The organism is Streptomyces sp. NPDC057623, assembly GCF_042800355.1.
Taxonomy (GTDB): Bacteria; Actinomycetota; Actinomycetes; order Streptomycetales; family Streptomycetaceae; genus Streptomyces.
This window is the reverse complement of the sequence record NZ_JBHVGZ010000001.1, coordinates 164,790-391,051: the sequence shown is the minus strand read 5'-3', so window position 1 is coordinate 391,051 and position 226,262 is coordinate 164,790. Positions and strand designations below refer to the sequence as shown.

General features: G+C 70.0%; 215 protein-coding genes, 4 tRNA genes and 2 riboswitches (1 of these 221 only partly in view). Of the genes, 164 read left to right on the top strand and 55 right to left on the bottom strand.

The features are described 5' to 3' along the window. Positions 1–639, bottom strand: a 639-nt coding sequence (gene def, locus ACFU95_RS01855; RefSeq protein ID WP_383820232.1) for a peptide deformylase, incomplete at its 3' end; no start/stop codon positions are given. Between the two features lie 88 nt (positions 640–727). On the opposite strand from def, the gene ACFU95_RS01850 reads away from it, so the two are divergent. Continuing rightward, positions 728–2,554 carry an FAD-dependent oxidoreductase gene (locus ACFU95_RS01850; RefSeq protein ID WP_383820230.1) on the top strand — a complete coding sequence of 609 codons (1,827 nt, stop codon included), beginning with the start codon at positions 728–730 and terminating at the stop codon, positions 2,552–2,554. Positions 2,555–2,630: 76 nt separating this feature from the next. Here the strand turns inward: ACFU95_RS01850 and ACFU95_RS01845 are convergent, their stop codons facing one another. Further along, positions 2,631–3,464 carry a C40 family peptidase gene (locus ACFU95_RS01845; protein WP_383820228.1) on the bottom strand — a complete coding sequence of 278 codons (834 nt, stop codon included), beginning with the start codon at positions 3,462–3,464 and terminating at the stop codon, positions 2,631–2,633. A gap of 713 nt (positions 3,465–4,177) precedes the next feature. On the opposite strand from ACFU95_RS01845, the gene ACFU95_RS01840 reads away from it, so the two are divergent. The 15 genes from ACFU95_RS01840 (at position 4,178) to recQ (ending at position 22,444) form a co-directional block, all read left to right on the top strand. Beyond that, positions 4,178–4,537 (top strand): NADH-quinone oxidoreductase subunit A, encoded by a 360-nt coding sequence (locus tag ACFU95_RS01840; RefSeq protein ID WP_003974383.1) that lies wholly within the window; start codon positions 4,178–4,180, stop codon positions 4,535–4,537. 15 nt (positions 4,538–4,552) lie between these two features. Beyond that, positions 4,553–5,107 carry an NADH-quinone oxidoreductase subunit B family protein gene (locus ACFU95_RS01835; protein ID WP_007383964.1) on the top strand — a complete coding sequence of 185 codons (555 nt, stop codon included), beginning with the start codon at positions 4,553–4,555 and terminating at the stop codon, positions 5,105–5,107. Continuing rightward, positions 5,104–5,865 (top strand): NADH-quinone oxidoreductase subunit C, encoded by a 762-nt coding sequence (locus ACFU95_RS01830; RefSeq protein ID WP_383820225.1) that lies wholly within the window; start codon positions 5,104–5,106, stop codon positions 5,863–5,865. Before ACFU95_RS01835 ends, ACFU95_RS01830 begins: the two co-directional genes overlap by 4 nt. Then, complete coding sequence (locus tag ACFU95_RS01825) at positions 5,862–7,184, top strand: NADH-quinone oxidoreductase subunit D (protein ID WP_383820224.1); 1,323 nt, start codon at positions 5,862–5,864, stop codon at positions 7,182–7,184. The genes ACFU95_RS01830 and ACFU95_RS01825 overlap by 4 nt, the downstream gene beginning before the upstream one ends. Next, positions 7,181–8,053 (top strand): NADH-quinone oxidoreductase subunit NuoE, encoded by an 873-nt coding sequence (gene nuoE / locus ACFU95_RS01820; protein WP_383820222.1) that lies wholly within the window; start codon positions 7,181–7,183, stop codon positions 8,051–8,053. The genes ACFU95_RS01825 and nuoE overlap by 4 nt, the downstream gene beginning before the upstream one ends. Then, the gene (gene nuoF, locus ACFU95_RS01815; RefSeq protein ID WP_383820220.1) at positions 8,053–9,402 is read left to right on the top strand and encodes an NADH-quinone oxidoreductase subunit NuoF; all 1,350 of its coding nucleotides are present in this window, start codon (positions 8,053–8,055) and stop codon (positions 9,400–9,402) included. The genes nuoE and nuoF overlap by 1 nt, the downstream gene beginning before the upstream one ends. Beyond that, entirely contained in the window at positions 9,399–11,903 is a 2,505-nt protein-coding gene (locus ACFU95_RS01810) for an NADH-quinone oxidoreductase subunit G (protein WP_383820219.1), read from the top strand. The genes nuoF and ACFU95_RS01810 overlap by 4 nt, the downstream gene beginning before the upstream one ends. Next, positions 11,900–13,264: an NADH-quinone oxidoreductase subunit NuoH gene (nuoH, locus tag ACFU95_RS01805; RefSeq protein WP_383820216.1), complete on the top strand. Its 1,365-nt coding sequence runs from the start codon at positions 11,900–11,902 to the stop codon at positions 13,262–13,264. Before ACFU95_RS01810 ends, nuoH begins: the two co-directional genes overlap by 4 nt. Further along, complete coding sequence (gene nuoI / locus ACFU95_RS01800) at positions 13,257–13,898, top strand: NADH-quinone oxidoreductase subunit NuoI (protein ID WP_383820213.1); 642 nt, start codon at positions 13,257–13,259, stop codon at positions 13,896–13,898. The genes nuoH and nuoI overlap by 8 nt, the downstream gene beginning before the upstream one ends. Continuing rightward, positions 13,895–14,737 (top strand): NADH-quinone oxidoreductase subunit J, encoded by an 843-nt coding sequence (locus ACFU95_RS01795; RefSeq protein WP_383820211.1) that lies wholly within the window; start codon positions 13,895–13,897, stop codon positions 14,735–14,737. The genes nuoI and ACFU95_RS01795 overlap by 4 nt, the downstream gene beginning before the upstream one ends. Continuing rightward, complete coding sequence (gene nuoK / locus ACFU95_RS01790; protein WP_003998919.1) at positions 14,734–15,033, top strand: NADH-quinone oxidoreductase subunit NuoK; 300 nt, start codon at positions 14,734–14,736, stop codon at positions 15,031–15,033. Before ACFU95_RS01795 ends, nuoK (ACFU95_RS01790) begins: the two co-directional genes overlap by 4 nt. A gap of 15 nt (positions 15,034–15,048) precedes the next feature. After that, complete coding sequence (gene nuoL, locus ACFU95_RS01785) at positions 15,049–16,962, top strand: NADH-quinone oxidoreductase subunit L (RefSeq protein ID WP_383820209.1); 1,914 nt, start codon at positions 15,049–15,051, stop codon at positions 16,960–16,962. Positions 16,963–16,967: 5 nt separating this feature from the next. Next, positions 16,968–18,539 carry an NADH-quinone oxidoreductase subunit M gene (locus tag ACFU95_RS01780; protein ID WP_383820206.1) on the top strand — a complete coding sequence of 524 codons (1,572 nt, stop codon included), beginning with the start codon at positions 16,968–16,970 and terminating at the stop codon, positions 18,537–18,539. Beyond that, on the top strand, positions 18,536–20,185 hold the full coding sequence (gene nuoN, locus ACFU95_RS01775; RefSeq protein ID WP_383820204.1) for an NADH-quinone oxidoreductase subunit NuoN: 1,650 nt from the start codon (positions 18,536–18,538) through the stop codon (positions 20,183–20,185). The genes ACFU95_RS01780 and nuoN overlap by 4 nt, the downstream gene beginning before the upstream one ends. Positions 20,186–20,425: 240 nt before the next feature. After that, positions 20,426–22,444 (top strand): DNA helicase RecQ, encoded by a 2,019-nt coding sequence (recQ, locus tag ACFU95_RS01770; RefSeq protein ID WP_383820452.1) that lies wholly within the window; start codon positions 20,426–20,428, stop codon positions 22,442–22,444. Between the two features lie 189 nt (positions 22,445–22,633). On the opposite strand, the gene ACFU95_RS01765 is transcribed toward recQ, so the two are convergent. The 4 genes from ACFU95_RS01765 to fahA form a co-directional block, all read right to left on the bottom strand. Beyond that, positions 22,634–23,572 carry a M56 family metallopeptidase gene (locus ACFU95_RS01765; RefSeq protein WP_383820201.1) on the bottom strand — a complete coding sequence of 313 codons (939 nt, stop codon included), beginning with the start codon at positions 23,570–23,572 and terminating at the stop codon, positions 22,634–22,636. A 331-nt stretch (positions 23,573–23,903) separates the two neighbouring features. Next, positions 23,904–24,281 carry a GntR family transcriptional regulator gene (locus ACFU95_RS01760; RefSeq protein ID WP_383820200.1) on the bottom strand — a complete coding sequence of 126 codons (378 nt, stop codon included), beginning with the start codon at positions 24,279–24,281 and terminating at the stop codon, positions 23,904–23,906. Then, positions 24,278–25,078, bottom strand: a complete 801-nt coding sequence (locus tag ACFU95_RS01755; protein ID WP_383820198.1) for a hypothetical protein — start codon at positions 25,076–25,078, stop codon at positions 24,278–24,280. Before ACFU95_RS01755 ends, ACFU95_RS01760 begins: the two co-directional genes overlap by 4 nt. Positions 25,079–25,165: 87 nt before the next feature. Beyond that, positions 25,166–26,389, bottom strand: a complete 1,224-nt coding sequence (gene fahA / locus ACFU95_RS01750) for a fumarylacetoacetase (RefSeq protein ID WP_383820195.1) — start codon at positions 26,387–26,389, stop codon at positions 25,166–25,168. Between the two features lie 323 nt (positions 26,390–26,712). Here fahA and ACFU95_RS01745 point away from each other — a divergent pair, with 323 nt between their 5' ends. Beyond that, positions 26,713–27,540, top strand: a complete 828-nt coding sequence (locus ACFU95_RS01745) for an HAD family hydrolase (protein ID WP_383820191.1) — start codon at positions 26,713–26,715, stop codon at positions 27,538–27,540. Here the strand turns inward: ACFU95_RS01745 and ACFU95_RS01740 are convergent. From ACFU95_RS01740 to ACFU95_RS01730, 3 genes are all read right to left on the bottom strand, one after another. After that, entirely contained in the window at positions 27,537–28,310 is a 774-nt protein-coding gene (locus ACFU95_RS01740) for a transglycosylase SLT domain-containing protein (RefSeq protein ID WP_383820190.1), read from the bottom strand. The genes ACFU95_RS01745 and ACFU95_RS01740 overlap by 4 nt on opposite strands. Before the next feature lie 5 nt (positions 28,311–28,315). Beyond that, positions 28,316–28,499: riboswitch (cyclic di-AMP (ydaO/yuaA leader) on the bottom strand. A gap of 272 nt (positions 28,500–28,771) precedes the next feature. Next, positions 28,772–30,805 carry a CocE/NonD family hydrolase gene (locus tag ACFU95_RS01735; protein ID WP_383820187.1) on the bottom strand — a complete coding sequence of 678 codons (2,034 nt, stop codon included), beginning with the start codon at positions 30,803–30,805 and terminating at the stop codon, positions 28,772–28,774. 73 nt (positions 30,806–30,878) lie between these two features. Continuing rightward, positions 30,879–32,381, bottom strand: a complete 1,503-nt coding sequence (locus ACFU95_RS01730; protein ID WP_383820185.1) for a peptide MFS transporter — start codon at positions 32,379–32,381, stop codon at positions 30,879–30,881. Between the two features lie 207 nt (positions 32,382–32,588). Between ACFU95_RS01730 and ACFU95_RS01725 the strand changes: the two genes are divergently transcribed. The 5 genes from ACFU95_RS01725 to ACFU95_RS01705 all read left to right on the top strand — a co-directional run bounded on the left by ACFU95_RS01725 (position 32,589) and on the right by ACFU95_RS01705 (position 38,035). Then, a complete protein-coding gene (locus ACFU95_RS01725; protein ID WP_383820183.1) occupies positions 32,589–33,599 on the top strand; it encodes a polyprenyl synthetase family protein in 1,011 nt (336 codons plus the stop codon). Between the two features lie 244 nt (positions 33,600–33,843). Then, positions 33,844–34,359: a CHRD domain-containing protein gene (locus tag ACFU95_RS01720; RefSeq protein ID WP_383820181.1), complete on the top strand. Its 516-nt coding sequence runs from the start codon at positions 33,844–33,846 to the stop codon at positions 34,357–34,359. Positions 34,360–34,630: 271 nt separating this feature from the next. After that, positions 34,631–35,896, top strand: coding sequence for an outer membrane lipoprotein carrier protein LolA (locus ACFU95_RS01715; protein ID WP_383820178.1), 1,266 nt, complete (start codon positions 34,631–34,633; stop codon positions 35,894–35,896). Between the two features lie 146 nt (positions 35,897–36,042). Next, positions 36,043–37,092 carry an ABC transporter ATP-binding protein gene (locus tag ACFU95_RS01710; protein WP_383820175.1) on the top strand — a complete coding sequence of 350 codons (1,050 nt, stop codon included), beginning with the start codon at positions 36,043–36,045 and terminating at the stop codon, positions 37,090–37,092. Beyond that, positions 37,079–38,035, top strand: coding sequence for an ABC transporter permease (locus ACFU95_RS01705; RefSeq protein ID WP_383820172.1), 957 nt, complete (start codon positions 37,079–37,081; stop codon positions 38,033–38,035). The genes ACFU95_RS01710 and ACFU95_RS01705 overlap by 14 nt, the downstream gene beginning before the upstream one ends. Before the next feature lie 37 nt (positions 38,036–38,072). On the opposite strand, the gene ACFU95_RS01700 is transcribed toward ACFU95_RS01705, so the two are convergent. From ACFU95_RS01700 to ACFU95_RS01690, 3 genes are all read right to left on the bottom strand, one after another. Then, entirely contained in the window at positions 38,073–38,657 is a 585-nt protein-coding gene (locus ACFU95_RS01700; protein ID WP_383820170.1) for a flavodoxin family protein, read from the bottom strand. Positions 38,658–38,728: 71 nt separating this feature from the next. After that, positions 38,729–40,057 carry an amidase family protein gene (locus ACFU95_RS01695; protein ID WP_383820167.1) on the bottom strand — a complete coding sequence of 443 codons (1,329 nt, stop codon included), beginning with the start codon at positions 40,055–40,057 and terminating at the stop codon, positions 38,729–38,731. An 8-nt stretch (positions 40,058–40,065) separates the two neighbouring features. Continuing rightward, positions 40,066–40,587, bottom strand: a complete 522-nt coding sequence (locus tag ACFU95_RS01690) for a DUF6668 family protein (protein ID WP_383820164.1) — start codon at positions 40,585–40,587, stop codon at positions 40,066–40,068. A 269-nt stretch (positions 40,588–40,856) separates the two neighbouring features. Between ACFU95_RS01690 and ACFU95_RS01685 the strand changes: the two genes are divergently transcribed. Beyond that, positions 40,857–42,221, top strand: coding sequence for a tetratricopeptide repeat protein (locus tag ACFU95_RS01685; RefSeq protein ID WP_383820161.1), 1,365 nt, complete (start codon positions 40,857–40,859; stop codon positions 42,219–42,221). A gap of 94 nt (positions 42,222–42,315) precedes the next feature. Here the strand turns inward: ACFU95_RS01685 and ACFU95_RS01680 are convergent, their stop codons facing one another. From ACFU95_RS01680 to ACFU95_RS01665, 4 genes are all read right to left on the bottom strand, one after another. Continuing rightward, positions 42,316–43,266 carry a M28 family metallopeptidase gene (locus ACFU95_RS01680; RefSeq protein ID WP_383820158.1) on the bottom strand — a complete coding sequence of 317 codons (951 nt, stop codon included), beginning with the start codon at positions 43,264–43,266 and terminating at the stop codon, positions 42,316–42,318. Positions 43,267–43,410: 144 nt separating this feature from the next. After that, complete coding sequence (locus ACFU95_RS01675) at positions 43,411–43,887, bottom strand: VOC family protein (protein WP_383820156.1); 477 nt, start codon at positions 43,885–43,887, stop codon at positions 43,411–43,413. A 253-nt stretch (positions 43,888–44,140) separates the two neighbouring features. Further along, positions 44,141–45,094 carry an EamA family transporter RarD gene (gene rarD, locus ACFU95_RS01670; RefSeq protein WP_383820153.1) on the bottom strand — a complete coding sequence of 318 codons (954 nt, stop codon included), beginning with the start codon at positions 45,092–45,094 and terminating at the stop codon, positions 44,141–44,143. A gap of 135 nt (positions 45,095–45,229) precedes the next feature. After that, complete coding sequence (locus ACFU95_RS01665; RefSeq protein ID WP_383820150.1) at positions 45,230–46,084, bottom strand: SDR family oxidoreductase; 855 nt, start codon at positions 46,082–46,084, stop codon at positions 45,230–45,232. Positions 46,085–46,179: 95 nt separating this feature from the next. Between ACFU95_RS01665 and ACFU95_RS01660 the strand changes: the two genes are divergently transcribed. After that, the gene (locus tag ACFU95_RS01660; RefSeq protein ID WP_383820147.1) at positions 46,180–46,614 is read left to right on the top strand and encodes a winged helix-turn-helix transcriptional regulator; all 435 of its coding nucleotides are present in this window, start codon (positions 46,180–46,182) and stop codon (positions 46,612–46,614) included. A 116-nt stretch (positions 46,615–46,730) separates the two neighbouring features. Here the strand turns inward: ACFU95_RS01660 and ACFU95_RS01655 are convergent, their stop codons facing one another. The 5 genes from ACFU95_RS01655 to ACFU95_RS01635 all read right to left on the bottom strand — a co-directional run bounded on the left by ACFU95_RS01655 (position 46,731) and on the right by ACFU95_RS01635 (position 53,806). Beyond that, complete coding sequence (locus tag ACFU95_RS01655) at positions 46,731–47,810, bottom strand: 2-oxoacid:ferredoxin oxidoreductase subunit beta (protein WP_383820145.1); 1,080 nt, start codon at positions 47,808–47,810, stop codon at positions 46,731–46,733. Continuing rightward, complete coding sequence (locus tag ACFU95_RS01650; protein WP_383820142.1) at positions 47,803–49,731, bottom strand: 2-oxoacid:acceptor oxidoreductase subunit alpha; 1,929 nt, start codon at positions 49,729–49,731, stop codon at positions 47,803–47,805. Before ACFU95_RS01650 ends, ACFU95_RS01655 begins: the two co-directional genes overlap by 8 nt. 254 nt (positions 49,732–49,985) lie before the next feature. Beyond that, positions 49,986–50,684, bottom strand: a complete 699-nt coding sequence (locus tag ACFU95_RS01645; protein ID WP_383820138.1) for a LuxR C-terminal-related transcriptional regulator — start codon at positions 50,682–50,684, stop codon at positions 49,986–49,988. Between the two features lie 393 nt (positions 50,685–51,077). Next, positions 51,078–52,442, bottom strand: a complete 1,365-nt coding sequence (locus ACFU95_RS01640; protein WP_383820135.1) for a sensor histidine kinase — start codon at positions 52,440–52,442, stop codon at positions 51,078–51,080. A gap of 155 nt (positions 52,443–52,597) precedes the next feature. After that, entirely contained in the window at positions 52,598–53,806 is a 1,209-nt protein-coding gene (locus ACFU95_RS01635) for a sensor histidine kinase (protein WP_383820133.1), read from the bottom strand. Between the two features lie 286 nt (positions 53,807–54,092). Between ACFU95_RS01635 and ACFU95_RS01630 the strand changes: the two genes are divergently transcribed. The 13 genes from ACFU95_RS01630 to ACFU95_RS01570 all read left to right on the top strand — a co-directional run bounded on the left by ACFU95_RS01630 (position 54,093) and on the right by ACFU95_RS01570 (position 66,536). Then, complete coding sequence (locus ACFU95_RS01630) at positions 54,093–54,488, top strand: NADH-quinone oxidoreductase subunit A (RefSeq protein ID WP_234767060.1); 396 nt, start codon at positions 54,093–54,095, stop codon at positions 54,486–54,488. After that, positions 54,479–55,111, top strand: coding sequence for an NADH-quinone oxidoreductase subunit B (locus ACFU95_RS01625; protein WP_383820129.1), 633 nt, complete (start codon positions 54,479–54,481; stop codon positions 55,109–55,111). Before ACFU95_RS01630 ends, ACFU95_RS01625 begins: the two co-directional genes overlap by 10 nt. Further along, a complete protein-coding gene (locus tag ACFU95_RS01620; protein ID WP_383820126.1) occupies positions 55,108–56,655 on the top strand; it encodes an NADH-quinone oxidoreductase subunit C in 1,548 nt (515 codons plus the stop codon). Before ACFU95_RS01625 ends, ACFU95_RS01620 begins: the two co-directional genes overlap by 4 nt. Then, positions 56,652–57,620, top strand: a complete 969-nt coding sequence (locus ACFU95_RS01615) for a complex I subunit 1 family protein (RefSeq protein ID WP_048583064.1) — start codon at positions 56,652–56,654, stop codon at positions 57,618–57,620. The genes ACFU95_RS01620 and ACFU95_RS01615 overlap by 4 nt, the downstream gene beginning before the upstream one ends. Positions 57,621–57,622: 2 nt before the next feature. Continuing rightward, positions 57,623–58,192: a NuoI/complex I 23 kDa subunit family protein gene (locus ACFU95_RS01610; RefSeq protein ID WP_383820123.1), complete on the top strand. Its 570-nt coding sequence runs from the start codon at positions 57,623–57,625 to the stop codon at positions 58,190–58,192. 17 nt (positions 58,193–58,209) lie between these two features. Next, entirely contained in the window at positions 58,210–58,878 is a 669-nt protein-coding gene (locus ACFU95_RS01605) for an NADH-quinone oxidoreductase subunit J (RefSeq protein WP_383820449.1), read from the top strand. Continuing rightward, the gene (nuoK, locus tag ACFU95_RS01600) at positions 58,878–59,267 is read left to right on the top strand and encodes an NADH-quinone oxidoreductase subunit NuoK (RefSeq protein ID WP_383820120.1); all 390 of its coding nucleotides are present in this window, start codon (positions 58,878–58,880) and stop codon (positions 59,265–59,267) included. The genes ACFU95_RS01605 and nuoK (ACFU95_RS01600) overlap by 1 nt, the downstream gene beginning before the upstream one ends. Next, complete coding sequence (locus ACFU95_RS01595; RefSeq protein WP_383820118.1) at positions 59,264–61,258, top strand: NADH-quinone oxidoreductase subunit L; 1,995 nt, start codon at positions 59,264–59,266, stop codon at positions 61,256–61,258. The genes nuoK (ACFU95_RS01600) and ACFU95_RS01595 overlap by 4 nt, the downstream gene beginning before the upstream one ends. Before the next feature lie 6 nt (positions 61,259–61,264). Then, complete coding sequence (locus ACFU95_RS01590; RefSeq protein ID WP_383820117.1) at positions 61,265–62,839, top strand: NuoM family protein; 1,575 nt, start codon at positions 61,265–61,267, stop codon at positions 62,837–62,839. Beyond that, positions 62,836–64,359 carry an NADH-quinone oxidoreductase subunit N gene (locus ACFU95_RS01585; RefSeq protein WP_383820113.1) on the top strand — a complete coding sequence of 508 codons (1,524 nt, stop codon included), beginning with the start codon at positions 62,836–62,838 and terminating at the stop codon, positions 64,357–64,359. The genes ACFU95_RS01590 and ACFU95_RS01585 overlap by 4 nt, the downstream gene beginning before the upstream one ends. Positions 64,360–64,591: 232 nt before the next feature. After that, entirely contained in the window at positions 64,592–65,455 is an 864-nt protein-coding gene (gene htpX / locus ACFU95_RS01580) for a zinc metalloprotease HtpX (protein WP_370262818.1), read from the top strand. Continuing rightward, the gene (locus tag ACFU95_RS01575) at positions 65,452–65,847 is read left to right on the top strand and encodes a YccF domain-containing protein (protein ID WP_030046327.1); all 396 of its coding nucleotides are present in this window, start codon (positions 65,452–65,454) and stop codon (positions 65,845–65,847) included. Before htpX ends, ACFU95_RS01575 begins: the two co-directional genes overlap by 4 nt. A gap of 122 nt (positions 65,848–65,969) precedes the next feature. Then, on the top strand, positions 65,970–66,536 hold the full coding sequence (locus ACFU95_RS01570; RefSeq protein WP_383820109.1) for an SMI1/KNR4 family protein: 567 nt from the start codon (positions 65,970–65,972) through the stop codon (positions 66,534–66,536). A gap of 221 nt (positions 66,537–66,757) precedes the next feature. Here ACFU95_RS01570 and ACFU95_RS01565 read toward each other — a convergent pair whose 3' ends face one another. Continuing rightward, on the bottom strand, positions 66,758–68,032 hold the full coding sequence (locus tag ACFU95_RS01565; protein WP_383820107.1) for an APC family permease: 1,275 nt from the start codon (positions 68,030–68,032) through the stop codon (positions 66,758–66,760). 136 nt (positions 68,033–68,168) lie between these two features. On the opposite strand from ACFU95_RS01565, the gene ACFU95_RS01560 reads away from it, so the two are divergent. Beyond that, complete coding sequence (locus ACFU95_RS01560) at positions 68,169–68,435, top strand: GlsB/YeaQ/YmgE family stress response membrane protein (RefSeq protein ID WP_383820105.1); 267 nt, start codon at positions 68,169–68,171, stop codon at positions 68,433–68,435. A gap of 129 nt (positions 68,436–68,564) precedes the next feature. Here the strand turns inward: ACFU95_RS01560 and ACFU95_RS01555 are convergent, their stop codons facing one another. Further along, complete coding sequence (locus ACFU95_RS01555) at positions 68,565–69,053, bottom strand: YajQ family cyclic di-GMP-binding protein (RefSeq protein ID WP_383820103.1); 489 nt, start codon at positions 69,051–69,053, stop codon at positions 68,565–68,567. 225 nt (positions 69,054–69,278) lie between these two features. Between ACFU95_RS01555 and ACFU95_RS01550 the strand changes: the two genes are divergently transcribed. Further along, positions 69,279–69,360: transfer RNA gene (locus tag ACFU95_RS01550), tRNA-Tyr, on the top strand. Positions 69,361–69,444: 84 nt separating this feature from the next. Further along, positions 69,445–69,657, top strand: coding sequence for a hypothetical protein (locus ACFU95_RS01545; protein WP_383820100.1), 213 nt, complete (start codon positions 69,445–69,447; stop codon positions 69,655–69,657). Between the two features lie 86 nt (positions 69,658–69,743). Here the strand turns inward: ACFU95_RS01545 and ACFU95_RS01540 are convergent, their stop codons facing one another. From ACFU95_RS01540 to ACFU95_RS01530, 3 genes are all read right to left on the bottom strand, one after another. Next, entirely contained in the window at positions 69,744–70,046 is a 303-nt protein-coding gene (locus ACFU95_RS01540) for a hypothetical protein (protein WP_383820097.1), read from the bottom strand. 2 nt (positions 70,047–70,048) lie between these two features. Further along, on the bottom strand, positions 70,049–70,705 hold the full coding sequence (locus ACFU95_RS01535) for an SDR family oxidoreductase (RefSeq protein ID WP_383820094.1): 657 nt from the start codon (positions 70,703–70,705) through the stop codon (positions 70,049–70,051). Positions 70,706–70,901: 196 nt separating this feature from the next. Further along, positions 70,902–72,164, bottom strand: a complete 1,263-nt coding sequence (locus ACFU95_RS01530; protein ID WP_383820091.1) for an amidohydrolase family protein — start codon at positions 72,162–72,164, stop codon at positions 70,902–70,904. Between the two features lie 230 nt (positions 72,165–72,394). Between ACFU95_RS01530 and ACFU95_RS01525 the strand changes: the two genes are divergently transcribed. The 9 genes from ACFU95_RS01525 (at position 72,395) to ACFU95_RS01485 (ending at position 77,733) form a co-directional block, all read left to right on the top strand. Next, positions 72,395–72,467, top strand: a tRNA-Thr gene (locus tag ACFU95_RS01525). Between the two features lie 46 nt (positions 72,468–72,513). Then, a tRNA-Met gene (locus tag ACFU95_RS01520) sits at positions 72,514–72,586 on the top strand. Positions 72,587–72,676: 90 nt separating this feature from the next. Further along, the gene (gene rpmG / locus ACFU95_RS01515; protein ID WP_003948671.1) at positions 72,677–72,841 is read left to right on the top strand and encodes a 50S ribosomal protein L33; all 165 of its coding nucleotides are present in this window, start codon (positions 72,677–72,679) and stop codon (positions 72,839–72,841) included. Positions 72,842–72,973: 132 nt separating this feature from the next. Further along, the gene (locus ACFU95_RS01510) at positions 72,974–73,438 is read left to right on the top strand and encodes a MaoC family dehydratase N-terminal domain-containing protein (RefSeq protein WP_383820088.1); all 465 of its coding nucleotides are present in this window, start codon (positions 72,974–72,976) and stop codon (positions 73,436–73,438) included. A gap of 5 nt (positions 73,439–73,443) precedes the next feature. Next, positions 73,444–73,872 carry a MaoC family dehydratase gene (locus ACFU95_RS01505; RefSeq protein WP_383820086.1) on the top strand — a complete coding sequence of 143 codons (429 nt, stop codon included), beginning with the start codon at positions 73,444–73,446 and terminating at the stop codon, positions 73,870–73,872. A 164-nt stretch (positions 73,873–74,036) separates the two neighbouring features. After that, positions 74,037–74,600: a TetR/AcrR family transcriptional regulator gene (locus ACFU95_RS01500; RefSeq protein ID WP_383820083.1), complete on the top strand. Its 564-nt coding sequence runs from the start codon at positions 74,037–74,039 to the stop codon at positions 74,598–74,600. A 114-nt stretch (positions 74,601–74,714) separates the two neighbouring features. After that, positions 74,715–76,175, top strand: a complete 1,461-nt coding sequence (locus ACFU95_RS01495) for an MFS transporter (RefSeq protein ID WP_383820081.1) — start codon at positions 74,715–74,717, stop codon at positions 76,173–76,175. 35 nt (positions 76,176–76,210) lie between these two features. Further along, the gene (locus ACFU95_RS01490) at positions 76,211–76,591 is read left to right on the top strand and encodes a DUF3291 domain-containing protein (RefSeq protein WP_383820078.1); all 381 of its coding nucleotides are present in this window, start codon (positions 76,211–76,213) and stop codon (positions 76,589–76,591) included. 86 nt (positions 76,592–76,677) lie between these two features. Further along, the gene (locus ACFU95_RS01485; protein WP_383820075.1) at positions 76,678–77,733 is read left to right on the top strand and encodes a UDP-N-acetylmuramate dehydrogenase; all 1,056 of its coding nucleotides are present in this window, start codon (positions 76,678–76,680) and stop codon (positions 77,731–77,733) included. A 36-nt stretch (positions 77,734–77,769) separates the two neighbouring features. Here ACFU95_RS01485 and ACFU95_RS01480 read toward each other — a convergent pair whose 3' ends face one another. Beyond that, on the bottom strand, positions 77,770–78,408 hold the full coding sequence (locus ACFU95_RS01480) for an NAD(P)-dependent oxidoreductase (protein WP_383820072.1): 639 nt from the start codon (positions 78,406–78,408) through the stop codon (positions 77,770–77,772). 105 nt (positions 78,409–78,513) lie between these two features. Between ACFU95_RS01480 and ACFU95_RS01475 the strand changes: the two genes are divergently transcribed. Further along, entirely contained in the window at positions 78,514–79,110 is a 597-nt protein-coding gene (locus ACFU95_RS01475) for a TetR/AcrR family transcriptional regulator (protein WP_383820069.1), read from the top strand. 41 nt (positions 79,111–79,151) lie between these two features. On the opposite strand, the gene ACFU95_RS01470 is transcribed toward ACFU95_RS01475, so the two are convergent. Next, positions 79,152–80,189, bottom strand: coding sequence for an adenosine deaminase (locus ACFU95_RS01470; protein WP_383820066.1), 1,038 nt, complete (start codon positions 80,187–80,189; stop codon positions 79,152–79,154). A gap of 121 nt (positions 80,190–80,310) precedes the next feature. Next, positions 80,311–81,537: a pyridoxal phosphate-dependent aminotransferase gene (locus ACFU95_RS01465; RefSeq protein ID WP_383820063.1), complete on the bottom strand. Its 1,227-nt coding sequence runs from the start codon at positions 81,535–81,537 to the stop codon at positions 80,311–80,313. Positions 81,538–81,820: 283 nt separating this feature from the next. Here ACFU95_RS01465 and ACFU95_RS01460 point away from each other — a divergent pair. The 17 genes from ACFU95_RS01460 (at position 81,821) to tuf (ending at position 101,893) form a co-directional block, all read left to right on the top strand. After that, positions 81,821–81,893, top strand: a tRNA-Trp gene (locus tag ACFU95_RS01460). A gap of 108 nt (positions 81,894–82,001) precedes the next feature. Continuing rightward, positions 82,002–82,286, top strand: a complete 285-nt coding sequence (gene secE / locus ACFU95_RS01455) for a preprotein translocase subunit SecE (RefSeq protein WP_383820060.1) — start codon at positions 82,002–82,004, stop codon at positions 82,284–82,286. Between the two features lie 80 nt (positions 82,287–82,366). Next, positions 82,367–83,224, top strand: a complete 858-nt coding sequence (gene nusG / locus ACFU95_RS01450) for a transcription termination/antitermination protein NusG (RefSeq protein WP_383820058.1) — start codon at positions 82,367–82,369, stop codon at positions 83,222–83,224. Positions 83,225–83,229: 5 nt separating this feature from the next. Beyond that, positions 83,230–83,730 (top strand): hypothetical protein, encoded by a 501-nt coding sequence (locus ACFU95_RS01445; RefSeq protein WP_383820057.1) that lies wholly within the window; start codon positions 83,230–83,232, stop codon positions 83,728–83,730. Positions 83,731–83,850: 120 nt separating this feature from the next. After that, on the top strand, positions 83,851–84,285 hold the full coding sequence (rplK, locus tag ACFU95_RS01440; RefSeq protein WP_030359033.1) for a 50S ribosomal protein L11: 435 nt from the start codon (positions 83,851–83,853) through the stop codon (positions 84,283–84,285). A 78-nt stretch (positions 84,286–84,363) separates the two neighbouring features. Continuing rightward, positions 84,364–85,089: a 50S ribosomal protein L1 gene (gene rplA, locus ACFU95_RS01435; protein WP_383820053.1), complete on the top strand. Its 726-nt coding sequence runs from the start codon at positions 84,364–84,366 to the stop codon at positions 85,087–85,089. Between the two features lie 130 nt (positions 85,090–85,219). Beyond that, complete coding sequence (locus tag ACFU95_RS01430) at positions 85,220–86,026, top strand: hypothetical protein (protein WP_383820050.1); 807 nt, start codon at positions 85,220–85,222, stop codon at positions 86,024–86,026. A gap of 91 nt (positions 86,027–86,117) precedes the next feature. Continuing rightward, positions 86,118–86,954, top strand: a complete 837-nt coding sequence (locus ACFU95_RS01425) for a hypothetical protein (protein WP_383820048.1) — start codon at positions 86,118–86,120, stop codon at positions 86,952–86,954. A gap of 288 nt (positions 86,955–87,242) precedes the next feature. Next, a complete protein-coding gene (gene rplJ / locus ACFU95_RS01420; protein WP_030046352.1) occupies positions 87,243–87,773 on the top strand; it encodes a 50S ribosomal protein L10 in 531 nt (176 codons plus the stop codon). A 114-nt stretch (positions 87,774–87,887) separates the two neighbouring features. Then, the gene (rplL, locus tag ACFU95_RS01415) at positions 87,888–88,277 is read left to right on the top strand and encodes a 50S ribosomal protein L7/L12 (protein ID WP_363118624.1); all 390 of its coding nucleotides are present in this window, start codon (positions 87,888–87,890) and stop codon (positions 88,275–88,277) included. Positions 88,278–88,858: 581 nt separating this feature from the next. Continuing rightward, complete coding sequence (rpoB, locus tag ACFU95_RS01410) at positions 88,859–92,344, top strand: DNA-directed RNA polymerase subunit beta (protein WP_062721686.1); 3,486 nt, start codon at positions 88,859–88,861, stop codon at positions 92,342–92,344. Positions 92,345–92,442: 98 nt separating this feature from the next. Beyond that, on the top strand, positions 92,443–96,342 hold the full coding sequence (locus ACFU95_RS01405) for a DNA-directed RNA polymerase subunit beta' (protein WP_383820044.1): 3,900 nt from the start codon (positions 92,443–92,445) through the stop codon (positions 96,340–96,342). A gap of 183 nt (positions 96,343–96,525) precedes the next feature. Next, positions 96,526–97,101 carry a DUF1707 and DUF4190 domain-containing protein gene (locus ACFU95_RS01400; RefSeq protein WP_383820042.1) on the top strand — a complete coding sequence of 192 codons (576 nt, stop codon included), beginning with the start codon at positions 96,526–96,528 and terminating at the stop codon, positions 97,099–97,101. A gap of 433 nt (positions 97,102–97,534) precedes the next feature. Next, a complete protein-coding gene (gene rpsL, locus ACFU95_RS01395) occupies positions 97,535–97,906 on the top strand; it encodes a 30S ribosomal protein S12 (protein WP_003948652.1) in 372 nt (123 codons plus the stop codon). 2 nt (positions 97,907–97,908) lie between these two features. Then, entirely contained in the window at positions 97,909–98,379 is a 471-nt protein-coding gene (gene rpsG / locus ACFU95_RS01390) for a 30S ribosomal protein S7 (protein WP_005481264.1), read from the top strand. Positions 98,380–98,418: 39 nt separating this feature from the next. Further along, positions 98,419–100,545, top strand: coding sequence for an elongation factor G (fusA, locus tag ACFU95_RS01385; RefSeq protein ID WP_383820040.1), 2,127 nt, complete (start codon positions 98,419–98,421; stop codon positions 100,543–100,545). A 154-nt stretch (positions 100,546–100,699) separates the two neighbouring features. Beyond that, entirely contained in the window at positions 100,700–101,893 is a 1,194-nt protein-coding gene (gene tuf / locus ACFU95_RS01380) for an elongation factor Tu (RefSeq protein ID WP_383820038.1), read from the top strand. 98 nt (positions 101,894–101,991) lie between these two features. Here the strand turns inward: tuf and ACFU95_RS01375 are convergent, their stop codons facing one another. Further along, positions 101,992–102,393: a hypothetical protein gene (locus ACFU95_RS01375; RefSeq protein ID WP_383820035.1), complete on the bottom strand. Its 402-nt coding sequence runs from the start codon at positions 102,391–102,393 to the stop codon at positions 101,992–101,994. Between the two features lie 502 nt (positions 102,394–102,895). Between ACFU95_RS01375 and ACFU95_RS01370 the strand changes: the two genes are divergently transcribed. The 48 genes from ACFU95_RS01370 to truA all read left to right on the top strand — a co-directional run bounded on the left by ACFU95_RS01370 (position 102,896) and on the right by truA (position 138,659). After that, positions 102,896–104,305, top strand: coding sequence for a sugar transferase (locus tag ACFU95_RS01370; protein WP_383820032.1), 1,410 nt, complete (start codon positions 102,896–102,898; stop codon positions 104,303–104,305). A 75-nt stretch (positions 104,306–104,380) separates the two neighbouring features. Continuing rightward, positions 104,381–104,968 carry a putative colanic acid biosynthesis acetyltransferase gene (locus ACFU95_RS01365; protein WP_383820028.1) on the top strand — a complete coding sequence of 196 codons (588 nt, stop codon included), beginning with the start codon at positions 104,381–104,383 and terminating at the stop codon, positions 104,966–104,968. Then, on the top strand, positions 104,965–106,077 hold the full coding sequence (locus ACFU95_RS01360) for a glycosyltransferase (RefSeq protein ID WP_383820027.1): 1,113 nt from the start codon (positions 104,965–104,967) through the stop codon (positions 106,075–106,077). Before ACFU95_RS01365 ends, ACFU95_RS01360 begins: the two co-directional genes overlap by 4 nt. A gap of 227 nt (positions 106,078–106,304) precedes the next feature. Continuing rightward, positions 106,305–107,006 carry a CDP-alcohol phosphatidyltransferase family protein gene (locus tag ACFU95_RS01355; RefSeq protein WP_383820024.1) on the top strand — a complete coding sequence of 234 codons (702 nt, stop codon included), beginning with the start codon at positions 106,305–106,307 and terminating at the stop codon, positions 107,004–107,006. 120 nt (positions 107,007–107,126) lie between these two features. Continuing rightward, the gene (locus tag ACFU95_RS01350) at positions 107,127–108,107 is read left to right on the top strand and encodes an NAD-dependent epimerase/dehydratase family protein (RefSeq protein ID WP_383820020.1); all 981 of its coding nucleotides are present in this window, start codon (positions 107,127–107,129) and stop codon (positions 108,105–108,107) included. A 29-nt stretch (positions 108,108–108,136) separates the two neighbouring features. Further along, a complete protein-coding gene (locus ACFU95_RS01345; RefSeq protein ID WP_383820017.1) occupies positions 108,137–109,339 on the top strand; it encodes a glycosyltransferase family 4 protein in 1,203 nt (400 codons plus the stop codon). 155 nt (positions 109,340–109,494) lie between these two features. Next, entirely contained in the window at positions 109,495–110,928 is a 1,434-nt protein-coding gene (locus tag ACFU95_RS01340) for a hypothetical protein (RefSeq protein WP_383820016.1), read from the top strand. Beyond that, positions 110,925–112,559 carry a hypothetical protein gene (locus ACFU95_RS01335; protein ID WP_383820013.1) on the top strand — a complete coding sequence of 545 codons (1,635 nt, stop codon included), beginning with the start codon at positions 110,925–110,927 and terminating at the stop codon, positions 112,557–112,559. The genes ACFU95_RS01340 and ACFU95_RS01335 overlap by 4 nt, the downstream gene beginning before the upstream one ends. Continuing rightward, positions 112,556–114,103, top strand: a complete 1,548-nt coding sequence (locus ACFU95_RS01330) for an oligosaccharide flippase family protein (RefSeq protein WP_383820011.1) — start codon at positions 112,556–112,558, stop codon at positions 114,101–114,103. The genes ACFU95_RS01335 and ACFU95_RS01330 overlap by 4 nt, the downstream gene beginning before the upstream one ends. Before the next feature lie 122 nt (positions 114,104–114,225). Then, a complete protein-coding gene (locus ACFU95_RS01325) occupies positions 114,226–115,728 on the top strand; it encodes a fibronectin type III domain-containing protein (RefSeq protein WP_383820008.1) in 1,503 nt (500 codons plus the stop codon). Beyond that, complete coding sequence (locus tag ACFU95_RS01320) at positions 115,728–116,213, top strand: adenylyltransferase/cytidyltransferase family protein (RefSeq protein WP_383820005.1); 486 nt, start codon at positions 115,728–115,730, stop codon at positions 116,211–116,213. The genes ACFU95_RS01325 and ACFU95_RS01320 overlap by 1 nt, the downstream gene beginning before the upstream one ends. Before the next feature lie 160 nt (positions 116,214–116,373). After that, positions 116,374–117,459 (top strand): PQQ-dependent sugar dehydrogenase, encoded by a 1,086-nt coding sequence (locus ACFU95_RS01315; RefSeq protein WP_383820003.1) that lies wholly within the window; start codon positions 116,374–116,376, stop codon positions 117,457–117,459. 72 nt (positions 117,460–117,531) lie between these two features. Then, positions 117,532–117,672, top strand: a complete 141-nt coding sequence (gene pqqA / locus ACFU95_RS01310) for a pyrroloquinoline quinone precursor peptide PqqA (protein WP_383820447.1) — start codon at positions 117,532–117,534, stop codon at positions 117,670–117,672. A gap of 8 nt (positions 117,673–117,680) precedes the next feature. After that, entirely contained in the window at positions 117,681–118,580 is a 900-nt protein-coding gene (gene pqqB, locus ACFU95_RS01305; RefSeq protein WP_383820001.1) for a pyrroloquinoline quinone biosynthesis protein PqqB, read from the top strand. Next, positions 118,577–119,314: a pyrroloquinoline-quinone synthase PqqC gene (gene pqqC / locus ACFU95_RS01300; RefSeq protein ID WP_383819998.1), complete on the top strand. Its 738-nt coding sequence runs from the start codon at positions 118,577–118,579 to the stop codon at positions 119,312–119,314. Before pqqB ends, pqqC begins: the two co-directional genes overlap by 4 nt. Further along, positions 119,311–119,589 (top strand): pyrroloquinoline quinone biosynthesis peptide chaperone PqqD, encoded by a 279-nt coding sequence (gene pqqD, locus ACFU95_RS01295; RefSeq protein ID WP_383819996.1) that lies wholly within the window; start codon positions 119,311–119,313, stop codon positions 119,587–119,589. Before pqqC ends, pqqD begins: the two co-directional genes overlap by 4 nt. Beyond that, complete coding sequence (gene pqqE / locus ACFU95_RS01290) at positions 119,586–120,704, top strand: pyrroloquinoline quinone biosynthesis protein PqqE (RefSeq protein ID WP_383819994.1); 1,119 nt, start codon at positions 119,586–119,588, stop codon at positions 120,702–120,704. Before pqqD ends, pqqE begins: the two co-directional genes overlap by 4 nt. Positions 120,705–121,110: 406 nt before the next feature. Further along, positions 121,111–121,419, top strand: a complete 309-nt coding sequence (gene rpsJ / locus ACFU95_RS01285; RefSeq protein ID WP_003948644.1) for a 30S ribosomal protein S10 — start codon at positions 121,111–121,113, stop codon at positions 121,417–121,419. Between the two features lie 17 nt (positions 121,420–121,436). Continuing rightward, on the top strand, positions 121,437–122,081 hold the full coding sequence (gene rplC / locus ACFU95_RS01280; RefSeq protein ID WP_030046373.1) for a 50S ribosomal protein L3: 645 nt from the start codon (positions 121,437–121,439) through the stop codon (positions 122,079–122,081). Positions 122,082–122,089: 8 nt separating this feature from the next. Next, complete coding sequence (gene rplD, locus ACFU95_RS01275) at positions 122,090–122,746, top strand: 50S ribosomal protein L4 (RefSeq protein WP_128433131.1); 657 nt, start codon at positions 122,090–122,092, stop codon at positions 122,744–122,746. After that, positions 122,746–123,165, top strand: coding sequence for a 50S ribosomal protein L23 (gene rplW / locus ACFU95_RS01270; protein ID WP_383819990.1), 420 nt, complete (start codon positions 122,746–122,748; stop codon positions 123,163–123,165). Before rplD ends, rplW begins: the two co-directional genes overlap by 1 nt. Before the next feature lie 40 nt (positions 123,166–123,205). After that, positions 123,206–124,042 carry a 50S ribosomal protein L2 gene (gene rplB / locus ACFU95_RS01265; protein WP_030788280.1) on the top strand — a complete coding sequence of 279 codons (837 nt, stop codon included), beginning with the start codon at positions 123,206–123,208 and terminating at the stop codon, positions 124,040–124,042. A 12-nt stretch (positions 124,043–124,054) separates the two neighbouring features. Continuing rightward, positions 124,055–124,336, top strand: coding sequence for a 30S ribosomal protein S19 (rpsS, locus tag ACFU95_RS01260; RefSeq protein ID WP_383819987.1), 282 nt, complete (start codon positions 124,055–124,057; stop codon positions 124,334–124,336). 44 nt (positions 124,337–124,380) lie between these two features. Further along, a complete protein-coding gene (rplV, locus tag ACFU95_RS01255) occupies positions 124,381–124,728 on the top strand; it encodes a 50S ribosomal protein L22 (protein ID WP_026290933.1) in 348 nt (115 codons plus the stop codon). Next, positions 124,728–125,549: a 30S ribosomal protein S3 gene (gene rpsC / locus ACFU95_RS01250; RefSeq protein WP_370263032.1), complete on the top strand. Its 822-nt coding sequence runs from the start codon at positions 124,728–124,730 to the stop codon at positions 125,547–125,549. Before rplV ends, rpsC begins: the two co-directional genes overlap by 1 nt. A 5-nt stretch (positions 125,550–125,554) precedes the next feature. Continuing rightward, positions 125,555–125,974: a 50S ribosomal protein L16 gene (rplP, locus tag ACFU95_RS01245; RefSeq protein ID WP_030745246.1), complete on the top strand. Its 420-nt coding sequence runs from the start codon at positions 125,555–125,557 to the stop codon at positions 125,972–125,974. Then, a complete protein-coding gene (rpmC, locus tag ACFU95_RS01240) occupies positions 125,974–126,198 on the top strand; it encodes a 50S ribosomal protein L29 (RefSeq protein WP_003998824.1) in 225 nt (74 codons plus the stop codon). Before rplP ends, rpmC begins: the two co-directional genes overlap by 1 nt. Further along, complete coding sequence (gene rpsQ / locus ACFU95_RS01235; RefSeq protein ID WP_007384073.1) at positions 126,198–126,485, top strand: 30S ribosomal protein S17; 288 nt, start codon at positions 126,198–126,200, stop codon at positions 126,483–126,485. The genes rpmC and rpsQ overlap by 1 nt, the downstream gene beginning before the upstream one ends. A 114-nt stretch (positions 126,486–126,599) precedes the next feature. Beyond that, positions 126,600–126,968: a 50S ribosomal protein L14 gene (gene rplN / locus ACFU95_RS01230; RefSeq protein WP_003992364.1), complete on the top strand. Its 369-nt coding sequence runs from the start codon at positions 126,600–126,602 to the stop codon at positions 126,966–126,968. A 2-nt stretch (positions 126,969–126,970) separates the two neighbouring features. Then, entirely contained in the window at positions 126,971–127,294 is a 324-nt protein-coding gene (gene rplX, locus ACFU95_RS01225; protein ID WP_030046380.1) for a 50S ribosomal protein L24, read from the top strand. Then, positions 127,294–127,851, top strand: a complete 558-nt coding sequence (rplE, locus tag ACFU95_RS01220) for a 50S ribosomal protein L5 (protein ID WP_272112662.1) — start codon at positions 127,294–127,296, stop codon at positions 127,849–127,851. The genes rplX and rplE overlap by 1 nt, the downstream gene beginning before the upstream one ends. Before the next feature lie 5 nt (positions 127,852–127,856). After that, positions 127,857–128,042, top strand: a complete 186-nt coding sequence (locus ACFU95_RS01215; protein ID WP_003948630.1) for a type Z 30S ribosomal protein S14 — start codon at positions 127,857–127,859, stop codon at positions 128,040–128,042. A gap of 212 nt (positions 128,043–128,254) precedes the next feature. Next, positions 128,255–128,653, top strand: coding sequence for a 30S ribosomal protein S8 (gene rpsH, locus ACFU95_RS01210; protein WP_030046382.1), 399 nt, complete (start codon positions 128,255–128,257; stop codon positions 128,651–128,653). A 24-nt stretch (positions 128,654–128,677) separates the two neighbouring features. After that, entirely contained in the window at positions 128,678–129,217 is a 540-nt protein-coding gene (gene rplF / locus ACFU95_RS01205; protein ID WP_037719144.1) for a 50S ribosomal protein L6, read from the top strand. Positions 129,218–129,220: 3 nt separating this feature from the next. After that, complete coding sequence (gene rplR / locus ACFU95_RS01200) at positions 129,221–129,604, top strand: 50S ribosomal protein L18 (protein ID WP_147995165.1); 384 nt, start codon at positions 129,221–129,223, stop codon at positions 129,602–129,604. 38 nt (positions 129,605–129,642) lie between these two features. Next, on the top strand, positions 129,643–130,248 hold the full coding sequence (gene rpsE / locus ACFU95_RS01195; protein ID WP_016434633.1) for a 30S ribosomal protein S5: 606 nt from the start codon (positions 129,643–129,645) through the stop codon (positions 130,246–130,248). 2 nt (positions 130,249–130,250) lie between these two features. Next, the gene (gene rpmD / locus ACFU95_RS01190) at positions 130,251–130,433 is read left to right on the top strand and encodes a 50S ribosomal protein L30 (protein WP_006140898.1); all 183 of its coding nucleotides are present in this window, start codon (positions 130,251–130,253) and stop codon (positions 130,431–130,433) included. A gap of 2 nt (positions 130,434–130,435) precedes the next feature. Beyond that, positions 130,436–130,891 (top strand): 50S ribosomal protein L15, encoded by a 456-nt coding sequence (rplO, locus tag ACFU95_RS01185; RefSeq protein ID WP_003974249.1) that lies wholly within the window; start codon positions 130,436–130,438, stop codon positions 130,889–130,891. A gap of 245 nt (positions 130,892–131,136) precedes the next feature. Further along, positions 131,137–132,450: a preprotein translocase subunit SecY gene (secY, locus tag ACFU95_RS01180; protein WP_383819980.1), complete on the top strand. Its 1,314-nt coding sequence runs from the start codon at positions 131,137–131,139 to the stop codon at positions 132,448–132,450. After that, a complete protein-coding gene (locus ACFU95_RS01175; RefSeq protein WP_383819978.1) occupies positions 132,450–133,112 on the top strand; it encodes an adenylate kinase in 663 nt (220 codons plus the stop codon). The genes secY and ACFU95_RS01175 overlap by 1 nt, the downstream gene beginning before the upstream one ends. A 140-nt stretch (positions 133,113–133,252) precedes the next feature. Further along, complete coding sequence (gene map / locus ACFU95_RS01170) at positions 133,253–134,089, top strand: type I methionyl aminopeptidase (RefSeq protein ID WP_383819975.1); 837 nt, start codon at positions 133,253–133,255, stop codon at positions 134,087–134,089. 244 nt (positions 134,090–134,333) lie between these two features. After that, positions 134,334–134,555 carry a translation initiation factor IF-1 gene (gene infA, locus ACFU95_RS01165; RefSeq protein ID WP_003948620.1) on the top strand — a complete coding sequence of 74 codons (222 nt, stop codon included), beginning with the start codon at positions 134,334–134,336 and terminating at the stop codon, positions 134,553–134,555. A 60-nt stretch (positions 134,556–134,615) separates the two neighbouring features. Further along, positions 134,616–134,729, top strand: a complete 114-nt coding sequence (rpmJ, locus tag ACFU95_RS01160) for a 50S ribosomal protein L36 (protein WP_003998809.1) — start codon at positions 134,616–134,618, stop codon at positions 134,727–134,729. Positions 134,730–134,953: 224 nt separating this feature from the next. Beyond that, complete coding sequence (gene rpsM / locus ACFU95_RS01155) at positions 134,954–135,334, top strand: 30S ribosomal protein S13 (RefSeq protein WP_030046388.1); 381 nt, start codon at positions 134,954–134,956, stop codon at positions 135,332–135,334. 70 nt (positions 135,335–135,404) lie between these two features. Then, a complete protein-coding gene (gene rpsK, locus ACFU95_RS01150; RefSeq protein ID WP_003956432.1) occupies positions 135,405–135,809 on the top strand; it encodes a 30S ribosomal protein S11 in 405 nt (134 codons plus the stop codon). 158 nt (positions 135,810–135,967) lie between these two features. After that, entirely contained in the window at positions 135,968–136,990 is a 1,023-nt protein-coding gene (locus ACFU95_RS01145; RefSeq protein WP_003966937.1) for a DNA-directed RNA polymerase subunit alpha, read from the top strand. Between the two features lie 166 nt (positions 136,991–137,156). Next, complete coding sequence (gene rplQ, locus ACFU95_RS01140; RefSeq protein ID WP_383819971.1) at positions 137,157–137,657, top strand: 50S ribosomal protein L17; 501 nt, start codon at positions 137,157–137,159, stop codon at positions 137,655–137,657. A 141-nt stretch (positions 137,658–137,798) separates the two neighbouring features. Further along, positions 137,799–138,659 (top strand): tRNA pseudouridine(38-40) synthase TruA, encoded by an 861-nt coding sequence (truA, locus tag ACFU95_RS01135; RefSeq protein WP_383819969.1) that lies wholly within the window; start codon positions 137,799–137,801, stop codon positions 138,657–138,659. Positions 138,660–138,720: 61 nt separating this feature from the next. Here the strand turns inward: truA and ACFU95_RS01130 are convergent, their stop codons facing one another. Then, the gene (locus ACFU95_RS01130) at positions 138,721–139,605 is read right to left on the bottom strand and encodes a hypothetical protein (RefSeq protein ID WP_383819966.1); all 885 of its coding nucleotides are present in this window, start codon (positions 139,603–139,605) and stop codon (positions 138,721–138,723) included. Positions 139,606–139,678: 73 nt separating this feature from the next. On the opposite strand from ACFU95_RS01130, the gene ACFU95_RS01125 reads away from it, so the two are divergent. The 4 genes from ACFU95_RS01125 to glmM all read left to right on the top strand — a co-directional run bounded on the left by ACFU95_RS01125 (position 139,679) and on the right by glmM (position 143,772). Then, complete coding sequence (locus tag ACFU95_RS01125; protein WP_383819964.1) at positions 139,679–140,929, top strand: glycosyltransferase 87 family protein; 1,251 nt, start codon at positions 139,679–139,681, stop codon at positions 140,927–140,929. 280 nt (positions 140,930–141,209) lie between these two features. After that, on the top strand, positions 141,210–141,653 hold the full coding sequence (gene rplM, locus ACFU95_RS01120) for a 50S ribosomal protein L13 (protein ID WP_030046395.1): 444 nt from the start codon (positions 141,210–141,212) through the stop codon (positions 141,651–141,653). A 42-nt stretch (positions 141,654–141,695) separates the two neighbouring features. After that, on the top strand, positions 141,696–142,217 hold the full coding sequence (rpsI, locus tag ACFU95_RS01115) for a 30S ribosomal protein S9 (RefSeq protein ID WP_383819962.1): 522 nt from the start codon (positions 141,696–141,698) through the stop codon (positions 142,215–142,217). Between the two features lie 196 nt (positions 142,218–142,413). Next, a complete protein-coding gene (gene glmM, locus ACFU95_RS01110; protein ID WP_383819959.1) occupies positions 142,414–143,772 on the top strand; it encodes a phosphoglucosamine mutase in 1,359 nt (452 codons plus the stop codon). A gap of 85 nt (positions 143,773–143,857) precedes the next feature. Here the strand turns inward: glmM and ACFU95_RS01105 are convergent, their stop codons facing one another. Continuing rightward, on the bottom strand, positions 143,858–144,796 hold the full coding sequence (locus ACFU95_RS01105) for a DUF389 domain-containing protein (RefSeq protein ID WP_383819957.1): 939 nt from the start codon (positions 144,794–144,796) through the stop codon (positions 143,858–143,860). 16 nt (positions 144,797–144,812) lie between these two features. Beyond that, positions 144,813–145,781, bottom strand: coding sequence for a type I pantothenate kinase (gene coaA / locus ACFU95_RS01100; protein ID WP_048584866.1), 969 nt, complete (start codon positions 145,779–145,781; stop codon positions 144,813–144,815). A gap of 200 nt (positions 145,782–145,981) precedes the next feature. On the opposite strand from coaA, the gene ACFU95_RS01095 reads away from it, so the two are divergent. From ACFU95_RS01095 to glmS, 3 genes are all read left to right on the top strand, one after another. After that, positions 145,982–147,001, top strand: a complete 1,020-nt coding sequence (locus ACFU95_RS01095) for an ATP-binding cassette domain-containing protein (RefSeq protein WP_383819954.1) — start codon at positions 145,982–145,984, stop codon at positions 146,999–147,001. Next, entirely contained in the window at positions 146,998–147,813 is an 816-nt protein-coding gene (locus ACFU95_RS01090; RefSeq protein ID WP_370263123.1) for an ABC transporter permease, read from the top strand. The genes ACFU95_RS01095 and ACFU95_RS01090 overlap by 4 nt, the downstream gene beginning before the upstream one ends. A 106-nt stretch (positions 147,814–147,919) precedes the next feature. Continuing rightward, a complete protein-coding gene (gene glmS, locus ACFU95_RS01085) occupies positions 147,920–149,767 on the top strand; it encodes a glutamine--fructose-6-phosphate transaminase (isomerizing) (protein WP_383819951.1) in 1,848 nt (615 codons plus the stop codon). 41 nt (positions 149,768–149,808) lie between these two features. Here the strand turns inward: glmS and ACFU95_RS01080 are convergent, their stop codons facing one another. The 3 genes from ACFU95_RS01080 to ACFU95_RS01070 form a co-directional block, all read right to left on the bottom strand. Then, positions 149,809–151,047, bottom strand: a complete 1,239-nt coding sequence (locus ACFU95_RS01080) for a hypothetical protein (RefSeq protein WP_383819948.1) — start codon at positions 151,045–151,047, stop codon at positions 149,809–149,811. 190 nt (positions 151,048–151,237) lie between these two features. Beyond that, positions 151,238–152,419: an FAD-dependent monooxygenase gene (locus ACFU95_RS01075; protein WP_383819945.1), complete on the bottom strand. Its 1,182-nt coding sequence runs from the start codon at positions 152,417–152,419 to the stop codon at positions 151,238–151,240. A 153-nt stretch (positions 152,420–152,572) separates the two neighbouring features. Beyond that, positions 152,573–154,006 (bottom strand): NAD(P)H-hydrate dehydratase, encoded by a 1,434-nt coding sequence (locus tag ACFU95_RS01070; protein WP_383819942.1) that lies wholly within the window; start codon positions 154,004–154,006, stop codon positions 152,573–152,575. Positions 154,007–154,164: 158 nt separating this feature from the next. On the opposite strand from ACFU95_RS01070, the gene ACFU95_RS01065 reads away from it, so the two are divergent. Continuing rightward, positions 154,165–155,307, top strand: coding sequence for a hypothetical protein (locus ACFU95_RS01065; protein ID WP_383819939.1), 1,143 nt, complete (start codon positions 154,165–154,167; stop codon positions 155,305–155,307). Between the two features lie 71 nt (positions 155,308–155,378). Here the strand turns inward: ACFU95_RS01065 and ACFU95_RS01060 are convergent, their stop codons facing one another. After that, the gene (locus tag ACFU95_RS01060; RefSeq protein ID WP_383819937.1) at positions 155,379–155,750 is read right to left on the bottom strand and encodes a holo-ACP synthase; all 372 of its coding nucleotides are present in this window, start codon (positions 155,748–155,750) and stop codon (positions 155,379–155,381) included. Between the two features lie 98 nt (positions 155,751–155,848). Here ACFU95_RS01060 and ACFU95_RS01055 point away from each other — a divergent pair, with 98 nt between their 5' ends. The 5 genes from ACFU95_RS01055 (at position 155,849) to ACFU95_RS01035 (ending at position 160,133) form a co-directional block, all read left to right on the top strand. After that, entirely contained in the window at positions 155,849–156,736 is an 888-nt protein-coding gene (locus ACFU95_RS01055) for a L,D-transpeptidase family protein (protein ID WP_383819934.1), read from the top strand. An 81-nt stretch (positions 156,737–156,817) separates the two neighbouring features. After that, entirely contained in the window at positions 156,818–157,984 is a 1,167-nt protein-coding gene (gene alr / locus ACFU95_RS01050; protein WP_383819932.1) for an alanine racemase, read from the top strand. Between the two features lie 128 nt (positions 157,985–158,112). Further along, positions 158,113–159,354: an alpha/beta fold hydrolase gene (locus tag ACFU95_RS01045; protein ID WP_383819930.1), complete on the top strand. Its 1,242-nt coding sequence runs from the start codon at positions 158,113–158,115 to the stop codon at positions 159,352–159,354. Continuing rightward, a complete protein-coding gene (gene tsaE, locus ACFU95_RS01040) occupies positions 159,320–159,832 on the top strand; it encodes a tRNA (adenosine(37)-N6)-threonylcarbamoyltransferase complex ATPase subunit type 1 TsaE (RefSeq protein WP_383819927.1) in 513 nt (170 codons plus the stop codon). The genes ACFU95_RS01045 and tsaE overlap by 35 nt, the downstream gene beginning before the upstream one ends. A 127-nt stretch (positions 159,833–159,959) precedes the next feature. After that, complete coding sequence (locus tag ACFU95_RS01035; protein ID WP_383819923.1) at positions 159,960–160,133, top strand: hypothetical protein; 174 nt, start codon at positions 159,960–159,962, stop codon at positions 160,131–160,133. Positions 160,134–160,204: 71 nt separating this feature from the next. Here ACFU95_RS01035 and ACFU95_RS01030 read toward each other — a convergent pair whose 3' ends face one another. Continuing rightward, on the bottom strand, positions 160,205–160,762 hold the full coding sequence (locus ACFU95_RS01030) for a hypothetical protein (protein ID WP_383820444.1): 558 nt from the start codon (positions 160,760–160,762) through the stop codon (positions 160,205–160,207). Between the two features lie 112 nt (positions 160,763–160,874). On the opposite strand from ACFU95_RS01030, the gene tsaB reads away from it, so the two are divergent. The 4 genes from tsaB (at position 160,875) to ACFU95_RS01010 (ending at position 163,447) form a co-directional block, all read left to right on the top strand. After that, positions 160,875–161,531 carry a tRNA (adenosine(37)-N6)-threonylcarbamoyltransferase complex dimerization subunit type 1 TsaB gene (gene tsaB, locus ACFU95_RS01025; RefSeq protein WP_383819921.1) on the top strand — a complete coding sequence of 219 codons (657 nt, stop codon included), beginning with the start codon at positions 160,875–160,877 and terminating at the stop codon, positions 161,529–161,531. A gap of 68 nt (positions 161,532–161,599) precedes the next feature. Beyond that, positions 161,600–162,097, top strand: coding sequence for a ribosomal protein S18-alanine N-acetyltransferase (gene rimI, locus ACFU95_RS01020; protein ID WP_383820441.1), 498 nt, complete (start codon positions 161,600–161,602; stop codon positions 162,095–162,097). Continuing rightward, positions 162,090–163,190, top strand: coding sequence for a tRNA (adenosine(37)-N6)-threonylcarbamoyltransferase complex transferase subunit TsaD (gene tsaD / locus ACFU95_RS01015; RefSeq protein WP_383819919.1), 1,101 nt, complete (start codon positions 162,090–162,092; stop codon positions 163,188–163,190). Before rimI ends, tsaD begins: the two co-directional genes overlap by 8 nt. Further along, the gene (locus ACFU95_RS01010) at positions 163,187–163,447 is read left to right on the top strand and encodes a hypothetical protein (protein ID WP_383819917.1); all 261 of its coding nucleotides are present in this window, start codon (positions 163,187–163,189) and stop codon (positions 163,445–163,447) included. The genes tsaD and ACFU95_RS01010 overlap by 4 nt, the downstream gene beginning before the upstream one ends. Before the next feature lie 48 nt (positions 163,448–163,495). Here ACFU95_RS01010 and ACFU95_RS01005 read toward each other — a convergent pair whose 3' ends face one another. Continuing rightward, the gene (locus tag ACFU95_RS01005; RefSeq protein ID WP_383819915.1) at positions 163,496–165,940 is read right to left on the bottom strand and encodes a glycoside hydrolase family 3 N-terminal domain-containing protein; all 2,445 of its coding nucleotides are present in this window, start codon (positions 165,938–165,940) and stop codon (positions 163,496–163,498) included. Positions 165,941–166,095: 155 nt separating this feature from the next. Here ACFU95_RS01005 and ACFU95_RS01000 point away from each other — a divergent pair, with 155 nt between their 5' ends. The 5 genes from ACFU95_RS01000 to ACFU95_RS00980 all read left to right on the top strand — a co-directional run bounded on the left by ACFU95_RS01000 (position 166,096) and on the right by ACFU95_RS00980 (position 171,580). Further along, positions 166,096–167,181 (top strand): LacI family DNA-binding transcriptional regulator, encoded by a 1,086-nt coding sequence (locus tag ACFU95_RS01000; protein WP_383819912.1) that lies wholly within the window; start codon positions 166,096–166,098, stop codon positions 167,179–167,181. Positions 167,182–167,280: 99 nt separating this feature from the next. Next, on the top strand, positions 167,281–168,639 hold the full coding sequence (locus ACFU95_RS00995) for an endo-1,4-beta-xylanase (RefSeq protein ID WP_383819910.1): 1,359 nt from the start codon (positions 167,281–167,283) through the stop codon (positions 168,637–168,639). A gap of 101 nt (positions 168,640–168,740) precedes the next feature. Further along, on the top strand, positions 168,741–169,790 hold the full coding sequence (locus ACFU95_RS00990; RefSeq protein ID WP_383820439.1) for an LCP family protein: 1,050 nt from the start codon (positions 168,741–168,743) through the stop codon (positions 169,788–169,790). 120 nt (positions 169,791–169,910) lie between these two features. Continuing rightward, positions 169,911–170,267 (top strand): YciI family protein, encoded by a 357-nt coding sequence (locus ACFU95_RS00985; protein ID WP_383819907.1) that lies wholly within the window; start codon positions 169,911–169,913, stop codon positions 170,265–170,267. A 47-nt stretch (positions 170,268–170,314) separates the two neighbouring features. Further along, a complete protein-coding gene (locus ACFU95_RS00980) occupies positions 170,315–171,580 on the top strand; it encodes an RNA polymerase sigma factor (protein WP_383819905.1) in 1,266 nt (421 codons plus the stop codon). Positions 171,581–171,583: 3 nt separating this feature from the next. Here ACFU95_RS00980 and ACFU95_RS00975 read toward each other — a convergent pair whose 3' ends face one another. Next, positions 171,584–172,774 (bottom strand): methyltransferase domain-containing protein, encoded by a 1,191-nt coding sequence (locus ACFU95_RS00975; RefSeq protein WP_383819903.1) that lies wholly within the window; start codon positions 172,772–172,774, stop codon positions 171,584–171,586. 90 nt (positions 172,775–172,864) lie between these two features. Here ACFU95_RS00975 and ACFU95_RS00970 point away from each other — a divergent pair, with 90 nt between their 5' ends. From ACFU95_RS00970 to groL, 4 genes are all read left to right on the top strand, one after another. Next, on the top strand, positions 172,865–173,869 hold the full coding sequence (locus ACFU95_RS00970) for a polysaccharide deacetylase family protein (protein WP_383819901.1): 1,005 nt from the start codon (positions 172,865–172,867) through the stop codon (positions 173,867–173,869). 44 nt (positions 173,870–173,913) lie between these two features. Next, entirely contained in the window at positions 173,914–174,720 is an 807-nt protein-coding gene (locus ACFU95_RS00965) for a polysaccharide deacetylase family protein (RefSeq protein ID WP_383820436.1), read from the top strand. Positions 174,721–174,968: 248 nt separating this feature from the next. Continuing rightward, complete coding sequence (gene groES, locus ACFU95_RS00960; RefSeq protein WP_383819899.1) at positions 174,969–175,277, top strand: co-chaperone GroES; 309 nt, start codon at positions 174,969–174,971, stop codon at positions 175,275–175,277. A 118-nt stretch (positions 175,278–175,395) separates the two neighbouring features. Beyond that, on the top strand, positions 175,396–177,021 hold the full coding sequence (groL, locus tag ACFU95_RS00955; protein ID WP_383819896.1) for a chaperonin GroEL: 1,626 nt from the start codon (positions 175,396–175,398) through the stop codon (positions 177,019–177,021). 81 nt (positions 177,022–177,102) lie between these two features. On the opposite strand, the gene ACFU95_RS00950 is transcribed toward groL, so the two are convergent. From ACFU95_RS00950 to ACFU95_RS00940, 3 genes are all read right to left on the bottom strand, one after another. After that, a complete protein-coding gene (locus ACFU95_RS00950) occupies positions 177,103–177,795 on the bottom strand; it encodes an ester cyclase (RefSeq protein WP_383819893.1) in 693 nt (230 codons plus the stop codon). Between the two features lie 105 nt (positions 177,796–177,900). Then, entirely contained in the window at positions 177,901–178,674 is a 774-nt protein-coding gene (locus tag ACFU95_RS00945) for an SDR family NAD(P)-dependent oxidoreductase (RefSeq protein WP_383819890.1), read from the bottom strand. A 97-nt stretch (positions 178,675–178,771) separates the two neighbouring features. Continuing rightward, on the bottom strand, positions 178,772–179,440 hold the full coding sequence (locus tag ACFU95_RS00940) for an MOSC domain-containing protein (protein ID WP_383819887.1): 669 nt from the start codon (positions 179,438–179,440) through the stop codon (positions 178,772–178,774). Between the two features lie 82 nt (positions 179,441–179,522). Here ACFU95_RS00940 and ACFU95_RS00935 point away from each other — a divergent pair, with 82 nt between their 5' ends. Then, complete coding sequence (locus tag ACFU95_RS00935) at positions 179,523–180,428, top strand: LysR family transcriptional regulator (protein WP_383819884.1); 906 nt, start codon at positions 179,523–179,525, stop codon at positions 180,426–180,428. 50 nt (positions 180,429–180,478) lie between these two features. Here ACFU95_RS00935 and ACFU95_RS00930 read toward each other — a convergent pair whose 3' ends face one another. After that, positions 180,479–180,808: a WhiB family transcriptional regulator gene (locus ACFU95_RS00930; RefSeq protein ID WP_383819882.1), complete on the bottom strand. Its 330-nt coding sequence runs from the start codon at positions 180,806–180,808 to the stop codon at positions 180,479–180,481. A 381-nt stretch (positions 180,809–181,189) separates the two neighbouring features. Between ACFU95_RS00930 and ACFU95_RS00925 the strand changes: the two genes are divergently transcribed. The 4 genes from ACFU95_RS00925 to ACFU95_RS00910 all read left to right on the top strand — a co-directional run bounded on the left by ACFU95_RS00925 (position 181,190) and on the right by ACFU95_RS00910 (position 185,569). Continuing rightward, on the top strand, positions 181,190–181,801 hold the full coding sequence (locus tag ACFU95_RS00925; RefSeq protein ID WP_003948568.1) for a response regulator transcription factor: 612 nt from the start codon (positions 181,190–181,192) through the stop codon (positions 181,799–181,801). 306 nt (positions 181,802–182,107) lie between these two features. After that, on the top strand, positions 182,108–182,695 hold the full coding sequence (locus ACFU95_RS00920; RefSeq protein ID WP_369171772.1) for a sigma-70 family RNA polymerase sigma factor: 588 nt from the start codon (positions 182,108–182,110) through the stop codon (positions 182,693–182,695). A 140-nt stretch (positions 182,696–182,835) separates the two neighbouring features. After that, positions 182,836–184,338, top strand: coding sequence for an IMP dehydrogenase (gene guaB, locus ACFU95_RS00915; RefSeq protein ID WP_383819879.1), 1,503 nt, complete (start codon positions 182,836–182,838; stop codon positions 184,336–184,338). A gap of 106 nt (positions 184,339–184,444) precedes the next feature. After that, on the top strand, positions 184,445–185,569 hold the full coding sequence (locus tag ACFU95_RS00910; RefSeq protein ID WP_383819877.1) for a GuaB3 family IMP dehydrogenase-related protein: 1,125 nt from the start codon (positions 184,445–184,447) through the stop codon (positions 185,567–185,569). 559 nt (positions 185,570–186,128) lie between these two features. Here the strand turns inward: ACFU95_RS00910 and ACFU95_RS00905 are convergent. Then, the gene (locus tag ACFU95_RS00905) at positions 186,129–187,337 is read right to left on the bottom strand and encodes a nucleotide sugar dehydrogenase (RefSeq protein ID WP_383819875.1); all 1,209 of its coding nucleotides are present in this window, start codon (positions 187,335–187,337) and stop codon (positions 186,129–186,131) included. 264 nt (positions 187,338–187,601) lie between these two features. On the opposite strand from ACFU95_RS00905, the gene ACFU95_RS00900 reads away from it, so the two are divergent. Continuing rightward, positions 187,602–189,308, top strand: coding sequence for a glycerol-3-phosphate dehydrogenase/oxidase (locus ACFU95_RS00900; RefSeq protein ID WP_383819872.1), 1,707 nt, complete (start codon positions 187,602–187,604; stop codon positions 189,306–189,308). A 104-nt stretch (positions 189,309–189,412) separates the two neighbouring features. On the opposite strand, the gene ACFU95_RS00895 is transcribed toward ACFU95_RS00900, so the two are convergent. Beyond that, on the bottom strand, positions 189,413–190,513 hold the full coding sequence (locus ACFU95_RS00895) for a serine hydrolase domain-containing protein (RefSeq protein ID WP_383819870.1): 1,101 nt from the start codon (positions 190,511–190,513) through the stop codon (positions 189,413–189,415). Positions 190,514–190,708: 195 nt separating this feature from the next. Between ACFU95_RS00895 and ACFU95_RS00890 the strand changes: the two genes are divergently transcribed. The 8 genes from ACFU95_RS00890 to ACFU95_RS00855 all read left to right on the top strand — a co-directional run bounded on the left by ACFU95_RS00890 (position 190,709) and on the right by ACFU95_RS00855 (position 206,180). Beyond that, a complete protein-coding gene (locus ACFU95_RS00890; RefSeq protein ID WP_383819867.1) occupies positions 190,709–192,835 on the top strand; it encodes a serine/threonine-protein kinase in 2,127 nt (708 codons plus the stop codon). Positions 192,836–193,020: 185 nt separating this feature from the next. Then, positions 193,021–195,792, top strand: coding sequence for a protein kinase (locus ACFU95_RS00885; RefSeq protein ID WP_383819865.1), 2,772 nt, complete (start codon positions 193,021–193,023; stop codon positions 195,790–195,792). Positions 195,793–195,944: 152 nt separating this feature from the next. Continuing rightward, positions 195,945–197,639 (top strand): protein kinase, encoded by a 1,695-nt coding sequence (locus tag ACFU95_RS00880; protein WP_383819862.1) that lies wholly within the window; start codon positions 195,945–195,947, stop codon positions 197,637–197,639. A 116-nt stretch (positions 197,640–197,755) separates the two neighbouring features. Next, positions 197,756–198,979 carry a serine/threonine-protein kinase gene (locus ACFU95_RS00875; RefSeq protein ID WP_383819859.1) on the top strand — a complete coding sequence of 408 codons (1,224 nt, stop codon included), beginning with the start codon at positions 197,756–197,758 and terminating at the stop codon, positions 198,977–198,979. A 92-nt stretch (positions 198,980–199,071) separates the two neighbouring features. After that, positions 199,072–200,772 (top strand): serine/threonine-protein kinase, encoded by a 1,701-nt coding sequence (locus ACFU95_RS00870; protein WP_383819856.1) that lies wholly within the window; start codon positions 199,072–199,074, stop codon positions 200,770–200,772. A gap of 38 nt (positions 200,773–200,810) precedes the next feature. After that, positions 200,811–202,574 carry a serine/threonine-protein kinase gene (locus ACFU95_RS00865; protein WP_383819854.1) on the top strand — a complete coding sequence of 588 codons (1,764 nt, stop codon included), beginning with the start codon at positions 200,811–200,813 and terminating at the stop codon, positions 202,572–202,574. A gap of 143 nt (positions 202,575–202,717) precedes the next feature. Beyond that, a complete protein-coding gene (locus ACFU95_RS00860) occupies positions 202,718–204,331 on the top strand; it encodes a succinic semialdehyde dehydrogenase (protein WP_383819852.1) in 1,614 nt (537 codons plus the stop codon). 31 nt (positions 204,332–204,362) lie between these two features. Beyond that, on the top strand, positions 204,363–206,180 hold the full coding sequence (locus ACFU95_RS00855; RefSeq protein WP_383819849.1) for a GMC family oxidoreductase N-terminal domain-containing protein: 1,818 nt from the start codon (positions 204,363–204,365) through the stop codon (positions 206,178–206,180). An 84-nt stretch (positions 206,181–206,264) separates the two neighbouring features. Here ACFU95_RS00855 and ACFU95_RS00850 read toward each other — a convergent pair whose 3' ends face one another. After that, positions 206,265–207,293, bottom strand: a complete 1,029-nt coding sequence (locus tag ACFU95_RS00850) for an LPXTG cell wall anchor domain-containing protein (protein WP_383819846.1) — start codon at positions 207,291–207,293, stop codon at positions 206,265–206,267. A 245-nt stretch (positions 207,294–207,538) separates the two neighbouring features. Here ACFU95_RS00850 and ACFU95_RS00845 point away from each other — a divergent pair, with 245 nt between their 5' ends. Next, positions 207,539–208,669: a hypothetical protein gene (locus ACFU95_RS00845; protein ID WP_383819843.1), complete on the top strand. Its 1,131-nt coding sequence runs from the start codon at positions 207,539–207,541 to the stop codon at positions 208,667–208,669. A gap of 574 nt (positions 208,670–209,243) precedes the next feature. On the opposite strand, the gene ACFU95_RS00840 is transcribed toward ACFU95_RS00845, so the two are convergent. Continuing rightward, a complete protein-coding gene (locus ACFU95_RS00840; RefSeq protein ID WP_383819840.1) occupies positions 209,244–209,555 on the bottom strand; it encodes a chorismate mutase in 312 nt (103 codons plus the stop codon). Between the two features lie 321 nt (positions 209,556–209,876). Between ACFU95_RS00840 and guaA the strand changes: the two genes are divergently transcribed. Beyond that, the gene (guaA, locus tag ACFU95_RS00835; RefSeq protein WP_383819837.1) at positions 209,877–211,454 is read left to right on the top strand and encodes a glutamine-hydrolyzing GMP synthase; all 1,578 of its coding nucleotides are present in this window, start codon (positions 209,877–209,879) and stop codon (positions 211,452–211,454) included. Between the two features lie 3 nt (positions 211,455–211,457). On the opposite strand, the gene ACFU95_RS00830 is transcribed toward guaA, so the two are convergent. Further along, entirely contained in the window at positions 211,458–211,931 is a 474-nt protein-coding gene (locus tag ACFU95_RS00830; RefSeq protein WP_383819834.1) for a pyridoxamine 5'-phosphate oxidase family protein, read from the bottom strand. 175 nt (positions 211,932–212,106) lie between these two features. Here ACFU95_RS00830 and ACFU95_RS00825 point away from each other — a divergent pair, with 175 nt between their 5' ends. Beyond that, on the top strand, positions 212,107–212,913 hold the full coding sequence (locus tag ACFU95_RS00825; RefSeq protein ID WP_383819832.1) for a class II aldolase/adducin family protein: 807 nt from the start codon (positions 212,107–212,109) through the stop codon (positions 212,911–212,913). A 3-nt stretch (positions 212,914–212,916) separates the two neighbouring features. Here the strand turns inward: ACFU95_RS00825 and ACFU95_RS00820 are convergent, their stop codons facing one another. After that, positions 212,917–213,807: a DUF4429 domain-containing protein gene (locus ACFU95_RS00820; RefSeq protein ID WP_383819830.1), complete on the bottom strand. Its 891-nt coding sequence runs from the start codon at positions 213,805–213,807 to the stop codon at positions 212,917–212,919. A gap of 267 nt (positions 213,808–214,074) precedes the next feature. Here ACFU95_RS00820 and ACFU95_RS00815 point away from each other — a divergent pair, with 267 nt between their 5' ends. Beyond that, complete coding sequence (locus ACFU95_RS00815; protein WP_383819826.1) at positions 214,075–215,355, top strand: hypothetical protein; 1,281 nt, start codon at positions 214,075–214,077, stop codon at positions 215,353–215,355. Positions 215,356–215,911: 556 nt separating this feature from the next. Then, positions 215,912–216,442 (top strand): DoxX family protein, encoded by a 531-nt coding sequence (locus ACFU95_RS00810; RefSeq protein ID WP_383819823.1) that lies wholly within the window; start codon positions 215,912–215,914, stop codon positions 216,440–216,442. Here ACFU95_RS00810 and ACFU95_RS00805 read toward each other — a convergent pair whose 3' ends face one another. Both ACFU95_RS00805 and ACFU95_RS00800 read right to left on the bottom strand, forming a co-directional pair. After that, positions 216,443–216,679 carry a hypothetical protein gene (locus ACFU95_RS00805; protein ID WP_383819820.1) on the bottom strand — a complete coding sequence of 79 codons (237 nt, stop codon included), beginning with the start codon at positions 216,677–216,679 and terminating at the stop codon, positions 216,443–216,445. Beyond that, a complete protein-coding gene (locus ACFU95_RS00800; RefSeq protein WP_383819817.1) occupies positions 216,666–218,066 on the bottom strand; it encodes a PspC domain-containing protein in 1,401 nt (466 codons plus the stop codon). Before ACFU95_RS00800 ends, ACFU95_RS00805 begins: the two co-directional genes overlap by 14 nt. A gap of 179 nt (positions 218,067–218,245) precedes the next feature. Between ACFU95_RS00800 and ACFU95_RS00795 the strand changes: the two genes are divergently transcribed. After that, the gene (locus ACFU95_RS00795; protein ID WP_383819815.1) at positions 218,246–219,535 is read left to right on the top strand and encodes a PspC domain-containing protein; all 1,290 of its coding nucleotides are present in this window, start codon (positions 218,246–218,248) and stop codon (positions 219,533–219,535) included. Then, positions 219,532–220,251, top strand: coding sequence for a LuxR C-terminal-related transcriptional regulator (locus tag ACFU95_RS00790; RefSeq protein WP_383819813.1), 720 nt, complete (start codon positions 219,532–219,534; stop codon positions 220,249–220,251). The genes ACFU95_RS00795 and ACFU95_RS00790 overlap by 4 nt, the downstream gene beginning before the upstream one ends. Before the next feature lie 34 nt (positions 220,252–220,285). Here ACFU95_RS00790 and ACFU95_RS00785 read toward each other — a convergent pair whose 3' ends face one another. Further along, on the bottom strand, positions 220,286–221,350 hold the full coding sequence (locus tag ACFU95_RS00785) for an NlpC/P60 family protein (RefSeq protein ID WP_383819810.1): 1,065 nt from the start codon (positions 221,348–221,350) through the stop codon (positions 220,286–220,288). Between the two features lie 560 nt (positions 221,351–221,910). On the opposite strand from ACFU95_RS00785, the gene ACFU95_RS00780 reads away from it, so the two are divergent. Beyond that, complete coding sequence (locus ACFU95_RS00780) at positions 221,911–222,264, top strand: hypothetical protein (RefSeq protein WP_383819807.1); 354 nt, start codon at positions 221,911–221,913, stop codon at positions 222,262–222,264. On the opposite strand, the gene ACFU95_RS00775 is transcribed toward ACFU95_RS00780, so the two are convergent. After that, positions 222,242–223,276, bottom strand: coding sequence for a tellurite resistance/C4-dicarboxylate transporter family protein (locus tag ACFU95_RS00775; RefSeq protein WP_383819805.1), 1,035 nt, complete (start codon positions 223,274–223,276; stop codon positions 222,242–222,244). The two genes, ACFU95_RS00780 and ACFU95_RS00775, sit on opposite strands and share 23 nt — an antisense overlap. A 152-nt stretch (positions 223,277–223,428) precedes the next feature. Then, the gene (locus ACFU95_RS00770; protein WP_383819802.1) at positions 223,429–224,625 is read right to left on the bottom strand and encodes an NlpC/P60 family protein; all 1,197 of its coding nucleotides are present in this window, start codon (positions 224,623–224,625) and stop codon (positions 223,429–223,431) included. A gap of 8 nt (positions 224,626–224,633) precedes the next feature. Continuing rightward, a riboswitch (cyclic di-AMP (ydaO/yuaA leader) is annotated at positions 224,634–224,796 on the bottom strand. Positions 224,797–225,119: 323 nt separating this feature from the next. Here ACFU95_RS00770 and pcrA point away from each other — a divergent pair. After that, positions 225,120–226,262, top strand: partial view of a DNA helicase PcrA gene (pcrA, locus tag ACFU95_RS00765; RefSeq protein WP_383819799.1) — the 5' end (the start) only. Its footprint extends 1,341 nt past the window's final position; only the first 1,143 of its 2,484 coding nucleotides appear in the window; its start codon is at positions 225,120–225,122; its stop codon lies off the right edge, out of view.

The following is a 226,262-nucleotide window of genomic DNA, read 5'->3' as shown; positions in this document are numbered from 1 at the left end:
TTTGGGTGCGTGGTTTGTGTAGGGTTCGTGGTTTGTCTCCCCCCGTCCCCACCGCCTCTCTCCTCTCCCCCCCGCCACCTGTCGCAGTGCGTCCTTCCGCTCCCGCTTGGAGAGCCGGTCCAGATAGACCTGCCCGTCGCAGTGATCGGTCTCGTGCGCCAGGCAACGGGCGAAGTACCCCGTTCCCTCGATCACGAGCGGCTCGCCGTCCTTGTCGAGCCCGCGCACCACGGCCCGGTCGGGACGCGGCACGTCCAGCACGGCACCGGGGACGGAGAGGCAGCCCTCTCCTTCATCGAGGAGCCGCCTCTGCGTGGCTTCGAGCGGCTCCAGCACCGGGTTGACGATGTGCCCGACGTGCCGGACCCCCTCGTCGTCCGGGCAGTCGTACACGAACAGCCGCAGACCCACCCCGACTTGGTTCGCCGCCAGTCCCGCCCCGTCGGCGATGTACATGGTCAGGAACATGTCGTCGATGAGCGCGGCGAGATCGGGCCCGAACTCGGTCACGTCCCGGCACGGCTTGTGCAGGACCTCCTCACCCGTTTCGGTGATCCTTCGCACCGACCCGCGCCGGGCCTCGGGCGCGAGCGGCGGATACGAGTCGACGGGCCTGCCCTGGACGAAGACGCTGGGCATCTGTCTCTCCCTGTGGTTGTGAGGATGCTGTGGGTGGCCGGGAAACGGGCTTCCGGCCTTGGCAGCCCCTCCCTACCCTCCGGGAATCATGACAACAGAACACGCGCAGGAGCCCCAGGAGCAGACAGGTCCCACGCGATCCGGCCATACCCGCAGACGCTTCCTGGCCGGTGCCGGGGGAGCGGCCGGCGCCCTCGCCTTATGGCCCGCCGGCAGCGCGAAGGCCGCGGAAGGCAAGCGCGTCGCCGTCCTGGGCGGTGGAGTCTCCGGCCTGAGCGCCGCCCACGAACTCGCCCAACGCGGCTACGCCGTCACCGTCTACGAGTACTACGACGCCCTCGGCGGCAAGGCCCGCTCGATGCCCGCGCCGGGCACGGCGGCCGGCGGCCGAGCCGACCTCCCCGCAGAACACGGCTTCCGCTTCTTCCCCGGCTTCTACCGGAACCTGCCGGACACCATGCGCCGCATCCCCGTCCCGGGCAACGCGAACGGTGTCCACGACAACCTCGTCAGCGGCACCGAGGCCCTGTTCGCCCGCGCCGACGGCCGTCCCGACCTGCACTTCCCGCTGCGCCGCGCCGCTACCCCGCCCCGACCCGGCGACCTCACCCTCGGCTGGATCCGCGACCAGCTCCTCTCGGTGCTGGACCTCGGCACCCGCCTCCCCGCCCACGAGGCCGCCTACTTCGCCGACCGCCTCCTCGTCCACCTCACCAGCTGCGACGCCCGTCGCGAGGAGGTCTGGGAGAAGGTCGCGTGGTGGGACTTCATCCGCGCCGAGGAGATGAGCGAGGAGTACCGGACCCTCCTCGGCGTCGGCCAGACCCGCAACCTCGTCGCCACGCGCGCGGAGGTGGCGTCGACCCGAACCGTGGGCCGCGTCATCATCGAGGCGCTGCTCCTGTGGGGCCTGCTCGGTCAGGGGATGGACGGCGACGCCGACATCGACCGCGTCCTCAACGCCCCCACCAGTGAGGCATGGATCGACCCCTGGGAGGCGCACCTGCGCTCCCTCGGCGTCGAGTTCGCCCTCGGCACCCGGGTCCGCGACGTCCGTTACGACGGCGGCCGGGTGACCGGCGTCCGCGTCTCGGCCCGCGACGGCGGCGACGAACGCACCGTCACCGCCGACCACTACGTCTCCGCGCTGCCGGTGGAGCACGCGCGTGTGACGTGGGGCCCGGCCCTGCGCGCGGCCGACCCGCAGCTCGCGCGCTGTGACGCCCTCCAGGCCGACTGGATGACCGGCGTGATGTTCTACCTGCGCACGCCCACCCCCGTCGTGCACGGCCACATCAACTGTCTCGACTCACCGTGGTCGGTGACCGCCGTCGGCCAGGCCCAGTTCTGGAAGGGACGGGACTTCTCCCGCGACTACGGCGACGGTCGCGCCCACGACTGCCTGTCCGCCATCATCTCGGAGTGGGACAAGCCGGGCATCCTGTACGGCAAGACGGCCAAGGAGTGCACCAAGGAGGAGGTTGTCGCCGAACTCTGGGCCCAGCTGAAGGACGGGCTGAACGACGCCGGCAAGACCACGCTGCGGGACGAGGACCGCCTCGGCTGGTTCATGGACCCTGCGGTGACGGGCCTGGGCGGCCCCGACCCGCAGAACCGCGAGCAACTCCTCATCCACCCCACGGGCACCCTCTACAACCGCCCCACGGCCCGCACGAGGGTCCCGAACTTCTTCCTCGCGGGCGACTACGTCCGCACAGACGTGGACCTGGCGACGATGGAAGGCGCCAACGAGTCGGCACGCCGGGCGGTCAACGCACTCCTGGAGGCGGACAATTCGGGCGCCGAGCCCTGCCGTGTCTGGGAGCTGTACCGGCCCCCGGAGCTGGAGCCGCTGAAGCGGGTCGACGAGGTGCGCTACAGGCTGGGTCTGCCCAACACCTTCGACCTGGGCTGAGCTTCTGGACCTCCCGGCCAAGGCGTAAGGGCCGCTGCCCCCGAGCGGCTGCGGCCCTTACGGCGATCCCTACGACTCAGAGGACGCGTACCGCGCCCGACGCCGGGTACCCGGAGAGGTCCTGGATGACGACGCCCTTGGAGGGGTTGGCCGCGTCCAGGTACTGGCCGTTACCGATGTAGACGCCCACGTGGTACGCCGATCCCTTGCCGCCCCAGTACAGGATGTCCCCGACCTGGATCTGCGAGAGCGGGATGTCGGTGCCGGCCATCGACTGGTCCTGCGAGACCCGCGGCAGGTGGACGCCGCCCTCCAGGAAGGCGGCCTGGACCAGGCTGGAGCAGTCCCACGCGTGGGGGCCGGTGGCACCCATGACGTACGCGTCGCCCACCTGCGCCCGGAGGAAGGAGATGACCCTCCCGATGCTGTCGCTGGCGGGAGCGGCCACGTCGGTGCCGGTGCTCGCGGAGGCGGACAGGGTGGTGCGCTCGGCGCTGCGCGAAGCGGCGGCCTCCGCAGCGGCCCTGCGGGCCTCCTCGGCCTTCTTCTTCGCCTCGGCCTTCTTCTTGGCCTCCGCGAGGTCCTTCTTGGCTTCCTTGGCGGCCGCGGCGGCGGCCGCGTCACGCTGGGCGTCGAGCTCGTAGTTCGCGGCCGCCAACTGGGTGGCGTCCGCGGACTGGGCGAGCTGGTCCGCCACGTCAGCCGTGAGGGTGGGCAGTTCGATGGTCTGCGTCACCGGCTCGGCAGCGTTCGCCGTGGCCGACGCACCAGCCGCTGCCATGCTGAGGACGCCACCGGCAACTCCGGCACGCATCGCGATGGACGACGACGCACTGCGGCGGGGCTTCCGGTGGCTACGTATGTGAGCAGTGTGGGACATGAGAACAACCGGTATCAGGGGCTCCTCCATACCTACAAGAAACGTGTGCTGCGCCACAGTTGTTCAATCGCCGCCCCAAATTCAGGGCGGGCCGCCCTTTATTGACGCCGTAACGGACATTGCGGACGCTGTTCACTCCGCCCGTGATCACGTCCTTTCATCATTAAGTCCGAATTGCCCAGCGCCTACCACTTGTTAGGACCGGTGGCCAAGCCCGGTTCTCATGACCCTCTCATCGTGTGGCGGAGGTCACGCAACGGTTACGGCCTCGTGCGCGTCCTGTGCCCGAATTCCGCGCGGCGCCGCTCGTGAATGCGTGCACGCGTCCACATCCCCCTTCGCGGCTCCCTCTGAAGTGTGAACGCGCTCCTCTATCAAGGCGCACCGTCCAACACCAATTTGCATGCAAGAGAAGTCTCTTGATATGGAGACGACCCCTCCGAGCTGCGCAGACGAGCGAAAATGTCACCTCTGGTGATCACTCGGACGCTTCTCGTACGAAGATCACCGCTCATCCGGCTTCATGATCCTTCGTCAGGTGGTGGAGATCACAAAGCTTGTGCAATACCCCGTGTCGCAGATCACAGAGTGGCGGGCATAGGATGCGAGGCAGTTGGGCTTGTGACCTGCTTCACATGTTCTCGATCTTCGCCGGGACGAGCGGGGCTCGTGGAACCGGTGAGGCGGTTGTGAGTCCAGTGCAACCGCCAGCAGTCAGTGCCGACTGAGAGGAGCGAGGAGCGGTGAACGCCTATGCGCCCATCCTCGTACTGGGAGCCCTCGGGGCAGGCTTTGCGATCTTCTCCGTGGTCATGGCCACGCTGATCGGTCCGAAGCGGTACAACCGGGCGAAGCTCGAGGCCTATGAGTGCGGTATCGAGCCGACCCCCACGCCGGCCGGTGGCGGGCGCTTCCCGATCAAGTACTACCTGACGGCGATGCTCTTCATCATTTTCGATATCGAGATCGTCTTCCTCTACCCCTGGGCCGTCACCTTCGACGCCCTGGGGATCTTCGGGCTCGTGGAGATGCTGCTCTTCGTGCTCACCGTCTTCGTCGCGTACGCGTACGTATGGCGGCGCGGCGGCCTGGAATGGGACTGAGGGGCCTTTAACGACATGGGACTCGAAGAAAAGCTGCCGAGCGGATTCCTGCTGACCACCGTCGAGCAGGCCGCGGGCTGGGTACGCAAAGCGTCCGTCTTCCCGGCCACTTTCGGCCTCGCGTGCTGTGCCATCGAGATGATGACCACCGGCGCGGGCCGCTACGACCTGGCGCGCTTCGGCATGGAGGTCTTCCGCGGCTCGCCGCGCCAGGCCGACCTGATGATCGTCGCCGGCCGGGTCAGCCAGAAGATGGCGCCGGTGCTCCGGCAGGTCTACGACCAGATGCCGAACCCCAAGTGGGTGATCTCCATGGGGGTCTGCGCCTCCTCGGGCGGCATGTTCAACAACTACGCGATCGTGCAGGGCGTCGACCACATCGTCCCGGTCGACATCTATCTCCCCGGCTGCCCGCCACGGCCGGAGATGCTGATGGACGCGATTCTCAAGCTCCACCAGAAGATCCAGTCCTCCAAGCTCGGCGTGAACGCCGAAGAAGCGGCCCGGGAGGCGGAGGAAGCGGCGCTCAAGGCCCTGCCCACGATCGAGATGAAGGGGCTGCTGCGGTGAGCGACGCGAACGGAACCAACGGGGCGAACGGGTCGAACGGGGTCAACCCCGAGAAGGACCTCTCCGCCTCCAACCTCCCCGGACAGCGCGGCCAGGGCGGCGAGGAGATCCGCGTCCAGCGCGGCATGTTCGGCGCCGACAACGGCGGCGACACCTCGGGCTACGGCGGCCTGGTCCGCTCGATCCGGCTCCCGGGGCCGGCGAGCCGCCCCTACGGAGGGTGGTTCGACGAGGTCGCCGACGAACTCGAGGGCGCGCTGGAGGAACAGGGACTCCTCCCCGACAACGCGATCGAGAAGACGGTCGTCGACCGCGACGAACTCACCTTCCACATCGAACGCGAGCACCTGGTCCGCGTCGCCCGCACCCTGCGCGACGACCCGGCCCTGCGCTTCGAACTGTGCACCGGCGTCAGCGGTGTCCACTACCTCAGTGACAAGGGCCGCGAGCTGCACGCCGTCTACCACCTGCGCTCGATCACCCACAACCGGCTGATCCGCCTCGAAGTCAGCGCCCCCGACAGCGACCCGCACATCCCGTCGCTCGTCTCCGTGTACCCGACGAACGACTGGCACGAGCGCGAGACGTACGACTTCTTCGGCATCGTCTTCGACGGTCATCCCGCCCTGACGCGGATCATGATGCCGGACGACTGGCAGGGCCACCCGCAGCGCAAGGACTACCCCCTCGGCGGCATCCCCGTCGAGTACAAGGGCGCCCAGATCCCGGCTCCGGACCAGCGGAGGTCGTACTCGTGAGCACGCAGTCAGCATCTGCCCGTGAGACCACCGAGGGCACCGTATACACGGTCACCGGTGGCGACTGGGACGAGATCGTCCAAGCCGCGGCCCGCGCCGACGACGAGCGCATCGTCCTCAACATGGGCCCGCAGCACCCCTCCACCCACGGAGTGCTCCGCCTGATCCTGGAGATCGACGGCGAGACGGTCACCGAGGCCCGCTGCGGCATCGGCTATCTCCACACCGGCATCGAGAAGAACCTCGAGTACCGGACCTGGACGCAGGGCACCACGTTCGTGACGCGCATGGACTACCTGACGTCCTTCTTCAACGAAACCGCCTACTGTCTCGCCGTCGAGAAACTCCTCGGCATCGAGGACCAGATCACCGAGCGTGCCAAGATCATCCGGGTGCTCCTGATGGAGCTGAACCGGCTCTCCTCCCACCTGGTGTGCATCGCCACCGGCGGCATGGAACTCGGCGCCACCACGATCATGATCTACGGATTCCGTGATCGTGAAATGATTCTCGACATCTACGAGCTCATCACGGGCCTGCGGATGAACCACGCGTACATCCGCCCCGGCGGACTCGCCCAGGACCTGCCGCCCGGCGCGGTGGACCACATCCGCGAGTTCGTGAAGAAGATGAAGAAGAACCTCCCCGAGTACGACAAGCTCGCCACCGGGAACCCCATCTTCAAGGCCCGCATGCAGGACATCGGCTATCTCGACCTGGCCGGCTGCATGGCCCTCGGCGCCACCGGCCCGATCCTGCGCTCCACCGGCCTGCCGCACGACCTGCGCAAGGCACAGCCGTACTGCGACTACGAGACCTACGACTTCGAGGTCCCGACCGCCGACACCTGTGACTCCTACGGGCGCTTCCTGATCCGACTGGAAGAGATGCGCCAGTCGCTCGGGATCGTCGAGCAGTGCCTGGACCGGCTCCAGCCCGGACCGGTCATGGTCGCCGACAAGAAGATCGCCTGGCCCGCCCAGCTCGCCCTGGGACCGGACGGGCTCGGCAACTCCCTCGACCACATCAAGAAGATCATGGGCACTTCCATGGAGGCCCTGATCCACCACTTCAAACTGGTCACCGAGGGCTTCCGCGTCCCGCCGGGACAGGCGTACGCGGCCGTCGAGTCGCCCAAGGGCGAGCTCGGGGTGCATGCCGTCTCCGACGGCGGCACCCGCCCCTTCCGGGTCCACTTCCGCGACCCGTCCTTCACCAACCTTCAGGCCATGGCGGCGATGTGCGAGGGCGGCCAGGTCGCCGACGTCATCGTCGCCGTCGCGTCCATCGACCCCGTGATGGGAGGCGTCGACCGGTGACCACCTCTTCTTCGGAGCGGGGCGTCAGCCTGGGCATGCCCGAGCTGCCCGCGCCCGTGTACCCGGACGACGTTCGGGAGCGGCTCGAACGTGACGCGCGCGAGGTCATTGCCCGCTACCCGGACTCCCGGTCCGCACTCCTGCCGTTGCTGCACCTCGTGCAGTCGGAGGAGGGGCATGTCACGCGCACCGGGATGCGGTTCTGCGCGGAGGTGCTCGGCCTGACCACGGCCGAGGTCACCGCGGTCGCCACCTTCTACACGATGTACCGCCGCAAGCCCTCCGGTGACTACCAGGTGGGCGTCTGCACCAACACCCTCTGCGCGGTGATGGGCGGAGACGCGATCTTCGAGGAGCTCCAGGAGCACCTGGGCGTCGGCAACGGTGAGACCACGGGCGACGGCAAGGTCACCCTGGAGCACATCGAGTGCAACGCGGCCTGCGACTTCGCCCCGGTCGTGATGGTCAACTGGGAGTTCTTCGACAACCAGACCCCGGCGAGCGCCAAACGCCTCGTCGACGACCTGCGCGCCGGGCGGGACGTGGAGCCGACGCGCGGCGCCCGGTTGTGCACCTTCAAGGAGACCGCGCGGATCCTGGCCGGCTTCCCCGACGAGCGGCCCGGGGCCGTCGAGGAGAGCGGCGGTGCGGGACCGGCGTCGCTGGTGGGCCTCCGCCTGGCAAGGGGAGAGGCCGCACCCGCGCGCGTGGTCCATCCGCGGGACGGCGGCCCGCACGACGAGCCGCAGGGCAAGACAGTGCACCAACCGTCGCCGGCTGAACATCTCAGCTCGCACGACGCGCCGCAGGAATCGTCCGCGTCCGACCCAGCCCACCCGGCAGGGCCTGTCGCCGAGGAGGGGGAGTGATGACGTTGGCACCAGAGCTGAAGGAAAACAGCCCCGAGAAGCTGCTCGCACCCGTGCTGTCGGCCTTCTGGGACGAGGACAGGTCCTGGACGCTGGACGTCTACCGAAGGCACGAGGGGTACGAGGGGCTCCGCAAGGCGCTCGCCATGTCGCCGGACGACCTGATCGCGTACGTCAAGGACTCCGGTCTGCGCGGGCGCGGCGGCGCGGGGTTCCCCACGGGGATGAAATGGCAGTTCATTCCCCAGGGTGATGGAAAACCGCACTATCTAGTTGTCAACGCCGACGAATCGGAGCCCGGAACGTGCAAGGACATTCCGCTCCTCTTCGCGAACCCGCACAGCCTCATCGAGGGCATTGTCATCGCGTGCTATGCCATCAGGTCTTCGCATGCCTTCATCTATCTGCGTGGTGAAGTCGTCCCCGTATTGCGGCGGTTGCACGAGGCCGTGCGCGAGGCCTACGCGGCGGGTTACCTCGGCGAGAACATCCTGGGCAGCGGACTCGACCTCGAACTCACCGTGCACGCGGGTGCGGGCGCGTACATCTGCGGTGAGGAGACCGCACTGCTCGACTCGCTCGAAGGCCGCCGTGGTCAACCGCGGCTCCGTCCTCCCTTCCCTGCGGTGGCAGGTCTCTACGCCTGCCCGACTGTTGTGAACAACGTCGAGTCGATCGCGTCGGTTCCCGCGATCCTGCACCGGGGCAAAGACTGGTTCCGGTCGATGGGCAGCGACAAGTCCCCGGGCTTCACGCTCTACTCGCTCAGCGGCCACGTCGCCAACCCCGGCCAGTTCGAGGCCCCGCTCGGCATCACACTCCGCCAGCTCCTGGAGATGAGCGGCGGCATGCGCCCCGGCCATCGCCTCAAGTTCTGGACGCCGGGCGGCTCCTCGACGCCGATGTTCACCGACGAGCACCTCGACGTCCCTCTTGACTACGAAGGAGTGGGCGCCGCCGGTTCCATGCTCGGTACGAAAGCACTCCAGTGCTTCGACGAGACGACCTGCGTCGTCCGCGCCGTCACCCGCTGGACCGAGTTCTACGCCCACGAGTCCTGCGGCAAGTGCACGCCCTGCCGCGAGGGCACCTACTGGCTCGTGCAGTTGCTGCGCGACATCGAGGCCGGCAAGGGCGTGATGAGTGACCTCGACAAGCTCAACGACATCGCCGACAACATCAACGGCAAGTCCTTCTGCGCCCTCGGCGACGGTGCCGCCTCGCCGATCTTCTCCTCGCTCAAGTACTTCCGCGAGGAGTACGAGCAGCACATCACGGGCCGCGGCTGCCCCTTCGACCCGGCCAAGTCGACGGCCTGGGCCGACCACCGCACGGAGGTGAACGCATGACTGTGACCACCAGCGCTCCCTCCGGAGGGGGAGAGGCGGCGGTCCCGCCGGAAGATCTCGTCTCGCTGACCATCGACGGCGTCGAGATCAGCGTGCCCAAGGGCACCCTGGTCATCCGGGCCGCCGAGGAACTCGGCATCGAGATCCCCCGCTTCTGCGACCACCCCCTCCTCGACCCGGCCGGCGCCTGCCGCCAGTGCATCGTCGAGGTCGAGGGCCAGCGCAAGCCGATGGCGTCCTGCACCATCACGTGCACGGACGGCATGGTCGTGAAGACGCACCTCACCTCGCCGGTCGCCGAGAAGGCCCAGAAGGGTGTGATGGAGCTCCTGCTCATCAACCACCCGCTGGACTGCCCGGTCTGCGACAAGGGCGGCGAGTGCCCGTTGCAGAACCAGGCCATGTCGCACGGGCACTCCGAGTCCCGCTTCGAGGGACGCAAGCGGACGTACGAGAAGCCCGTCCCGATCTCCACGCAGGTGCTGCTCGACCGCGAGCGGTGCGTGCTGTGCGCCCGCTGCACCCGGTTCTCCAACCAGGTCGCGGGCGACCCGATGATCGAGCTGGTCGAGCGTGGCGCCCTCCAGCAGGTCGGCACCGGTGAGGGCGATCCCTTCGAGTCGTACTTCTCCGGGAACACCATCCAGATCTGCCCGGTCGGCGCGCTGACGTCGGCGGCGTACCGGTTCCGCTCCCGCCCCTTCGACCTCGTCTCCTCGCCTTCGGTGTGCGAGCACTGCTCCGGAGGGTGCGCCACGCGCACCGACCACCGGCGCGGCAAGGTCATGCGGCGCCTGGCGGCCAACGACCCCGAGGTCAACGAGGAGTGGATCTGCGACAAGGGGCGGTTCGCCTTCCGGTACGCGCAGCAGCGCGACCGGCTTCAGACGCCTCTCGTGCGCAACGCCGAGGGTGACCTCGAACCGGCCTCCTGGCCGGAGGCGCTCCAGATCGCGGCCCAGGGGCTGCTCGCCTCGCGCGGCCGGACCGGTGTGCTGACCGGCGGCCGGCTCACCATCGAGGACGCCTACGCGTACAGCAAGTTCGCGCGCGTGGCGCTCGACACCAACGACATCGACTTCCGCGCACGCGTGCACAGCGGCGAGGAGGCCGACTTCCTGGCCGCGCGGGTCGCCGGTCACGGTCGCGACCTCGACGGTACGGGCGTCACGTACGCCTCCCTGGAGAAGGCGCCGACCGTCCTGCTGGCCGGGTTCGAGGCCGAGGAGGAGGCGCCCGGCGTCTTCCTGCGGCTGCGCAAGGCATGGCGCAAGCACGGCCAGAAGGTCTTCTCGCTCGCCACGCACTCCACGCGCGGCCTGGAGAAGGCCGGCGGCACCCTCTTGCCCGCCGCTCCCGGCACCGAGACCGAGTGGCTGGACGCGCTCGCGAGCGGCGTCGGCCTGGACGAGGCCGGATCGAAGGCGTCCGAGGCGCTGCGCACCGAGGGCGCCGTGATCGTCGTCGGCGAGCGGCTGGCCGCTGTGACGGGCGGGCTCACCGCCGCCGCGCGGGCCGCGTCCGCTACCGGCGCCCAGCTGGTGTGGATCCCGCGCCGGGCCGGGGAACGCGGTGCCGTCGAGGCAGGCGCGCTGCCGTCGCTGCTGCCGGGCGGGCGCCCCGCGACCGACCCACGCGCGCGTGACGAGGTCGCCGGCGTGTGGGGCCTGGCCGAACTTCCGCACCGCTACGGCCGCGACACCGGCCAGATCGTGGAGGCCGCCACGACCGGCGAACTCCAGGCCCTGCTGGTCGCGGGCGTCGAGGTCACCGACCTGCCCGACCCCGCACGCGCGCGTGAGGCGCTCGCCGAGGTCGGCTTCGTGGTGTCGCTGGAGCTGCGGCCCGGCGAGGTCACCCAGCTCGCCGACGTCGTCCTGCCCGTCGCCGCGGTCGCCGAGAAGGCAGGCACCTTCCTCAACTGGGAGGGCCGGGTGCGCTTCTTCGAGGCCGCGCTCAAGCCCGACCAGATGACCCGCCGCCTCGCCCCGACCGACGCGCGCGTGCTCCAGATGCTGGCCGACGCCATGGACGTACACCTGGGCCTGCCGGATCTGCGCACCACGCGCGCGGAGATCGACCGGCTCGGTTCCTGGGACGGACCGCGGGCCACCGAACCCCTGGAGATCGCGGTTCAGTTGCCGCGACCGGCAGCAGGTGAGGCCGTCCTCGCCGGGCACCGGCTGCTGCTCGACGAGGGCATTCTCCAGCAGGGCGATGCAGCGCTCGCCGGTACCCGGCACGCCGCCCACGCGCGCGTGTCGGCCGCCACGGCCGCCGAGTCCGGTGTGAAGGACGGCGACCTCCTCGCCGTGAGCGGCCCGGCCGGAGTCGTCGAACTGCCGCTGCGCATCACGGAGATGCCCGACCGGGTGGTGTGGCTGCCGCTGAACTCCGTGGGCCGCGGCGTCGCCTCCGACACCGGGGCACTGCTCGGCTCACTCGTCCGCATCGGCCCGGCGACCCGCGCGTCCGAGGCCCCCGAGGAGGTGGAGGCATGAGCCCTTTCCTCGCCGCTGAAGACCTCTCGATGTTCGGCCGCGACCCCTGGTGGCTGGTCGTCATCAAGGCGGTGTTCTGCTTCGCCTTCCTGATGGTGACCGTGCTGTTCTCTATCGTCTGGGAGCGCAAGGTCGTCGCGTGGATGCAGCTGCGCGTCGGCCCCAACCGGCACGGGCCCTGGGGCATGCTCCAGTCGCTCGCCGACGGCGTCAAGCTGATGCTCAAGGAAGACGTCATCGTCAAACGCGCGGACAAGGTGGTCTACGTCCTCGCGCCGATCGTCGCGGCCATCCCGGCCTTCATGGCGATCGCGGTGATCCCCTTCGGCCCGGCCGGCAACGAGATCTCGATCTTCGGCCAGCGCACCACGATGCAGCTCACCGACCTGCCGATCGCGATGCTGTACATCCTCGCGGTCGCCTCGGTCGGCATCTACGGCATCGTCCTCGCGGGTTGGAGCTCCGGTTCCACCTACCCGCTGCTCGGTGGCCTCCGTTCCTGCGCGCAGATGATCTCGTACGAGATCGCGATGGGTGCCGCGTTCGCCTCGGTGTTCCTCTACTCCGGGTCGATGTCGACGTCGGCGATCGTCGAGGCGCAGCAGGACCGCTGGTACGTCGTCCTGCTGCCGGTCTCGTTCCTGATCTACATCGTCACGATGGTCGGCGAGACCAACCGCGCCCCCTTCGACATGCCCGAGTCCGAGGGCGACCTGGTGGGCGGCTTCAACACCGAGTACTCGTCGATCAAGTTCGCGCTGTTCATGCTCGCCGAGTACGTGAACATGGTGACGGTCTCGGCCGTGTCCGTGACGCTCTTCCTGGGCGGCTGGCGGGCCCCGTATCCGGTCAGCACCTTCTGGGAGGGCGCGAACCACGGCTGGTGGCCGCTCCTCTGGTTCGTGATCAAGGTCCAGCTGCTGCTGTTCTTCTTCATCTGGCTGCGCGGCACGCTCCCACGCGTCCGCTACGACCAGCTGATGAAGCTCGGCTGGAAGGTCCTCATCCCGGTCTCCGTCGTCTGGCTGATGCTCGTCGCGACCGTGCGGACCCTCCGCAACGAGAACTACGACTTCGCCGACATCGCCCTCTACGTCGGCGGCGGCGTCCTCGCGCTGCTCCTCCTCTCCTTCGTCGCGGACCTGTTCCGGGAGCGGACGAAGGAAGGCGCACAGCCCGCCGAGGAAGCCGTCGGCTTCGATGCGATGGCGGGCGGATTCCCCGTACCGCCACTGCCCGGACAGGAGCTTCCGGCGGTGCCTCGGCGCCGCCCGCGCCGTGAGCGGGAGCTGATTGTCAGTGGTGGGTCCGATACTCAGAGTGACGGATCTCTGGATGGAAAGGAGGCGTCCGATGGCTGAGGAGCCCAAGGAGACCAAGCCCGGTTTCCAGAACCCCGTGGCCGGCTTCGGCGTGACCTTCAAGGCCATGTTCAAGAAGCGGCTGACCGAGCAGTACCCGGAACAGCAGAAGACCACCGCTCCACGCTTCCACGGACGGCACCAGCTCAACCGCCATCCGGACGGCCTGGAGAAGTGCGTCGGCTGCGAACTGTGCGCCTGGGCCTGCCCCGCCGACGCCATCTATGTGGAGGGCGCCGACAACACCGACGAGGAGCGCTACTCGCCGGGCGAGCGGTACGGCCGCGTCTACCAGATCAACTACGCCCGCTGCATCCTGTGCGGCCTGTGCATCGAGGCGTGCCCCACGCGCGCGCTCACGATGACCAACGAGTTCGAGCTCGCGGACTCCAGTCGCGCCAACCTCATCTACACCAAGGAGCAGCTGCTCGCCGGTCTCGAGGACGGCATGGTCGACAGCCCGCACGCCATCTACCCCGGGACGGACGAGCAGGACTACTACCGGGGCCTGGTGACGGAGGCCGCGCCGGGCACGACCCAGCAGGTCGCGCTCTCCAAGGGCGAGGTGCCGCAGGAGGCCGAGTCGACCTTCGGTGAGGACGAACCGGCGTCCGGGAAGGTGATCGGCCGATGACCGGGCAGCTCGCCGCCTACTCCACCTCCACCGGAGAGGCCTTCCAGTTCTGGATCCTCGGCACCGTCGCCGTGATCGGCGCCCTGTGCACCGTCTTCATGAAAAGGGCTGTGCACAGCGCGCTCTGCCTTGCCGGGACCATGATCATCCTGGCGGTGTTCTACCTCGCCAACGGCGCCTACTTCCTGGGCATCGTGCAGATCGTCGTCTACACCGGCGCGATCATGATGCTGTTCCTGTTCGTGGTGATGCTGGTCGGCGTCACGGCCGCGGACTCCCTGAAGGAGACCATCAAGGGCCAGCGCTGGCTGGCCCTTCTCTGCGGGCTCGGCTTCGGCGTCCTGCTGGTCGCCGGCATCGGCAACGCCTCCCTGACGGAGTTCAACGGCCTCGCCCAGGCGAACGCGAACGGCAATGTGGAGGGCCTCGCGGCGCTCATCTTCACCAAGTACGTCTTCGCCTTCGAGATCACCGGCGCCCTGCTGATCACGGCCGCCATCGGCGCCATGGTGCTCACGCACCGCGAGCGCACCGAGCGCGCCAAGACCCAGCGAGAGCTGTCCGAAGAGCGCGTCCGCGAAGGCAAGCACGTCCCGCCGCTTCCGGCCCCCGGCGTGTACGCCCGGCACAACGCGGTCGACATCGCGGGTCTGCTGCCCGACGGCACCCCGTCCGACCTCACGGTCAGCAAGACGCTGCGCGAACGCGGCCAGATCCGGGACGTGTCCACCGAGGCGCTCAATGACCTGCGGGCCCTGGAGCAGCGTGCGGAGGAACGGCTGGAGCGCACCGCTGTCGAGCCGTCGACCTTCAAGCGGCCCGAGGAGGCGTCCAAGTGAACCCGGTCAACTACCTCTACCTCGCCGCCCTGTTGTTCACGATCGGCGCCACGGGCGTGCTGATCAGGCGCAACGCGATCGTCGTCTTCATGTGCATCGAGCTCATGCTCAACGCCTGCAACCTCACGCTCGTCGCCTTCTCCCGGATGCACGGCAATCTCGACGGCCAGATCATCGCCTTCTTCACGATGGTCGTCGCCGCCGCGGAAGTCGTCGTCGGGCTCGCGATCATCGTGTCGCTGTTCCGTTCCCGCCACTCGGCCTCGGTCGACGACGCCAGCCTGATGAAGCTCTAAGGGGTCGGAAGAATCGTGGAGAACCTGATTGCGCTGCTGGTCGCGGCGCCATTGCTCGGAGCGGCCGTACTGCTGTGCGGTGGCCGGCGCCTCGACCGCGTCGGCCACTGGATCGGCACCGCCCTCGCCGCCGTCTCCTTCGTGCTCGGCGTCGTCCTCTTCGCCGACCTGCTCGGCAAGGACGCCGAACAACGGACCCTGACCAGCCACCTGTTCAGCTGGATCCCGGTCGAGGGCTTCCAGGCGGACATCGCATTCCGCCTCGACCAGCTGTCGATGACGTTCGTGCTGCTGATCACCGGCGTCGGCTCGCTGATCCACCTGTACTCGGTCGGGTACATGGAACACGACGAGCGGCGCCGCCGCTTCTTCGGCTACCTGAACCTGTTCCTCGCGGCGATGCTGCTGCTCGTCCTCGCCGACAACTACCTTCTTCTGTACGTCGGCTGGGAGGGCGTCGGTCTCGCCTCCTACCTGCTGATCGGCTTCTGGCAGCACAAGCCCAGCGCCGCCACGGCCGCGAAGAAGGCCTTCCTGGTCAACCGCGTCGGCGACATGGGTCTGTCGATCGCGATCATGATGATGTTCCTCTGGTTCGGCAGCTTCGCCTTCGGGCCGGTGCTCGGCACCGGAGAGGAGGCCGGGCTCGTCGCCGACACGAGCGAGGGCAGGCTCACCGCCATCGGCCTGATGCTGTTGCTCGCCGCATGCGGCAAGTCGGCCCAGGTGCCGCTTCAGTCCTGGCTCGGGGACGCGATGGAGGGCCCGACCCCGGTCTCGGCCCTCATCCACGCCGCGACGATGGTGACCGCGGGCGTCTACCTGATCGTCCGCTCCGGAGCGATCTTCAACGCGGCGCCCGACGCCCAGCTGGTCGTCACGATCGTCGGTGCCGTCACGCTCCTCTTCGGTGCGATCGTCGGTTGCGCGAAGGACGACATCAAGAAGGCGCTGGCCGGCTCGACCATGTCGCAGATCGGCTACATGGTCCTCGCCGCGGGGCTCGGCCCCATCGGTTATGTCTTCGCGATCATGCACCTGGTGACGCACGGCTTCTTCAAGGCCGGGCTCTTCCTCGGCGCCGGTTCGGTCATGCACGGCATGAACGACGAGGTGGACATGCGCAAGTACGGCGGTCTGCGCAAGTACATGCCGGTCACCTTCGTCACCTTCGGCCTCGGATACCTGGCCATCATCGGCTTCCCGGGTCTGTCCGGCTTCTTCTCCAAGGACAAGATCATCGAAGCGGCGTTCGCCAAGGGCGGCACCGAGGGCTGGATCCTCGGCGGCTGCGCGCTGCTGGGCGCGGCCATCACGGCGTACTACATGACGCGCGTGGTGCTGATGACGTTCTTCGGCGAGAAGCGCTGGCAGCCAGACGCGAACGGCAACGATCCGCACCCGCACGAGTCCCCCAAGGTCATGACGATCCCCATGATCGTGCTGGCCATCGGGTCGGTGGCCGCCGGTGGGTTCTTCAGCATCGGCGAGCGCTTCGTGCACTGGCTGGAGCCCATCACCGGGTTCGAGCACGGCCACCCGCCGATCAGCGCGGGCGTGGTCACCGGCGCGACCGTCGCGTGCATGGTCATCGGCGTCGCCATCGCCTACGGCCAGTACGGCCGCCGCCCGGTCCCGGTCGTCGCCCCGCGCGGGTCGCTGCTCACCCGTGCCGCCCGGCGCGACCTGCTCCAGGACGACTTCAACCACGTCGTCCTCGTACGGGGCGGCGAGCACCTCACACGCTCCCTGGTGTACGTCGACCACACCCTGGTCGACGGCGTCGTCAACGGCACGGCGGCCTCGGTCGGCGGTCTGTCCGGACGGATGCGCAGGCTTCAGAACGGCTTCGCGCGGTCGTACGCGGTCTCGATGTTCGGCGGTGCGGCGATCCTCATCGCCGCGACCCTGCTGATGAGGGCGGTCTGATACCGATGTCCTTTCCTCTGCTGACAGCTACGGCGGTGCTCCCCGCGATCGGAGCGGTCGCCACGGCGGCCGTACCGGCCGCCCGGCGCACCGTCGCCAAGTGGCTGGCGCTGCTCGTCTCGCTCGCCACGCTCGCCCTCGCGATCACCGTCCTGGTCCGCTTCGACCCGGACGGCGAGCGCTACCAGCTCACCGAGTCCCACTCCTGGATCGCCGACTTCGGGGTCCGTTACGAACTCGGCGTGGACGGCATCGCGGTGGCGCTGATCGCGCTCACGGCGCTGCTGATCCCGTTCATCATCCTCGCGGGCTGGCACGACGCCGACCCGCTGGAGACCGGCAGCTCGCGCTGGCGGCCCACGCAGGGTTTCTTCGCCCTGATTCTGGCCGTCGAGGCGATGGTGATCATCTCCTTCGAGGCCACCGACGTCTTCCTCTTCTACATCTTCTTCGAAGCCATGCTCATCCCGATGTACTTCCTCATCGGCGGCTTCGGTGACCGTGCCCACGAGCACGGCGAGAAGGTGGCGTCGACGCAGCGCTCGTACGCGGCCGTGAAGTTCCTGCTCTACAACCTGGTCGGCGGTCTGATCATGCTGGCCGCGGTGATCGGCCTCTATGTGGTCGCCGGGAACTTCAGCCTCCAGGAGATCGCCGAGGCCCGTGCCAACGGCACGCTCGACATGGCCACGAACACCGAACGCTGGCTGTTCCTGGGCTTCTTCTTCGCCTTCGCGGTGAAGGCTCCGCTGTGGCCGCTGCACACCTGGCTGCCCAACGCGATGGGGGAGGCCACCGCACCGGTCGCCGTCCTGATCACGGCGGTCGTCGACAAGGTGGGCACCTTCGCGATGCTCCGCTTCTGCCTCCAGCTGTTCCCGGAGGCGAGCAAGTGGGCGACGCCCGCGATCCTCGTACTGGCGCTGATCAGCATCATCTACGGGGCGCTGCTCGCGGTCGGCCAGCGGGACATGAAGCGTCTGATCGCGTACGCGTCGATCTCGCACTTCGGCTTCATCATCATGGGCATCTTCGCGATGACCAGCCAGGGCCAGTCCGGCGCGACGCTGTACATGGTCAACCACGGGATCTCGACGGCCGCGCTGATGCTGGTGGCCGGGTTCCTGATCTCCCGGCGCGGCTCGCGGCTCATCGCGGACTACGGCGGTGTGCAGAAGGTCGCTCCCGTGCTGGCCGGCACCTTCCTGATCGGCGGTCTGGCGACCCTGTCGCTGCCGGGACTGGCACCGTTCGTCAGTGAATTCCTGGTCCTGGTCGGCACGTTCACGCGCTACCCGGTGGTCGGCATCATCGCCACCTTCGGCATCGTGCTCGCCGCGCTCTACATCCTCGTCCTCTACCAGAGGACGATGACGGGGCCGGTGAAGCCGGAGGTCTCGGCGATGCCCGACCTCAGGGTGCGCGAACTCGTGGTCGTCGCCCCACTGCTCGTACTGCTGATCTTCCTGGGCGTCTACCCGAAGCCCATCACGGACATCGTCAACCCGGCGGTCAAGCAGACCATGTCCGACGTACAGAAGAAGGACCCCCAGCCTGAGGTGGAGGCGGCCAAGTGAGCGCAACAGCTGTCCACAGCCTGTGGACAACCGCGGCCGATCCGATCTCGAAGATCGACCCGCCGAAGATCGAGTACGGCCAACTGTCGCCCACCCTGATCATCATCGGCGCGGCGATCGTCGGTGTGCTGATCGAGGCGGTCGTCCCGCGCAAGGCTCGTTACTACGCGCAGGTGTTCGTCTCCTCCGTGGCGCTCGTCGCGGCCTTCGCCGCGGTCGTGGCGCTCGCGGCCGACGGATACGCCACGACCAGGGCGGGCATCGCCGCGATGGGCGCGATCGCGGTCGACGGACCGGCCCTCTTCCTTCAGGGCACGATCCTGCTGGCGGGCCTGGTCGGCCTGTTCACCTTCGCCGAACGCCGCCTCGACCCGGCGGCACACGGCAACCGGGTCGACTCCTTCGCCGCGCAGGCCGCGTCCGTGCCGGGCAGCGACAGCGAGAAGGCCGCGGTGAAGGCCGGGTTCACCACCACCGAGGTGTTCCCGCTGCTGATGTTCGCGGTCGCCGGCATGCTGATCTTCCCGGCGGCCAACGACCTGCTGACGCTGTTCATCGCGCTGGAGGTCTTCTCCCTCCCGCTGTACCTGATGTGCGCGCTGGCCCGCCGCAAGCGGCTCATGTCGCAGGAGGCCGCGGTCAAGTACTTCCTGCTGGGTGCCTTCGCGTCCGCGTTCACGCTGTTCGGCATCGCGCTGCTGTACGGCTACGCGGGCTCCGTGTCGTACGCGACGATCGCGCAGGTCGTCGACGGTACGGTCCCGGACGTCACCCCGGCGCTCGCGGACACGATGGGCAACGACGCGTTGCTGCTGATCGGCGCCGCGATGATCGTCATGGGTCTGCTCTTCAAGGTGGGCGCGGTGCCGTTCCACATGTGGACGCCCGACGTCTACCAGGGCGCACCGACCCCCGTGACCGGGTTCATGGCGGCGGCGACGAAGGTGGCCGCGTTCGGCGCGCTGCTGCGGATCCTGTACGTCGTGCTGCCCGGCCTGCGCTGGGACTGGCGGCCGGTCATGTGGGGCGTCGCGATCGTCACCATGCTGGGCGGTGCGATCGTCGCGATCACGCAGACCGACATCAAGCGGCTGCTGGCGTACTCGTCGATCGCGCACGCCGGGTTCATCCTCGCGGGTGTCATCGCGACCACTCCGGACGGGGTGTCGTCCGTCCTCTTCTACCTGGCGGCGTACTCGTTCGTGACGATCGGGGCCTTCGCCGTGGTGACGCTGGTACGGGACGCCGGCGGTGAGGCGACACATCTGTCCAGCTGGGCGGGACTGGGCCGCCGATCACCGCTGGTCGCGGCCGTGTTCGCGGTGTTCCTGCTCGCCTTCGCCGGCATTCCGCTCACCTCCGGCTTCGCCGGGAAGTTCGCCGTGTTCAAGGCGGCGGCGGAGGGCGGGGCGGCACCGCTGGTCGTGGTCGGTGTGATCTCGTCGGCGATCGCGGCGTTCTTCTACATCCGCGTCATCGTGCTGATGTTCTTCAGCGAGCCGCGGCCCGAGGGGCCGACGGTCGCCGTTCCGTCGCCGCTGACGATGACGGCGATCGGGGTCGGTGTCGCGGTCACGCTCGTGCTGGGCGTGGCGCCGCAGTACTTCCTGGATCTGGCGAGTACGGCGGGGGTATTCGTGCGCTGACGCGGCGCCCGCTCCCGCGGCCCGCTCGTACGGCGGTCCGCTCACGCGGCGGCGGCCCGGTTTCCCTCGGGGGGATGCCGGGCCGCTGTGCTGTGGGTGCCCGCTCGCTCGCCGGTCACTCAAGGCGCTCGGCCGATCACGAAAGGGTGAGACGTGAGCCTGTGGATAACTCCGGTGCTGTCGGTGGCGACCCCTATCGTGGAGGCAGTGGTCGAGGGACGACGTACGGGGGACACGACGATGGGTGCGACGGGCGGGATCAGCGAGATGCCAAGGGTGACCGAGGCGGTACAGACGGGCGACAGCGAGGCGCTCGCCGCGCTGCACCGGGTCTTCGGGTACGAGGCCTTCCGCGGCGAGCAGGGAGCCGTCATCGACCACGTGGTGGCCGGTGGCGACGCCGTCGTGCTCATGCCGACCGGCGGCGGGAAGTCGCTCTGCTACCAGATCCCGTCCCTGGTCAGACCGGGCACGGGCATCGTCGTCTCGCCGCTCATCGCGCTGATGCAGGACCAGGTGGACGCGCTGCGGGCACTCGGTGTGCGCGCCGGCTTCGTCAACTCCACGCAGGACTTCGACGAGCGGCGCGTGGTGGAGGCGGAGTTCCTGGCGGGCGAGCTGGACCTGCTCTACCTCGCGCCGGAGCGGCTGCGGCTCGACTCGACGCTGGATCTGCTGTCGCGCGGCAAGATCGCGGTGTTCGCGATCGACGAGGCGCACTGCGTGTCCCAGTGGGGCCACGACTTCCGCCCCGACTACCTGGCCCTCTCGCTGCTCGGCGAGCGCTGGCCGGACGTTCCCCGGATCGCGCTCACCGCGACGGCCACGCATGCGACGCACCAGGAGATCACCCAGCGGCTGAACATGCCGGCCGCCCGACACTTCGTGGCGAGCTTCGACCGGCCCAACATCCAGTACCGGATCGTGCCGAAGGCGGACCCGAAGAAGCAGCTGCTGAGCTTCCTGCGTGAGGAACACGCGGGCGACGCGGGCATCGTGTACTGCCTGTCCCGCAAGTCCGTGGAGGCGACGGCCGAGTTCCTGAGCCGCAACGGCATCGAGGCGGTGCCCTATCACGCGGGCCTGGACGCGGGCACGCGCGCGGCGCACCAGTCCCGGTTCCTGCGCGAGGAGGGGTTGGTCGTGGTCGCGACCATCGCCTTCGGGATGGGCATCGACAAGCCGGACGTGCGGTTCGTCGCCCACCTGGACCTGCCCAAGTCGGTCGAGGGCTACTACCAGGAGACGGGCCGCGCCGGGCGCGACGGACTGCCCTCCACGGCCTGGATGGCCTACGGCCTCAACGACGTCATACAGCAGCGCAAGCTGATCCAGTTGGGCGAGGGCGACGAGGCGTTCCGGCGCCGGGCCGCCTCGCACCTGGACGCGATGCTGGCACTGTGCGAGACGGCCCAGTGCCGGCGCGGACAGCTGCTCGCCTACTTCGGGCAGGACCCCGACGCGGCGGGCTGCGGCAACTGCGACACCTGCCTGACACCCCCGGAGACCTGGGACGGCACGATCGCGGCACAGAAGGTGCTGTCGACGGTGGTGCGGCTCCAGCGTGAGCGGGGGCAGAAGTTCGGGGCGTTGCAGATCGTCGACATCCTGCTGGGCAAGCGCACCGGCAAGGTGATCCAGTTCGACCACGACCAGCTGTCCGTGTTCGGCATCGGCGCGGAGCTGAGCGAAGGCGAATGGCGGGGTGCCATCCGGCAGTTGCTGGCGCAGGGACTGCTCGCGGTCGAGGGGGAGTACGGGACGCTCGTGCTGACCGAGGCCAGTGGCACGGTGCTGCGCCGCGAGCGGGACGTGCCGCTGCGGAAGGAGCCGAAGAAGCCGGTGACCTCGCGGTCGGCGTCGGGGTCGGGCTCCACGGGCTCCGGGCGCGGTGAGCGCAAGGCGAAGGCCGCGGTGGCCGAGTTGCCCGAGGAGCTGGTGCCGGCCTTCGAGGCTCTGCGGGCCTGGCGCGCCGAGCAGGCTCGGGAGCAGGGGGTTCCGGCGTACGTGATCTTCCATGACGCCACGCTGCGGGAGATCGTGACGGTGTGGCCCGCGTCCGTCCGGGAGCTCGGGGGCATCGGCGGCGTGGGGGAGAAGAAGCTGGCCACCTACGGGGAGGGCGTGCTCGAAGTGCTGGGCTCGTTGCGTGGGGAGTCCGGCGCGGGGGCGGCGGCGGCGGAGGCCGACCCGGGGGCGGATCACGGGTCGGCGGACGACTGGCCCGAGATGGATGCGGAGCCGGAGGACTGGGCGTAGAGGGCTGGGCTCGGAGGACTGGGCGTAGAGGACGGGGCATAGAGGTCGCCTTGGCCAGGCGTCGACTTGGCGTGGGTATCGACGTGGCCTGGACGGCGGCTTGGCCGGGACGTCGGGACTTCGGGAGGTGTGCCCGGCGACCTGCGCGATGCCTGCCCAGCGGCTTGCCGCTCCGGCTGCCCTCAGGCATCAGCCCAGTGCGGTCAGCCCCGGGGCGAACGTGATCAGGAGCGGGAGCAGCGGTACCAGCGCGGCCAGGGTCGTGGTGAGGGCGCGGTGGCGGCGGCCCAGACGCGGCGGAGGCTGAAGGAGGCGGTTGACGCGCTCGCCCAGGAGGCGGTGGGTGGAGGCGCAGGAGAGGACGCCGCGGTGCTGGTTGAGCTCGATCAGGGCCAGAGCCGTCGTCAGGTGACCGCAACGGCGGGACGCCGTGTCGTCGGCGGCCAGTTCGACCAGGCGGTGGGTCTGGTCGCAGAAGTGGGCGAACAACGGGATGCGGGGGAAGCCGGTGGCGAGGGCGGTCGAGAGGTGGAGGAGCCAGTCGTGGCGGGCGCGGGCGTGGCCGCGTTCATGGGTGAGGACGGCGTCGAGCTGGTGGTCGGTGAGGCGGTGCAGGGCGCCGGTGGTGACGATCAGCTGGGCCGGGCTGCCGGGCATCCACCAGGCGTCCGGGTACTCGTCCTCCAGGACCAGGAGGGGGCCGCGCGCCGCGGGCAGTCCGGCCGGCAGGTCGGGGGCGCGTTCGAGCAGGTGGGCCCGGGCCTGGCTGCGGCGTCGGCGGGTCTCGGCGAGTTCGCGGCCCAGCATGGCGGTCGTCCAGGCGGCACCGCAGGCCAGGAGCAAGGTCAGGAGGGCGGCCCAGGCCGGCGCGGACGAGAGGTCGTACGCCGCGGCCACCGCCGGCGGCGCGGGGGCGAAGAGCTGCGCGCGTACGGTGCCGAAGACGGCGGCGGCGCCCAGCGCCAGGGCCGTCAGACAGCACAGCAGGACCGTGGCGACCAGGCACTGCCACACCCAGAGCGCGACCACGGGTTCCCGTTCCGGCCACGCGGCCCGGGTCAGCGCACGCGGAACGGGCACGGCTGCTGTCAGAGCGACGGTGCTCAACAGGAGCAGGCAGAAGGTCATGCCGGAGGCTCCGGATCCTGGTCAGGGGAGGTGCGCGGGCGGACGTGCGGGGCGGTGGGCGAGGAGCGTGCCACCGCCAGCCAGTATGACGGTGACGGTCGCCGGCGTCAGCGGTGAAGAGTCGCCGAACTCGCCTCGGGGCACTGCGCGTAGCTCCTCTCGGCCGGCATACGGCCGCCTGCCTCGTCGTGAACCGGGCCGGCCCGCGTGGGCCGCGGGAACCGTCGGCACCGCCTGCCCTCGCGGTGCCTCCCGGGCCGCCACTCCTACTGCCACAGGGCCTCGGAGAGGAGCAGCGTCGCTGCCCCCCTTGCTCCCGCGAGGCTTCCCCTTACTCCCGCAAGGCTTCCTGGACCGCCGCGAGCACGTCTGTGTTCTCCGCTCCCAGCGCACGTGCCTGCGCCGCGAACCGCCTTGCCAGTGCCGCCAGTTCGGCCCGATCCGGGCGCTGGGCGCCTTCGGGGAGCGGGGCGACACGGGTGCCCGCGCCTCGCCGGGTGCGGATCAGGGAGGCTGCTTCCAGCTCGCGGTACGCTCGTGCCACTGTGCCCGCGGCCAGTCCCAGGTCGGCGGCCAACTGCCGTACCGTCGGCAGGCGTTCACCCTCGGGGAGGCGGCCGGTGGAGATCAGGGCGGCGAGCTGGGCGCGGATCTGCTCGTACGGCGGGACCGGGCTGGCCGTGTCGATGCGCAGGGTGGCCTCGCTCACCGGCGGCCGATTCCGTTGCCGCCGGCCCGGCGGCCCCGCCAGGCGGCCGTGGCCCGCGGTGAGACGATCGTGAACAGGCACCAGGGTGCCGTGAGCAGGGCGAGCAGTCCCAGTGGCCACACCGTCCAGTTGCCCACGGCTCCCGCCGTGCCGTCGCACGTCGTGCTCATCAGCGCACCCGACACCGTCGAGGCCACGCCGAACAGGGCCGACGAGACCACCAACCCCCACGCCGCGACGATCGCCAACGTCCGGTCTCGGCGGGACTGTTCGTCGCCGGGGCGGGTCGCGATGCGCCGCAGGGACCAGCCGCAGGCGGCGGTGGACAGGGCGAGGGAAGCCAGGACGGGAAGGCCGTAGTAGAGGCCAGGCCAGGGGGTGTACGAGTGGGTCACGCCCCCGCAGGTGGCGGTGAACGCGCGCCCCGCGCGGCCCAGGTCGTCCCGGGATGCCACCGTGGCTGCCGTGATCAGCAGCACGACCAACGCGGCTGCGAGGCCGAGCAGCAGGACGGTCATGCGACGCGGAACGTAGTCGCGGACCCTGCGTGGGGTGAGGTCCGCCGTGCGTACGGCGCCGCGGCGCGGCGTGGTCAGCAGGTCGCCGAGCAGTACTCCGGCCACCGCGCAGAGGCCGAAGACGAGGATGGCGTAGAGGGCGCCCTCCCCGTTCTTCAGGGGGAGCAGCCAGCGGGTGGCCAGTATCCCGACGGCCAGGCCCGTCCAGCGGGCGTAGCGGTCGAGAGGTACGCGGGACGCGGGCGTCGGCGCGGAGGGACGTGAATCGAGTTCGAGCATGAGAAAGGCGGACCCCCGTGGAAACGACTTGTACTCACCGCTTGTACTAAGTGGTGAGTACAAGATGCGCCCTCCCGGGGTTTTGTGTCAACCGCTTGATACAACCTGCCCGGTGACCTCGCCCAGCCCCACCCGCACCCCACCCGGCCCGGGAGCCCAGGCGGACAGGGTCACCACGTCGCCGTCCTCCAGGAACGTCCGCTTTCCGTCGGGGAGTTCGAGAGGGTCTCGGCCGTTCCACGTCAGCTCCAGCAGGGAGCCGCGCTCGCGCTCGGTGGGACCGCTCACCGTGCCCGAGCCGTACAGGTCGCCGGTGCGCAGGGAGGCGCCGTTCACGGTCATGTGGGCGAGTTGCTGGGCGGCCGTCCAGTACATGGTGGAGAAGGGGGGCTCGGAGACCACGTGGCCGTTGACGGCCACGGAGATGCGCAGGTCGTAGCCGCCGGGTTCGGCTTCGGAGCCCGAGTCGTCGAGGTACGGCAGCAGGGAGTGTGTCCGCTCCGGTGCGGCCACCCGCGCCTCCTCGAGCGCGTCCAGCGGGGTGATCCACGCCGACACCGACGTGGCGAAGGACTTGCCGAGGAACGGGCCGAGAGGGACGTACTCCCAGGCCTGGATGTCGCGTGCCGACCAGTCGTTGAGGAGGCACAGGCCGAAGACGTGCTCCCGGAAGTCGCCCAGCGCCACCGGCTCGCCCATCGCCGACGGCGTCCCGACCACGAAGCCGACCTCGGCCTCGATGTCGAGGCGGACCGACGGGCCGAAGACCGGAGCCGGGTCGGCGGGAGCCTTTCGCTGGCCCGACGGGCGTACGACATCCGTACCGGACACGACGACCGTGCCGGAGCGTCCGTGGTAACCGATCGGCAGATGCTTCCAGTTGGGGGTCAGGGAGTCCGCGGCGTCGGGGCGGAAGATCTGGCCGACGTTACGGGCGTGGTTCTCGGAGGCGTAGAAGTCGACGTAGTCCGCGACCTCGAAGGGGAGGTGCAGAGTCACCGAGGACAGGGGGTGGAACAGGTCCGCGACGGCCGCCTGGTGCGCCGGAACCGTCACCCACGCCGTCAGGGCGCGGCGCACGTCCGACCAGGCGGTGGGGCCCGCGGCGAGCAGCGGGTTCAGGGAGTCCTGGGCGAGCAGTGGGGCATACGGCGAGCCGAGTGCGTGGGCCGCCTTGCCCGCGTCGAGGACGTGGTCGCCGAGCCGGACGCCGACCCGGCGCGCGGAGTCCGAGCCGGGAAGGGAGAAGACGCCGTACGGAAGGTTGTGCGTGCCGAAGGGGTCGCCCTCGGGGAGATCGAAGGGGGGCATGGGGTGCTGCCTCACTCTCATACGCTCCGTGCCATGTGGTCGGGCCACACGTTACGGGTGAGGTGCCGGTCTTGGGCAGTGCCGAGCTCGCGTCGCCGGGCCGGTGAATCACCAGGTCGCGGTACCCGGCCGAGACTCGGGCGCCTCCGACGCGATGCGCTGACGCGGCCGCCGGACCACGGGGGAGTGAAATCGCAACAACCGGAAGGAAGTTGCGCAGGCTGAAACAGAATCCGAACCGGAACAGGTGTCAACACATGTGAACACAGCAGCCGTCCGGTTCACGTCGAGTCGATGGGGCTTCCTGTCCGTATTCTCTGATCATGGCCCCACCCATCGCATATTCACTCATCGCCACTGACCTGGACGGGACGCTGCTCCGAGGCGACGACACGCTCTCCGACCGCTCCCTCGACGCGCTCGCGCAGGTCGCGGCGGCCGGTGCCCAGCACCTCGTCGTGACAGGACGGCCGGCGCCCAGAGTGCGGCCGCTCCTCGACGTCCTGGGCAGCCGGGGGCTCGCGGTGTGCGGACAGGGCGCGCAGTTGTACGACGCCGGCGCGGACCGTCTGCTGTGGTCCGTCACCCTGGACCGGGAGTTGGCGGAGACCGCGCTCGGCAAGATCGAGGCCGAGGTCGGGGAGGTGTACGCGGCCGTCGACCAGGACGGCGTCGACGGGCTCACGCTCATCGAACCCGGGTACCTGATGCCCCACCCCACCCTGCCCGCCGTACGCGTCCAGTACCGCGACGACCTGTGGTGCGAGCCGATCAGCAAGGTGCTGCTGCGCCATCCCACCCTGTCCGACGACGAGTTGGCTGCGACGGCGCGATCGGTCGTCGGTTCCCTCGCGACGGTCACCATGTCCGGGCCCGGGACCGTCGAACTCCAGCCATGCGGCATCACCAAGGCGACCGGTCTCGCGCTCGCCGCCGAGCACCTCGGCCTCGGCGCGCACGAGACCATCGCCTTCGGGGACATGCCCAACGACATCCCCATGTTCGACTGGGCCGGCCGCGGGGTGGCGATGGCCAATGCCCACCCCGAACTCAAGGCGGTCGCCGACGAGGTCACCCTCTCGAACGAGGACGACGGCATCGCCGTCGTCCTCGAGAGACTGTTCGCGGGCAGTTTCGCCGATCTCGCCTAGTAGGGCCCGTTGACGTTGTCGATCGAGCCGTAGCGCGCGGCCGCGTAGTTGCACGCGGCCGCGATGTTCGCGACCGGGTTGAAGGGGTCGTACACCGTCCCCGGCACGTGGTAGGCCGCGAAGGTGGGGTCGATGACCTGGAGGAGGCCCTTGGACGGGGTGCCCGCCGCGGCGTTGGAGTCCCAGTTGTTGATGGCCTGCGGGTTGCCCGACGACTCGCGCATGATGTTGCGGTGAATGCCCTCGTACGATCCCGGAATTCCGTTCTGTCCCATGATGTCCAGGGCGTTGCGGATCCAGCCGTCGAGGTTGTCCGGGAACGTCTTCACCGACGACTGGGTGGCCTGGGCGACGGCGGACTTCTTGGCGGGCGCGGGCGCCTTCTCGGCCGTCTTGGTCGGCGTGGCGGCCGTCTTGGTCGCCCGGACCTTCAGGTCGACGCCCGGGTGGATGAGCCGGGGGTTGTCGCCGATGGTCGCGCGGTTGTCCTTGTAGAGCTGCTTCCAGCCGCCCTGCGCGTCATACCGATCCGCGATGCCGTAGAGCGAATCGCCCTTTTTCGTGGTGTACGTAATGGTCTTGTCCTTCGCCACGGAGGGCGCGGACCGGGGTGCCGCCTGGGCGGCGCTGGGGGCCTGGGCCGGCTGGGCGGCGCTCGCGGTGGTGGCGCTCAGCAGCGGGAGCGCGAGGGCGGCGGTGCCGGTGCCGGCCATGGCGACACGGCGGGTGAGCGGACTGGTGCTGGGGCGGCGGTGCTTGCCTCGGGACATGGCGCTGTTCCTCTCCGGCGCCTGCGAGGTGAGCTGTCGGGTTCGGGCGGGAGATGCCCGGCCGCGCCGCCGTGCGGCGTCGCGACTTCACCCCTAGCCGTCCGGTGCGCCATCAAGGCGTCCGGTCCGGCGGCCTACCTGGGTCCCCCGCTCCTGCCGTACGTGTGTGAGTTCCGTGGGTGGATGACTCGGGCGGCGGCAGGATTCGGCGTCCGCCCGACTGAGCGGGAACGTATGCGAGAGCACATGTCCGGAACAAGTGCCGTGGTCACCTGACGTGCCGGTTGACCATGGTCTGGTGGGTATGGGGTACTTGATCCTTTGCGGTTGCCAAGCCTCAACTTGCGTGTGAGGCAAGGGGAGACGAGGGGGTGCCGGGCGGTGCGGGCGGCCGGGCGGGCGTGACCCAAGTCACTGGCATCCACAAGAGCGGCAAATCGGGCAATGAATCCAACTCGCCTTTATCCGGCTGTCCGTGGAGTCCGTTTCTCCCATGTGCGGTGGAAAAGTACCTCTTCGCCCTCCAGGCAGACGACCTCGTTGGAGACGACGAAGTCATGCCGGTCACAGCTGATCTCCGAGCGCGTCCGCACCGTCGCGTCCCATGCCTGCTCCGGGCGGTGCAGACGGATCGACCACTCCGATCGGGTGCGGGCCGACAAGGGGTCCGACTCGTTGATCGTGTACGTCTCCAGCGCGTCCTCGGTGAACTCCAGACCGTCGGGGTACACGCGCGTGCCGCCGTACCGAGGGTCGACCTCCAGGCGCCACTCGCCCTTGGCCACGTCCCGCACGACCAGCCGCTCGGGGCGCGGCTCGTCCAGCGTGACGGGGGAGTTCACGCCGAGCGGCTCCGCCTGTTCCGGTTCCTCGAAGGTGATCGCCGTGCCGTTTGCCGTGCCCTCCGCCACGTCGTCCACCGTTTCGTCCAACGCACGCGCGCGTACCGGAAGTTCCAGGGAGCTTCCCGCCGGTTCCAGGCCGAAGCCCGCCGCCGAGTCCGGCTGGGGCCAGATCCACGGCCAGTACGCGGAGGAGACCGCGAGGCGGATGCGGTGACCGGGCGGGAAGGCGTGGCCGATGCCGTTCAGCTCGAAGGTCACGTCCTGGGTGGCGCCCGGCTCCCACGGCACCGCACGATCGCGGCCATGGCGGGCGGACAGGTTCAGCACGCCCCGCGTCACCAGGGTCGAGGCACCGTCCGGCGCCACGTCGCAGAGCCGGGCGACGACCTGCCCGCGCGGCACCTCCGACGTCAGCCGCAGCCGCACCCTCGGCCGCCCCAGCACCCAGGTCTCCTCGCCCACTTCGAACTCGAAGCACGCCGAGCGCGCGTCCTCCTCCCGCTGGTCGGGCGGCAGGTCGGCGTCGTTGCCGAACGGGAAGAAGCGTCCGGCGTCGATGCCGGTGTGCATGGGAGAGCGCACCAGGACGGGGGCGCCCTGGAAGGCGTACGTCACCGCGCGCACATGGGGAGAGGGCCAGGCCGGCTCGCCGACCCAGCGGCCGGGCAGCGTGGGGTACACCGTGGCCGGCGGGTGGGAGTCGCTGACGTAGGAGCGCAGCAGGGGCTCGGACATGACGCCGGTGTCCTCGTCCTTCAGCCAGTGGTCCCACCAGCGCAGCGTCTCCTGGAGAAAGCCGATGGCCGGGCCCGGCGGCAGGCCGCGGTCGGGGTACTGGTGCGACCAGGGGCCGATCAGGCCGCGGACGCGGTCGGCGGGCAGGTGCTCGACCAGGCGCAGGACCGTGTCGCGGTACGGGTCGTGCCAGCCGCCCACCGCCAGGACGGCGGCGTCGATCGCGCCGTAGTCCTCGCAGACGCTGCCGTGACGCCAGTAGTCGTCACGGGTCTGATGGCCGAGCCAGGTGTGCAGGAACGGTTCGACGGACTCCAGCCGCCTGAGCCACATGTCCCGCCAGGCGTCGCCGATGTACAGCGGGTCCGGTGGGCGGGCGACGAAGGCGAGCATGGTCGACGCCCAGGCGTGCATATCGACGGCGAGGACGGAACCTCCCATGTAGTGCACGTCGTTGTCATAGCGATCGTCCGTCGAGCAGACCGTGACGATCGCCTTGAGCGGCTCGGGCGCGAGGGCCGCGATCTGGAGGGAGTTGAAGCCGCCCCAGGAGATGCCGAACATGCCGACTTTGCCGTTGCACCAGGGCTGGGCCGCCAGCCAGTTGACCACCTCGACCCCGTCGGCCAGTTCCGTCGCCGAGTACTCGTCCGTCGGCAGGCCCTCGCTGTTGCCGTGGCCGCGGATGTCCACGCGCACGGAGGCGTAGCCGTGGCCGGCGTACCAGGGGTGGCGTTGGTGGTCGCGGGGCGCGGTCCAGTCGGTGAGGCGGTACGGAAGGTATTCGAGGAGCGCCGGTACGGGCTCGTCCGTCAGGGGGCGCCACACGCGCGCGTACAGCAGGGTCCCGTCCGGGAGCGGGATGCGGAGGTCTTGGTGGGTCGTCTCGTAGGGGAAGGACGTACGGATGTGCATGGGCGGGGTCCCCGTCGGGTCAGTGCACCGGCTGCGTCGTGTCGGGTCGGTGCACGGCGTGCGTCGTGTCGGGTCAGTGCACCGGGTGCATGGTGCGGCGCAGCCAGCGTGTCGCGGCCATCACGGCGAGCCCGGCGACCACCGCGATCGCGCCGTTGACGCCGAAGTAGGCGGGCTTGGACACGTCGTCGTAGAGCTTGACCGTCTGGGCCTGGATGCCGTTGGCCAGGGCGAGGGACAGGAACCAGAGGGACATGGTCTGGCCGGCGAAGGCGGCCGGGGCGAGCTTGGTCGTGGCCGACATGCCGGAGGTCTCCAGCAGGACGTCGCCGAGGCCGAGCAGCAGGTACGAACCCACGATCCACCAGACGGACATCAGGTAGTCGTCGGAGGAGTGCCCGGAGGTCGGGAGCGCCATCAGCAGGAAGGACAGGCCACCGAGGACGACCCCGATGGCGATCTTGTTGGACGCGTGCGGCTGGCCGCGCCCCATGCGGACCCACAGCGCGGCGACCACGGGCGCGAGGGCGACCTCGAAGGCGCCGAGGGCGGAGGCGTACCAGCCGGCCGGGAAGTCGAAGCCGAGGATCGACGTCTCGGCGTTCGTCGAGGCCAGCAGCATCATCGTCGAGTACGCCTGGAACAGGATGAAGTTGAAGACCGTCGAGGCGAGGAAGAGGACGACGTACGGCCGCAGTCGGCCGCGTTCCTCGGAGGTCACGCGCGGGCTGGAGAACATCACCGCGAAGTAGACGACCGGGGCGATCACCGAGACGACGGTGAGCAGGTCGACGAAGCGGTCCATGGTGAGCCAGCCGGCGGCGGCGAAGAGGACGGCGAGCGCGGCCGTGGCGGCGAGGCCCGCGAGGATCAGGCGGATCGCCCGGCGCATGGCTCGCGGGGCCAGCGCGAACTCGGCGGCGTGCTTCCGTCCGGCCAGGTGGCGGCGGCCGAGGACATACTGGATCAGGCCGAACGTCATGCCGATCGCGGCCGCGGAGAAGCCCCAGTGCCAGCCCTTGTGCTCGCCGAGCCAGCCGGTGATGAGCGGGCCCGCGAAGGCGCCGATGTTGATCGCCATGTAGTAGAGCGCGAAGCCGGCGTCGCGGCGGTCGTCGTCGGTGCGGTAGAGCTTGCCGACCATGGTGGCGACGTTGGGCTTGAGGAGCCCCGTGCCCGCGCTGATCAGGCCGAGACCGACCCAGGTCATGCCGGCGGACGGCACCGCCATGGCGTAGTGGCCGCAGGCGATCAGGATGCCGCCCCACAGCACCGCGCGGTACGAGCCGAGGATGCGGTCGGCGAGCCAGCCGCCGGCGACCGAGACCAGATAGACGAGGGTGCCGTAGGCGGCGGAGACGGAGGCGGCGGTTCCGGCCGACATGCCCAGTCCGCCGTGGGTGACGGTGTCGGCGAAGTACAGGACGAGGATGGCCTGCATGCCGAGGAACGAGAAACGCTCCCAGACTTCCAGGCCGGAGAGCGTGAGGAGGCCTCGGGGCTGGCCGAAGAAGGCGTGGTCGTCGCGTGGCGGCGGCTCGCTCTCGGGCTGGATATCGACTTCGGTTCGGGACACGGGCCGCTACTTCCCTATAAGTCGATGGATATCCGGCCTTATCACGTGATCAAAAACATACCCGCCGTGATCCGATACCGCCCGTGGTGGACGGGTGGGCGGCATCGGTGATCGAAAGGTGACCGGATACGCTGACTTGAGTGATGGCAGCGACCTATCGACAAACCGTGTAACCGCCAGTGGACACCAGCAGACAGGAGACCCCTCGTGACCGTCGTCGGGCCGTTCGGGCTGAGCGTGCGGGACCAGGCTCTGGAAGCCGATGTCCAGGCCGGATTGGCGGCTGTCGAGGAGGGATTGCTCGAAGCCACCAAGAGTGAGGTCCCCTTCATCACCGAGGCCGCCCAGCATCTGGTGCGGGCGGGTGGAAAGCGGTTCCGGCCGCTGCTCGTGATGCTCACTGCCCAGTTCGGGGACCGGTATGCGCCGGGCGTCGTGCCGTCGGCGGTGGTGGTGGAGCTGACCCATCTGGCGACGCTGTACCACGACGACGTGATGGACGAGGCGGAGGTGCGGCGCGGTGTCGAGAGCGCGAACACCCGCTGGGGCAACTCGGTGGCCGTCCTGACCGGGGACTTCCTGTTCGCGCGTGCCTCGCACATTCTCGCCGACCTCGGGCCCGAGGCGGTGCGGGTGCAGGCCGAGGCGTTCGAGCGGCTGGTCACCGGGCAGATCCTGGAGACGGCGGGGCCGCAGGACGGCCGGGACCCGGTCGAGCACTACCTCGATGTGCTGAGCGGGAAGACCGGGTCGCTGGTGGCGGTCTCGTGCCGGTTCGGCGCGATGATGTCGGGCGCCGACGAGACGGTGGTCGATGTGCTGACCCAGTACGGGGAGCGGCTGGGTGTCGCCTTCCAGCTGGCCGACGACGTGCTGGACATCGCGAGCGACTCCCACGAGTCCGGGAAGACGCCGGGTACGGATCTCCGGGAGGGGATTCCGACGCTGCCGGTTCTGCGGTTGCGGGAGCGGGCGCAGCGGTTGGGGCTGGCGGAGGATGCCGCCCTGTGCGAGCTGCTGGACTCCGATCTGACGGACGACGCGCGGCATGCGGAGGCGCTGGCGGCGCTGCGGGTGCATCCGGCGTTGGAGCAGGCGCGTCGGGACACGGTGCGGTATGCGGAGGATGCGCGGGCCGCGTTGGCGCCGTTGCCGGATCTTGGTGCCAAGGCTGCGTTGATGGAGTTGTGCGACGCGGTGGTGCATCGGGCCGGATAGTTCCGCCCCCGCCGCCCCTACCCGTCCCATCCTTTGAACGGGCGCTGCCCCTTCGACCCCGGTCAGGGGGCTGCCGCCCCCTGGACCCCCGCTTCGGCCCGAAGGGCCTCGTCCTCAAACGCCGGACGGGCTGAAAGTGCCTGTGCCGGCGTTGAGAGGTAATTGCTGCCGTGACTCGGCTCACATATCTGGACTGAGTCCAAAGTGAGATCGTCCCCGTACGGCTGCCCAGAAGCGGAACCTGGTGCCACTTCGGCGGCCTCCTGGGCAAGGACAAGGACAGGGGGCGCAGCCTCACCGGCACCATCACGGTGAAGGACGCCTCCCTGCTCAACTCAACGCCCCGCAGTCCGACCCGAGTTCGTTCTACGCCAACCTCCACACCGCCGAGTTCCCGGGCGGCGCCGTCCGGGGCCGGCTCCACAAGGTCACCGTCACCGAGTTCGACTTCCGAGAGGCGCTCCGCGACTTCCAGGCGCCCGTCGTCGAGGGCAAGCAGATCTACCAGTGCAAGCCGGCCGAGGGCGGTGGGTACGCCTTCGCCCGGCGGGACGTCAGTGCCGTACTCGGCGGCCGTATCGCGCGGGACGGAAGCGCGGGCACCGGGGCCATCGTCTCCAGGACCCCGAGCGGCGACGGGAACGTCCCCGAGCTCGATCTGAAGGCCACCGTCGGCGGCGTCGCCCCGGCAGGCTCCTGCGCGCCCGGCGCCATCCTCGGGGTGCCGTACCAGGCCGACTACGTGTCCATCAACGGCTGATCGCCCCGTCCGCCAGCGGCGTCTTCCCGGTCGACCCCTACGGGTCGGGGGAGGCGCCGCCGCCATGTGTCATACCGCAGGTGTACGTGGAGTTGGCTCCGAAGGCTGACGAATCTCCTTGGCGGATTTGGTCAGATGGACACCACGGACATCACCACTCCTCACCGATTCGGGTGAGAATGGCGGCTCAGGGGTGGACGAGTGCGGGGTCGTAAGACTCGCGGGCGAGGAACGAAGAACAGCCGCCGCCGACGACGGAGGTAAGGCACACATGGCACCGTACGAATCCGACGACAGTACGAGCACCGGGGAGGTCGACGACCTGCCCTCGGGGCGGCGCAAGGCCGCGCGGTACGTCGTCCCGGTCGCGGTGGTGGGGGTCGCCGCGGCGACCATCGGGCTCGTCCCGGCCATCGCCGACTCCGGCGACCCGGACCTGCCGGAGATCACCGCAGCGCAACTCATCGAGAAGATCGCGCAGTCGGACGTGCAGCAGTTGTCCGGCACCGTGAAGATCAGCACCGATCTGGGGCTGCCGGACCTCGGCGGGCTGGAGTCCAGCCTCGCCTCCGGCGCCATGGGGTCGGGGTCGGGTGACGGATCGTCCGCCGACCCGTCGGCCAAGCTCACCGAGCTGGCGTCCGGCACGCACACGCTGCGCGTCGCCCTCGACGGCGAGAACAGGCAGAAGCTCTCTCTGCTGGAGAACGCGTCCGAGTACAGCCTCATCCGCAACGGCAAGGACGTCTGGGGCTACGACAGCAAGTCGAACGAGGTCTTCCACGGCACCGCCGAGGAGGCCAAGGGCGAGCAGAAGAGGGAAGACCTCCCCGCCACGCCCAAGGACTTCGCCGAGGAGGCGCTGAAGGCGGCCGACGACACCACGTCCGTCACCGTCGGCGGCACCGCGCAGATCGCGGGCCGGGACGCGTACCGGCTGCTCATCAAGCCGAAGCAGTCCGGGACCACGGTCGGCGCGATCACCGTGGCCGTGGACGCCAAGACCGGCATGCCGCTGAAGTTCACGCTGACCCCGTCCAGCGGCGGCTCGGCAGTGATCGACGCGGGCTTCACCCAGGTCGGCTTCGCCAAGCCGGCCGCCTCCACCTTCGACTTCACCCCGCCCAAGGGCGCGAATGTCACGGAGGAGGGCGAGCTGGAGGGGAAGGCCGGGGAACACGGCGCCTCGAAGTCCGAGGACGAGCTGCGCAAGGAGTTCGACAAGGAACTCGGCGGCGTGAAGTCCGAGGGCAGGCACGGCAAGGCGGCCGAGGGCGGCCCCGAGGTCATCGGCGAGGGCTGGAACTCCGTGGCCGTCTTCGACACCGGCGGCGAGGGCGTCCCCTCCGGCTCCGAGGTCGGCGGCGACATGGGCGGCTTCCTCGACTCCCTGGGCGACAAGGTCACCGGGAAGTTCGGCTCGGGCACGGTCTTCAAGACCCGCCTGATCAACGCCCTGATGACGGACGACGGCAAGGTCTATGTGGGCGCGGTCGACAAGAACGCGCTCGTGAAGGCGGCCAATTCCGGGAAGTGATCCGGAACCCGTGGCGGTTACCGGTGGCCGTTACCGGTGGTGGGTACCGCTGCCGGTGATCGGTGGCAGTTGCCGGTAGCCGGCCGGTCGTCGTAGACGCACCACGATCGAGGTGCCCCGAGGAGCCCGAGGAGCCCGAGGAACCCATGGAGGAACTGCCCACCGCGGAGGCCGACGAGCTCGATCAGGCCGGCCCGGCTGATCAGGCCGGCCCACAAAACCCGGCTGGTCAGGCTGATCAGGCTGGTCAGGCCGGCAAAGGCGCCGACACGGTGATCGCCACCCGCGCGCTCACCAAGCGCTACCGCGGCGGGCAGCTCGCCGTGGACGGTCTCGACCTGACCGTCCCGGCGGGCAGCGTCTTCGGGTTCCTCGGCCCGAACGGTTCGGGCAAGACCACCACGATCCGCATGCTGATGGGCCTCATCGAGCCCACCGCCGGTACCGCGCGCGTGCTCGGGCAGCCCATGCCCCGGGCCGCGCGCGCCGTACTGCCGCACGTCGGCGCACTCATCGAGGGACCCGCGCTGTACGGCTTCCTCTCCGGCCGTGACAACCTCCTCCGGTACGACGCCGCCGACCCGACCGCCGATCCGCGCACCCGGCGGACCCGTGTGGCGACCGCGCTGGACCGGGTGGGTCTGACGGCCGCCGGCAGCAAGAAGGCCAAGGCGTACTCGCTCGGCATGAAGCAGCGGCTGGGGCTCGCGGCCGCGCTGCTCCAGCCACGCCGGCTCCTCGTCCTCGACGAGCCGACCAACGGACTCGACCCGCAGGGCATGCGCGAGATCCGTGCCCTGATAAGGGAGTTGGCGTCCGACGGCACGACGGTCTTCCTCTCCTCCCACCTCCTCGACGAGATCGAACAGGTCTGTACGCACGCGGCCGTGATGGCGCAGGGCCGGCTGATCACCCAGGGCGCGGTGGCGGACCTGGCGGCGGGGACCCGCGGTCGGCTCGTCGTGACCACGCCCGACACCGGGGACGCGGCCCGGGTGCTGAAGGAGCAGGGCGTCGGCGACGTCGTCATCACCGACGACCGGGTGACCGCCGAACCTCCGGACCGTGATCTCGCCGACGTCAACGCGGCGTTGGTGACCGCCGGAGTCCGCGTCCGGGGCTTCGGTGTCGAACGGGCCTCCTTGGAGGACGCGTTCGTGGCACTCACGGGGGAGGGATTCGATGTCGCAGGGTGAAGCCGTCCAGCAGGGCGTCCGGATCGAAGACACCCGGAAGAACCAGAAGAACCAGAAGGACGGGAAGCCCCGGAAGGACGGGAAGCCGCGGAAGGTCAGCCCCCTGTGGACCTTCGGCCTCCTCCGCAGCGAACTGCACACCACCTTCCGGCGCTGGCGCACCCTCGCGCTGCTCGCCGTCCTGGCCGCCGTGCCGATCCTGGTCGGGATCGCGGTGAAGATCGAGACCGGCGACGACGGGTCGATGGGCGGCGGTGGCCCGCAGGGCGGCGGCCCGGCGTTCATCTCGCAGATCACCAACAACGGCCTGTTCCTGGTCTTCACCGCACTGGCCGCGACGCTGCCGTTCTTCCTGCCCATGGCCATCGGGGTCATCGCGGGCGACGCGATAGCGGGCGAGGCGAACGCGGGCACCCTGCGCTATCTCCTCGTCGCCCCGGCCGGACGCACCCGTCTGCTCCTCACCAAGTACGCGACCACGATGGCCTTCTGCCTGGTTGCCACCCTCGTCGTCGCCGTGTCGGCCCTCACGGTCGGCGCGCTGCTCTTCCCGCTCGGAGAACTGACGACCATCTCCGGCACGCGGATCAGCTTCGCGGAGGGGCTGGGCAGAGCCCTGCTGATCTCGCTGGTCGTCGCCGCGTCACTCATGGGGGTGGCTGCCCTCGGCCTGTTCGTCTCGACGCTGACCAACAGCGGCATCGCGGCGATGGCGACGACCGTCGGTCTGGTGATCACCGTCCAGATCCTCGACCAGATCCCCCAGCTCCACGCGATCCAGCCGTACTTCTTCTCCCACTACTGGCTGTCCTTCGCCGACCTGATGCGCGAACCCGTCTACTGGGACGACCTCGTCAAGAACCTGGGGATACAGGCCCTCTACGCCGCTGTGTTCGGTTCCGCGGCGTGGGCGAGGTTCACGGCGAAGGACATCACGGCCTAGGTTCCGGGGGCGGGGCGGCCCGCTCTTCGGAGCGGCTTCAGTCGCTCTCGTACGGGAAGCGCGCGAGCGATGCTTCCTGGGCGAAGAACGTCTTCGCGCGGGTGAGGGCCTCGGTGTCGTTCAGTACGTCACCCGGCTTGCTGCCATTGCCGAGCAGTACTCCGCCGAAGCGCATCCCCATGTACGCGGCGGAGTTGCTGAGCGTCCCGGCCAGCGGGGCTGCGACCTCCTGCTCCTCGTGGGCGAGCGCGGTGACACCCCACAGGGTGCGCCCGGCCATGGTCGCCTTGAAGTCGACCCCGGGGGTGCGCAGCCAGCCCGACCAGTAGTCGAGGTAGCGCTTGACGTGGGCGGACACCGAGTACCAGTACAGCGGCGAGGCGATCACGACGTCCGTCGCCGCGAGCGTCGCGTCGAGCAGCAGCGCCACGTTGCCCTGCGTCGGGCGCACATGGTCGCTGTCGTGACGCAGGTCCTCGAAGTCGGGCAGCGGATGCGTGGCCAGGTCGATCCACTGCTGCTCGACACCCTCGGGCAGCTGCTCGGCGGCCCTGCGGGCCAACAGCTCGGTATTGCCGTCGGGGCGGCTGCTGCCGAGGACGAACAGGAAGCGGCGGGTCATGAGTCCCCCAAACAGTCGGCCCGGCGGCACCGGGCCATATGGTCGGCGTACGACAATTAATCGCACGTGCATTATATGCGCACGCATGCAGATGTCCAGGGTCCGATATGCCCCTCCGCGGCCCCGGCCACTGCGAGCAACAGTGACTCCTCGCCGTGCGCCGCCACCAACTGGAGCCCGACCGGACAGCCGTCCGGCCCGAACCCCGCCGGGATGCTGATCGCCGGATGCCCACTCAGGTTGAACGCCCAGGTGAGAGCCGTGGAGTACCGCTCGCTTGGGCCGAAGTGGCCATGCGGCGGGGTGGGCGCGGTCGGCGTCAGCAGCAGCCGGGCCGCGCCGAACAGGGCGGCCAGGCGAGTGTCGTTCGCGGCCCGGATCCGCCGGGCGTCAGGGGCTGGGGTGGAGCCGGCGTCCGGGTCCCGCAGGGCGAGCCATGCCGGTGCCGGATCGTCGAGACGCAGCGGATCCCGCGGCCGTTCGAGCCGTATCGCGCCCGCCTCCGCGAGTCGTACGGCAGCGGCGTGGGCGACGGCTACGACGTCGGGGTCGGGGGAGTCGAAGCCGAGGTCCGGGGACCACACTGCGGTGGGGGCGTCGTACCGGCCGACCTGCCCGTGGCCTCGACTGGCGGGCCCGTGGCCCCGGTCGACCTGCCCGCGGTCCAGGCCCACCAGCTCGGCGCCCGCATCGGAACCGGATCGTCCGTCACCGCCCGGCGCCTTGTCCCCCGACATCACCTTCCCCGACGCGACCTTCCCCGGCACGACCTCCCCCGAGACCACCTCCCAGTACGCCGCCACATCCCCCACGCACCGCGCGAGCACACCCGGTGCCATCAGCCCGGTGCGGTCGGTTGACGGCAACCGTCCGTTGCCGGCCTTCAGCCCGACGACCCCGCACCACGCCGCCGGAATCCGCACCGACCCGGCCCCGTCGCTCCCGGTCGCGAGCGGCACCAGCCCCGCCGCCACCGCCGCCGCGGACCCGGCGGAGGAGCCACCGGGTGTCCGGTCGTGCCGCCAGGGGTTGACCGTACGGCCGTGGCGTCCAAGCCCCCAGGTCTGCCAGGGAGTTCCCGGCCCCGGAACGGAAGCCGCCCCGACCGCCACGCACCCCGCCGCGAGCAGCGGCCCCGCCGTCCGCAGCCCGCGCCGCCCCTTGACCCCGATCGGCACGCCGGCCAACGGAAGCCACTCACCCGCGTCGACCCGCGCGTCCACCTCACCGGCCCGCCGAAGCGCCTCCTCGCCCCACACCTCGATGAACGCGGACAGGACGGGATCAGCCCGCTCGATCCGTTCGAGCGCCGCCGCGACGACATCGACGGCACGCAGGGTCCGCGAGCGTACGGCGGAGGCGGTCTCGGTGGCTGAGAGGCCCGAGGAGCCCGAGGTCACCGCCGAGCTCAGCGGGAGTGTCCCGTCAGGCGAGCCAGCGCCCCGGCTTTCCGTGGCGGCTGCCCGCCCAGCTCGCCGAGCCGCCAGGAGGGGACCCAAGGCACCCGGTACACGTCGATGACCGACTCGATCACCTTGACGCGCTCGGCGAGCGGCCGCGGAAGCTTCCCCGGCGCGTCCGCGACCAGGACGACGGCATCGAGATCGAGCCCGTGCGGAGCCTCCCCGCGCCGAAAGACCTCAAGGGCACCCAGAGCGGCGGCCAGCCCGGCCGCATGCGTACGGGCCACGAGCAGCACCGACCGCGGATCGGAGGGCCCCGGCCAGGCGCGACCGCAGTCATGACCGCCGTAGACCGTGGCGAGGGTGGAGACACCCGCCCCGCCGTGCACGCCGACCCAGGAGAAGCGCCGGGGTGTGACGGCGGCAGGGGAGAGGGCGGGCTCCTCGGGCAGGGCGACCGGCCCTCGTAGCCAGATCTCCGGCCCCGGTTCGGGCCGCCCCTGCCGCACCTGCACGTCTGTCCGCATGCCCGCACTCCTCCCTCGTCACGCCCTGGATCTTCGCGCCAGGCATGAGAACGCTGTGACGTGGCACAAGCTCCTGGAACGAGTCTGTGACGTCCCGGTGACGCCCGCGCCGCGCGCGGCCGGAGAGACTCGACAGTACGTGTACGACGTGTCCGATCTGTACTACCGGATGTTGACGCCGGGGAAGCGGAACGCGACGCCGGGAGGGGGCACCATGGGACCCGAACGCGTCGGCCGCGAACTCCCGACGCATGCGAGTGAGGGAAGCGATGTCTCTACTGAGCCGCGCGAAGAAGCGGGAACAGAAACGCGCCGCGGCCGCTGCGGCCCCCGTGGCCGCGCCGATCGACGTGCGCGTCCCCGCCGCCGGTCCGGGCGCGGGCGGCGCGTCGATCGGAGGCGTGCCCGTCACCGCGGCTCCCGGTGAGGAGGTCCAGCAGGCCGTCCTGACCCACCTCCAGCGCATCGCCGTCGCCAGCGGGCACCCCGTGCACGCCACGATCCACGACGAGCGCATCGGTTACGTCGTCCCGCTGCGGGTGGCGCAGGACGGATCCAGTCAGCTCACCGCCGAGCCGGTACGGACGGCTCCGCCGGCGGAGCCGGGTGTGCCGCCTGCACCGGGTGTGCCAGGTGCGCCGGGAACAGTGGCAGTGCCGGGCACGATGGGAGCCTCGGGGGACGCCGTACGGCCGCCCGCGGAACCGCCCGCGCCACCCGCTCCGCCCTTCCCGCTCCCGCCGGATCCGGCCCCGTATCAAGACATGCCCACGCGTGCCCTGCGCCCGCTGCCCGGCCCGGCGCAGGACTCCTCGTCCACGTTCCAGCTGCGCGCCTTGCCCGAGCCGGTGTCCGAGCCGGTGCAGGACGCCGTACCGGGCACGGTCGCGCCGCCGCTGGGGGAGTTCGGCCCGCCGCCGTCCATGGGCGCGAGGCCGGAGCCGACGGACGCGTCGCAGGGTGCCGTACCGCGAGCCGACGTTGCGCTGCCCGCCGTATCGCAGACGGCCGTACCGCCGACCGACCCGGCCCCCGCCCCTCTCCTCGTCTCCTCCTCCGCCCGCGACCTCGATCCGGACCCCGAACCCACCCCGCCCCGCGGCTTCGACGCCGTGGCCGAAGCCGTCCTCGGGGACGCGCCGACGACCGCGACGGCCGACGCCTCGCCCTTCGCCGGGCAGCTGGCGCAGATCAACGAGGCCGTGAAGGAGGGGCGGACGGCGGAGGCGACGGAGCTCGCGGAGCGGACCGTGGCGCAGGCGTCGGCGGTGCTGGGACTGGAGCACTCCGAGGTACTCCGAATGCGTGAACTCGCCGCGTACATCGCCTACCTGGCCGGCGACCCGGAGCGGGCCTTCGGCCTCTCCCTCGACGTGGCCCGCACCCACCACCGCACCCGGGACGCGGAGGCGGCGTACTGCAGCCTTCATGGCGCGGCCACGGCGTGGCGGGCGGTACGCGACCCGGCCCTGGGGCTGGCGATGGGCCGGGATCTGCTCGGCCTGTGGACCGAGCTCATGGCGGACGAGAGCGGCCCGGCCGCCGAGGACGTCGAGGAGCTGGAGTCGGCCCGAGCCCGCATGGACCGACTCGCCGCCCGCGCCGCCAAGTCGGCCGAACCGCCCACCGGTTGAAACGCCCGGTTGAAACACCCGGTTGAAACGACCGTCGGTCGAAACGCCCACCGGTCGAGAAGGCCGGTGGGCGGTGGGCGGTGGGTCCGGTGTCCTACTCCGACAGCTCCCACACCGCGTGGGCGACAGCGTCGCTGTTGCGGTTCAGGGCGGTGTCGTTGATGTTGGACGTCGTGTCGCAGGACGAGTGGTAGCAGCGGTCGAAGGACTGCCCCGACGTACCGCCCCACTTGGTCGCCTGCGCCGCGGTCTTCGTGCGGCTCGCTCCCGAGAACAGCCCGCCCACCGGTACGCCCGCGCTCTTGAACGGCGCGTGGTCGGAGCGGCCGTCGCCCTCGGTCTCGATCTCGGTCGCGACGCCGAGGCCGGCGTAGTAGTCCTTGAAGGTCTTCTCGATGGCGGGGTCGTCGTCGTAGACGAAGTAGCCCGCGTTCGGCGAGCCGATCATGTCGAAGTTCAGATAGCCGCTGATCTTCGCGCGGTTGGTGGCGGACAGGTTGTTGACGTAGTAGCGGGAGCCGACGAGGCCCAGCTCCTCCGCGCCCCACCAGGCGAACCGCAGATGCTTGGTGGGCTGGTACCCGGCTCGCGACACGGCGAGCGCGGTCTCCAGGACCGCCGCCGAGCCGGAGCCGTTGTCGTTGATACCGGCACCTGACGAGACGCTGTCGAGGTGCGAGCCGGCCATGACGACCTGGTTGGCGTCGCCGCCGGGCCAGTCGGCGATCAGGTTGTAGCCGGTGCGGCCGGAGGACGTGAACTGCTGGATGGCCGTCGTGTATCCGGCGGCGTCCAGCTTGGCCTTCACGTAGTCGAGGGACGCCTTGTAGCCGGGCCGGCCGTGGGCGCGGTTGCCGCCGTTGGCGGTCGCGATGGACTGGAGCTGGGTGAGGTGGGCCTTCACGTTGGCCACGGGTATGTCGGGCGCGGCGGCCGCCTCGATATCGGCCTTGGGTGCCGCGCCCGCTATGGATCCGCTGGTCAGAAGCGTGGCGGTCGCCACTGCGGCGGCCGCCGACGCGCGCCAGGAGACGGAGGGCTTCATGTGGGGGGCTCCGGATTCCTTGGGAATCACAGGGATTCCTCAGTGAATGGGGTGCCTGGATGGTCAGGGCGCGCCTGACTCTCCGTCAAGAGCGGTATCCGGACTGGGAGTTCGCATAGGGAAAACCCTGCATTCCCGCGTTCCTCACTGCACGCAGAACTCGTTGCCCTCCGGATCCGCCAGCACCGCCCACTCCCCGCCCGGCTCCTTCACGTGTCGCAGCACACTCGCTCCCAGTCCTCGCAGCCGCTCGACCTCGGCCTCGCGTTCTCCGGCCACCGCGTGCAGATCGAGATGGAGCCGGTTCTTGACGGTCTTCGCCTCCGGCACCCGCTGAAACAGCAGTCGCCGCCCCCGCCCGGTGCCGCTGTCCTTGTCATACGGATCGTCCGGATGCCGTACGGCCACCAGGTCCCGGAAGGCGAGACGTGCGTGGAACTCGACGACCTGCTCGCGCGGCAGCACGCCGAGCTCCAGGAGCCGCTCGATGAGGGCGTTGTTGTCCTCGACCTCGTAACGCAGCGCGGCGGCCCAGAAGTCGGCCTGGGACTGCGGGTCGGCGGAATCGATGACGAGCTTCCAGTGGAGGGGGGCGGGAGTGGGTACCGGTGCCTGTGTCATGCGACCACTCATATGCGGTGCGTGACCGGGCTGCAATGGGAATCGCCGGTCGCACGCTCAAGCGGCAGCACGAGTGTCAGGGGCTCGTGAGTGTCGGCGGTCCGGGTGCCGGCGGCCTTGGTGCCGACGGCTTGCGAGTGCCGGGTGACCAGAGTGCCGGCGGCTTGCGAGTGCCGGGTGACCAGAGTGCCGGCGGCTTGCGAGTGCCGGGCGACTTGAGTGCCGACGGCTTGTGATTGCCGGCGCCCGAGGGTCAGGCGTCCACCGCGGCGGACGCCGGCTTCTCCACCTTGGGCACGCTGAACCCGGCCACCCTGCTCCGCCGCGCGGTGCGCCACGCATCGGCCGTGAGCAGTGTCAACGCCAGCCACACCAGCGCGAACCCGGCCCACCGCTCGGCCGGCATCGCCTCGTGGAAGTACAGGACGCCGAGCAGGAACTGGAAGACCGGCGCCAGGTACTGGAGCAGCCCCAGCGTCGACAGCGGCACCCGTATGGCGGCAGCGCCGAAGCAGACGAGCGGCAGGGCGGTGACGACGCCGGTGGCCGCGAGGAGCACCATATGGCCTGGCCCCTGCGACGCGAACGTCGACTCCCCTTGCGTCGACAGCCACACCAGATACCCCACGGCGGGCAGGAACTGGATCGCGGTCTCCGCGGCCAGCGACTCGACGCCGCCGAGGTTGACCTTCTTCTTGACCAAGCCGTACGTGGCGAAGGAGAAGGCGAGGGTGAGGGAGATCCACGGCGGTCGGCCGTACCCGACGGTCAGCACGATCACGGCCGCGAAGCCGACACCGACCGCCGCCCACTGCACCGGCCGCAGCCGTTCCTTCAGCAGCAGGACGCCCATCGCGATGGTGACGAGCGGATTGATGAAGTAGCCGAGCGAGGCCTCCACCACATGGCCCGTGTTCACGGACCAGATGTAGACGCCCCAGTTGACGGTGATCACGGCCGCGGCGACGGTGACGAGCGCCAGCCTCCGCGGCTGCCGTATCAGCTCACCCGCCCAGGCCCAGCGCCGTACGAAGGCCAGCGCCACCGCCACGAAGACGAGGGACCAGGCCATCCGGTGGGCGAGGATCTCGACCGCCCCGGCGGGTTTCAGCAGGGGCCAGAAGAGGGGGACGAGCCCCCACATCCCGTACGCCGCGAAGCCGTTCAGCAGTCCTGTGCGCCGATCCCCCTGCGACTTCCCGCTCACGGCCCCTCCTTCGCGCGCTCACCCGGCCGCACCCGCATGGCGGCCTGCACGAAGGTAACGCCGAAAGCCCCCGCGTGTCATGCCCGTATCGCCATACGGTCATGACGCGCGGGGGCGTCCCGGGCGCGAAGGGTGTCAGCCCTTGAGTGCGGCGGCGATCGCCTCGGAGAGCGGAGTGGTCGGACGGCCGGCCAGGCGGGACAGGTCCCCGCTGTCGACGACCAGCTCGCCCTTCTCGACGGAGGTGTCCACGCCGGCGAGGATCGCGGCGAACGGCTCGGGCAGCCCGGAGCCGGTCAGGATGCCGGCGAAGGCCTCGGCGGAGACGGCGTTGTTGGCGATCTCCTTGCCGGTCTGCCGGCTCAGCTCGGCGGCGTACTCGGTGAAGTTCCAGGCGACGTCGCCACCCAGCTCGTACGTCTTGTTCTCGTGCCCCTCGCCGGTCAGTACGGCGACGGCGGCGGCCGCGTAGTCGGCGCGGGAGGCGGAGGAGACGCGACCCTCGCCGGCGGCGTGGGTGACCGCGTTGTACTCCAGGACCGGGGCGAGGTTCTCGGTGTAGTTCTCGTGGTACCAGCCGTTGCGCAGCAGCGCGTACGACAGGCCGGACTCCAGCAGGGCCTTCTCGGTGCCCCGGTGGTCGTCGGCGAGGGAGGCCGTGAGGCTGCCGGGGGCGCTGGTGTAGGCGAGCAGGGCCACGTCGGCGGCCTTGGCGGCGTTGATGACGACCTGGTGCTGGCCGACGCGCCCCTTGTCGAACTCGTTGCCGGATATGAGCAGCACCTTGTCGCCGGCCGCGAACAGTCCGTCGAACGTCTCGGGGGCGTTGTAGTCGGCGGTGGCGATCTTCACGCCGCGATCGGCGAGGTCGGCGACCTTCTCGGGGGTGCGGACGACGGCGGTGATCTGGTCGGCCGGAACCTTCTCCAGCAGCTGCTCCACGACATGGCGGCCCAGATGTCCGGTGGCTCCGGTGACGACGATGCTCATGATCAGAACTCCTTGTGGGGTTGGTCGGTGCTGTTGCTAACCCTAAGGGGTGCGCTAACTCTGTGAAAGTACCCACTTTGAAGTAAGGTACTGGCATGGCCGTAAGCGCAGTGGCGGGCGAGACGCCGAAAGCGTCGCCGAGTTCGGCGACGGGCAAGTACGACATCGGTGAGGAGATGTGCCCCTACCGACTGGTCCTGGAGCACGTCACCAGCCGCTGGGGCGTCCTCGTCCTGATCGAACTCCTGGAACGCCCCTACCGCTTCAGCGAGCTGCGCCGCGCGATCGGCCGCGTCAGCGAGAAGATGCTCACGCAGACCCTCCAGACCCTGGAACGCGACGGCCTGGTCCATCGCGACGCGAAGCCGGTGATCCCCCCGAGGGTCGACTACTCACTGACCGACCTGGGTCGCGAGGCGGCCGCACAGGTGCGCGCGCTGGCGCTGTGGACCAGCGAGCGGATGGGGGAGGTGGAGGAGGCCCGGGACGCGTACGACGCGCGCAAGGCCGACTCCCGTACCCGAAGGTGAGGGCCCGGTGCACCTGAAGGTGAGGGCCCGGCCTGTCCGCAGATGACCCGCGTATCCGCAGGTGAGGGTCCGGTGCCGCACGGCACCGGACCCTCGATCGCGTTCGAACCCGCCGGTCAGCCCACCACGGTCCAGGTGTCCCCGCCCGCCAGCAGCGCGGCCAGATCCCCCTTGCCGTGCTGCTCGATCGCGGTGTCCAGCTGGTCGGCCATCTGGGTGTCGTACACCGGACGTTCCACCGAGCGGAACACACCGATCGGGGTGTGGTGCAGGGTGTCCGGGTCGGCCAGGCGGGACAGGGCGAAGGCCGTCGTCGGGGACGCGGAGTGGGCGTCGTGGACCAGGATCTGCGACTCGTTCTCCGGGGTCACGGTGACGACCTTCAGGTCACCGGTCTGCGCGTCCCGGACGACCCCGCGCGCTCCGTCCGTGCCGAAGCGGATCGGCTGCCCGTGCTCCAGCCGGATCACCGCCTCCTCCGCCTGCTGCCTGTCCTTGAGGACCTCGAAGGCGCCGTCGTTGAAGATGTTGCAGTTCTGGTAGATCTCGATCAGCGCCGTACCCCGGTGGGCCGCCGCCTCGCGCAGCACCTGGGTGAGGTGCTTGCGGTCCGAGTCCACCGTGCGCGCCACGAAGGACGCCTCCGCGCCGATGGCGAGGGACACCGGGTTGAAGGGCGCGTCCAGCGAACCCATCGGCGTCGACTTGGTGATCTTGCCGACCTCGGAGGTGGGCGAGTACTGGCCCTTCGTCAGGCCATAGATCCGGTTGTTGAAGAGCAGGATCTTGAGGTTGACATTGCGCCGCAGGGCGTGGATCAGATGGTTGCCGCCGATCGACAGCGCGTCACCATCACCCGTCACCACCCACACGCTCAGGTCCCGCCGCGAGCTGGCCAGGCCCGTCGCGATGGCGGGGGCGCGGCCGTGGATGGAGTGCATGCCGTACGTGTTCATGTAGTACGGGAAGCGGGACGAACAGCCGATGCCCGAGACGAAGACGATGTTCTCCTTGGCCAGGCCCAGCTCTGGCATGAAGCCCTGGACCGCGGCGAGGATCGCGTAGTCACCGCAGCCGGGGCACCAGCGCACTTCCTGATCGGACTTGAAGTCCTTCATGGACTGGCGGGCCTCGGCCTTGGGGACGAGCGAGAGTGCCTCGATCGTGCCCGTGCCTTCCGTGGACGTCTCAGCCATCGATGGCCTCCTTGAGCGCCTTGGCGAGCTGTTCCGCCTTGAACGGCATGCCGTTGACCTGGTTGTACGAGTGGGCGTCCACCAGGTACTTCGCCCGGACCAGGGTGGCGAGCTGGCCGAGGTTCATCTCGGGGATCACCACCTTCTCGTAGCTTCCGAGTACCACGCCCAGGTTGCGCGGGAACGGGTTCAGATGGCGCAGATGCGCCTGTGCGATCGACTCGCCGGCGTTGCGCAGACGGCGGACCGCGGCCGTGATCGGGCCGTATGTCGATCCCCAGCCCAGCACCAGCGTCTTCGCCTCGTGCGGGTCGTCGACCACCAGGTCGGGCACCTCGATGCCGTCGATCTTGGCCTGCCGGGTGCGGACCATGAAGTCGTGGTTGGCCGGGGCGTACGAGATGTTGCCCGTGCCGTCCTCCTTCTCGATGCCGCCGATCCGGTGCTCCAGGCCCGGCGTACCCGGGATCGCCCACGGGCGGGCGAGGGTCTGCGGGTCGCGCTTGTACGGCCAGAAGACCTCGCTGCCGTCCTCCAGGGTGTGGTTCGGACCCTGCGCGAACTGCACGGTCAGATCCGGCAGCTCGTCCAGCTCCGGGATCCGCCAGGGCTCCGAGCCGTTGGCCAGATAGCCGTCCGACAGCAGCATCACCGGCGTCCGGTACGTCAGCGCGATCCGGGCCGCCTCCAGGGCCGCGTCGAAGCAGTCCGCCGGTGTGCACGGGGCGACGATCGGCACCGGTGCCTCGCCGTTGCGGCCGAACATGGCCTGCAGCAGGTCCGCCTGCTCCGTCTTGGTCGGCAGGCCCGTCGAGGGCCCGCCCCGCTGGATGTCGATCACCAGCAGCGGCAGCTCCAGCGACACGGCCAGCCCGATGGACTCCGACTTCAGCGCCACACCGGGGCCGGACGTCGTGGTCACCGCGAGCGAGCCGCCGAAGGCCGCCCCGAGCGCCGCGCCGATGCCGGCGATCTCGTCCTCGGCCTGGAAGGTCCGTACGCCGAAGTTCTTGTGCTTGCTCAGCTCGTGCAGGATGTCCGAGGCCGGGGTGATCGGATACGAGCCCAGATACAGGGGCAGGTCCGCCTGGCGGGACGCGGCGACCAGTCCGTAGGACAGGGCGAGGTTCCCGGAGATGTTGCGGTAGGTGCCGACCGGGAAGGCTGTCGTCGCCGGGGCGATCTCGTACGAGACGGCGAAGTCCTCGGTCGTCTCGCCGAAGTTCCAGCCCGCGCGGAAGGCGGCGATGTTGGCGGCCGCGATCTCCGGTTTCTTGGCGAACTTCGAGGTCAGGAACTTCTCGGTGCCCTCGGTCGGGCGGTGGTACATCCAGCTCAGCAGGCCCAGGGCGAACATGTTCTTGCTGCGCTCGGCCTCCTTGCGGGTGAGGTCGAACTCCTTCAGCGCCTCGACCGTCAGGGTCGTCAGCGGCACCGGATGGAGGCTGTACCCGTCGAGTGAGCCGTCCTCCAGCGGCGAGGAGTCATAGCCCACCTTCTGCATCGCCCGTTTGGTGAACTCGTCCGTGTTGACGATGATCTCCGCGCCGCGCGGCAGATCGCCGATGTTGGCCTTCAGGGCCGCCGGATTCATCGCGACCAGCACGTTCGGCGCGTCGCCCGGAGTGAGGATGTCGTGGTCGGCGAAGTGCAGCTGAAAGGAGGACACGCCCGGCAGGGTGCCGGCGGGGGCGCGGATCTCGGCCGGGAAGTTCGGCAACGTCGACAGGTCGTTGCCGAAGGACGCCGTTTCCGAGGTGAAGCGGTCGCCGGTGAGTTGCATACCGTCGCCCGAGTCCCCCGCGAAACGAATGATCACCCGGTCCAGCCGGCGGACGTCCTTCGTCCCTGCCGGTTTGCGCTGCTCTCCCACGACGGCTTCGTCGGCCTGCTCCGCTGGGCTACTGACCTGGCTGGTCACTGAACTGGACCTCCCTCGAGGCGGCTGTCTGGGCATGGCCTTCCCGCAAGCCTTCCCAGGATCAACCCTACGTCCGCAAAGGTCGCCCTCCCTGGGCCATTCGCATGACGGACATGGATTTGAGCTGGTTCGCCACCCGGACTTGTCATGATTTACGCGCCCCCCGGCGCTTCTTTGAAGACGCTCCCCGTTCGTTCTTTGGTTCTAGGCTCCGATCTCTCCGGACCCAGGTTTTCTGACACGGTGTCAGATCGTCAGGAGTTCAGATAGGTGAGGACCGCCAGAACACGACGGTGATCCCCGTCGCTCTGCGACAGCCCGAGCTTCAGAAAGATGTTGCTGACGTGCTTCTCGACCGCTCCGTCGCTCACCACCAGCTGCCGGGCGATCGCCGAGTTGGTCCGCCCCTCCGCCATGAGCCCCAGGACCTCCCGCTCACGCGGCGTGAGCCCCGCGAGCACGTCCTGCTTACGGCTGCGGCCCAGCAGCTGGGCGACGACCTCCGGGTCCAGGGCCGTACCCCCTCGTGCCACCCGCACGACCGCGTCCACGAACTCCCGGACCTCGGCCACCCGGTCCTTGAGCAGATAGCCGACTCCGCGGCTGGAACCGGCCAGCAGCTCCGTGGCGTACCGCTCCTCCACGTACTGCGACAGCACCAGTACCCCCAGTCCGGGGTGCGACTTGCGCAGCTGTACGGCCGCCCGTACGCCTTCGTCGGTGTGCGTCGGCGGCATTCTCACGTCCGCCACCACCACGTCCGGCAGCTCGCCCTGGCCGTCCAGTCCCGTGATGGTCTTGATCAGCGCGTCGCCGTCTCCGACCCCCGCCACGACCTCATGTCCACGGTCGGTCAACAGCCGGGTCAGCCCCTCCCTGAGCAGCACCGAGTCCTCGGCGATGACCACCCGCACCCTGTCCTCCACGATCCCCGGCCCCCCGTGCCTCGGCATTCGGCCGAGCGTGCCCCGGCCCTGTCGTCCCTCGCGACCTCAGTATCCCGCGATCGGCTCTTCCGCACCGGGCCTGTGGATAACCTGCCCGCGGCAGTTCGGATCGCATGGGTGTGCGAAGGGGGTGAATCCGGGGGCGCGTGCTCACGAAATGCTCAGGGACTGCGTGTGAACACACGCAGGGCTCGGGAATGCCGGCGAAACAGAGGCAGGGCTCAGGGAGCACGGGCGAACAGACGGGAGTGCGGCCCCGGGCAGACCGGAGCCGGATTCCCATCTCAGTGATTCGAAATCTCAGTGCCTGAATCGCAGTGGCCCGGAGCTCAGTGGCCCGGAGCTCAGTGGCGCGAAGCTCAGGGAGCCGACTCCCAGGGGCCGAACGGCACACCCGAACTACACGGTCCGCCAGGGCAGCTCCGCCGTCACCCGGGTGGGCCCGCCGACCGGCGAATCGACCACCAGAATCCCGTCCACCGCGTCCAACCGCTCGGCCAGCCCCGCCAGCCCCGAGCCACCGGAGGTGCCTGCGCCACCGATCCCGTTGTCCACGACCTGCAACATCAGCCGGTTCTCCACCCGCCACACGTCGACGGCCGCCCAGGTGGCCCGTGCGTGCTTGCTGATGTTCTGGAGCAGCTCCGAGACCGTGAAGTAGGCGATCCCCTCGATCGCCGGCACCGGCCGCTCCTCCAGATCCACCTGGACCTCCACCGGCACCGTGCACCGCGAGGCCACCGCCGACAGGGCCGCGTCCAGACCGCGGTCGGTCAGGACCGCCGGATGGATACCGCGCGCCAGGTCCCGCAGCTCCTGCAGCGCCGTCTTTACCTCGCCGTGCGCCTCGTCGACCATCCGCGCCGCCGCCTGCGGGTCCTCCGTCAGCTTCTCCTTCGCGAGGCCGAGATCCATGGCCAGTGCCACCAGACGGGCCTGGGCACCGTCGTGCAGGTCGCGTTCGATGCGTCGCAGGTCGGCGGCGGCCGTATCGACGACGACACCGCGGTCCGACTCCAGTTCCACCACGCGCGTGGCGAGCCGCGACGGCCCGAGCAGGCCGTGCACCATCAGCCGGTCCACCATCGTCAGCGCCCGCAGGATCCACGGCGTGGCCAGCGTGAACAGCAGTCCGACCAGCGCGGTGACCGTGATCTCGAAGGGGTTGTCGAGATAGATGTGGTGGGTCTCGTCGCCGTACAGCTGAAGGCCGTCCTGGCCGGCCCACACCGGGAACACCCAGAACCACAGCGGATACGTCAGCAGGGCCCAGCCGTACGCCCAGACGTTCACGGCGACGACGAAGGAGAAGACCGCCCACGGGAAGTGCAGCACCGCGTACAGCGCGCTCCGCCACGATGTCCCGCTCTTCAGTACGGCGCCGATCCACGCCATGAAGCCGCGCCGGCGCATCCGCAGCGGCTCCGGGTCGGCCACCTCCAGCCCCAGCAACGCACGCGCGCGTGCCCGCTCCAGCGCCCCGAAGCCCCGGCAGCCGGCGAGTCCCGCCGCCAGCACCGGGATGCCGAGGAACGTCACCAGCAGGCCCGCGCCCAGCGACACCATGGTGATGGCGTACACGAACAGCAGGATGCTGATCGGCAGGCTCAGCAGCACATAACCGAACTCGCGCCAGCTGCGTGCCTCGAACGGCGCCCGCAGCCCGGCCGGCAGCCGGTGCCGTCGCTCGCCGCCGTGCTCGGGGAGGCCGCGCTCGGGGTGACCGAGCCCGTGCCCGTAGCCCTGTCCGTACTCCGTGGCCATCGGCGTCGTCCGTTCTCCTCGTCCCGTCAGCCCCGCTGCCGGGGCTGTGCCGTCGTACCTCCACCCTGCTCGACCGCAGGTCCGCGGACCATGGAGGCCGTCGGCGTCTCGAACGGGGGGTTTTCCCTACCCCGGCCCGGTGCCTAGCCCCGCCCTTACCCCTGGCCGGGGACGCGGTCCCGCCACGGCAGTTCCGCCGTCACGGTCGTCGGACCGCCCTGCGGTGACTCGATGACGAAGAGGCCGTCCACGGCGTCCAGCCGGTCGGCGAGCCCGCGCATGCCGGTGCCGCCGTCGAGTCGCGCGCCGCCACGGCCGTCGTCCCACACCTGGATGAGCAGCCGGTCGTCCGACCGCCACACCTCGACCGATGCCGACTTCGCCGCGCTGTGCTTGCTGACGTTCTGGAGCAGCTCCGAAACGGTGAAGTAGGCGATTCCCTCGATGGCCGCCGCCGGTCTGGACAGCAGGTCGACGGTCACCTTCACCGGCACGGTGCAGCGCGAGGCCACCGCCGACAGAGCGGCGTCCAGACCGCGGTCGGTCAGGACCGCCGGATGGATACCGCGCGCCAGGTCCCGCAGCTCCTGCAGCGCCAGCTTCACCTCGCCGTGCGCCTCCGAGACCATCGCCGCCGCCGATTCGGGATCCTCCAGCAGCTTCTCCTTGGCCAGGCCCAGCCCCATGGCCAGGTTGACCAGGCGGGCCTGCGCGCCGTCGTGCAGGTCGCGCTCGATCCGGCGCAGGTCGGCCGCGGCCGTGTCCACGACGACACCCCGGTCCGACTCCAGCTCGGCGATACGGCGCTCCAGCTCGTCGGAGGGCGACAGCAGGCCGCGCACCATCGCCCGGTCCGCGTTCGACAGGCCCCGCGCGATGAACGGCAGCACCGGCCACAGCACGAACAGTGAGGTCAACGTGATGGTGAAGGTGAGGACGCCCCAGGGCAGCCGGATGAAGTCGTACAGGATCGTGCGCCAGCCGACGGGATCCTTCAGCGCCAGCCACAGCTGCGGGAAGAAGCCGTCCTTGCCGCCGCGCAACGGCATCGGACTCGACTCGTCCACCCGCACCCCGAGCAGCGCACGCGCGCGTGCCCGCTCCAGCTTGCCCAGCTGCCGCGCGCCCATCAGCCCGGCCGCGAGCAGCGGAAACCCGATCACCGTCAGGGTCAGGAAGGCGCCGGTGGACAGCACCACCACGACGTAGGTGAAGCCGAGCAGCGACAACGGAAGGTTCGCCAGGAGATGCGCGATCTCCTTCCAGGTGTGCCGGTCGTAGGCGAAACGGGCGGGCGGCAGCGGCGGCTGGTCGCCGTCGGACCGCCCGGAGGCGTCCCGCGAAGTGGTGGGGCGTTCGGTCATATGGGCTAGCGTGCCGCGCGGTGCGCCGCGGCGCCATGAGGCGGGCCGCCTCCGTCTACGGGGGAAATCCCCACCCCCGACGGCCCAGGGCACAGCACTGTCATATCTCGACGGGATCTCAACGCGTGACGGGCTGCTTACGGTCTCTTTAGCAGGGCCTAGACTCCCGTGCGTACAGATCGTCGAACAGCGGTGTTCACCGGAAGCAGCAGTGTTCACACGAGCACCGGTCGCAGGACACTGGTCCTGAGGCATCGGTTACGAGGTCAGGGAGCGAGGGGCGGACGTGTCGGAACAGACCGTCGTCGTGGCGGCGGACTACTTCCAGTCCTACTCGGTCGTCGGACTGCTGGCCGTCGTCGGCGTGCTGTTCGTCGCAGTCGCCTTCGGGGCGGGCCGCCTGCTGCGTCCCGTGGTCCCCACGCCCGAGAAGCTCCTGACGTACGAGTGCGGTGTCGACCCCGTCGGCGAGGGCTGGGCCCACACCCAGGTCCGCTACTACGTCTACGCCTTCCTCTACGTGATCTTCGCCATCGACTCGATCTTCCTGTTCCCCTGGGCCACGGTCTTCGCCGACCCGGGCTACGGCGCGACCACGCTCGTCGAGATGTTCGTCTTCCTCGGCTTCCTGGCCGTGGGCCTGCTCTACGCATACAAGAAGGGCGTCCTGGCATGGACGTGACGCCAGACACCGACCCGCAGCCCGTTCTGCTGCCGGAGCCGAAGCGGCTGGGCGCGCTGGCCCGGCTGGCCCCGGAGCCGATGAAGGTGATCCTCAACTGGGGCCGCCGGTACTCCCTCTGGGTCTTCAACTTCGGCCTCGCCTGCTGCGCGATCGAGTTCATCGCCGCGTCGATGGCCCGCCACGACTTCATCCGCCTCGGCGTGATCCCGTTCGCGCCCGGCCCGCGCCAGGCCGACCTGATGGTCGTCTCCGGCACGGTCACGGACAAGATGGCTCCGGCCGTGAAGCGCCTGTACGAACAGATGCCCGAGCCGAAGTACGTCATCTCCTTCGGGGCCTGCTCGAACTGCGGCGGCCCGTACTGGGACTCCTACTCCGTCACCAAGGGCGTCGACCAGATCATCCCGGTCGACGTGTACGTCCCCGGCTGCCCGCCCCGCCCCGAGGCGCTGCTCCAGGGGATCCTGAAGCTCCAGGAGAAGATCGCCCGGGAGTCGCTGGGGGAGCGGTACGGCGCCACGACGGCCCGGCCGTCCACGGCGGCGCTACAGAGCGGGCTGGTCAGGGCTCCGGAGGCGCCGGGTTCCGGCGGCACCGGCGCGGGGGAGGCCGACCGATGACGACGATCGGCTGGCTGCCGGCCCCCGTCGAGGACCTCTTCGGCCCAGAGGCCACGGCCGAGGAGTCGTACGAGGTCCTGACGGTCGACGTACCCCCGGCGTCCTGGCTCGCGGCCCTGGAGGCGGCCCGCGACGAACTGGGCTGCACCTACTTCGACTGGCTGAGCGCGGTCGACGAACCCGGCACGGGCTTCCGCGTCGCCGCCCACGTCGCGGCTCTGTCGCCGGTACGACGCCTGCTGGTCCGCACGACGGTCCCGCACGAGGCGCCGACGCTGCCCTCGGCGGTCGGCGTGTACGCGGGCGCCGCCTGGCACGAACGCGAGACGCACGAGATGTTCGGCGTCCTCTTCGCCGACCACCCGGGCCTGGACCACCTGCTCCTCCCGGACAACTTCGAGGGCCACCCCCTCCGCAAGGACTTCGTCCTGGCCGCCCGCGTCGCCAAGGCCTGGCCCGGTGCCAAGGAGCCCGGCGAGTCCGAACACGGCGGCCCGAAACGCCGCCAGATGCTGCCTCCCGGCGTCCCCGACCCGAACGAATGGGGCCCCCTGAAGGGCCAGCTCCCCCCTGCCCCGGCCCGCCCGGCCAGGGGCGCGGGACGCGCGGCGGGAGAACGACCGGTACGGCGTGCCCGTACGGCGGCGGAGGGCTCGGCCGGCCAGGCGGAGGCTCCGGCCGAGGGCGGCGCCTCGACGGCTGGTGCGAGTGCGGCGCGGCGGGCGCGTACGGCGTCGCAAGGGTCGGTCGGCCAGCAGGACTCGGTCAGCCGGCAGGGAGCGGCTTCGGCCACAGAGGGTTCGGTCGGCCAGACGGCCGCCGCGGGAGCAGCCGAGCCCTCGACGGGGGCGGGCGCCCCTCCCGCGGGCACCGGCACGTCGGCCACACCTCGGCGTTCGCGGAGTGTCGGCGGGGGCTCGGCGAGCCAGCGGGCGCAGGCGCCGGCGGACACGACGAGCGAGGGAGCGGGTGCCGCGCCGGAGACGGCGGCGACCGCCGCTCCGTCGGCCCGGCGTGCGCGCAGCGCGAGCGAAGGCTCCGCTTCCCAGCGCCCGGCCACGGGCACCGCCCCGGCCGGGCCCCGCCGTTCACACAGCGCGTCGGACGGCTCCGCGACCCAACGGCCCGCTTCCGGCGCGACCACGCCGGACGTGGCTTCGTCCGACGCACCTGAGTCCGGCACACCCGCCTCGGACACGGTCGGGTCAGGTGGGGCCATGCCCGACGCGGCCAGGCCCGACGCGGCCAGGCCCGACGCGGCCAGGCCCGACGAGGCTGCGTCAGATGCGGCTGCGTCACATGCGGCTCCGACATCTCCCACAGCCCCTCGGAGCCCGGACGCCCCCTGGCACCACGCCCGCCCCGCCTTCGACGAGCCCGAGCCGAAGCCCACTTCGGCCCCCGAGCAGTCCGGCCGGCTCGACCAACCCGAGCCCGGCGAGGCCACCACCGACGAGCGCGAAGGCACCGCGGACTCCACCGGAGGCCGCGCAGACACCGCAGACCCAGCAGACCCCGCAGAGCCAGCAGGAGGCCCGCAGTGAACGACGCGCTCGACGTCACCCTGCGACTCCTGATCGTCTTTGTCGTCTTCCTCACCTTCCCCCTGCTCATCGGCCAGACCGAGCACAAGGTGATGGCCCATATGCAGGGCCGCCTCGGCCCGATGTACGCCGGCGGCTTCCACGGCTGGGCCCAGCTCGTCGCCGACGGCGTGAAGTTCGCGCAGAAGGAAGACATCGTCCCGGCGGGCGCGGACCGCCGCATCTTCCAGCTAGCCCCCGCAGTGGCCCTCCTCCCCTATCTGCTCGTCCTCCTCGCCATCCCCATCGGCCCGGGCGAGGGCGCGGTCGGCGAGGTCATCGACGCGGGCATCTTCTTCGTCCTGGCGGTCATGGGCGTGGGGGTCCTCGGCTCGCTCATGGCCGGCTGGGCCTCCGCCAACAAGTTCTCCCTCCTCGGCGGCCTGCGCACCGCCGCTCAGCTCCTCGCCTACGAACTCCCGATGCTGCTCACCGCCGCCTCCGTGGCCATGGCGGCCGGCACCGTCTCCCTCCCCGGCATCCTCGACGCCTTCGAGTGGTGGTGGCTGCCCTGGCAGATCGTCGGCGCGATCGTCTTCTTCGTCGCCGGTCTGGCCGAGCTCCAGCGCCCGCCGTTCGACATGCCCGTCGCCGACTCGGAGATCATCTTCGGCGCCTACACCGAGTACACCGGGCTCCGTTTCGCTCTCTTCCTCCTCGCCGAGTACGCCGGAATCGTCGTCCTGTGCGGTCTGACCACCGTCCTCTTCCTGGGCGGCTGGCACGGCCCCTGGGGCGCCGACGGGCTCGGCTGGGTCTGGACCCTGCTGAAAACGGCCGTCCTTGCGTTCATCGTGATCTGGCTCCGCGTCACCTACCCCCGGCTGCGCGAGGACCAGCTCCAGAAGCTCTCCTGGACCCTCCTCGTCCCGCTCTCCCTCGCCCAGATCGCCCTCACCGGCGTCGTCAAGGTGGTGATCCAGTAACCATGGCCCCCATCCCCGGCTCCGGCCTCGCCAAGGGCCTGGCCGTCACCCTCCGCACGATGACGAGGAAATCCGTCACCGCGCAGTACCCGGACACCCAGCCCGACCTCCCGCCCCGTACACGCGGTGTGATCGGCCTGTTCGAGGAGAACTGCACGGTCTGCATGCTGTGCGCCCGCGAGTGCCCCGACTGGTGCATCTACATCGACTCCCACAAGGAGACGGTCCCGGCGGCGGCCCCCGGCGGCCGTGAACGCAGCCGCAACGTCCTCGACCGCTTCGCCATCGACTTCTCCCTGTGCATGTACTGCGGTATCTGCATCGAGGTCTGTCCCTTCGACGCCCTGTTCTGGTCCCCGGAGTTCGAGTACGCCGAGACCGACATCCGCGAACTCACCCACGAGCGCGACAAGCTCCGCGAGTGGATGTGGACCGTCCCGGCCCCGCCCGCCCTCGACCCCGGCGCGGAGGAGCCCAAGGAGATCGCCGCCGCCCGCAAGAGCGCCGAGAAGCTGGCGGCCGCCCAGGCCGAGCCGAAAGAGCCGACCGAGCCGCAGGAGGGCGAGTCGTGAGCCCCACCCACGCCGCTCTGACCACGGCCGCCGACACGCACGGCTTTCTCTCCCCGACCGGCGTCGAGATCGTCTTCCTCCTCGTCGGCCTGGTCACCTTCGGCGCCGCGCTGGTCACCGTCACCACCCGGCAGCTGGTGCACGCCGCCCTGTGGCTGGTGGTCACGCTCGGCGGCCTCGCCGTCGAGTACCTCCTGCTCACCGCCGAGTTCATCGCCTGGGTGCAGGTCCTCATCTACGTCGGTTCCGTCGTCGTCCTCCTCCTGTTCGGCCTGATGCTCACCAGGGCCCCCATCGGCCGCTCCCCGGACGCCGACTCCGGCAACCGCTGGGCCGCCCTCACCGTGGCCGTCGCCTCCGCGGCGACCCTGATCTGGGTGGTCGTCGACGCCTTCCGCACGACCTGGATCGACCTCGACGGCCCCGCCGCCGGCTCCACCAGGGCCACCGGCGAGAGCCTCTTCCAGAACTGGGTCCTCCCCTTCGAGGCCCTCTCCGTCCTCCTCCTCGCCGCCCTGGTCGGCGCGATCGTCCTCTCCCGCAAGGCGAAGGAGCCCGCAGCGGACGGGTCCGGCACCGACGCCCGGGCGGGCGACCGCACCGGGCCCGGCACGCCCTCGACAACCGGCGTCCCCGCTCCGGCCGCCACCGAGCCCGGCGCCCCGAGCGAGAAGGAGCCGCGCTGATGCACCTCGCCTATCCCGCCGTACTCTCCGCCCTCCTCTTCTGCACCGGCCTGTACGGCGTCCTCGCCCGCCGCAACGCGATCCTGGTCCTGATGTCCGTCGAGTTGATGCTCAACGCCGTCAACCTCAACCTGGTCGCCTTCGACGTCTGGCTCAGCAAGGCCGCCGAGGAGACCCTGCACTCCGGCCAGGCCCTGACCCTCTTCACGATCACCATCGCCGCCGCCGAGATCGGCATCGGCCTGGCGATCGTCCTCGCCGTCCACCGCAACCGCGGGACCTCGGACATCGACAAGCTCCGCGACACCGCCGAGGGTCACGAATCCGACGGCCCCGACCGCGACGCCTCCACGGCCGCGCAGGCCGAGAAGGCTGAGGCCACCGCGTGACCACGACCACCCTCGCCGCCCTCGTCCCCCTCCTTCCGTTCCTGGGCGCCGCGGCCGGCCTGCTTCTCGGCCGCACTGCCCCCGGCTTCGTCCGCCCGTTCGCCGTCCTGCCGGTGCTCGCGTCCCTCGTGCTCGCCGCGGTCGTCGCCGTGCGCCAGGGCGGCGACCAGGCGATCAACGCCGCCACCGAGCTCACGCCCACCGGCTCGGTCCCGATCGAACTCGCCCTGCACATCGACGGCTTCGCAGCCCTCGTCGCCGTACTCGTCGGCGTCGTCGCCACCTGCGTGCAGATCTACTCGACGGGCTACCTGCGCGAGGACCCGCGCTACCCCTCGTACGCCGCGCTTGTCTCCCTGTTCACCTCCGCGATGCTGCTCGTCGTCTACTCCGGCGACCTGATGGTGCTGCTGGTCGGCTGGGAGATCATGGGCATCTGCTCGTACTTCCTGGTCGGCCACTACTGGGAAACCCCCGAGGCCCGCGCCGCCTCCATCAAGGCCTTCCTGGTCACCAAGCTCGGCGACGTCCCCTTCCTCATCGGCCTGTTCGCGCTGGCCACCGACGCCGGGTCCTTCCGCATCACGAAGATCCTCGGCACCGTCGCCAGCGGCGGCCTCGACAACCCGACCCTGGTCGCCCTGCTGCTCCTCGCGGGCGTGGCGGGCAAGTCGGCGCAGTTCCCGCTGCACACCTGGCTTCCCGACGCGATGGCGGGCCCGACGCCCGTCTCCGCGCTGATCCACGCCGCGACGATGGTCGCCGCCGGTGTCTACTTCATCGCCCGTCTCCTCCCGGTCTTCGAGGCCTCCCAAGCCGCGATGGTCGTTCTCGCCGTGATGGCCGCCGTCACGATGATCGGCTCTGGCCTCGCCGCGCTCGCCCAGGACGACATCAAGCGCGTCCTCGCCTACTCGACGATCGGCCAGCTCGGCTACATGACCGGCGCTCTCGCCGTCGCCGACCGCGGCGCCGCCGTCTTCCACCTCCTCTCGCACGGCGCCTTCAAGGCGCTGCTGTTCCTCGCGGCCGGCGTGATCATCCACGCCGCCGGCACCAACTCGCTGGCCGCCATGTCCCGCATGAGCCACCTGCGCGACCGCGTCCCCGACGCCTTCTGGACGATGACCGTGGCGCTCCTCGCGCTCGCCGCGATCCCGCCGTTCAGCGGCTTCTTCTCCAAGGAGTCCGTCCTCGGCGCCGCCGAGCACGCGGCCACCGGCCACGCCGAGCACGTCCCCGGCGCCTCCGGCTGGGTCGTCCTCGTCGCCGGTCTGCTCACGGCCCTGCTCACCGCCGCCTACGCGATGCGGCTGTGGCTGCTGGCGTTCCGCGGCCGAGGCGCCCAGGCTCCCGACCACGGCAGGCAGCCGCTGACGATGACGGTGGTGCTGTGGGTGCTCGCCGTTCCCTCCCTCGCCGTCGGCGCCTTCGCCTACCGGGTGCTGCCCGACTGGTTCGACGGCCGCGACCTCGCCCCGACCCTCACCACCTCCGTCCTCGGCACGGGAGTGGCCCTCGTCGGCGGCATCGTCACCTACGCGGCCTGGCGCCACACCACGGTCGTGGCGGCGCGCGTCCCGCTGGGTGCGGTCGCGGCCCACCCGGAAGGGGACGCCGCCCAGGTCGAGGCCGAAGCCATCGCCAGCCACGCACCCGTGTACGGGGGAGTGGCCTACGCACCCGACCCGGCCGACCCGGGCCGACTGCTGCTCGGCCCTCTGCACCGCCACGCGGCCGTCGGCTTCCACCTCGACGCCGTGTACCGGGCGCTGTTCGTCCGTCCGGTCCAGGCCGGCGCGAGTCTCGTCCGGTTCCTCGACCGCGAGGTCGTCGACACCTACGTCCGTGGTGCGGGTGCCCTACCTCGCTGGCTCGGCATCGCCGTACGGCGTGCCCAGACCGGCAATGTGCAGACCTATGTGAGCGCGCTGCTCGCCGGCACCGTCGTGCTCGCGGTCGCCGCCGTCCTCGTCGCCACGGGAGCGTGAGCAGGCGTGATCGATATCAGCGAGTCCGTGATGCAGTTCCTTCTGGCGTTCGTCGTCGTCGGCCCACTCCTCGGCGCGGCCGCCGCTCTCCTGCCCGCCCCGCCTGGGCTGAAGGGGAAGTCGCCCGAGCAGGCGGTGCTGCGGCACGGTGTGACCGTCACCGGCGCGGTCCTCATCGCCGCGATCGTCCTCGCGCTCGGCTTCGACCACGACCAGCCGTCGAAGATGCAGGCCAGCACGGACATCAGCTGGATCCCCGCACTCGACGTGCGCATCCACCTCGGCGTCGACGGCATTTCCCTCCCCCTTCTGGTCCTGACCGCGCTGCTGACCTTCCTCTGCGCGCTCTACTCCTACTTCAAGATGCCGTCGGGCCCGACCCCGAAGGCCTTCGTCGCACTGCTGCTCGTCCTGGAGTCCGGCACCCTCGCGAGCTTCGCCGTCCTCGACCTGCTCCTCTTCTTCCTCGCCTTCGAGATGGTCCTCATCCCGATGTACTTCCTCATCGCCCGCTGGGGCGGTGAGGGCCGGGCCGAGGCCGCCTGGAAGTTCATCCTCTTCACACTGCTCGGCTCCGTGGTCATGCTGCTCGGCCTGCTCCTGATCGGAATCAAGGCGGGCACATTCGACATGGTGGCACTCGCCACTGACAACGGCCGGTCGCTGACCGCATCCGTGCAGGTCATCGCCGTTTTGGCGATCGGGATCGGGCTCGCGGTCAAGACGCCGATGTGGCCGCTGCACAGCTGGCTGCCCGACGCCCACACCGCCGCGCCGACCGTCGGGTCGGTCCTGCTGGCCGGTGTGCTGCTGAAGATGGGCACGTACGGGTTCGTCCGCATCCTCCTGCCGATCGCCCCCGACGGCTTCGCCGACTTCGCGCCTTACCTCGCCGCCTTCGCCGTCGTCGGGATCATCTACGGATCCCTGGCCTGCCTCGCCCTCGCCAAACAGGGCGCGAAGGGCGACCTCAAGCGGCTCATCGCCTACTCCTCCGTCGGACACATGGGCTTCGTCCTGCTCGGCATCGCCACGATGACCCCGACAGGAGTGAACGGCGCCCTGTTCGCCAACATCGCCCACGGCCTCATCACCGGCCTCCTCTTCTTCCTGGTCGGCGCGCTGAAGGACCGCACGGGCACCACCGACCTCGACGCTCTCGCCGAGCAGACCGGCGCCGCGCTCTACGGCAAGGCACCGCGCCTCGGCGGCATGCTCGCGTTCGCCGCGGTCGCCTCCCTCGGGCTGCCGGGCCTCGCCGGGTTCTGGGGCGAGATGCTCGCACTGTTCGGCGCGTTCGAGCCCGCCCCCGGCCTCAGCCGCCCGGCCTTCCTCACCTTCATGGCGATCGGCGCCTTCGGCACCCTGCTCACGGCCGCCTACCTGCTCGTCGTGGTCCGCCGCGTCTGCATGGGCGCCGCACCACAGGACGCCCCGAAGCTCGCCGACGTCCAGACGTACGAGTTCGCGGCCTGGACCCCGCTCGTCGCCCTCACCGTCGTCGCCGGACTGTGGCCGAAGACCCTCCTCGGCCTGACCGACCCGGCAGTGCAGCAGCTCCTCGCAGGAGGCACCCGATGAGCTCCCTGGCCCAGCCCCTGGCCGAAGCGGTGGTCCAGTCCGTCGACTGGCTCGCCATCGCTCCGCCCACGGTCGCGGCGTTCGCCGGACTCGTGGCCCTCGTCGCCGACCTGTTCGTCGCGGAGCACAGGAAGGCCCTGCTCGGCTGGACGTCCGTGGCCGGCCTCGCCGCCTCGTTGCTCCTGCTCCTGCCCCTCCTCGACGGCGACCGCTCCACCTTCTGCCTGACCGGCGACGCCGGAGTCTGCAGCTACACGGCCGACCGGTTCACCCTCGTCATCCAGTTCCTGGTCCTCGGCGGCGCTCTCCTCGCGGCCCTCCTGTCGGTCACCGCCCTCAAGGACGCCAACAAGGAACTCCCCGAAGGGGAGTTCTGGTTCCTGCTGCTCTCCTCCGCCGCCGGAGCCGCCCTCCTGCCCGCCTCCCGGGACCTGGCGACCCTCATCGTCGCCCTCGAAGTGGCCTCCCTCCCGGCCTTCGCGCTGGTCGGCCTCCGCCACGGAGACCGCAAGTCCTCCGAAGCGGCCCTGAAGTTCTTCCTGTCCTCGGTCACCGCGACCGCGGTCAGCCTCATGGGCATCAGCTTCGTGTACGCCTCCACAGGCACCCTCTACCTCACCCAGATCGCCGACCGGATCCAGAACGTCGACGGACAGCTCCAGACCCTCGCCCAGACCGGAGTCGTCCTCACCCTGGTCGGCTTCGCCTTCAAGACGGCCGCCGTCCCCTTCCACTTCTGGGTGCCGGACACCTACGTGGGGGCGCCGCTGCCGGTCGCCGCCTACCTGTCGGTCGTCGGCAAGGCGGTCGGCTTCACCGGTCTGATCCTCGTCACCGTCATCGCCCTTCCGTCGTACGCCGACGTCTGGGGCCCGGCCCTCGCGGCGCTGGCCGCCCTCACCATGACTGTCGGCAACGTCGGCGCACTGCGCCAGCAGGCCACGCACGCGTACAGCGCGGTTCGCCTGCTCGCCTGGTCCTCCGTCGGCCAGGCCGGCTACCTCCTGGTACCGATCGCCGCCGCCGCGTACTCCGACGACGCCGAGCGGTCCATCGGCTCCACCGTCGCCTACGCCCTCATGTACGCCGCCGTGAACCTCGGCGCCTTCGCGGTGGCCGCGCTCGTCGGCCGTACGAAGCCCCTCAACCGGATCAGCGACTACCGCGGCCTGTACGCGCGCAACCCCTTGTCGGCCTTGATCCTGGCCTTCTTCCTGCTCTGCCTCGCCGGACTCCCGCCGGGCATCATCGGCCTCTTCGCCAAGGTCACCGTCTTCTCGGCCGCCGTCGACGCGGGCCTGGGCTGGCTGGCCGTGGTCATGGCCGTCAACGTCGTGATCGCGCTGTTCTACTACCTCCAGTGGACGGCCCTGCTGTTCCGCGCTTCCGAGGGCGAGGCCGTCAGGCACCTCGTCCCCGCGCCACTGACGGCGACGATGGCTCTCACCGCAGTCGTCGGCATCGCCCTGTCCGGAGCTCCCCAGCTGATCCTGCGCTTCGCCGACACCGGCCTGTTCTGAGCCTGACGTCTTCCGCACGCGCGCGTGGAGCACTCAACCTCCGCGCGCGGCCGCACGCCGGCGCCTTCACCCGGACGGCCCACGCCCGCCGCCGCACACACCAGGGAACCCGAGGCCCTCGCCTGGCGTTGACCAGTACAGAAGGGTCCACTGGACGTGACGCCACGGCACCAGTGGCATCGGATATCGACCAGCAAAGGGTTCCCCTGCGGCACGATTTGGAGGGCGTACCGTGCACCGCCGGCACAACGGGCTCAGGACCGCGGTCCTCCTCGGAGGACTGTCCGCAGTCATCATCGTCATCGGCAGCTTCTTCGGCCGGATGGGGCTTGTCGTCGCGGTCCTGATCGCGCTGGGCACCAACGCGTACGCGTACTGGAACAGCGACAAGCTGGCGCTGCGTGCGATGCGCGCCCGCCCGGTCAGCGAGTTCGAGGCCCCCGCTCTCTACCGCATGGTCCGAGAGCTCTCTACCCAGGCCCGCCAGCCCATGCCCCGCCTCTACATTTCCCCGACGGAGGCACCGAACGCGTTCGCGACGGGCCGCAACCCGCGCAACGCCGCCGTGTGCTGCACGGAAGGCATCCTGCGCATCCTCGACGAGCGCGAACTGCGCGGCGTCATCGGCCACGAGCTCAGCCACGTCTACAACCGCGACATCCTGATCTCGTCGGTCGCCGGCGCACTCGCCTCCGTGATCATGTTCCTGGTCAACTTCGCCTGGCTGATCCCGATCGGCCGTTCCGATGACGACGACGGCCCCGGCATCCTCGGCATGCTGCTGATCATGATCCTCGGCCCGCTCGCCGCCACGCTCATCCAGCTGGCCATCAGCCGCTCCCGGGAGTACGAGGCGGACGCGTCCGGCGCCCAGCTCACCGGCGACCCGCTCGCCCTCGCCAGCGCCCTGCGCAAGCTCGAACTCGGCACCAAGCAGCTCCCGCTGCCCCCCGAGCCCCGCATCGAGACCGCCAGCCACATGATGATCGCGAACCCCTTCCGCCCGGGGCAGGGGTTCTCCAAAATGTTCTCCACCCACCCGCCGATGGCGGACCGTATCGCCCGGCTCGAAAAGATGGCAGGCCCCCCACAGTGAAGACCATCCTCAACGTCATCTGGCTCGTCCTGAGCGGCTTCTGGCTGTTCCTCGGCTACATGCTCGCGGGCCTCCTGCTCTGCATCACCATCATCGGCATCCCCTTCGGCATCGCGGCCTTCCGCATCGGCATCTACGCCCTGTGGCCCTTCGGGTACACCACGGTCGAGCGACGCGACGCCGGAGCGCCCTCCTGCATAGGCAATGTCCTGTGGCTGGTCCTCGCCGGCTGGTGGCTGGCCATCGGCCACATCGTCACCGGCCTCGCCCTGTGCGTCACGATCATCGGCATCCCGTTCGGCATCGCCAACTTCAAGCTGATCCCGGTGTCGTTGTTCCCGTTGGGCCGCGAGATCGTGTCGACGAACCAGCCGTTCGCGTCGAGCTGGTAGGCGTCCCGATCGCTGCGAGCCGGTAGCCGAGCGGGGCAGGGCCGACAGGCGCACGTTTTCCACAGTCACGCGGTTGTCCACAGGCCGGACCGAATGTCAGTGGCGGCTTGCATGATGAACGCATGACGGAGAACGAGCAGTTGCTGACGAGGGTGGCGGACAAGGCCCGCACCATCCGCCCGTGGGGCTGGACTTCCCTCCCCGAGCCCGTGGACGCGGCCACCCTGGCCCGCGCCGAGGCCACGCTCGGCTTCCGCCTGCCCTCGCTGCTCGCCGACCTCTACCTGCGTATAGGTGACGGCGGATTCGGTCCGGAGTACGGCCTGTTGCCCCTGCTCGACAGTCCTCCGGCCGGCGAGCCCGCCGCCGTCACGCAGTACCTCGCCAACCGGGAGAACGCCCACAAGGACCCCGACTGGCCCTGGCCCGAGGGCGTCCTGCCGATATCCCACTGGGGCTGCGCGATGTACGCCTGCGTGGACTGCCGCAGCCCTCAGGCCCCGGTCCTGCTCTTCGAACCGAACGCCGACGACGCCGACCAGGCGTGGTACGTGGACGCCCCGAGCCTCACGGACTGGCTGCGCACCTGGGTCGATGGCACGGGCTGGTACGAGGAGATGAACGAGGAGTCGGAGATGGCCCCTTGGGCCGACTTCCGTATACGCACCGCTGCGGCGCGTGTGTCCTGAGCGGGCGGGAATCGGCGGCCGGTGAAGGGACCGACGATCCGGCGGAGCGGCTCAAAGGCCACTGCACGCACCCGACGGCCTTCGTATGAGCCCCGTCGGCCACTGAGCGGCCCGGTCATGCCGCACAGCCCGACGGCCGGCCCAGGCCCCCATCAACCTCGGCCCGCTCCTCCCCGCCCGCACCTCGATCCCGCAACAGCGACACACGCGTGTGCGCGGGCCTACTCACCGCCTCGGTCACCCGACCGCTCCAGCACCCACCGCCGCACGCCGTACGCCGCCACACCCACCACCAGCACACCCGCGCCCACCACCACCGAGATCTCCGGGAGCGAGAACGCGAGGACCACGCACCCGAGAAGTCCCACCACCGGAACGAACCTCGAAGGCGCCGCCGAGTCGAGAGTCCAGGCCGACGCATTGGCCACCGCGTAGTACGCCAGCACACCGAAGGAGGAGAACCCGATAGCGCCCCGCACGTCCACCGTGGCCGCCAGGACCGCGACCACGACGCCCACGGCCAGTTCGGCCCGGTGCGGCACCTGGAAACGCGGATGTACGACGGCCAGGGCGCCGGGCAGATACCGGTCGCGGGCCATGGCCAGCGTCGTCCGTGAGACGCCCAGGATCAGGGCGAGCAGCGAGCCCAGCGCCGCGACAGCCGCGCCCACCCGCACCACCGGTACCAGCCCAGGCACCCCCGCCGCCCGCACCGCGTCGGCCAATGGCGCATCCGCCTGCCCGAGCCCCTCCGACCCCAGTACGGAAAGGACAGCCACCGCGACCGACACGTACACCGCCAGCGCGATGCCAAGGGCCAGGGGAATCGCCCGGGGAACGGTGCGCGCCGGGTCCCGGACCTCCTCACCGAGGGTCGCGATCCGCGCGTACCCGGCGAAGGCGAAGAACAACAGCCCAGCGGCCTGAAGCACACCGTCCACCCCGCCCGAGGCCCCCACGTCCAGGCGCCCGGCATCGGACTGCCCGGACCCCAGACTCACGACCACCACACAAGCGAGGACAGCCAGGACCACCGCCACGATCGCCCGTGTCACCCAGGCGGACTTCTGCACGCCGCCGTAGTTCACCGCGGTCAGCGCCACCACTGCCGCGACCGCCACCGCGTGCGCCTGCCCCGGCCAGACGTATACGCCCACGGTGAGTGCCATCGCCGCACAGGAGGCCGTCTTACCGACCACGAACGACCAGCCCGCGAGATATCCCCAGAACTCCCCGAGCCGCTCGCGCCCGTACACATACGTGCCGCCCGACGCCGGATACAGGGCGGCCAGTCGCGCCGACGACGTGGCGTTGCAGTAGGCGACCACGGCCGCGATCGCGAGTCCGACCAGCAGCCCGGATCCGGCCGCGCGGGCGGCGGGTCCCAGGGCGGCGAAGATCCCGGCTCCGACCATCGAGCCGAGCCCGATGACCACGGCGTCGCCGACACCGAGGGTGCGCCGCAGCTCGGAGGGGGTGGAGCCGGACCGTCTCATGGCCGGAACCCTACTGATCGCTGCAACCGAGAGGTGCCGTCGTGACGTCCTGTTCATCAACAGAGCACGAACAAGCGCGCCCGAGATCACAGTGCCGGGAAAGTGCAGGCACAGCGCGGAGGGGCAGGTTCAGGGCATGACGATCATCAGCTGGATCATTCTGGGGCTGTTGGCCGGAGCCATCGCCAAGTTCCTGCTGCCGGGCCGTGACCCGGGCGGCTTCATCGGCACGACGCTCATCGGCATCTCGGGCGCGTTCATCGGCGGCTGGATCTCGGCCCGCTGGCTGGACCACCCGATCACCAAGGACTTCTACGACGGCACCACCTGGGCCGCCGCGATCGGCGGCTCCCTGGTGCTCCTGATCGCCTACCGCCTCTTGTTCGGCCACTCCCGCAACTGAGTCGGGCGAGCACACCCCGGACCGCAGCCAGCAGGCGAGAAGGGTGGGCATCCTGGGGTGTCCACCCTTTCTCGTGAAGCATCGGGCCGAAGCCGCTGCCAGTGCCGAAGCCGGGGTCGGATCAGCTGCTCACCGGTAGTTCACGAACTGCAGCGCGAATTCGAAGTCCTCGCCCTTCAGCAGGGTGATCACGGCCTGGAGGTCGTCCCGGCTCTTGGAGCTGACCCGCAGTTCGTCGCCCTGCACCTGGGCCTTCACGCCCTTCGGGCCCTCGTCGCGAATGATCTTCGCCACCTTTTTCGCGTTCTCCTGGGAGATGCCCTCCTCGATCGACGCGAAGATCTTGTATTCCTTGCCCGAGAGCTGGGGCTCGCCCGCGTCCAGGGCCTTCAGCGAGATCCCGCGCTTGATCAGCTTGGACTGGAAGACGTCGAGGACAGCCTTCACCCGGTCCTCGGAGTTCGCCTCCATCAGGATCTTCTCGCCGGACCACGAGATCGAGGCACCCACGCCCTTGAAGTCGTAGCGCTGCGAGATCTCCTTGGCGGCCTGGTTGAGGGCGTTGTCGACCTCCTGCCGCTCGACCTTCGAGACGATGTCGAAACTGGAGTCGGCCATGTCCTGTGGCTCCTTGTATCGGGGTGCGTATGGGTGCGTGTCGGCGGGCGTGGGGGTGGCCGCCGAGCCCGGGGCGGAACCCGGACCGCATCCGGACAAGCCTAGCCACCCCTCGTCCCCCGGGCGGCGATCAATCGGGTGGCGAAGCACCCCTCCACATCGGGTATTGTTTACGTCGTTGCCACGGAGCGCCGCCAAAAGGCGGTTCGAGCGGCAGCAAACCCCGGCGGTGTGCCCGAGCGGCCAAAGGGAGCAGACTGTAAATCTGCCGGCTCAGCCTTCCCAGGTTCGAATCCTGGCGCCGCCACATTGTGGAAACCCCTCCGCTCTACGGAAACGTAGAGCGGAGGGGTTTTCGCGTTCCGGAGCCAGGCCCGGGCACACTGATCCCATGTCCATGCGCCGCAGAAGCTGCCCCGAGTGCCGTCGTGAGATCGCCGTCGTCGCCGGTCGGTTCGCACGGCACGATCCGCCCGGCGCGCGGGAGAGCGGGGAGCTCGTGTCCTGTCCCGGATCACGCAGACAGGCACAACTCGGGGCCGCGCAGCCCGCGTTGGACGGGTACGTCGTGCCCGACTTCCCCGGTCAGCTTCCGCTGTTCTGAACACTGTTCCGCACACCTGCTCCGCACACCTGCTCCGCGCACCCACCAAGAGCTGGACGCAGAGCCTCGTACGCCGAGTCCCGGCCTCACCCCGAGAACCCCGACGCGGCCGGGCCGCCCGAGGAACGGGCCTGCACATCCATCCGCGTCACCAGCCCGTCCCCGTCGAACCGGTACACGTGCTCGACCGTCTCCTCCGCCCACAGGTCGCCCGACGCATCGCGCATCCCGGGCCGTACGGTCGCCACCACGGCCTCGCCGTCCGTGTCCGGCCGGAGGTCCTCCAGCCGGACGAGGGGATGCCCGGCCGCGAACTGCCGCGCCCAGTACGCGCGTACCGCCTCACGACCGTGCAGCCGGACTCCGTCCAGGACGTTCTCCGAGCTCATCCTCAGTTGCCCGCCACCGACTTGACCGCCACCGACACCGGGGCCGAGCCGCTGATGAGCTCCAGCGTCAGACCGGCCGTGGCAGGGGTGTCGAGCAACTCCGCGAGTGCGGCGGCCACATCGTCGCGAGGGACCGGTCCGCGGCCGGTGTGGGCCTCCAGGCGCACCAGGCCGGTTCCGGCGTCGTTCGTCAGGATGCCGGGGCGCAGGATCGTCCAGTCCAGGCCGGCCAGTCCGCGGACGTACTCGTCGGCTCCGCCCTTCGCGCGAAGGTAGACGTCGAAGACCTCGCTGCCCTCGTGCCTCGGATCCGCCCCCATGGACGACACGACCAGGAAGCGCCGTACGCCCGCCTGGACGGCCGCGTCCGCGAACAGGACCGCCGCGCCCCTGTCCACCGTGTCCTTGCGGCTCGTCCCGCTGCTCGGGCCCGCGCCGGCCGCGAAGACGGCAGCGTCCGCGCCCTGGAGTTGTGCCGCGACTTCCTCGACCGAGGCCGACTCCAGGTCCAGCAGGATCGGTTCGGCACCGGCCTCCCGCAGGTCGTCTCCCTGTTCGGCCTTGCGGATGATCCCCGCGACCTCGTCCCCGCGTGCGGCGAGCAGCCTCTCCAGCCGCAGCGCGATCTGACCATGACCACCAGCGATGACAATGCGCATGTCTCCGACCGTACGCCCGGACGGGCGCATCCGCCGCACGACTTCAGCCACGCCTCACGTCCCGACAGACGCACGCATCACGGCCCCACAGGCGCACATGTCCCGTCCGGACGCCGGGCGCACGAGCTGTCAGCACACGCCTCGCGCGCACCAACGAGCTCCCCGCCCCACTCGCGAGCCCTGGCCGTGCCCCCTCTCAGGACAACTCCCCGCGCCCCTGCCGCGGCAAGCCCAACTCCGCCGCCACGGCCGAGTTGCAGTACTCCCGCACCGCGCTGGTCCGCGCCACCACGCGCCCCCGGTGCACCACGATGCGGCTGTACGCCAGTGACAGCGCCCCCGCCAGCCGATCCCCCCGCACCGCCAGCAACTCGGCCGGGAAGCCCGCCTCCACCCGCACCTCCGGCAGGCCCAGTGCCGCACGCGCCGACGCGCTCACGGCGTCGTACGCGTCCTCGGGGCGCAGCCCGTGGCGTGAGGCCAGCAGGTAGGCGCCCTCCAGCGGGTCTCCGCGTCCCACCGGATTCGCCACGTCCCGCAGCGCGCCGCTTCCGGCAGCGACCCGTACGCCGGCGGCGCGCAGCAGCCGTACGGGCGCCGTGCTCCGCCGCTCCGCGCCCCCGCAGCCGCCCTGCGGCAGGCACACCACCGTCACTCCGGCGGCCGCCAGCTGGTCGGCGGTGCGGGAGGCCGTCTGCGCGGGCAGACGGCCCAGGCCGCCGCAGGGCCCGAGGGCCACGCCGGGGCGCAGTCCGCCGGCCATCGCGGCAAGCCGGGCCAGTCGGGCCGGATCGGTGGCGTCGGTGTGCAGATCGACGGGGCAGCCGTGTTCGGAGGCGACCTCCAGGACGGCCTCCACGTAACCCGTCGGATCCGGGTCCAGATCCGGGCAGCCCCCGACCACCGAAGCGCCCATCTTCAGCGCGTCCCGCAGCATCGCCAGCCCGTCGGCGCCGGCCACTCCGGTCAGCAGCCGGGGCATCGCCACCGTCGTCAACTCGGTGAGCCCGCGCAGTGACCGCCGTGCCTGGAGTACGGCGGTCAGGGCACCCAGCCCCTGAACGTCGCCCACGCGCACGTGTGCCCGCAGCGCGGTCGCCCCGTGCCCGAGCTGGAGCAAGGCGGCCTCGGTGGCCCGGCGCTGGACGTCCTGGGGGTCGTACGAGATCGGTCCGCCCTCGTCGGCGGAGAGCGCGGTGTCGGCGTGGGCGTGCGGTTCGGCCGGGGCCGGCAGGAGCAGGTAGCCGTCGAGGTCCACACGCGTGCCGCACGCGCGCGTGTCCCCCGCCAGGCTTCCGGCCGTCCCGACCGCCTCGATGCGCCCGGCACCCAGCCGTACGTCCACGGTCCGGCCGTCGGTGAGCCGTGCCCCACAGAGCAGCAGTGCACCCGGGTCGGCCGGTCCGGACGAGCCCGACGAGGACGACGAGTGGGGCGGCTGGGGGTGGCTGTCGGGCATCGCGCTCCAGAGGCAAGATCACGCAGAGTGAGTCGAGCCTAGGGTGGCGATACGGCCCTGGCGCGCAGGAGCGCAATAGTCGTACCGGTGTGGTCCGCCGAACGGAGCCGCGCCCCGCGCTACCGCAGTGGCCTGCGAGGCCTCTGCGTGGTGCGCCGTTCGGCCCTCGGCGGGTGCCGCGAAACGGATTTGGGTGAACGGCGGCCGAGCGTGTAATGTCTTCATCGCTCGCCCCAATAGCTCAGTCGGTAGAGCGTCTCCATGGTAAGGAGAAGGTCTACGGTTCGATTCCGTATTGGGGCTCTGGTGTGAGAGGTTCCCGCCGTAAGGCGGGTTCCGATCGCATCACAGCGGTGTAGCTCAGTCGGTAGAGCAAGCGGCTCATAATCGCTGTGTCACCGGTTCAAGTCCGGTCACCGCTACTGACAGTAGCCGATTGCGGGGTCGGTCCTTCGATCGGCTACTCTTTCTTGCGTTAATTCAGTCCCATCCGTTCGTCAAGGAGCACTCACGTGGCTGCCACCGACGTCCGCCCGAAGATCACGCTGGCCTGCGTGGAGTGCAAGGAGCGGAACTACATCACCAAGAAGAACCGGCGTAACAACCCGGACCGTCTTGAGATGAAGAAGCACTGCCCGCGTTGCAACGCGCACACCGCGCACCGCGAGACGCGATAAATCAGGCTCGTACGCGAGGCCGCCCCCTCAGGGGGGCGGCCTCGCGTCGTTTCCGCCCCGGTTACCGGTCGGTTGGGCCGACTCAGGTGAACCAGCAGGTCAACGGCAGCAGACACCAGGAGGTGCCGAGCCATGGCGCTCGACCAGTCCTTCGTGGGGCGGACTTACCCGCCCACCGACCCCTATGAGGTGGGTCGGGAGAAGATCCGTGAATTCGCGGAGGCGGTGGGGGACGCCAACCCGGCGTACACGGACCCGGAGGCCGCCAAGGCGCTCGGTCACCCTGATGTGATCGCCCCGCCGACCTTTGTCTTCTCGATCACTTTCAAGGCCGCGGGACAGGTCGTCCAGGACCCGCAGCTCGGCCTGGACTACAGCCGCGTCGTGCACGGCGACCAGAAGTTCGCGTACACCCGCCCGGTGCGTGCCGGTGACCGGCTGACGGTCACCTCGACCATCGAAGCGGTCAAGACCATGGCGGGCAACGACATCCTGGACGTCCGCGGCGAGGTCCACGACGAGGCGGGGGAGCACGTCGTGACCGCTTGGACGAAGCTCGTGGCCCGCGGGCTGGACGCCGAAGAAGGGGAGGCGTGAGACCGATGGCGGCGAAGATTGCGTACGGTGACGTCGAGGTCGGCACCGAGCTGCCGGCCCAGGACTTTTCCGTGACCCGCGCCACACTCGTTCAGTACGCGGGTGCCTCCGGTGACTTCAACCCGATCCACTGGAACGAGAAGTTCGCCAAGGAGGTCGGGCTGCCGGACGTCATCGCGCACGGCATGTTCACCATGGCCGAGGCGATCCGTGTGGTCACCGACTGGACCGGCGACCCGTCCGCGGTCGTCGAGTACGGCGTTCGCTTCACCAAGCCCGTGGTCGTGCCCAATGACGACCAGGGCGCCACGGTCGAGGTCAGCGGCAAGGTCGCGGCCAAGCTCGACGACAACAAGGTCCGCGTGGACCTGCTCGTGAAGAGCGCCGGGCAGAAGGTGCTCGGGATGTCGCGGGCGGTCGTACAGCTGGCGTGAGCGGCACGCGCGTGCCGTGAGGTAAGGGGCGTTCTCCATGGTGGGGCGCCCCTTACGTATGTCGGTGGCGAGGCGTGGCGGCTTTCGGTGGCGCATCGAGGGCCGCACATTTCGGACGCCGTACCCCTTGACGTAGTTAGTGATTGAGTACTAACTTACTTCTCATGGTCAGGATGAGCGCAGAAGAGAGGCGCGAGAGCGTCATCCGTGCGGCGATGACCGAATTCGCCCGCGGTGGCTACCACGGCACGTCGACCGAGGCGATCGCCAAGCGGGTCGGTGTCTCGCAGCCGTATCTCTTCCGGCTCTTCCCGGGCAAGAGGGCGATCTTCCTGGCGGCGGCAGAGCGCTGCGTGGAGGACACGATCCGCATGTTCGCGGAGGCCTCCGAGGGGCTGGAGGGTGAGGAGGCCCTGCATGCCATGGGGGACGTGTACCGGAAGGTCGTCTCGGAGCAGCCCGAGCGGCTGATGATGCAGATGCACATGTACCTGGCCGTGGCGGCCGCCGAGCAGGAGGGTGACCACGAGTTCGGCGAGGTGGTGCGCGCCGGCTGGATGCGGCTGTGGGACACCGTCCATCTGCCGCTGGGGGCGGACGTCAACGAGACGACGACCTTCATGGCGTACGGAATGCTCATCAACTGCCTGGTGGCCATGGGTTTCCCTCCCCAGCATCGTGTCTGGGCCGGGATGGAGCCGTCGGGGCGGGCTGAGGAGCGGCCCTAGGGGGCGGGGGCGTGTGGTTCGCCGGGCTTTTTCATGGGTTCGAAAGTTAGTGATCAATAACTATTCAGCATGACCGTCCACAGGAATCGGAAACGCATCACCCCTGGGGGAGCGATGTCACACCAGATCGAACAGAACGCGCGAGCAACCGGCCTCGGCGGGGCCGTCTGGGCCCTCGTCATCACCAGCGTCGCCGGATTCATGGCGGCACTCGACAATCTCGTCGTCACCACCGCACTGCCCTCCATCCGCGAGGACCTGGGCGGATCGCTGCCCGACCTGGAGTGGACGGTGAGTGCGTACACACTCACCTTCGCCGTGCTGCTGATGTTCGGTGCGGCGCTCGGAGACCGCTTCGGCCGGCGCCGGCTCTTCCTCGTCGGCATCACGATCTTCACCGGCGCGTCCGCCGCAGCGGCCCTCGCGCCCGGTCTCGACTCCCTCATCGCCGCCCGCGCGGTGCAGGGTGTCGGCGCGGCGATCATGATGCCGCTGACGCTGACCCTGCTGACGGCGGCCGTGCCCGCGGCCAAGCGCGGGATGGCGTACGGCATCTGGGGCGCCGTCAACGGGCTCGCGGTCGCGTCCGGGCCGCTCATCGGCGGCAGCCTCACCGAGCACATCTCCTGGCAGTGGATCTTCTGGCTGAACGTTCCGCTGGGCCTGGCCCTGCTGCCGCTGGCCCGCCTGCGCCTGACCGAGTCGTACGGCACCGGCTCCGCGCTCGACGTCCCCGGCACCCTGCTCGCCAGCGGCGGACTGTTCGGGATCGTGTACGGCCTGGTGCGCGGGCCCGCCGACGGCTGGACCGGCCCTCTGGTTCTCACCGGCCTGTTCGCCGGAGGAGCGCTGCTCGCGGGGTTCGTCCTCTACAGCACCCGGGCCAGGAACCCGATGCTGCCGATGCGGCTCTTCCGTTCCCGGGCGTTCTCCGGGATCAACGCCGCGAGCCTGCTGATGTTCCTCGGCATGTTCGGGTCGATCTTCCTGCTCAGCCAGTACATGCAGGGCGTGCTCGGCTACTCGCCGACCGAGGCGGGGCTGCGGATGCTGCCGTGGACCGGCATGCCGATGCTCGTCGCGCCGATCGCCGGCCTCCTCTCCGACCGCATCGGCGGCCGGCCCGTCGTCGCCACCGGCCTGTTCTTCCAGGCCGCCGGTCTTGCCTACATGGCCTCCGTGGTCACGGTCGACGCCTCCTACTCCGCCCAGCTGCCGGGCCTGATCATCAGCGGCGTCGGGATGGCCCTGTTCTTCGCGCCGGCGGCCAACCTGGTCATGTCCAGCGTCCGCGTCTCGGAGCAGGGCATCGCCTCCGGCGCCAACAACGCCCTGCGTGAGGTGGGAGGGGCGCTCGGCATAGCCGTCATGGCGTCGATCTTCTCCGCGCAGGGTGGCTACGAGACCGGCCAGACCTTCGTCGACGGCCTGCGGCCCGCGCTGGTCACCGGGGCGGCGGTGGTGGCGCTCGCCGGGGTTGCGGCCCTGCTGATCCCGCGCCGAGGGCGAGGCGGCAGCGCCGCGGGTGCGACCGAGCAGGTGCCGGAGCCCGTGCTGGAGCCGGCCTCCCGCTGACCTTCCCGATGACACCCGGACCACGAGGAGCAGTCATGCCCACCCTTCCCTGGACCGTGCCGAACCCCGCGCCACACCACACCGAGGTGCACGTCTTCGCCTCACGCTTCGAGACCCGCACCTTCTGGGGAGCACTGCGCTTCCTCGCCCGTACGCCGGGTGTCTGGCGGCAGGTGAGCCGGGCGTCCGGAGCGTACGGGGCCTCCTTGAAGGCCGAGCCGTTCAAGCGGACCTTCTGGACGCTGTCCGCCTGGGAGTCGCCCGCGGCGCTCAAGACCTTCGCCCGCGAGGGCGTCCATGCCCCGACGTCGCAGGGCCTGTCCGCGCAGATGCGGGGCGCGAAGTTCGCCACGTGGCAGGCGTCGAGCGACGAACTTCCGCTCGACTGGACAGAGGCGTTCCGGCGTCTTACGTGAACGGCACGCGCGCGTGGTGCACGCATGAGCCCCGGCACTTCCCATGGGTGCCGGGGCTGTCGGTGCCGTCTCGTAGTCTTGAGCGCGTGCAGGAACTCCACGACGCCCCCCTCGCCCCCCTGACCACCTTCCGGCTGGGCGGCCCCGCCACCCGTCTGGTCACCGCCACCACCGACGCCGAGGTCATCGACGTCGTGCGGGAGGCGGACGCCGACAGGACCCCGTTGCTGCTCATCGGTGGCGGTTCGAACCTGGTCATCGGGGACAAGGGCTTCGCGGGCACCGCGCTCGTCATCGCCACGAAGGGCTTCGAGCTGGACGGCACCACGCTCGAACTGGCAGCCGGCGAGGTGTGGACCGACGCCGTCGCCCGAACCGTGGAAGCCGGCCTGGCCGGGGTCGAGTGCCTCGCCGGAATCCCCGGCTCCGCGGGCGCCACGCCGATCCAGAACGTGGGGGCGTACGGCCAGGAAGTCTCCTCGACCATCACCGAGGTGATCGCGTACGACCGCCGGGCCGGCGAGACCGTCGTCATCCCGAACGCCGACTGCGCCTTCTCCTACCGCCACAGCCGCTTCAAGGCCGACCCCGAGCGCTATGTCGTCCTGCGCGTCCGTTTCCGACTGGAGGACGCCGACGGACTCTCCGCCCCGATCAAGTACGCCGAGACGGCCCGCGCCCTCGGTGTCGAACCCGGCGACCGCGTCCCCCTGGCCGCCGCTCGCGAGACCGTGCTGAAGCTGCGGACGGGGAAGGGCATGGTTCTGGACCCCGAGGACCACGACACCTGGTCGGCAGGCTCCTTCTTCACCAATCCCATCCTCACCGACCAGCAGTTCGCGGCGTTCCACGCGCGCGTGCGCGAGCACCTCGGCGACGGTGTGGAGCCGCCCGCGTACCCGGCGGGGGAGGGGCACACCAAGACCTCCGCGGCCTGGCTCATCGACAAGGCGGGCTTCACCAAGGGATACGGCACCGGGCGCGCCCGCATCTCCACCAAGCACACCCTCGCCCTCACCAACCGCGGCGGAGCGACCACCGAGGACCTCCTGGGCCTCGCCCGGGAGGTCGTCGCAGGCGTCCGCGAAGCCTTCGGCATCACGCTGGTCAACGAGCCGGTGACGGTCGGAGTCAGCCTCTAGGCCAGGCCCAGGCCTTTCCGTAGCCGCGCCACGCCTTCAGTAGGCGACGCCCACCCCTTGCTTCACCGTCGCCGCGTCGCCGACCATCCCCAGCATCGCGTGGGCCACATCCGCCCGCCCGATGAAGCGCCCCCTGAGCGGAAACCCGCCCACGACGGCGCGGTACCCGCCGGTGAGCGGCTTGTCCTGGAGGCGCGGAGGCCGTACGACGGTCCAGTCGACGGCGCTGCGGGCCACCGCCGCCTCCATCTCCCGCAGATCGGCGTAGATGTCCTTCAGGACCGCCGACACCACGCCGCGCACGGCCCGGTCCAGGAGGCCCTCCCCCTCCGGCTCGGGCCCGACCGGCGCGGCGCTCACCACCATCAGCCGCCGCACCTCCTCGGCCTCCAGGGCGGCAAGCACCGTACGGGTCAGCCGTGCCGCGACCCCTGCGTCCCCGCGGTTACGGGCACCGAGGCCGGACAGCACGGCGTCCCGGCCGGCGACGGCGGGCCGCAGCGCACCGGGGTCCGTGAGATCCGCGCGGAACACCTCCAGCCGGCCCCTGCCGTCGGAGAGGGTGAAGCGCGCGGGGTCCCGTACGACGGCCGTGACCTCGTGGCCGGCATGCAGGGCCTGGCGGACGACTTCCTTGCCTATGCCTCCGGTGGCGCCGAAAACGGTGAGTTTCATGAGGGCTCCCGTATGCGAGACGTGGGTGGGTGAGTATTCACTCACCCCTGCCTCCACTAGAGTGAGTAAGTACTCACCCACCCGTCAAGGGCGATTGGACATCTCATGGAGAACAAGCCGACCCGGGTTCGACTCCTCGACGCCGCATACGAGTTGATGCGCACGGTCGGGCTGGCGCGGGCCACGACGAAGGAGATCGCGCGGGCGGCAGGATGTTCCGAGGCGGCGCTGTACAAGCACTTCGACAGCAAGGAAGAGCTGTTCATCAGCGTGCTCACCGAGCGGCTGCCCCCGCTCCGCCCCCTGCTCAGCAGCCTCGCCGCCGAGCCGGGGCGGCACTCGCTCACGGAGAACCTCACCGAGATCGCCCGCCAGGCGGCCCTGTTCTACGAACAGAGCTTCCCGATCGCGGCGTCCCTCTACGCCCAGACCGAGCTCAAACGGCGACACGACGACGCCGTACGGCAGAAGGGGGCGGGCCCGCACGTGCCGATCCAGGAACTCGACACCTATCTGCGGGCCGAGCAGGAACTGGGGAGGGTCAGCACGGACGCGGACACGTTCGCGGCCGCGTCCCTGCTCATGGGCGCCTGCGCGCAGCGGGCGTTCGCCTACGACGCGACGAAGGAGGCCGTACGGCCGCCGGTGGACGAGTTCGCGGCACGGCTGGCCCGCACGCTGCTCGCGGGCATCGCCGACTGACCGAGCCAGGCGCGCCGCGCGCGGGAGGCGCACCGGGCGGGCTACACGGGCTGGGCGAGCCAGTCGTCCACTCCCGCCAGCAGCTTCGCCTTCGTCTCCTCCGGCGCAGCCGAACCCCGCACGGACTGCCGGGCCAGTTCCGCCAGCTCCTCGTCCGTGAAGGCGTGGTGCCGGCGGGCGATGTCGTACTGGGCGGCCAGACGCGAGCCGAAGAGCAGGGGGTCGTCGGCGCCCAGAGCCATCGGGACGCCGGCGTCGTACAGCGTCCGCAGCGGGACGTCCTCGGGCTTCTCGTAGACGCCGAGGGCGACGTTCGACGCGGGGCACACCTCGCACGTGACGCCCTTGTCGGCGAGGCGCTTCAGCAGTCGCGGGTCCTCGGCCGCCCGCACCCCGTGGCCGATCCGGTTCGCGTCCAGGTCGTCCAGGCAGTCACGGACCGAGGACGGGCCGGTCAGCTCGCCACCGTGCGGGGCCGACAACAGGCCACCCTCACTGGCGATGTGGAAGGCGCGGTCGAAGTCGCGCGCCATCCCACGGCGTTCGTCGTTCGACAACCCGAAGCCGACCACGCCCCGGTCGGCGTACCGCACCGCCAGACGCGCCAGCGTGCGGGCGTCCAGAGGGTGCTTCATACGGTTCGCGGCGACCAGGACACGCATCCCGATCCCCGTGTCCCGCGACGCCGTCTCCACCGCGTCCAGGATGATCTCCAGCGCGGGGATCAGACCACCCAGCCGGGGTGCGTACGACGTCGGGTCGACCTGGATCTCCAGCCAGCCGGAGCCGTCGTTCAGATCCTCCTCCGCGGCCTCCCTGACCAGGCGCTGGATGTCCTCCGGCTGCCGTAGGCACGAGCGCGCCGAGTCATAAAGGCGCTGGAAGCGGAACCAGCCCCGCTCGTCCGTCGCCCGTAGCTTCGGCGGCTCCCCGCTGGTCAGCGCCTCGGTCAGCGCCTCGGGCAGACGTACGCCGTACTTGTCGGCCAGTTCCAGCAGGGTCGTAGGCCGCATCGAACCCGTGAAGTGCAGGTGCAGATGGGCCTTCGGCAGTTCAGAGACATCACGTACACGCTCCATTCCAGGATCCTGCCGTACGTGTCCGCCGTCCCGGTAGCCGTTTCCCTGTTAGTGGTCTTGCTCGCACAAACAAACGGGGCACATACCAAAGCTGGTATGTGCCCCGAGCCGATGCGGAACGTCAGTCGCGCGCCTCGGCCAGCAGCTTCTGGATGCGGCTCACGCCCTCGACGAGGTCCTCGTCACCGAGCGCGTACGACAGCCGCAGATAGCCCGGTGTGCCGAAGGCCTCACCCGGGACGACCGCGACCTCGGCCTCCTCCAGGATGAGCGCGGCCAGCTCGACCGAGTCCTGCGGGCGCTTGCCGCGGATCTCCTTGCCGATGAGGGCCTTCACCGACGGGTACGCGTAGAAGGCGCCCTCGGGCTCCGGGCAGAGCACGCCGTCGATCTCGTTGAGCATCCGGACGATCGTCTTGCGGCGGCGGTCGAAGGCCTCGCGCATCTTCGCGACCGCGTCCAGGTCACCGGAGACGGCGGCGAGCGCGGCGACCTGCGCCACGTTCGAGACATTCGACGTCGCGTGCGACTGGAGGTTGGTCGCGGCCTTCACCACGTCCTTGGGACCGATGATCCAGCCGACCCGCCAGCCCGTCATGGCGTACGTCTTGGCCACGCCGTTGACCACGATGCACTTGTCGCGCAGCTCGGGCAGAACGGCGGGCAGCGACACGGACACCGCGTCGCCGTAGACCAGGTGCTCGTAGATCTCGTCCGTCAGCACCCACAGGCCGTGCTCGACGGCCCAGCGGCCGATCGCCTCGGTCTCGGCCTCGCTGTAGACGGCGCCGGTCGGGTTGGACGGCGACACGAAGAGGACGACCTTCGTCTTCTCCGTACGGGCCGCCTCCAGCTGCTCCACGGAGACGCGGTAGCCGGTCGTCTCGTCGGCGACGACCTCGACCGGGACACCGCCCGCGAGTCGGATCGACTCCGGGTACGTCGTCCAGTACGGGGCCGGGACGATGACCTCGTCGCCCGGGTCGAGGATCGCGGCGAATGCCTCGTAGATGGCCTGCTTGCCGCCGTTGGTGATCAGGATCTGCGAGACGTCGGGCTCGTAGCCGGAGTCGCGCAGCGTCTTCGCGGCGATCGCGGCCTTCAGCTCGGGCAGACCGCCGGCCGGGGTGTAGCGGTGGAACTTCGGGTTCTTGCAGGCCTCGATGGCGGCCTCGACGATGTAGTCCGGGGTCGGGAAGTCGGGCTCACCGGCGCCGAAGCCGATCACCGGACGCCCGGCAGCCTTGAGGGCCTTGGCCTTGGCGTCCACGGCGAGGGTGGCGGACTCGGAGATCGCGCCGACTCGGGCGGAGACCCGGCGCTCGGTGGGAGGGGTTGCAGCGCTCATGGGGCCCATCGTTTCAGACAGGAAACGCGCCCGGCACGGGGGTTTCACAGACTGAACATCAGCTGGACAACTGTGCGGATCCGGGTCGCGGCCAGCGGATCTTGCGCCCGGCGACCCGTGAACTTCGGCCGATCTTTCGCCGACCAACCCTCCCACGGGCACTTTCTGTTCGACGGCGCGCCCAGGACCACGTACACTCTCACCTCGTTGGCCTTCAGCGGCCCGCAGTCACAGGGTGCACACCGTGCACTCGCTCGGATGCGGTACGTTGGGGGACACACAAAGGGTCGTAGCTCAATTGGTAGAGCACTGGTCTCCAAAACCAGCGGTTGGGGGTTCAAGTCCCTCCGGCCCTGCTACACACACCTTCGCCAGGATGTGTGCGCATGTACGTACAGCAATGCACCGCCGTGCGGCTCCAACCGGGCGCGGCACGGCCACGACCCGGAATCAGGTGAGGACGAGTGACGGACGCCGTGGGCTCCATCGACATGCCTGATGCCCAGGACGAGGCGCCGGAGTCCAAGAAGACCCGCAAGGGTGGCAAGCGCGCCAAGAAGGGCCCGCTGAAGCGACTTGCGCTCTTCTACCGCCAGATCATTTCGGAGCTCCGCAAGGTCGTCTGGCCGACGCGCAACCAGTTGACGACGTACACCACCGTGGTGATCATCTTCGTCGTCATCATGATCGGCCTGGTGACCGTGATTGACTATGGGCTCGATAACGCCGCCAAGTACGTCTTTGGCTGAGCCAAGAGCGAAGGGCGCCGTGGTTACCGGCGCCCCTTTCGCATGTTCCACCCCTATGTATCCAGGAAGAAGCAGCCACCGTGTCTGACCAGAACGTGAACGACGCCATCGAGCCACACGGGCAGGGCGTCGAGTCCGTGGAAGACGAGCTCGACATCGTCGAAGGCGCGGACGAGGACCTGGACGAGGTCGAGGCTGCCGATGCCGAGGCGGGCGAGCCCGCCGAGGAATCCGCCCTCCACGTCGAGGACGAGTCCGGCGGTGACGTCGAGGCCGTCGAGGACGAGGAAGAGGCCGCCGACGAGGAGTCGGCCGAGCCGGTCGACCCCGTCGCCGCGCTGCGCGACGAGCTCCGCATTCTGCCCGGCGAGTGGTACGTCATCCACACCTACGCCGGTTACGAGAACCGCGTGAAGACCAACCTTGAGCAGCGCGCCGTCTCGCTGAACGTCGAGGACTACATCTTCCAGGCCGAGGTGCCGCAGGAAGAGGTCGTCCAGATCAAGAACGGCGACCGCAAGACGATCAAGCAGAACAAGCTGCCGGGTTACGTCCTGGTCCGCATGGACCTGACCAACGAGTCCTGGGGCGTCGTCCGCAACACCCCCGGCGTCACCGGCTTCGTGGGCAACGCGTACGACCCGTACCCGCTGACCCTGGACGAGATCGTCAAGATGCTCGCCCCGGAGGCCGAGGAGAAGGCCGCTCGCGAGGCCGCCGAGGCCGAGGGCAAGCCTGCCCCGCAGCGCAAGGTCGAGGTCCAGGTGCTGGACTTCGAGGTCGGCGACTCGGTCACCGTCACCGACGGCCCGTTCGCCACGCTCCAGGCCACCATCAACGAGATCAACGCCGACTCCAAGAAGGTCAAGGGTCTGGTGGAGATCTTCGGGCGTGAGACGCCGGTCGAGCTGTCCTTCGACCAGATCCAGAAGAACTGAGCCAGTTGGCCGACATACGCAGCGAGGGCGCCCCGCCGGAGGAAACCGGCCCGGGGCGCCTTCGCCGTTTCCGCTGGCCCGTCCTGTTCCTGCTGCTGGCGGCGTTGGCCGCGCTCGCCCCGGCCTATGTCGGCAGCACCCAGTGGCAGCGGGTGGCGAAAGTGCAGGACGGCGTCCGGGCCGTCGGCACGTTCCACGCCGAGGGGTCCAACTGCTGGGGTCAGCGCTGCTGGGTCGAGTTCGAGGTCGACGGCAAGCGGGTCGAGGCCGATCTGCCCGCCCTCACCAGCGCCACCCCGAGCAAGGTCTCGCGGGACGGCTTGCCGATCACCATCAGATACCTGGCCTCGGACCCCACGGTGGCGGCTGAGGAGGACGGCTTCGGCTACGTCGTGGCCATCACCGCCGCGCTCTCCCTGCCCGCCCTGATCCTGCTGATCATCGGTCTCGGCACCCTCGTCGCCGTGCTGCGCGGACGGCGACCCTTCTCCCCGTGGTCCTCCTGAGCTGCCGATTTCATGTCTTGAGGCCCGAGCGGCTATCGTTGTGCGGTATGCCATCTGCCCGATGATTCATCCGAATGACGCAGGTGGTACTCAACCTCTCAGTAAGGACCCGGAGAGAGCATGCCTCCCAAGAAGAAGAAGGTCACGGGGCTCATCAAGCTCCAGATCCAGGCCGGCGCAGCCAACCCGGCCCCGCCGGTCGGCCCCGCGCTGGGTCAGCACGGCGTCAACATCATGGAGTTCTGCAAGGCCTACAACGCCGCGACCGAGTCGCAGCGCGGTTGGGTCATCCCGGTGGAGATCACGGTCTACGAGGACCGTTCCTTCACCTTCATCACCAAGACCCCGCCGGCCGCGAAGATGATCCTCAAGGCCGCTGGTGTCGAGAAGGGCTCCGGCGAGCCGCACAAGACCAAGGTCGCCAAGATCACCCAGGCGCAGGTCCGCGAGATCGCCACCACCAAGATGCCCGACCTCAACGCCAATGACCTGGACGCCGCGTCCAAGATCATCGCCGGCACCGCCCGTTCCATGGGCATCACGGTCGAGGGCTGACCTCAACCTCCCCAGCAGAAGTGAGTGGCGGGGCCTGCTCGGCCCGGACCACAACTCCTAGAAATCACAGGAGCAGTAGTGAGCAAGCGCAGCAAGACTCTCCGCGCTGCGGACGCCAAGATCGACCGGGAGAAGCTGTACGCCCCGCTCGAGGCGGTCCGTCTCGCCAAGGAGACGTCCACGAGCAAGTTCGACGGCACCGTCGAGGTCGCCTTCCGTCTGGGTGTCGACCCGCGTAAGGCCGACCAGATGGTCCGTGGCACCGTGAACCTGCCGCACGGCACCGGCAAGACCGCCCGGGTCCTGGTCTTCGCGACCGGTGACCGTGCTGCGGCCGCGGAGGCCGCGGGCGCCGACATCGTCGGCTCCGACGAACTGATCGACGAGGTCGCGAAGGGCCGCCTGGACTTCGACGCCGTCGTCGCCACCCCGGACCTCATGGGCAAGGTCGGCCGCCTCGGCCGCGTGCTCGGTCCGCGTGGTCTGATGCCGAACCCGAAGACCGGCACCGTCACCCCCGACGTGGCCAAGGCCGTCACCGACATCAAGGGCGGCAAGATCGAGTTCCGCGTCGACAAGCACTCGAACCTGCACTTCATCATCGGCAAGGCGTCGTTCGACGACAGCAAGCTGGTGGAGAACTACGGCGCCGCGCTGGAGGAGATCCTCCGTCTGAAGCCGTCCGCCGCCAAGGGTCGCTACATCAAGAAGGCCGCGATCAGCACCACGATCGGCCCCGGCATCCCCGTCGACCCGAACCGCACCCGCAACCTCCTCGTCGAGGAGGACCCGGCCGCGGTCTGAGCCACCGGCTCACCAGGCTCGAAAGCGGGCCCCACACCCTTGCCGGGTGTGGGGCCCGTCCCCGTTCTCAGGTTCGTTTGTCAGTGCCCTGGGTTAACGTGCATTCACGGGATTCGCACAGGGGGGACGAATGACGAGCACGAGGGCGCGCCGGTCGGCGTTCTGGATCGCGTTGCTGACCGCGCTGACGGCCCTGGCCGCCTGCACCTCCTCCGACGGCCCCGACGAGCCCGACCGCACCACGCCCGCCCGAGCCGTGACGGCTGCCCTGCGTGCCGTCGAGCGGTCCACCGACCGGGCTGAGTCCGCCCGCGTCAGGTCCACCACCGCCATGGGCTCGACGCTGTCCATGAAGGCCGACGGCACCCTCGCCTGGAGCGACGGCCTCACCGGCACCCTGACGATCACATACACCGGGGGCACGACGGCCGAGACGATGCGCCGCCTCGGCACCACGTCGATGGAGGCCCGCTACCTCCCGGACGCCTACTACGCGCGCATGGGCGACTCGTTCGCCGAGAAGACCGGCGGCAAGCACTGGATCAAGTACGCCTACGACGACCTGGACGACCTCGCCGGCAGCGCGGGAGCGGATCTCGCGGCCCAGATGCGCGGCACCGCTCCGCACACGTCGGTGCAGCGGCTGCTGTCCTCCACGGACGTGCGGAAGGTCGGCGAGGAGACGGTGAGCGGCGAGCGCACCACGCACTACTCCGGGACGGTGCACGGGGCCGGCGCCACCGGGCAGACCGTCGACATATGGGTCGACGACCGGGACCTGCTGGTCAAGAAGGTCGAGAAGGGCCGGACAGCCACAGGGCAGTTGACCCAGACCGCGTACTACAGCGACTACGGAGCGAAGGCCACGACCGAGAAGCCCCCGGTGCGGGACACCGCGGACCTCAAGGAGCTGCTGGAGGACTCGGCGGGTCGCTGAATTCGCGAGCCTGTTCAGGCCGCCCGGGATACGCTCCCGATCTTGCTGTGCGATGACCACGCATCAGCCATGTGTTCCTTGGGGGGAATCGATGAGGCTTGCCGTACGTGCCGTCCTGCCTGCCGCCGTGCTGCTGCTCGCCGGATGTGGAGCGGGCGCCGACGCGGAGCAGTCCGCGGGCTCGTCGGCCGCCGACGCCGTCGCGCGGGCCGCGGAGAAGAGCGAAGGCGTCACGTCCCTGCACTACCGGGTGACCGGCAGGTTTCCGGAGCGGGGACGCATAGCGGACGAGGGGACCGTCCGGACGAAGCCGATGGCGGCGCGTTTCAGAACGGCCAACCTGAGCGGTGACCAGCAGGGCAGGACCGAGCTGCGCCTGGTCGGCGGGGTGCTGTACGGCAGCGCGACCGACGACATGGTCGAGGAGATGGGCGGCCGGCACTGGATCAGCTACGGCCCGAAGGCCGAGTTCACCACGCACGGCGGCATGCGCATGGACGTCGGCGGCCTGCGCGACCAGGTGGGCCGGAACCCGGCGCGGGAAGCGGCCTTCCTGGCCGACGCCGAGGACGTGAAACGGATCGGCTCCGAGAAGGTCGGCGGCGTCGGCACCACGCGCTACACGGGCACGGCCACGATCGGCGAGCTCCGCTCCGCCCTCAAGGAGGTCAAGGACAAGGCGACCCGGGAGGGGCGCGCCAACAGCCTCGACCAGTACGAGAAGGCGGGCGTGGACGAGCTCACCCTGGACGTGTGGGTCGACCACGACGACCACGTCAAGCAGCTCCGCACCCAGGGCTTCGGACGCCATGGCGCGCTGGATCTCACCTTCACCTTCCTCGACCAGGACAAGCCGGTGACGGTCCGGGCGCCTCGCGCCGACGACACGGCGGACCTGCGCAAGCCGCTGAAGAAGAACGGGAGCTGAGGGCCGTAGGGGACGATTTGCCTGACAGCGACTGAGTCCCGTACGCTCCTACAGAAGCCAAAGACCGCTGGTCGTTGCCGTGCGCTTGCAAGAGGGTGCGGTGGCCGAAGGATCCGCTGAAATTGCGGGCGACCCGCGCAGGTGACTGTGGAAGAACTCCCGGAGTACGTACGTCTCGTGTGTACGCCGGTCGAGTCCGCCCCGTGCGCCTGCGCCGGGGCGTTTCGTTTTCCCCAGTCCTCCTTCGGGTCCGCGCGGTCAGAATCACCCGGAAGGAGGCCGAGGCTCATGGCGAGGCCCGACAAGGCTGCCGCAGTGGCCGAGTTGACGGAGCAGTTCCGCAACTCCAACGCTGCTGTGCTGACCGAGTACCGCGGTCTCACCGTGGCGCAGCTCAAGACGCTGCGTCGTTCGCTCGGTGAGAACGCCCAGTACGCCGTGGTGAAGAACACGCTGACCAAGATTGCGGCCAACGAGGCCGGGATCACGACGCTGGACGACCTGTTCAACGGTCCGACGGCTGTCGCCTTCGTCACCGGTGACCCGGTGGAGTCGGCGAAGGGTCTCCGTGACTTCGCCAAGGACAACCCGAATCTCGTCATCAAGGGCGGTGTCCTTGAGGGTAAGGCGCTGAGCGCCGACGAGATCAAGAAGCTTGCGGACCTCGAGTCCCGCGAGGTTCTGCTCAGCAAGCTGGCCGGTGCCTTCAAGGCGAAGCAGTCCCAGGCTGCCTCCGTCTTCCAGGCGCTGCCGTCGAAACTCGTCCGCACCGTGGACGCGCTTCGCGCCAAGCAGGCCGAGCAGGGCGGTGCCGAGTAACTCGGCTCGCACACTGGCCCCCGCAGTCCGACCGCGGAGGCCACAGCGGGCCGACGTACGCCCGCCTCACCCAGTACATCCGGCACCTGCCGATTTAGTGGAAGGACCGCCATCATGGCGAAGCTCAGCCAGGAAGACCTGCTCGCGCAGTTCGAGGAGATGACCCTCATCGAGCTCTCCGAGTTCGTGAAGGCCTTCGAGGAGAAGTTCGACGTCACCGCCGCCGCTGCCGCGCCGGTCGTCGTCGCCGGTGGTGCCGCTGGTGGCGCCGCCGCCGAGGCCGCCGAGGAGCAGGACGAGTTCGACGTCATCCTCACCGGTGCCGGCGACAAGAAGATCCAGGTCATCAAGGTCGTGCGTGAGCTGACCTCCCTGGGCCTGAAGGAGGCCAAGGACCTCGTGGACGGCGCTCCGAAGCCCGTTCTCGAGAAGGTCGCCAAGGAGGCCGCCGAGAAGGCTGCCGAGTCCCTCAAGGGCGCCGGCGCCTCCGTCGAGGTCAAGTAACACCCTTCGGTCGAGTACGACCGTCTCGCGTACTGAAAGCAGTCTCCTGAGGCTGTAACGCAGTCGCACCGAAGAGCGATCATCCATTCGGGTGGTCGCTCTTCGGCGTTCCTGGGGGCGCGGCCACGGTTACCTTGCACCCGCGATGGCGGGGGGTATGGTGATCTTCGTCGTGTCTCCGGGAGCCCCTGGGTTCGGGCGCGGGGGCCTTGACGAACCGCACGCAGCGCGCAATTCTCAGGACGCGTCGTCACAAGGATCCGAATCCGAGGCATGGATCGGCGACGAAGAGGGCAGTATCAACGTGCAATGAGGGCAGGCATGCCGAGGGCGTTGAGGACAACGAGGGTCGCGAAAAACCCGCACTGGACATCAGTGTGCCAAGTGGCTACACTGACCCTTTGCGCTGCCTGTTAGCTGTCCCCTGCCCGTCACCAGGGGCATGCCCTCGCTTGAGCACCGATGACCGGACCGTCCCTGACCTGGCCATTCTTTGGTCGGAGAAGGAAACGCCTGTCTCCGTGCCCCGGTGAGGGGCCGGTACGCGCGTAGTGAGTCCGAGCCCTCGGAAGGACCCCCTCTTGGCCGCCTCGCGCACTGCCTCGACCGCGAATACGAACAACGGCGCAAGCACCGCCCCGCTGCGCATCTCTTTTGCAAAGATCAAGGAGCCCCTCGAGGTTCCGAACCTGCTCGCGCTGCAGACCGAGAGCTTCGACTGGCTGCTCGGCAACACCGCCTGGCAGAGTCGGGTCGAGGCGGCTCTGGAGTCGGGTCAGGACGTCCCCACCAAGTCCGGTCTGGAGGAGATCTTCGAGGAGATCTCCCCGATCGAGGACTTCTCCGGGTCGATGTCGCTGACGTTCCGCGACCACCGTTTCGAGCCGCCGAAGAACAGCATCGACGAGTGCAAGGAGCGCGACTTCACGTACGCCGCCCCGCTCTTCGTGACGGCTGAGTTCACCAACAACGAGACCGGCGAGATCAAGTCCCAGACGGTCTTCATGGGCGACTTCCCGCTCATGACCCACAAGGGCACCTTCGTCATCAACGGCACCGAGCGTGTCGTCGTGTCGCAGCTCGTCCGCTCGCCCGGCGTCTACTTCGACTCCTCCATCGACAAGACGTCCGACAAGGACATCTTCTCCGCCAAGATCATCCCGTCCCGGGGTGCCTGGCTGGAGATGGAGATCGACAAGCGCGACATGGTCGGTGTCCGCATCGACCGCAAGCGCAAGCAGTCCGTGACCGTTCTGCTCAAGGCTCTCGGTTGGACGACCGAGCAGATCCTCGAGGAGTTCGGCGAGTACGAGTCCATGCGCGCCACCCTGGAGAAGGACCACACCCAGGGCCAGGACGACGCGCTGCTCGACATCTACCGCAAGCTGCGTCCGGGCGAGCCCCCCACGCGTGAGGCCGCGCAGACGCTTCTGGAGAACCTGTACTTCAACCCGAAGCGCTACGACCTCGCCAAGGTCGGCCGTTACAAGGTCAACAAGAAGCTGGGTGCGGAGGCTCCGCTCGACGCGGGCATCCTGACCGTCGAGGACGTCATCTCGACGATCAAGTACCTGGTGAAGCTGCACGCCGGCGAGACCGAGACGGCCGCGGACAACGGCCAGACGATCGTCGTCGAGACCGACGACATCGACCACTTCGGCAACCGTCGTCTGCGCAGCGTCGGCGAGCTCATCCAGAACCAGGTCCGCACGGGTCTGGCTCGTATGGAGCGCGTCGTCCGTGAGCGCATGACGACTCAGGACGTCGAGGCGATCACGCCGCAGACCCTGATCAACATCCGGCCGGTCGTCGCCTCCATCAAGGAGTTCTTCGGCACCAGCCAGCTGTCGCAGTTCATGGACCAGAACAACCCGCTGTCGGGTCTCACCCACAAGCGCCGTCTGTCGGCTCTTGGCCCGGGTGGTCTCTCCCGTGAGCGGGCCGGCTTCGAGGTCCGTGACGTGCACCCGTCTCACTACGGCCGTATGTGCCCGATCGAGACGCCCGAAGGCCCGAACATCGGTCTGATCGGTTCGCTCGCCTCCTACGGCCGCGTCAACGCGTTCGGTTTCGTGGAGACGCCGTACCGCAAGGTCGTCGACGGTCAGGTCACCGACGAGGTCGACTACCTGACGGCCGACGAAGAGGACCGCTTCGTCATCGCGCAGGCCAACGCCACGCTCAACGACGACCTGCGCTTCACCGAGAACCGCGTCCTGGTCCGCCGCCGTGGCGGCGAGGTCGACTACGTCGCCGGTGACGACGTGGACTACATGGACGTCTCGCCGCGCCAGATGGTGTCGGTCGCGACCGCCATGATCCCGTTCCTCGAGCACGACGACGCCAACCGTGCCCTCATGGGCGCGAACATGATGCGTCAGGCCGTCCCGCTCATCAAGAGCGAGTCCCCGCTCGTCGGCACCGGCATGGAGTACCGCTCCGCCGTCGACGCCGGCGACGTGGTCAAGGCCGAGAAGGCGGGTGTGGTCCAGGAGGTCTCCGCGGACTACATCACCACCGCCAACGACGACGGCACGTACATCACGTACCGCCTGGCCAAGTTCGCCCGTTCCAACCAGGGCACCTCGGTCAACCAGAAGGTCATCGTCAACGAGGGTGACCGGATCATCGAGGGCCAGGTCCTGGCCGACGGTCCGGCCACCGAGAACGGCGAGATGGCGCTGGGCAAGAACCTGCTCGTGGCGTTCATGCCGTGGGAGGGTCACAACTACGAGGACGCGATCATCCTGTCGCAGCGCCTCGTGCAGGACGACGTCCTCTCCTCGATCCACATCGAGGAGCACGAGGTCGACGCCCGTGACACCAAGCTCGGCCCGGAGGAGATCACCCGGGACATCCCGAACGTCTCCGAGGAGGTCCTCGCCGACCTCGACGAGCGCGGCATCATCCGTATCGGTGCCGAGGTCGTCGCCGGCGACATCCTCGTCGGCAAGGTCACGCCGAAGGGTGAGACCGAGCTGACGCCGGAGGAGCGCCTGCTGCGCGCGATCTTCGGTGAGAAGGCCCGTGAGGTCCGTGACACCTCGCTGAAGGTCCCGCACGGCGAGATCGGCAAGGTCATCGGCGTCCGCGTCTTCGACCGCGAGGAGGGCGACGAGCTGCCCCCCGGCGTGAACCAGCTGGTTCGCGTGTACGTGGCGCAGAAGCGCAAGATCACCGACGGTGACAAGCTCGCCGGCCGTCACGGCAACAAGGGCGTCATCTCCAAGATCCTGCCCATCGAGGACATGCCGTTCCTCGAGGACGGGACCCCCGTCGACATCATCCTCAACCCGCTGGGTGTGCCGTCCCGAATGAACCCGGGACAGGTTCTGGAGATCCACCTCGGCTGGCTCGCCAGCCGCGGCTGGGATGTCTCCGGCCTCGCGGACGACTGGGCGCAGCGCCTCCAGGCGATCGGCGCCGACTCGGTCCAGCCGGGCACCAACGTCGCGACCCCGGTCTTCGACGGTGCCCGTGAGGACGAGCTCGCGGGTCTGCTCCAGCACACCATCCCGAACCGCGACGGCGAGCGCATGGTGCAGCCGACCGGTAAGGCGAGGCTGTTCGACGGCCGCTCCGGTGAGCCGTTCCCGGACCCGATCTCCATCGGGTACATGTACATCCTCAAGCTGCACCACCTGGTCGACGACAAGCTGCACGCCCGCTCGACCGGCCCGTACAGCATGATCACCCAGCAGCCGCTGGGTGGTAAGGCCCAGTTCGGTGGCCAGCGCTTCGGTGAGATGGAGGTGTGGGCGCTGGAGGCTTACGGCGCCGCTTACGCCCTCCAGGAGCTGCTGACCATCAAGTCCGACGACGTCACCGGCCGCGTGAAGGTCTACGAGGCCATCGTCAAGGGCGAGAACATCCCCGAGCCCGGCATCCCCGAGTCCTTCAAGGTGCTCATCAAGGAGATGCAGTCGCTCTGCCTGAACGTGGAGGTGCTGTCCAGCGACGGTATGTCCATCGAAATGCGTGACACCGACGAGGACGTCTTCCGCGCGGCGGAGGAGCTCGGCATCGACCTGTCCCGGCGCGAGCCGAGCAGCGTCGAAGAGGTCTGACGGGAGTCCGGCGGGGCCCTCACCCACAGGGCCCCGCCGACCCCCAGGCCCCCGTTTCAGACCCCAAGACTTACAACCCTGAGAGGGATTGACGCATAGTGCTCGACGTCAACTTCTTCGATGAGCTCCGGATCGGTCTGGCCACCGCTGACGACATCCGTCAGTGGAGCCACGGCGAGGTCAAGAAGCCCGAGACCATCAACTACCGCACCCTCAAGCCCGAAAAGGACGGACTCTTCTGCGAGAAGATCTTCGGTCCGACCCGGGACTGGGAGTGCTACTGCGGCAAGTACAAGCGCGTTCGCTTCAAGGGCATCATCTGTGAGCGCTGCGGCGTCGAGGTGACTCGCGCCAAGGTGCGTCGTGAGCGGATGGGCCACATCGAGCTGGCCGCGCCCGTCACGCACATCTGGTACTTCAAGGGTGTCCCGTCGCGCCTCGGCTACCTGCTGGACCTGGCGCCGAAGGACCTCGAGAAGGTCATCTACTTCGCGGCGTACATGATCACGTACGTCGACGAGGAGCGCCGTACCCGCGACCTGCCCTCCCTGGAGGCGCACGTCTCCGTGGAGCGTCAGCAGGTCGAGAACCGCCGGGACGCCGACCTGGAGGCCCGCGCCAAGAAGCTCGAGACCGACCTGGCCGAGCTGGAGGCCGAGGGCGCCAAGGCCGACGTGCGCCGCAAGGTGCGCGAGGGTGCCGAGCGCGAGATGAAGCAGCTGCGTGACCGTGCGCAGCGCGAGATCGACCGTCTCGACGAGGTGTGGACCCGGTTCAAGAACCTCAAGGTCCAGGACCTCGAGGGCGACGAGCTGCTCTACCGCGAGCTGCGGGACCGCTTCGGCACGTACTTCGACGGTTCGATGGGTGCCGCGGCGCTGCAGAAGCGCCTGGAGTCCTTCGACCTCGACGAGGAGGCCGAGAAGCTCCGCGAGATCATCCGTACCGGCAAGGGCCAGAAGAAGACCCGTGCGCTCAAGCGCCTGAAGGTCGTCTCCGCGTTCCTGCAGACCAGCAACAGCCCCAAGGGCATGGTGCTCGACTGCGTGCCGGTCATCCCGCCGGACCTTCGCCCGATGGTGCAGCTGGACGGTGGCCGCTTCGCGACCTCCGACCTGAACGACCTGTACCGCCGTGTGATCAACCGGAACAACCGACTGAAGCGCCTTCTCGACCTCGGTGCGCCCGAGATCATCGTGAACAACGAGAAGCGCATGCTCCAGGAGGCCGTCGACGCGCTGTTCGACAACGGCCGCCGTGGTCGCCCGGTCACCGGTCCCGGTAACCGCCCGCTGAAGTCCCTCAGCGACATGCTGAAGGGCAAGCAGGGTCGATTCCGTCAGAACCTGCTCGGCAAGCGTGTGGACTACTCCGCGCGTTCCGTGATCGTCGTCGGTCCGCAGCTGAAGCTGCACCAGTGCGGTCTGCCCAAGGCCATGGCGCTGGAGCTCTTCAAGCCGTTCGTGATGAAGCGCCTGGTCGACCTGAACCACGCGCAGAACATCAAGAGCGCCAAGCGCATGGTGGAGCGCGGCCGCACGGTCGTGTACGACGTCCTCGAAGAGGTCATCGCCGAGCACCCGGTGCTGCTGAACCGTGCTCCCACCCTGCACCGCCTCGGCATCCAGGCCTTCGAGCCGCAGCTGGTCGAGGGCAAGGCCATCCAGATCCACCCGCTCGTCTGCACCGCGTTCAACGCGGACTTCGACGGTGACCAGATGGCCGTGCACCTGCCGCTGTCCGCGGAGGCGCAGGCCGAGGCCCGCATCCTGATGCTGTCCTCGAACAACATCCTCAAGCCCGCCGACGGCCGTCCGGTGACGATGCCGACCCAGGACATGGTCCTCGGTCTGTTCTTCCTGACGACCGACGGTGAGCTGCGCGACACCAAGGGCGAGGGCCGGTCCTTCGGCTCCACGGCCGAGGCGATCATGGCGTTCGACGCCGGTGAGCTCGCGCTGCAGTCGGCGATCGACATCCGCTTCCCGGTGGGCACCATCCCGCCGCGCGGCTGGACCCCGCCGGCGCAGGAGGAGGGCGAGCCCGAGTGGCAGCAGGGGGACACGTTCCGCCTGCGCACCACCCTGGGCCGCGCGCTCTTCAACGAGCTGCTGCCCGAGGACTACCCGTTCGTCGACTACTCGGTGGGCAAGAAGCAGCTCTCCGAGATCGTCAACGACCTGGCCGAGCGCTACCCCAAGGTCATCGTGGCGGCGACGCTCGACAACCTGAAGGCGTCCGGCTTCTTCTGGGCGACCCGTTCCGGTGTCACCGTGGCCATCTCCGACGTCGTCGTTCCCGAGGCGAAGAAGGAGATCGTCCGCGGGTACGAGGCGCAGGACGAGAAGGTCCAGAAGCAGTACGAGCGCGGTCTGATCACCAAGGAAGAGCGCACTCAGGAGCTCATCGCGATCTGGACCAAGGCGACCAACGAGGTCGCCGAGGCGATGAACGCGAACTTCCCCAAGACGAACCCCATCTTCATGATGGTTGACTCGGGTGCCCGAGGAAACATGATGCAGATGCGGCAGATCGCCGGTATGCGTGGTCTGGTGTCGAACGCGAAGAACGAGACCATCCCGCGTCCGATCAAGGCGTCCTTCCGTGAGGGCCTGTCCGTGCTGGAGTACTTCATCTCCACGCACGGTGCCCGTAAGGGTCTGGCGGACACCGCCCTGCGTACCGCCGACTCGGGTTACCTGACCCGTCGTCTGGTGGACGTCTCGCAGGACGTCATCATCCGCGAGGAGGACTGCGGCACCGAGCGCGGTCTGAAGCTGCTGATCGCCCACCGCGGTGCCGACGGCGTGCTGCGCAAGGCGGACGACGTCGAGACCAGCGTCTACGCCCGGATGCTCGCCGAGGACGTCGTCATCGACGGCAAGGTGATCGCCCCGGCCAACGTGGACCTCGGTGACGTGCTCATCGACCAGCTGGTGCACCACGGTGTCGAGCAGGTCAAGACCCGCTCGATCCTGACCTGCGAGTCCACCGTCGGCACCTGCGCCATGTGCTACGGCCGTTCGCTGGCCACCGGCAAGCTGGTCGACATCGGTGAGGCGGTCGGCATCATCGCCGCCCAGTCCATCGGTGAGCCCGGTACCCAGCTGACGATGCGTACCTTCCACACCGGTGGTGTGGCCGGTGACGACATCACCCAGGGTCTGCCGCGTGTCGTCGAGCTCTTCGAGGCCCGTACCCCGAAGGGTGTCGCCCCGATCTCCGAGGCCACCGGCCGCGTGCGGATCGAGGAGACCGAGAAGACCAAGAAGATCGTCGTCACCCCGGACGACGGCAGCGACGAGACGGCGTTCCCGATCTCGAAGCGTGCCCGACTCCTGGTCAGCGAGGGCGAGCACGTCGAGGTGGGCCAGAAGCTCACCGTGGGTGCCACCAACCCGCACGACGTGCTGCGCATCCTGGGCCAGCGTGCCGTCCAGGTCCACCTGGTCGGCGAGGTCCAGAAGGTCTACAACTCGCAGGGTGTGTCGATCCACGACAAGCACATCGAGATCATCATCCGGCAGATGCTGCGCCGTGTGACGATCATCGAGTCCGGCGACGCCGAGCTGCTGCCCGGCGAGCTGGTCGAGCGCTCGAAGTTCGAGACCGAGAACCGTCGTGTGGTCCAGGAGGGCGGTCACCCGGCCTCCGGTCGTCCGCAGCTCATGGGTATCACCAAGGCCTCGCTGGCCACGGAGTCCTGGCTGTCGGCGGCGTCCTTCCAGGAGACGACCAGGGTTCTGACGGACGCGGCGATCAACGCCAAGTCCGACTCCCTGATCGGCCTCAAGGAGAACGTCATCATCGGTAAGCTCATCCCGGCCGGTACGGGTCTGTCCCGCTACCGCAACATCCGGGTCGAGCCGACCGAGGAGGCCAAGGCCGCGATGTACTCGGCCGTCGGCTACGACGACATCGACTACTCGCCGTTCGGCACCGGCTCCGGCCAGGCCGTTCCGCTGGAGGACTACGACTACGGTCCGTACAACCAGTAAGCGGGCAGCTGCCTGACTCAGGCGCGATCGAGGGCGGTCACCTTTCGGGGTGGCCGCCCTTCGGCGTTCCGGTGGCCCGCCCGGGGATCGTCTCCGGGTTTTCTCCGGGAGGACCCCGATGCCGGGAATGCCGGTTCGGCGCATCATGGAGGGACTCCGACCAGTACGGGGGAGGTGCTTTCCATGGCGCAGCCGTCATGGCAGCCCTGGCAGTCGTGGCAGGGCGGCGACGTCCCGCAGCGGTGGCAGGGCGGCGGTGCCCCGCAGCCGTGGTCCGGGCCCGGCACCCCGGCGATGCTCGCCTCGCATGCCGACCGTGAGCGCGCCGTGGACGTGGTCCGGGCCGGCTACGCGGAAGGGCGGTTGGAGCGGCCCGAGTTCGACAAGCGGGTCACGCGGGCCTACACGGCCCGTACCGTGGGCGAACTGGCCCTGCTCGTCGCCGACCTCCCCCAGGGCCCCATGCCGCATCCGGTGCCCGTCACGCCCGTGCCGCGGACCTTTCTGGCGGTGTCGCGGCCGCAGACCAACGCGAAAGCGGTCGGCTCCGCCGTCTGCGGTGTGCTGTGCCTGGTGACCTTCGGGCTGACCGGGATCCCGGCGGTGGTGCTGGGGCACGCGGCGCGTTCCGAGATACGCCGGAGCGGGGAGGGCGGGGACGCGCTGGCCCTGACCGGTCTGGTGCTCGGGTGGCTGTCGACCGCGGGCTGGGCGGTTCTACTGACGCTGATGCTCGTGGCCGCCGCGGTGTCCGCGTAGGCGCGCCGCTGGGAGTGCCGGGACGCCAGTGCCGCGACGTCCTGTCGTCGTTCGTCTGCTGCGCCATCGTGGCTGGTCGCGCAGTTCCCCGCGCCCCTTCAGGGCGCTGCCGAACCTCCGGTGGCTTCGTCAGGACGGCGGAATCGAAGATCGAACTCGTCGAGTGGTCTTGACATCGGCCGTATGGCGATGCGGGCGAGGCCCATTTGTTTTGACCGCAGCGAATGAGGTAGGTACGCTCAGACCTTGTGCCTGGGGTGTGCCCTGGCTCTCGTGCGTGCCTTCAACCGCATAGCGAGCTGTGAGCGGCCACCGCGATCTGTGCTCTTTTCGCCTCGCGGCGGGAATCCGCCGGATTCGACACACCCGACCGCGTGGGTCGGCGACGTTCCAGGTTAGCTTCACCATTCGGCACACAGAAACCGGAGAAGTAGTGCCTACGATCCAGCAGCTGGTCCGTAAGGGCCGGCAGGACAAGGTCGAGAAGAACAAGACGCCCGCACTCGAGGGTTCCCCTCAGCGTCGTGGCGTCTGCACGCGTGTGTTCACGACCACCCCGAAGAAGCCGAACTCGGCCCTGCGTAAGGTCGCGCGTGTGCGTCTGACCAGCGGGATCGAGGTCACCGCTTACATTCCGGGTGAGGGACACAACTTGCAGGAGCACTCCATCGTGCTCGTGCGTGGCGGCCGTGTGAAGGACCTGCCCGGTGTTCGTTACAAGATCATCCGTGGTTCGCTTGACACTCAGGGTGTCAAGAACCGCAAGCAGGCCCGCAGCCGCTACGGCGCCAAGAAGGAGAAGTAGAAATGCCTCGTAAGGGCCCCGCCCCGAAGCGCCCGGTCATCATCGACCCGGTCTACGGTTCTCCTCTTGTCACGTCGCTCATCAACAAGGTGCTGCTGAACGGCAAGCGCTCCACCGCCGAGCGCATCGTGTACGGCGCCATGGAGGGCCTGCGCGAGAAGACCAGCAACGACCCGGTCATCACGCTGAAGCGCGCGCTGGAGAACATCAAGCCGACCCTCGAGGTCAAGTCCCGCCGTGTCGGTGGTGCGACGTACCAGGTTCCGATCGAGGTCAAGCCCGGTCGTGCCAACACGCTCGCGCTGCGCTGGCTGGTCGGTTACTCCCGCGCCCGTCGCGAGAAGACCATGACCGAGCGTCTCCTCAACGAGCTTCTCGACGCCTCGAACGGCCTCGGTGCGGCCGTGAAGAAGCGCGAGGACACCCACAAGATGGCCGAGTCCAACAAGGCCTTCGCGCACTACCGCTGGTAGTCGCAGACCCCATCGAGACCGAGAGAAGACTGAAGCCTTATGGCTACCACTTCACTTGACCTGGCCAAGGTCCGCAATATCGGGATCATGGCCCACATCGACGCGGGCAAGACGACCACCACCGAGCGGATCCTCTTCTACACCGGCGTCAGCTACAAGATCGGTGAGGTCCACGACGGCGCTGCCACCATGGACTGGATGGAGCAGGAGCAGGAGCGTGGCATCACGATCACCTCTGCTGCCACCACCTGTCACTGGCCGCTCGAGGACAACGACTACACGATCAACATCATCGACACCCCGGGCCACGTCGACTTCACGGTCGAGGTGGAGCGCTCGCTGCGCGTCCTCGACGGTGCCGTCACGGTGTTCGACGGTGTCGCCGGTGTCGAGCCGCAGTCCGAGACGGTGTGGCGTCAGGCCGACCGTTACGGCGTGCCCCGCATCTGCTTCGTGAACAAGCTGGACCGTACCGGCGCCGAGTTCCACCGCTGCGTGGACATGATCTCGGACCGCCTGGGCGCCCAGCCGCTCGTCATGCAGCTCCCGATCGGCGCCGAGATGGACTTCAAGGGCGTTGTGGACCTGGTCCGCATGAAGGCGCTCGTGTGGTCCGCCGAGGCCGCCAAGGGCGAGATGTACGACGTCGTCGACATCCCGGCCACGCACACCGAGGCTGCCGAGGAGTACCGCGGCAAGCTGATCGAGGGCGTCGCCGAGAACGACGAAGAGATCATGGAGCTGTACCTGGAGGGCCAGGAGCCCACCGAGGAGCAGCTGTACGCCGCGATCCGTCGCATCACCATCGCGTCCGGCAAGTCCAGCGACACCACGGTCACCCCGGTGTTCTGTGGCACCGCGTTCAAGAACAAGGGCGTCCAGCCCCTGCTCGACGCGGTCGTGCGCTACCTGCCGACCCCGCTCGACGTCGAGGCCATCGAGGGCCACGACGTGAAGGACCCCGAGGTCGTCGTCAAGCGCAAGCCGTCCGACGACGAGCCGCTGTCCGCGCTGGCGTTCAAGATCATGAGCGACCCGCACCTCGGCAAGCTCACCTTCGTCCGGGTCTACTCGGGCCGCCTGGAGTCCGGCACCGCCGTGCTGAACTCCGTCAAGGGCAAGAAGGAGCGCATCGGCAAGATCTACCGCATGCACGCGAACAAGCGTGAGGAGATCGAGTCGGTGGGCGCCGGCGACATCATCGCCGTCATGGGCCTGAAGCAGACCACCACCGGTGAGACGCTGTCCGACGACAAGAACCCGGTGATCCTGGAGTCCATGGACTTCCCGGCGCCGGTCATTCAGGTCGCCATCGAGCCCAAGTCCAAGGGCGACCAGGAGAAGCTGGGTGTCGCCATCCAGCGTCTCGCGGAGGAGGACCCCTCCTTCCAGGTCCACTCGGACGAGGAGACCGGCCAGACCATCATCGGTGGTATGGGCGAGCTGCACCTCGAGGTGCTGGTCGACCGTATGCGCCGTGAGTTCAAGGTCGAGGCCAACGTCGGCAAGCCGCAGGTCGCCTACCGCGAGACGATCCGCAAGGCCGTCGAGCGCGTCGACTACACGCACAAGAAGCAGACTGGTGGTACTGGCCAGTTCGCCAAGGTGCAGATCGCGATCGAGCCGATCGAGGGCGGCGACGCCTCGTACGAGTTCGTGAACAAGGTCACCGGTGGTCGTATCCCGAAGGAGTACATCCCTTCGGTCGACGCCGGTGCGCAGGAGGCCATGCAGTTCGGCATCCTCGCGGGCTACGAGATGACGGGCGTCCGCGTCACGCTCATCGACGGTGGCTACCACGAGGTCGACTCCTCCGAGCTCGCCTTCAAGATCGCCGGTTCGCAGGCCTTCAAGGAGGCCGCGCGCAAGGCCAGCCCTGTGCTCCTTGAGCCGATGATGGCCGTCGAGGTCACCACGCCCGAGGACTACATGGGTGAGGTCATCGGCGACATCAACTCCCGCCGTGGCCAGATCCAGGCCATGGAGGAGCGGATGGGTGCCCGGATCGTCAAGGGCCTCGTTCCCCTCTCGGAGATGTTCGGCTACGTCGGCGACCTCCGTAGCAAGACCTCGGGTCGCGCAAGCTACTCGATGCAGTTCGACTCCTACGCCGAGGTTCCGCGGAACGTCGCCGAGGAGATCATCGCGAAGGCCAAGGGCGAGTAACGCTCCGCGTTCACACGCTTTAGGCTTGACTCCGGAGCCTGGAGGGGTATTCACCCGCATTTGCGGGGGAGTGCCCCCGGGCCGAGGCTTTCCAGCAAAGATCACCTGGCGCCGATGAAGCAAGGCGTTCAGAACCACTCCACAGGAGGACCCCGTGGCGAAGGCGAAGTTCGAGCGGACTAAGCCCCACGTCAACATCGGCACCATCGGTCACATCGACCACGGTAAGACGACCCTTACGGCCGCCATTACCAAGGTGCTGCACGACGCGTACCCGGACCTGAACGAGGCCTCGGCCTTCGACCAGATCGACAAGGCTCCCGAGGAGCGCCAGCGCGGTATCACGATCTCGATCGCGCACGTCGAGTACCAGACCGAGACGCGTCACTACGCCCACGTCGACTGCCCCGGTCACGCGGACTACATCAAGAACATGATCACCGGTGCCGCGCAGATGGACGGCGCCATCCTCGTGGTCGCCGCCACCGACGGCCCGATGCCGCAGACCAAGGAGCACGTGCTCCTGGCCCGCCAGGTCGGCGTTCCGTACATCGTCGTCGCCCTGAACAAGGCCGACATGGTGGACGACGAGGAGATCCTGGAGCTCGTCGAGCTCGAGGTTCGCGAGCTGCTCTCCGAGTACGAGTTCCCGGGCGACGACCTGCCGGTCGTCAAGGTCTCGGCGCTCAAGGCCCTTGAGGGCGACAAGGAGTGGGGCAACACCGTCCTCGACCTGATGAAGGCCGTCGACGAGAACATCCCGCAGCCCGAGCGTGACGTCGACAAGCCGTTCCTGATGCCGATCGAGGACGTCTTCACGATCACCGGTCGCGGTACGGTCGTCACCGGCCGTATCGAGCGTGGTGTCCTCAAGGTCAACGAGACCGTTGACATCGTGGGCATCAAGCAGGAGAAGACCACCACCACGGTCACCGGCATCGAGATGTTCCGCAAGCTGCTCGACGAGGGCCAGGCCGGTGAGAACGTCGGTCTGCTGCTCCGTGGTATCAAGCGCGAGGACGTCGAGCGCGGCCAGGTCATCATCAAGCCCGGTTCGGTCACCCCGCACACCGAGTTCGAGGCCCAGGCCTACATCCTGTCCAAGGACGAGGGTGGCCGCCACACGCCGTTCTTCAACAACTACCGTCCGCAGTTCTACTTCCGTACGACGGACGTGACCGGCGTCGTGACCCTCCCCGAGGGCACCGAGATGGTCATGCCGGGTGACAACACCGAGATGAAGGTGGAGCTCATCCAGCCCGTCGCCATGGAAGAGGGCCTGAAGTTCGCCATCCGTGAGGGTGGCCGGACGGTCGGCGCCGGCCAGGTCACCAAGATCAACAAGTAAGCTTGTCGGTTTGACCTGGTAGCTCCAGCGCGAGCTCCTGAAGGGGCCCGTACGACTTCGGTCGTACGGGCCCCTTTGCTGTGCTGCCGTGCTTCGCGTCAGGTGTTGTTGCCGTCCGGGACGATGCAGAACGCCACGTGGCTGATGTCGGTCAGGGCAGTGCCGGGGGGGTTGAGCTGGGAGTGGAGAGTGTCGTCGGCCTCGATCTGGCCGGCCGGCGTGGTCGTGTAGTCGTAGAGGTTGGCTCCTCCCTCTGCGTTGTTCGGGCCGCCCTTGACGATGACTGCCGCGGCAGCGAAGGGGCCGTCGATGACGAAACTCAGCACCTGCCCGTCAGGCTCGGCCGTTCTCTGCGTGACGCCGATGGTGATCGACCCCAGCCCCTCGATGTCGAGCACCTCTCCGTTCTGCGGCGCGTCGCCCGTGTCGTACTCCGTGGTGCCGGCTCCTCCCGGGACCTCGTCGCAGTCCGGGTTGCCGGCAACTTCCTGGGGTGCCACTTCGGCATTCAGCTGGGGCCCCGGGGCCGCAGACGCGGGGCCCGCCCCGAAGGCGACCGCCACTGCCGTGGTCAGACCGAGGCCCACGCAGCGCGCTCCCCATCTTGCTCGTGTCGACCGGGTGGTTGCTTGAGCGCTTACTCGCACGACGCTTGCTCCTTCTTGCTCTGGATGGACCGGAGTTCGCCCGGGTTCGGGCGTCTGATCATTTGCACAATCCGATCAACGCCACTCCTGGGGGCGCCCCCGTCTACGCCGTCCGGGGCGCAGAGCACCGGAAAGGCTGAGCGTTGCCGGGTCGCCACACCCGGCCGTACCGCATTCAAATAGGACATACATTTAAAAAAGGTTGATATAACCCTCCCATGGGGCGTGCGCTGTTCCTTCCATGCAGCCGCGCCCCACGTCTTCGCCCAGGGCCGGGGTCACAGGGAGAACCATGCGGCAGTCCACCAGCACGGTGTCAGGGCAGGCGGTTCCGCTCACGCCGCACCGGTCCGCCATGCGCACAAGCACGGCTCACGGGTGGTCCGTACCGGTCGCGGCCGGTGCCGACTTCCTGGGGACGGCGCTGCCGACCGCGGTGGCCTTCTTCGCGATCGGTGCGGCCCGACCCGTGCGTCAGGCGGTGCTGATCGCTTTCCTCTGGGTGCTCGTGGGCCTCGCCGCCCGGCGCTACGCCCCCTCGACCTGGGACGACGGCGCCCCTGTCGGACCGGTGGTGCGGGACTGGCTGGTGCTGCTCGGCGCGCTGGCCCTGCTGCGTACGGTGTCCGGGCTCGGCGACCCGCCCGGGGCGGTGCTTGCCGCGCTGTGTCCGTCGTTGGCGGTCACCGTGCTCTGCCGTAAGGCGATCCACCGCCGCGTCGTCGCCGTACGCCGATGTGCCCGAGGGCTTCGGCGCGTCCTCGTCATCGGTGAGGCCGGGGCCGTGGACGCCGTGGTCGGACAGCTCGCCGAGCGTACGGACCACGGGTACGTGGTGGTCGGGGCATGTGTCCTGGGTGAGGGCGATGTGCTGTCCGGGGTGCCCGTGGCCGCGCGGCTGCGGGCCGGCGCGCCGACCGCCGCGGACGAGGACGCCGTGCCCGTCGCGGAAGCGGCCGATGCGCTCGGTGCCGACCTGGTCTTCGTCACCACGGGCAGGCGCATGTGCGGGGACCGGCTTCGGCGGTTGTCCTGGGCACTGCACGACAGGGGCCGTCGGCTGATGGTGCTGCCCGGCGTCGTCGAAGTGGCCCGGCGCAGGGTCAGGATCACCTCGGCCGCCGGGCTCACCCTGCTGGACATCTCGCCGCCGGCGCGCCGCGGCCTGCCGGCGCTGCTGAAGGCCGCCACGGACCGGGCGGGCTCGCTCGTCCTGCTCCTGGTGCTGGCGCCGCTGTTCGCCCTGCTCGCGCTCGCCGTGCGCATGAGTTCCCCGGGGCCGGTCCTCTACCGCCAGACCCGGGTGGGCCGGAACGGGACCCCCTTCCCCATGTGGAAGTTCCGGACGATGGTCGTGGACGCCGACCGGATGAAGGGCGATCTGGCGGCGGTGAACGAGCACGACGGCCACATGTTCAAGCTGCGCCGGGACCCGCGGGTCACGTCCGCCGGCCGGTTTCTGCGCCGCTACTCGCTGGACGAGCTGCCCCAGTTGGCCAACGTCCTCGTCGGCCATATGTCGCTGGTGGGACCCCGTCCGCCGCTGCCCGAGGAAGTCGCCCGCTACGACCAGGTGGAGATGCGCCGACTGAGTGTCAAACCCGGGCTCACGGGCCTGTGGCAGGTCAGCGGCAGATCCGATCTGTCCTGGCACGAGACCGTCTCGCTCGATCTGCGGTACGTCGACAACTGGTCGTGGGCCTGGGACATGGCGGTCATGGCCCGCACGGTGCGTGCCGTGCTGGACGGACGCGGGGCCTACTGACGCCGGGCGCCGCCCACTTGAGTTCCTCGCCCATCACGCCCAGATCCATGTCTCCCGGTCCGGAAAGGCCCACCCATGGCAGAGACCGCAGTGCCGCCCGACGCGGGCACCCGCGCAGGCCGCTCCGAGCACAGGGCCGTCGTCGCCCGTTCCCTCCGGGGGTTCACGGGGGCGGGCTACGACAAGGGGCGGCCCCTGCTCGTCCAGGCGGCCTGGTTCGCCGTACTCCACCTCGTGTTCGTCAAGTGGTGGTTTCCCGCCCGCTGGCGGCCGGCTGTGCTGCGGGCCTTCGGCGCGCGGATCGGGCGGCGGGTGCTGATCCGGCACGGGGTGCGGGTGCACTGGCCCTGGCGGCTGTCCGTCGGCGACGACGTGTGGATCGGTGAGGGCGCCTGGCTGCTGAACCTGCGGCAGATCACGATCGACAGCGATGTCTGCGTCTCGCAGGGGGCGTTGCTGTGCACGGGAAGCCACCAACGCCGCAGCCCCACCTTCGAGTTCGACAACGGGCCCATCCGGCTGGAGTCCGGAGCGTGGATCGCGGCGCGGGCCGTCGTACTGCGTGGCGTGACCGTCGGCCGTGGCGCGGTGGTGGGTGCCTCCGTGGTCGCCCACCGCGACCTCGCCCCGGGAGAGACCATCACCGGTGGAGGTGCGGCATGAGGGTCGTCCATGTCGTGACGCTCGTCAGCGACGACGGAGCGTACGGCGGTCCGACGAGCGTCGCCGCCGGCCAGCTGGAGGAGTGCGCCAACCGGGGCCACGAGGTCACGCTGGTGTCCCTGTGGCGCGGCCGGACGCCGGCACCGGCACGTCTCGGCTCGGTGCCGCTGCGTACGCGCCCGGCCCGCTCCCTGCTCCCGGGCCGCTTCACCGGCCTTATGCATCCGCTGCTGGTCAGGGACATGTGGGCCGCGATGGGCCGGGCCGATGTGGTCCATGTCCACGCGGGGCGCGACCTTGTCTCCCTCGTGGCGCTCGCCGTCGCCGCGCTGCGCCGCAAGCGGTTCGTCGCACAGACGCACGGCATGGTGCAGCCGCGGCGTGCGGCCGCCGTCAGGCTCTTCGACCGCGTGTACGTGCCGCTGCTGCGCCGGGCGCGTGGCTGTCTGGTGCTCACCGAGCAAGAGCGCCGGGACGTGGCCGAAGTGGTCGGCGCCGGGGGTCCGCCGCTGGTGACGCTGCCCAACGGGGTGAGACCCGAGCGCGGCGGCGGGGCGGGGGAGAGGAAGCGTGAGAAGGAGGTCCTCTTCCTCGCCAGACTGCATCCGCGTAAACGCCCCGAGGCGTTCGTCGAGATGGCCGCTCTGGTGCACCGGCGGATGCCCGACGTCCGGTTCACCCTCCACGGGGCGGACGAGGGGGTGTTGCCGGCGGTGCGCCGGCTGATCGCCGCCCACGGGCTGGCCGGCGTCGTCACCTACGGCGGGGCGCTGGACCACGCGGAAGCGGTACGGGCCTACGCGCGGGCGGCGGTCTACGTGCTGCCCAGCGTGCACGAACCGTTCGGGATGACCGTGATCGAGGCCCTCTCGGCGGGCACCCCCGTGGTGTGCACCGACACCTGCGGCATCGCGGACGAGTTGGCCCGCCGGGGAGCGGCGATGGTCACCGACGGAAGTCCCGAGGAGATGGCCGACGCGGTGTGCGGGGTGCTGGCCGACGACACCAGGCGGGACGCCCTGGTGGAGGCGGGCCATCGCGCGGTCGCGGAGGCGTTCTCCGTCCACGCGGTGATGGATCGGCTGGAGGCGGTCTACCGGGGCATGTGACCGAGGGGCCGCCGCGAGGATCCTGCGGCCGTTCGGATGGATAACGTGACAATCCCGCTGGTCGGATCAGGTGAAGTGGGCCGGGGCGCCTACGTTCTGGCCATCGGCTCCCGTCTCGGACGGCCGTCCGTGTCCCGCCGCCGCGTCAGCCACGGAAGGGCGTCGACGAGGGCATTCGGCACGGGCATGTGGTGATCCGTCCGCCCGTTCACGCGCGAGGTCAGGGAATGGATTTCTCCAGCACGCTGCGGCAGCTCTCGAAGGCGCAGAAACCGCCCCGGGGGGTTTCCGTATACGCGCGGTTCGTCAACCGGCCGGCCGGCCGGCTGCTCGCGGCAGCGGCGTACCGTATCGGACTCTCGCCCAACCATGTGACGGCCGTCAGCGCGCTGATCACGTTCGCGGGTCTGTCCGCGACGGCTCTGCTCACGCCTTCGCACCTGCTGGGACAGTGTGTCGCCCTCGCGCTGCTGCTCGGCTTCGCGCTGGACTCGGCGGACGGTCAGCTGGCGCGGCTGCACCGGTCGACCAGTCTGTCCGGAGAGTGGCTGGACCATGTGGTGGACTGCGCGAAACTCCTGGGCGTCCACGCGGCGGTGCTGATTTCCTTCTACCGCTTCTTCGACCTGCCCGGTCCAGCGCTGCTGCTCCCGGTCCTCTTCCAGTTCGCCGCTGTCCTGCTGTTCTTCGGGGGGATTCTCACCGAACAGCTGAGAAGACAGAGAGGGGACGTGTCCGCCGGGCCGGTGCCCGTGCCGTCCGCTGTCCGTGGTGTGGCGCTGCTGCCCGTGGACTACGGCCTGTTGTGCCTGAGCTTCCTGTTCCTGGGGAGCCAGAAGCTCTTCCTCGCGGTGTACGTGGTGCTGCTCGCGGCCCACGTGGTGCTGCTGCCGGCGTTCCTGGCCAAGTGGCTCCGGCAGCTTGCCTGACGCCGACGCGGACCGAGGCATCCGGGGTCTGCGATGCGGAAACACGCGGCATTTCGCATCAAAAGGTGCAAAAAGTGACTAGCCTTCCAGGCGGATTCCGGCTTTCCAGAAGGAGCTGCCATGAGCAAGCAGGTGGACGTCGTTGTCGCGGGAGGCGGAGGATTCATCGGTGGGCACCTCGCGGCCGACCTCCTGGCCCAGGGGCTGACCGTCCGGTGCGTCGACATCAAGCCGCAGCACGAGTGGCATCAGGTGCACGGCGCCGCCGAGAACGTCGTCGCCGACCTGTCCCTCCTGGGCGACGCCCGCGCCGCAGTCCGGAACGCCGGCCAGGTGTACATGCTGGCCGCCGACATGGGCGGCATGGGATTCATCGAGAACCACAAGGCCGCCTGCATGATGTCGGTGCTGACCAGCACCCACATGCTCAAGGCCGCGCACGAGGCCGGCGTCGAGCGCTACTTCTACTCCTCGTCCGCCTGCGTGTACGCCGCCGGCAAGCAGACCGCCTCGAACGTCACCGCGCTGAAGGAGGAGGACGCCTACCCGGCGCAGCCCGAGGACGGCTACGGCTGGGAGAAGCTCTTCTCCGAGCGCATGTGCCGCCACTTCGAGGAGGACTACGGGTTCACCTGCCGCATCGCGCGCTACCACAACGTGTACGGCCCCGCGGGCACCTGGACCGGAGGCCGCGAGAAGGCTCCGGCGGCCGTGTGCCGCAAGATCGCCGAGGCGGTCCTCTCCGGCGCGCACCGGATCGACATCTGGGGCGACGGCCGGCAGACCCGTTCCTTCATGTACATCGACGACTGCCTCCACGGCACGCAGATGCTCATGCGCGGGAGCAGCAGTGTCCCCGTCAACATCGGCTCCTCCGAGCTGGTCACCATCAACCAACTGGTCGACCTCGTCGAGGAGATCGCGGGCATCCGCTGCGAGCGCAAGTACCAGCTGGACGCGCCGCAGGGCGTCCGTGGCCGCAACTCCGACAACCGCCTGGTCCGCGAACTCCACGGCTGGGAGCCGTCGATCCCGCTGGCCGAGGGGCTGGAGAAGACCTACGCCTGGGTCTACGACCAGGTCAAGCTCGCCCGCTCCTGACCTTCGAACCGCGGCCGGGAGAACAGCCGATGAGGATCCTCGTCCACGACTACAGCGGACACCCGTTCCAGGCCCAGCTCTCCCGTGAGCTGGCCCGGCGCGGCCATGACGTCGTTCACTCGACCTGCCCGGCCTATGTCTCCGGGAAGGGCGACCTCGCCGGGGACCCGGTCGCCGGCCTCCGCTTCGTCACCATCGGCGACCGCGTCGTGCTCGACAAGGCCGCCTACGTCCGGCGCCTCTTCCAGGAGACCCGGCTGGGCCTGGAACTATCCCGGCAGGTACGGCGGGAGAAGCCGGACGTGGCGATGCTGGGGAACCTGCCGATCCCGACCCTGGCCGTGGCGGCGGCGGCGCTGAAGGCGCTGCGCATCCCCTGGGTGCTGTGGCATCAGGACATCACCGCCGTCGCCCTCAAGAGCTTCGCCGCCGCCGGTGTGTCGAGGCTGATGGGCATCGCCGCCAGGGTGTTCGAGCGGGGCGAGAAGTGGGCGGCGCGGCGCGCCTCCGCGATCGTGGTGATCGCCGACTCCTTCGTGCGGATCCACCGGGAGTGGGGCACCGCCCACAAGGTCACCGTCATCCCCAACTGGGCGCCGCTGGACGAGATCCTCCCGGTGGACCGCGCCAACGCGTGGTCGCGGGAGCACGGCCTCAGCGGCGTCAGGACCGTGCTCTACTCGGGCACCATCGGCCTCAAGCACCACCCCGCCCTGCTGGTGCGGCTGGTCGAGACGCTGCGCGAGCAGGGCGAACGGGTCCGCCTCGTCGTCGTCAACGACGGCCCGGCCGTCCCGGTGATCAAGGAGGCCGCGGCCGCCCGGGGCGTCGATCTGACGCTGTTGCCCTTCCAGCCGTACGAGCGGCTGCCCGAGGTGCTGGGCACCGGCGATGTGCTGGTCGTGCTGCTGGCGGCGGACGCCGGGGAGTTCTCGGTCCCCTCCAAGACGCTGTCGTATCTGTGTGCCGGACGCCCCGTGCTGGGCCTGATGCCGGCGGACAACCTGGCGGCGCGGCTGCTCCATCAGGCCGGCTCCGCGGTCTTCGCTCCGCAGGAGTCCTCGCTGCCCGACGCGGCCACATGGGTCCGCGAGGTCCTGAACGACCCGGTGCGCGCGGAGGCGCTGGGCAAGGAGAGCCGGGCACTGGCCGAGCGGGAGTTCGCCCTGGAAGGGTGCGCCTCGCGATTCGAGGAAATTCTGCGAGCGGTGCGCCGCACCAACGACAATTAAGTATTGTGAATTCATAGCAATTTACGTCAAGTGAAAACGCCCTCTGAAATGCGGGAGATCGGCCCGGCCTTCAGGCTATAAATCTATCGGCGCCGATTTATTCAGTTTGACCGCTCATTCGGGGGTGCAGAGTGCTGGGTAGTCAAAAGCGTTGCGTGGCAGCCGTGTGCTGCTGGGCCTTCCTTTTCATCGCCCTCCTGCCGGCCCTGATCCTCCAGGCCATCGACACGCGATTCGGGGCGGCACTCGCCGCGCAGTGTGTGGTCGTGGCACACAGTGGAGGGGCACTCGCCAGGGTGCTCACCGCCACGTCGGTGCGTCTGGTCGCCTTCGGATTCTGGCTCTTCGTCTACGTGTGGCTCGGACTGGCGCCGCTCGCGATGCTCGCCACCGACGCCTACCCGCTGGAATACCGCACGGGTGAGACGACCGCCTTCGCGGCCGCCGCGCTGACCGAGGTCGGGCTCCTCGCCTACACCGCGGGGGCGGCGCTGGCCGCCGGCCGTGAGAACGGCACGTCCTTCGTGTGCGAACCGCTGCTGTCCCGCAGGCTCGCCCCGCTGCCCGTACTCCTGCTGTGCGGCCTCTCGCTCGTGCTCGCGGCCGTGTTGATCCCCGGGCAGGAAGGGGGCATCAGCGCCTACTTCACCAGCAGGCAGGCGCTGCGGCAGTCGGGCGACGAGGCGGATCTCGCGCACGCGCTGCGCGTCTGGGCCCTCGCCGTCCCCGCCTTCTGGGCCGCTGTGGCCCTGGTCCACCTGCCCCGCCGACCTGCGGGCGACCGCGTGCTGCGCGCGCTGCGGTGGATGCTGCTGCCGCTCCTCCTCGCGCTCAACGTCGTCGTCAACAACCCGATCAGCAGGCCGCGCTTCTGGGCCGGCACCGTCCTTCTGGTGCTGCTTTTCTCATGGCGTCGGTTCAGCACCCCGAAGGCTTTTCGGGTCACGGCTGTGGGGCTGACCACCGTGGTGCTTTTTGCTTTTCCGTACAGCGACTACTTCCGTTACGACGAACGTGAAGCGGTGGAGGTCGTGGCGCTTGCGGAGCAGTTCAGCTCCAACATGGATTACGACGCTTTTCAGCAAATGCAGACAGGTATCGACTATGTACAGGAAAACGGCTTCTCGCCGTCGGCCGCCCTGGGACCCGTCCTGTTCATGGTGCCTCGCTCCATGTGGCCCGACAAACCACAGACCACGGGCATCGAACTCGCCGACTACGCCGGCTACGACTTTCACAACCTTTCCGCGCCGCTGTGGATCGAGAGTTATCTGTGGGGCGGTGCGCCGTGCGTCCTCGCCGTCTTCTCCCTGCTGGGCGCGGCCGGACGGCGGATGGACGACATCAGGGAACGGCTGCGCGACCGGCAGGGCACGCTGGCGGCTCTGCTGGTCCCCGCCTACGCCTTCTACCAGTTGATCTTCCTGCGCGGCAGCCTCATGGCGATCGTCGGACCCCTGCTGCTGCTCCTGACCGTTCCGCTCCTCATCACCACCCGTGCCGCCGTGCCGTCCCGGTTCCCGTCACCGGTGCGGCCGCCCGCGACCACCGGCCCCGCGCCCATCCCCGGACACAGGAGGCATCCGTGACCAGCCCCGCCGGCTTCGACGATCGGTACGACGACCCCGACCAGCTGCGCGACCAGATGCGCCTGCTGTTGAGGTACCGCGCGACCATCGCGCTGGGTGTGGTCCTCGGCCTGCTCGGCGGACTGGTCCTGGTCCTGCTGCGCGCGGGCAGCTACTCGTCCACCAGCGAGGTGCTCGTCCGCCCGCGGACGGACCCCTTCAGCACGTTCGGAGTGGCCGCCGACAACCAGGTGAGCATGGGCACGGAGCTCCAGATCGCGCTCAGCGCGACCGTCGCCGCCCGGGCGGCGACCGCTCTGCGGCAGCCCTCCCGCGCGGACGCGCTGCTGACGGACCTGCGCGTGACGAACCCCCGGGACACCCAGGTGCTCCGCTTCGAGTACACGGCGGGCACCCCGACGCGTGCGGCCCGCGTGACCAACGCGTTCGCGCGGGCCTACCTCGTCGATCGCCAGGACCGCTCCGAGGCGTCGGTCACGCGGATGGCCGCCGGCCTGGAGCGGCAGATCACCGATCTCACCAAGCGGGTCATCGCGATGAAGTCCGGCGGGTCCTCGGCCGGCACCGCGGGCATGCAGCAACAGATCGGCATTCTGCAGAAGCGGGTCTCGGACATCAGGACCTACGACACCTCCGGTGGTGAGTTCGTCCGCCGGGCCGAGCCGCCGGTCCGGCCCTCGGGACCGGGCCCCGCCTGGCTCGTCGCGTTCGGCCTGATCGGCGGTCTGGTCCTGGGCGTCGTACTCGCCTGGCTGCGCTCCGCACTGGAGCCGCGGGCACGCTCCGTCGGCGAGGTCCAAGGGGCGCTCGGCGCCCCGGTGCTGGGCATCCTCCCGGCCCCCGACACCGAGGGCGACCTGCTGGAGGTCGGCCGGGCCGACGGCTCCCGCGCGGAGGCGTACCGTGCCCTCGCCTTCCGGCTGCGGGGCGGCGACGGCCATACGGCCGTGGGCTCGCTCATGGTCGTGGCGCCGGCCGCGTCGAGGCGCGCCTCCGGCACGACGGAACGAGGCGCCGAGGCCGTCGCCGTGAATCTCGCCGCCGCTCTCGCCGAGTCGGGGGACGACGTACTGCTCGTGGACGCCACCGCCCACGCCCCCGGCCTGCCGACACGACTGCCGCTGTCGGCCGGCGAGGCCGTGCCGGCCGACGTCCCCGAGGGCGCGGTGGTCGTCGACGCGGGCACCGCCGGGCGCTTCACGCTCTGCCCCGACAGCCGCGCCTTCACCGGCGACGACAGGCGGGGGGCCCCGACGGTGGCGCGCGTTCTGTCGGGCGCCCACGCCGGCAGGCAGGTGCTCTTCCTGACCCCGCCCCTGCCGGAACACGCCGACGGGCTGGCGCTCGCCCGACGCGTGGACGGCGTGCTCGTGGTGGGCGGCCTGGGCGACGTCAGGCGCGACGACCTCAAGGGGGTGCGCGAGTCGATCAGCTGCTCGGGAGGGCACATCGTGGGCGCGGCGCTCCATCAGGTGACCCGCCCCGGCCTGCTCCGCCGTGTCCTGGACAGCGGCTGGGTGCGTCGTGCGACGGGGCGGACCCCGGCCACGACGCTGCCCGGACCGGCCGAAGACGCCGTGGCGAAGCCGACCGCGCCGGCGCAGGACGACACACTCAGCGTCTCCCGGTGAGCGCCTCCGGTACGGCTGCCACGGCCACCGGCGCGACCACCGCCGCCCGGTCCGGGGTGGCGGCCACCGCGAGGGGCGGGTGGTGGGGCTTTCTGGGCTCGGCCGTCAACGCGGTCTTCGGCTACGTCCTGGTCACCCTGGTCACCCGAGGGCTCGGGGCGTACGGGGCCGGTGCGGTGTTCACCGGCGTCGCGGCCTTCACCATCCTGTGCAACACCTGCAAGCTCGGTGCCGACACGGGGCTGGTGCGCTTCGTCTCCGGCGACCTGGCCACCACCGGCGGCCGCAAGGTGGGCGCACTGCTGCGCAGCGCGGTCATGCCCGGAGCCGTGGCGAGCACCGTGATCGCCGCGCTGCTGTTCCTGTCGCCCTGGACGGCCACCTCGCTGCTGCCGAACCTCGCCCCGGACGACGCGGTGACCCTGGTCCGGCTGTTCGCCGTGTTCCTCCCGATGGCCACGGTCACCCTGATCCTGCTGGGCGCCACCCAGGGCCACGGCACCGTGCTCCCGTTCGTCGGTGTCGAGCAGATCGGCAAGCCGGTCCTGCGGGTGCTGATCGCCGTACCGGTCGTGCTGCTGGCTCCAGGTGTGCTGAGTCTGGCCGCCGCCTGGCTGGTGCCCTCGCTGGCCGGCTTCCTGGTCGCCTGGCTCGCGGTGCGCCGATGCCGCCGGACCAGCCCGGCGGCCACCTCGGGAGGGGAGACCGCCGCCGCCCGGCGGGGGTTCTGGGCCTTCGCCGCGCCACGGGCGGTCTCCTCCGTCTTCGACATCAGCGCGGTCTGGGTGGGCGTCGTCCTGCTGTCCGGCCTGGCGACCAGTGAAGAGGCGGGCATCTACACCGCCGTAGGCCGTGTCGTCATCGCGGCGACTCTGCTCCAACTCGCCATCCGGCTGGCCGTCGCTCCCGAGATCAGCCGTCTCCTCGCCGTGGGCGACCTCCCCCAGGCCTGCCATCTGCACCGTGTCTCGACGCGCTGGATCGTGCTGTTCTCCTGGCCGCTGCTCGTCCTGCTCACAAGCTTCCCGGGCACGGTCCTGTCCCTGTTCGGGCCGGAGTTCGTGCGGGGGACGGACGCCCTGGTGGTGCTCTGCGTCGCCTCGGCGGTCAACGTCGGGGTCGGCAACGCCCAGACCGTGCTGCTCATGGCGGGCAAGAGTTCCTGGCATCTGGCGGTCACCGGTGTCGCCTTCACGGTGCAGCTGACGGTCGGCCTCCTGGCCGTGCCCCGGCTGGGCGTTCTCGGCGCCGCGCTGTCCTGGGGGGCGGCGACCGTCGTCGAGAACCTCGTCTCCGCCGCCCTGGTGCGCCGGCATCCGGGCTTCACGATCATCGACCGCGGATACCTCCTCGCGACGGTCACCGGCCTGTGCCTCACGGTGCCGCTGGTCCTTCCCGCGAGGCTGCTGGCAGGCGACACCGCCGCCGGACTTGCCGTCGCGGTCGTCATGGGAATGTCCGCGTTCGGAATAAGTCTGTGGCGATTCAGCACACCTTTGGGGGTGCGTGAACTCGTCGGTGTGCTGCGCGAACGCGCCACATGAGGCCGTCTCGGAACCGGGACCGCCCGCCATCTCCCTCTCTCATCACCCGTACTCGCTGCAACCCGGGAAGTTCCATGCGCCTCAGAAAAGGCACGAAAAGGGGGGCCACCACGGCTTCGGCTGTGGCCCTCCTGGCGGCCGCCTCGCTCATCACCGCGTCGGCCTCGGCAGCCGACACCGACGAAAAGACCCTGACCGCCGACCCGCTGGCGACCTGGCAGACCGACGGCATCGTCTGGTCGCTGGAGTACGCGAACGGCGTCGTGTACGTCGGCGGGACCTTCAACAAGGTCCGCCCGCCGGGCGCGAAACCCGGTCAGCGGGAGGTCGCACGCAAGAACTTCGCCGCGTTCGACGCCAGAACCGGCCGACTCCTGCCGTGCGCCCTGCCGTTCTCCGGCGCCGGGAACACCGTACGGGCGCTGAAGGCGTCGCCCGCCGACGCGGTGCTGTACGTCGGCGGCTCGTTCACCAAGGCCGGCCGGGCCTCGGTGGCCAGTGCGGTCGCCCTCAACACGGCCGGCTGCTCGCTGCGCAAGGATTTCCGTCCGACGATGTCGTCGTTCGTCCGAGCCATCGAGGTCACGGACAACGCGGTCTACCTGGGGGGCGACTTCACCCGCGTCAACGGCCGGGAGAGGGAGCGCGTCGCCGCGCTGACCTCCAGTGGTTCGCTGCTGCCGTTCAAGGCGGAGATCGACGGCCCCGTACGGGCCCTCCTCGCCGCGCCCGAATTCGGCAAGCTCCTCGTCGGCGGCAACTTCAACATGGTCAACGGCGACCTGGAGCGGTCGCTCGTCGCCCTGCGCCCCGTCACCGGCAAGACCGTGCTCTCGTACCCGGACTGGCTGCCGTTGAGATCCTCCGTGCAAGCGCTGACCCGCGACGCGACCAACTTCTACGTGGCGGCCGAAGGCAGAGGCACCGGCATCTTCGACGGCCGCCTCGCCGGCCGCCTCGGGGGCGGCGAGATGGTGTGGAAGGACACCTGTCTGGGCGCCACCCAGGCCGTCGCCGTGCACAACGGCGTTCTGTACAGCGGATCCCACGCCCACAACTGCCGGGACACACCGGGCGGCTTCGACGAGGGCCACTTCCGCCAGCACTTCCTGGCCCAGTCGGTCCGTGACCGGCACATCCTGCACTGGTTCCCCGACACGGACGGAGGGACCGGCGAGGGCAACGGCCCCCGCGCGCTGAAGATGGCCGGACAGATCCTCTGGGCGGGCGGTGAGTTCACCACCGTCAACGACAGACCGCAGCAGAGCCTGACCCGCTTCACGGCAGGGCCCGACCGGGGCGCCCCGCAGGAGCCGCCCCAGCTGCGGGGCTCGGCCTCGCGCACCGGCCGGGTCACCCTCACCTGGCGTGCCGCATGGGACCGGGACAACGCGGAGCTGAAGTACCTGATCTACCGGGACGGCAAGCTCGTGGCCTCGCCGACGCGGCGCTCCACGGAGTGGAACCGCCCCACGATGAGGTACACGGACTCCGTCACCCCCGGCTCCCGCCACCGCTACCGCATCGCCGTCACCGACGGCCAGAACGCCTCGGCCAGGTCGAAGGCGCTCGTGGTCGCCGCGGTCGGCGCGGTCGGCGCCGAGCGTACGAAGGCAAGGCGTTGATGGGAGAACGACTCGGCTACGCGCCGGGGGTCTTCGACCTCTTCCACGTGGGCCATCTGAACATCCTGCGCCGGGCGCGCGGGCACTGCGACCGGCTGGTCGCCGGCGTCTGCTCCGACGAACTCGTGGTGCGCCTGAAGGGCCGGCCGCCCGTCGTACCGCTCGCCGAGCGACTGCAGATCGTCCGCAGTGTGCGCTATGTGGACGAGACCTTCGTAGCGACCGTGGACGACAAGATCGAGATCTGGAAGGAGGTCGGCTTCGACGTCATCTTCAAGGGTGACGACTGGCTGGGCACGGACGTCTGGACGACGCTCGAAGCCGAGTTCGCCAGGGTCGGGGTGCAGGTCCTCTACTTCCCCTACACCGTGCACACGTCCAGCACGCTGCTGCGGGAGGCGCTCCGCATGCTCGCCCTCCAGAACCCTCCCGGGCCGCTCACGGGGCAGCTCGCCGGACCCCGCCCAGGAGGAACGGAGAGCTGACCCGGATCCGTTGACCGGGGTGGCCGGCGGGTCCGTCGACGCTTCGGACCCGCCGGCCGTCTCTGCGCCCTGCCGGGCAACTCACCCTCGTAGCTCACTCCGTGTGGCATCGGGGTCACATGTTGTGAAGATTGTCTGTATGACAGACATGGGCCGCCCAATGCGGCATTCATCCCGGATCGGTAGAGCGTCGATCGCCGCCGCGACCGCGGTTCTGACGGTGAGCCTGTCCCAGCCGGTGGCCGCCGCCCCGAACGCCGCCGACGGTGGTGCGCCCACGGGCGTCAAGACCCTGTCGACGGGATGGCAGACCCCCTGGGGCATCTCGTTCCTGCCGGACGGGCGGACGGCGCTGGTGACCGAGCGGCTCTCCTACCAGGTCCACAGCCTTGACCGCGACGGCACCAAGAAGCGGGTCGGCGAAGTGCCGTACACGGTCCCCGAGCCGTACGAGCAGGGCGCCGGCGGGCTCCTGGGCGTGGCCCCGTCACCGACGTGGGACGGCAAGAAGGACAAGCGGGTCTTCTTCATGCACACCACGAGGAGCGAGACCCGGGTCGTCCGGATGGACTACGACGGCAGGTCACTCGGCAACTACAAGCCGCTGCTCACCGGCATCCGACGGGGCGGCGACCACAACGGCGGCAGGATCGCCTTCGGCCCCGACAAGTACCTCTACGTCTCGACCGGCGACGCCCTTCAGCGCAACCTCGCGCAGAACAAGAACTCGCTGAACGGAAAGATCCTCCGGATCACGATGACCGGCGCTCCCGCTCCCGGCAACCCGTTCGGCAACCGCGTGTACAGCTACGGCCATCGCAATCCGCAGGGTCTGGCGTGGGACCGCAAGGGCCGGCTCTGGTCGGCGGAGATCGGGCAGGAGGCGAGGGACGAACTCAATCTGATCAAGCGGGGAGCCAACTACGGCTGGCCCACCTGTGAAGGGCCCTGCGCCGTCAAGGGCATGAGCAACCCGAAGGCCACCTTCACCCCGGCCAAGGGCGTGCCCGCCCAACTCGCCATCGTGCGCAACGTCATCTACGTCTCGTCGCTGCGCGGCAAGCGGCTGTGGCGCGTCCCGATCGACGGGAACCGTGAGCGCCTCGGCGCGAAAACCGCCTTCTACTCCGGCACCTATGGCCGGCTGCGCGCCATCGCCAAGGTTCCCGGCGTGGACGAACTGTGGGTCGGCACCAGCGACCGGGGAAACGGCAAGAACCTGATCCTCCGCGTCCCCATCAAGTGACGTCGGCCTCCCGTCACCTCGACCCCGAGCCACCCCCGCCCGAGTCACCCCCGACAGAAGGGACGTATGACCATGCACGAGACCAAGGAACAGCTGAAGCCGGTCGGGCAGACCGCCTCGCAGCAGACGGACGACGCCACCTGGCAGACCCCCGCCTGCGAGGTCGTCGACACCGCCCTCGAGGTCACCGCCTACTCCCTCACCAACCGCTAGCCGTCGCCATGCTGCTGCTGGTACTCGGCACCGCCGCCGGCGGCGGCATCCCGCAATGGAACTGCGCGTGCCCCGGGTGCTCCGGGGCACGCGCCCACCCGCACCGCGGCCGCCGGCACGCCTCGCTCGCCGTACGGACGGGGGAGGGGCGCTGGTACCTCGTCAACGCGACACCCGACATCGGAGACCAGATCGAAGCCCGGCCCGAGCTCCGGCCCGGACCCGGCCCCCGGCAGACCCCGGTCGCCGGAGTGGTCCTCACCGACGCCGAACTCGACCACACCCTGGGCCTCGCCCGGCTGCGTGAGGCGGCCCGGCTCCAGGTGACCGCGACGGCCCCGGTCCGGCAGGCGCTGCTGGACCGCCTGCGCCTCGGCGAGGTGCTGGCGCCGTACACCGACGTGACCTGGCGCGAGCTGCCCGCACGCGGCGCCGAGCCGTTGGACCCCGCATCTCCCGGCCTCCTGATCAGCGGCATCCCGGTCTCCGGGAAGCGCCCGCGGTACGCCGCCGACGCCCCGGACGACGACGCCTGGGTCGTCGCGCTGCGCCTGTACGACCCGGTCTCGGGCGCCTGCGCCCTCTACGCCCCGGCGCTCGCAGCCTGGCCCGACCCTCTCCAGCAGGCCGCCGCCGAGGCCGACTGCGTCATCGTCGACGGCACCTTCTGGGACGACGAGGAGCCCCGCCGCACCGGCATCTCCTCCCGCACCGCCACCGGCATGGGGCACCTGCCCATCGAGGGACCGGGCGGCACCGCCGAACGGCTCGCCCCCCTCGCCGCCCGGCGTCTGTACACCCACCTCAACAACACCAACCCCCTCGTCGACCCGGCGGCACCCCAGCACAAGCGGCTCGCCCGGCTGGGCATCGAGGTGGCGCACGACGGGATGGTGATCGAGCTTTGAGCACCGCGGCCGCGAACCCGAGACCCGCCCCGCTTCCGGAGCCATGGAGCCCCGCGGAGTTCGAGGCACGACTGCGCGCGGTGGGGGAGGAGCGCTACCACCACCGGCACCCCTTCAACATCCGGATGCACGGCGGCGACCTCAGCCCGGCGGAACTGCGCCGCTGGATCGTCAACCGCTTCCACTACCAGCGCCACATCCCCGTCAAGGACGCCCTGATCACCGCCAAGCTGGACAGCCCCGAGCTGCGCCGGATGTGGCTGCGCCGCATCCAGGACCACGACGGGCCCGAGGAGGGCGAGGGCGGTATCGAGCGGTGGCTGCGGCTCGGTGAGGCGGCCGGCCTGGACCGCGAGACGCTGACGCGCGCCGACTCCGTGCTGCCGGGCGTCCGGCTGGCGGTCGACGGATACGTCAACTTCTGCCGCCTGCGCCCGCCCCTCGAAGCCGTCGCCGCCTCACTCACCGAGCTGTCCGCCCCGGACCTGATGCGTACCCGCATCGACGCCTTCGAGCGCCACTACCCGTGGATCGACCCCGAGGGCCTCGCCTACTTCCGGGCCCGGGTCTCCCAGGGGCGGCGCGACAGCCGGGAGGCGCTCGACCTGGTGCACGTCTGGGCCCGCGACCGGGACGACCAGGAGCGTGCCGTGGCCGCGCTGCGCTTCAAGTGCGAGGTCCTGTGGTCGCTGCTGGACGCCGTGGACCGGGCCGGCCGCCGGGAGCAGGAGTGAGCGCGCCCGCGGTGCCCGGGACGGACTGGCGGCCCAGGCTGTCCCCCGCCATCGTGCGGCGGCACGACCCCGTACGCGACGCCGACCTGCTGCTCCTCCCGGAACGCGTCGGCGTCCTGACCGGCTCGGCCGCAGCGGTCGTCGGCCTGTGCGACGGCACGCGCAGGGTGGACGACATCGTCGAGGTGTTGACGGATGCCTTTCCCGGCGCCCCGGTGGCCGCCGAGGTCCCCCCGTTCCTGGCACGGCTGCGCGAGGAGGGGTGGCTGAGATGACCCCCGTCGATCCGCCCCCCGCCCGCCCGTGGGCCCTGCTGGCCGAGCTCACCCACGCCTGCCCGCTGCACTGCGGCTACTGCTCCAACCCCCTTGAACTGACCCGCCGTTCGCGCGAACTGGCCACCGGACAGTGGACGGACGTGATGCGCCAGGCGGGCGAGCTCGGCGTCGTCCAGACCCATCTCTCGGGCGGCGAGCCGCTGCTGCGCCGGGACCTGGACCAGATCGTCACCGCGGCCGAGACCGCCGGCCTCTACACCCAGCTCGTCACCAGCGGCGTCGGCCTGGACCGGGCCCGTCTCGCCGCCCTCGCCGACGCCGGGCTGAAGAGCGTCCAGCTGTCGGTGCAGCACGCCGACCCGCGCGCCTCGGACCGGATCGGCGGCCGCCGCTCCTTCGCCGAGAAGGAACGCGCCGCCGAGCTCGTCCGGGCCGCCGGCCTTCCCCTCGGCCTCAACGTCGTCCTGCACCGCGAGAACCTCGACGCCGTCGACGCCCTCGTCGAGCTGGGCGTGTCCTGGGGCGTGGACCGCATCGAGCTGGCCAACGTGCAGTTCTACGGCTGGGGTCTGCTCAACCGCGCCGCGCTGCTCCCCACCCGCGACCAGCTCGCCGGCGCGCGGGACGCGGTGGCCCGATGGCGGGAGCGGCTCACGACGGGTCCCGAGCTGGTCTGGGTCGTCCCCGACTACTTCGACGGCGTCGCCAAGCCCTGCATGGGCGGCTGGGGAGCGGTCTCGCTCACCGTCACCCCGGACGGCACCGTCCTGCCCTGCCCGGCCGCCGCCTCGCTGCCCGGCCTGGACCCGCCGAACGTCCGGGACCATCCCCTGGAGTGGATCTGGGATCACTCCAAGGCGTTCGACCGCTACCGCGGGACCGACTGGATGGCCGACCCCTGCCGCAGCTGTGCCCGCCGTGACGAGGACTTCGGCGGCTGCCGCTGCCAGGCGTACGCGCTCACCGGGGACGCGGCCCGTACGGACCCCGCGTGTCGGCTGTCCCCGGATCACGGGCTGGTCCGGGCGCTGGCGGACGGAAGCGCCGACGCGACCGCCCGGATCAGGCGGCGCGTTCCCGGTCGGTCCGGGGGCACGGGCGCCCGGGTTTGACCTACGTCACCCTCGGGGTATTCTCTCCGGCTCGATTGGCCAGCCCCCTGCCCCATATGGCAGACTGTCCGAGTTGCTCGGTCGAGTGTTGATGCTGCGCGCCTCCCGCCGGGAGGACCGAAAGCGAGTCCCACAGTACTCGTCGCCCTAACTGCCGCAAGGCAGCGCTGGGGCGGACGTACGGGAATCTTTCGGGAAGTGTCAGTGCGGCGCCGGCCAGGCACCCGGTGGGCCTTCCGCCCCCGGCTTGCGGTTCCGGAAGGGCCGTGCTCCCAGACAAGGGATGTTCGAACAAGGGGCATCTGTGTCAGCGAGAGCGCGACACGCCCGACCGCGTGGGTCGGAGGAGCGGGTAGAGGAACACCAGGTTCCAGAGCGTTAGAAGAGACAGGACTACTGAGTAGCCATGGCGGGACAGAAGATCCGCATCCGGCTCAAGGCCTACGACCACGAGGTCATCGACTCCTCGGCGAAGAAGATCGTCGAGACGGTGACCCGCACTGGTGCGTCGGTCGCGGGCCCGGTGCCGCTGCCCACTGAGAAGAACGTGTACTGCGTCATCAAGTCGCCGCACAAGTACAAGGACTCGCGCGAGCACTTCGAGATGCGCACGCACAAGCGCCTGATCGACATCCTCGACCCGACCCCCAAGACCGTTGACTCTCTGATGCGACTCGACCTCCCGGCCGGTGTCGACATCGAGATCAAGCTCTGAAGGCCGGTGATCTGAGAATGGCTAAGCAGATCAAGGGCATCCTGGGCGAGAAGCTCGGCATGACGCAGGTGTGGGACGAGAACAACCGTGTTGTTCCGGTCACCGTCGTCAAGGCCGGCCCCAACGTCGTGACCCAGGTCCGTACGAACGACGTCGACGGCTACGAGTCGGTCCAGATCGCCTTCGGCGAGATCGACCCGCGCAAGGTGAACAAGCCCCTCAAGGGCCACTTCGCCAAGGCCGACGTCACCCCCCGTCGTCACCTCGTCGAGATCCGCACCGCGGACGCCTCCGAGTACACGCTGGGCCAGGAAGTCACCGCCGAGGTGTTCGAGTCCGGCGTGAAGGTCGACGTCACCGGCAAGAGCAAGGGCAAGGGCTTCGCCGGTGTCATGAAGCGTCACAACTTCAAGGGCCTCGGCGCCGGTCACGGCACCCAGCGCAAGCACCGCTCGCCCGGTTCCATCGGTGGCTGCGCCACCCCGGGCCGTGTGTTCAAGGGCCTCCGCATGGCGGGTCGCATGGGCAACGAGCGGGTCACCACCCAGAACCTGACCGTCCACGCCGTTGACGCGGAGAAGGGTCTGCTGCTCATCAAGGGCGCTGTCCCCGGTCCGAACGGCGGCCTCGTCCTGGTCCGCACCGCGGCCAAGGGGGCCTGAGGTAACCGATGAGCACTGTTGACATCCTTTCGCCGGCGGGCGACAAGGCCGGTACCGTCGAGCTCCCCGCGGAGATCTTCGACGTAGAGAAGATCAGCGTTCCGCTGCTTCACCAGGTCGTCGTCGCGCAGCTGGCCGCGGCCCGTCAGGGCACGCACAAGACCAAGACCCGCGGCGAAGTCCGTGGTGGTGGCAAGAAGCCTTACCGCCAGAAGGGCACCGGTCGCGCCCGTCAGGGTTCGACCCGCGCTCCGCAGTTCGCCGGTGGTGGCGTCGTGCACGGTCCCGTGCCGCGTGACTACTCGCAGCGGACCCCGAAGAAGATGAAGGCCGCGGCCCTGCGCCACGCCCTCACCGACCGGGCCCGCAACAACCGCATCCACGTCGTCTCCGGCGTCATCGAGGGCGAGAACCCGTCCACGAAGGCCGCCAAGTCGCTGTTCGGCAAGATCTCGGAGCGCAAGAACCTGCTCCTGGTCGTCGAGCGCGCCGACGAGGCCGCGTGGCTGTCCGCCCGCAACCTGCCCCAGGTCCACATCCTGGAGCCGGGCCAGCTGAACACGTACGACGTTCTCGTCTCGGACGACGTGGTCTTCACCCAGGCCGCCCTGGAGTCCTTCGTGTCCGGCCCGAAGGCCAATGACACCGAAGGGAGCGAGGCCTGATGGCTATCCGTCACCCCGCCATTGCCTCGAAGGCCGCGAAGAAGGCCAAGGCCGCTCGCGTCGCCAAGGCGCGTCGCCACGCCGCCGAGGGCAAGAACACCGTCGTCACGCCGGCGAGCAAGGCGTTCACGGACCTCCGTGACATCCTGATCAAGCCGGTCGTGTCCGAGAAGAGCTACGCGCTCCTCGACGACAACAAGTACACGTTCGTCGTCGCCCCGGGCAGCAACAAGACCCAGATCAAGCAGGCCGTCGAGACGGTCTTCGAGGTCAAGGTCACCGGGGTCAACACGATCAACCGCCAGGGCAAGCGCAAGCGCACCAAGACTGGCTTCGGTCAGCGCGCCGGCACCAAGCGCGCGATCGTGACCCTCGCTGAGGGCGACCGTATCGACATCTTCGGCGGTCCGACCGCCTGAGGGCGGTCCGGATCGTCCGATATCGGACGAGGACTGAGAAATGGGAATCCGCAAGTACAAGCCGACTACGCCGGGCCGTCGCGGCTCCAGCGTCGCCGACTTCGTCGAGGTCACGCGGTCCACGCCGGAGAAGTCGTTGGTCCGCCCCCTGCACAGCAAGGGTGGCCGTAACAACTCCGGTCGTGTGACCGTCCGCCACCAGGGTGGTGGCCACAAGCGCGCCTACCGCGTGATCGACTTCCGTCGTCACGACAAGGACGGCGTGCCGGCGAAGGTCGCGCACATCGAGTACGACCCCAACCGCACCGCGCGCATCGCGCTGCTGCACTACGCCGACGGCGAGAAGCGCTACATCCTCGCCCCGCGCAACCTGCAGCAGGGTGACCGCGTGGAGAACGGTCCCGGGGCCGACATCAAGCCGGGCAACAACCTGGCGCTGCGCAACATCCCGGTCGGTACCACGATCCACGCGATCGAGCTCCGTCCCGGTGGCGGCGCCAAGTTCGCCCGCTCCGCCGGTGCCTCCGTGCAGCTGCTCGCGAAGGAGGGCTCGATGGCCCACCTCCGCATGCCCTCCGGTGAGATCCGCCTGGTCGACCAGCGCTGCCGCGCCACGGTCGGCGAGGTCGGCAACGCCGAGCAGAGCAACATCAACTGGGGTAAGGCAGGCCGTAAGCGCTGGCTGGGCGTCCGCCCGACCGTTCGCGGTGTGGCGATGAACCCGGTTGACCACCCGCACGGTGGTGGTGAGGGCAAGACCTCCGGTGGTCGCCACCCGGTCTCCCCGTGGGGTCAGAAGGAGGGTCGTACTCGTTCTCCCAAGAAGGCGAGCAACAAGTACATCGTCCGCCGCCGCAAGACGAACAAGAAGCGCTAGGAGCGGGTTTAGATGCCGCGCAGTCTCAAGAAGGGGCCCTTCGTCGACGACCACCTGATCAAGAAGGTGGAAGTCCAGAACGAAGCCGGCACCAAGAACGTCATCAAGACCTGGTCCCGTCGCTCCATGATCGTGCCGGCCATGCTCGGCCACACGCTCGCGGTGCACAACGGCAAGACCCACATCCCGGTGTTCGTCACCGAGGCGATGGTCGGCCACAAGCTCGGCGAGTTCTCGCCGACGCGCACCTTCCGGGGCCACGTCAAGGACGACCGGAAGTCGAAGCGCCGCTAGTAGCGGATCGCATTCAGACACGTAAGTAACTGAGAGGGACAACCATGGAAGCCAGGGCCCAGGCGCGGTACATCCGCGTTACGCCCATGAAGGCCCGCCGCGTGGTGGACCTTATCCGTGGCATGGATGCCACGGAGGCTCAGGCTGTTCTGCGATTCGCTCCGCAGGCAGCCTCCGTGCCCGTCGGCAAGGTGCTCGACAGCGCCATCGCCAACGCCGCGCACAACTACGACCACCCGGACGCCTCCTCGCTGGTGATCAGCGAGGCGTACGTCGACGAGGGCCCGACCCTGAAGCGGTTCCGGCCGCGCGCCCAGGGCCGTGCCTACCGGATCCGCAAGCGGACCAGCCACATCACCGTGGTCGTCAGCAGCAAGGAAGGAACCCGGTAATGGGCCAGAAGGTTAACCCGCATGGGTTCCGGCTCGGTGTCACCACGGACTTCAAGTCCCGGTGGTACGCCGACAAGCTGTACAAGGACTACGTCAAGGAAGACGTCGCCATCCGTCGGATGATGACGTCCGGCATGGAGCGCGCCGGTATCTCGAAGGTTGAGATCGAGCGCACCCGTGACCGTGTGCGGGTGGACATCCACACCGCTCGTCCGGGCATCGTCATCGGCCGCCGTGGCGCCGAGGCCGACCGCATCCGCGGTGACCTCGAGAAGCTCACGGGCAAGCAGGTCCAGCTGAACATCCTCGAGGTCAAGAGCCCCGAGACCGACGCTCAGCTGGTTGCCCAGGCCGTTGCCGAGCAGCTCTCCTCCCGCGTCTCCTTCCGTCGTGCCATGCGCAAGAGCATGCAGGGCACGATGAAGGCCGGCGCCAAGGGCATCAAGATCCAGTGCGGCGGCCGCCTCGGTGGCGCCGAGATGTCCCGCTCGGAGTTCTACCGCGAGGGCCGTGTGCCCCTGCACACGCTCCGCGCGAACGTGGACTACGGCTTCTTCGAGGCCAAGACGACCTTCGGCCGCATCGGCGTGAAGGTCTGGATCTACAAGGGCGACGTCAAGAACATCGCCGAGGTCCGCGCCGAGAACGCTGCGGCCCGTGCGGGTAACCGCCCGGCCCGTGGTGGTGCCGACCGCCCGGCCCGTGGTGGCCGCGGTGGCGAGCGGCGCGGTCGTAAGCCGCAGCAGGCTGCCGGCGCCGAGGCCCCCAAGGCCGAGGCTCCCGCGTCCGCTCCGGCTGAGAGCACCGGAACGGAGGCCTGACCGACATGCTGATCCCCCGTAGGGTCAAGCACCGCAAGCAGCACCACCCGAAGCGCTCTGGCATGTCCAAGGGTGGAACGCAGGTTGCGTTCGGCGAGTACGGCATCCAGGCGCTTACCCCGGCCTACGTGACGAACCGTCAGATCGAGGCCGCTCGTATCGCCATGACGCGTCACATCAAGCGTGGTGGCAAGGTCTGGATCAACATCTACCCGGACCGTCCCCTCACCAAGAAGCCTGCCGAGACCCGCATGGGTTCCGGTAAGGGTTCGCCGGAGTGGTGGATCGCCAACGTCAAGCCCGGACGCGTGATGTTCGAGCTGTCGTACCCCAACGAGAAGATCGCCCGTGAGGCGCTGACTCGTGCGGCCCACAAGCTGCCGATGAAGTGCCGGATCGTCAAGCGCGAGGCAGGTGAAGCGTGATGTCGGCCGGTACCAAGGCGTCCGAGCTGCGCGAACTGGGTGACGAGGAGCTTCTGGCGAAGCTCCGCGAAGCCAAGGAAGAGCTGTTCAACCTCCGCTTCCAGGCGGCGACCGGTCAGCTCGAGAACCACGGTCGGCTCAAGGCCGTCCGTAAGGACATCGCGCGGATCTACACCCTGATGCGTGAGCGCGAGCTGGGCATCGAGACGGTGGAGAGCGCCTGATGAGTGAGAGCAACGTGACTGAGCAGACTGCAGAGGCCCGCGGCTTCCGCAAGACCCGTGAGGGTCTCGTCGTCAGCGACAAGATGGACAAGACCGTCGTCGTCGCCGTCGAGGACCGCGTCAAGCACGCGCTGTACGGCAAGGTCATCCGCCGTACCAACAAGCTCAAGGCGCACGACGAGCAGAACGCCGCGGGTGTCGGCGACCGTGTCCTCCTCGCGGAGACCCGGCCGCTGTCCGCGACGAAGCGCTGGCGCGTCGTCGAGATCCTCGAGAAGGCCAAGTAATTTCCTGCGGCCCTAAAAAAATGTAGGGGCCCCGCAGGACAGTTCCGCCAGGCTCGGCAGGGGTGCTCGTACTGAGCCCCCTGCCGGGAACCGGCAGACAAACAGGAGATAGACGTGATCCAGCAGGAGTCGCGACTGCGCGTCGCCGACAACACTGGTGCGAAGGAAATCCTTTGCATCCGTGTGCTCGGTGGCTCCGGTCGCCGCTACGCGGGCATCGGTGACGTCATCGTCGCCACCGTCAAGGACGCGATCCCCGGCGGCAACGTGAAGAAGGGTGACGTCATCAAGGCGGTCATCGTTCGCACCGTCAAGGAGCGCCGCCGTCCGGACGGCTCGTACATCCGCTTCGACGAGAACGCCGCCGTCATTCTGAAGAACGACGGCGACCCTCGTGGCACCCGTATCTTCGGCCCGGTGGGCCGGGAGCTGCGCGAGAAGAAGTTCATGAAGATCATCTCGCTCGCGCCGGAGGTGCTGTAAGCATGAAGATCAAGAAGGGCGACCTGGTCCAGGTCATCACCGGTAAGGACAAGGGCAAGCAGGGCAAGGTCATTGCCGCTTACCCGCGCGACGAGCGCGTCCTGGTCGAGGGTGTCAACCGGGTCAAGAAGCACACCAAGGCCGGCCCGACCGCCAAGGGCTCGCAGGCCGGTGGCATCGTCACGACCGAGGCGCCGATCCACGTCTCCAACGTCCAGCTGGTCGTTGAGAAGGACGGCAACAAGGTCGTCACGCGTGTCGGTTACCGCTTCGACGACGAAGGCAACAAGATCCGCGTTGCCAAGCGGACGGGTGAGGACATCTGATGACGACCACCACCAGCCCGCGTCTGAAGCAGAAGTACCGCGAGGAGATCGCGGGCAAGCTGCGTGACGAGTTCAAGTACGAGAACGTCATGCAGATCCCCGGCCTCGTCAAGATCGTGGTCAACATGGGTGTGGGCGACGCCGCCCGCGACTCCAAGCTGATCGAGGGCGCCATCCGCGACCTCACCACGATCACCGGTCAGAAGCCGGCCGTCACCAAGGCCCGCAAGTCCATCGCGCAGTTCAAGCTGCGTGAGGGTCAGCCGATCGGTGCCCACGTCACGCTTCGTGGCGACCGCATGTGGGAGTTCCTGGACCGCACCCTGTCGCTCGCGCTGCCGCGCATCCGCGACTTCCGTGGCCTGTCCCCCAAGCAGTTCGACGGCCGTGGCAACTACACCTTCGGTCTCACGGAGCAGGTCATGTTCCACGAGATCGACCAGGACAAGATCGACCGTACCCGGGGTATGGACATCACCGTGGTCACCACGGCGACCAACGACGCTGAGGGCCGCGCGCTCCTTCGTCACCTCGGCTTCCCGTTCAAGGAGGCGTGAGCGAGATGGCGAAGAAGGCTCTGATTGCCAAGGCTGCTCGCAAGCCCAAGTTCGGTGTGCGTGGCTACACGCGCTGCCAGCGCTGCGGCCGTCCGCACTCCGTGTACCGCAAGTTCGGCCTGTGCCGCGTGTGCCTTCGTGAGATGGCTCACCGTGGCGAGCTGCCGGGCGTGACCAAGAGCTCCTGGTAATCCCTGTAATTAGGGATTCCTGAAGCTCTCGGTAAGCATCTGGGTGGACAGGGGCCCACCCCCGCATGGCTTAGGCTTGTGGGGTTGGGCGCCTGTCGCGCCCGTACGACTTACTACGCCGTAGGTCCACCGCGCCGCACCCGTCCCGTCTCGGATCGGGGAGAGGGATGGCGCACCAGGAAACCCCGGCGAGAGAGGCCGAAGGCCAATTCATGACCATGACTGATCCGATCGCAGACATGCTTACGCGTCTGCGGAACGCGAACTCGGCATACCACGACTCCGTGACGATGCCGGCATCGAAGATCAAGTCTCACATCGCGGAGATCCTCCAGCAGGAGGGCTTCATCACGGGCTGGCGCGTCGAGGACGCCGAGGTTGGCAAGAACCTCGTCCTCGAGCTGAAGTTCGGCCCGAACCGTGAGCGCTCCATCGCGGGCATCAAGCGGATCTCCAAGCCCGGTCTCCGGGTTTACGCGAAGTCCACCAACCTGCCGAAGGTGCTGGGCGGCCTCGGCGTGGCGATCATCTCCACGTCGCACGGGCTCCTCACCGACAAGCAGGCCGGCAAGAAGGGCGTAGGCGGAGAAGTCCTCGCCTACGTCTGGTAGCGGAAGGGAACGGAGGAAACAGCTATGTCGCGTATTGGCAAGCTCCCCATCACGGTTCCCGCCGGCGTGGACGTCACCATCGACGGCCGTACGGTCTCGGTCAAGGGCCCCAAGGGCGAACTGACCCACACCGTCGCTGCGCCGATCGACATCGCCAAGGGTGAGGACGGCGTTCTCAACGTCACCCGCCCCAACGACGAGCGTCAGAACAAGGCCCTGCACGGCCTGTCCCGCACGCTGGTGGCGAACATGATCACCGGCGTGACCCAGGGTTACGTGAAGAAGCTCGAGATCAGCGGTGTCGGTTACCGCGTGCAGGCCAAGGGTTCGAACCTCGAGTTCGCTCTCGGCTACAGCCACCCGATCACCGTCGAGGCCCCCGAGGGCATCACCTTCAAGGTGGAGGCCCCCACCCGGTTCTCGGTCGAGGGCATCGACAAGCAGAAGGTCGGCGAGGTTGCGGCCAACATCCGCAAGCTGCGCAAGCCCGACCCGTACAAGGCCAAGGGCGTCAAGTACGAGGGCGAAGTCATCCGCCGCAAGGTCGGAAAGGCGGGTAAGTAAGCCATGGCATACGGACAGAAGATCCTCAAGGGCGACGCCTACAAGCGCGCCGCGATCAAGCGCCGCCACATCCGGATCCGTAAGCACATCAACGGAACGGCGGAGCGTCCGCGTCTGGTCGTTACCCGCTCGAACCGCCACATCGTGGCCCAGGTGATCGACGACATCAAGGGTCACACCCTTGCGTCGGCGTCCACCCTGGACACCTCGATCCGTGGTGGCGAGGGCGACAAGTCCACGCAGGCCAAGCAGGTCGGCGCCCTGGTCGCCGAGCGCGCCAAGGCCGCCGGTGTCGAGGCTGTCGTATTCGACCGTGGTGGCAACCAGTACGCCGGGCGCATCGCCGCCCTGGCGGACGCCGCCCGCGAAGCCGGGCTCAAGTTCTGAGCCGCTTCCGTAGCTAGCGGAAAGAGAGAGGTAATCCAATGGCTGGACCCCAGCGCCGTGGAAGCGGTGCCGGTGGCGGCGAGCGGCGGGACCGGAAGGGCCGTGACGGCGGCGCTGCTGCCGCCGAGAAGACCGCGTACGTTGAGCGCGTTGTCGCGATCAACCGCGTCGCCAAGGTTGTGAAGGGTGGTCGTCGCTTCAGCTTCACCGCGCTGGTCGTGGTGGGCGACGGTGACGGCACCGTGGGTGTCGGATACGGCAAGGCCAAGGAGGTGCCGGCCGCCATCGCCAAGGGCGTTGAGGAGGCCAAGAAGCACTTCTTCAAGGTCCCCCGCATCCAGGGCACCATCCCGCACCCGATCCAGGGTGAGAAGGCTGCCGGCGTCGTGCTGCTCAAGCCCGCGTCCCCCGGTACCGGCGTTATCGCCGGTGGCCCGGTGCGTGCCGTGCTCGAGTGCGCCGGTATCCACGACATCCTGTCGAAGTCGCTCGGCTCCGACAACGCGATCAACATCGTGCACGCGACCGTGGAGGCCCTCAAGGGCCTGCAGCGTCCCGAGGAGGTCGCGGCCCGCCGTGGTCTGCCGCTCGAGGACGTCGCCCCCGCGGCTCTTCTCCGTGCACGTGCCGGGGCGGGTGCGTAATCATGGCGCAGCTCAAGATTACGCAGGTCAAGTCCTACATCGGCAGCAAGCAGAACCACCGTGACACCCTGCGCTCCCTTGGTCTCAAGGGCATCAACACGCAGGTCGTCAAGGAGGACCGCCCCGAGTTCCGCGGCATGGTGCACACCGTCCGCCACCTCGTGTCGGTCGAGGAGGTCGACTGATCATGGCGGAGAACAACCCGCTCAAGATCCACAACCTCCGTCCCGCCCCGGGCGCCAAGACCGCCAAGACCCGTGTGGGTCGTGGTGAGGCGTCGAAGGGTAAGACGGCTGGTCGTGGTACCAAGGGTACGAAGGCTCGTTACCAGGTTCCGGAGCGCTTCGAGGGTGGCCAGATGCCCCTCCACATGCGTCTTCCGAAGCTGAAGGGCTTCAAGAACCCGTTCAAGACCGAGTTCCAGGTCGTGAACCTCGACAAGCTGGCCGCGCTGTACCCCGAGGGTGGCGAGGTCACCGTCGAGGGCCTCGTGGCCAAGGGTGCCGTTCGCAAGAACAGCCTCGTCAAGGTCCTCGGCCAGGGCGAGATCTCCGTGGCGCTGCAGGTGACGGTCGACGCCGTCTCCGGCTCCGCCAAGGAGAAGATCACCGCCGCCGGCGGTACCGTCACCGAGCTCGTCTGAACGCAACAGGCGTCTCGATGACTTGAGCGATCCCGACCGGGGATACCCCACAAATGGGGTATCCCCGGTTGGTCGTTCCAAGGGGGGCAGTCTCGCCGGTATGGTGGCCTGCACTGCCCACTTTTACGGAGTGCTTCTTGTGGGGCACTCTGAGCGGCAGTTGACCGTTAGCTAAGTCGTCCCTATTAGTCGAACCTCAAGACCGTCACCCTTGACGCAGTAGCGCGGGGGTCGCAGGAGGCACCGTGCTCACCGCGTTCGCCCGGGCGTTCAAGACGCCCGACCTGCGCAAGAAGCTGCTCTTCACGCTCGGCATCATCGTGATCTACCGGATCGGTACGCATATCCCGATCCCCGGCGTCGACTACAGGGCCGTCCAGGTCTGTATCGATCAGGCGAGCACCAACACGGGCCTTTTCGGTCTGGTCAACATGTTCAGCGGTGGCGCTCTGCTTCAGATCACGATCTTCGCGCTCGGCATCATGCCGTACATCACGGCGAGCATCATTCTTCAGCTGCTGACCGTCGTGATCCCGCGCCTGGAAGCCCTCAAGAAGGAGGGCCAGGCGGGTACGGCGAAGATCACGCAGTACACGCGTTACCTGACCGTCGCGCTCGCCATCCTTCAGGGCACCGGCCTGGTGGCCACCGCCCGCAGCGGAGCGCTCTTCCAGCAGTGCCAGGTCGCCAACCAGATCGTGCCTGACCAGTCGATCTTCACCACCGTCGTGATGGTCATCACCATGACCGCCGGTACGGCCTGTGTCATGTGGCTCGGTGAGCTCATCACCGACCGCGGCATCGGCAACGGCATGTCGATCCTGATGTTCATCTCGATCGCCGCGACCTTCCCGTCCGCGTTGTGGGCCATCAAGGAGTCGGGCTCCCTGGCCGACGGCTGGATCGAGTTCGGCACCGTGGTCGCCGTCGGCCTCGTGATGATCGGCCTCGTGGTCTTCGTCGAGCAGGCTCAGCGCCGTATTCCGGTTCAGTACGCGAAGCGGATGATCGGCCGCCGTTCCTACGGCGGCACGTCGACCTACATTCCGCTGAAGGTCAACCAGGCCGGCATCATCCCTGTGATCTTTGCCTCGTCGCTGCTCTACATCCCGGCACTGATCGCGCAGTTCTCCGGCGGAACGTCCGACTGGAAGGCCTGGGTCGAGCGAAACCTCGCTCAGACGGACGCCCCGACGCACATCGTCCTCTACTTCTTCCTGATCATTTTCTTCGCGTTCTTCTACGTGGCCATCTCGTTCAACCCCGAGGAAGTCGCGGACAACATGAAGAAGTATGGTGGCTTCATCCCGGGCATCCGGGCTGGCCGACCGACCGCTGAGTACCTCTCGTACGTGCTCAACCGGATCACCTGGCCGGGCTCGCTGTACTTGGGTCTGATCGCTCTCGTGCCGACGATGGCGTTGGCTGGTTTCGGGGCAAACCAGAACTTCCCGTTCGGCGGGACCAGCATCCTGATCATCGTGGGTGTCGGTCTCGAGACGGTGAAGCAGATCGAGAGCCAGCTCCAGCAGCGCAATTACGAAGGGTTCCTCCGCTAATGCGTATCGTCCTCGTCGGGCCGCCGGGCGCCGGTAAGGGAACGCAGGCCGCGTTCCTCGCCAAGAACCTGTCGATCCCGCACATCTCCACGGGCGACCTGTTCCGCGCCAACATCAGCCAGCAGACGGAGCTCGGGAAACTCGCCAAGTCCTACATGGACGCGGGCAACCTGGTGCCTGACGAGGTCACCATCGGGATGGCCAAGGACCGCATGGAGAAGCCGGACGCCGAGGGCGGCTTCCTCCTGGACGGCTTCCCGCGCAACGTGTCCCAGGCCGAGGCGCTCGACGAGATGCTCCAGTCCGAGAGCATGAAGCTGGACGCGGTGCTGGACCTCGAGGTCCCCGAGGAAGAGGTCGTCAAGCGGATCGCCGGGCGGCGCATCTGCCGCAAGGACTCCAGCCACGTCTTCCACGTCACGTACAGCCAGCCGAAGCAGCAGGGCGTCTGCGACGTCTGCGGCGGCGAGCTGTACCAGCGGGACGACGACTCGGAGGAAACCGTCCGCACGCGGCTGGAGGTCTACCACACGCAGACCGAGCCGATCATCGACTACTACAAGACCCAGGGGCTGGTCGTCACCATCTCCGCGCTGGGCAAGGTCGAAGAGGTCACGGCACGCGCCATGGAGGCGCTTCAGCGTGACGAGGACGGCAAGTAGCAGCCTCCTCGGCCCTACGTAGCTCAGGCCGCGGTTCCCGGTGAGGGGGCCGCGGCTGCTGCGTGGGACGGGGTGTGCGGGCCCCGCCCTTATGGTTGAAGCAGTCCCCTCTGTCCAGTCCCAGAAAGGCGCCCGTCCCCATGGTGCAGATCAAGTCCCCCGAGCAGATCGCCAAGATGCGTGAGGCGGGGCTGGTCGTCGCCGCCATTCACGCGGCCACGCGTGAGGCCGCGGTGCCCGGGGCCAGTACCAGGGATCTGGACGAGGTCGCACGCAAGGTGCTCGCGGAGCACGGCGCCAAGTCGAACTTCCTCGGCTACGGCGGCTTCCCCGCGACGATCTGCACCTCCGTGAACGACGTCGTCGTCCACGGCATCCCGTCCGAGGACGTCGTCCTGGGGGACGGCGACATCATCTCCATCGACTGCGGCGCCATCATCGACGGCTGGCACGGCGACGCCGCCTACACCGCCTTCGTGGGCTCCGGTCACGCCCCGGAGCTGATCGAGCTCTCTCGGGTGACCGAGGAGTCGATGTGGGCCGGCATCGCGGCCATGAAGCAGGGCAACCGTCTGGTGGACGTCTCCCGTGCCATCGAGACGTACATCCGTCGACAGCCCAAGCCCGGCGGCGGCAAGTACGGGATCATCGAGGACTACGGCGGCCACGGCATCGGTACCGAGATGCACATGGACCCGCATCTGCTGAACTACGTCGAGCGGCGGCGGGGGAAGGGGCCGAAGCTGGTCCCCGGGTTCTGCCTCGCGATCGAGCCGATGGTCTCGCTGGGCACGCCGAAGACCGAGGTCCTCTCGGACGACTGGACGGTCATCACCACGGACGGCACCTGGTCGTCGCACTGGGAGCACTCGGTCGCGCTGACCGAGGAGGGCCCGCTGGTGCTCACGTCTCCCGACGGGGGCAAGGCGAAGCTGGCCGAGCACGGGATTGTGGCCGCGCCGGATCCGTTGGCCTGAGCGCCTACGGGGAGCGGGTTGCTGCCAGCCGGCGGCTGCGGCGCCGCGGTGGCTTGTCGCGCAGTTCCCCGCGCCCCTCTGGGGCGCTTAACGATCTGTCCTCTGGGGCAGGATCTCTCGATTCGTCTTTCCGGGTGCCCTGACGTAGACTGACTCGTCGGCTCTCGTGCACCCGCATGTCCGCATGCGCCCGTAAGGGAAACGCAAGGGAGTCGATCAAGGTAGTCGATTCGAAGGGCGAAGCGTGGCCAAGAAGCAAGGTGCCATCGAGATCGAGGGCACTGTCGTCGAGTCTCTTCCGAACGCCATGTTCAAGGTCGAGCTCCAGAACGGCCACCAGGTCCTGGCACACATCAGCGGCAAGATGCGCATGCACTACATCCGCATCCTCCCTGACGACCGGGTCGTGGTGGAGCTGTCTCCGTACGACCTGACGCGTGGCCGGATCGTCTACCGCTACAAGTAGATCTTGCCCCTGCCCCGGGACCTCCCGAGGCGATGGCACTGACCCGGAGAACCTCACCCAATGAAGGTCAAGCCGAGCGTCAAGAAGATCTGCGACAAGTGCAGGGTGATCCGCCGTCACGGTCGGGTCATGGTCATTTGCGAGAACCCGCGGCACAAGCAGCGCCAGGGCTGACGCACGACCAACTCCCTCTGCACCTCTATCGCAGAGTTTCGCGCGACGCGAGCTGAATATGTTCATACGCAGAATCCAGGCGAACTCGCCTGACACCCCCGGTTCGGAGGCTGGGGACCCATGTCGTACCTAATCTTTGGCTGCATCTTTTGAACAGCGTGAAGAGGCCGGCGGCTGGGAGTCGATTCTGCGGAAGACCTCCGAAGATCACCAGGAGCCATTGAATGGCACGCGTTTCCGGTGTTGACATCCCGCGCGACAAGCGCGTGGAGGTCGCCCTCACCTACGTGTTCGGCATCGGCCGGACCCTCTCGCAGGCGACGCTGGCAGCGACCGGCGTCGACCCGAACACCCGCGTTCGCGACCTCTCCGAGGAGCAGCTCGTCGCGATCCGCGAGTACGTGGACAACAACATCAGGACCGAGGGTGACCTCCGTCGTGAGATCCAGGCCGACATCCGCCGCAAGGTCGAGATCGGTTGCTACCAGGGTCTGCGTCACCGTCGTGGTCTGCCCGTCCGCGGTCAGCGCACCAGCACGAACGCCCGTACCCGCAAGGGCCCGCGTCGCGCCATCGCCGGCAAGAAGAAGCCGGGCAAGAAGTAGTCCTCAGCGGACAACGCTTCATCAGCGGTCTTCGCTGTAGGACCGACCACCTCCCCGTAGGAGTTAGTAGATGCCCCCCAAGGGTCGTCAGGGCGCTGCCAAGAAGGTGCGCCGCAAGGAAAAGAAGAACGTCGCTCACGGCCACGCGCACATCAAGAGCACGTTCAACAACACGATCGTCTCCATCACGGACCCGTCCGGCAACGTGATCTCCTGGGCCTCCGCCGGCCACGTCGGCTTCAAGGGCTCCCGGAAGTCCACGCCGTTCGCCGCGCAGATGGCCGCCGAGTCGGCTGCCCGCCGCGCCCAGGAGCACGGCATGCGCAAGGTCGACGTGTTCGTGAAGGGCCCGGGTTCCGGTCGTGAGACCGCGATCCGTTCGCTCCAGGCCACCGGTCTCGAGGTCGGCTCCATCCAGGACGTCACCCCGACCCCGCACAACGGCTGCCGCCCGCCGAAGCGTCGTCGCGTCTGACGCACGGCTGCTTCGAGCAGGCTGGGTTCGGGTTTCGGGCGGTACGGCGCTGTAAGGCCGTATCGCCCGTACCCTTGCAGTACCCGCACTTTTCACGGGTGCGGTTTCCGTCGGGCGTCAAATAGCGGGCGTCCACGAATGAAGGATCTGATCCACACATGCTGATCGCTCAGCGTCCCTCGTTGACCGAAGAGGTCGTCGACGAGTTCCGCTCCCGGTTCGTGATCGAGCCGCTGGAGCCGGGCTTCGGTTACACCCTCGGCAACTCCCTGCGCCGGACCCTCCTGTCCTCGATCCCGGGTGCGGCGGTCACGTCCATCCGTATCGACGGCGTGCTGCACGAGTTCACCACCGTGCCGGGCGTCAAGGAGGACGTCACCGACCTGATCCTCAACATCAAGCAGCTGGTCGTCTCCTCGGAGCACGACGAGCCCGTCGTGATGTACCTGCGCAAGCAGGGCCCGGGTCTGGTCACCGCCGCCGACATCGCGCCCCCGGCCGGTGTCGAGGTGCACAACCCCGACCTCGTCCTCGCGACGCTCAACGGCAAGGGCAAGCTGGAGATGGAGCTCACGGTCGAGCGTGGCCGTGGTTATGTCTCCGCCGTGCAGAACAAGCAGGTGGGCCAGGAGATTGGTCGTATTCCGGTCGACTCCATCTACTCGCCGGTTCTGAAGGTCACGTACAAGGTCGAGGCCACGCGTGTCGAGCAGCGCACCGACTTCGACAAGCTGATCGTCGACGTCGAGACCAAGCAGGCGATGCGTCCGCGTGACGCCATGGCGTCGGCCGGTAAGACGCTGGTCGAGCTGTTCGGGCTCGCCCGGGAGCTCAACATCGACGCCGAGGGCATCGACATGGGCCCGTCCCCCACGGACGCCGCCCTCGCCGCTGATCTGGCGCTGCCGATCGAGGAGCTGGAGCTCACCGTTCGGTCGTACAACTGCCTCAAGCGTGAGGGCATCCACTCCGTGGGTGAGCTCGTGGCGCGTTCCGAGGCCGACCTGCTCGACATTCGTAACTTCGGTGCGAAGTCGATCGACGAGGTCAAGGCGAAGCTGGCCGGCATGGGCCTGGCCCTCAAGGACAGCCCGCCCGGATTCGACCCGACCGCTGCCGCGGACGCCTTCGGTGCCGATGACGACGCTGACGCCGGTTTCGTGGAGACCGAGCAGTACTGATTCGGCTGCCGGTCCGTTGTGGCTGGTCGCGCAGTTCCCCGCGCCCCTTTGGGGCGCGGACCCTCCGGGCGTCTGAAAAGGCGCCCGGATCTCCGACAGGTAATCGCCTGCTCGGATACTGACCTCGGTACCTCATACGGCCGGGGCAGACACACAGGAGATTGACATGCCGAAGCCCACCAAGGGTGCCCGTCTGGGCGGCAGTGCCGCGCACGAGAAGCTGCTCCTCGCGAACCTCGCGAAGGCGCTCTTCGAGCACGGCCGTATCACCACCACCGAGGCGAAGGCCCGTCGGCTGCGGCCGTACGCCGAGCGTCTGGTCACCAAGGCGAAGAAGGGCGACCTTCACAACCGCCGTCAGGTGCTCCAGGTCATCACGGACAAGAGCGTCGTCCACACGCTCTTCACCGAGATCGGCCCGCGGTACGAGAACCGTCCGGGTGGCTACACCCGTATCACCAAGATCGGTAACCGCCGTGGCGACAACGCGCCCATGGCTGTCATCGAGCTGGTCGAGGCGCTGACGGTCGCGCAGGAGGCCACGGGTGAGGCCGAGGCCGCCACCAAGCGTGCCGCCAAGGACGCCGAGGTTGCCGAGGTTACCGAGGCCAAGGTCGACACGACCAAGGCCGACGAGGCTCCCGCCGAGGAGTCGAAGGACGCCTAAGCGTCTGCCGGGGGCTGCTTGATCGCGGCCGCGGCTTCGTCGTGGCTGGTCGCGCAGTTCCCCGCGCCCCTTTAGGGCGTTGGCGGGCCCGTTCCTTTCTGAGGAGCGGGCCCGCTTTTGTGTTCCTGAGAGGATCTCTGTGTGAGTGATGAAGTAGCACCTGGGTATGTCCGTGTACGCCTCGACCTGTCCTACGACGGGGCCGAGTTCTCCGGGTGGGCCAAGCAGGCCGGGGGGCGGCGGACCGTGCAGGGGGAGATCGAGGATGCCCTGCGGACCGTCACGCGGTCGGGGAGTACGACGTATGAACTGACCGTCGCCGGGCGTACCGATGCCGGGGTGCATGCGCGGGGGCAGGTCGCGCACGTCGATCTGCCGGAGGCGGTGTGGCGTGAGCATCACGAGAAGCTGCTCAAGCGGCTCGCCGGGCGGCTGTCCAAGGATGTGCGGGTGTGGGCGCTCAGGGAGGCGCCGAGCGGGTTCAACGCGCGCTTCTCGGCCGTCTGGCGGCGCTACGCGTATCGCGTCACCGACAACCCCGGAGGCGTGGACCCGCTGCTGCGCAGTCATGTCCTCTGGCACGACTGGCCCCTCGACGTCGGCGCCATGAACGAGGCCGCCGGGCGGCTGCTCGGCGAGCACGACTTCGCGGCCTACTGCAAGAAGCGGGAGGGGGCCACGACCATTCGGACGTTGCAGGAGCTGAGCCTGGCGCGGGGGGACGACGGGATCATCACCGCCACCGTGCGCGCCGACGCCTTCTGCCACAACATGGTGCGGTCGCTCATCGGGGCGTTGTTGTTCGTCGGGGACGGGCATCGGCCCGCGGACTGGCCGGGCAAGGTGCTTGCCGCCGGGGTCAGGGACTCGGCCGTGCATGTCGTACGGCCCCATGGGCTGACGTTGGAGGAAGTCGGCTACCCCGCCGACGAGTTGCTGGCCGCGCGGAGCAAGGAAGCGCGGAACAAGCGGTCGTTGCCGGGCAGCGCTGGGTGCTGTTAGGCGAACGGGCCGGGCCTCGTGGTGAGGTCCGGCCCGGCGCCGTTCGGCGTGGGAATCGGTGTTACTCGCCGGCCGCCGCCGACGCCTGGAGCTCGCCGCGCTGGCGGATCTGACGGAAGGCGAAGTCCTCCAGGTCCTCGCCGACCTGGAAGGCGTCCGTGTCCTTGTCCGTCATGTCCTTGCCGGTGGTGAAGCCGGTGATGGTGAAGTAGGCGTAACGGCCGTAGGAGTTGGAGGTCGACAGGCAGACGGCGGACGTGCAGAAGTCCTTGATGCCCTTGCCGGACAGGGACCTGATGATGTCCGTCTTCGTCTTGACCTTGCCCTTGACCTTCGTGGCCTGGGCCGCGTTGTCGAAGACCGCCACGCCCACCGTCACCGCGACGTTGTCCTTCACGTACGAGACGCGCATGAAGCTGGTGCAGTCGTTGTCCGTGAGGATCTTCGGCAGCCCGCCCTTGGTGGCCGCGGAGCAGTTCTTCGTGTCGTCCGTCGCGCCCTTCTTGTACACGGTCGTCTCACCCACGGTCAGCTGCGTGCCCGGGAAGAGGATCTGCGCGCTCAGCGGAGCGGTGTCCTTGCTCTTGCTGGAGACGAAGTCCTTCGGGTCCAGCGGCGGCGGGGCGCTCGTCGACTCGAACGAGGGAGTGGCGGACCGGTTCGGCAGGCCCGAACTCCCCGGGAGATCGGAAGCCGGTTTGTTCGAGGCCGAGTTGCCGTCGTTCGCCGACACCACGGCCACGGCGACGGCGGCACCGATCGCGACGGTGGCCAGGGCGCCGCCGCCGATGAAGAACAGCCTGCGCCGTTTGTTGCGCGTCTCGGACGCCTCGGCGAGTGCGGCCCAGTCCGGCGTCTCGTCGGTGCCGTCGTTCCACGGCTGCTGGGAATGCGGTTTCCAGGGATCCCACTGGGACTGGGGTCCCCCCTGCTGCCCGTAGCTCATGGGGCGCATCTTAGACGGACCGAGGGTGTGCCGGTCCGCCCCAAGAAGCGCACCCGCACCTAGCGTTCACACGGTGAGCGAGCACAAAAGCGACATCTCCGGGTGGTTGGTGCGACGGGCGACGTGGCATCTGTGGGCGGCGCTCGGGGTCGTACTGGGCGCCCTGGTGGTGCGTACGGCCCGGGTGACCTCGGACGGAGGGATGGACAACGCCATCGTCGTGCGGGCGGCGCGGGTCTGGTGGGCCGGCGGTTCGCCGTATGACGACTCCCACTTCCTCTATTTGCCGAGCGCGGTGCTGGCGGCGGCTCCTCAGGTGCTGATTCCGCGGGATGTGCTGAGCGTGCTGGTGCCGGCGGCGGTGACCGGCTGTCTGGTCGGGGGCTGGGTCTGTGCCTTACGTCTCCACGACGTCCCGGTGCGCAGCCGCTTCGCGGCGCTCGGTCTGCTCGGCCTCGCGGCCGGGTTCGCGCCGTTCGCCCACCTTGTCGTGTTGGGGAACTGGACGGCGACGGCGGCGCTCGCGCTGCCGCTGGGGTTGTCGCTGGCCGGGCGGGGCCGGTGGGTGGCGGCCGGGGCGGTGATCGGGGCGGCGGTCGCGCTGAAGCCGCTGCTGGCGCCGCTTGCACTGCTGTTCGTGTTCGCGGGGCGGTGGCGGGGGCTGGCGGTGCTGGTCGGGGTGCCGGTGGCGGCGTCCGCGGGGGCGGCGTCGCTGCTGCCGGATCCGGCGGGGTTCTTCACCCGCACCCTGCCGTTTCTGCTGAGCGGGGGCGACAGCTTTGTGCGGCTGTACGAGGCGTCGCCGGCCGCGGTGCTGCCGCGGGTGGGGGTGCCGGGGGTGCTGGCCGGGGGGATCGGGTTGGCGGGGGCCGGGGTGGGGGTGGGGTGTGCGTGGTGGCGTTGGCGTCGTGGGGACGCCGGGCCACTGCGGCTCGCGGAGACCGCGGTGATGTTGATGCTGTCGGCGTTTCTGGTCGCCAGGCCGTCGTACGACCACTACCTGCTGGTCGTCGTGCCGGTGGTGGTGGCGGGGGTGCCGTGTGCGGGGGCGGTGGCTCGGGGGCCGTGGTTCTGGCTGGCGCTGGTGCCGCAGCTGCCGGGGGTGAGCTGGCCCTATCTGGAGACGGTTCAGCGGCGGGCCTTCAGGGACGCGGTGACGTTGTGTGGTGTGGCCGCTACTTTGGCCGTGCGGTGCGGTGGGGGTGGGCGGCCCGTTTTCCTCGCCCCCGCCGCCCCTACCCGTCCCGTCCTTCTGGGGCTCCGCCCCAGACCCCGCTGCTCAAACGCCGGAGGGGCTGAATGGTCCGGCGGAGGGGCTGAGTAGTGCGCCGGCGGGGGCGAGCGAGCGGGCGTTTATGCTGGTGGTCGGAGTGCAGGGCTGCCGCAGCCGAGCCATTTTGACCCGGCCGAGGCGCCGAAGGTATCCTGCATGTTCGTTGTGTATTGGCTTGCTCATTCTCACGGGACGGGCCCTTACACCGGTCCACCGGGCCGATGACCAGCAACCCCACGTACGCGGTATGCGTCGCCGCAGTGGCTCAGGCTGTCGTGATCGTTTCGGTGACCTGTTCAGGTCCATTCACTCGAAGCGAAGGCTACGAACCGTGCGTACGTACAGCCCCAAGCCCGGCGATGTGACGCGCCAGTGGCACGTCATTGACGCTCAGGACGTCGTCCTGGGTCGTCTCGCCAGCACCGCCGCCTCCATCCTGCGGGGCAAGCACAAGCCGATCTACGCGCCCCACGTCGACACCGGTGACTTCGTCATCATCATCAACGCCGACAAGGTGCACCTGTCCGGCAACAAGCGGACCCAGAAGATGGCGTACCGCCACTCCGGCTACCCGGGTGGTCTGCGCTCCGTCCGTTACGACGAGCTCCTCGACAAGAACCCTGAGAAGGCCATCGAGAAGGCCGTCAAGGGCATGCTCCCCAAGAACACTCTGGGCCGTCAGATGCTCTCGAAGCTGAAGGTCTACAAGGGTGACCAGCACCCGCACGGCGCGCAGCAGCCGCAGCCGTACGAGATCACCCAGGTCGCGCAGTAAGTCCGGCCACCCCCTAAGACTGAAGAGAATCTGAGGAGAATCGTGGCCGAGACCACCGTTGAGCAGCCGGTCGAAGAGACTGAGCTCGTCGACATTGACAGCTACACCACCGAGTCCGAGGTTCCGGTGGAGGGTGAGTACACCTCCGAGTCCCTCGCCTCGCGTTTCGGTGAGCCCCAGCCGGCCGCCGGCCTGGGCCGCCGCAAGAACGCCATCGCCCGCGTGCGCATCGTGCCGGGCAGCGGCAAGTGGAAGATCAACGGGCGCACGCTCGAGGACTACTTCCCGAACAAGGTGCACCAGCAGGAGGTCAACGAGCCGTTCAAGGTTCTTGAGCTCGAGGGTCGCTACGACGTCATCGCCCGCATCGCCGGTGGCGGTGTCTCCGGTCAGGCCGGTGCGCTCCGTCTCGGTGTCGCCCGCGCGCTGAACGAGGCCGACGTCGACAACAACCGCGGCCCGCTGAAGAAGGCCGGCTTCCTCAAGCGCGACGACCGTGCGGTCGAGCGCAAGAAGGCCGGTCTGAAGAAGGCCCGTAAGGCTCCGCAGTACAGCAAGCGTTAAGCTTCGCTGCCTGTACGTCCGAACGCCCCGGCGGCACGCCACAGTGCCGCCGGGGCGTTCGTTTTCTCACAGGCTTGGGCGTATAACGGCACAAGGTGTTCAAAGGCTGGTGTGCTCGTGTGCCTGTGCGCTCGCGCGATCGGGCGACGGGATGATCGGACGATCTCCGGAAACTGATGCTTCCTCAGGAGGACAAGTGGGACGACTCTTCGGCACGGACGGCGTGCGCGGCGTCGCCAACGCGGATCTGACGGCCGAGATGGCGCTCGGTCTGTCCGTGGCGGCGGCGCACGTACTGGCCGAGGCGGGCACCTTCGAGGGCCACCGGCCGAAAGCGGTGGTCGGACGGGACCCGCGTGCGTCCGGGGAGTTCCTGGAGGCCGCCGTGGTGGCCGGCCTGGCGAGTGCGGGTGTCGATGTGCTGCGGGTCGGTGTGCTGCCGACGCCCGCTGTCGCGTATCTCACGGGCGCGCTCGGCGCCGACCTCGGTGTCATGCTCTCCGCCAGCCACAACGCCATGCCCGACAACGGCATCAAGTTCTTCGCCCGCGGCGGCCACAAGCTCGCGGACGAGCTGGAGGACCGTATCGAGACCGTCTACGACGAGCACCGGCACGGTGAACCGTGGGAGCGGCCGACGGGTGCGGCGGTCGGTCGGGTGCGGTCGTACGACGAAGGGTTCGAGGAGTACGTCGCCCACCTCCTCGGTGTGCTGCCCAACCGGCTGGACGGGCTGAAGATCGTCCTCGACGAGGCGCACGGCGCCGCGGCGGGTGTTTCGCCGGAGGCGTTCACCCGGGCCGGGGCCGAGGTCGTCACCATCGGCGCCGAGCCCGACGGGCTCAACATCAACGACGGCTGCGGGTCCACTCATCTGGACAAGCTGAAGGCCGCCGTCATCGAGCACGGTGCCGCTCTCGGGATCGCGCACGACGGAGACGCCGACCGCTGCCTCGCCGTGGACCACACCGGCGACGAGGTCGACGGGGATCAGATCCTGGCCGTGCTCGCGCTGGCCATGCGGGAACACTCTTCTCTGCGGGCCGGGACCGTGGTGGCGACCGTCATGTCCAACCTCGGCTTCAAGCTGGCCATGGAGCGCGAGGGGATCGCGCTGGTGCAGACCGCTGTCGGGGACCGGTACGTGCTGGAGGAGATGAAGCAGCACGACTACGCGCTCGGTGGCGAGCAGTCCGGGCATGTCATCATCCTCGATCACGCCACGACCGGTGACGGGACCCTGACCGGGTTGCTGCTGGCCGCTCGGGTCGCGGAGACCGAGCGTACGCTGCGGGACCTGGCCTCGGTGATGGAGCGGCTGCCTCAGGTGCTCATCAATGTGCCGGATGTGGACAGGTCGCGGGTGAAGACGTCGGCGGAGCTCGCGGCGGCGGTCGCGGACGCCGAGCGGGAACTCGGGTCCACGGGGCGGGTGTTGCTGCGTCCGTCCGGTACCGAGCCGTTGGTGCGGGTGATGGTCGAGGCCGCGGACATCGAGCAGGCTCGGTCTGTGGCCGGGCGGCTGGCCGATGTGGTGAAGTCGGCGCTGGGGTAGTGCGGCGGGTCGGGTAGGGGCGGGGGTTTCTGCTCGCTGCGGGCTGCCGGTTGGTTGTGGCTTGTCGCGCAGTTCCCCGCGCCCCTCAAGGGGCGCTGCCGATCCGGCGATGCTTGGTCCAGGCCCACTTCTGGACCATGAGGGTGAGCGTCCCGGCGAGGACGATGCCCAGGAGGTTCAGGAGCAGCTGGCCTGTCGAGAGCCAGGTCTGCTTGGCGTCGTCGTAGATCAGGGCCACGGCGGCGTTGGCGGCGGCCGGGACCGTCGTCACCGAGATGGCGACTCCGACCAGGGCGCCGGACTTGGCGGATGTCAGGGAGAGGGTGCCGGCGGTGCCGGCGAGGACCGCCACGACGAATGAGAACCAGTCGGGGGCGTAGATGAAGCCGGTGTTGGGCCGCTCGGCCTCCAGCTTGGCCTCGGTGAACAGGCCGACGGCGTCCATGAAGTAGCTGAAGCCCACCGTCATGGCCATCGCCACGGCGAAGCCCACCAGCAGTGCGATCAGCGAGCGCAGCGCCAGCCGCGGTGCCCGCTGGACGATCGCCGTGCAGATGCCCGCCAGCGGGCCGAACTCCGGGCCGACCGCCATCGCGCCGACGATCAGGATCGCGTTGTCGAGGACCACACCGCAGGCCGCGATCATTGTGGCGAGCGTGATGAAGGCGAGGTAGGTGACGGAGAGCGTCGACTCCTCGTGCGTCGCGTCGGCCAAGTGCTCCCACAACACCGCGTCGGCTCCCTCTCCTGGAGCCTCCGCCTCGGCCTTGTCAGCCCGCTTGGACAGCGACAGGTCGATGCTCTCGACGGCGATGGAGCCGCGCTCCTCGATGCCCAACTGCTGGAGGTGGGTGAGGAGTTCGTCGCCCGCCTCCCGTGCCACGTCGCACAGCACCAGGTCCCCCACGGGGTTGCGGGCGGCGCCGGGCACGACGGCGAGATGGGCCGTCCCTACCGTCTTCTCGATCAGGCGGACCACGTCGTCGGTCTTGTCGGACGGCGTGATCATGCGGAGGTGGAGCATGGAGGCAGCGTAGCTGTCACAGCTTGCGCAGGCTCAGTCGCTGGACCTTGTGGTCCGGACCCTTGCGGACGACCAGGGTGGCTCGGCCGCGGGTGGGGGCGATGTTCTCCACCAGGTTGGGCTTGTTGATGGTGCGCCACATCGTGCGGGCGTAGTCGAGGGCCTCCTCCTCGGACACCTGGGTGTACTTGCGGAAGTACGAGGAGGGGTTCTGGAAGGCGGTCTCGCGCAGCCGCTTGAAGCGGTTGAGGTACCAGTGCTCGATGTCCTCGGTGCGCGCGTCGACGTACACGCTGAAGTCGAAGTAGTCGGCGAGGCCGACCCGGGTGCGGCCGTCCTTGCCGGGCAGGGCGGGCTGGAGGACGTTCAGGCCCTCGACGATCAGGATGTCGGGGCGGCGGACCGTGAGCTTCTGGTCCGGGACGATGTCGTAGATCAGGTGGGAGTAGACGGGGGCCGTGACCTCGTCCTTGCCCGCCTTGATGTCGGCGACGAAGCGGGTCAGGGCGCGGCGGTCGAAGGACTCGGGGAAACCCTTCCGCGACATCAGGCCGCGGGCCTGGAGCTCCTTGGTGGGGAGCAGGAAGCCGTCCGTCGTCACCAGCTCGACGCGCGGGTGCTCGGGCCAGCGGGAGAGCAGGGCCTGGAGGAGGCGGGCCACCGTGGACTTTCCTACGGCGACCGAGCCGGCGACTCCTATGACGAACGGGGTGCCGGACTGGGAGCCCTGTTCGCCGAGGAAGGTGTTCAGGGCGCCTCTGAGGCCGTCGGTGGCGCCGACGTAGAGGTTGAGGAGGCGGGAGAGCGGGAGGTAGATGTCACGGACCTCGTCGAGGTCGATGACGTCGCCCAGGCCGCGCAGCTTCTCGACCTCCTCCGCGGTGAGCGGCAGCGGGGTCTTGTCGCGCAGCGCGCTCCACTCCGAGCGGGTGAGGTCGACGTAGGGAGTCGCCTCCGGCCTGGGCCGGTGGGCGCTCCGGGGCATCGAGGAGACCGGAGAGATCACAGTCCATTGTTACGGGAGTACGAACGGACGGTGAGGTGGGATCCATCACGCCGCGACCTTTTGGATAAACCCACAGCTTCTGCCGGAAATCTGGGCAAGGTGGGGAATGTCAGTGGCGTGCGTCACAGTTGTGGGAAGGGTGGGCCCGGCCCGGGGTCCACGAACCCCGAGGGGTGACCATGACGACGTACGCGATAGAGGCGCAGGGCCTGGTCAAGCGGTTCAAGGACACCGAGGCGCTGGCCGGGGTCGACCTGGGGGCCCGTAGAGGTTCCGTGCTCGGGCTGCTGGGGCCCAACGGTGCCGGGAAGACGACCGCGGTGCGGATCTTCGCGACGCTGCTCCGGCCCGACGGGGGCAGGGCGCGGGTCGCCGGGCACGACGTGGTCCGGGAGGCCGGGGTCGTACGCGCCATGGTCGGGCTGACCGGGCAGTACGCGGCGGTGGACGAGAACCTGACCGGCACGGAGAACCTGCTGCTCATCGGCCGGCTGCTCGGTCTGTCGCGGCGGGACGCCAGGGCTCGGGCCCGGGAGCTGCTGGAGCGCTTCCAGCTCACGGACGCGGCCGGGCGGGCCGTGAAGACCTTCTCCGGCGGCATGCGCAGGCGTCTGGACCTCGCGGCCAGCCTCGTCGGCCGGCCCAGCATCCTCTTCCTCGACGAGCCGACCACCGGCCTGGACCCGCACAGCCGAGGTGAGCTGTGGGACCTGCTGCGGGGGCTGGTCGCGGACGGTGCCACGGCCCTGCTGACCACGCAGTATCTGAACGAGGCCGATGTGCTCGCCGACGACATCGTGGTGATCGACAAGGGGCGGGTGATCGCCGAGGGCACCCCGGATCAGCTGAAGTCGCAGGTCGGAGGGCAGGTGCTGGAGCTGCGTCCGGTGCTGGGGGAGGACCTGGCGCGGGCGCATGTGCTGGTGGCGGGGGCCGCCGGACCGGAGGCCCGGATCGAGGGCGAGACGATCACCGCCCCGGTGAAGGACCCCGAGCTGATGCCGGCCGTCGTGCGCACGCTCGACCGCGAGGGGATCGCGGTCGGCGAGCTCGCCCTGCGCCGCTCCTCGCTCGACGAGGTCTTCCTGGCCCTGACCGGCCATCGCGCCGAACCCGGCGCACCCGAGGGCAACGGCGGCGCGGCCGTCCGGGACGAGGACACCGGCGCCGAGCTCCAGAAGGCGGTGATGCGGCCATGACCGCCACCGCCACGACCATCACGGCCCCGGTCACCAAGTCGGGCCGGGTGCGACCGCTCGACGGACTCCGCCAGACCTTCACGATGGCCTGGCGAAGTCTGGTCGCGGTCAAGCACAACCCGCTGGAACTGGTCGACTACAGCATCACGCCCATCATGTTCGTGTTCCTCTTCACGTATGTGCTGGGCGGGCAGATGGCCGGATCGCCCGAGGCGTACCTGAAGTACGCGCTGCCCGGGATCATCGTCCAGAACACCCTGTTCATGACGATGTACACGGCGATGGCGCTCAACACCGACCTCACCAAGGGCGTCTTCGACCGTCTGCGCAGTCTGCCGATAGCCCGCTCCGCCCCGCTCATCGGCCGCATCACCGCGGACCTCGCCAAGCACGTCTGGGCCATGCTGCTGATGATCGGCCTCGGTCTGCTGCTCGGCTTCCGGATCACCGGGGGACTTGACGGGCTGGTGCTCGGGATGCTGCTGGTGGTCGTCTTCGCCGCGGCGGTGTCGTGGAGCGCGGTGCTGATCGGGATGCTCGCGGGGGACGCGGAGAAGGTGCAGGCCTTCGCCTTCACGATCATCTTCCCGATCACCTTCACCAGCAGCGCCTTCGTCATGGTGGACACCATGCCGGGGTGGCTCCAGGCGTGGAGCGACGTCAATCCGGTGACGCATCTGTCGGACGCGTTCCGCGGGTTGCTGCTGGGCGGGGCGGTGGCGGAGCCGGTGCTGTGGTCGCTGGTGTGGGCCGCGGGCATCGCGGTGGTGTTCTACCCGGTGGCCATGCGGGCTTACCGGGCGAAGACGTGAGGGACCTCGGACGGCCGGGGATCCGCGACCAGAATTTCCGAATTCGGGCAGGCGGTGCTGTGTTCGGGGGCGAACTCGGTGAGGATCGGACCGTAGGCTGCCGCGCATGTGCGGAATCGTGGGATACGTGGGGTCGCAGTCGGCGCTGGAGATTGTCACGGCCGGGCTGAAGCGGCTGGAGTACCGGGGGTACGACTCGGCGGGGGTCGCCGTCCTGGCGGACGGGGGGCTGGCGGCCGCGAAGAAGGCGGGCAAGCTCGTCAATCTGGAGAAGGAGCTGACCGAGCGGCCGTTGCCGACCGGGAGCACGGGGATCGGGCACACACGCTGGGCCACGCACGGCGGGCCCACGGACGCCAACGCGCACCCGCATCTCGACAACGCCGGGCGCGTCGCCGTCGTGCACAACGGGATCATCGAGAACTTCGCCGCGCTGCGGGCCGAGTTGGCGGAGCGGGGGCATGAGCTGGCCTCCGAGACCGACACGGAGGTCGTCGCGCATCTGCTCGCCGAGGAGTTCTCGGCCTGTGCCGATCTCGCCGAGGCCATGCGGCTCGTGTGCCGACGGCTGGACGGGGCCTTCACGCTGGTGGCGGTGCATGCCGACGAGCCCGATGTCGTGGTCGGGGCCCGGCGGAACTCGCCGCTCGTGGTGGGCGTTGGGGAGGGTGAGGCCTTTCTCGCCTCGGACGTCGCCGCGTTCATCGCCCATACGCGGTCGGCGATCGAGCTGGGTCAGGACCAGGTCGTCGAGCTGCGGCGGGACGGGGTGACCGTCACCGGCTTCGACGGGCGGCCGGCGGACGTGCGGTCGTACCGCGTCGACTGGGACGCCGCCGCCGCGGAAAAGGGGGGCTATGACTACTTCATGCTCAAGGAGATCGCCGAGCAGCCCAAGGCTGTCGCCGATACCTTGCTGGGGCGCATCGACGCCGCCGGCTCCCTGACGCTGGACGAGGTCCGGATCAGCGCCTCCGCGCTGCGGGAGGTCGACAAGGTCGTCATCGTGGCCTGCGGTACGGCCTTCCACGCCGGGCTGATCGCCAAGTACGCCATCGAGCACTGGACCCGGATCCCGTGCGAGGTCGAGCTGGCGAGTGAGTTCCGGTACCGGGATCCGATCCTCGACCAGCAGACGCTCGTCATCGCCATCTCCCAGTCCGGCGAGACCATGGACACGCTCATGGCGCTGCGGCACGCCCGTGAGCAGGGGGCCCGCGTGCTGGCGATCTGCAACACCAACGGGTCGACCATTCCGCGTGAGTCGGACGCGGTGCTGTACACGCATGCCGGGCCCGAGGTCGCCGTCGCCTCCACGAAGGCCTTCCTCACGCAGCTCGTCGCGTGCTACCTGGTCGCGCTGTATCTGGGGCAGGTCCGCGGCACCAAGTGGGGGGACGAGATCCATGCCGTGATCCGGGACCTGGCGCACATCGGGGGCGACGTCGAGCGGGTCCTGGAGACCATGGAGCCGGTACGGGAGCTGGCGCGAAGCCTGGCCCACAAGAACACCGTGCTCTTCCTCGGGCGGCATGTGGGGTATCCGGTGGCGCTGGAGGGGGCGCTGAAGCTGAAGGAACTCGCCTATATGCATGCCGAGGGGTTCGCGGCGGGGGAGCTGAAGCACGGGCCCATCGCCCTGATCGAGGACGACCTGCCGGTGGTGGTGGTCGTGCCTTCGCCCCGGGGACGGTCCGTACTGCACGACAAGATCGTCTCCAACATCCAGGAGATCAGGGCCCGGGGTGCGCGCACGATCGTGATCGCGGAGGAGGGGGACGAGGCGGTGGTGCCGTACGCGGATCACCTGATCCGGATTCCGGCCACGCCGACGCTGCTTCAGCCGCTGGTGGCCACGGTGCCGCTCCAGGTGTTCGCGTGCGAGCTGGCCACCGCCCGGGGGAACGAGGTGGATCAGCCTCGGAACCTGGCGAAGTCGGTCACGGTGGAGTGAGCCGACTCCGCCACCTTCCCGGGCGGGTGTCGCGGCGTGAGTCAGGGCGTGGGGTCGAGAGAGAAGACGACCCTCTTGCCGTTGCTGGTGTTGACCCTCTCGTTCAGTCCCCACAGCCGTCCGGACGAGGGAGCGTAGGAGAGGTTCTGGGTCAGTGGCGGGGCCGTCGTGAGCACATGCGGTTCGGCCCCCACCTCGGCCCGGTGGATGCAGTAGTAGCCGTCGTCGTCCTTGGGGTCCGGAACCCAGCCCTTCGGACACTCGCCACTCATGTAGTAGTAGGTGCCGTCGGTCGCGACCCCCTGCATCCGGAACACGGGGCTCGAGTAGGCCGCGTCGGCGGTGGCACTGCCGACGCTCGCGCTGCCGTCCGCCTCGGGCAGAGCCGTAGCGGGATCGAGGTTCCAGCGGATGACGCGCCCGCCGCCGCCGGCATCGCGGTCGCGGTATTCACCGGAGACGAGCGCGTCCGGGGTCTTGCTGCGGTCCAGACTGAGGGAGCTCAGGCAGGGCTTGTCGCCCGTGGCGGGGGCGCACGAGCGCACGTTCGTGTTCTGGGGGACCGTCTGGTAGCGGGCCACCATGGGCAGGGCGTAGGTGTGCCAGCGGGCGGACGACACCCCGTTCACGATGCCGGTGTGCTCGCGGCTGCTGTTCATCTTCCACAGATGGCGCATGTCGTAGACCTGCAGTTCGCCGCCGTTGGCGACGAAGAGCTTGTTGCCGTACCAGACGACACCGTCGGCGTGGACGTTCGTGACCTCCGTGAAGTTGGCGCTCGCCCCCTGCCCGGTGGGCCGGACCAGCATGACGTGGCCGTACGTCACCGAAGTGCCGGTGGATTCCGCGATGCTGATCCGGGCGAACTTGTTGAGTTTGCCCTCCCCGTTGCCCCAGTACCAGGAGGCCAGATAGAGGTGGTGGCCGTCGACGGTCCCGGACGGAGACGCGTCGTGGGAACCCGTCATGCCCTGCGGGGTCCAACCTCCGCCGCTGCTCCAGCTGTTGGAGGTGTCGTCCGTCTTGTCCCAGCAGAACCCGTCGTACTTGAGCGAGCCGTCCAGGCCGGTGTTGTGGCAGAGGCTGGCCTGACCGGCGTGCTGCCTGGACTGTGCGACGCTCAAGGCGCTCACCTTGCGCACGGCGCCTGACTGGGACTCCACCCCCTGGACCGCCGCGCCGAGTTCGCGGAAGTCACGTTCCGGGTCCATGGACAGCTTGAGACCGCTGTAGGGCACCGCGGTCAGGCCGCTCGCGGCGGCGGCCGGCTGGGCTGCCACGAGTCCGGCGGCGAGGGAGGCCAGGCCGACGGCCAGGACCGCCAGCCGTCGGGCGATCGTCCGGCCGGGGGTTCGCGGAGTTAATGATGATGAACCTATGTCACGCATCCGGGGAGGGTAGCCGACAAACCGCCAGTAGTCGGCATCTTTTCCCCGCGTCGCCCGTGGACGAACAGCGCCGCCCCGGTGCTCACCGTGGTGACCGGTCGTCCAGGGCGTCCGCCCGCCACGCCGTCGCCTGGGGCATGAACCTGTGCGTCGCCGCGTAAGCCGCCATGCGGGCGTTCCGTGCCTGCGCCGCCGCCCCGTCCGGCAGGTGGAAGTCCCTGCCCGCCCGGGCCGATCCGGCCTGCATGCGCGTCGCGCCCGCCAGCCGCCGGCGGACGTAGCGGTCCAGGGCGTCGGGCACCCCGGCCGGTGTCACGCCCGCGAGGACGTCGCCCAGGACCGCCGCGTCCAGGATCGCCTGGGCCGCGCCCTGCGCCTGGAACGGGACCATCGCGTGGGCGCTGTCGCCGAGGAGGGTCACCCGGCCGATGTTCCAGCGGGTGAGCGGCGTGCGGGTGTAGATGCCGTAGCGGTACACCTGGCCCGCGCGTTCGAGGACGCTCAGCACCCGGGGGTCCCACTCGGCGAACTCGCGCAGCTGCTCACCGGGTTCGGCCCGAGCGGTCCACGACTCCTGGGCCGGCTCCCCGGTGCTGAACACGGCCACGACGTTGAGCAGTTCGCCGCGCCGTACCCAGTAGTGGACGAAGTGACGGTCCGGGCCCAGCCAGGCGGCGAGCGGAGGGAGGCCCAAGCCGGCCACTTCCCCGGCCGGGAGCAGGGCCCGGTACGCGGCCGTTCCCGAGAACACCGCCTCGTCCTTGCCGAAGAGCCACTGACGGGCCGCGGACCTGATGCCGTCCGCGGCGACCACGAGGTCCGCGGTCAGGCGCTCGCCCGTCGCCGTCATCACCTGGGCGTGCTCGTCGTCCTGGCCGATCGCGACGACCGTCGTGTCCAGGCGCAGCGACCCGGGTGACACCGCCGCGGCCAGGGCACCGTGCAGATCCGCCCGATGGACCACCAGGTACGGCGCACCGAACGCCTTCTCCGCCTCGCGGCCCAGCGCGTAGCGGCAGATCTCCGACCCGTCCGACCAGGTGCGGAAGCTCACGTGCGCGGGGTGGGCGGCCTGCGCGGCGACCGCGTCCAGCACGTCCAGGCGGCGCAGCACCCGCGTGGCGTTGGGGGCGAGCTGGATCCCGGCGCCGACCTCCGTGAAGCGCGCCGTCTGCTCGACCAGCGTCACTTCGACGCCCGCGCGGCGCAGGCTCAGTGCCGCGGCCAGCCCTCCGATGCCGGCTCCCACGACGATCGCCCTCATACGGCGCCCCTTCCCGGACGCCGGCCCGGGAAGGCGGATCGCCGTCGCCGCACCGCCCTCCAGGCCGCCCGGTACGTCTGAGCCGCGTACGTCTCAGCCCCGTACGTCTGAGCCCGGTACGTCTCGGTGCCGCACGTCTCAGTCCCGTGCCCCTCAGCCCCGTACATCCCGCCAAGCCCCCGGAATCCCCTCGGCCACGTCATGCGCCCCCACCGGCGCCCCGTCCGCCGCGAATCTCGCCGAGAGGCCATGGAGATACGCCGCCACGCTCGCAGCGTCCACCGGAGCGAGCCCCGCCGCCAGCAGCGATCCCGCCAATCCGGACAGCACGTCACCGCTCCCGGCCGTGGCCAGCCAGCCGGTTCCCGTCGGGTTGACGCGTACCGGCCCGCCGTCCGGCCCCGCCACCAGCGTCGTCGACCCCTTCAGCAACACCGTCGCCGCGTACCGCCCCGCCAACTCCCGTACCGAAGCCAGCCGAGCCCCCTCGACCTCCTCCCGGGAGACACCGAGCAGGGCCGCCGCCTCCCCGGCGTGCGGGGTCATCAGGGTCGGTGCCCCGCGGCCCCGTACCGCCCGCGCGTCCGCCAGCCGCAGCCCGTCCGCGTCGAGCAGCACCGGTACGTCCGTCGCCAGCACCTCCGCCACCGTCGCCGCGTCGTCCCCGGCGCCCGGGCCGACGACCCATGCCTGCACGCGTCCGGCCTTCCTCGGCCCCCGGTCCGACACCAGCGTCTCGGGGAACCGGGCGATCACCGCGTCCGCGGCCGGACCGACGTACCGCACGGCCCCCGCACCGCCCCGCAAGGCCCCCGCGACCGCCAGTACGGCCGCGCCCGGATACCTCGCCGAGCCCGCCGCGATGCCCACGACGCCGCGCCGGTACTTGTCCGTCTCCGCGGCCGGGAGCGGCAACAGCGCGGCCACGTCGCCGTGTTGCAGCGCCTCCAGCTCCACCGCGTCGTTCGGCAGCGCCAGACCGATGTCGACCAGGCGCACCACACCGGCGTACTCCCGCGCCGGATCGATCAGCAGGCCCGGCTTGTGGGTGCCGAAGGTGACGGTGAGGTCGGCCCGCAGCGCCGTGCCGCGCACCTCGCCCGTCTCGACGTCCACGCCGCTCGGCAGGTCCACGGCGACCACGGCCGCCCTCGACCGCGCGACCGCGTCGGCCAGCGGTGCCGCCTCGGGGCGCAGCCCGCCCTTGCCGCCGATTCCGACAATGCCGTCGACGACCAGATCCGCCCGCCCGATCAGGTCCTCGGCACCGGCGGTGTCCACCGTCCGTCCGCCCGCCCGGAGCAGTGCCGCGAGACCCCCCGGGTGCGCCCGCTCGGGCGTCAGCAGGATCGCCGTGACTCCCGCCCCGCGCCTGGCCAGTCGGGCCCCGGCGTAGAGCGCGTCGCCGCCGTTGTCGCCGCTGCCGACCAGCAGGGCGATCCGGCTGCCGTACACCCGGCCCAGCAGATCCGCGCAGGCGGCGGCGAGTCCGGCCGCCGCCCGCTGCATCAGCGTTCCGTCCGCGAGCCGTGCCATCAGCTCCCGTTCGGCCGCCCTTACCGTCTCCACGCCGTACGCAGTCCGCATGCGTTCGAGTCTCCCGTACGCGGCGAAGCCCGTCGCATCCATTGACGCTTTGCCATGCCTTTGCCAAACTCACCCGCCCCCACATGGTGAATCGATTCAGTCGAACGGATTCGATGAGATCCGGTTCGGTGGGATCGGTTCGACGAGAGGACCCCCCCATGGCACGCAGAGCCGTACTCCTCGCCGCCGGCGCCACCGCTCTCCTCACGGCCCTCGGCACTCTGACCGCCCCCACCCCCGCCGTCGCCGCCGCCTGCGGGGAAGGCTCCTTCCAGGCCGAGGCGGTCCTGAGCGGCAGTACCTGGACCGCGCGGCGCGGCGGCAGCACCGTCTACACGGGTGGTGACATGCGGGCCGCCGTCCAGGCCGCCGTGAACAGCCTGACCTCCGGGCGTACCGCCAAGGAGCGGGTGGTGGTGCGCGGGTCGGGCGCCGTGTCGGCCGGGTCGCGCGTCTCGCTGCCGAGTTACACCACGCTCGACGTCTGCGGCACCATCAACGTCACCGGCAGCGGTTCCGGCGACCAGGCGCCCGTGTACTCGCGCGGTACCCGGGACGTCGAGATCCAGCATCTGAACCTCACCGGCAGCCCGTTGTACGGGATCTTCATGCGCAACGTGCAGAACGTCGCCCTCGGCCAGATCGACATGCGGCTGTCCGCGGGGCTGGGCGTACGGATCGACAACCGCGGGGACACCAGCCAGTGGACGCGGAACGTCCGGATCGACAACGTCTACGTCTCCGGGGCCTCCAGCCACGCCGTGGAGACGTACGGCGTCGACGGCATCACCATCGGGACGGTGACCGCGCGGGGCGTCGGCGAGTCGGGGCTGCTGCTCAACCAGACCATCAACGCCACCGTCACGAAGGTCGACGCCGAGAACGCGGGCACCGGTACCGGGTACGCCGCCTTCCGCATGGCCAACCGGAACGGGCGGGTCGGGAGTTCCTACCCGACCAACATCCGGGTCGGCGAGGTCATCGCGCGCGGGGGCGGGCGCGGGGTGTTCTGCGTGTCCGAGAGCGGCGGGGCCGTCATCGACCGGGTCACCCTCTCCAACACGGGCAACAACTCGGTGCTGATCGAGAACTGCTACAACGTCAACCTGGCCGCCCAAAGCGGCACCATCACGGGCGGCGGCGAGCTGCGGCTGGCGGCACGGTCCGAGTTCCCGAACAACCGGGACATCACCGTCCAGAACCTGACCGTGACCAACTCGGCCATCAGGGAGAGCCCCTGCGGTGAGAACACGACCTTCCGGAACATCACCCGGGTGAACAGCGGTCAGTCGATCTGCTGACGCCGGCCGGACGGGTGGTGGCGGAGCCCCGGTGACGCCTCAGCGGCACCTCGGCCGGCCGTTCCCGTGGCTCAGGCCTCCGCCACCACCACCGCCGACGCCACCCCGGCGTCATGGCTCAGCGACACGTGCCAGGACCGTACGCCCAGTTCGGCCGCCCGTGCCGCGACCGTCCCGGTCACCCGCAGTCGCGGCCGGCCGCTGTCCTCGACGAAGACCTCGGCGTCCGTCCAGAGCAGGCCCGCCGGGGCGCCCAGCGCCTTCGCCAGGGCCTCCTTCGCGGCGAAGCGGGCGGCGAGCGAGGCGCTGCCCCGGCGTTCGCCGCCGGGCAGCAGCAACTCGCTCTGCAGGAACAGCCGTTCGGCCAGCCCAGGTGTGCGTTCCAGCGCCGCCTCGAACCTGTCGATCTCGGCCACGTCGATACCGACCCCGATGATGCTCATGCCGAGCACCCTACGGCTCTCTCGAAAACGCTCCCTAACGAGTGACCTCGCCGCGCGGCGCCTCCCGCGCGGCGGGTTCCGCACGCTTCCCTGTCCGCATGATCAGCGGACGTATCGCAAGCCGGAGCATCGCCTTGTTGCTCGCCGGCGCCGCCGTGCTGCCCGTCGGCAGCGCCTCGGCCGACCCCGAACCCCCGGCTTCCGGACCGCAGGCCGAACTCGTACCCGGTGTCCCCCTGAGCACCCTCCCGCTCTGGGCCACCGACACGCCCGACCAGGCGCTGCCGCCGAAGGTGTACAAGCCCAGCGCCGAGGAGGACGCCGTCGAGCCGCCGGAGGCGGAGGACGAGACGAACGAACTCGTGGAGTACGTCGACCCCTGGGACGTCCTCGACGAGCCGAAGTGCAGCGAGCAGACGGGTCCCCATCAGCGGCAGGTCGAGCAGAGGCTGAAGCGGGAGGCGGACGGGAAGCAGTCGGTCGACGACTGCCGGGCCATCCGCGCCTTCCAGACCAAGCACAAGATCAAACCCGCCATCGGCTTCGCGGGGCCTGTGACTTGGGCCACCATGCAGCTCGTCGCCGCCGGGAAGAACCCCAACGCGGCCGGGAAGTGCCCGGTGCGGGCGTACCGGATCGCCTGTGTCGACCTCGACCGGCAGCTGGCCTGGGTGCAGCAGGGCAAGAAGGTCGTGTACGGGCCCGTGCACATCCGCAGCGGACGCAAGGGATACGGCACGCGGACCGGCTGGCACCGCGTCTACTGGCGGCACAAGAACCACGTGTCGTCGCTCTACAACAGCCCCATGCCCTACTCCCAGTTCTTCAGCGGCGGCCAGGCCTTCCACGGCGTCTACGCCAACCTCTTCACCCCCGTCGGCTCCATGGGCTGCGTCAACATGCGCCTGGAAGAAGCCAGGAAGCTGTGGGGCGTGCTCAGGAACAACGACCGGGTGTACGTGTGGGGGCACCGGTCGGAGCCGTGAGGCGTAAGGCGTAAGGCTTGCAGGGCACGGGGGTCCCGGCTCTGCGGCGTTGTCGGTGCCCTCTGAGACACTGGGGGCGCCATGACAGAAACAGCAGCCCTGCGGACCGCACCCCTGCGGGCCCGCGCCGAGATCGATCTGGCCGCCCTGCGGGCCAACGTACGGACCCTGCGCGCCCACGCGCCGGGCGCGGCCCTGATGGCCGTCGTGAAGTCGGACGCGTACGGCCACGGGGCGGTGCGGTGTGCCCGCGCGGCCGTCGAAGGGGGCGCCGGCTGGCTGGGTACGGCCACGCCCGAGGAGGCCCTCGTGCTGCGCGCCGCCGGGCTGGACGGCGTGCGCATCATGTGCTGGCTGTGGACGCCGGGCGGGCCCTGGCGGGAGGCCATCGAGGCCGACCTGGACGTCTCGCTCAGCGGGATGTGGGCCCTGCGGGAGGTCACCGAGGCCGCCCGGCGGGCCGGCGCCCCCGCGCGCGTGCAGCTCAAGGCCGACACGGGGCTGGGGCGCAACGGCTGCCAGCCGGGTGACGACTGGGCCGAGCTGGTGCGGCAGGCCCTGCGGGCCGAGGCCGACGGACTGGTCCGGATCACCGGGCTCTGGTCGCACCTGGCCTGCGCCGACGAGCCCGGGCACCCGTCCATCGCCGCCCAGCTCTCCCGCTTCCGCGAGATGGTCGGGTACGCCGAGGCCCAGGGCGTGCGGCCCGAGGTGCGGCACATCGCCAACTCGCCCGCCACGCTCACCGTCCCGGACAGCCACTTCGACCTGGTGCGCACCGGAATCGCGACCTACGGCATCTCGCCCAGCCCCGAGCTGGGCAGCTCCGCCGACTTCGGGCTGCGGCCCGTGATGACCCTCTCGGCGTCCCTCGCCCTGGTGAAACACGTCCCGGGCGGCCACGGCGTCAGCTACGGCCATCACTACGTCACCCCGGGCGAGACCACCCTCGGCCTCGTCCCCCTCGGCTACGCCGACGGCATCCCGCGGCACGCCTCCGGTGCCGGGCCCGTCCTGGTCGGCGGCAAGTGGCGGACGGTCGCGGGGCGGATCGCGATGGACCAGTTCGTCGTCGACCTGGGCGGGGACGAGCCCGAGGCGGGGGCGGAGGCGGTGCTGTTCGGGCCCGGCGACCGCGGTGAACCCACCGCCGAGGACTGGGCGCAGGCCGCGGGGACCATCGCGTACGAAATCGTCACCCGGATCGGAACGCGCGTTCCACGCGTCTACAGGGATGCGGCTGTGTGATGTCGGCTGTGTGATGCGGCCATGTGATGACCATGTGATGTGTCCACGTGATGGTGGTCCTAGGAAAGCTTCCATGGGCATGCGTTCATGTGTATGAGGAACGAGACGGGTAACCAGAGGAGCGGTACGTGAGCGAGAGCAGTGCGGAGGCCGTCGCGGCCGTCGCCTCCGCCACGGGGGCGGCCGCGAACTGGCGCAGGGCGACCGGCTTCGCCGGTGCGGCGATAGGCGTGATCGCGGCCGGCGCCGCCGCCGGCGTCGCCATAGAGCGCATGACGGTGGGCCGGGGCATGCGGCAGAAGGCCCGCCTCGCCCTCGACTCGGCGGGGCCGTACGGCTCGCTGCGCGGCATGCCCGGCAAGGCTTACTCCGACGACGGCACCGAGCTGTACTACGAGGTCGACGACGTCGACCCCGAGGCGGCTCCCGCCCTCACCCCGCGCCGTCGGCGGCTCTTCGGGCGCAAGGCGCCCGCCCCCGTCACGGTCGTCTTCAGCCACGGCTACTGCCTCAGCCAGGACTCCTGGCACTTCCAGCGCGCCGCGCTGCGGGGCGTCGTGCGCACCGTGCACTGGGACCAGCGCAGCCACGGCCGGTCCGGGCGCGGCGTCGCCCAGACGGAGGAGGGCAAGCACGTCGACATCGAGCAGCTCGGGCGCGACCTGAAGGCCGTCATCGACGCGGCCGCGCCCGAGGGGCCGCTCGTGCTGGTCGGGCACTCCATGGGCGGGATGACCATCATGGCGCTGGCCGACCAGTATCCGGAGCTGATCCTCGACCGGGTCGTCGCCACCGCCTTCGTCGGTACGTCGTCCGGGAAGCTGGGCGAGGTCAACTTCGGGCTGCCCGTCGCGGGAGTGAACGCGGTGCGGCGGGTGCTGCCGGGGGTGCTCAGGGCGCTGGGGCAGCGGGCCGAGCTGGTGGAGAAGGGGCGCCGGGCCACCGCCGACCTGTTCGCCGGGATCATCAAGCGGTACTCGTTCTCGTCCCGGGACGTCGACCCGGCCGTCGCCCGGTTCGCCGAGCGGATGATCGAGGGGACGCCGATCGACGTGGTCGCGGAGTTCTACCCGGCCTTCGCCGACCACGACAAGACCGAGGCGCTCGCCCACTTCACGGACATGCCGGTGCTCGTCCTGGCCGGCGTCGGTGACCTCGTCACGCCCAGCGAGCACAGCGAGGCGGTGGCCGATCTGCTGCCGGACGCCGAGCTGGTGCTCGTGCCGGACGCCGGGCACCTGGTGATGCTGGAACACCCGGAGGTCGTCACCGACCGTCTGGCCGACCTGCTCACCCGCGCGGGTGCCGTGCCCGCAGGGGCTACCGTAAGTGGCTATGGAAGCACCAGCAGCACCGCACAACGCGGGTGACCTAGAGCTCACCGTCACTTCTCCCGACCAGATGCGGGAACTGGGCCGCCGGCTCGCCAAGCTGCTGCGCGCCGGCGACCTCGTGATGCTCAGCGGGGAGCTCGGCGCGGGCAAGACGACGCTGACCCGGGGGCTCGGCGAGGGGCTGGGAGTCAGAGGCGCGGTCACGTCCCCGACCTTCGTGATCGCCCGCGTGCACCCCTCCCTCGGCGACGGGCCGCCGCTCGTCCATGTCGATGCGTACCGGCTGTCCGGCGGCCTCGACGAGATGGAGGATCTCGACCTCGACGTCTCGCTGCCGGATTCGGTGATCGTCGTGGAGTGGGGCGAGGGCAAGGTCGAGGAGCTGACCGAGGAACGGCTCCAGCTCGTGATCCACCGGGCCGTCGGCGACACCACCGACGAGGTGCGGCATGTGACGGTGACCGGGCTGGGGGAGCGGTGGGCGGCCGTGGATCTGAGCGTGCTCTCCGCCTGAGCCGGATGAACATTCCGACAAGGCGTCGGCAAGATATTGCGTTCGTGGTCTTGTGCGTGGTCACATGGTATCCAGTCCGTAGTTAGGTGTGCCTAACCACGTCCGCCCCCGGCCCCAGGAGGCGTCCATGTCGGCTTCGGAGAACAAGGTCCAGCAGCGGCCCCAGGTGGTCGCCGGGGTGTCGATGCGTGATCTGCTGGCGGCGGGTGCGGCGGCGAAGGCGATCTCGACGCCACCGCGGGTGCCCGAGCCCGAGGCGACTCGGCCGACTACCGGTCAGGGGCACCGCGAAGCCGCCTAGCTCCGCCGTGCCGTGCGGCGGCGGGCGTCCGCGGGTGCGTTGTGGCTGGTCGCGCCCCCAGGGCTTGGCCGCTAGTGGATCACCACTACCGTGCGGCCGATCGTCGCGAAGTCCCACATGGCGTTGCCGTCCTCGCGGGATTCGCGGATGCCGCCCGTCTTGACCGTCGGGTTGTTGGGCAGGGGGGCCGAGCCGTCGGCGAGCGCGCTGAAGCCGACGGTGGTGTCCTCGATGGTGGCGAAGCGGACGACGTGTTCGACGGGCAGGCCGTCGGTGCCGGTGACCGCGTTGGAGCGGGACGTGACGGTGTAGGCGCCCGGCGGCGGGTCGACCGTTCCGGGGGTGACGCGGAACGTGCGCTTGACCTTCTCGCCGCCGCCGACCAGCCACACCCGGTCGTCGTCCGTGGAGTACACGACCCGTTGCCCCGCACCGGATCCGGTGGGCAGCGCGCCGGGGGCATTGCTGTCGCGGGGCGCCTTGGACGTACTCACCTCGGGTGAGCGGACGGCGTGCGGCTTGCGCAGGTCCGCCGGGACATTCGCCGATGCCTGGTAGGTGAGGAAGCCGACGGTCGCGAGGGCCGCCACGGTGAGCCCCGCCACGATTGTGGAACTGCTGCCTGCCACCGTCACCACCTCGGCGTTCGTGTCGTACGTCGTGATCAAGCCGACCGTAGCAGTCGTCAAGCGGCCGATCGGGGCGGCGCTTCTGGGGGCGCGGGCGCCGTAGGCTGTTTGCGTGCTCTTGCTCGCTCTGGATACCGCCACCCCCGCCGTCACCGTCGCGCTGCACGACGGTACGGACGTCATCGCCTCCTCGAGCCAGGTGGACGCGCGCCGGCACGGCGAGCTGCTGCTGCCGGCCGTCGACCGGGTCCTCGCCGAGGCCGGACTCGAACTCGACGCCGTCACCGGCATCGTCGTGGGCATCGGCCCCGGCCCGTACACCGGGCTGCGCGTCGGTCTGATGACCGCCGACACCTTCGGTCTCGCCCTCGGTGTCCCCGTGCACGGTGTGTGCACGCTCGACGGTCTGGCGTACGCCGCCGACATCGAGAAGGGCCCCTTCGTCGTCGCGACCGACGCCCGGCGCAAGGAGGTCTACTGGGCGCGCTACGCCGACTCCCGCACCCGTCTGAGCGACCCGGCCGTGGACCGGCCCGCCGACATCGCGGACCAGGTCGCCGGGCTGCCCGCGGTCGGCGCGGGCGCGCTGCTGTACCCCGAGACCTTCCCCAGCGCCCACGAGCCCGAGCACGTGTCGGCGGCGGCCCTCGCGGCGCTGGCCGCCGAGAGGCTCACGGCGGGCGAGGACCTTCCCGCCCCCAGACCGCTGTACCTGCGCCGGCCCGACGCCCAGGTCCCCAAGAACTACAAGGTGGTCACCCCCAAGTGACAGGACAGCCGACCGGACCGGAGACGGGGCCGAAGACCGGGCCGCCCGTGATTCCTGTGCTGCGCGAGATGCGCTGGTGGGACATCGACGCCGTGCTGGGGCTGGAGAAGGACCTCTTCCCCGAGGACGCCTGGTCCCGGGGGATGTTCTGGTCCGAGCTGGCCCACGCGCGCGGGCCCGGGGCGACACGGCACTACGTCGTCGCCGAGGACGGTGACCGGATGGTCGGGTACGCCGGCCTCGCCTCCTCCGGCGACCTGGCCGACGTCCAGACCATCGCCGTCGCCCGTGACCAGTGGGGGACGGGCCTCGGCGGCCGTCTCCTCACCGAACTGCTGCGGGCCGCCACCGCGTTCGAATGCGCCGAAGTGATGCTGGAGTGCCGCGTGGACAACGTCCGCGCGCAGAAGCTGTACGAGCGCTTCGGCTTCGAGGCCATCGGCTTCCGGCGCGGCTACTACCAGCCGGGGAACGTCGACGCCCTGGTGATGCGACTGAACACGAAATCAAGCGGCGGCTCCGCCGCGGGTTCACCTTCCGTACAAGGAACCGAGATCAATGGCTGACTCACGCGACGAGCCGCTCGTCCTGGGCATCGAGACCTCCTGCGACGAGACCGGCGTCGGCATCGTCCGGGGCACCACCCTGCTCGCCGACGCCATCGCCTCCAGCGTCGACGAGCACGCCCGCTTCGGCGGCGTGGTGCCGGAGGTCGCCTCCCGGGCACACCTGGAGGCGATGGTCCCGACGATCGACCGTGCGCTGAAGGAGGCCGGGGTGAGCGCCCGTGACCTGGACGGCATCGCGGTGACCGCCGGCCCGGGGCTGGCGGGCGCGCTGCTGGTGGGCGTCTCGGCGGCGAAGGCGTACGCCTACGCGCTGGGCAAGCCGCTCTACGGCGTCAACCACCTCGCCTCCCACATCTGCGTGGACCAGCTGGAGCACGGGCCGCTGCCGGAGCCGACGATGGCGCTGCTGGTGTCCGGCGGGCACAGCTCTCTGCTGCTGTCGTCGGACATCACCTCCGACGTCCGCCCGATGGGCGCGACCATCGACGACGCGGCCGGCGAGGCCTTCGACAAGATCGCCCGGGTGCTGAACCTGGGCTTCCCGGGCGGCCCGGTCATCGACCGGTACGCGCGCGAGGGCGACCCGCGGGCGATCGCGTTCCCGCGCGGTCTGACCGGGCCGCGCGACCCGGCCTACGACTTCTCCTTCTCCGGCCTGAAGACGGCGGTCGCCCGCTGGATCGAGGCCAAGCGGGCGGCGGGCGAGGAGGTTCCGGTGCGGGACGTCTCCGCCTCCTTCCAGGAGGCGGTCGTGGACGTGCTGACCCGCAAGGCCGTCCGCGCCTGCAAGGACGAGGGCGTCGACCACCTGATGATCGGCGGCGGCGTGGCCGCGAACTCCCGGCTGCGGGCCCTGGCCCAGGAGCGCTGCGAGGCGGCCGGCATCCGGCTGCGGGTGCCCCGGCCGAAGCTGTGCACGGACAACGGGGCGATGGTGGCGGCGCTGGGCGCGGAGATGGTGACGCGGGGCCGGCCCGCGTCGAGCTGGGACCTGTCGGCGGACTCCTCGCTGCCGGTGACGGATCCCCATGTGCCGGGGCACGACCACGATCACGTCCACGAGGTCAGCAAGGAGAACCTCTACTCGTGACCGTCGCGTTGATGTGGGAGGCGCGGGCCGTGGCCGGCCGGGGCGAGGAGCTGCTGGCCTGGACACGTGAGCAGGAGCTGGCCGAGCGGCCCCTGCGCCGGGAGACCTTCAGCGCCCCGCAGGACCGCGTCCTCGTCATCACCTGGTGGGACGCGGCCTACGACGCCGTACTCCCCGAACTCCCCGAACCGGGCGGGGAGTTGGTCACGCGGGCGGTGCATCGATGGCGGTTCGAGTCGGTGTCGACGGCGGACTGACCGGGGCCGGAGCCCCGTAAGCCGCTGTCGGTCCGTGGTGTGAACGCGTCAGGAGGCCCGTCCGGCCTCCACCCCGCACCACAGCCGTCGCTCCGTCCCCAGCACCCGCACCGGCCCCGTCAGCGCCAGCCGCGCCGTATGCCGTACGTCCGCACTCGACGCCGCCAGCCGCAACTCCAGTGCGCCCGGTTCGACCACTCTGCGCCCGGAGCGGTCCGTGAACGACGACAGGTCCGCGTGGAAGCGGAACCTCATGCGGCTCGCCTCACCAGGCGCCAACTCCACCCGCTGATAGCCGATCAGCCGCACGTCCGGCCGTGTCACCGACGCCACGGGGTCGTGCAGATACAGCTGGACCACCTCCGCGCCCGCGCGGTCGCCCGTGTTGCGGACGGTCAGCGACACGTCGTACGACCCGTCCGTGCCGATCTCCGTCGGATCCTCGCCGCCCGTGAAGTCCCCCCAGGCGAACGACGCGTACGACCCCCCGTGCCCGAACGCGTACAACGGCGTCGGATCCAGGTTGCTGACCTCCCCCGCCAGCCCCAACGGCGGCTGGAGGTACGTCCACGGCTGGCCGCCCGGCACCCGGGGCACGCTCACCGGCAGCCGCCCCGACGGGTTGACGCGGCCCGACAGCACCCCCGCCACCGCCGGGCCCCCCTCCTCGCCCGGGAAGAACGCCTGGACGACCGCCGCCAGCCGCCCGTGCCAGCGGCCCAGCGCGTACGGGCGGCCGGTGAGCAGGACCAGGACGACCGGGACGCCCGTGGCCACCAGGGCGTCCAGCAGCTCGCCCTGGGCGCCCGGCAGCCGGAGGTCCGTCACGTCGCAGCCCTCGCCCGACGTGCCCCGTCCGAACAGGCCCGCCCGGTCGCCCAGCACCGCCAGGCACACGTCCGCCTCCGAGGCCCGGGCCACCGCCTCCGCGAAGCCCGCCGTCTCCGGGTCGGAGACGCCGCAGCCCTCCGCGAACGTCACCTTGGCGTCGGGGAGTTCGGCGCGCAACGCTTCCAGGACCGTCGGGATCTCGATGCCCATCGGGACCTCGGGGTGGTGCGTGAGGACGTGCGACGGGAAGGAGTAGCAGCCGAGCATGGCCAGGGCGTCGGCCGCGCGCGGGCCGACGACCGCGATCCGGGCGTCCGGCGGGAGCGGCAGCACCCCGTCCGGGTTGTCCAGCAGGACCACCGACTCCTCGGCCACGCGGCGGGCCAGGGTCCGGTTCGCGGGGGAGTCCAGGTCGATGCGTGTCGTCGTCGCCGGCTCCGGGGTCCAGTCCTCGTCCAGGAGTCCGAGCTCGCACTTCTGGAGCAGGACCCGGCGGGCCGCGCGGTCGACCAGTTCCTCCGGGATCTCCTCCGCCCGGACGGCTTCCACCAGCGGCTTTCCGTAGCACTTCAGGGTGGGGAGTTCCACGTCGATACCGGCCGCCAGCGCCGTGTGCGCCGCCTCGGCCGGGCTGCCCGCCACGCGGTGCAGGGTCTCCAGGAAGCCGATGCCGAAGTAGTCGGCGACCACCGTCCCCGTGAAGCCCCACCGCTCGCGCAGGAGTTCCGTCAGCAGGCCCGGGTCCGCCGACGCCGGCACGCCGTCCGTCTCGTTGTACGCCGCCATCACCGAGCGCGCCCCGCCCTCGCGCAGCGCCATCTCGAACGGCGGCAGGGTGACGTCCGCGAACTCGCGGACGCCCGCGCGCACGGGCGCGAGGTTGCGGGCGCCCGCCGAGGACGCGTACCCGGCGAAGTGCTTGAGCGTCGCGATGACACCGGCCGACTCCAGGCCCCGGACGTACGCCGCGCCGATGGTGCCGACCAGGTACGGGTCCTCGCCGACGGTCTCCTCGACCCGGCCCCAGCGCGGGTCGCGTACGACGTCCAGGACGGGGGCCAGACCCTGGTGGACGCCCACCGAGCGCAGGTCCTCGCCGATGCGGTGGGCCATCTCCTCGACGAGCGGGGGGTCGAAGGTGGCCCCCCACGCCAGCGGGACCGGGTAGGCCGTCGCCCGCCAGGCCGTGAAGCCCGCCAGGCACTCCTCGTGGGCCACCGCCGGGATGCCGAAGCGGCCCGCCCCGGCGATCCGGCGCTGGGGGGGGGGCAGTGGCTTTGCGTCCCGCGCCGGGTCCACGGGGGAGGTGCCGAAAGAGAGGGTGGGCTGGGCGAGGCCGAGGGTGGTCCCCTCGGCCCCCTCGTCGTCAGAGCCCGGTACGCGGCCCGGTCCCCGCCCCCCCACCACCGGGTCCACGGGGGCGGTGCCGAAGGAGCGGGTGAGCTGGCCGAGGCCGAGGGTGATCAGCTCGGCCCATTCGTCGTCGGAGCGGTCGGCGGTCATGTCGTGCTGGTGCGGGGCGACACCGTCGCCGTCCGTGGCCGCGCCGACCCACACGCCGTACAGCTGGGCGGTCTTCTCCTCCAGGGTCATCCGGGAGAGGAGGTCGTCGACGCGGGCGGCGGCGGGCAGGGCGGGGTCGCGCCAGGGGGCGGTGGTCATGAAACTCCTGTCCGGGCGATGGCTGGAAACTCCTGTCGGGGCGGTGACGGGACGGCCCACTCGCGAATGTTTCGTTGTTCACCTCGAATGTTCCGGGAACCTAGGTGCGGTGAGAAGGGTTCGTCAAGAGGTCGTGCAGGGATACGATCGCCGCCATGACTGCCCGTGAGCCCGCTGAATCCCGGACGACAACACGTGAAACCCGGACGACATCCCCGTCGGCCGGGCGTTCGACGCAGACCGCGACGCTCGCCGAGATCGCCCGCGAGGCAGGCGTGTCCGCGCCGACTGTTTCGAAGGTCCTCAACGGACGCGCCGACGTCGCCCCGGCCACCCGCACCCGTGTCGAGGAGCTGCTGCGCGCCCACGGCTACCGCCGCCGACGCGCCGAGGCCAGCCGGTCGCCCCTGATCGACCTGGTCTTCCACGAGCTGGAGAGCGCGTGGGCGATGGAGGTCATCCGGGGCGTGGAGAACGTCGCCCGGGACGCCGGGCTGAGCGTCGTGCTGAGCGAGAGCGCCGGGCGGCTCACCCCCGGCCGGACCTGGGCCGACCAGGTCGCGGCCCGGCGTCCGCACGGCGTGATCCTCGTGCTGTCCGGACTCGACGAGTCCCAGCGTGCCCTGCTGACCAGCCGGTCGATCCCGTTCGTGGTGATGGACCCGGCGGGCGACCCCGGCGCCGATGTGCCGTCCATCGGTGCGACCAACTGGCAGGGCGGGCTGGCCGCCACCCGGCATCTGGTCGAGCTCGGGCACCGCAGGATCGGCGCGATCACCGGGCCGTCCCGGATGATGTGCAGCCGCGCCCGCATCGACGGCTACCGCGCCGCCCTGGAGACCGCCGGACTCCCGGTCGAGCAGGACCTGATCCGGCCCGGCGACTTCCACCACGAGACCGGCTACCGCCAGGGCCTGGAACTGCTGCGCCGCCCGGACCGGCCGACCGCCGTCTTCGCCGGCAACGACCTCCAGGCGCTCGGGCTGTACGAGGCCGCGCGCGAGCTGGGACTGCGGATTCCGGAGGACCTCAGCGTGGTCGGCTTCGACGACCTGCCGATCGCGCGCTGGGTGGGGCCGCCGCTGACGACCGTACGGCAGCCGCTGACGGAGATGGCCGAGGCGGCGGCGAAGCTGGTCCTCGACCTCGCCCGGGAGGAGGGGACGCCGGCGGCCACGCGGGTGGAGCTGGCCACGAGCCTGGTGGTGCGCAGCAGTACGGGGGCGCCTCCGGCGGTTTAGCAGGGGAGGCGTGTTGCTGTATTGACGGGTGTTCCGCGGCGCCCCACACTGCACCGAAGCCAATCGGTTGTTCAGCCGAAACTTTCGGAGGCATCCGCAATGAGATCTCTGAGAACAGGCTTATCCCTCGGGTCATTCCTCACCGGCGTCGCGACGATCGGGGCCCTTCTGCTCACGGCGCCCGCGGCGCACGCCGCCGACACTCCCTTGCGCGACCTCGCCGCCGCCAAGGGCAAGGTCATGGGCACCGCCGTCACCGGCTCCAAGCTCACCGGCACCTACGGCGACATAGCGGGCCGCGAGTTCAGCGCCCTGACCCCCGGCAACGCCATGAAGTGGGGCTCGGTCGAGCCGACCCGGGGCAGCTTCAACTGGGCCGAGGCCGACCAGATCGTGGCCTTCGCCGAGGCGCACGGCCAGCAGGTGCGCGGCCACACGCTGGTCTGGCACAGCCAGAACCCGAGCTGGCTGACGAACGGCAGCTGGACGCCGGCCGAGCTGGGCCAGTTGATGAACGACCACATCGCCACCGAAGTGGGCCGCTACAAGGGCCGGCTGGCGACCTGGGACGTGGTGAACGAGCCGTTCAACGAGGACGGCACCTATCGCCAGACCCTCTGGTACAACGGCCTCGGCGCCGACTACATCGCCCAGGCCCTGACCGCGGCCCGCGCCGCCGACCCGAGCGCCAGGCTCTACATCAACGACTACAACGTCGAGGGCGTCAACGCCAAGAGCACCGCCCTGTACAACCTGGTCAAGTCGCTGAAGGAACGGGGCGTCCCGATCGACGGCGTGGGGCTCCAGGCTCATCTGATCCTCGGCCAGGTGCCGTCCAGCATGCAGCAGAACATCCAGCGGTTCGCCGATCTCGGTGTCGACGTGGCGATCACCGAGCTGGACATCCGTATGCAACTGCCCTCCGACAGCGCCAAGCTGACGCAGCAGGCCGCCGACTACAAGGCGGTCATGAACGCCTGCCTCGCGGTGTCCCGCTGCGTCGGCGTCACCGTCTGGGGCTTCACCGACTCCGACTCCTGGATCCCGAGCACCTTCCCCGGGCAGGGCGCGGCGACGCCGTACGACGAGAACTACGCGCCGAAACCGGCCTACCACGCGATCGCCGAGTCGCTGGGCGGCGGCACGACGACACCGCCTCCCACGGACGCGTGCACGGCGACCTACAGCGTCACCAGCCAGTGGAACACCGGCTTCACCGGGCAGGTCAGGATCGCCTGCTCGGGGGCGGCGCTGTCGTCCTGGAAGGTGGGCTGGACGTACGGCGCGGGGCAGCAGGTCACGCAGGCCTGGAACGCGACCTGCGCGCAGTCGGGGGCGGCGGTCACCTGTTCCAACGCCTCGTACAACGCGACGGTTCCCGACGGCGGTTCGGTGACCTTCGGGTTCAACGGGTCGTGGAGCGGGAGCAATCCGGTGCCGGTGGTGACGCTGGGGTGAGTCAGGCGCCGGGAAGTCTGAGAATTTCCGAAGAAAAGCCGCTCTGCCGTCCCTGCCCGTAATAATTCGGACGTACGTTCCTGCCTGTGACGGGACATGGTGTGAACGGGCGGGAAGCGAACGGGGACGACGGCAGACGCTCGGGCCGGCGGTCGAAGGCGCTGAAGACCGCCGGCCTCGTCCTCGCGGGCGGCCTGGTGCTGGGCGTCGGCACGGCAGCCTGGGCCTACTGGCACCTGAACGACAACATCAAGAGCGTCGACATCAACAGCGCGCTCGGCGACAACCGTCCGCCGAGGGGCGTGACGACACCGGCGCCGTCGTCCTCCGCCTCCCCGCTGCCGACCGGATCCCTGAACATCCTGGTCCTGGGCTCGGACTCGCGCACCGGCGAGGAGAACCAGGAGCTGGGCGGCGGCAGCAGCACCGGAGCCCGTTCGGACACGGCGATGGTGGTCCACGTCGACGCCGGCCGCACGGAGGCGACGGTCGTCAGCATCCCGCGCGACACCCTCGTCACCCGTCCGTCCTGCCCGCTGCCGTCGGGCGGTTCGACGGAGGTGGCCTACCGCACGATGTTCAACAGCGCGTACGCGATCGGCGGGCCGGTGTGCGCGGTCAAGACGGTCGAGTCGCTCACGGACGTCCGCATGGACCACTACATCGAGATCGACTTCTCGGGCTTCGCGAAGCTGGTGGACGCGCTGGGCGGCGTCACCGTCACGACCGACGAGGACATCGACGACGAGGACAGTCACCTGACCCTGGAGGCCGGCACCCACCACCTGGACGGCACCACGGCCCTGGCCCTCGCCCGCACCCGGCACGGCATCGGCGACGGCAGCGACCTGGGCCGCATAGGTCTCCAGCAGCGGCTGGTGAAGGCCCTCCTGGACCAGATCTCCGCCACCGACCTCCTCGCCGACCCGGCCAGGCTCTACCGGGTCGCCGACGCGGTGACGGACAGCCTGACGACGGATACCGGACTGGACTCCCTGAGCGGGTTGACGAGCCTGGGGCAGAGCCTTCAGGGTCTGACGTCGGACCGGGTGCGGACGGTGACGATGCCGGTGGTACCGGCGCCGTCGGACCCCAACCGGGTGGTGGCTCAGGAGCCGGAGGCGGGGGAGTTGTGGGAGTCGTTGCGGTGAGGGAAAAAAATCTTCGAAGAAAATCCGGGGAGTGTGTCGATCCGGGAGTCCGCCGATCGACGCACGGGTGAGAGGCCGGGAGAAGCACCCGGTCACCGACACCGACCCCGAGGAGTCACCATGCCGCGCTACCTCTCCCTCGTCCGGATCGACGAGTCCACCGCGCCCGCCGAGGGCCCGAGCCCCGAGATGATGCAGCGCATGGGGGAGCTGCTGGAGGAGATCACCAAGGCCGGCGTGATGCTCGACACCGCCGGGCTCACCCCGACGGCGCAGGGCACCCGCGTGCACTGGGACGGCGCGAGCGTCTCCGTCACCGACGGGCCCTTCACCGAGTCCAAGGAGGTCATCGGCGGCTATGCCATCACGCAGTGCAAGGACAAGGCCGAGGCGCTGGAGTGGGCCTCGCGGTTCGTGAAGGTCCATGGCCCGGAATGGCAGGTCACCTGCGAGGTCCGGGAAATCGCCGAGGGCTGATCCGACCTCCTTGGATCCACGGCCGTACGGGTGTTGCATGGTGGGCTGTGACCCCGCAGCCCACCGCAGACCCGCACGGCGCCATCGAGACCGTCTTCCGTATCGAGTCCCCTCGCGTGATCGCCGCCGTCGCCCGGACCGTGCGCGACGTCGGCATCGCCGAGGAACTCGCACAGGACGCGCTGGTCGCCGCGCTGGAGCAGTGGCCCCGGGACGGGGTCCCCGACAACCCCGGCGCCTGGCTCATGGCCGCCGCCAAGCACCGCGCCGTGGACCTGATCCGCCGCCGGGAGAACTACGCCCGCAAGCTGGCCGAGATCGGCCGCGACCTGGAGACGACGGCACCGCCCGAGGAGCCGTCCGCCTCGTACGACCCCGACGACATCGATGACGACCTGCTCCGGCTGGTCTTCACCACCTGCCACCCGGTCCTGTCCGCCGAGGCCCGCATCGCCCTCACCCTGCGCCTCCTCGGCGGCCTGACGACGCCCGAGATCGCCCGGGCGTTCCTGGTGCCGGAGGCCACGGTCGCCCAGCGCATCGTGCGGGCCAAGCGCACCCTCGCCACGAGGAACATCGCCTTCGAGGTGCCCTACGGCCCCGACCGCGAGGCCCGCCTCGGCTCGGTCCTCGACGTCATCTACCTGGTCTTCAACGAGGGCTACGCCGCCACGGCCGGCGACGACTGGCTGCGCCCGGCGCTGTGCGAGGACGCGCTGCGGCTGGCCCGCCTGCTGGCGGGACTGATGCCGAAGGAGCCCGAGGTGCACGGCCTGGCCGCCCTGCTCGAATTCCAGTCGTCCCGCGCGACGGCCCGCACCGGCCCGTCCGGCGAACCGGTCCTCCTCAAGGACCAGAACCGCCGCCGCTGGAACCGCATGCTCGTCGCCCGCGGCATCACGGCGCTGGACCGCGCGGGCGCCACGGCCACGGGCGCCCCCGGCCCGTACGCCCTCCAGGCCGCGATCGCCGCCTGCCACGCGCACGCGTACACGTACGAGGAGACCGACTGGCGGACCATCGCCACCCTGTACGGCCTGCTGTCCGCGCGATCCCCTTCCCCCGTCGTCGAGCTGAACCGCGCGGTCGCCGTGTCGATGGCTCAGGGACCGGAGCCCGCACTGGAGATCGTCGACGCCATCGCCTCCGAACCGGCCCTGCGGGAGTACCACCTGCTGCCGAGCGTGCGGGGTGACCTGCTCCTGCGGCTCGGCCGTACGGCGGAGGCGCGGGCGGAGTTCGAGCGGGCGGCGGGGCTGACGCGCAACGAGCCGGAGCGGGAGATGCTGTTGAGGCGGGCCGCCGGCGGGTGACGGTCACTTCAACGGGTGGCCGACCAGCATCGTCGGCGCCCCCGCCACCCGGGTCAGGAACACCGTCGCCGAGTTGGGCCCCTGAGGCTTGACCTTCCTGCGCAGTTCCTCCGGCTCGACGGCCGACCCCCGCTTCTTCACCGTCAGGATCCCGACCTCGCGTTCCCGCAGCAGCGCCTTCAACTTCTTGACGTTGAAGGGGAGTTCGTCGGTGATCGCGTAGCCGGTGGCGTACGGGGTGTGGTGCGGCGCGTCGGCGGTGACGTAGGCGATGGTCGGGTCGATCAGCCCGCCCTCCAGGTCGTCGGCCACCTCGGCGACCAGATGGGCGCGGATGACGGCGCCGTCCGGCTCGTACAAGTACCTCCCGACCGGCCGGACTTCGGGGTCCGGGAGCATGGAGTCGGGGGTCACGTGGATGCCGGCCGCGGCGGGCAGCAGCGTCGCCCGCCGCGCTCCCGGCGTCACGTTCGCGCCGAACCAGAGCATGGCCTCCTTCACGTCCCCGCCGTCCGAGACCCATTCGGCCGTCGCGTCCGCGGGGATCGCCTCGTGCGGGATGCCGGGCGCGATCTTCAGGACGCCGATCGGCGCCTTGAGCGCGGCGGACACGGCCCAGGACAGGGGCGGGGAGTAGGACTCGGGATCGAAGATGCGGCCGCGCCCGGAGGAACGCCGGGCCGGGTCGACGAACACCGCCTCGTACCCGGCCGTGTCCACCTCCGTCACATCCGCCTCGCGCACCTCGACCAGGCCCGCGAGTCCGAGCGCGTCGGCGTTGGCGCGGGCCACCTCGCAGGTCAGCGGATCCCGGTCGACGGCCAGTACGCGGATCCCGGCGCGGGCGAACGCGATCGCGTCGCCGCCGATCCCGCAGCACAGGTCGGCGACGGACCGTACCCCGACCGCTCGGAAGCGCTCGGCCCGGTACGTCGCCACGCTGGCCCGGGTCGACTGCTCGACCCCGTTCGGCGTGAAGAACATCCGCCCCGCGTCAGCCGCCCCGAACTTGGCCACCGCCCGCTGCCGCAACCGCGCCTGCCCGAGGGCCGCGGACACCAGCTCGGCGGGGTGCTCGCGGCGCAGGCGGGTGGCGACGGCGAGTTCGTCGGCGGGATCGGTGTCGCGTACGGCGTCGAGGAGGGCGCGGCCCTCGGGGGTGCGGAGCGAGGCGAAGGAGGCGAGGTCGTTCACCGGGCCATTGTCGGCCAGTCGGTGGATGGTCCGCGGCCGGCGGCGGTGTCGGCCCGGCTCCGGGACGAGTGCCTGCGAAGATCCGGCACCATGCGACTAGTAGTACAAAATGACAAAAGTAGCCCCAATGGGGCATCCGTACGGCGCCGCCGTCGGGAACCCGGGCACTTCCGGGTCCGTGCCGCGATCGCCGCGCTCGCCGCCGCGGCCATCGCCTCGGGCTGCACGCCGGTCGCCGATCCAGGGGCCCCGGGCGGCTCGCACGGCGCCGGGACCGCCCGCTCCACGCCGAGCCGGCAGCCCCTCAAGGCGCCGCCCCCGGCCGCCACCCCGGACCCGCACGCCAAGAAGTTCCGGTCGGGCAGGTCAGCCCTCGCCGCCCGCGCCGCCGCGGCCAGACGCTGGGGCCTGGCGAGAATCCCGCTCACACCCCCGCCGCCCCCCGCCACCAAGCCGAAGATCACCACCCGCGAGGGCTTCGAGGTGGACGGGCACGAGGAACTCGGCCTCCCGCCGGTCTTCACCACCATCCCGACCCGGCAGCGGGTCGTCTTCCTCACGATCGACGACGGCGCCGAGAAGGACCCGGCCTTCCTGCGGATGATGAGCGACCTCCAGGTCCCGTACACCGCCTTCCTCAGCAACTACCTGATCAAGGACGACTACGGCTACTTCGAGCGGATGCAGCGCGGCGGCGTCGCCCTGAACAACCACACCCTCCACCACCCCTACCTCCCGGGGCTCTCCTACCGCCGCCAGCAGTACGAGATCTGCGCCATGCAGGACGTGATCGAGGAGCGCTACGGCAAGCGCCCGCTGCTCTTCCGCCCGCCCTTCGGGAACTACAACAGGAACAGCCTGCGGGCGGCGAAGTCGTGCGGCGTCAAGTACGTCCCGCTGTGGAACGAGGAGGTCTTCGTCGACCGCTGGGACTACCGGGAGTGGGACCGGAAGGTCCGACCGGGTGACATCGTCCTCACGCACTTCCGCGGCAGGGGCGACTGGAAGGGCACAATGCCCGACATGATCCGCCGGTTCCTGAACAAGGTCACGGCCGAGGGGTACGCGGTGGCCCGGCTGGAGGACTATCTGTGAGGCCGACGCCAGGGCCGGGGCCGAGCGCTGCGGCGGCCGTGCTCATGGCCGTGGTGGTCCTGGCGTCCGCCCTGCTCACCGGTTGCGCCCGGCCGGCCGGTTCGGTCGCTCCCGGCGCCGCACCGGCCGAGGAGGCGGTACCCGGCGCCCGCTCGGCGAAGGGCCCGACGCACACGGCACAGCCGTATCGCCGCTGGGGCCTGGCCGCCCCGCTGCCCGCTCCCGAGTCCCCGCCCGCCCGGCGGCTGCGGCTGCCCGGCGGCGCCCCGCTGCCGGTCGTGCACCGCGCCCCCACCCGCGACAAGGTCGTCTTCCTCACCTACGACGACGGCGCGGAGAAGGACCCCCGCTTCGTCGACATGGTCCGTGAACTACGGCTGCCCGTCAGCATGTTCCTCACGGACAGCGTGGTCGGCCCGGGCTACGGCCACTTCGCGCGGCTGCGGTCGGTGGGCGCGTCCATCCAGAACCACACCCTCGACCACGCCGCCCTGCGCGGTCTGCCGTACGCCGGCCAGCGCGCCGAGATCTGCGGCCAGCAGAACAAACTCCGCGCCCGCTTCGGCATCCGCCCCCGCCTCTTCCGGCCGCCCTACGGCACGTACGACTCCACCACGCTCCGCGCGGCGGCGGACTGCGGCATCACGGCGGTGGTGCTGTGGCGTGCGGCGATGGAGGGCGACGGAGGGCTGACGTACGCGCACGGCTCCGGACGGCTGCGCGCCGGCGACATCGTCTCCGTCCCGTCGGGCGAACCGGCCGGCCTGTCCTTGAGGGAGCGGACGACGAGGCTGCTGCGGGAGATCCAGGGGCGGGGCCTCACGGTGGGCCGGCTGGAGGACTACATCTGACGGAACGCTCCGGGGCGTCCACGGCTGAGCCGGTCGACCGGAAGCCCGGCTCAGCCGGCGCGGCGCGGACGCGAATTAGCAGTCCGCTTGACCGAGTGCTAATCGCGGTCATAGTCTCGGGTCTGGCACTCCCCACTGGAGAGTGCCAACTACGCGACGGGCAGGTCCGGCACCCGCGACGACGGATCCACCTGGTCGCCACCTCAGACAGTTAACCCCGTGAGATCTCCGAAGGGGGAGGTCGGATCGTGACGACCACCAGCTCCAAGGTTGCCATCAAGCCGCTCGAGGACCGCATTGTGGTCCAGCCGCTCGACGCCGAGCAGACCACCGCCTCTGGCCTGGTCATCCCGGACACCGCGAAGGAGAAGCCCCAGGAGGGCGTCATCCTCGCCGTCGGTCCGGGCCGCTTCGAGAGCGGCGAGCGTCTGCCGCTCGACGTGAAGGTCGGCGACATCGTGCTGTACAGCAAGTACGGCGGCACCGAGGTGAAGTACAACGGCGAGGAGTACCTCGTCCTCTCGTCCCGCGACGTGCTCGCGATCATCGAGAAGTAATTCACCTCAAGCACTTCTGCTTGTGAGCTGCGCCCCGGGCCCCCGCGACCTCAAGAAGCCGGGCGTCCGGGGCGCAGTTCGTTTCACCCACGTTTTCCGAGAGGGCTGAACCGCTCCCATGGCGAAGATCCTGAAGTTCGACGAGGACGCCCGTCGCGCCCTCGAGCGCGGCGTCAACAAGCTTGCCGACACGGTCAAGGTGACGATCGGCCCCAAGGGCCGCAACGTCGTCATCGACAAGAAGTTCGGCGCGCCCACCATCACCAACGACGGTGTCACCATCGCCCGTGAGGTCGAGGTCGAGGACCCGTACGAGAACCTCGGCGCCCAGCTGGTGAAGGAGGTGGCGACCAAGACCAACGACATCGCGGGTGACGGTACGACCACCGCCACCGTGCTGGCCCAGGCGCTCGTCCGCGAGGGCCTGAAGAACGTCGCCGCCGGTGCCTCCCCGGCGCTGCTGAAGAAGGGCATCGACGCGGCCGTGGCCGCGGTCTCCGAGGAGCTCCTCGCGACCGCCCGCCCGATCGACGAGAAGTCCGACATCGCCGCCGTGGCCGGTCTGTCCGCCCAGGACAGCCAGGTCGGCGAGCTCATCGCCGAGGCGATGGACAAGGTCGGCAAGGACGGTGTCATCACCGTCGAGGAGTCCAACACCTTCGGCCTGGAGCTGGACTTCACCGAGGGCATGGCCTTCGACAAGGGCTACCTGTCGCCGTACTTCGTGACGGACCAGGAGCGCATGGAGGCCGTCCTGGAGGACCCCTACATCCTCATCAACCAGGGCAAGATCTCCTCCATCCAGGACCTGCTGCCGCTGCTGGAGAAGGTCATCCAGGCCGGTGCCTCCAAGCCGCTGCTGATCATCGCCGAGGACGTCGAGGGCGAGGCCCTGTCGACCCTGGTCGTCAACAAGATCCGCGGCACGTTCAACGCGGTCGCCGTCAAGGCCCCCGGCTTCGGTGACCGTCGCAAGGCGATGCTGCAGGACATGGCGACGCTGACCGGCGCCGAGGTCATCTCCGAGGAGGTCGGCCTCAAGCTCGACCAGGTCGGCCTCGAGGTGCTGGGCTCCGCCCGCCGCATCACGGTCACCAAGGACGACACCACGATCGTCGACGGCGCCGGCAAGTCCGAGGCCGTCCAGGGCCGTGTCGCCCAGATCAAGGCCGAGATCGAGAACACCGACTCCGACTGGGACCGCGAGAAGCTCCAGGAGCGCCTCGCGAAGCTGGCCGGCGGCGTGTGCGTGATCAAGGTCGGCGCCGCCACCGAGGTGGAGCTGAAGGAGAAGAAGCACCGTCTGGAGGACGCCATCTCCGCGACCCGCGCCGCGGTCGAGGAGGGCATCGTCTCCGGTGGTGGCTCCGCTCTGGTCCACGCCGTCAAGGTCCTCGAGGGCAACCTCGGCAAGACCGGCGACGAGGCCACCGGTGTCGCGGTCGTCCGCAAGGCCGCCGTCGAGCCGCTGCGCTGGATCGCCGAGAACGCCGGCCTGGAGGGTTACGTCATCACCTCCAAGGTCGCCGAGCTCGACAAGGGCCAGGGCTTCAACGCCGCCACCGGCGAGTACGGCGACCTGGTCAAGTCCGGCGTCATCGACCCGGTCAAGGTCACCCGCTCCGCCCTGGAGAACGCCGCCTCCATCGCCTCCCTGCTCCTCACGACCGAGACCCTGGTCGTCGAGAAGAAGGAAGAGGAAGAGCCGGCCGCCGCGGGCCACGGCCACGGCCACGCCCACTGAGCCCAGCCGCTCACAGCGCGCAGCAAGAAGGCCCCGCCTCCGCACTCACGTGCGGGAGCGGGGCCTTCCCCTTCGCGGGCTTCACTGACCGAGTACCCCCAGTTGCTCCAGCAGTCCCGCCCGGTCGTAGAGCCAGTGGCTCTCGCAGATCGCGCCGTCCCGGAACCGCTGCCAGGTCATGCCCTGCATGCTCACGTCCTGTCCGGTCGCCGGAATCCCCAGGAACTCGCCCTTGTGGCGAGCGACCCAGGTCCACCGGGTGCACACCTGGTCGTCCTGGGCCATCTGGTCGTCGATCCGGAAGGTGAAGTCGAAGGCGGCCCGCCATCCCTCGTACTGCTCGCGTATCCCGTCGATGCCCTGCACGGGCTGCGGGTACGACGGGTCGTGATCCACGTAGTCGCGGGTGAGGTGGTCGCCGATCCGCCCCGGCTCCATCTTGCCCATGGCCTCGAAGAAGGCCCGCGCGGCCAGGACGTTCAGCTGCTCGTCACGCACCACGTCCAGATCGGTGAACGTGGGTTCCTCGTCACAGAGCGCCACCATCTCCCGGAAGATCCGGTCGGTCTCGGGCAGGTTGGAGTTCTGCATCGCCTCCTCGTACGAGGCGAACTCCACGATCTCGATGAAGTGCGCCGGGTCGGACCGGTCCTTGCCGATGATGTCGTGCGTCGCCGTCCGCTTGCCCTTGGTCTGCTCGACCCACCTGTCCATCAGCCGGTTCATCTCGTCGAAACGGCTGGTCTTGCAGTCGATGAGCTGTACGAAGGTCATGGCGTCGTCGCCTCCCGGCCCCCCTGGGTGCGGCTGGACAGCACCATTTTCCCCACTGCGAGGGCCATCCGCCTGTTCACCCGTGCCGTGCGCCCGCCGACGCGCCTACTGGGGCCCGTACTTCCGCCCCGTCTTCGAGCTGATCCCCCCGAGCATTCCCCGCGGCACCAGCTTCGCCGCCCCCATGAGCACCTTGTAGCGGGGGTCCGGGATGGACAACGACCTCCCCCGGGCCAGATCCTCCAGTGCCGTGGCCGCCACCTTGTCGGCGTCCAGCCACATCCACCCCGGAATGTTGTCCGTGCCCATCCCGGCCCGCTCATGGAACTCGGTCCGCACGAACCCCGGGCACAGCGCCATCAGCCGCACCCCGCTCCCGGCCAGATCCCGGGCAGCCCCCTGGGTGAACTGCACGACCCACGCCTTGGACGCGCCGTACGTGCCGCGCGGTACGAAGGCCGCGACCGACGCGACGTTGACGACGCCCCCGCGCCCCCGCTCCCGCATCGCCTCCGTCGCCGCCGACGTCAGACGCAGCACGGCCTCGCAGTGCACCTTGAGCATCTTCAGCTCGTCGGCCATGGAGACGTCGAGGTAGCGGCCCTTGTTGCCGAAGCCGGCGTTGTTGACCAGCAGGTCGACGGGGTTGCGGCGGTCGCCGAGGCGTGCGGCGACCGTCTCGATGCCGGCGTCCTGGGCCAGGTCGGCCGTCAGCACCTTGGCCTCGATGCCGTGCCGGTCGTGCAGTTCGGTCGCCTGCTCCCGCAGCCGCTTGGTGTCCCGGGCCACCAGGACGAGGTCGTGCCCGTCAGCCGCAAGCCGCCGCGCGAACGCGGCGCCGATGCCCGCGGTCGATCCCGTAATCAATGCCGTTGTCATGGCGCAAGATTAGTGACCCGGACCGCGTGCATCCGTTTGCTGCACAGGCCCTCCCGATCAGTGAAGCCCGAGCGAAGGCCGCCGCGGTGAGCGCACGTCAGCGCCCGTGCTCCGCCACGTACTTCCGTGCCGCCGCGAGCGACTCCGGATGCAGCGCCGCACCCGCCGCCAGCAGCCGCGGCAGCAGCTTCCGCTCCGTCGTGACCGCCCGGAACTGAAGCGCCACCGTCACCTCGTGATCCGGGCGGTGGATGATCTCCAGCGCATCGCCCGCCCGGATCTCCCCCGGCTCGATCACCCGCAGATAGGCGCCCGGCGCACCCTTCGCGGTGAACCGCTTCACCCACTGCTTCTCACCCAGATGGCCCTGGAAGGTGGCACAGGGAATCCGCCCGCACGTCACCTCCAGCACCACCTCGGACCCGATCCGCCAGCGCTCGCCGATCAGCGCGCCGGACACGTCCAGCCCGGACGTCGTGAGGTTCTCGCCGAACCCGCCGTTCGCCAGCGACCGCCCCAGCTCGCGCTCCCACTCGTCGAGGTCCTCGCGCGCCACCGCGTACACGGCCTGGTCGTCGCCGCCGTGGTGCTCCCTCTTGCACACCGCGTCGCCGGCCAGGCCACTGCCCCCGATGCCCTTGGGCCCGGGAGCCGCCACCCGCACCGGCCCCGCCACCGGCCGCTTGTCGATGCCGGTCACGACACCGGGGTCATCCGTGTGCGGCACAGGCATCGCCTGGCCCAGGTTCACAGACAGAAGCTTCATGACGGGCACGGTAAGGGACGACCCTCCAAAGTGTCGACGCATTATTCGGCGATCTCCCCAAGGTTCGCTTATGCTCGCTTCCGTGCTCGAAGCCCGCCACCTCCGCGTCCTGCGCGCCGTCGCCGCCACCGGTTCCTTCTCCGCGGCCGGACGCGAACTGGGCTGCACCCAGCCCGCCGTCAGCCAGCAGATGAAGGCCCTGGAATCCTCCGTCGGCACGCCCCTGCTGATCCGCAGCGGACGCGAGATGCGGCTGACCCAGGCCGGTGAGGCCCTGGTGCGGCACGCCGCCGGAATCCTGGCCGGGCTCACCGCCGCCGAGGAGGAGGTCGCCGCCATCGCCGGGCTGCGCGCCGGGCGCGTCCGGCTCGTCTCCTTCCCCAGCGGCAGCTCCACCCTCGTCCCGACCGCCCTCGCCGCCCTGCGCGCCGCGCACCCCGGCACCCGTGTCTCCCTGGAGGAGGCCGAGCCGCCGAAATCCGTCGAGATGCTGCGCGAGGGCGACTGCGACGTGGCCCTCGCCTTCCGCTACGAGGGGGCCGCGGGCGCCGAGGAGTGGGACGACCTGGTCGTACGTCCCCTGCTGACGGACCGTCTCGTCGGCCTCGTCCCGGAACGGCACCGCCTCGCGCGCACCGCGTCGGCCGGGCCCGTCTCCATCGGGGAACTCGCGGCCGAGCCCTGGATCGCCGGCTGCCCACGCTGCCGGGGGCAGCTGGTCGAGGTGTGCGAGAGCGCCGGCTTCACGCCCCGCATCGACTTCGCCACCGACGACTACCCGGCGGTCGTCGGCCTGGTGGGCGCCGGCCTGGGCGTGGCCGTCCTGCCCCAGCTCGCCGTCGAGTCCGTACGCCCGCGAGGGGTGCGCGTGGTGACGCTGGAACCGGCGGTCCGGCGGGAGATCGTGGCGCTCACGCTGCCCGACCTGGCGCAGGTGCCGGCCGTGGCGGCGACCCTCGACCAGCTGGCCCGGGCGGCCGCCCGCTAGCGAAGAAGAAGGGCACGTGTGCGCGTGCCCTTCTATGAAGAAACGTTCCTTCAGGTGTGCGAGCCGGCTTCCCCGCTGGTCGTCGACGCCGACACCAGCCGGTTGCGTGCCCGCCCCATGAGCTCCTCGCGCTCGTCCTCGGTCAAGCCGCCCCAGACGCCGTACGGTTCGCGCACCGCCAGCGCGTGTGCCGCGCACTGCGCGCGGACCGGGCACCTCATGCAGACCTCCTTGGCCGAGTTCTCTCGAGCGCTCCGGGCCGCACCGCGCTCGCCCTCCGGATGAAAGAAGAGCGAGCTGTCCACCCCGCGACAAGCAGCCAGCAGCTGCCAGTCCCACAGGTCCGCGTTCGGTCCGGGAAGGCGGGAGAAATCTGCCATTGCGTGACCCCTTGTAGCCGTTCTGGGCGGATACGGTGTCTACGACCGTACATCTACGATCTAAGAAGATGAAAATATGACTCATTGCGAATCTAGCCCCAAACGCCAGCAAACAGGAAGAAAAAGGGCTGAATGGGGCATGGGTTGTGATGAAAGATTGAGGGTCCGTCGTGCATGTCTGCCCCGTGTCCGTCTCCTCACGTAGAGTGCCGAAGACGGCACATGCCCCCGTAACTCTTTCGAGTGACCGTCGTTGAGAGGGCGGAGGCGGTTGAAGGAACAAGGGCTCGGGCAGGCGTCCGAGACGGTCGACCGCACAGGTGACGATTTCGTACCAGCCTGGAGGCTCAAGGTGACGTGCATCAGCTGCGGAGGGCGGCCATGACATCCGTCCTCGTCTGCGACGACTCCCCGCTTGCCCGAGAGGCGCTTCGCCGCGCGGTCGCGACCGTGCCCGGCGTCGAGCGCGTGACGACGGCGGCCAACGGCGAGGAAGTCCTCCGCCGCTGGGGCGCCGACCGCTCGGACCTGATTCTGATGGACGTACGCATGCCCGGTCTGGGCGGCGTCGAGACCGTGCGGCGGCTGCTGTCCGCCGACCCCGGTGCGCGCATCATCATGCTCACCGTCGCCGAGGACCTGGACGGTGTGGCCCTCGCGGTCGCCGCCGGTGCCCGCGGCTATCTGCACAAGGACGCCTCGCGCGCCGAGTTGCGGGCCACGGTGACGCAGGCGCTGGCCGACCCGACCTGGCGGCTTGCCCCGCGTCGACTGCGCTCCGCGGAGATGGGCGCCGCGCCGACGCTCACGGCGCGTGAGATCCAGGTGCTCGAGGGGATGAGCCACGGTCGGTCCAACGCGGAGATCGGTCGCGAGCTGTTCCTGTCCGAGGACACCGTGAAGACGCACGCCCGTCGGTTGTTCAAGAAGCTCGGTGCGTCGGACCGCGCGCACGCGGTGGCGCTCGGGTTCCGCTGGGGTCTGGTTCGTTAGTCGCGCCACAGTGGACTGCCGCGTTGCGCCGTCCGGCGACTGCGGCCCCGTCGTGGCTGGTCGCGCGGTTCCCCGCGCCCCTCTGGGGGCGCGGGCGCCAGGCAGGCCAAGCAGCTCTGTCGGTGCCCGCTGCTCGTTTCGCCGCGGATGCCGCATCCTTGAGGTGTGGAGTCTCTCGGGGACGAGTCGGTCGAGCGGAAGGGGAGGGCGCAGGAGATGAGTTCCGGCGCACCTGCTCATAACGCTTCGGTGCACAACAACGGGCGCGATGCCACGGACCATACGGCCGCAAGGCACCATGGACCGATGCGCGAGGACGAGGCGGCTTATGCCCAAGGGGCGATCGGTGCACTCGTCCATCGCGCGGTCGACGGGGACGAGCAGGCCACGCACGACCTCCTCGCCCATGTCCACCCCCTGGCGCTGCGGTACTGCCGCACCAGACTGTCCCGCCTGCCGGGTGACGCCCGGCACTTCGTAGAGGACCTCGCCCAGGAGGTCTGCGTCGCCGTGCTTCTGGCGCTGCCTCGCTACAAGGACACCGGCCGCCCCTTCGAGGCGTTCGTCTTCGCCATCGCCGCGCACAAGGTGGCGGACCTCCAGCGGGCGGCGATGCGGCATCCGGGTTCCACGGCGGTCCCCTCGGACGAGATGCCCGAGCGCCCGGACGACTCCCTGGGCCCGGAGGAGCGCGCGCTGCTGAGCAGCGACGCCGAGTGGGCCAAGAAGCTGCTGGCCAACCTGCCCGAGAACCAGCGGGAGCTGTTGCTGCTGAGGATCGCGGTGGGCTTGACCGCGGAGGAGACGGGTCAGATGTTGGGAATGTCACCCGGCGCGGTCCGAGTGGCCCAGCACCGGGCGCTGAGCCGGCTGCGGGCGCTGGCCGAGCAGTAGGCCGCGTTCCTGAACGGGCCCCGCGCCGATTCCGTACGAACATACGAAGCTCGGAGTGGGTCCGAACCATGGAATTTGCCAGCCTTGCTTCCCGTTAGCATGGACATCCGCACCGATCAAGGCCATTTGGGGAAGGTGTCATGACTGCAAACGTCGACGGAGTGCCCGACAAATTCGCGACGCTCGGGCTGACCTACGACGACGTGCTGCTGCTGCCGGGAGCGTCCGAGGTGCTCCCCAACGCGGTCGACACCTCGTCCCGCATCTCCCGCAACGTCCGGGTGAACATCCCGCTGCTCTCCGCGGCCATGGACAAGGTGACCGAGTCCCGCATGGCGATCGCGATGGCCCGCCTGGGCGGCGTCGGCGTGCTGCACCGCAACCTCTCCGTCGAGGACCAGGTCAACCAGGTCGACCTGGTGAAGCGGTCCGAGTCCGGCATGGTCACCGACCCGATCACGGTGCACCCGGAGGCGACCCTCGCCGAGGCCGACGCCCTGTGCGCCAAGTTCCGCATCAGCGGCGTCCCGGTCACCGACCCCGCGGGCAAGCTCCTCGGCATCGTCACCAACCGCGACATGGCCTTCGAGTCGGACCGCAGCCGTCAGGTGCGCGAGGTCATGACGCCGATGCCGCTGGTCACCGGCCAGGTCGGCATCTCCGGCAGTGACGCGATGGAGCTGCTGCGCCGCCACAAGATCGAGAAGCTTCCCCTGGTCGACGAGGCGGGCGTCCTCAAGGGCCTGATCACCGTCAAGGACTTCGTCAAGGCGGAGAAGTACCCCAACGCCGCCAAGGACTCCGAGGGCCGTCTCCTCGTCGGTGCCGCCGTCGGCGCCAGCCCCGAGGCCCTGGAGCGCGCCCAGGCGCTCGCCGACGCGGGCGTGGACTTCCTGGTCGTCGACACCTCGCACGGTCACAACAGCAACGCCCTCAGCTGGATGTCGAAGATCAAGTCCAGCGTCGGCGTCGACGTGATCGGCGGCAACGTCGCCACCCGCGACGGCGCCCAGGCGCTGATCGACGCCGGTGTCGACGGCATCAAGGTCGGTGTCGGACCGGGCTCCATCTGTACCACCCGTGTGGTCGCCGGTATCGGCGTCCCGCAGGTCACCGCCATCTACGAGGCTTCGCTCGCCGCCCGCCCCGCCGGCGTCCCGCTGATCGGCGACGGCGGCCTCCAGTACTCCGGCGACATCGGCAAGGCGCTCGCCGCCGGCGCCGACACCGTGATGCTGGGCTCGCTGCTCGCCGGCTGTGAGGAGTCCCCGGGCGAGCTGCTGTTCATCAACGGCAAGCAGTTCAAGTCGTACCGCGGCATGGGTTCCCTGGGCGCCATGCAGTCCCGCGGCCAGGGCCGGTCGTACTCCAAGGACCGTTACTTCCAGGCCGAGGTCGCCTCCGACGACAAGCTCGTGCCCGAGGGCATCGAGGGCCAGGTGCCCTACCGCGGCCCGCTGGCCAACGTGCTGCACCAGCTCGTCGGCGGTCTGCGCCAGACCATGGGCTATGTGGGCGCGGCGACCATCGGTGAGATGGACACCAAGGGCCGCTTCGTGCGGATCACCTCCGCGGGCCTCAAGGAGAGCCACCCGCACGACATCCAGATGACGGTCGAGGCGCCGAACTACAGCCGCAAGTAGGCATCGGTCCGTCAGGGGCGGCCCCGGAGGTATCCGGGGCCGCCCTTGTCGTGCCCGTCGGCGATACTGGAAGACGCTGAAACGCATCAGGGAAAGGCCACACATCGTGACTGAGATCGAGATCGGGCGCGGCAAGCGCGGCCGCCGGGCGTACGCCTTCGACGACATCGCCGTCGTCCCCAGCCGCCGTACGCGGGACCCGAAGGAGGTCTCGATCGCCTGGCAGATCGACGCCTACCGCTTCGAGCTGCCCTTCCTGGCCGCCCCCATGGACTCGGTCGTCTCCCCGGCCACCGCGATCCGCATCGGTGAGCTCGGCGGCCTCGGCGTGCTGAACCTCGAAGGCCTGTGGACGCGCTACGAGGACCCGCAGCCGCTGCTCGACGAGATCGCCGGGCTGCCCACCGAGGCCGCCACCCGCCGCCTCCAGGAGATCTACGCCGCTCCCATCAAGGAGGAGCTGATCGGGCAGCGCATCAAGGAGGTGCGCGACTCGGGCGTGGTCACGGCCGCCGCGCTGTCCCCGCAGCGCACGGCCCAGTTCTCCAAGGCGGTCGTCGACGCAGGCGTGGACATCTTCGTCATCCGCGGTACGACGGTCTCGGCGGAGCACGTCTCCGGGGCGTCCGAGCCGCTGAACCTGAAGCAGTTCATCTACGAGCTCGACGTCCCGGTGATCGTCGGCGGCTGTGCCACGTACACCGCGGCCCTGCACCTGATGCGCACGGGTGCCGCGGGCGTGCTCGTGGGCTTCGGCGGCGGCGCCGCGCACACCACGCGCAACGTGCTCGGCATCCGCGTCCCGATGGCCACGGCGGTCGCGGACGTGGCCGCGGCCCGCCGTGACTACATGGACGAGTCCGGCGGCCGGTACGTCCACGTGATCGCGGACGGCGGCGTCGGCTGGTCCGGCGACCTCCCCAAGGCCATCGCCTGCGGTGCCGACTCCGTGATGATGGGCTCCCCGCTCGCCCGCGCCACCGACGCGCCGGGCAAGGGTCACCACTGGGGCATGGAGGCCGTGAACGAGGAGCTGCCGCGCGGCAAGAAGGTCGACCTGGGCACGGTCGGCACCATCGAGGAGGTGCTGACGGGTCCGTCGCACACGCCGGATGGCTCGATGAACTTCTTCGGGGCGCTGCGGCGGGCCATGGCCACGACCGGGTACAGCGAGCTCAAGGAGTTCCAGCGGGTCGAGGTCACAGTCGCGGACTCGCAGCACCAGCGGTAGCCGGTACGGCTACGGCCGATACGTCAGGGAAGGGCCGGTCCCCCGGGTGGGGTGACCGGCCCTTTTGCGTGCCCAACGGCGGCTGCACGGGGGTGCGTTGTGCTGGTGGGGGCGCGTGGTTGCGTTTGGGGCGAATGTGGGCTGAACGGGCAGGGGGAGTCGGTAGTGTCCGTGATCGGCGTCCCGTTCTCTGGGGCGCCCCCTTCCAAGGAGATGTTCCGGACCCCGGCCCTCGGGGCCCGGCCCGAGCTCCAGACGGACCGCCTACCGGGTCGATGGGCGGCATCGTGGAAGGGGGCGCGCCCATGGGCCGTCACCGCAAACCCACCCGCTGGGATCGCACTTGGCTTCGGCTGGTGAAGTTCCGGAGGAGGTGCATCTTGTGGATTTACGGCTGGTGAGCGGCCGCCCCTATAGAGACTAGGGGCGGACACCCGTAAATCAGCTCGGAGCCCGCTGCAGCGACCACTGCGGTGGGCTCCACCTGCTTCACACGGTACCGGCGCAGCATGCCCCACGCCACCAACCCCGGTAGCGCACGCACCCCACGCGCCCCCAGTCACAACCGATGCGCCGCCCCCGTAGGCGTAGCCCCCCGCGTGTCCAGCAACAGCTGTGCCTTCACCGACAGCCCTTGAAGGTCGTACCGCCGGTGCTGCTGGAGCAGGATCGTCAGGTCGGCCTCGGCGGCGGCCTCGTAGAGGGAGTCCGCGCGGGGGACCGGGCGGTCGAGGACGTTCCAGGACGGGATGTGCGGGTCGTGGTAGCTGATGGAGGCGCCCAGCCGCATCAGGCGGACCGCGACCTCCTCGGCGGGGGTGGACTGCTGGTCGGCGAGGTCGGGCTTGTAGGTGACGCCGAGGAGGAGGATGCGGGCGGCGCGCACGGACTTGCCGTGTTCGTTGAGGAGGGTGGCGGCGCGCTGGACGACGTACTGGGGCATCTGGTCGTTGACCTGCTGGGCCAGTTCGACCATGCGCAGGGTGCGGCCCCCGTGGGCGGTGAGGTCCTGCGGGACGGCGTGGCCGCCGACGCCGGGTCCGGGGCGGAAGGCCTGGAAGCCGAAGGGCTTGGTCTCCGCGCAGCGGATGACGTCCCACAGGTCGACGCCCAAGTCGTGGCAGAGGACGGCCATTTCGTTGACGAGGGCGATGTTGACGTGCCGGAAGTTGGTCTCCAGGACCTGCACGGTCTCCGCCTCGCGCGGGCCACGCGCGCGTACCACCTTGTCGGTGAGACGGCCGTAGAAGGCGGCGGCCGACTCGGTGCACGCGGGCGTGAGGCCGCCGATCACCTTGGGCGTGTTGGTGGGGGTGAAGTCGCGGTTGCCGGGGTCGATGCGGCTGGGGGAGTAGGCCAGGTGGAAGTCGCGGCCGGCGACCATCCCCGAGCCCTCTTCGAGGAGGGGGCGCAGGACGTTCTCGGTGGTGCCCGGGGGGACGGGCGACTCCAGGATGACGGTGGTGTGCGGGCGCAGGTGTGCGGCGAGTGTGCGGGCGGCCGCCTCCACCTGGCTCAGGTCGAGCCCGCCGTCCTCGCCGGGCGGGGTCGGCGCGCAGATGACGGCGGTGCGCACGCGGCCGAGCTCGGCGGGGCTGGTGGCGTGCCGGAAGCCCCCCGAGAGCATCCGGCGCAGTTCCGCGGGGCTGAGGGAGGCGGCCTCGGGACCGGTCCGGTAACCGAGCGTGGGGATGCCGGCCGCGACGGCGGCCTTGGCCAGCGGCAGGCCGTACGGGCCGAGTCCGATCACGGCGAGATCTGCGGGCATGGCGTGGGCCGTCCTTCCCAGTAACCGAAGTGGGGCAGGTGCGCAAGCCCTGTGGACAGATCGAGGGAGCGCAATGTCAGACTAGGAGTAAATATGACCGATTTACGGCATTGAATGATCGCGTTTCCGGGAGTGTTGTCCACAGGCTGGGGGCGCGTGGTGGCTGAACTCGGGCAACCCGGTCAGAATTCTGGGCAGGAGGGGGTACGAAGCGGGCTTCGCCCGATGGGTGCGGCCTACGCGACCGATGAGCGGGAGGCAGCGGTGAGGACAGCGACACTGGGGCCGGCGGAGCGCGCCGAGTCACTGGCAGCAATGGCCGAGCGTGAGCTGGACCTACTGGTCGTGGGCGGTGGCGTCGTGGGCGCGGGCACCGCCCTCGACGCGGCGACCCGCGGACTGTCCACCGGACTGGTCGAGGCGCGCGACTGGGCGTCGGGCACCTCCAGCAGGTCCAGCAAGCTGATCCACGGCGGCCTGCGCTATCTGGAGATGCTCGACTTCGCACTCGTACGGGAGGCACTGAAGGAACGCGGCCTGCTGGTGTCGCGGCTGGCTCCGCATCTGGTGAAGCCGGTGCCCTTCCTGTACCCGCTGCAGTACAAGGGCTGGGAGCGGCTGTACGCCGGTTCCGGTGTCCTGCTCTACGACCTCATGTCGATGGCCCGCGCCCACGGCCGGGGCATGCCCTTGCACCGCCACCTGAGCCGACGTCACGCCCTGCGCATCGCCCCCGCCCTGAAGAAGGACGCACTGGTCGGCGCGCTCCAGTACTACGACGCCCAGATGGACGACGCCCGCTATGTGGCCACCCTCGTGCGCACGGCGGCGGCGTACGGCGCGCGGGTCGCCAACCGCGCGCGCGTGACCGGGTTCCTGCGGGAGGGCGAACGTGTCGTCGGGGCCCGGGTGCAGGACGTCGAGGCGGGCGGCGAGTACGAGATCCGCGCCAAGCAGATCGTCAACGCGACCGGTGTCTGGACCGACGACACCCAGTCGATGGTGGGGGAGCGCGGACAGTTCCACGTACGCGCCTCCAAGGGCATCCACCTGGTCGTGCCCAAGGACCGTATCCACTCCACCACGGGGCTGATCCTGCGCACCGAGAAGTCCGTGCTGTTCGTCATCCCCTGGGGCCGGCACTGGATCGTCGGCACCACCGACACCGACTGGGACCTGGACAAGGCGCATCCGGCCGCGTCCAGCGCGGACATCGACTACCTGCTGGAACATGTGAACTCGGTGCTCGCGGTGCCGCTGACCCGCGATGACGTGGAGGGCGTGTACGCGGGCCTGCGGCCGCTGCTCGCCGGCGAGTCGGACGCCACGAGCAAACTGTCGCGCGAGCACACCGTGGCGCACCCCGTGCCCGGACTCGTCGTCGTGGCGGGCGGCAAGTACACGACGTACCGGGTGATGGCCAAGGACGCGGTGGACGCGGCGGTGCACGGGCTCGACATGCGGGTCGCCGAATGCGTCACGGAGGACATTCCGCTGCTGGGCGCCGAGGGGTACCCGGCGCTGTGGAACGCGCGTGCACGGATCGCGGCGCGGACGGGGATTCATGTGGTGCGGGTGGAGCACCTGTTGAACCGGTACGGGTCGCTGGCGGAGGAACTGCTCGAACTGATCGCCGCCGACCCCACGCTGGGCGAGCCCCTCCAGTCCGCCGACGACTATCTGCGCGCCGAGATCGTCTACGCCGCCTCGCACGAGGGGGCGCGGCACCTGGACGACGTGCTGACTCGGCGTACGCGCATCTCGATCGAGACGTTCGACAGGGGGACGCGGTGCGCGCGCGAGGCGGCCGTTCTGATGGCCCCGGTGCTGGGCTGGGACAAGGACCACATCGAACGCGAGATCCAGCACTACGAGAAGCGGGTGGAGGCCGAGCGGGAGTCGCAGCGGCAGCCCGACGATCTGACGGCGGACGCGGCGCGGCTGGGGGCGCCGGACATCGTGCCGTTGTAGTACGCCGGCGGCCCGGCCCGGTGGTGCTCTCCGGCCACGCGCCCCGGGGAGCGTCACTCGAACGGGTGGCGGAAGTCGGGATATCTGCTCGAACCTCGGCCGTTCTACCTGGTGCGAGGGCAGAACTCGGCGGCGAGCAGCCGGGGTTCGAGACCGGGATCTGCGATCGCTGTCGTGTTCACCCGGAAGGTCAGGACGCGACGACCGCCGACGGTGGCCGCGGAGCGCACGTAGCTGCCGGATATGCGCCCGTTGTGCCCCCAGACGACGGTGCCGCACGGCAGTTTCACGGGAAAGAGCCCCATGCCGTACGAGCCGTGTGCGGCACGGGTGTCGAGCATCTCGCGCAGCCAGCGCGGGGGCAGCACTCGGCCGCCGAGCAGCGCGGCGTAGAAGCGGTCGAGGTCGGCGAGCGTGGTCACCAGCTCGCCCGAGGCCCCGGCCACCCGCGGGTCGAGTTCGGTGACATCGGTTCCGTCGGTGGTGTAGGCGCGGCCGTGCGGAGAGGGCAGAGAGGTGCGGGATCCAGGGAAGGAGGTGCCGGTCAGACCCAGCGGAGCGATGACGCGGCGCTCGGCCTCGGCGGCGTAGGAGCGGCCGGTGACGTGCTCGATGACCAGGCCGAGCAGCACGTAGTTGGTGTTCGAGTAGGAGAAGCTGCCGGGGTCGGCAGGGGGGTGGGTGAGGGCGATGCGTACGGCCTGAAGCGGCGTGAGAGGGACGGTGCCCCCGGTCGCGGCGGCGAAGTCGTACAGGCCGCTGGTGTGCGTCAGCAGGGAACGAAGGGTCAGCGCGCGCCCGTCGTTGCCCGCCCCGCGCACCAGGCCCGGCAGGTACCGCTCCACCGGGGCGGAGAGGGACAGCTCTCGCTCGGCGGCCAGTTGCAGGACGACCGTCGCGATGAAGGTCTTGGTGATGCTGCCGGCGCGGAAGTGGTCGGTGCGGGCGATGCCCTGGCCGGCCCGGGCGTAGTGGATGCCGGTCCTCTCGCGGGCCAGCAGGGCCGCGGCGGGGGCCTTGCCCCGGGTGAGCAGCCGCGGCAGGAGGAAGTCCGTCGCCTGTGCGGTGGAGGACGACGAGGCGGTGCGTGCCGAGGAGGAGGTGGAGGACGGGCCGAGGAGTGCCGGGCCCAGCAGACCGAGGAGCGTCAGGGCCACCGGAAGGGCCACCAGTGTCCGGAGCAGGGGCGTCGCCGGTCGAGCCATGCGGGTTCCTTCCCTTGTCGCGGCACATCATGCCGGGCAAGCGGAACGCGCGATTCACCGGGCCTCGGGGGCGCCGGGCCAGGAGAGCCCGGTCCGTGCGGTCGGGTGGCGGAGACAGAGGCACCCTGGGCGTCGGGCACTTGTCGGGTGAGAGACAATGGAGGCTCTGTCAGGGCGGGTTGTATGAGGGGACTCATGTCGGAGGCGGAGCGGGCGGGGACATCTCGTCAGGACACTCGTCAGGACGACCGCGAGCGTCTCCTCGCGGGGCGGTACCGGCTGGGCGGCGTGCTCGGCCGAGGCGGCATGGGCACGGTGTGGCGTGCCGTGGACGAGACTCTCGGGCGGACCGTCGCCGTCAAGGAGCTGAGGTTCCCGTCGAACATCGACGAGGAGGAGAAGCGGCGGCTGATCACGCGGACCCTGCGTGAGGCCAAGGCGATCGCGCGGATCCGCAACAACAGCGCGGTGACGGTGTTCGACGTGGTCGAGGAGGACGACCGGCCGTGGATCGTGATGGAGCTCGTCGAGGGCAAGTCGCTCGCCGAGGTCATCCGTGAGGACGGTCTCCTGGAGCCCAAGCGGGCGGCCGAGGTCGGCCTGGCCGTGCTCGACGTGCTGCGCTCCGCGCACCGCGAGGGCATCCTGCACCGCGATGTGAAGCCGTCGAACGTCCTGCTGGAGTCCGACACCGAGCGGGTCGTGCTCACCGACTTCGGCATCGCCCAGGTCGAGGGCGACCCCTCCATCACTTCGACCGGCATGCTCGTCGGCGCGCCCTCCTACATCTCCCCGGAGCGGGCCCGCGGCCACAAGCCGGGCCCCGCGGCCGACCTCTGGTCGCTGGGCGGACTGTTGTACGCGTCGGTCGAGGGGGTGCCCCCGTACGACAAGGGTTCCGCGATCGCCACGCTCACGGCGGTGATGACCGAGCCGATGGAGGAGCCGAAGAACGCGGGTCCGCTGAAGGACGTCATCTACGGCCTGCTCACCAAGGATCCGGAGAAGCGGCTCGACGACGCCAGGGCGCGGGCGATGCTCAACGCCGTCATCCACGCGCGCAAGGCCGAGCCGGAGCCGGCGGACGCGACGAAGGTCGTGCCGTTGCCGCCGCAGCCGGACGCCCCCGAGGGCAAGAGCCGTTCGGGTGCCACGGCCGGCAAGCGCGGCGAGGAGGCCGGGGAGCGGTTGCGCGGGGCGCTGCGGTCCGTGCGCAAGGCCGCGGCGGGTGCGGGAGCGGCCGGGACGGCTGCCGCTCGTACCAAGTCCGGCGGTGAGAGCGCTGTTTCGGAGTCCGGTGAGGCAGCGGCCGGTGGATCGTCCACGGCGGTGGGCGGGGCCGGGGCGTCGTCGCAGGGCGGGACTTCGGGGCGCTCTTCGGGCGCCGGGACGAGCGGAGCGGCCGCTGCGTCCGGTGCCGGTGCCGGTGTCGGTGACCGTTCCGGTGCGGGTGAGCGGGATATGGAGTCGGCGAACGGGCAGAGCGGGGGCCGGAGTTCCGGGTGGCCCGTGATGACGCCGCCGGATCTGCCGCCGCGGCCGGTGCCGAGGGCGCCGCTCACCGACGTGGTGCCGAAGCGGACGCTGGTGATCATCGCGGTGGCCGTGGCGCTCGTCGTGCTCGGTGTGGTGCTGGCGCTCACGCTCGGTGACGACAACGACTCGAAGACGTCGGCGAGCATCGGCGGGGACAAGGCTTCCGCCAAGGCCAGTGCCGGCGCCGACACCAAGACGGACGAGAAGGACGGTACGCGGGCGGACGGCGAGGAGTCCGCGTCCGCGACGACCGGGTCGGGCTCCGGCGAGGGCGCCGGGACCGGTAGGACACCGAGCGACGGAGCGAGCGCGACCGGCGGGAGCGGTGCCGAGGCCGGGTCCGGGAGCGGCAGCAAGGTCGTGGAGACCCACAAGGGGAGCCAGGGGTACTCGATCGGGCTGCCCAAGGGATGGAAGTTCAGCTCCTCGGCCTCGGCGGGCGACCGGTTCACCGGGCCCGACGGACAGAAGCTGCTCGTCGCCTGGACGTCCACGCCGAAGGGCGATCCGGTGGCGGACTGGAAGAACCAGGAGCGGGGCATGGTCCGCTCGCAGTACAAGAAGATCCGCATAGAGGAAGTGGACTACCGAGGTTGGAACACGGCCGACTGGGAGTTCACCTATGTGGAGGGCGGTACGAAGTACCGGACGATCGACCGCGGGTTCGTCGTGAACGACCAACTCGGACACGCGCTGATGTACACCGCGAAGGCTTCGAACTGGGACAGCGATCTGCGCAAGGACACCTGGAAGACGCTGACGGAGTCGTTCAAGCCGAAGTCGTGAAGTGAGCGGAATTCGGTTTGGGCTCGTGGCGGCCGGGATTGAGGCGTGAGATCCGGCAACCCCTCTTTGCGAGTTGCCTCCGGCACGTATCGTGAGTGCTTGCGGACCGAACGCATTTGGTCGTGCGTCGGGAACGGGACGCAAGGCGAACGGAATTGACCAACCGGGCGGCCGGGGGAGGCAACGTGGACGACTATGCGGGTCGGGTGCTCGCCGACCGCTACCGCCTGCCGCTGCCGCCCTCCGACGAGTACGAACTCACCGAGACCCGCGCCTTCGACACCTACAGCGGGCAGGAAGTGCTCGTCCGGCAGGTGCCGTTGCCGGAGGTCGTCGAGGCGGAGGTGCTGGACGCCGAGGGGCTCCCCGACGGTTTCACGGCACGCGATGCGCGCGAGCGCGGGACGGGGCGGCGATCCTCCTCCCGTACGAGCACGCGCAGGCCCAGCGACCCCGCTGTGCGGCGGGCGGTCGAGGCGGCGCAGGCCGCGGCGCGGATCCCCGACCATCCACGGCTGGACCAGGTCTTCGACGTGTTTGCCGAGGGCGGGTCGTTGTGGATAGTGAGCGAGTTCGTGGCCGCGCGCCCGCTGGCGGCACTGCTGGCCGAGAAGCCGTTGACGCCGTACCGGGCGGCCGAGGTCGCCTCCGACGTCCTCATGGCGCTGCGGGTGCTGCACGCGCACGGCTGGGTCCATCGGAACATCACCGCCCGCACGGTGCTCGTCTGCGACGACGGCCGGGTGATGCTCACCGGGCTCGCGGTCGGGGCCGCGGAGGAGGCGCTGTGCGGGTACGACCCCGTGCCGGTCGAGGACGGTGACGGCGACGGCGAGGGGGACGGCGGATCCGGGACGTTCGGGGGCGGGCCGGCCGTCGGCGGCGCGGGTGGCCCCGTGCCTCCCGGCCCCCGCGCGGGCGGAACCGGCACGGACGGTGCGGATCCCGAGGCTGCCCGGCGTGCCGCCATCGAGGCGCGTGCGGCCGGAGGGCTGCCGGTCCCCGGCGCCGACGAGGGCATCGGGACGCAGACGTCGGGTGCGGCCCCGCGCGGTGCTCCCGAGACCGGCGGCGACGTCAGGGCCGCGCGGGCCGGAGCGATCGCCGCGTACCGGGCGGGCGCCCGTGCCGCGGCCCGGGTGCAGGAGACGCAGCAGAACGGGCGGGCCGCGTTGTCCGGCGCCCGGCCGGCGCCCGAGGACGGCCCCGCCGCCGGGGCCGACGGCGCGGCGCAGCAGCCGTACGGCTCCGGCAACGGCACCACCACGCCCCCGGGCCGGATAGCCGACCCGTACGGCGTGCGGGCCCCGACCTGGCACGGTGCCGCGCCCCGCGGCGGGGCCGTCGGCGCCCCTGCGGACGACGGGCGCGGCCGCACGGCACTTCCTCCGGCGGGGCCGGGCGCCCACCCGGGCCGTACCGGCAGCACCCCTCCCGACGCGGGCCTGCCCGCCGCCGGTCGCGAGGTGTTGCCTGCCGCGGGAGCCTCCGCCCCAGGTGCGGGTGGCTTTCCCCCGCGAGGCGTACCCGTTCCCGGCGCCGGCGGCCTTCCCGCGCCGGGCGCCCCCGGCTTCCCCGCGCCGGGCGCCGCCGGGTCTCCCGTGCGCGGCGTGCCCGCCGGCGGTGGCGCCTCACCGCACCCCCCGGCCCGCTGGGACGACCTCGTGGCCGGTACCCCCGCCCGCCGCGGACCCACCACCGCGCTCGCCGCGGAGCGGGCCCGGCAGGCGCGGATGGCCGTCGTCGGGCCCGTGACCGAGCGGTGGGCGCCGGAGCAGGCCGGGCCCGTGCACGAGAACTGGCAGCTCGCCGCGCCGATCGGGCCCGCGACCGACCTGTGGGCGCTGGGAGCGCTGCTCTTCCGGGCCGTACAGGGGCATGCGCCGTATCCGGAGGAGTCGACGGCCGAGCTCGTGCAGATGGTGTGCGCGGAGCCGCCCGCCTTCGCCGAGGAGTGCGGGCCGCTGCGGCCGGTCGTGGAGTCGCTGCTGCGTCAGGACCCCACCGAGCGCCTCGACTTCGAGGAGGTGCGCGGCTGGCTGCGTTCGCTCGTGCGGTCCGCGCCCGAGCCGGAGGCCGGTACGCATGTCGTCGCCGCCCCGCCCGCCGACCCGAACCGGCTGCCGATCGTGCGGCGCCGGGGCGAGCTGGTGCGCAGGCGGCGGGGCGGGCTGCCCGCGCATCACGGGCGGCACAAGCGGGCCAAGCAGGAGGCGGCGCACTCGCCCCGCAGACTCGGGCGGACGTTGCTGGTGCTCGTGCTGCTCGGCATGGCCGCGGCGATCGCGTACGCCATGCTGTTCATGCCCAAGGCAGACCAGGGTGACGGCGCCACGGCCGACGCCGGGCGCACCGGTGCCGCCGGCCAGGCCGACGAGGCGGTACCCGAGCAGTCCGCCGAAGCGAGCAGTGAGCCGCGGCCCGACCAGACCTCACCGGAGTCCGGCAACAGCCCCTCGGAGGACGCCGGTTCCACCGAGCCCCAGACCGACGGACCCGAGGTCCCGGATGGTTTCACCCTCCGCGAGGACGAGGCCGGGTTCCAGATCGCCGTCGCCAACGGTTGGAACCGCACGCCGAAGAACGGGCGCGGACAGGTCGTGTACTCGCACGGGGGCTTCGACCTCATCGTCGTGCGCGGCCGGGACACCGCGGACCAGTACGGCAGCGACCCCATGGTCTACCAGCGGGAGCACGAGCGGGAGTTGCAGCCGTACCGGGACTCCAGCTGGGCCTCCTCCGGCGGGCTGAAGACCATTCAGGTCGGTGAGCGCACCATGGCCGAGGGACAGTTCACCTGGACCGACGACCAGGGGCGCGAGCTGTTCGTACGCAACGTCGCGATCCTCATCGACGGCCGGTACCACGTGGTGCAGGTGCGCGGCCCGGAGGCCGAGCGGGACGAGGTGACCCGGCTGTTCGAGCAGGCGTCGGCGACGTACCAGGTCACCGGCTGATTCCGCCCGCCAACCCTGGGTGACGGTTGCTTCAGGATGCTGAAAGCGACAACCATCACAGTGCGGTCTCCTTGGCACCCCCGTGGTTCCGGTCGCGTCGGCCGGTCCTTAACCTGAGCCTGTCAAGAGCATTGCGGGGCAACGTGAATCAGATGCAGGGCCAGCTCGTTTCGGGCCGCTACCGGCTCGCCGACGCGATCGGCAGCGGCGGTATGGGGCGAGTGTGGCGTGCCCACGACGAGGTGCTGCACCGGGCCGTCGCCATCAAGGAACTGACCGCCGCGCTCTACGTCTCCGAGAGCGACCAGGAGCGGCTGCTCGCGCGCACCCGCGCCGAGGCGCGCGCCGCCGCGCGCATCAACCACTCGGCCGTGGTCACGGTGCACGACGTGCTGGAGCACGACGGCCGGCCCTGGATCGTGATGGAGCTGGTCGAGGGGTACTCCCTGGCCGACGCGGTCAAGGAGCGCGGACGCGTCGAGCCGGCCGAGGCCGCCCGCATCGGACTGTGGGTGCTGCGGGCGCTGCGCGCCGCCCACACCGCCGGCGTCCTGCACCGGGACATCAAGCCCGGCAACGTCCTGCTCTCCGAGGACGGCCGCGTCCTCCTCACCGACTTCGGCATCGCCCAGATCGAAGGCGACACGACCATCACCCGCACCGGCGAGGTCGTCGGCTCGGTCGACTACCTCGCCCCCGAGCGCGTCCGCGGTCACGACCCGGGCCCCTCCTCCGACCTGTGGGCGCTCGGCGCGACGCTCTACACGGCCGTGGAGGGCCGCTCGCCCTTCCGCCGCACCTCCCCGCTGGGCACCATGCAGGCGGTCGTCGAGGAGGAGGCGGCCCCGCCGCAGCACGCCGGCCCCCTCACACCCGTGATCAGCGCCCTGCTGCGCAAGGATCCGGCCACCCGGCCCGACGCCGCCGAGGCCGAGCAGATGCTGGCCGAGGCGGCGGAGGGACGGCAGCCGAGCGCGGCGCAGGCGTATGTGCAGACCCAGCGCACCCGCTACGAGCCGGAGCCGCGCACGGGGCCCGCGCACGCGGGGGGAGCCGCGCCCACCGGGGCACCGACGCCGGCGACCGGCACGCCGTACCCGCCGATGACCGGTCCGACGACCTTCGGGTCGTCCTACGACACCGGGGGCACCGGCACCGGTAACGGCACAGGCACCGGCGGCGCGCCCGTACGGCCGCCCAGGCGCCGTCGCCGGCTGCGCTCGCTCGCCCTCGTCGTGGCGCTCGCCGCGATCGTCGGCGGCGGCACCGCGGTGGTGCTTCAGAAATGGGGGCCGGAGGCGGGCAGCACGTCCGTCTCGAGCACGCCCGGCCCCACGGAGAGCGAGTCGCAGAGGCCGGAGGCCGGCGTCCCCTCGTCCTGGGTCCTCTACAAGGACCCCCTGGGCTTCAGCCTCTATCTGCCCAAGGGCTGGCAGCGGGAGGTGGTCGGCAAGGAGATCGACGGTCTCCAGCAGGTCGACTACACGCCGGACGGCGGCGAGCACTTCGTCCGTATCGCCGTCGACACCTCGCCCGACTTCGCGAACGCCTACGACCACCAGCTCGACCTGGAGCAGCAGGTGGGGCGGAAGCTGGTCGACTACGAGACCGTGTACCTGAAGAAGGACCTCTACCGCGACCGCGAGGGCTCCCTGTGGGAGTACACGTGGACCGCGCTGGCCAAGGACACGCCCTTCCCCGGACCGCGCCGGGCCATCGACCAGGCGTACATCGACCGGGACGGCACGGAGTACGCGATCTACATGTCCTCGCCCGAGGCGGACTGGGCTGCCACGCGCAAGCAGTTCACGGCGGTGCTCCAGGGCTGGCAGGCCAGCGGGTCCTGAGAGTCCGCGGAGGCGCGGCGCCACCGTCGAGCGGCTTTTGAAACCCTTTGCTCCTTTGCAGAGTTGGCCGATCGGCGCCCCGGAGCGGATCCGTCCGTTGCTGCATGATGGGGCGCATGGGGACCGAGGGAGCCAACTTCCGTGTGATCGCGGGGCGTTACCGCCTTGAGGAGCAGCTCGGTCGCGGCGGCATGGGCGTCGTATGGCGGGCGACCGACCAGTTACTCGGACGGCAGGTGGCCGTCAAGGAACTTCCCCTCGACGAGACGCTCTCCGCGGCCGAGGCCCGGCGACAGCGCCAGCGCACCCTGCGCGAGGCCAGAGCGGTGGCACAGCTGAGCCACCCGCACGTCATCGTCGTCCACGACATACTCAAGGACGACGAACGCCCGTACATCGTGATGGAGCTGGTCGACGGGGACTCCCTCGCCGACCGGATCGCGGCACACGGGCCCGTCGAGGCACCCGAGGCCGCCCGGATCGGCGTCGACCTGCTGAGCGCGCTGCGGACGGCCCACGAGGCCGGGGTCCTGCACCGGGACATCACACCGGCCAACGTGCTCATCGAGAACGGCACCGACCGCGTCGTCCTCACCGACTTCGGCATCGCCCAGGTACCGGGCACGTCCACGCTCACCGAGTCCGGGGCCTTCGTCGGCTCACCGGAGTACACCGCGCCCGAGCGGATGTCCGGGTCCCGGACCGGTCCCGCCGCCGACCTGTGGTCGGTGGGCGCGCTGCTGTGCGCGGCCCTGAGCGGTGAATCACCGTTCCGGCGCGACTCGTTGAGCGGCATCGTGCTCGCCGTGGTGTCCGACGACATCCGTCCGCCCGTGCAGGCGGCGCCGATCCTGCCGGTCGTGCAGGGGTTGCTGGAGCGGGATCCCGGGCGGCGGCTGGACGCGGCGGGGGCGGAGCGGATGCTGCGGGACTTTCTGGAGACGGGGCACACGCTCGTGCCGAAACGGTTCGGCAGGGTCACCGCGGTGGTCTCGGCCGAGCGCCCGTACTCGACCCGCAGCATGCTGGCCACCGTCGTGCTGGTCGCCGCGATGGCGGTGGCGGGGGTGTCGGCGGCGGCGCTGCTGATGAACGGGGGCGGCGGCGACGGGGGTGTCGTGCCGACCAGTTCGGCGCCGGAGACCTCGGGCGGGCCGACCACCGCGTCGCCGTCACCGAGTACGTCGCCGTCACCGACCAGGGCGCCCTCACCAGGCAGGTCCCCTTCACCAGGCGCGTCCCCGTCGTCCAGTACGTCCCCTTCACCGAGCACGTCTTCCCCACCCGGCGCGTCCTCCCCGGCCAGCACTTCGGCCCTCGTACCCGCCAACTCTGAATAAAGGGGAGATAAGGAGCGATCTGAGTCACGGCTCTGTGACCGGAAAGGGTTCACGCTGGCTGCCGAACCGCTTGCCGCGATATGGATGGAGCCATGAGCAGCAACGGGGGAGCCCCTTACCGGTCCGACGAGCCGACCAGTTTTGAACTGCAACCGCCGCAGCCGAACCAGGCCGGGCCCGTACCCCACCCGAACAACCCGTACGCGGCGCCCACTCAGGGCGTACCGCAGTCGGCCGTACCGCAGTCCGCCGTACCGCGGCAGGCGCCCGCGCCCGCCCAGCCCGCCACCCCGCCGGCCCCGCCCACCCCGGATCCCGGTACCGGACGGTTGATCGCGGGCCGTTACCGGCTGCTCGCCAAGCTCGGGCACGGCGGCATGGGCACCGTATGGCGGGCCAAGGACGAGACGATGGACCGCGAGGTCGCTGTCAAGGAGCCCCGCGTACCGGATCACCTTCCCGAACGCGAACGCGCCAACGCCTTCGAGCGCATGCGCCGCGAGGCGCGCGCCGCGGCCCGGCTCGATCATCCGGCGGTCGTGAACGTGCATGACGTCGCGGTCGTGGACGGCCAGCCCTGGATCGTGATGGAGCTCGTCCAGGGCCGTTCGCTGGGCGACGCGCTCCAGGAGGGCACCCTCGGGGCCCGGGACGCGGCGAGAATCGGCCTCGAAGTGCTCGGCGCGCTGGAGGCGGCGCACGCGGCCGGCATCCTGCACCGTGACGTGAAGCCGGACAACGTCATGCTCGGCCGCCACGACCGCGTCGTGCTCACCGACTTCGGCATCGCCCAGATCGAGGGCGAGACCAATCTGACCGACACCGGCGGCTTCGTCGGCTCGCCCGAGTACATCGCACCGGAGCGGGTCCTGGGCCAGCGGCCGGGACCGGCGAGCGACCTGTGGTCCCTGGGCGTCGTCCTGTATGCGGCGGCGGAGGGCGTCTCGCCGTTCCGCCGCAGCAACACCCCGGCCACCCTCCAGTCGGTCCTCAACGCCACGCCCGCGCCGCCCGCCGCGGCCCAGGGCCCGCTGGCCGAGGCCATCAACGGCCTGCTCCAGAAGGACCCGGCGCGCCGCCCCGACGCCGCGCGGACGCGCGCCCTGCTGGAACAGACGGCCAACCCGCCGGTTCCGGCGCCGACCGCGCAGGTCGTGCGGATCACAGAGGGCGGGGGCGGCGTCCGGCTGGGGCGCAAGACGCTGCTCGGGCTCGGTGCGGCGGTCGTCGCGGCGGCGGTGGCGGCGTACCTGGTGATCGCCGACCCGTTCGCGGGGCCGCTGCCGGACCACTGGAGGATCCGCGAGGAGAAGACCCTCGCCGCCTCGCTGGCCGTGCCCGACGGCTACCAGCGGACCACGCCCGAGGACGAGGACGAGAACGGGGTCGTGTACGCCGACGAGAGCGGCGCGATCTGGATCGGCCTGAGGCTCGACAAGAAGGCCGAGGACGACAGCAACTCCATCGCCGGGTCCGCGGCCGCAGAGATGTACGAGGACGACGGCGACTACAAGGAGAACGGCTACTACGAGGCGAGCATGCCGGCGAACCCGAAGACGGACCCCAGGCAGACCACGTACCAGGGCCACAAGTCCGCCGAGAACACGATCGTCTACACCACCACCGACACCCAGAACCCGCGCCCGCGCGAGATGAGGATCTTCTACTACAAGACCTCGGCCGGGAACATGTACAAGCTCACCGTCAGCTACCCCGGCAAGGGCGACTTCACGGACCGCGGACGTGAGGTGGCGCGGACCACCATCGCGAACCTGGACATCGGCAAGCTCTGAACTGGCGAAGGGCCCGCCCCGCAAGGTAGGCATGGGGCATGAGCGAAGACGGTGACCGCACCGGACCCAACGGGCGTGTGATCGGCGGGCGTTACCGGCTGATCGAGCGCATCGGCTCCGGCGGCATGGGCACCGTCTGGCGGGCGCTCGACGAACTGGTCGACCGCGAAGTCGCCGTCAAACAGCCGCGGTTGCCCGGCGACCCGGAGGACGCGGCCCACCAGCGGGCCGCCCACCGGCTCTACCGCGAGGCCCGCGCCGCCGCCCGTGTCGAGCATCCGGCCGCCGTCGCCATCCATGACGTCGTCGTCGAGGACAGGCTGCCCTGGATCGTCATGGAGCTGGTGCGCGGCGAGTCCCTGCACGAACTCCTCCGGCGCGGCCCGCTGGAGGCGACCGAGGCCGCCCGCATCGGCCTCGCCGTCCTCGGCGCACTGCGCGCCGCGCACGCCGTCGGCATCGTCCACCGCGACGTCAAGCCCGCCAACGTACTGCTCGGCGCTCCCTCCTCCGCGAGTTCGCTCAAGCGGGAGCACGCCCACCGGCGCGTCGTCCTCACCGACTTCGGCATCGCCCACATCCAGGGCGAGGAGTCCCTCACCGTCAGCGGCGAGTTCGTCGGCTCCCTGGAGTTCATCGCCCCCGAGCGGATGTCCGGCCGCGGCGCCGGCCCCGCCTCCGACCTGTGGTCGCTGGGCGTGCTCCTGTACGCCGCCGTGGAGGGCTGGTCCCCCTTCCGCCGTACGACCCTGGAGTCGACGCTCGCCGCGATCCTCGCCGCCGACCCGCCCGAGCCGGAACAGGCGGGACCGCTGGGGTCGCTGATCGTGCGGATGCTGGTCAAGGACCCCGAGCGACGGCCCGACGCGGACGAGGTCGGGGCGGTGCTGGAGGCGGTGGCGGAGGGGTGGCCGGTGCCTGTTCCCTCGGGGAGTTCGGCGGGGGCGGAGCCACAGGACGCCTCCGGGCTGCGGGAGTTCGCGGAGGATTCGGGGACCGTACGGCTGGGAGGCGGGACGGCGTCAGGGGCGGCGTCCCGGCCGGCGGGTGAGCGGGGGCACGACCCGGCGGGCGAACAGGCGCCCGACCCGACCACCGATCCGGCGTCCGGTTCGCCCACCGGCCCGGCGTCCGACCCCGCGGCCGACCCCACGGCCTCGATCCCGCACGGCAAGGGCCGCTTCCTCCTGCGCCCGGTTCCGGTCGCGTTGCTGGGTGTCCTTCTCGTCGGCGGCACCTGGTTCGCCGCCTCCACCGTCCTCGTCGACACGGACGACGAGCCGAGGGCGATGAACCCCGTCTACACCTCGGCGCCCCTGGCACCGGCCACCACCCCCACGCCCACCCCCGTCGGCACCTGGACCGCGCACCGGGAGAAGGACATGGACGCCGTCCTCTTCCTCCCCGCCGAGTACAAGGAGGCCGCGCGCGAGGGCGGCGCCGCCGACCAGCCGCGGCTCGTCGTCTACGACACCGGCCTCGTGCAGGTCCGCCTCACCCGATGGGACAAGGCGCCCCGCCCGCTGCTGGACCAGGCGCGCGACGCCCAGGACACCTGGGACAGCTACCACCACGACGCGAGCAGCCAGTACACGCGCACCACCTTCGAGGGTCATGACGCCGTCCTCGTCGACACCACCTACGACAAGGAGGAGTCGCCGACCCGCGTCATGCAGCTCATCGTGGTCACCGGCGAGGACCGCATGTACGAGCTGCGCGTCGACATGCCCAAGGGCACGCCCACGGAGAAGAAGGGCACCGCGGTCTTCAAGGGCGCCCGTGACCGACTTGACATCGAGTGATCCGGCACCGTCCCTGAAGTGACTCGGCAACGCCCTGATCAGCGCGTTTGTTGCCAGTGGACACTGGCGGCATGTGAGCACTCGGTGAATCCCCGTTACCGACGGGTACACAAAGCCTGGCCCTCCGGCATACCCTGCGCCTCATGACGGACGCGCAGGCCCCGGCCAAGACCGGCACCAACCCTCTCGCCCCCGCCCCGGAGGGCGCCCGTACCGCCGCCGACGTGGTCACCCCCGAGCTGGTGGCCCAGCTCACCAAGGGCGTGGTCGGCTCCGGTCGTACCGCCAACCACACGCCGTTCACCGGCGAGAAGCTGGCCGACCTGCCCGAATCCACGCCCGAGGACGTGCAGAAGGCATTCGAGGCGGCCCGTCAGGCGCAGGCCGTCTGGGCCCAGGTCCCCGTGCGGCAGCGTGCCGCCGTCCTGCTCCGCTTCCACGACCTGGTGCTCGAACGCCAGGCCGAGGTCCTCGACCTCATCCAGCTGGAGACCGGCAAGGCCCGGCTGCACGCCCACGAGGAGGTGCAGGCCGTAGCCGTCGCGGCCCGCCACTACGGCCGTAAGGCCCCCGCCTACCTCAGGCCGAAGCGGCACGCGGGCGCCATGCCCACGCTCACCCGGGTCACCGAACTGCGCCACCCGCGCGGTGTCGTCGGCCAGATAGCCCCCTGGAACTACCCCCTGGAGCTGTCCGTCGGCGATGCGCTCCCGGCCTTCGTCACGGGCAACGCGGTCGTCATGAAGCCGGACACGGAGACCTGCCTGACCGCCCTGTGGGCCCGTGACCTGCTGATCGAGGCCGGCCTGCCCGCCGACGTCTTCCAGGTCGTCCTCGGCGAGGGCCCGGTCGTCGGCCCCGAGGTCGTCCGGCACGCCGACTACGTCTCCTTCACCGGTTCCACCCGCACCGGCCGCGAGGTCGCCCAGGGCGCCGCGGCCCGCCTGGTCGGCGTCTCGCTCGAACTCGGCGGCAAGAACGCGATGCTGGTCCTTCAGGACGCGGACATCGAGAAGGCCGCCGCGGGCGCCGTCCGCGCCTGCTTCTCCTCCGCGGGCCAGCTGTGCATCTCCATCGAGCGGCTGTACGTCCACGAGTCCGTCGCCGACGCCTTCGTCGAGCGCTTCGCCGCCCGCACCAGGGCGATGCGGCTGGGCAAGTCCCTCGCGTACGGGGCCGACATGGGCTCCCTGGTCGGCGAGCGCCAGCTGGAGACGGTCGCCCGGCACGTGGAGGAGGCCGTGGCGAAGGGCGCGAAGCTCGTCGCCGGCGGCACGGCCCGCCCCGACATCGGCCCGTACTTCTTCGAGCCGACCATCCTCGACGGCGTCGAGCCGGAGATGAGCGTCTGCGCCGAGGAGACGTTCGGGCCGGTCGTCTCCATCTACCGTTTCAAGACCGAGGACGAGGCGATCGAGCACGCCAACTCCACGCCGTACGGCCTCAACTCCTCCGTCTGGACGAAGGACGGCGGCCGCGGCCGCGCGGTCGCCGCCCGTCTTCGCACCGGCACGGTGAACGTCAACGAGGGCTACGCCCCCGCCTACGGCAGCGTCCAGTCGCCCATGGGCGGCATGAAGGACTCCGGCCTCGGCCGCCGCCACGGCTCCGAGGGCATCCTCAAGTACACGGAGGCCCAGACGGTCGCCCAGCAGCGGCTGCTGCCGATGGCGCCGTCGCTGGGGATGGACGACGAGAAGTACGCGCAGTTCATGAGCAGGAGCCTGCGGCTGATGAAGGCGTTCCGTTTCCGCTAGACCGCACCGCCGCTTTCAATGAGGAGAGCACGTGTCACAGGAGAACTCTGCCCAGAACCAGGACGACGGCTGCGACCACGACGGATACGACTATGACGTCATCGTCGTCGGTTCGGGCTTCGGCGGTTCCGTCACCGCCCTGCGCCTGACCGAGAAGGGTTACCGCGTCGGCGTCCTGGAGGCAGGCCGCCGCTGGACCCGCGAGACCCTCCCGAGGAACTCCTGGGACCTCAAGAACTACCTCTGGGCCCCCAAGCTCGGCATGTACGGCATCCAGCGCATCCACCTGCTGGGCAACGTCATGGTCCTCGCCGGAGCGGGCGTGGGCGGCGGCTCCCTCAACTACGCCAACACCCTCTACGTACCGCCGAAGGCCTTCTTCGACGACCCGCAGTGGCGTGGCATCACCGACTGGCAGGAGGAGCTGAAGCCGTACTACGACCAGGCCCAGCGCATGCTCGGCGTACGGCTCAACCCGACGATGACCCCCTCCGACGTCCACCTCAAGGCGGCCGCCGAGAAGATGGGCGTCGGTGACAGCTTCCACATGGCGCCGGTCGGCGTCTTCTTCGGCGACGGCGAGGACGCCGAGGGGGAGTCGCGGGCCACGCCCGGCCAGGAGGTCTCCGACCCGTACTTCGGCGGGGCGGGCCCGGCGCGCAAGGCGTGCACGGAGTGCGGCGAGTGCATGACCGGCTGCCGCCACGGCGCGAAGAACACCCTGAACGAGAACTACCTCTACCTGGCCGAGAAGGCCGGCGCGGTCGTCCACCCCCTGACGACGGTCGTCTCCGTCACGGACGACTCGCAGGGCGGCTACGCGGTGGCGACCCTGCCGACCGACCGCGGGAAGAAGGACGAGGGCAGGCTGTTCAAGGCCCGCCGGGTGGTGATCGCGGCGGGCACGTACGGCACCCAGACGCTGCTGCACCGCATGAAGGCGGGGGGCCAGCTGCCGTATGTGTCGGCGAGGCTGGGCGAGCTGACCCGTACCAACTCGGAGGCCCTGGTCGGCGCGCAGACCGACAACCGGCGCTACCGCAAGGTGACGGGCGAGACGAAGGTCGACTTCACGCGCGGAGTCGCCATCACGTCGTCCATCCACCCGGACGCCGACACCCACATCGAGCCGGTCCGCTACGGCAGGGGCTCCAACTCGATGGGCGGGCTCTCGATCCTCCAGGTCCCCTACACGGAGGGCCGGTCGCGGGTCGGCGCCTGGCTGGCCAACGCGGCCCGCCACCCCCTACAGGTCCTGCGCTCCCTCTCCAACCGCCGCTGGTCGGAGCGGACCATCATCGGCCTGGTGATGCAGTCCCTGGACAACTCGCTGACGACGTACCTGAAACCGGACGGCGTCGGCAAGGGCCTGCTGACGGCACGCCAAGGCCACGGCGCCCCCAACCCCAAGCAGATCAGGGCGGCTTCGGAGGCCGCGTCATCGATCGCGGCCGACATCAACGGGTTCGCCGGTTCCAACGTCGGCGAGCTCATGGGCACCCCGCTCACCGCCCACTTCCTCGGCGGCTGCCCGATCGGCGACTCGCCCGAGACCGGTGTGATCGACCCGTACCACCGCCTGTACGGCCACCCCGGCATCTCGGTCGTCGACGGAGCGGCGGTCTCGGCCAACCTGGGCGTCAACCCGTCCCTGACGATCACCGCGCAGGCCGAGCGGGCGATGTCGTACTGGCCCAACAACGGCGAGGCGGACCCGCGTCCGGCGCAGGGGGCGACGTACGAACGACTGAAGCCGGTGGAGCCGCTGTCCCCGGCGGTGCCGGCGGAGGCCTTCGGGGCGTTGCGGCTGCCCTTCCTGGGGATGCCGGCGGTGCCGCCGAAGAAGTAGGCCACACGGCCGGACAACAGAGAAGGACCTGCGCCCCCCTCCGAGCGCAGGTCCTTCTCTGTCTTGCGTCGAGCTATGTGAGGCTTACGCCTCGGCACCGCTGCGACGACGCTTCATCGCGAACATGACGCCGGCACCGGCGACGATGGCGATGCCACCGACGGTGCCGATGACCGGGAGGCCGGAGCTGGAACCCGTCTCGGCGAGCGAGCCGTCGACGTCGACCTCGCTGACGTCCGAGATCGGCTTCTGGCCACCGGTCTGCGGCTTGGCGTCGTCCGGGTCACCGGCGTCGGAGCCCGCGGCGAGGATGTCGAAGAAGTAGACCCAGCCGTTCGGGTCGTCGGCCAGCCAGCAGCCGTCGGCGTCCGAGTACTGCGCGAAGCCGCCGGTGATGCCGATGGCGTCCGGCACCTTGCCGTTGACGCTCAGCCGCAGCTTGAACGAGGTCGACTGGCCGGCGTCGAGCGCGAACGCGGTGAAGGTCGCGCCCTCACCGGCGGCGTCCGCGAGGGTCTGCCAGCTGCCGGTCTCCTTGTTGAAGACCTGGACCTTGATCTGGCCGGAGTAGTCGACCTCGTCCCAGCCGACCGCGGCGACGCCGATCAGGGGCTTGATGTTCTTGATGTCCTGGTCACCGGAGTTGGAGACGTCGAACGAGAAGTTGGTCCAGCCGCTGCCGGCGACGATCGTCTCGGGCAGGCCCGACAGACCGCTGCGCAGGTCCTCGCTGAGGCCGACCGACTCCTCGTCGGCGTCCTCGCAGAAGTCGACCTCCTCGGGGGCGCTCTCGCTGGCGCTCGGCGACGGGGAGGTGGAGGACGTGGGCTCGTCGGTGGGCGTCGGCTCCTCGGTGCCCGGCGCGGTCGGGTCCTCGGTGGGCGTCGGCTCTTCGGTGGCCGGCGCGGTCGGGTCCTCGGTGGGTGTCGGCTCTTCGGTGGCCGGCGTGGTTTCCTCGTTGGTCGGGTCCGGCTGCTCGACGGCCGGCGTGCTCTCCGACACCGTCGGCGCCGCGGTCTCGTCCGTGGCGAACGCGACCGGCGCGGACAGCAGCGCGACCGGCGCTATGACGGCCGTCGTGGCCGCAGCGGCCAGGGCACGGCGAAGCTTCATGAAGACCTCGAATGTCCGGAGTGCCGCGACATCACGGCACACGTTTAAGGGAGGCCTCCGCGTGTGGGGCGCGGGTGTGGCCCTTGATTCGCAGAGTTTGATCAGTGACGGCTGTGAATGGTTGTGCCTTCACTAACGGATTTCTTATGTGGCCTGCGTCACATGTCAGAAGGCTCTGATCAGTGGCCCCGAGCTGACGTACGCTCAGCCGGCCGACAGCCCACCGAGAGGAAGCGCACACCGCCGTGACCGACAAGCCGTCCGACGGCTCGTCCATATCGGACGAAGCCTGGGAGAAGTTCGTCCAGGACGCCGAGCAGTCCTCGACCTCCGCCCCGAAGGAGCCGTCCGCCCGCGCGCGGATGGTCACCGAGCGGCTTCGGCAGCAGGAGGCGCGGGGAGAGACACCCGCCGGGTGGCGTACCGGGCCCGCCTGGCAGGACATGAACGGGCGGGCCACCCGGCGCCGTCGGCTGTGGGCCGTCCTCGGGGTGTCCCTCGCCGTCGCCGTGGCCGTCGTGGCGGTGCGGCCGTCGCTGATCCCCGGCGACCCGTTCGGTACGGCGGGGCAGACACCGGCCGTCGGCGCCTCGCCGCTTCCCGCGGAGACCGCCGCCCCCACCGCCCCGCCCTCCGCCACCGCGGACACCCCCACCCGGGCCCGGCCCTTCGCCGGCTCCCCGGCCCAGCGCTGGGCCGCCGGTGCCGGCGCCATCGAGCTGCCGAAGGCCGAGGCGGTGGCCGGAGTCTCCGCCGCGCGGATCGAGACGGCCCTGCGGCTGACGAAGGAGTTCCTCGTCGCCTCCAACCTCGACCGCGACGTGCTGTACGGGGCCGAGCCGAAGACGGCGCTGGCGCTCGTCGACCCGCTGGAGAAGGACTACCTGGCCGAGCTGCGGGCGGGCCTGCGCAGGCCCACCGTCGGCAACGACCCCAAGTGGACCTTCACCCGCTTCGATCACGACGAGGTCGAACTCGTGGGCACCGAGGTGAAGGTGCGCGGCCGTACCACGGTCGAACCCGACAAGGGCCAGGACGGGCGGGCGCTGATCCGGGCCGACTACACCTTCGTGTACCCGCTGGCCAAGACCGGTGGCGGCCAGGAGGTGGCGCGCACGATCGTCCGCCGGGCCATCCAGGTGCATGTCGTGGATCCCGTCAGATTCCAGGCCACCGAGGGACGCATCTGGCTGCACGACGTCGGCAGCGAGATCGGCAACGACGCCTGCCGCAAGGGTGACGGCTTCATCCGTCCGAGGTTCGACGCCGACCTGCCGGCCGGCCCCGAGCCGTCCGGCGCGGCGGTCGACCCCTACGACCGCAGCAGGGGCCTGGACGGGGCCGACGAGGAGTGCGGCACCCTCTCGCGCACCTGACGCCGGCCGCGGCCCGACCGGCGCGGGCGCGGGCATGAGCGCGGACATGAGCGCGGACATGAGAAGGGCCCCGCGGGACGGAGCCGCGGGGCCCTTCTTTCGTCAGCACCGACGTCAGGGCAGCGTCGGTGCCTGGGAAGCGGCGCCGGGGGGTTGCGCCGCTGGTGATGGTCCGTGGGTGATCGATGCGCCCGGCGGCGCGGTGGGACGAGGAGCTTGTTACGCATCGTGCTGGACGGACGAGGCCGCCGCAACCGCTCGACCCCGCCTTGTACTCCTTCTCGGGCGTCGTGCTCCTTCTCGCCCTTCCCGCCGGTCGGCTCCGGGCGTCCCCGGAGCCGACCTTCTCTTGGGTGACCGGGCTGCTGTCCCCTGCCGTCCGGTCACTCTCCTGGAGCGAGGTCCCACGGTGTACGGCACGATCCGCACACCTCATCGCTCCAGCGAGCCACGCGTGGTTCGTTCGGGCCCGCACCTGGCTGGCACGGACACCGGTACCAACGAAGGGGCCCGGGAGGCGTCACGCTCCGACCGGGTGAGAGGGGATGCGTACGTCTGTCCCCGGAACGTGGATTCAGATCCTGCCCCGGCACAGCTCCAGAAGGGTCATCGCCAGCGAGGTGCCGGGCTTGCCCAGTGCCTCGCTGTAGTGGTGGAGGACCTCCATCTCGCGGGAGAGGTTCACGCGCCGGCCGCCCGAGGTGATCCGCGCCTCCTGGATCACCGCCGAGACGGCCATGCGTTCCTGGATCAGGCCGATGATCCGGTCGTCGAGGGCGTCGATGCGTTCACGGGCGCCGGTGATCACGCCGACGGCCTCGGTGGTGTGCGCGACGCCCGCAGCGTCAGCTGCTGATGTCTGGGGCTCTGCTGCGGTGGCGGTCATCTCGGGGGCTCCTCGCTGGATGGGAGTGGCACCCCGGAGCGGCAAGGTCCGCGAACGCCAGGCGCCCCGGACCTTGTCGGCCCGGGGCGCCTGGGAAGTCGCTTGTCAGTTGCTCAAGCAGCACGACCATGGCAGCCGGTGGGCCGGTTGCCATAGGTAAAGAGGAAGGTCGGGTGCGTGAGCATGCGGCCAGTATGCCGTGCCTTCCGGGAGCGTCCAAGAGGGTTCGTATCGTGAGACGGGCTTCGGCCCCGGGGGGCCTGCGCGGGGCCCGGTAGACTCGGCCTCACACACACCTCGCTCACCGCCGGAAGGCAACCCGTGTCATCAGCGAACCCCGCCGCCGCCACCGACACCGTCCTGGTCGTCGACTTCGGTGCGCAGTACGCCCAGCTCATCGCCCGTCGCGTCCGCGAGGCCCGGGTCTACAGCGAGATCGTGCCGAGCACTATGCCGGTCGCCGAGATGCTCGCCAAGAACCCGGCGGCGATCATCCTCTCCGGCGGCCCGTCGTCCGTGTACGAGGAGGGCGCCCCCCGTATCGACCGCGCACTCTTCGAGGCCGGCGTCCCCGTCTTCGGCATGTGCTACGGCTTCCAGATCATGGCGCAGAGCCTCGGCGGAACCGTCGACAACACCGGTGCGCGCGAGTACGGCCGTACGGATCTGCACGTGTCGAAGTCGTCCTCCACCCTCTTCGAGGGCACCCCGGCCGAGCAGCATGTGTGGATGTCGCACGGCGACGCCTGCTCCGCCGCCCCCGAGGGCTTCTCCGTGACGGCCTCCACGGACGTCGTCCCGGTCGCCGCCTTCGAGAACGACGAGCGCAAGCTGTACGGCGTCCAGTACCACCCCGAGGTCATGCACTCCACGCACGGCCAGCAGGTGCTGGAGCACTTCCTGTACCGCGGTGCGGGCCTCAAGCCGGACTGGACGACCGGGAACGTCATCGACGAGCAGGTCGCCGCCATCCGTGAGCAGGTCGGCGACCGGCGCGCCATCTGCGGTCTGTCCGGCGGCGTGGACTCCGCCGTCGCGGCGGCGCTGGTCCAGAAGGCCATCGGCTCCCAGCTGACCTGTGTGTATGTCGACCACGGTCTGATGCGCAAGGGCGAGACCGAGCAGGTCGAGAAGGACTTCGTGGCCGCGACCGGCGTGCAGCTGAAGGTCGTGGACGCGGAGGAGCGGTTCCTCAAGGCGCTCGCCGGGGTCAGCGACCCCGAGGAGAAGCGGAAGATCATCGGCCGCGAGTTCATCCGGGTCTTCGAGCAGGCGCAGGCCGAGATCATCGCGGACGAGGGGCCGGCGGTGGAGTTCCTCGTCCAGGGCACCCTCTACCCCGACGTGGTCGAGTCCGGTGGCGGCACCGGCACGGCGAACATCAAGTCCCACCACAACGTGGGCGGCCTGCCGGAGGACCTCGAGTTCCAGCTGATCGAGCCGCTGCGCAAGCTCTTCAAGGACGAGGTCCGGATGGTCGGCCAGGAGCTCGGGCTCCCGGACGAGATCGTCCAGCGCCAGCCCTTCCCGGGGCCCGGCCTCGGCATCCGGATCGTCGGCGAGGTGACGAAGGAGCGGCTCGACCTGCTGCGCGAGGCCGACGCGATCGCCCGCGAGGAACTTACGGCGGCCGGCCTCGACCGTGACATCTGGCAGTGCCCGGTGGTCCTGCTCGCGGACGTCCGCAGCGTGGGCGTGCAGGGTGACGGCCGGACCTACGGCCACCCGATCGTCCTGCGGCCCGTCTCCTCCGAGGACGCGATGACCGCCGACTGGTCGCGGCTGCCGTACGACGTCCTGGCGCGGATCTCGACCCGGATCACCAACGAGGTGAAGGACGTCAACCGCGTCGTCCTCGACGTGACCTCGAAGCCGCCGGGGACCATCGAGTGGGAGTAGGCCCTAGGCGCGCTTGACCGTGCGCAGGGGCTCGCCGGGCTGCCAGATCTGGACGACGAGGTACTTGTCGTCCTCGACGTAGGTCCTCACGACCTCCGTGAGCTCGGTGCGGAAGAGGTGGAACGGCTCCGGCGGTTCCACCTCTTCGGCGTATGCGGCCTTGCGCTCCGGGTCCACGACCTCGATCGCCCGCCCGGAGACACGTACGTCACCGCCGCCCATGGACTGCCCTGGCCCGGGGTTCGCCTGGAGCGCGAAGCGGGGGTCGCGGCGCAGATCGAGGGCCTTGAGCGAGTTCGGCATCATGCCGAGCCAGAGCTCGCCGTCCAGGAAGCGGACCTCCAGGCCGGTGGTGCGCGGGGAGCCGTCCTTGCGGAGGGTGGCGAGGACGTGGTGGGTGAAGGCGCCGAAGCGTTCCTCCGCGGTGCGGGCGAGGTCCGGTTCGGCCTTGGCGAAGGCAGCCCAGTTCACTGTCATACGGCGAGTCTGGCGCTGATACCCGACATCTGCTGTCCGGTTTCCGCCTGGTTTCCGCGGTCCGGGGGACGTGCGGAGGCCGTGACGAGGGCGGGATCTTTACAGAACATCTCTGTTCTCCTGCGCTGACCGGCGGTAACTTCCGCCCCGTAAGCAACCCAGTGCGGGAGGACACATGCACGGGACGCCCCTCGGGCCCATTCCGCCCTCGCCGCTGCCGACCGACCGGTTGCAGTTCGCGATGCCGCCCATGCACGAGTCGGTCGAGGACGAGCGCCGGCACCGCAAGGAACGGCTCGCGGGCGCGTTGCGGATCTTCGGACGGCTCGGGTTCGAGGACGGGGTCTCCGGGCACATCACCGCGCGCGATCCCGAGTTCAGCGACTGCTTCTGGGTGAACCCGTTCGGGATGCCGTTCAAGCACGTCACCGTCAGCGACCTGGTCCTCTCCAACTCCGAGGGACAGGTGATAGAGGGCCGGTACCACGTCAACCAGGCGGCGTTCACCGTGCACTCCCAGGTGCACGCCGCCCGCCCGGACGTCGTCGCCGTCGCCCACTGCCACTCGGTGCACGGGCGGGCGCTCGCGGCGCTGGGCGAGCTGCTGGATCCGATCACGCAGGAGAGCTGCGCCTTCTACGAGGACCACGCGCTCTACGACAGCTACTCGGGCGTGGCCGTCGACGCCGTGGAGGGCCGCCGGATCGCGACCGCGCTCGACTCCCACAAGGCCCTCGTCCTGCGCAACCACGGGCTGCTCACCGTCGGCGACTCGGTGGACGCGGCGGCCTGGTGGTTCCTGTCGATGGAAAGGTCCTGCCAGGTGCAGCTGACCGCCAGGGCGGCGGGGCGTCCGGTCCTCATCGAGCATCGGCAGGCGGTGGCCACCCGGGAGCAGCTCGGCGGGGATCTGGTGGCGTGGATCAACTATCAGCCGCTGTGGCAGGACATCAGTCGCAGTGAGCCGGACCTGCTGAGTTGAGGGTCAGAAGCCGCTCAGGACGACCGCCTTCGTCATTGCGAACTCCTCGTCCGTGAGTACCCCGTCCCGGTACAGCTCGCCCAACTCCCGGAGCCTGCGCAGGAGCACGTCGTGGCGGTCGGCACGGTGCGGGACGGACGGCGTCGGCCGGGCGCGCTCCGCGGAGTCGGAGTCGGTGCCGGGGCGGGAGGACGGGTGCGGCAGGCGGGCGGTGACCGCGGTGGCGACCAGGGCGGTCAGCAGGTCCCGGCGGGCGCTGCCCCACAGGTCCAGGGCGTACGGGTCCTTCTCCGGCGGCAGTTCGGCGAACACCGTCTCGCGGGTCGTGAAGCGCAGAAGGCCGTCCTCGTAGCCCGAGTTGGGCAGCCATTCGACCTGGACGAGGTCTCCGACGTCGATGATGCGCGGGCCGGTCGCTCGTTTCACCCGGTCGGAGGTGTCGGACCAGTCGATCCGCACCTGGGTGCCGTCGAAGGAGACCGTGCCGTCGGACGAACGGACGGAGACCGGGACCGGTGGGCCGGGGAGGAGATAGGCCGTGGCCGGTTCCTTGGGGATCTGGTCCAGGAGCAGCGTCCGGTGGATCTCCTCGACGACGTACTCGGCGACCCCGAAACCGTCGATGTCCACCGTCAGCCGGTAAGGATCCGCCATGCCGGGCAGCCGACCGCCGGTCGCCTGGAGCAGCGGATCTGCGCCCTCCCGCAGCCGCATGCGCAGCCGTCCGCGTCTGCGTTCGGGCTCGAAGGCGATGCTCGCGACGGCTTCGAGGGGTACGGCGATCTCCCCGTACGTCTGCCGGAACAGAGGTACGGAGCGATGGAGTCCCGGCGTGATCCGGACCGTTGCGCCGTCGAAGGCCCAGGTCCCGTCGCGCTGGATGAGCTCGGCCATGGGGGAATTCTCGCAGCCGGGTCAACACGCGAGCCCTCTGATCACCCGCGCCGGCCCGGCCGCCGGAACGGGGAACGGGCGGAGTAGGGAACAATTCGACGGTGCGGCAGGGGAGTTGTCGGTGGCGTGGGCGGCGGTCGCAATCTGTGACGGCCGGTATGTGAGATCCGGGTGCCGGTCGCGGGGTCGTGCGGCTATAAGGCCATGAGGTCATCTGGTCGCTGGGGCACCAGGTCGTGAGGGATTTACGGAAGGCAGGCGTCGGGCGTGGCGGTGCAGGAGGCTGGGCGGGGCAGCGCGGCATGGGGCGCGCATGGGGGCGGCTGCACCTGCGGGGACTGTCCGCACGGGGCGCGTGCGGGGCATCGGCGCGCGGTCGCCGAGTTCCTGCTGAAGCGGGACGAGTTCGCGGCCGGGCAAGGGCTCCCGGCCGCGGTGGCCCACTCGGCCTCCGCCTCCCGGCAGTGGGTCTCCGAGGAGCTGACGCAGTCGGCGGAACTCGTCGCCGAACGGGGCCGTGCCGAGGGGGAGGCGTGGCTGGCGCGGCTGTGGGGACGCACGACGGGTGTCGTCTGGGGTCTGGTCGTGGCGCTGCTGCTGGTGCAGGCGTTCACGGCGATCGGCGCGGGGTGGACGTCGGCGCGTACGGCCGGGCTGCTGGCGGCGCTGGTGACGGCCGCGGCGCTGACGGCGGCGTCGTGGTTCCACCGGGCGCGGGGCGGGGCGCTCGCGCCGGTCATCGGTGAGGACAATCGGCTGTCCACGTCGCGTGCGGTGGCCGGGGCGTGGGTGCTGTTCATGGCCTACGCCGTACTCGTGCTGGCGGGGCGGCTGGCGGCGGCGTCCGGGCACCGCGAGCGCGATGCGTTGATCGCCGGTCTCGAACTCGGGCGGGGAGCCGGTGTCGTGACCGTGCTCGCCGTGGTCAGCGCGATCGCGGTGCTGGTGCGGCGGGTCGTCGGGGTGCGGGTGCTCGGGCAGCGTCTGCAGAAGGTGCGGGCTCATCGGCCTCGGGCGGCGGACCTGCTGACGGATGACGCGGGGCGGGGGACGTTCGCGGACATCCAGTACGTCGTGATCGGTGGGGTGGCGCTGCTGTTCGCGGCGGTGCGGTTGGCTCGGCGGCCGGATCAGCTGCCCGATCTTCCGTGGGGGCTGGCGGTGGTGGTGCTGGTCTCGGCGGCCACGTATCTGGCCGGGAAGTACGCCGAGGGGGGCCGGCCGGTGATCCTCTCGGTGGTGCGGGCACGGGAGGCCGGCGACCTGGACGGGCCGATCCGGACCGGGGACGACATCGAGATTCGGGGGGCCGGGTTCGTGCCGCCGGGGGCGCAGGGGGCGGACCGGTTGTCGCGGATGGTGGTGCGGATCGGGGCGGTGCATGTGCACGTGCCGTTGGTGCCGGTGAGCGGCGGGTTCAGCAATCCGACGGACGCGGTGCTGACGGTGCCGGTTCCCGCGGATGTGGAGCCGGGGCGGGTGGAGGTGCAGGTGGTTACCGCGGCGGGGGTGGAGACCGGGCGGTACACGATCGACGTGACCGAGTGACGGGTGCCTCCGGCGGTTGGGCGGGTGGGGGCGCCTGCGGCGGGCTGTCGCGGTGGGTGCGGGTTCGGGGGTGGATGCCTGCGGCGCCTGTTGCTGTCCGGTGGGGGCTCGTGTAGCGCGGGGGCGTGAGGTTGTGGGTCGGGGCCGCGTCGGGGGGTGTCCGTCCTCGGTCCGGTGGGCTGGCCGCGCGAGAGGTGCCGTGTCTTGGCACCGGACTCTGCGGGCGGGCACCCCCCGACGCGTCCCCTTGCCGCCGTACGCGGCTGCCGGGCCCGTGGGTGGCATGCGCCATCTCCCGACGCCGCCCCTCGCCGCCGTGGGCGACTGCGGGGCCGTGGGGGGTACGCGCCATCCTCCGACACTGTCCCTTGCCGTCGTACGCGACTGGGGGCCTGTGGAGGTACGCCCCTTCGGTGCCTGCTTGGGTGACGGGGGGTTTCCCTCGGGTGGGGGTGGTCGGAGAATTGCGGGCGGCAAGAGGTGAGCGGCGCGGCGACTGCGTACGTATCGTCTTTCGAGGGGTCACGGCACGGCGGGCGAGAGGCGGCTACGGGCGATGACTCACGGTAGGCATTCGGACACGCACACCCCTTATCTCGACGGCGACCGGAACTGGCGGGACAGCGCCTCCCGGTACGCACTGCTTCCTCTTCGCGTCTTCCTCGGTGTCACCTTCATCTACGCAGGTCTGGACAAGCTCACCGACAGTGCCTTCATGAAGGACGCCGGGGCGGGGTCGGTCGGCGACATGATGCGTGCGGTGCGGGACTCGTCGGCCATCCCGGCCATGGTCGACATGGCGCTGGAGAGCCCCGTCGGGTTCGGCTACGCCATCGCGTTCGGTGAGCTGGCGGTCGGTATCGGGACCTTGATCGGTCTGCTCGCCCGTCTGGCGGCGCTGGGTGGTGCGCTTATCTCGCTGAGTCTGTGGTTGACGGTGAGCTGGGCCTCCGATCCGTACTACTACGGCAATGACCTCGCGTATCTGATGGCCTGGTTGCCTCTCGTGCTCGCGGGGGCGCCCATGTTCTCTGTGGACGCGGCACTGCGCGCGCGGCGGCGGCAGCGGACGGGCGGCTATCGGTAGTCAGTGGGCGTCGGGTTCTGGGGCCGCGGTCTCGCGGGGTGCCGCGCGGCGCTTGCGTATCCCTCGGGTCATGACTCCGACCGCGCCCGCCAGGCACAGGCCGCCGACGACCATGGGGATCACGACGAACCAGGGCGTCTCCCAGGCGCCGCCCGCGTCCCCGGCGTAGATGACGCCCGCCAGGGCCAGGAAGGTGCCGGCGACCAGCCTGCCGGGCTGGAACTCATGACGTAGCACGGCTCACCTCCGCCTGCCCGACGCCGACGCTCAGGTCGAGGTCCAGTGTGCCCGCATCCTTGGTGCCCGCGGGCGGTGTCAGAGTCAGCTCCTTGTGTTTGCCCGGTGCCACGTCCACGTCCTGCTTGTCGTCGCCCGGGAGCTGGATGTCCCCCACCCCTACGTCGATGCTGAGCTGCACGGTCATGTCCTTGGGGACGATCACCTTGAGCCGGCCCACGCCCACGTCGGCTCTGGTGGTCAGCGTCTGGTCCTCGGCGAGGTCCAGGCGGGTCAGGTCCAGGGTGCCCACGCCGGTGCCGAGGTCGTACTGCTGCTGTACGTCCGCCACGGCCGCCGGGCGCCAGCTCCGCTCGACCCAGTGGGTGCTGATGTCCTTCGGCAGCGCGGCCGAGGCGGCCAGCAGGCCCGCGGTGATGATCGCCAGGAATATGGAGCCCGCTCCCGTGCGGCCCAGGAACGCGCTGACCGCTATGCCCAGGCCGAGAACGAGCAGCGCGCAGGCCAGGCCGGTCTGGAGGCTGGCGCCGAGCGCGTGGTCCTCCCAGGTCCCGCCGGTGCCGAGGGCGCCCGCGAGCAGGGCCAGCAGGAACACCCGACCGCCGATCGAGCGAGGGCCGCGTGGCTTCGGCTGCCGGGGGTGTCGGATGCGTATGTCGTCGCGGCTGCTCCAGGTGCCGCGGCCGATGTTGACGGCCGCCGCGATGTCGCGGTCGCGGGAGTCGCCCGGGCCCCAGAGGTAGCCGGTGCCGCCCTCGTGGGTGCCGTCCTTGACGATGGGGTCGCGCCACCAGGAGGGGTAGGCGGTGGGGACCGGAGGGGCCTGGGCCTCCGGCGGGGCGTCGGCGACGGTCTGGGCGGCGAGGGGGTCGGGGTCGGGGGTGCTGCGGTGCCGGGACCAGTAGCCGGCGCCCGCGAGGAGGAGGGACAGAACGACGGCGAAGGTCAGCACGCCGCCGTTCTTCAGCAGCGTCAGGAACACACCGCAGCCGACCAGCGCGAACAGCACGCCAGTCAGGGCCTGGCCGTCGACGCGGCCGGTCAGCAGCTTGCGCACCTCGTTCTCGTCCTCGTCGTCGTACGGGACGAAGAGCCAGGCGAAGCCGTAGAAGAGGAGGCCGATGCCGCCGGTCGCGGAGAGCACGGCGAGGGTGATCCGGAAGATCACCGGGTCCATGTCGCACTGCCGCCCGAGACCGGCGCACACGCCGGCCAGCATCTTGTGCCGCCGGTCGCGCCGGAACCTGTGCGGCGGGGCGAGAGGGCCGGCTGCCACGCCCGCTTCCTCACCCGCGGCGCTCGCGGGTGCCGGGCCGGACGCGGTGCCCGCGGTGGGCACGGCGTCCGGCCCGGGCACGGAGTCCGCGGCGTGCTGGTGATCTGTCATGTGTCCATGGTGACGGGCGGGTCGGCCTTGCGGGAGTCGGAATGACCCTGGTCGGACCCTGATATCGGCCCCTGAGGGAGGTCTGGGGAGGTGTTCGACGCGGCGGTCCTCGAAGATCAGGGGAGTATCGGGGGTCGACCCTGATGCTCCGGTGCTCCGACCGTGTGAACATCGATGGCATGCCGGAAGCCGCAGCAGCGCCACTCGTCGAACCGCGGCCGCCGCGCAAGCTCTACCGCAGCAGCGACGGACGCTGGCTCGGGGGCGTGGCGCGGGGGCTCGCCGGGCATCTCGGCCTGCCCGTCATCTGGGTGCGACTGGTCTTCGTCGGCCTGTTCATGGCGGACGGCCTCGGTGCGCTGCTGTATGCCGCGTTCTGGTTCTTCGTGCCGCTCGGCGTCGGCGGTGTCGACGCGCAGCGGCCGTCCCCCTTCACCACCGAGACCGCGGCCGACGGCCGCCGCAGACTCGTCGCCCGCAAGCCGGACAAGGGGCAGATCGTCGCGCTGCTCCTCATGGTCGTGGTGGCGATGGTGTTCGTCGGCAGCGTCGACCTGGGCAGCGGCGCCAAGGCCTACCTCCTGCCCACGGTGCTCGTCGGTGCGGGCGTCGCCCTGGTCTGGCGTCAGGCGGACAACTCGCGGCGGGCCCGCTGGATGGAGGTCGGTCGGCGACGGCGCACGCTCACCCTGCTGCGTGCCGCGGGCGGCGTCGTCCTGGTCACCGCCGGCGTCTCCGGCATCTTCGTCCTTCAGGGCTCCGCCGCCCACCTCGGCTCCGTCCTCCAGGCGGCCCTGGCGGTCCTCGTCGGCATAACGCTCCTCGCGGGCCCCTATCTGGTCCGGATGACCCAGGACCTCTCCGAGGAACGGCTGATGCGCATCCGCGCCCAGGAGCGCGCCGAGGTCGCGGCGCACGTCCACGACTCGGTGCTGCACACCCTGACCCTGATCCAGCGCAACGCGGAGAACGCGAACGAGGTCCGCCGCTTGGCCCGGGCACAAGAGCGCGACCTGCGCACCTGGCTCTACAAACCCGAGGGCACCGGCAAGGACGAGGCCGACGAACCCACCCACCTCGCCGACGCGGTCCGGCGCAACGCCGCCGAGATCGAGGACAAGCACGGCGTCCCGATAGAGGTCGTGGTCGTCGGCGACTGCCCGCTCGACGAGAGAATCGGTGCGCAGATGCAGGCCGCGCGCGAGGCAATGGTGAACGCCGCGAAGTACGGTGGCGAGGGCGGCGCCGTGCAGGTCTACGCCGAGGTGGAGGGAAAGACCGTCTTCGTGTCCGTCCGGGACCGAGGTCCGGGCTTCGACCTCGACTCGATACCCGCCGACCGCATGGGCGTCAGAGAATCGATCATCGGCCGTATGGAGCGCAACGGCGGTACGGCCCGCCTCCGGGCGGTACCCGGCGGAGGTACGGAGGTCGAGCTGGAGATGGAGAGGGCGGAGAAGACGTCATGAGTGACCCGACCGAGGCGAACGAGCCTGTGGAGTCGACCGGCGGGAGCGCGGTCGAGCGGCACGTGCGCGTGGTCCTCGTCGACGACCACCGCATGTTCCGTACGGGAGTCCAGGCCGAGATCGGCCGGACCGAGGAGACCGGCGTCGAGGTCGTCGGGGAGGCCGACGACGTCGACCAGGCGGTCACGGTCATCACCGCCACACGGCCCGAGGTCGTGCTTCTCGACGTGCACCTCCCGGGTGGCGGCGGGGTGGAAGTCCTGCGTCGCTGCGCCCCGTTGATGGCGGACGCCGAGCAGCCCGTCCGCTTCCTCGCCCTGTCCGTCTCGGACGCGGCCGAGGATGTCATCGGGGTGATCCGGGGAGGTGCCAGGGGGTACGTCACCAAGACCATCACGGGCACCGACCTGGTCGACTCGGTCTTCCGCGTCCAGGAGGGCGATGCGGTGTTCTCGCCGCGTCTCGCCGGGTTCGTGCTGGACGCCTTCGCGTCGACGGACGCGCCGCCGGTCGACGAGGACCTCGACCGGCTGACCCAGCGCGAGCGGGAGGTGCTGCGGCTGATCGCCCGGGGGTACGCGTACAAGGAGATCGCCAAGCAGCTGTTCATCTCCGTCAAGACGGTCGAGTCCCATGTCTCGGCGGTGCTGAGGAAGCTCCAGCTGTCCAACCGGCATGAGCTGACGCGGTGGGCGACGGCGCGGCGTCTGGTGTGAGACCGCGCCCCGGTGCGCGGGGGCACCGGCCCGGTCACCCCACGCGCGTGGCCCCCGCGAACGGCATCTCGTCGAGCGGGGCCACGCGTACCGGGGCCGAGGGGTTCGGGGCGTGGATCATCTGGCCGTTGCCGATGTAGAGGCCCACGTGGCTGATGCCGGAGTAGAAGAACACCAGGTCGCCCGGGAGCAGTTCGGAGCGGGAGACGCGGCGGCCGGTGTCGATCTGGGCGTAGGTCGTGCGGGGGAGGGACAGTCCGGCCGAGCGGTAGGCGGCCTGGGTGAGGCCGGAGCAGTCGAAGGCGTCCGGGCCGGTCGCGCCCCAGACGTAGGGGCTGCCCAGCTTGGAGTAGGCGTACGAAATCGCGGCCGCGGCACGGGCGTTGGGCGCCTGGGCCGTGGCCGAGCCGGGAGCTGCCAGGGCGTCGCGGGTGTCTGCCGAGGAGCGGGCGGCGCGGTCCGTGCCGTTCGCCTGGAGCCGGGTGCGCTCCTCGGCGGTCAGCCGGGCGAGCAGGCTGCGGGCGGTGTCCAGCTTGCCGGTGATCGTCTTGCTGTGCTGTCGCAGTTCCGACTGGCGGGACTTCAGTGACGTCAGTTCGATGTGCGCCGCCCCCCGCAACTGCTCGATCTCGCGCAGTTGCCTGCGGACGCTCGCGACGGACGCCGCCTGGCGGTTGCCGGTGCGTTCGGCGAACTCCGCTCCGTCGAGGTAGCGGTCGGGGTCGGCCGAGAGCGCGAGCCGGAGGGCCGGGTCGAGGCCGCCGTCCCGGTACTGCGCCGCGGCCATCGAACCGAGCGTCTCCCGCGCCGAATTGAGCCTCTCCGTCCTGCGGGCGGCCTCGTCCTGCAGTTTCCTGACCCGCTGCCCGGCCTCGTCCGCCTGCTCCTTGGCGCCGTTGTACTTCTCGGTCGCGACCTCCGCCTCCTGGTACAGCTTGTCCACCTTCACCTTGACCTGCTCCGGTGTCAGCTGCGGCTCGGCGTGTCCGGTCCCGTCGAGACCCGTCGCCGTCGCCGCGCCCGCCAGGGCGATCGTCCATGCCGTGCGGGCCGTGTTGCCGCCGGCCGAGCGCTGACGGGGCTTTCGGTGCGCTGCCACGTGGACTGCACGTCCTTTCGTACGACCGCCTCGTCTCCCGTACGTCCGCCGAGGCGGTGGCCCGTACGACCGTCCCCGGAGGAACGGACCGCCCCGGGGGAGCGGCGGGCGTACGAGCGCCTGGGGGTGCGACGTACGACCGCCCGGGGGCGGGTTACGCGTCCGGCGGCGGCCTGCACAGGGGGAGCGGGCCGCCGCCGGACTTTTCTCGGCGGTGGTGTCCGACTGCCGCCCCTGGCCCGGGCGGCGGTGGGGAGCCGGTCACCTGGTGGAGGACGCTAAACCTCACTGTGTCGGTGCGGTAACGCGTTGTGCGGAAGTGCCGGGAGCAGACCGCGGGATGACCGTAAGTGAGCGTGATCCCGGAAAGGCCGCGTCTTGTTCACGCTGTGTGCTGACCGATGTGGCGGAACGGGGGGTGCGTGGGGGCGGCCGGGTGCTACGGCGCATATATGCAGGACCCGGGCGGGGGCGAGGGCGCGCGGTTGAGGGCGCGGTTGAGGGGGATTGAGGCGGGGCGGTGGTGGGCGGGTGCCCGGGGCTGATTAGGCTCCGGCCCCATGGACGTACTCATCCATCTCTTCGTCGGCCTGCACATCATCGGTATCGCCGCGCTGCTCGGCGGTTTCCTCACCCAGATGAAGGTCATGGGCCGGGGCACCGCCCGGTTCGTCCCCGCGATGCTGCACGGCGCCCTGACCATGCTGGTCACCGGGGTGATCCTCGTGGGCCTCAATCAGGCGGACGACCATCCCGTCGACAACATCAAGATCGGCGTGAAGCTGGCGCTGCTGGTCGTGATCCTGGGGCTCGTGTACGTGAAGCGGGACGACGAGACGGTGGACAAGCGTCTGTTCGGGGTGGTGGGTCTGCTGACCGTGGCGAACGTCTTCATCGCTGTGTTGTGGACCTGACGTCCGTGCCGGGGGAGGTTCCCGGCTCGGCCGCGGTTTTGTGGCCGGGGTGCGTGTAGGCCCACACCGCGCCCGCGGTGACCGCCAGCCAGGCCGCCACCGCGACCCACAGCAGGACCTCGCCGGGGGCTTCGAGCCAGGAGACGTCCACGGCGTCGGCGATGGAGAGTGCCGCAGCCGCCGTCATTCCCATCGGGAACACGGTTGCCCAGCGGCGTACGTCGTAGCGGGGCCGGGGCCGGGCGATCTCGGCGATGAGCAGGGCGGCGTACCAGGCCAGGTCGAGGACCAGCAGGGCGACGGTCACCGTGCGCAGGGCGCCGGTGTCGTCGTCGTCGTTCCAGAGGTACAGGCGGGGACTGTCGGCGGCGATGAGCTTCGAGCCGGCGAGCGCGGAGATGGCGAGAGCGCCACCCGCCACCCAGTGGTCGCCGGCGCCGTGGACCACCTGCCGCGGGTCGAAGCGGGTCAGGGCGATGACGTAGAGCACGAGGCCGAGCCAGAACAGCACGAGTGCCGCGTGGGCCAGCCATGCCGATTCCTCGGTCGCGGCGAGCGTGGCGCCGAGGACGGCGAGGCCCTCGGTGGCCACGCAGCCCAGGAACACCGCGCCGGGCATGCGGGGGTGCCAGTGGCGTACGACGGCGATGAGAAGGCCGGGCCAGAGCAGGGCCGCCAAGGCCAGGAGGGCCTTGGCGAGGGTCTCCCAGCCGAGGGCCGTGAAGCGGGTGCCGAGGACGGTGGTCGCGGCGATGGCGGTCAGGGCGGCCGGGGTGGCTGCCTCCTTCACCCACCTGGCCCGGTCCCACAGGAGCCGCGCGGTGAAGTCGCAGGCCAGGGCGAGCCAGGATGCGCAGGCGAGGGCGAGCGCGATCCGGGACAGGGTTTCGTAGCCCGTCTGGTGCAGGCCCACCGAGAGGATGCCGGTCGCCATGACGGCGGCGCCGGCTGTCGGGGGACGTCGCGACCACCAGGTACGGAAGGGGGAGCCGGGGGTGGTGGTGGCGGGCATGGGTTGATGCTAGGGAGCGGGGTGGGGGTTGGGGGCGGGGCGCGCCGGTGCCGCGTGCCTCCGGCGGTCGGGCGGGTACCTCTGCCCGGGGCGGCCTCGCCCCTCCACAGCCCACGCGCAAGCGCTACGCGCGCGTGGGCGTCAGCCGGGTGTCAGGCGGGGCGTACGACGCTGTGGATCGACGACTCACCGTCGTAGTAGATCGACTCCTCACGGACGTACGCGCCGGGCTTCGGGGCGTGGATCATCATGCCGTTTCCGATGTAGATGCCCACGTGGGTGATGTCGTCGTAGAAGAAGACCAGGTCGCCGGGCTGGGCGCTGGCGAGGGAGACCGTGGTGCCGGCGTTGACCTGGTCGTAGGTGACGCGGGGGATGTCGACGCCCGCGGCCTTCCAGGCGGCCTGGGTGAGGCCGGAGCAGTCGTAGGAGTCGGGGCCGGTGGCGCCCCAGACGTACGGCTTGCCGATCTGGGAGCGGGCGAAGGCCAGGGCCTTCTCGGCCTTGGTGGCGTACGAGGAGTCGGAGGAGGACGAGTCCGAGGAGGATGAGTCGGAGGAGGACGAGTCGGAGGAGGACGAGTCGGTGGGGGGCTCGTTGCTCTCCTGCTGCTGTGCCGCCTCTTGGCGCTGGCGCTCCGCCTCCGCCTGCTGCTTGGCCAGTTCCGCCGCCTTGCGGGCGGCCTCTTCCTGCTTGCGCTTCTCGATCGCGGCGAGGCGTGCCTTCTCCTCCGCCGTCAGCTTCGAGAGAAGTTCGCGGGCGTCGGCGAGCTTCGTCTGGACGGTGGTCTTCGCGGTTCGCAGGTCGTTCTGCGACTCGGTGAGCGTTTCGAGGCTCCGGGTGGCCTCCTCGCGCTTCTTCATCGTCGCGGACTGCTGTGTGAAGTAGTCGGCGACCGCTTCTTCCTGGCGGCCCGTCATGCGGTCCATCAGCTGGGACTGGTCGAAGTAGTCCTGCGGGGTGTCCGCGAGAAGGAAGGTCGCCGTGTCGGGGGCGGCCGCTCCGGTGCGGTACTGCGCGGCGGCGGAACGGCCGAGTTCCTCGCGCGCGTCGTTGAGCGTCTGGGTGCGCTGGGCCACGTCGTCGAGCAGGGTGTCGACGCGCTTGCGCTGCTTCGCGGTCTTCTCCTTGGCCGCGTTGTACTTCTCGGTCGCCGACTCCGCCTGGCGGTAGAGGTCGTCGACCTTCTTCTCGACCTCTTCGAGGCTGGGCTTGTCGTCTGTCGACGGGCTCGCGTTGGCCGTCTGGGACAGCAGGGCGACGGAGGTGAGGGCCGCCGTGGCGAGGGCGGGGGTCCGTATGCCTGCTACACGCGTACCAGCGGGACGCGACTTGCGGTGCGACGCCAAGGGAGGCGACTCCTTCCATGCTCCGCCTACCGAGTTAGCTGTCGGGTTCGGGCGGGTGGTTCGGAAGGGTTGCCCTACGGCCCGGGTGGGAAGTCCGGCCGATTCACCCCAAGTTCGGTGGGTCCCCGGCTCCGGGCGCCGTGGGCGTGCCGGACTCGGCGGAGGCCGTGCGGCCCGGCGACGTTCGCCGGAGGGGGTCGTACGGCCTGTCCGGCACCGTAGCCAACTCGTGAGGCCCCTGTGAAGGTTGATGTTCGATATGCCCGATACATTTTCGTGACCTTGGGGTAGTGCGTTGCGCGTGGCGGTCGGTTTGGGTGCGGCTGGTGGTTATCGGCTGTTTTGTCGAGGTGGCTGCGGAGTGTTATGGCCTGGTTGTGGAGGGTGAGGGGGTGGCGGCATGGGCGGGTCCGGTAGATCGTCGGGGGCTGAAACGGGCGATGTTCTCGGGGCGGCCGCGGGCTGTCAGTGGGGCGCCCTAGACTCGGAGAGCGATGAGCAGCCTCTTTGACGACAGCTTCCTGGCGGACCTCCAGGCCCCACGGGCCCACGAGGAGCATCCGCCACCGCCCGAGGACGATCATGCTCCGGAGTCGGTTCCGGACGATCTGTTCGGCGGGAAGTTCGACGTGCCTCCGGACCGGGACGCCTACTACCGCGACGGCGCCCCGCGCCCGGCCCTCGACGCGGCGGCGCTGCTGGAGGGGCTGAACGAGAACCAGCGTGCGGCCGTCGTCCACTCCGGCAGCCCGCTGCTCATCGTGGCCGGCGCCGGGTCCGGCAAGACGCGTGTGCTCACCCATCGCATCGCCCACCTGCTGGCCGAGCGGAACGTGCATCCGGGGCAGATCCTCGCGATCACCTTCACCAACAAGGCCGCGGGCGAGATGAAGGAGCGCGTCGAGCAGCTCGTAGGCCCGCGTGCGAACGCGATGTGGGTGATGACCTTCCACAGCTCCTGCGTGCGCATCCTGCGCAGGGAGAGCAAGAAGCTCGGGTTCACCTCGTCGTTCTCGATCTACGACGCCGCCGACAGCAAGCGGCTGATGGCGCTGGTGTGCCGTGATCTGGATCTCGATCCCAAGCGGTTTCCGCCCAAGTCCTTCAGCGCCAAGATCAGCAATCTGAAGAACGAGCTGATCGACGAGGAGGACTTCGCCGCCCAGGCGACGGACGGGTTCGAGAAGACCCTCGCTCAGGCCTACGCCCTGTACCAGTCGCGGCTGCGGGAAGCCAACGCCCTCGACTTCGACGACCTGATCATGACGACGGTCAACCTGCTGCGTGCCTTCCCGGACGTCGCCGAGCACTACCGCCGACGCTTTCGGCATGTGCTGGTGGACGAGTACCAGGACACCAACCACGCCCAGTACGCGCTGGTGCGCGAGCTCGTCGGGACCGGCGAGCACCCCGTCGACGTGCCGCCCGGCGAGTACGACCTCCCGCCCGCCGAGCTGTGTGTGGTGGGTGACGCCGACCAGTCGATCTACGCCTTCCGGGGCGCCACCATCCGCAACATCCTCCAGTTCGAGGAGGACTACCCGGACGCGACGACGATCCTGCTGGAGCAGAACTACCGCTCCACGCAGACGATCCTGACCGCCGCCAACGCCGTCATCGAGCGCAACGAGTCCCGC

Excerpts from the sequence above, each read along its gene's own strand:
- ACFU95_RS01850 (WP_383820230.1), top strand. The coding sequence starts at position 728 with ATGACAACAGAACACGCGCAGGAGCCCCAGGAGCAGACAGGTCCCACG.
- ACFU95_RS01845 (WP_383820228.1), bottom strand. The coding sequence starts at position 3,464 with ATGGAGGAGCCCCTGATACCGGTTGTTCTCATGTCCCACACTGCTCAC.
- ACFU95_RS01835 (WP_007383964.1), top strand. The coding sequence starts at position 4,553 with ATGGGACTCGAAGAAAAGCTGCCGAGCGGATTCCTGCTGACCACCGTC.
- nuoF (WP_383820220.1), top strand. The coding sequence starts at position 8,053 with ATGACGTTGGCACCAGAGCTGAAGGAAAACAGCCCCGAGAAGCTGCTC.
- ACFU95_RS01810 (WP_383820219.1), top strand. The coding sequence starts at position 9,399 with ATGACTGTGACCACCAGCGCTCCCTCCGGAGGGGGAGAGGCGGCGGTC.
- nuoH (WP_383820216.1), top strand. The coding sequence starts at position 11,900 with ATGAGCCCTTTCCTCGCCGCTGAAGACCTCTCGATGTTCGGCCGCGAC.
- nuoI (WP_383820213.1), top strand. The coding sequence starts at position 13,257 with ATGGCTGAGGAGCCCAAGGAGACCAAGCCCGGTTTCCAGAACCCCGTG.
- ACFU95_RS01795 (WP_383820211.1), top strand. The coding sequence starts at position 13,895 with ATGACCGGGCAGCTCGCCGCCTACTCCACCTCCACCGGAGAGGCCTTC.
- ACFU95_RS01780 (WP_383820206.1), top strand. The coding sequence starts at position 16,968 with ATGTCCTTTCCTCTGCTGACAGCTACGGCGGTGCTCCCCGCGATCGGA.
- recQ (WP_383820452.1), top strand. The coding sequence starts at position 20,426 with ATGGGTGCGACGGGCGGGATCAGCGAGATGCCAAGGGTGACCGAGGCG.
- ACFU95_RS01765 (WP_383820201.1), bottom strand. The coding sequence starts at position 23,572 with ATGACCTTCTGCCTGCTCCTGTTGAGCACCGTCGCTCTGACAGCAGCC.
- ACFU95_RS01755 (WP_383820198.1), bottom strand. The coding sequence starts at position 25,078 with ATGCTCGAACTCGATTCACGTCCCTCCGCGCCGACGCCCGCGTCCCGC.
- fahA (WP_383820195.1), bottom strand. The coding sequence starts at position 26,389 with ATGCCCCCCTTCGATCTCCCCGAGGGCGACCCCTTCGGCACGCACAAC.
- ACFU95_RS01745 (WP_383820191.1), top strand. The coding sequence starts at position 26,713 with ATGGCCCCACCCATCGCATATTCACTCATCGCCACTGACCTGGACGGG.
- ACFU95_RS01740 (WP_383820190.1), bottom strand. The coding sequence starts at position 28,310 with ATGTCCCGAGGCAAGCACCGCCGCCCCAGCACCAGTCCGCTCACCCGC.
- ACFU95_RS01735 (WP_383820187.1), bottom strand. The coding sequence starts at position 30,805 with ATGCACATCCGTACGTCCTTCCCCTACGAGACGACCCACCAAGACCTC.
- ACFU95_RS01715 (WP_383820178.1), top strand. The coding sequence starts at position 34,631 with ATGGCACCGTACGAATCCGACGACAGTACGAGCACCGGGGAGGTCGAC.
- ACFU95_RS01710 (WP_383820175.1), top strand. The coding sequence starts at position 36,043 with ATGGAGGAACTGCCCACCGCGGAGGCCGACGAGCTCGATCAGGCCGGC.
- ACFU95_RS01705 (WP_383820172.1), top strand. The coding sequence starts at position 37,079 with ATGTCGCAGGGTGAAGCCGTCCAGCAGGGCGTCCGGATCGAAGACACC.
- ACFU95_RS01700 (WP_383820170.1), bottom strand. The coding sequence starts at position 38,657 with ATGACCCGCCGCTTCCTGTTCGTCCTCGGCAGCAGCCGCCCCGACGGC.
- ACFU95_RS01690 (WP_383820164.1), bottom strand. The coding sequence starts at position 40,587 with ATGCGGACAGACGTGCAGGTGCGGCAGGGGCGGCCCGAACCGGGGCCG.
- ACFU95_RS01685 (WP_383820161.1), top strand. The coding sequence starts at position 40,857 with ATGTCTCTACTGAGCCGCGCGAAGAAGCGGGAACAGAAACGCGCCGCG.
- ACFU95_RS01680 (WP_383820158.1), bottom strand. The coding sequence starts at position 43,266 with ATGAAGCCCTCCGTCTCCTGGCGCGCGTCGGCGGCCGCCGCAGTGGCG.
- ACFU95_RS01675 (WP_383820156.1), bottom strand. The coding sequence starts at position 43,887 with ATGACACAGGCACCGGTACCCACTCCCGCCCCCCTCCACTGGAAGCTC.
- ACFU95_RS01665 (WP_383820150.1), bottom strand. The coding sequence starts at position 46,084 with ATGAGCATCGTCGTCACCGGAGCCACCGGACATCTGGGCCGCCATGTC.
- ACFU95_RS01660 (WP_383820147.1), top strand. The coding sequence starts at position 46,180 with ATGGCCGTAAGCGCAGTGGCGGGCGAGACGCCGAAAGCGTCGCCGAGT.
- ACFU95_RS01655 (WP_383820145.1), bottom strand. The coding sequence starts at position 47,810 with ATGGCTGAGACGTCCACGGAAGGCACGGGCACGATCGAGGCACTCTCG.
- ACFU95_RS01645 (WP_383820138.1), bottom strand. The coding sequence starts at position 50,684 with ATGCCGAGGCACGGGGGGCCGGGGATCGTGGAGGACAGGGTGCGGGTG.
- ACFU95_RS01640 (WP_383820135.1), bottom strand. The coding sequence starts at position 52,442 with ATGGCCACGGAGTACGGACAGGGCTACGGGCACGGGCTCGGTCACCCC.
- ACFU95_RS01635 (WP_383820133.1), bottom strand. The coding sequence starts at position 53,806 with ATGACCGAACGCCCCACCACTTCGCGGGACGCCTCCGGGCGGTCCGAC.
- ACFU95_RS01625 (WP_383820129.1), top strand. The coding sequence starts at position 54,479 with ATGGACGTGACGCCAGACACCGACCCGCAGCCCGTTCTGCTGCCGGAG.
- ACFU95_RS01620 (WP_383820126.1), top strand. The coding sequence starts at position 55,108 with ATGACGACGATCGGCTGGCTGCCGGCCCCCGTCGAGGACCTCTTCGGC.
- ACFU95_RS01610 (WP_383820123.1), top strand. The coding sequence starts at position 57,623 with ATGGCCCCCATCCCCGGCTCCGGCCTCGCCAAGGGCCTGGCCGTCACC.
- nuoK (WP_383820120.1), top strand. The coding sequence starts at position 58,878 with ATGCACCTCGCCTATCCCGCCGTACTCTCCGCCCTCCTCTTCTGCACC.
- ACFU95_RS01585 (WP_383820113.1), top strand. The coding sequence starts at position 62,836 with ATGAGCTCCCTGGCCCAGCCCCTGGCCGAAGCGGTGGTCCAGTCCGTC.
- ACFU95_RS01570 (WP_383820109.1), top strand. The coding sequence starts at position 65,970 with ATGACGGAGAACGAGCAGTTGCTGACGAGGGTGGCGGACAAGGCCCGC.
- ACFU95_RS01565 (WP_383820107.1), bottom strand. The coding sequence starts at position 68,032 with ATGAGACGGTCCGGCTCCACCCCCTCCGAGCTGCGGCGCACCCTCGGT.
- ACFU95_RS01560 (WP_383820105.1), top strand. The coding sequence starts at position 68,169 with ATGACGATCATCAGCTGGATCATTCTGGGGCTGTTGGCCGGAGCCATC.
- ACFU95_RS01555 (WP_383820103.1), bottom strand. The coding sequence starts at position 69,053 with ATGGCCGACTCCAGTTTCGACATCGTCTCGAAGGTCGAGCGGCAGGAG.
- ACFU95_RS01545 (WP_383820100.1), top strand. The coding sequence starts at position 69,445 with ATGTCCATGCGCCGCAGAAGCTGCCCCGAGTGCCGTCGTGAGATCGCC.
- ACFU95_RS01540 (WP_383820097.1), bottom strand. The coding sequence starts at position 70,046 with ATGAGCTCGGAGAACGTCCTGGACGGAGTCCGGCTGCACGGTCGTGAG.
- ACFU95_RS01535 (WP_383820094.1), bottom strand. The coding sequence starts at position 70,705 with ATGCGCATTGTCATCGCTGGTGGTCATGGTCAGATCGCGCTGCGGCTG.
- ACFU95_RS01530 (WP_383820091.1), bottom strand. The coding sequence starts at position 72,164 with ATGCCCGACAGCCACCCCCAGCCGCCCCACTCGTCGTCCTCGTCGGGC.
- ACFU95_RS01510 (WP_383820088.1), top strand. The coding sequence starts at position 72,974 with ATGGCGCTCGACCAGTCCTTCGTGGGGCGGACTTACCCGCCCACCGAC.
- ACFU95_RS01505 (WP_383820086.1), top strand. The coding sequence starts at position 73,444 with ATGGCGGCGAAGATTGCGTACGGTGACGTCGAGGTCGGCACCGAGCTG.
- ACFU95_RS01500 (WP_383820083.1), top strand. The coding sequence starts at position 74,037 with ATGGTCAGGATGAGCGCAGAAGAGAGGCGCGAGAGCGTCATCCGTGCG.
- ACFU95_RS01495 (WP_383820081.1), top strand. The coding sequence starts at position 74,715 with ATGTCACACCAGATCGAACAGAACGCGCGAGCAACCGGCCTCGGCGGG.
- ACFU95_RS01490 (WP_383820078.1), top strand. The coding sequence starts at position 76,211 with ATGCCCACCCTTCCCTGGACCGTGCCGAACCCCGCGCCACACCACACC.
- ACFU95_RS01480 (WP_383820072.1), bottom strand. The coding sequence starts at position 78,408 with ATGAAACTCACCGTTTTCGGCGCCACCGGAGGCATAGGCAAGGAAGTC.
- ACFU95_RS01475 (WP_383820069.1), top strand. The coding sequence starts at position 78,514 with ATGGAGAACAAGCCGACCCGGGTTCGACTCCTCGACGCCGCATACGAG.
- ACFU95_RS01470 (WP_383820066.1), bottom strand. The coding sequence starts at position 80,189 with ATGGAGCGTGTACGTGATGTCTCTGAACTGCCGAAGGCCCATCTGCAC.
- ACFU95_RS01465 (WP_383820063.1), bottom strand. The coding sequence starts at position 81,537 with ATGAGCGCTGCAACCCCTCCCACCGAGCGCCGGGTCTCCGCCCGAGTC.
- rplK (WP_030359033.1), top strand. The coding sequence starts at position 83,851 with ATGCCTCCCAAGAAGAAGAAGGTCACGGGGCTCATCAAGCTCCAGATC.
- ACFU95_RS01430 (WP_383820050.1), top strand. The coding sequence starts at position 85,220 with ATGACGAGCACGAGGGCGCGCCGGTCGGCGTTCTGGATCGCGTTGCTG.
- ACFU95_RS01425 (WP_383820048.1), top strand. The coding sequence starts at position 86,118 with ATGAGGCTTGCCGTACGTGCCGTCCTGCCTGCCGCCGTGCTGCTGCTC.
- rplJ (WP_030046352.1), top strand. The coding sequence starts at position 87,243 with ATGGCGAGGCCCGACAAGGCTGCCGCAGTGGCCGAGTTGACGGAGCAG.
- rplL (WP_363118624.1), top strand. The coding sequence starts at position 87,888 with ATGGCGAAGCTCAGCCAGGAAGACCTGCTCGCGCAGTTCGAGGAGATG.
- ACFU95_RS01400 (WP_383820042.1), top strand. The coding sequence starts at position 96,526 with ATGGCGCAGCCGTCATGGCAGCCCTGGCAGTCGTGGCAGGGCGGCGAC.
- rpsG (WP_005481264.1), top strand. The coding sequence starts at position 97,909 with ATGCCTCGTAAGGGCCCCGCCCCGAAGCGCCCGGTCATCATCGACCCG.
- fusA (WP_383820040.1), top strand. The coding sequence starts at position 98,419 with ATGGCTACCACTTCACTTGACCTGGCCAAGGTCCGCAATATCGGGATC.
- ACFU95_RS01370 (WP_383820032.1), top strand. The coding sequence starts at position 102,896 with ATGCGCACAAGCACGGCTCACGGGTGGTCCGTACCGGTCGCGGCCGGT.
- ACFU95_RS01365 (WP_383820028.1), top strand. The coding sequence starts at position 104,381 with ATGGCAGAGACCGCAGTGCCGCCCGACGCGGGCACCCGCGCAGGCCGC.
- ACFU95_RS01360 (WP_383820027.1), top strand. The coding sequence starts at position 104,965 with ATGAGGGTCGTCCATGTCGTGACGCTCGTCAGCGACGACGGAGCGTAC.
- ACFU95_RS01355 (WP_383820024.1), top strand. The coding sequence starts at position 106,305 with ATGGATTTCTCCAGCACGCTGCGGCAGCTCTCGAAGGCGCAGAAACCG.
- ACFU95_RS01350 (WP_383820020.1), top strand. The coding sequence starts at position 107,127 with ATGAGCAAGCAGGTGGACGTCGTTGTCGCGGGAGGCGGAGGATTCATC.
- ACFU95_RS01345 (WP_383820017.1), top strand. The coding sequence starts at position 108,137 with ATGAGGATCCTCGTCCACGACTACAGCGGACACCCGTTCCAGGCCCAG.
- ACFU95_RS01320 (WP_383820005.1), top strand. The coding sequence starts at position 115,728 with ATGGGAGAACGACTCGGCTACGCGCCGGGGGTCTTCGACCTCTTCCAC.
- ACFU95_RS01315 (WP_383820003.1), top strand. The coding sequence starts at position 116,374 with ATGCGGCATTCATCCCGGATCGGTAGAGCGTCGATCGCCGCCGCGACC.
- pqqA (WP_383820447.1), top strand. The coding sequence starts at position 117,532 with ATGCACGAGACCAAGGAACAGCTGAAGCCGGTCGGGCAGACCGCCTCG.
- pqqB (WP_383820001.1), top strand. The coding sequence starts at position 117,681 with ATGCTGCTGCTGGTACTCGGCACCGCCGCCGGCGGCGGCATCCCGCAA.
- pqqE (WP_383819994.1), top strand. The coding sequence starts at position 119,586 with ATGACCCCCGTCGATCCGCCCCCCGCCCGCCCGTGGGCCCTGCTGGCC.
- rpsJ (WP_003948644.1), top strand. The coding sequence starts at position 121,111 with ATGGCGGGACAGAAGATCCGCATCCGGCTCAAGGCCTACGACCACGAG.
- rplC (WP_030046373.1), top strand. The coding sequence starts at position 121,437 with ATGGCTAAGCAGATCAAGGGCATCCTGGGCGAGAAGCTCGGCATGACG.
- rplD (WP_128433131.1), top strand. The coding sequence starts at position 122,090 with ATGAGCACTGTTGACATCCTTTCGCCGGCGGGCGACAAGGCCGGTACC.
- rplW (WP_383819990.1), top strand. The coding sequence starts at position 122,746 with ATGGCTATCCGTCACCCCGCCATTGCCTCGAAGGCCGCGAAGAAGGCC.
- rplB (WP_030788280.1), top strand. The coding sequence starts at position 123,206 with ATGGGAATCCGCAAGTACAAGCCGACTACGCCGGGCCGTCGCGGCTCC.
- rpsS (WP_383819987.1), top strand. The coding sequence starts at position 124,055 with ATGCCGCGCAGTCTCAAGAAGGGGCCCTTCGTCGACGACCACCTGATC.
- rplV (WP_026290933.1), top strand. The coding sequence starts at position 124,381 with ATGGAAGCCAGGGCCCAGGCGCGGTACATCCGCGTTACGCCCATGAAG.
- rpsC (WP_370263032.1), top strand. The coding sequence starts at position 124,728 with ATGGGCCAGAAGGTTAACCCGCATGGGTTCCGGCTCGGTGTCACCACG.
- rplP (WP_030745246.1), top strand. The coding sequence starts at position 125,555 with ATGCTGATCCCCCGTAGGGTCAAGCACCGCAAGCAGCACCACCCGAAG.
- rpmC (WP_003998824.1), top strand. The coding sequence starts at position 125,974 with ATGTCGGCCGGTACCAAGGCGTCCGAGCTGCGCGAACTGGGTGACGAG.
- rpsQ (WP_007384073.1), top strand. The coding sequence starts at position 126,198 with ATGAGTGAGAGCAACGTGACTGAGCAGACTGCAGAGGCCCGCGGCTTC.
- rplX (WP_030046380.1), top strand. The coding sequence starts at position 126,971 with ATGAAGATCAAGAAGGGCGACCTGGTCCAGGTCATCACCGGTAAGGAC.
- rplE (WP_272112662.1), top strand. The coding sequence starts at position 127,294 with ATGACGACCACCACCAGCCCGCGTCTGAAGCAGAAGTACCGCGAGGAG.
- ACFU95_RS01215 (WP_003948630.1), top strand. The coding sequence starts at position 127,857 with ATGGCGAAGAAGGCTCTGATTGCCAAGGCTGCTCGCAAGCCCAAGTTC.
- rpsH (WP_030046382.1), top strand. The coding sequence starts at position 128,255 with ATGACCATGACTGATCCGATCGCAGACATGCTTACGCGTCTGCGGAAC.
- rplF (WP_037719144.1), top strand. The coding sequence starts at position 128,678 with ATGTCGCGTATTGGCAAGCTCCCCATCACGGTTCCCGCCGGCGTGGAC.
- rplR (WP_147995165.1), top strand. The coding sequence starts at position 129,221 with ATGGCATACGGACAGAAGATCCTCAAGGGCGACGCCTACAAGCGCGCC.
- rpsE (WP_016434633.1), top strand. The coding sequence starts at position 129,643 with ATGGCTGGACCCCAGCGCCGTGGAAGCGGTGCCGGTGGCGGCGAGCGG.
- rpmD (WP_006140898.1), top strand. The coding sequence starts at position 130,251 with ATGGCGCAGCTCAAGATTACGCAGGTCAAGTCCTACATCGGCAGCAAG.
- rplO (WP_003974249.1), top strand. The coding sequence starts at position 130,436 with ATGGCGGAGAACAACCCGCTCAAGATCCACAACCTCCGTCCCGCCCCG.
- ACFU95_RS01175 (WP_383819978.1), top strand. The coding sequence starts at position 132,450 with ATGCGTATCGTCCTCGTCGGGCCGCCGGGCGCCGGTAAGGGAACGCAG.
- map (WP_383819975.1), top strand. The coding sequence starts at position 133,253 with ATGGTGCAGATCAAGTCCCCCGAGCAGATCGCCAAGATGCGTGAGGCG.
- rpmJ (WP_003998809.1), top strand. The coding sequence starts at position 134,616 with ATGAAGGTCAAGCCGAGCGTCAAGAAGATCTGCGACAAGTGCAGGGTG.
- rpsM (WP_030046388.1), top strand. The coding sequence starts at position 134,954 with ATGGCACGCGTTTCCGGTGTTGACATCCCGCGCGACAAGCGCGTGGAG.
- rpsK (WP_003956432.1), top strand. The coding sequence starts at position 135,405 with ATGCCCCCCAAGGGTCGTCAGGGCGCTGCCAAGAAGGTGCGCCGCAAG.
- ACFU95_RS01145 (WP_003966937.1), top strand. The coding sequence starts at position 135,968 with ATGCTGATCGCTCAGCGTCCCTCGTTGACCGAAGAGGTCGTCGACGAG.
- rplQ (WP_383819971.1), top strand. The coding sequence starts at position 137,157 with ATGCCGAAGCCCACCAAGGGTGCCCGTCTGGGCGGCAGTGCCGCGCAC.
- ACFU95_RS01130 (WP_383819966.1), bottom strand. The coding sequence starts at position 139,605 with ATGAGCTACGGGCAGCAGGGGGGACCCCAGTCCCAGTGGGATCCCTGG.
- ACFU95_RS01105 (WP_383819957.1), bottom strand. The coding sequence starts at position 144,796 with ATGCTCCACCTCCGCATGATCACGCCGTCCGACAAGACCGACGACGTG.
- coaA (WP_048584866.1), bottom strand. The coding sequence starts at position 145,781 with ATGCCCCGGAGCGCCCACCGGCCCAGGCCGGAGGCGACTCCCTACGTC.
- ACFU95_RS01095 (WP_383819954.1), top strand. The coding sequence starts at position 145,982 with ATGACGACGTACGCGATAGAGGCGCAGGGCCTGGTCAAGCGGTTCAAG.
- ACFU95_RS01090 (WP_370263123.1), top strand. The coding sequence starts at position 146,998 with ATGACCGCCACCGCCACGACCATCACGGCCCCGGTCACCAAGTCGGGC.
- glmS (WP_383819951.1), top strand. The coding sequence starts at position 147,920 with ATGTGCGGAATCGTGGGATACGTGGGGTCGCAGTCGGCGCTGGAGATT.
- ACFU95_RS01075 (WP_383819945.1), bottom strand. The coding sequence starts at position 152,419 with ATGAGGGCGATCGTCGTGGGAGCCGGCATCGGAGGGCTGGCCGCGGCA.
- ACFU95_RS01070 (WP_383819942.1), bottom strand. The coding sequence starts at position 154,006 with ATGCGGACTGCGTACGGCGTGGAGACGGTAAGGGCGGCCGAACGGGAG.
- ACFU95_RS01065 (WP_383819939.1), top strand. The coding sequence starts at position 154,165 with ATGGCACGCAGAGCCGTACTCCTCGCCGCCGGCGCCACCGCTCTCCTC.
- ACFU95_RS01060 (WP_383819937.1), bottom strand. The coding sequence starts at position 155,750 with ATGAGCATCATCGGGGTCGGTATCGACGTGGCCGAGATCGACAGGTTC.
- ACFU95_RS01055 (WP_383819934.1), top strand. The coding sequence starts at position 155,849 with ATGATCAGCGGACGTATCGCAAGCCGGAGCATCGCCTTGTTGCTCGCC.
- alr (WP_383819932.1), top strand. The coding sequence starts at position 156,818 with ATGACAGAAACAGCAGCCCTGCGGACCGCACCCCTGCGGGCCCGCGCC.
- tsaE (WP_383819927.1), top strand. The coding sequence starts at position 159,320 with ATGGAAGCACCAGCAGCACCGCACAACGCGGGTGACCTAGAGCTCACC.
- ACFU95_RS01035 (WP_383819923.1), top strand. The coding sequence starts at position 159,960 with ATGTCGGCTTCGGAGAACAAGGTCCAGCAGCGGCCCCAGGTGGTCGCC.
- rimI (WP_383820441.1), top strand. The coding sequence starts at position 161,600 with ATGCGCTGGTGGGACATCGACGCCGTGCTGGGGCTGGAGAAGGACCTC.
- tsaD (WP_383819919.1), top strand. The coding sequence starts at position 162,090 with ATGGCTGACTCACGCGACGAGCCGCTCGTCCTGGGCATCGAGACCTCC.
- ACFU95_RS01005 (WP_383819915.1), bottom strand. The coding sequence starts at position 165,940 with ATGACCACCGCCCCCTGGCGCGACCCCGCCCTGCCCGCCGCCGCCCGC.
- ACFU95_RS01000 (WP_383819912.1), top strand. The coding sequence starts at position 166,096 with ATGACTGCCCGTGAGCCCGCTGAATCCCGGACGACAACACGTGAAACC.
- ACFU95_RS00995 (WP_383819910.1), top strand. The coding sequence starts at position 167,281 with ATGAGATCTCTGAGAACAGGCTTATCCCTCGGGTCATTCCTCACCGGC.
- ACFU95_RS00985 (WP_383819907.1), top strand. The coding sequence starts at position 169,911 with ATGCCGCGCTACCTCTCCCTCGTCCGGATCGACGAGTCCACCGCGCCC.
- ACFU95_RS00970 (WP_383819901.1), top strand. The coding sequence starts at position 172,865 with ATGCGACTAGTAGTACAAAATGACAAAAGTAGCCCCAATGGGGCATCC.
- ACFU95_RS00965 (WP_383820436.1), top strand. The coding sequence starts at position 173,914 with ATGGCCGTGGTGGTCCTGGCGTCCGCCCTGCTCACCGGTTGCGCCCGG.
- groL (WP_383819896.1), top strand. The coding sequence starts at position 175,396 with ATGGCGAAGATCCTGAAGTTCGACGAGGACGCCCGTCGCGCCCTCGAG.
- ACFU95_RS00950 (WP_383819893.1), bottom strand. The coding sequence starts at position 177,795 with ATGACCTTCGTACAGCTCATCGACTGCAAGACCAGCCGTTTCGACGAG.
- ACFU95_RS00945 (WP_383819890.1), bottom strand. The coding sequence starts at position 178,674 with ATGACAACGGCATTGATTACGGGATCGACCGCGGGCATCGGCGCCGCG.
- ACFU95_RS00940 (WP_383819887.1), bottom strand. The coding sequence starts at position 179,440 with ATGAAGCTTCTGTCTGTGAACCTGGGCCAGGCGATGCCTGTGCCGCAC.
- ACFU95_RS00930 (WP_383819882.1), bottom strand. The coding sequence starts at position 180,808 with ATGGCAGATTTCTCCCGCCTTCCCGGACCGAACGCGGACCTGTGGGAC.
- ACFU95_RS00925 (WP_003948568.1), top strand. The coding sequence starts at position 181,190 with ATGACATCCGTCCTCGTCTGCGACGACTCCCCGCTTGCCCGAGAGGCG.
- ACFU95_RS00920 (WP_369171772.1), top strand. The coding sequence starts at position 182,108 with ATGCGCGAGGACGAGGCGGCTTATGCCCAAGGGGCGATCGGTGCACTC.
- guaB (WP_383819879.1), top strand. The coding sequence starts at position 182,836 with ATGACTGCAAACGTCGACGGAGTGCCCGACAAATTCGCGACGCTCGGG.
- ACFU95_RS00905 (WP_383819875.1), bottom strand. The coding sequence starts at position 187,337 with ATGCCCGCAGATCTCGCCGTGATCGGACTCGGCCCGTACGGCCTGCCG.
- ACFU95_RS00895 (WP_383819870.1), bottom strand. The coding sequence starts at position 190,513 with ATGGCTCGACCGGCGACGCCCCTGCTCCGGACACTGGTGGCCCTTCCG.
- ACFU95_RS00890 (WP_383819867.1), top strand. The coding sequence starts at position 190,709 with ATGTCGGAGGCGGAGCGGGCGGGGACATCTCGTCAGGACACTCGTCAG.
- ACFU95_RS00880 (WP_383819862.1), top strand. The coding sequence starts at position 195,945 with ATGCAGGGCCAGCTCGTTTCGGGCCGCTACCGGCTCGCCGACGCGATC.
- ACFU95_RS00875 (WP_383819859.1), top strand. The coding sequence starts at position 197,756 with ATGGGGACCGAGGGAGCCAACTTCCGTGTGATCGCGGGGCGTTACCGC.
- ACFU95_RS00870 (WP_383819856.1), top strand. The coding sequence starts at position 199,072 with ATGAGCAGCAACGGGGGAGCCCCTTACCGGTCCGACGAGCCGACCAGT.
- ACFU95_RS00865 (WP_383819854.1), top strand. The coding sequence starts at position 200,811 with ATGAGCGAAGACGGTGACCGCACCGGACCCAACGGGCGTGTGATCGGC.
- ACFU95_RS00860 (WP_383819852.1), top strand. The coding sequence starts at position 202,718 with ATGACGGACGCGCAGGCCCCGGCCAAGACCGGCACCAACCCTCTCGCC.
- ACFU95_RS00850 (WP_383819846.1), bottom strand. The coding sequence starts at position 207,293 with ATGAAGCTTCGCCGTGCCCTGGCCGCTGCGGCCACGACGGCCGTCATA.
- ACFU95_RS00840 (WP_383819840.1), bottom strand. The coding sequence starts at position 209,555 with ATGACCGCCACCGCAGCAGAGCCCCAGACATCAGCAGCTGACGCTGCG.
- ACFU95_RS00830 (WP_383819834.1), bottom strand. The coding sequence starts at position 211,931 with ATGACAGTGAACTGGGCTGCCTTCGCCAAGGCCGAACCGGACCTCGCC.
- ACFU95_RS00825 (WP_383819832.1), top strand. The coding sequence starts at position 212,107 with ATGCACGGGACGCCCCTCGGGCCCATTCCGCCCTCGCCGCTGCCGACC.
- ACFU95_RS00820 (WP_383819830.1), bottom strand. The coding sequence starts at position 213,807 with ATGGCCGAGCTCATCCAGCGCGACGGGACCTGGGCCTTCGACGGCGCA.
- ACFU95_RS00810 (WP_383819823.1), top strand. The coding sequence starts at position 215,912 with ATGACTCACGGTAGGCATTCGGACACGCACACCCCTTATCTCGACGGC.
- ACFU95_RS00800 (WP_383819817.1), bottom strand. The coding sequence starts at position 218,066 with ATGACAGATCACCAGCACGCCGCGGACTCCGTGCCCGGGCCGGACGCC.
- ACFU95_RS00795 (WP_383819815.1), top strand. The coding sequence starts at position 218,246 with ATGCCGGAAGCCGCAGCAGCGCCACTCGTCGAACCGCGGCCGCCGCGC.
- ACFU95_RS00790 (WP_383819813.1), top strand. The coding sequence starts at position 219,532 with ATGAGTGACCCGACCGAGGCGAACGAGCCTGTGGAGTCGACCGGCGGG.
- ACFU95_RS00780 (WP_383819807.1), top strand. The coding sequence starts at position 221,911 with ATGGACGTACTCATCCATCTCTTCGTCGGCCTGCACATCATCGGTATC.
- ACFU95_RS00775 (WP_383819805.1), bottom strand. The coding sequence starts at position 223,276 with ATGCCCGCCACCACCACCCCCGGCTCCCCCTTCCGTACCTGGTGGTCG.